Raw genomic sequence first — 228,662 nt, forward strand, 5'->3', positions numbered from 1 at the left:
GTGCCCTGAAGCTCCATGCCGGGCTTTAAGTCCTTGGCCTCCATCACGTCGGTGCGGAGGATGGGGGGCGGCAGCTCGTCCCGGGGGTCCCGTCCGGGCTTGGACAGCTCCCGGATCATATCCTCCAGCGTGGGCAGACCCACGCCGCACTGCTCCGCCAGGGCGGAGAGGCCCAATTTCTCCGCCCGCTCCCGCAGCTGGGCCAGGTCGCCCTCTCCCTTGCAGGCGCACAGCGTCAGCAGTTTTTTCGCCGCAGGGTAGCTCTCCGGGTGGACCCCGGTGCGGTCCAGGGGCTCGGCGCTCTCGGGTACCCGGATGAAGCCGGCGCACTGCTCAAAGGCTTTGGGCCCCAGCTTGGGGACTTTCAGCAGCTGGCGGCGGGAGGTGAAGGCCCCGTTCTCCTCCCGATAGGCCACCAGGTTCTTGGCGGTGGTGTTGGTCAGGCCGGACACCCGCACCAACAGCGAGGGGGATGCGGTGTTGGCATCCACCCCCACGGCGTTGACACAGTCCTCCACCACCCCGTCCAGGGCCTGACCCAGCCGTGCCTGGGGCATGTCGTGCTGATACTGGCCCACGCCGATGGCCTTGGGGTCGATCTTCACCAGCTCGGCCAGGGGGTCCTGGAGCCGCCGGGCGATGGACACCGCCGAACGCAGGTTCACGTCGAACTGGGGGAACTCCTCCGCCGCCAGAGGGGAGGCGGAGTACACCGAGGCCCCCGCCTCGCTGACGATCATATAGGACAGCTGGCCCCCCACCCGGCGGATGAGCTCTACCGTCATCTGCTCCGTCTCCCGGCTGGCGGTGCCGTTGCCGATGGCGATGCAGGTGACACCGTGGCGGCGGATCATGGCGGAGAGCTTGACGATGCACTCCTCCTTCTGCCGCTGTCCGTGGGTGGGATAGACCACCGCTGTGTCCAGCACCTTGCCCGTGGGGTCCACCACCGCCACCTTGCAGCCCATGCGATAGCCCGGGTCCAGGCCCATGGTCACCTTGCCCTTCACCGGGGGCTGCATGAGCAGGGGCTTCAGATTCAGGGCGAACATGTGGATGGCCCCCTCGTCGGCCTGCTGGGTGAGGGCGTTTCTGATCTCCCGCTCCAGAGAGGGCTGGATGAGCCGGTCATAGGCGTCGTCCGCCGCAGCCCGCACAAAATCCATGCAGGCCGCCCCGGGCACCACCGCCCTCCGGACGGCGACATGGGCTGTCTCCGGGTCCAGCTCCAGGGAGACTTTTAAAATCTTCTCCCGCTCCCCCCGGTCCATGGCCAGGATCTGGTGGCCGTGGAGGCGGCTGACGGGGCAGCGGAAGTCATAATACAGGCGATACACCGTGTCCTCCGGCTCCGCCTGGGCGGCCTTGGACACCAGCACCCCCCGGCGCTGGGCCAGCTCCCGCAGCTGCTTGCGCAGGTCGGCCCGGTCGGAGATCTCCTCGGCCAGGATGTCGCCGGCCCCTTGCAGGGCATCCCGGGCGGTGTCCACCCCCTTCTCCGGGTCTACAAAAGCGGCGGCCTCCTGTTCCGGGTCCAGCTGGGCGCTCCCCTTGGCGGACAGGCGGCGGGTGAGGGGCTCCAGGCCCTTCTCCCGGGCGACGGTGGCCCGGGTGCGCCGCTTCTGCTTATAGGGACGGTACAGGTCCTCTACCTCTGCCAGGGTGGCTGCGGCGGCGATGGCGGCAGCCAATTCCTCTGTCAGCTTGCCCTGGGCCTGAATGGCGGCAGCCACCTCCCCCCGGCGCTGATCCAGGTTCCGCAGATACTGCAGCCGGTCCGCCAGCCGGCGCAGCAGCTGGTCGTCCATGGCCCCGTGAAGCTCCTTGCGATAGCGGGCGATAAATGGGATGGTGGCCCCCTCGTCAATAAGCCGGACCACATTCTCCACATAAATTTCTTTCTGCCCCAGCTCCTGGGCCAGGGCCTTGATGATGGTTTCCATGTTGCCGTTCTCCTTCGGTCAGGATATCTATCAGTTTAGCTCCCCGGCGGAAAAAAGTCCAGGGAATCGGGCTGTATTTTGGAAAAAACGTTCCCGTTCCCCTGGACAGACAGCTTCACCTGCAAGGTCTGCGGCCGTCTGGTCACCCCGGAGGGGGCGGCCATCGTCCACCGCTGCACCCGCTGCGGCACCCTCCGCTCCAACCGCACGGCAGCGGACGACAACCCCATGAAGCTGATGAGCATCGCCCTGAAGCCCCTGGCCAACCCGCCCTTCCCCTTAGAGCGCATCCGGGAGCTGGCCGGCTTGTAAAATCGCGTCTTTCCCGCTCCGCTCCCGGTTTCTTTCCGGGGGCGGAGCAAATTTTAAAAATTTTTTAAAAAAGGCTGGCTTTTTCCGAAAAGCTGTGCTATACTAGTCCAGTCGCCAAAAGGCGGCACAATATCCGGGTGTGGCGAAGTTTGGTATCGCGCTTGAATGGGGTTCAAGAGGCCCTGAGTTCGAATCTCAGCACTCGGACCATGAAAAACCTGCAATCCATTGGCTTAACAGTGATAAGGAACTAATTTACTTATCAACTGTTAGCTGACGGTTTCCGGGGTGCATACGGACAAATCCCGTCTGATTTCTAACAGGAAGTCAGACGGGATTTTCGCTTTATATTACGAATTATGGAGGACATACCATGAAAACCTTAATATCTTGTGCCTACAATATGGATAATTGCTGTGTGGAAGTGAAATTCAGCGACGGCAGTATGATTGCGATTGACACTATCGTCGTTGAGAACGAGATTGCTGACAATATGTATCAGCGGTCAGAGCTGGATTATTTGATCTACAACGCTCCTTTGGAGTATGCAGACCTTATCTTGAACGGCGATCCCGAAACCTATTTGAAAACTGTAACAGAATACAAGCCTTGGGATAGCTGACAACACGCTGCCCGCAGGAGAAAATCCTGCGGGCGTTTTTCTGTTTATATTATTTCCCTCCGTTGGATCTCAATTTAGGAAAGAAGATGACAATCTTGAAGCTCTTTCCCCACTGGGAAGCTGCTTCCAGATGAAGATTTAGATCGTCGGCCATCTTCTTAACCAGGTAAAGTCCCATACCGGTAGCCTTCTTTCTGCTGTCAGTAGAATCCCCGGTAAAGCCCTTTTGAAAAATGTACGGCAGATTATATTTTTTTACGCCAATGCCGTTATCTTCAACAGAAAGGATATCTGCAGTCTCCGAATGTATCACGGAAATTGTAAGCATGGGACTATCGCTGCTATATTTGATGGCATTGCTAACGATTTGTCCCAACATAAACTGAAGTCCTCTACGGTCTGTATAGACTGTTTCAGATTGCAGTTTGTTGAGAATGACAAAATGCTTCTCTTCAAGAAGTGGGGCATAGTCCTCCAGAACTTCACCCAAGCAGTCATTCAAATTGACATCCTCAAATCGGTAATCCTTTGTACTGCTCTTCAACCGGGCATAGTACAGCATCTGCGTGACATCCTCCTGAAGCTGACTGCGGACATAATCCAGCTTTGCTTGCAGGGAAGGAGAGATTTCATCGTTCCGGTTATCCAAGAGCATGGTCAGCAACGATAGGGGCGTTTTCGCTTCATGTGCCCAGCCCTCCACGTATTCTTCATAGTCCCGTAGGGCATCCGCCATATTGTTACTCTCGTTTTTGTATTCCCGTAAAACCGAAGCCAAAAATCGGACAGATTCTCCTTCTTTCTGACCAATGGCACTGAGCAGCCGTTCTTCATTGCAGATGGTAGGATCACTGAGGAAATCTCGGAACAGTTCCATGTGGGTGTTCTCCCTCTTGTTTAGTACAAACAGAATCGCTGAAAACAAAAGGATGCTCGTCAGAACTACTAACCCGATCAAGGTTTGAAATACCTGAATGTCAGAAATCCAAAGAATGACAGCGCAAAAGCAATCCACGCCCAGCAGCAACAGAAGCCAGGGGTAGTACCGTTCTATCATGTGCCAAAGCTGCTTCATAGAGACACCTCCGCTTCCAAACGGTAGCCCATTCCTCGAACTGCAACGATTCGCTGCTTCATTTCAAGGGCGGACATCGTTTTTTTCAGCCGGGTTAGGTTAACCTGCAAGGCATTTTCATCTATGTATTCCGTGGTTCCCCATAGTGCCATGCAAAGCTGCTCCGTCGTGACCAGAGCATCGCCGCCGGACAAAAGAGCGACCAACAGTTTTCCCTGATTTTTTGGAAGCACCACAGAGGTATTATGAATATAAAGCGTGTAGGTCTGCTGGTCTAACAGGAAATCTGGTCCCTCTATGAGATTGGTACGGCCTTCATACCTTTTGAGAATATTGGATACCCTGGCAAGAAGTCGATCTTTTCTGCACGGCTTCGTCAAATATTCATCGGCACCCAACTGGAACGCTTGCAGTTCATCCTTTACCTGATCTCTGGAAGTCAGCACCAGGACGGGGATAGCAGTTTTATTCTTTAGCTCCTGGCAGATTTGAAAGCCACTGATCTCCGGCAAGTTCAGGTCTAAGATCACAAGGTCAGGGCGGAGGGCTGCCAGGAGCCGAGCGGCATCTTCAAACTCGGTAATTGCCTCCACAAGATAGCCGTCCTTTTGGAGCATATCGCAGAGTTCTTCCCGCATATAGACTTCATCTTCCACAACAGCAATTCTTTTCATGACAGCACCTCCTTCCAAATTATTCTTCTCTCTGCGGCTGCATCAGTGTCAGCAAATACCGATCACTGGAGCGCTTGACCACTCTCATATAAATATATTCTATCACGCAAAGTAGTAAAATCATAGCAGCAGATACAAGCAGCATTTCAGACACTGTCCCACGGGTTCGGGACGAGAGTATCCCTGTAAATAACGCCCTGACTCCAAACAGACTGCTGACAGCCGCAACCAATACAGGAAGTCCCATAAACCAGGTAATTTGCTTTCCAGCAGACTGGCAAAGGGTTTCGTAAGTAGCTCCCAGGCGGATCAGGGTCTGGTATCTGCGCCCGGTTTTCTGCTGACTCATCAGGAACTGAACACCCACGATGGTGTTGGCAACTACCAGGAAAACAATCGCAAGATAGAGGGTAATATAACTGGATGCTATGGTGTAGAAAAGCTGACGACCTATATTCTGAAGATAGCTTTCATATTCAATGCCAGTTTCGTCCAGCTTCTCGTTCAAATCCAAATATGCAGTCATAAGGCTATTTCCATCCAGAGCCTGCTCACTGAGCACCGCATTGACATAGGTATCATACATTCCCTGGCTATAATATAGGAATGCTTCATCCGGAAGAATCAATGCAAAGGACAAGGTTATAGAACGGTCCGTGACCAAATTCACAGACTGAACCTCTCCTGTAAGATGAATCGGACTACCATCCAGTTCCACCTTGGGCTGTCCGGCCAATACTTGGTTCAGCATTGCGGTACGACTTACTGTAGTAAACTCTGTATCAATATAGACAGCGGCCTCCTTTTCGCCTAATTGGAGAGCCGGTTTGCCGGACAATTCCAACAAACGATTATAGTCCGATAAACAAATCAAATATGGGTATGTGGCATAACCAAGATTGTTCAGAAGGACATCCCGGTCTTCCGACTGGGGCAGGCTCCGAAGAGAGTCCATAACAGCGTCCATGCTGTAGGCATTATCATAATCTTCTGTGGTGCGAATACGCCCAACCCTCATTTCAAAAAGCTCTGAAAATTGATTTTCCAAACCGTTTTCTTTCAGGGCTGCCTTTATATTCGGAAGAACCTGCGATGAATCTTCTGCAGTATGATCTTCAAAAGTATAGTCGATTACATGGCCAGAAGACAGGCTATTCGTTCCTGCAATTCCTACGCCCGCACCAAAACAACACAGCGCCGCCAGAATCAGCAGGGAGCTGATGGCCATGGAGGTTGACTGATGAATAACATTCTCCTGAATCTGCCGGAAGGTAAATACATGAAGCTGCTTATTTCCTTTTCCTTTCTTAACAATCAAAGCAATCAGCGCACGCATCCCATAGAAAAGCAGCATCGTACCAACTATGCCCAACAGCAAAGTCAGTCCCATCATACTTACCTTTGTCCATGCAATTCCCTGAATCGCCATGTAGTAAGCCACTGCCAACATCACACTTCCGCATATAGCAGCCAGTCCATAGATAACAGATGGCATTTGCTTTTTGGGGCGGTTCGTTGGCTGGGATAGCAAAGTACCGATCTCCTGGCGGCTGATTCGTCCACTCAAAATCAGAAGTGCCGTCAGCTTAATTGCCAGAAATCCTGCCAGCGTCCATTCAATTGCAGACCAGGATAAAGAAAACTGATGACCGATGATCCCCATGCCTACCAGCTTGGCGGTGACAAGACTGACAATTTCTGAAAGCACCACAGCCACAGGTAAGCCTATGAGCATGGCAAGAATACTGGTCAGGAAATCTTCCGCCAGAAGCATACCAAACAGTTTACTTCTACGCATCCCCAACATTAGATAAACACCAAACTCATGCCGTCTGCGCTCGAACTGATACTTGCAGGCAAAATAGATCAAAAAGAACAGAATACCGAGGGTCATCCCATAAAACGCAGGAATCAGAAGCAGGAGTTTGTCAACTGCGTCACTCTCCATTTTCTGCAAAAAGAGCATCACATCTTGAGTGGAGATGGAAAGAATCATGTAAAAGGCAACAATAGAAATCACCAGGGAGCTGAAAAACAGACCGTTTTCCTTTCGGCTGCGGTGGCTGTTCCGAAGAATGAGATTAGAGAACATTTGCGCTGCCCCCTCCCAGTTGCGCCATCACCTTCAGGATGCGCCCGTAGAACTCCTGCTGGCTTTCGTCTCCACGCCGAAGCTCATGAAAGATCACGCCGTCCTGGATGAACAGAATGCGCTTGCAAAAGCTGGCGGCATTGGAATCATGGGTTACCATCAGGATCGTAGCTTGTTCGTCACGATTCAGGCCGGACAGCTTCTCCATAAGACTTCTTGCGTTCTTAGAATCCAGCGCACCCGTCGGTTCATCGGCAAGGATCATTTGGGGATGTAAGATCAGAGCCCTTGCTGCCGCAACACGCTGACGCTGGCCGCCGGACATCTTGGACGGAAACTTATCCAGAACATCAGTGATTTCCAGATAGTCAGCCAACTGCTTCAGCCGCTGGCTGCTTTCTGCTTCGGATACCCCATGCAAGGAAGTCGGGAGCAGGATGTTTTCCCTGCCAGTCAGGTTGTCCAGCAATTCAAAGTTCTGGAATAGATAACCAACTTTTTTGCCACGGTACTCTGCAAGAGCCTTTCCCTTGAGGGATTGCAGAGTATCGCCTTCCACCTGAATGCTTCCACCTGTGGGTTGAATCACAGTCGCAATACAATTGAGCAGTGTGGATTTACCGGAACCGCTGCTTCCCATAATGCCGAGAAACTCTCCCGGCATCACCTGGAAGGTGATCCCATTCAGTGCCTTTGTTTGACTTGGCACATTGCCATAGATTTTTGTTAAATTTTCAATATTCAAAATGGGTTTCATGTGAATACCTCCTATCATTTGTAATAAAATGATAGCATGGGAACACAGCAAATACCACTTACAGTGGTTGTAAGGATTCAAGATATAAGTGGCGGCTCAAGGGGGACGAGCATATATTTTGTAAGAGCATCAGGCGACAATGATAAAATATACCGGATCGCCTCCTTGGCAAACCAGTTCGTTTTAATTGTATCCCAATCAGCAAGTCGGATAATCTCTGCTGTGCCGTTCTCAAAATCAACTGAAATTTCGCCCCATTCGCCGTCGCAGTCTGCTTGATATTCGTAGATTGCGGCGGCGATTTTCTTTTTGCGCTTGGTTTTGGTTTTCTGTTTCAGCCGGACAGCATGGAGCGCACCTTCGGCAACCAGCAGTTCTGTCAGTTTGTCCACCGCTTTCCGGTAGGCTCGCTCTGCACCGCTGGCTGTGCTGCCCTCAAACATAATCGCCAATTCTTCAAAAGTGGGGCGGTTCTTCCATGAGCCAACTCGCCCGCAGGTCATACAGATTGCTAACCGTTTTTCGAGCAAGGTCTGTTCCCGGTAATTCAGCTTCTCAAATGCCCGCTGTACCTTTTCTGCTTGTATGCCGTTCCAGAGGATGTCGGTATAGTTCCAGCTATCGTCAAGGGCTATATCCTCGCCTGTTTCCTCGCCGTCCTCGTCCGTTATATAGAACGGCTGCTGGTTGCGGATTCCACGGACAACTTTCAGATATTCTTCCGCAAGAGCAAGGTCGCAGTTATACTTCTTGGAAAACTGGTTGACCGCATCTTTGGTGTTATGGTACAGCCACGCCATTGATCGCACCATTTTGTAATTGGTCAGAGAGGATACCGACCATTTTTCTTCGCCCATGCGGAAACGGAGCATAGAATCCCAGATGAACGGATAGATGTATGTAGCATACTCCGCACCCTTGGCAGGATCATAGTCCATCAGCTTTTGGAGCATTTGCTCCCGGCAGGAGATCTTTATATCGATAAATCGGTCTGTGTCGTACAGATTGCCGCCGTCCACACTGAGAAAGCCTTTGATGCGCTTGTTGAGCTGCGTTTCGTAGTGGTGCAGAAAGAACGAAAAATATAGCAAATTCTTTTCCCGCAAAGCAGACAGGATATATTCATTCAGACTGTCCACCGCTGGCGGTTCCGGTTCCAGTTGGAAGATGCGCTCTGCCACATAGGGGATGATGCCGTCACCGTGTGGATTAACTTGGTGCTTCGGTATGTATCCGGTCATGTTCCACGAAAAATCATTTAGCATAGCGCACCTCCCTTCTAAGTAATCAGCGGGAATAATTAACCATAATTCCAAGTTTGTCTTGCAGCATTTATATTATCCAGAAGAACAGATGCAGGATTTGCCTCGTAATAGTACGTGCTCATATCCAAAATGCCTTCTTCCATTTCACCCCACTCTGCTGTGCGAGAAACAAAGATTCTATTATATACACACCAATCGCATGTGGTGGTGAAAGCAGCAATATCTGCAAAGTCTTTTGGAAATACAATTCTTCTTCCATTTGATGTTGGCTTAAGATAGTTCTCCATTATTTCTTTGAAATTCTTCAGATCATAATCCGTAGCGTTTTCCAAAGCTTTACAGACAATCAATTCTTCGTGCGTGAATTCTGTAAGTGTTTCTAAATGGTTTGCAAGAATTAGACCATAAATAACGCAAACCTTTGGGCATTCTGCATTTACGGTTTGTTTGAACAGATTGGCTACGATAATAGCCTTTTCCGGGCTGGAGTTTACATAGTTGTAAAGCTCGTTCAATCTTCTTTCGAGATTAAAGCCAGATGCAAGACCGTTCAGTAGATGGCCGAGTTTGAAGGTATTGTATTCAGATAGAAGATCATTTCCTATTCCGCCTACAATTCCCGCAACTGGGTTTACTACGCCCAACACACCAATAGAGCCAGAACGGATTATTTTGGTCATAGGATTGTCCATAACCCGGCTAAGCGCATTCCCAATATCAGTTAAATCATATTTCTGTGCCATTACATATTCCTCATTTCGTCCGTAATTTTGCTTCTTTCTTCAAAGCAGCCTGTCCCATCTCTTTTTCGTAATCACCTTTGGCATAGGCGACATTGCTCAGCGCTCGAAGCATTTTATCCTTTGCCAGCTTTTTCATAACCTCTGCAAGATCAGCGTCCAGAGTACCACGCTTCACATAGCGGTTTATGGTGTTCAGCCGTTTCTCATAAATCTGTTTCACCGGATGATCGTCCGCAAGCTCCCGTTGTTCTCTGCCTTTCAGGTTGCCGATCTGTCGGCAAGTGCGGTGCAGCTTGTCCCCCGGTGCATAGCCGCCGCAGTATTTGGTGTGCCTTGCGTTGGTGGTGAGGAACCACTTGCCGCAGATTTTGCATTTTTTCGGGGCATGACCAACACATAAGCCCTCAAAAAGATCAGACCGGAACATCCCTACAAAGGATACATAGTGCATCCGCTTGACCAGCTTCGCAACTTTTTCGCCGGGACGGATGACCGATATATACTGAACGGAATTATTCAAAGTAGACATCCAGGCATTGCCCTCCGTGATAGAGAACTCCGGCGGAAAATAGTCGCCGAACATTTTTGCAAAACCCTCTGCGGTGCGTTCTGCTTCATTGCCGTCTGATTTTTCTGCAAAATCAAGCATGGCCGTTTGGTATTCCCCAAGGGAGTATGCCAGATGCCCGAAAACTGCGGTATAGCGTTGGAGCGTCATCGCATCGGCAAAGTTCTGGATTTCTTCAAATTGCAAAGAATTGGTTGCGGCTTTTATGGCAAACTCCACATATTTCAGCGCATTGTCCACAGTAAAGACTTTTTCAATCCGTTCTCTGTGCTTTGAGATATTCATATAGGAGAACGGCGGTGTTGGACTGAGAATATCAAGCATCGTCAGAGCAGCTTCCGTTGCAATAGGACAGAGTGCAGAAGCATCCTGTCCGGCGTTTAATATTCCAAGCAGCAGATTGATTTTCTCGCATTGCTCGTTCATCTTTGCGATGGTATCCGCAGGGACATTCAGCGCATCACAGGCAAGAGCGCCGACAGGAAGTGTTTTTCCCTCATATATGACCGTATCCTGCCAAAAATCCAATGTCATCAGTTCTTGGTTCATGCTTGCCCCTCCTGTCCTGTTTTTTCATTTTCTTAATTCTATCATGCTAATGTAAAGAAATCTACATCTATCCATAAGTTGTCCTGTTTTTTGAAACGGGGTTGTCCTCCGATTAGCCTGTTTTTTGAAAAATCCGGCATAACCATAGTAGAAGGAGCCAAACCCCTGCCAATCACGGCGGGTGTTTCGTGCTTTCTAAATACTATGAACGGAGGTTTTTCTATGACAATCTATGAAATCATCAAGGCGGCAATCAGCGTAAAGCAAGCCGCAAAACACTACGGGCTGAATGTCAACCGCAATGGTATGGCTTGCTGCCCGTTCCACAACGACAGGCATCCGAGCTTGAAGCTGAACGAGGATTATTTCTTCTGCTTCGGCTGCGGAGCCAAGGGGGATGTAATCGACCTTGTGGCAAGACTGTTCGATCTGAGCAGTTATGAAGCAGCGCAAAAGCTGGCTGCGGACTTCGGGCTTGACCCGAAACCGCCCACTGCCGCAGCTATGGTCAAGCCAAAGCGTCCCTATATCCGTCAGTTCCGGGAGAATGAAATGCTGTGTTTCCGGGTGCTGACGGATTATCTGCATCTGCTGGAAGATTGGAAAATACGATACGCACCCAAGACACCGGAAGATGCTCTGGATGACCGTTTTGTGGAAGCCTGCCAGATGCACTGCTATATCGAATATATGGCAGATGTGCTGACGGTGGGTGATCTGGAAGAACGGGTGGCATTGGTGGACAAGCTGATGCAGGACGACAAAATTGCTTTTCTGCAAGAGTATACCGCACAAAAGAAAAAGGAGGTGGCGCACCGTGGCGAAGAACCGGAAAACGCCTAATATGAATTTTCCTGTCTGGTTTGACGGGCAGAACATCAACGAAGCTCTGTTTTGTGAAGAATTTCTGCATGAGCGCAGAATCATCTTCGCAAACGGAGCTTTTTTCACGCCCGATGGTCGAGTGACGGATGACCTTCCTCTGCGTGGGGAGATTTACGACAAGCTGAAATTTTGTGCCGTGAACAACATCCCACGGAAGATCACCAACATTCTGGAAGTGCTGAAACTGGAAGCGCAGGTGTCTGACTTCCCTCCGGAGCAGGATCGCATCCATGTTGCCAACGGTACGCTGCTCTTGAACGGCACTTTCACCGAAGGCAGACCGGCTATCGTGCGAAGCCGTCTGCCTGTCGGCTATAATCCCGATGCTCCTGCACCGGTGATCTGGCTGAACTTTCTGGATGGGTTGCTTTACGCCGAGGACATTCCAACTTTGCAGGAGTTTATCGGCTATTGCCTGATTCCCTCCAACAAGGGGCAGCGCATGATGGTGATTAAAGGCAACGGTGGCGAGGGTAAATCTCAAATCGGTGCGGTGCTGTCCACCATCTTCGGCACGAATATGAAAGACGGCAGCATCGGGAAGATTTCTGAAAACCGTTTTGCCCGTGCCGATCTGGAACACATCCTGCTGTGCGTGGATGATGATATGCGGATGGAAGCTCTGCGTCAGACCAGCTATGTAAAATCCATCGTGACTGCACAGGGCAAAATGGACTTGGAACGCAAGGGCAAGCAGAGTTATCAGGGCTGGATGTTTGCCCGGTTGCTGGCATTCAGCAATGGTGATCTGCAAGCCCTATATGATCGCAGCGATGGTTTTTACCGCAGACAGCTTGTGCTGACCACCAAAGAAAAGCCCATGGACAGAGCCGATGATCCTGACCTTGCAGAGAAGATGAAAGCTGAAGCCGAGGGTATCTTCCTGTGGGCATTTGAAGGCTTACAGCGGCTTGTTGCCAACAACTTTAAGTTTACGGAGAGTGACCGTATCCGGAAAAACCGGGAAGCGGTCAAGCGTGACAACAACAATATCTTTGATTTCATGGAGTCGGAGGGATACATCCGATTGAAAGCGGATGCTTCCATCAGCTCTAAGGATTTCTATGAAATCTACCGGATGTGGTGTGAGGAAAACTCCCTTGCACCGCTGAAAGCCCGTAGCTTCAGCGATGCCATGATTGCCAATGCCGGGAGATTCAATCTGGAGCATTGCAACAACATCACCAACTCTGCCGGACGGCGGGTGTGGGGCTTTATGGGCGTGGAAGCTGTGGCAAGACCTCATATAAATGGATTTTACGATGTTTCGCCGTGTACGTACGTACCGGAGGACTGGCGGGATTGATTTTGCCAGTCATGCTCTGTACGTATGTACGCAGCATTTACCCCTGTTTTCTTCCGTTATAGGAAACAGCAGCTTTCAAAGCTGACCTGTTTTCGGGCATTAAAAATCAATGGTAATGGAAACAGCAAAGTTTTTGACCGCAGGACGAAACTATTTCACGAAATCGTGCTTCTCTGAACCGTGTACCCTGTTCACGGAACAATGGGTGTTTTCACTGTTCCAGACCAAACCACACAAAACGGCAAAGTGGGATATGGTCATATATGGACAGGACATCACAAGCGAAATTCTGAACGGATTTCGGAGATTGCAGATTTTTCACTGTTCGGTGCATCCACTCCACCTTGGAGCGCAGAGGTTGCACCGACACATGAACTGAATTATGGAGGATTTTATCAATATGAATATACGCAACGAAATAAAGGCACAGATCATCCGTGCCGGGATGACCATGCAGGAAGTTGTTGACCTGCTCTCGGACGAGTACGGATGGAGCGACAGCGTTTCCAACCTGTCCGCAAAATTACAGCGGGAAAGTATACGATACAAGGAAGTATTGGAGCTTGCCGCTGTGCTTGGTTACGACATCGTATGGCAGAAAAGACGGGAGAAGTGATACCCCGGCAACAGCCCTCCGCATCTCCCGTCCCCATAGGCGCACCGCAGTGCTGCCCATGGACAGGCAGTGAAAGATACGGTTTTCGCTGCCATCGTCTGCAAAAAATGTTCCGCAGAACAGCTTCATGCAGACGGGCTGACCAAGGTAAAAGGCGCAGACATTTTGCCTTGGTCAGCAGAGGTCACCGCAGTGACCGCATTCCCCCTCGGGAGAGCCCTCGGAGAGCCCACGGCACTTTGTAGCCAGCATGGATGAAAGTGTAATAGTGGGTTATTACACTTTGAAAAAGTGCCGTTCCTCAGCCCTCCGCTGTCTGCAAATCTTAAAGAAAGGACAAAAATCTATGGCAAGAAATGATGGAATTGATCGTACCTTAGCCAGAAATCAGGACTTGGAAACTCCGGATGATGTGACAAAAGTACAGGAACACAATGAGCGTGAAAAAGACCGTTATTCCAATGTGGACATCGTGCCGGAACGTACTGCGCTGAATGTTCACTTCAAGTCTCCCACTGACGATTATGTAAAAATGTTTGAGCAGATGGAGCAGGACAAGATCATCTCCACCAGAGGGCTGAAACCGGATGCCGTCAAATATGGCGAGTTGGTTTTCGATGTGAACTCCACTTATTTCTACAACCACGGCGGCTATGAGTTTGCAAAACAGTTTTATGCCGATGCCTATAAAGCCGCCGTGGAGATCGTGGGCGGTGAGCAGTATATCCTCTCCGCTGTAATGCATGCCGACGAGCGCAACCGGGCAATGTCGGAAGCTCTGGGTGAGGATGTGTACCACTATCACCTTCATGTGGTTTATATCCCGGTGGTGGAGAAACAAATCCTGTGGTCGAAGCGATGCAAGGATGAATCCCTCCGGGGAACGGTAAAGGAAACGATCACACAGGTCAGCCGCAGTAAGAAGTGGGAATCCAAACCCGTTCTTGATGAAAACGGAAATCCTATGTTGAACGCAAAAGGGAAAAAGATTTTGAAGTCGTCCTACAGTGTGCTGCAGGATGACTTTTTCAATTTCATGCGAAACGCTGGTTATACCGATGTAGAGCGTGGAGAATGTGGCAGCACCGAAGAACATCTGACGGTGACACAGTTCAAGGTACAGGCCGAACAGCAGCGTTTGGAAGCTGTGACCGGACAGGTGGCACAGGCCGAGCAGAGCTTAGCGGATGCCAAAGCTGCCACGGAGAAGCAGAAAAAGAAACTGGAAGCTCTGAAAAAGGAAACTCAGGCTGCTAAGTCTGTTGCTATGACTGCACATGAGATTGAGTCGATGGGCAAGAAAAATCCCATTACGGGAAATGTTACCATGACGGTGGATGAGTGCCGCACGCTAAAGGATTATGCGGTCAGCAGCTTTGCGGAAAAGTCTGAGAAGCTGAAATACAAGCAGAAATTCGAGCAGGCAGATAAAAACGCAAAGATATGGAAAGACCGTTTTGAAAAACTGAACAAAGACTATGAGGAGCTGAAACAAAAAGCCCAGCCTTTCCTGGATGCGATTGAGATTGCATCTGAAAAGGTCTGGGCTTTTATCAATGCCATCCTCGCCAGGGGAAAGGAACTGTATGAACACAAACACCCTGCCCGCAATCGTGGACAGGACATGGAAATTTAAGAAAGGAACTATTTGCCTATGAAGAAAACCGTAGATGAAATTAACAAGATGATTATGGAAGATGCCCCGATGGAAGAAATCAACGATGCCATCGGCTATATTGATATTTGCTCCTGCTTCGATCCGATTTTTGAGCCGCCTATTGATTTTCTGGAAGAATGCCGCAAGCGTTGGGAAGCGGCACAGTCCTCTTTCTGCAAAACCATTGAGTGCAAGATCGGAAACACATGGTATGTGATTGAAACGGAGTGTGATGGAAATGAGCCACTTACCGACAAGGTAAAACGGCTCATTTTTTCTGACAAGGGGGTGATTTGTTAATGACTGCGACACAAAAGCATGATATAATTCCAATATGCACAACGGTACTGTCGGCTGACCAACCACCGAAGGAGGATATTATGTTGGATCAGCAGAAAATTACCATTCTCTATTGCCGTCTGAGCAACGAGGATGCCCAGGAAGGCGAGAGTAACAGTATCGCAAATCAGAGAGAGTATTTAACCCGATATGCCCGTGACCACGGGTATACAAACCTGAAAATTCTGGTGGATGACGGTTATACGGGGACGAACTTCAATCGTCCCGGTGTGCAGGAAGGCTTTGAGCTTGTCAAGCAGGGGCTTGTGGGCTGCTGGCTGGTCAAAGACCTCAGCCGCTTTGGTCGTGACTATCTGACTGTTGGACAATATACGGATATTATCTTTCCGAGTTATGATGTCCGCTTTATCGCTATAAATGATGGCGTAGACAGCAACCGGGGAGACAGCGAGGGCTTCGCCGCAATCCGTAATCTGTTCAACGAGTGGTATCCCCGTGATACCAGCAAGAAAGTCCGTGTCAGTTTGCGGCAGAGAGGAACCAGTGGGAAGCACATGGGCAAACCGCCCTACGGATACCGCTGTGACCCGGAGGACAAGGATCACTGGATTCTGGATGAAGAAGCGGCTCCGGTAGTCAAGCTCATCTTCGACCTTTGCATTGACGGCAAAGGCCCGGAGCAGATTGCAAGGATTCTGGAAGAAAAGCAGATTATGACCGCAAAGGCACTCTATGCCAAGCGAAAGAAAAAGCCGATGCCGGAAAGACCGTACCACTGGGGCAACCAGTCCATTGCAGGGATTTTGGAACGGCAGGAGTACACAGGCTGTACCTGCAACTTCAAGACTTATTCCAAGTCCTACAAGCTGAAAAAGCGGATTCCCAATGAGCCGGAGAATATGTTTTATCTGCCGGACACACAGGAAGCGATTGTATCTCAGGCACAGTTTGACAGGGTGCAGGAACTGAGGAAAAACAAACGCCGCCCCGCAAAAGCGGAACGGCAGGGATTGTTCTCCGGGCTTCTGTTTTGTGCCGATTGCGGCGGCAAGCTCCACTTTGCCACAAGCAAAAGCTTTGAGGGCAAGCAGGATCACTACGTCTGCAACAACTACAAGAGCAACCGTGGTACTTGTACTGCCCACTATATCCGGGAAGATGTGCTTCGTGAAATCGTTCTGGAACGCATCCGGGCAGTCAATGAGTATATCCGAAGCGATGTGGACGGTTTTCAGGAGGAATGGCTGCAATGCCGCAGGACTGACCAGGAGCGCAGCATCCGGGATGACAAAAAGAAGCTGGAACAGGCAAAGAAACGCCTTGCCGATCTGGATGTCATCATCGCCCGGCTGTACGAGGACTATGTTCTTGGAAATCTCAATCAGGACAGATACAGAAAGATGTCTGCGGACTATGAAGCGGAGCAGGAACGGTTAAAGCTCGAAATTGAAGTTATCGAAGAATGGGTGGAACAGCGGGAAGAAATGAACGACGGTCTGGATGCCTTTATCGCCCTGACACAGAAATATGTGGATGTGGAGAAGCTGACACAGACCATCGTGAACGAGTATATCAAGAAAATCATCGTCTATGCCCCGGACAAATCCAGCGGCAAGCGCAAGCAGAAAGTGAAGATTTTCTTCAACTTCGTGGACGATGTAGATATTCCCGTTATTTCCGAGCCTATCATCACGCAAACAACCTATGAACACAGAAAAACGGCGTGACCTTCGGGTCACACCGTTCTCTGCGACAAAATAGTTACTTGTCACTATTAAGCCTTGGGATTGCAGGTTTTTTCAGCGTGTCGATAAACCCTCTTCTGTCATTCCGAGGAGCGCAGCACCCGCAAGGGGTACGCCGCATCCGTAAGGCAGCAAAGCTGCCAACGGCTGCGCAGCACCCGCAAGGGGTACGCCGCATCCGTGACCCCGTCCAACAGCCTCCCTTGTCAAAGGGAGGTGGCACGGCGCAGCCCGTGACGGAAGGATTCCGACCACAAGAAAGCTGTCCTAAGAACGGAATCCCTCAGTCAGCTTCGCTGACAGCCCCCTTTAACAAGGGGGCCTAATGATGCGTGACAGCAAAGCGGCGGGGGCCGGGCGGATGGGGACATCCGCCCCTACGGAATGTGACGAATCTCGTCCGTAGGGGCCGCTGTCCTCAGCGGCCCGCCGTCGGCGTATGCACCCACAGTATCCCCGTCCAACAGCCTCCCTTGTCAAAGGGAGGTGGCACAGCGCAGCCGTGACGGAAGGATTCCGACCCCCGGAAAGCTGACCTAAAAACGGAATCCCTCAGTCAGCTTCGCTGACAGCTAGCCCTATCCCTTTTGTCCCTTCGGGACATTTCCCCTTGACAAGGGGAATCGGCCTTTCACAAGGGGGCCAAGGGACGGGGGTTACGGATTCCCACGTCGCTGCGCAGCCGTTGGCAGCTTTGCTGCCTTACGGATGCGGCGTACCCCTTGCGGGTGCTTCGCTCCTCGGAATGACAGAAAAGGGTTTATCGACATGTTGACCGGGCCGCGGCGTGTGCCGCGGCCCGGTTTTTTCTCTACCCAAAATACAGCGTCAATTCAGCTTCGTCCTCCTGGTCCTGCAGGAAGGGCAGCTGCTCCCCCTCTTTTGCGGAGTGGATGCGCAGCTGTTCGCCGGAGGGGGATATCTCCACGGGGAAGCTGCCGCTGACCGTCATGTCCCGGCCGGACAGCTCCAGGTGGAGGTCGTCTCCCTCCATCTTCCAGCGGCCGGAGCAGACCAGCTCGTCGGACTGGCCCTCCTGGCTCTCACACAGCTCCGCCAGGCCGGCGGCGTTCTCCTCGCCGTGCAGCTTCAAGACCCAGCCAGGACAGCCCCAAACCGTCTCCGCCAGACCCGTATCCGTGGGGGCCGCCCAGTCGGCATCCCCTATCCCAGCGGGCGGCTCCGGCGCGCTGCCGGGAAAATAGTCCCCCGAGATGTCCTCCCCCGCCCCGTTATAAAAGGTCAGGTCATCCACATGGGTATCCCCCACTGTGTCGCTGAGTTCGGTGCAGACCAGGAAGTGATCCCCCTGGGGGTACAGGTCATAGGTCTCTCCCCCAAGCTGGGCGGATATTTTGGCGATCTGCTCCCCGGCGTCCCGCCCGGCGATGAGCAGATACTTCTTCCCGCCGCTCTCCACCACATTGTTCTGAAAATTTCCGCCGCCCCAGCCCATGCGGACGATCCTATACCGCCCCAGGGGGCCGCGCTCCAATGTGGCGGTACCCAGTTCTAAATCGGGCCCCAGTTCAAACAGGTAATAGTTTCGCCGGCCCAGCTCCAGCTCGTCATACACCGTCACCTGAGGAGACAGGGGCGTGCTGCGCCCCCTGTCATAAAAGTCCGCCAGATAGCCGGGCAGCGTGGCCTGGTCCAGCTTGATGGGATAGGTGAGACAGATGCCCGCCAGAGCGCACAGGACCACCACAGCCAGAACCGCCAGCGCCAAAACCGCTCTCCGCTTCATAACGCACCTCACATTCTATCATATAGACGATGTTGGGGATTAACTCAGATAGATGTTGGAGACCTCGGCGTTGCAGAAATAACCAGATGCGACACAAATCTGAATTTTCTTGCATCCAGAGATATCTGCAGTGTAGGTTTTTGTGGTTTCAGGATCCTGCTTCCCATACACGGCGGCGATGTTGTCAATCCCATCAATACCTCCAGCATCAACACTATGTCTCTTCTCATGAATGGTCACAGTGAATGTAAGAGTAGAGTATCCGGGATTATTAAAAGTGATGTAGCCACCTGTACCCTCAAAACCTGAGTTGTATAGGTGGAAGACACCGTTCTCATACTTAGAGCCATCACCACTAATGTAGAGGATATTGTCCCCGGTCAGGGTCAGAGAGCCAGCAGGCTTCTCCGGGACTACGGGAGTAGAGGGAGTACCACCGGAGCAGACCTCGATGAGGCGGCTCATGACAACGGCGGCCTGGGCACGGTCCATCACTCCGGTACCATTGAAGGTGCCCTTGTTGTCCACACCGGTCAGCATCCCCATATTGTAGCAGACGGACACGGCGTCACGGTAGGTAGAGGGGACAGAAGCCCAGTCGGCCACCTTGGAGGTGTCAGAGAGGGAAGAAGTGGTGATACCCTGGGCTTTGAGTATGTTGTACATGAGCTGGGCCATGTCATAGCGATTGATGGTGGAGGTGGCCAGATTCTCGTTGGATCCAACGTTGGTGCCGGTCAGGATATTGGCACTCTTGGCGCCGGCCATGAAGGGGGCGTACCAAGTGCTGCCTTCGGCTCCCAGCTTGTCCGAGTAGAACTGCCTCACCAGCATAGTGATGAACTCAGCATTGGAGAGCTGCTGGCTGGGCGCAAACAGGTTGTTGCCAATGCCGGACATAACACCCTTGTCAGCCATCTCGGTGATGGAGGAAGAAGCCCAATGATTGCCGGGCACATCGGTGAACTTCACAGAGGCCGCGAAGGCTGTGGTGGAGAGCATAGTGACTGCCAGGGCGATGCTCATAGCACCGGCGGCAAGACGACGAGTTTTCATTTCAAATCAATTCCTTTCTGCTATATGTTGTAATTCAGCGTGTCGATAAACCCTTTTCTGTCATTCCGAGGAGCGAAGCACCCGCAAGGGGTACGCCGCATCCGTAAGGCAGCAAAGCTGCCAACGGCTGCGCAGCACCCGCAAGGGGTACGCCGCATCCGTAAGGCAGCAAAGCTGCCAACGGCTGCGCAGCACCCGCAAGGGGTACGCCCCTCTCGTTCCCTTGGCTCCCCCTGTGGGGGAGCTGGCACGGCGTGAGCCGTGACTGAGAGGGCAGCCTCCCTTGTGAAAGGGAGGTGGCACGGGCGCAGCCCGTGACGGAAGGATTCCGACCACAAGAAAGCTGTCCTAAGAACGGAATCCCTCAGTCAGCTTCGCTGACAGCTAGCCCTATCCCTTTTGTCCCTTCGGGACATTTCCCCTTGACAAGGGGAATCGGCCTTTCACAAGGGGGCCAAGGGACGGGGGTTACGGATTGCCACGTCGGCCCGTTGGGCCTTCTCGCAATGACAGGCTTTTTTGACAGTCTGAATTATACTTCAAAACGTACCGTGTGTAAACATAAGATACGTAATAGGCTCCTGCTTTTGGCAATGCATATACATCATAGCATTGCGTCTCTCTTGGATTTACTTATCATATTTATTATATCATGGGTAAAGTGAGCCAGACAAGCACCGGACGGTTTCTTAAAAGAATTCTAAGAAACCGGTCTTTTGTGCAGCTGCTCCGCCAAAATCGTGGATATTTCTCGGGACATGGGGCGTTTTTCGCCGATTTTCCTGCACTTTCGTAAGAACCTCCACATTCTTCTTTCTCCCCCGGCGGGAACTTTAGTCAGAATTCACTCTTGCAAACAGGGCCGGGATAGGGTATGGTAATAGTAGAAGATTTGCTTGCTTCCTATTTTGGATGTGGAGTAGAGCGGTCGGCTGTGAAGTAGGGCAATGACGTCTGAGTTGGCGTTGTTGTCTCTTTTTTTACCCTGGGCCGCCGCGGCTAAAACGGAAAGGATCGGATCATATGAGCGTGAACATCTCTGAAATTTTCGGTGAAAATGTATTCAGCATGTCTGTCATGCGGGAGCGTCTGCCCAAGGCGGCCTACGCCGAAATGCTGGACGTAATGGAGCACGGCGGCAACATCTCCATGGCCACCGCCGACATTGTGGCCAATGCCATGAAGGACTGGGCCGTGGAGAAGGGCGCCACCCACTACACCCATTGGTTCCAGCCCCTCACCGGTGTCACTGCCGAAAAGCACGACTCCTTCATCACCCCCCCCGACGACAGCAAGACCCTGCTGCAGCTGACGGGCAAACAGCTCATCCGGGGTGAGCCTGACGCCTCCTCCTTCCCCTCCGGCGGTCTGCGCGCCACCCACTACGCCCGGGGCTACACCGCCTGGGACATGACCTCCCCCGCCTTTGTGAAGGAGATGTCCTGCGGCACTATCCTGTGCATCCCCACCATCTTCGTCTCCTATAACGGCGAGGCCCTGGACAAGAAGACCCCTCTGCTCCGTTCGATGGAGGCCGTGAGCACCCAGGCCCTGCGCATTCTGCGCCTGTTCGGAAACACCCAGGCCACCCGCGTCACCCCCTCTGTGGGCGCAGAGCAGGAGTATTTCCTGGTGGACCGGGACAAGTATTTAAAGCGCCGGGACCTCATCTACACCGGCCGCACCCTGTTCGGTGCTCCCGCCCCCAAGGGTCAGGAGCTGGACGACCAGTACTTCGGCGTGATCCGTTATCGGGTGGGCCAGTTCATGGCCGACCTGAACCAGGAGCTGTGGAAGCTGGGCATCCCTGCCACCACCCAGCACAACGAGGTGGCCCCCGCCCAGCACGAGATGGCCCCCATCTATACCATGTGCAACCTGGCCGTGGACCAGAACCAGCTGGCCATGGAGACCATGAAGCGGGTGGCCACCCGCCACGGTCTGGTGTGTCTGCTCCATGAGAAGCCCTACGCCGGCGTAAACGGCTCCGGCAAGCACGACAACTGGTCTCTCACCACCAACCTGGGCGAGAATCTGCTGGACCCCGGCGACACCCCCAACGAGAACCTGCAGTTCCTGCTGGTCCTCTCCTGCATCATCAAGGCGGTGGACCGCCACGCCGACCTGCTGCGCTGCTCCGCCTCCAACCCGGGCAACGAGCACCGCCTTGGTGCCCAGGAGGCTCCCCCCGCCATCATCTCCATCTTCCTGGGGGATCAGCTGGACAGCGTGGTGGACCAGATCGTGTCAAACGCCGACTCTGTGCAGCTGCTGGCCACCACAAAGCTCTATTTCGGCGTGCCCACTGTGCCCCTGATCAAAAAGGATGCCACGGACCGGAACCGCACCTCCCCCTTCGCCTTCACCGGAAACAAGTTCGAGTTCCGCATGGTGGGCTCCTCCGACTCCATCGCCGATGCCAACACCACCCTGAACGCCATCGTGGCCGAGGCCATGTGTGAGGCCGCCGATGTGCTGGAGAAGGCCGACGACTTCAACACCGCCTGCTTCAAGCTCATCCACGACATGCTCTCCGCCCACCACCGGGTCATCTTCAACGGCAACGGCTATTCCGATGCCTGGGTGGAGGAGGCCGCCCGCCGTGGCCTGCCCAACCTGCCCTCCATGGTCAACGCCATCCCCTCTCTGACCACCGAGAAGGCCGAAAACCTGTTCACCAAGTTCAACATCTACACCAAGTCCGAGCTGGAGGCCCGGGCGGAGATCATGTATGAGACCTATGCCAAGGTGCTGAAGATCGAGACCCAGACCATGATCCACATGGCCGGCAAGCACTATATCCCCGCCGCCATCCACTACTGCACCCGTCTGGGCCAGTCCATCGCCGCCGTCACCGGTGCCGGTGTGGCCGCCCCCGTGCAGAAGGAGCTGCTGGAGAAGTGCTCCGCCCTGCTCTCCCAGGCGTCTGAGGCCCTGGAGAAGCTGAAGGTCCTGCTGCCCCAGGTGGACTCCATGGACGACGTGCCCGCCATGGCCATGGCCTATCACGACCAGATCGTCCCCGCCATGGCCGCCCTGCGCAAGCCCGTAGACGAGCTGGAGCTGCTGGTGGACAAGGCCATCTGGCCCATGCCCACCTATGGCGATCTGATGTTCGAGGTTTAAATGCGCTTTCTTCCTTTTGCTCATCCCTGCGGCCGGTCTGGTCGGGCGGCGAAAACCCTTCCTTTTTCTGTACCTATCTCCATTGCTTCCTTTCTTTTCTTTCTTCTCCTCTTCTCCGCCGTCCGCCCCGGCTTGCCCAGAGTATTGGGCTTGATCCTTTTTCAGCCCCGCCCGCGCCAGGTTCCAGGCGCAGGCGGGGTGCTTTTTGTCTTTCTTGACTTTCCCCCGGAAAATTTGGTATGATTATAGTGATATATTATGTACGTCACATGCACGAAAAGAGTGAGGAAGGTTTACCATGGCTCAAAAGAAAACCGTCTATGGAAATGAATCTATCTCCGCCCTGAAGGGGGCGGAGCGGGTGCGGAAGCGGCCCGGCGTTATCTTCGGCTCCGACGGACTGGAGGGCTGCGAGCACTCCGTGTTCGAGATCATGTCCAACGCCATCGACGAGGCCCGGGAGGGCCACGGGCGGCTCATCACCGTCACCCGCTTTGCAGACCAGTCCATCCAGGTGGAGGACCAGGGCCGAGGCTGCCCCGTGGACTGGAATGAAAAAGAACAGCGCTTTAACTGGGAGCTGGTCTTTTGCGAGCTGTACGCCGGCGGCAAGTATGACAACACCAGCGGGGACAACTACGAGTATTCCCTGGGCTTAAACGGCCTTGGCTCCTGCGCCACCCAGTATTCCAGCGAATATTTCGATGCTACCATCTGGCGGGACGGCTTTCAGTACTCCCTCCATTTTGAAAAGGGCGAAAACATCGGCGGTCTGCACAAGGAGCCCACAGCCCGGGGCAAAAAGACGGGCTCTCTGTTCCACTGGAAGCCCGATTCAGAGGTGTTCACCGATATCAATATCCCGGTAGACTACTATCTGGACGTGATGAAGCGGCAGGCGGTGGTCAACGCGGGCATCACCTTCCGCTTCCGCAACCAGGTGGGCGGCAAGTTCGAGACCACCGATTTTCTCTATGAAAACGGCATCGTGGACTATGTGACCGAGCTGGCCGGGGAGGATGCCCTCACCAAGCCCGTCTTCTGGCAGACAGAGGACCGGGGCCGGGACCAAGCGGATAAGCCGGAGTACAAGGTGAAGCTGTCCGTCTCCTTCTGCTTCTCCAACCGGGTGCAGGTCATCGAGCACTATCACAACTCCTCCTGGCTGGAGCACGGCGGCTCCCCAGACAGGGCGGTGCGGTCCGCCTTTGTCTCTGAGCTGGATGCCTATCTGAAAAGCCAGAACAAATATAACAAAAATGAGAGCAAGATCACCTTTCCAGACATCCAGGACGCGCTGGTCCTGGTCAGCAACAACTTCTCCACCCTGGCCTCCTATGAGAACCAGACGAAGAAGGCCATCAACAACAAATTCGTCCAGGAGGCCATGACCCGCTTTCTTCGGGAGCAGCTGGAGGTCTATTTCACCGAGAACCCCCAGGATGCCCAGCGGATCGCCGAACAGGTGCTCATCAACAAGCGGTCCCGTGAGAACGCGGAAAAGACCCGTCTGAATCTGAAAAAGAAGCTCACCGGCTCTATGGACCTGTCCAACCGGGTGCAGAAGTTTGTGGACTGCCGCACCAAGGACGTGTCCCGGCGGGAGCTGTACATCGTGGAGGGCGACTCCGCCATGGGCAGCGTAAAGCTCAGCCGGGATGCGGAGTTCCAGGGGATCATGCCCGTGCGGGGCAAAATTCTCAACTGCTTGAAGGCCGACTACAGCAAAATTTTCAAAAGCGAGATCATCACTGACCTGCTGAAAGTTCTGGGCTGCGGCGTGGAGGTGCAGGACAAGCGGGCCAAGGACCTGGCCACCTTCGACCTGAACAGCCTGCGGTGGAACAAGATCGTCATCTGTACCGATGCCGACGTGGACGGCTTCCAGATCCGCACCCTGATCCTGACTATGCTCTATCGCCTGACCCCCACCCTGATCCAGCAGGGCTATGTCTACATCGCCGAGTCCCCCCTGTACGAGATCACCTGCAAGGACATGCCCTACCCCTTCTTCGCCTACTCTGACAAGGAGAAGAACGACAAAGTGGCCCAGCTGGCGGGGAAAAAGTATGAGATCCAGCGCTCTAAGGGCCTGGGTGAGAACGACCCTGAGATGATGGCTCTGACCACCATGTCCCCCGCCACCCGCCGGCTCATCAAGGTCATGCCCGAGGATGTGGAGCGCACCGCTCAGGTCTTCGACCTCCTCCTGGGCGACGACCTCCAGGGCCGCAAGAGCCACATCGCGGATAACGGATATAAATACCTGGACCTGGCGGATATTTCGTGATTCCCTCTCAGTCACGGCTGCGCCGTGCCAGCTCCCCCACAGGGGGAGCCAAGAATGCTTGACCCTGTCATTTGGTGGTGTAGGGGCGGCTATTAGCCGCCCGCCGTCAACGGACCGGGTACTACGGGCGGATGATACGCCCCTACACCAAATGTCGGCTGCATTTCGTAGGGGCGGCCTGTGGCCGCCCGCCGACAGCGGACCGCTCATCCCGGGCAACCACAGGACGCCCCTACGGTGCCGCCATCTCATATTTGAAATTTGTGACCTGTTTTTAAAGGACTGATACAATGGCAAGAAAAAAGACCGGCGGCGGGGCGAAGGTGCCTGCCGCTGTGGACCCTGCGGCCATGGGGCTGCGGGCGGAGGTGCTGGAACAGCCCATCACCGAAACGCTGGAGACCAACTATATGCCCTATGCCATGAGCGTCATCGTCTCCCGGGCCATCCCGGAGATCGACGGCTTTAAGCCCAGCCACCGAAAGCTGCTGTACACCATGTACCAGATGAGGCTGCTCTCCGGCCCCCGGACCAAGAGCGCCAACGTGGTGGGCCAGACCATGAAGCTCAACCCCCACGGCGATGCCGCCATCTACGACACCATGGTCCGCCTCTCCCGGGGCTATGGTGCCCTGCTCCACCCCCTGGTGGACAGCAAGGGCAACTTCGGCAAGGTGTACTCCCGGGACATGGCCTGGGCCGCCAGCCGGTATACCGAGGTGCGGCTGGACCCCATCTGCGCCGAGCTGTTCCGGGACATCGACCAGGACGCGGTGGACTTTGTGGATAACTACGACGGGAAGATGAAGGAACCGGCCCTGCTGCCCACCACCTTCCCCAACGTGCTGGTGTCCGCCAACCAGGGCATCGCCGTGGGTATGGCCAGCAACCTGTGCGGCTTTAACCTGGGGGAGGTGTGCGACGCCACCATCGCCTATTTGAAGGACCCGGAGTGCGACCTGATGGAGACGCTGAAGGCCCCCGACCTGCCCACCGGCGGCCAGCTGCTGTATGACCAGGCCGCCCTCAGCGACATCTACCGCACAGGCCGTGGCTCCTTCAAGGTCCGGTCCAAGTGGCGCTATGTCAAGGAAGAGAATTTGATCGAGGTCTATGAGATCCCCTACTCCACCACCATCGAGGCCATCAAAGAGAAGATCATCGAGCTGGTGAAGACGGGCAAGACCCGGGAAATTTCCGATGTGCGGGACGAGAGCGACCTGTCCGGTCTGAAGCTGACCATCGACTTAAAGCGGGGCACCGACCCGGACAAGCTCATGTCCAAGCTGTTCCGCTCCACCCCCCTGCTGGACAGCCAGTCCTGCAACTTCAACATTCTCATCGCCGGAATGCCCCGGGTGATGGGGGTGCGGGAGATCCTGGAGGAGTGGACCGCCTGGCGGATGGACTCTGTGCGCCGGCGCACCTATTTTACCATGAACCGAAAAAAGGAGAAGCTCCACCTGCTGCTGGGCCTGCGCCGCATTTTGCTGGACATCGACCGGGCCATCCAGATCATCCGGGACACGGAGGAGGACTCCGAGGTGGTGCCCAACCTGATGATCGGCTTTGGCATCGACCAGACTCAGGCCGAGTATGTGGCCGACATCCGTCTGCGGAACATCAACAAGGAGTATATCCTCCGCCGCACCCAGGAGGTAGACGAGCTCCAGGCGGAGATCGCCGATCTGGAGGACCTGGTCTCCTCCCCCAAGCGCATCAAAAAGCAGATCACCCAGGAGCTCACCCAGGTGAAGAAGAAATACGCCGTCCCCCGGCACACCGAGATCGTCTATGACCACCAGACTCAGACGGAGGCCGACCCCGAGGACGAGACCCCGGACTATCCCGTCCACCTGTTCCTGTCCCACGAGGGCTATCTGAAAAAGATCACCCCCCAGTCCCTGCGCATGGCCAGCGACCAGAAGTATAAGGACGGAGACGGCCCCTTCCTCCAGTGGGAGGCCAACAACCGGGACGAACTGCTGGTGTTCACCGACAGACAGCAGTGCTATAAGACCCGCCTGAGCGACTTTGACGACGCCAAGGCCAGCGTTCTGGGGGACTATCTGCCCACCAAGCTGGCCATGGACCAGGAGGAGCGTCCCCTGTGGGCCTGCATCCCCGGGGACTACTCGGGCAATCTGCTGTTCTTCTTTGACAACGGCAAGGTGGCCCGGGTGGAGTTGAGCGCCTATCAGACCCAGACCCGGCGGAAAAAGCTCACCGGAGCCTACTCCGACAAGGCCCCCCTGGTCACGGCGTTTTTGGTCCGGGAGGACTTTGAGGCCGCCGTGTACACCACCGAGGGCCGCTGCATGGTCTTCCACACCTCCGCCCTGAACCCCAAGACCACCCGCACCACCCAGGGCGTGAACATCATGACCCTCAAGCCCAAATACCGGGTGGAGAAGGTCCTGCCCCTGGATCAGACCGCCATCGTCAATCCGTCCCGCTACCGCGCCCGCTCCCTGCCGGTAAACGGCGCTCTGCTGAAAGAGGAGGACCGGGGCGAGACGCAAATGACCCTGAACCTGTCCTGACAGACCCAAAAGAAAGAGGGGTTTCTTGATGAATACCCAGTCCGCCAAAAAGCTGCTCACGTCTTATCTCTGGATCACCATGGGCTCCCTGCTGTACGCCCTGGCCTTTAACTGGTTCTATGCCCCCAACCAGATCGCCCTGGGGGGCATCACCGGTCTGGGCCAGGCCATCCACACCTATATTCCCTTTCTGTCGGTGGGCCTGTTTGTCCTGCTGGTGAACATCCCTCTGTTTCTGCTGGGGTGGCGGTTCATCGGCGGGCATCTGCTGGCCTCCTCCCTATATGCCATGGCCCTGTCCTCGCTGGCCATGGATGCTTTGAACCTGGTATTTTCCTTTCCGGCCACCGACCCCATGCTGGCCGCCGTGTGCGGCGGAGCCCTGCTGGGACTGGCGGCGGGGCTGATCTTCTCCAAGGGCGCCACCACCGGGGGCACCGACCTGATCGCCCGGCTGATGAAGCTGGCCCTGCCCTGGCTGTCCATGGGCAAGGTGCTGCTGGCGGTGGACGTGACCGCCCTGCTGCTGGTCTCGGCGGCCTATGGCAGCATCAATGCCGCTCTATACGGTCTGGTGGCCCAGGTGGCCTACTCCTACGTCACCGACACGGTGCTCTACGGCCTGGACAAGGCAAAAGTGGCCTATATCATCACCCAGCAGACCGACCCGGTGGTGGAGGCCCTGACCCATAATTTAGGCCGGGGTGTGACCTTGCTCCACGGCCAGGGGGCCTGGAGCGGCCAGGAGAAGTATGTGCTCATGTGTGCCTTTAAACAGCGGCAGATCGTGGCCGTGCGTCAGATGGTGAAGGAGCTGGACCCGGACGCTTTTCTCATCGTCTGCGATGCACATGAGGTGTTGGGCCGGGGCTTTACCCGGTACAAGAAAAATGCGCTGTGACCCCGGGCGGTCTGCGCCCATGGGCAGTTTGTGCGCTGCAAGGAATTTCGAGGGAATTTCAGGAGGGGTTTTATATGCCGAATTACGAGAAACTTACAGAAAATCTCACCCGCCGGGGCTACACCGTCCGGCGCTTTCCCACCGCCCGGCAGGCGGCAGACTATCTGGACTCTGTCATCGACCAGACCTCGGTGGCCTTCGGCGGCTCCGTCACCCTGGACCAGCTGGACCTGTATCCCCGCCTGTCCGCCCACAACCGGTGCCTGTGGCACTGGAAGGGGGATGACCGGATGGACGGGATGCAGACGGAGGTCTACCTCAGCTCGGTAAACGGCCTGGCCGAGACGGGGGAGCTTATCAACATCGACGGGGCGGGCAACCGGGTGGCCTCCACCCTGTTTGGCCACAAGCGGGTTTATTTCGTGGTGGGGGCCAACAAGATCGCCCCGGACTACGATGCCGCCCTGTGGCGGGCCCGGAATATCGCCGCTCCCAAAAATGCCCAGCGTTTAAAGCGCAAGACCCCCTGCGCCGTAAAGGGGGACCGATGCTATGACTGCTCCAGCCCGGAGCGTATCTGCCGGGAGCTGGTGGTCCTGTGGAACAAGCCCATGGGCGTGGACACCATGGAGATCGTGCTGATCGACCAGGATCTGGGGATGTGACCTGCACATGGGCCGATGGGGACATCGGCCCCTACAAAAATCATGCTGTTACGTCGGGTGTCGCGGGCAGATCATATCCGCCCCTACTCCTATCTCATCACTCCTAACTCCTATCTCATCACTCCTAACTCCTAACTCATCACTCCTAACTCCTAACTCAGAAAGGGGGGGCCGCGCTCCCATGAAAACACGCATATTGGCCGCTGCCGCTGCCGCGTCCCTGCTGCTTACCGGGTGCGCCGCCCTGCTGGATCGGGACTATGTGTCCGTCACCGTCCACAGCACCACCCCCGCCACTGCCGGGGACAACTCCGCCCTGCGGGCCGAGAGCTATCAGGAATTGGTGAATGTCCTCACTTATATGGTGTCCCAAAGCATGCCCTCCGCCTCCATCCGCCTGTATGAGAGCGAGGATGTCCAGGCCGACCTAGAGCGGGCCTGCGTGGAGGTGACCCAGGAATATCCCCTGGGGGCCTATGCGGTGGACTATATCCAGTATCACGTCTCCCCCATCCTCACCTATCATGAGGCGGAGGTGCAGATCACCTATCGCCGGACCAAGGAGCAGATGGATGCCATCGTCTCCGCCACCGGCATCACCGCCATCCGCAGCCAGCTGGAGTCCACCCTGGAGCAGTTCTCCCCGGAGTGTACCCTGAGCATCAGCTATTTCGACGGAGGCGTGGACGATATCCAGGCGCTGTTCCGTCAGGCCTATTTCGCCGTGCCTGAGGCGGCAGAGGACCTGCCCGACGTATCCGTGTCCCTCTATCCCGACAGCGGGCGGCAGCGCATCGTGGAGCTGGAGCTGAACTATCACCTGCCCCAGGACGAGCTGCTCCGGCGGCAGGAGACCACCCGCTATCAGTGCCAGGAGCTGGCCCGGGACTTGAAGAGCTACACCGGAGATCTGCGCATCTCCGCCGCGGGACAGACCGTCCTGCAGGTGTGCAGCTATACCTCCGACGGGGGCAGCACCCCCTATCTGGCCCTCACCGATGGCAGGGCCAACAGCCAGGGGCTGGCCTTGTTCATGTCCGCCCTGTGCCAGCAGCTGAACGTAGACTGCATGGTGGTGGAGGGCAGCCAGAATGGCCGGCCTCACTTCTGGAACGTGGTATCCACCCAAAACGGCTGGCGGCATCTGGACCTTGCCATGGTAGAGAACTGGATTTCTCCCTATCAGACCGATGCCCAAATGACCGCGGCGGGCTATGTCTGGGACGGCCAGTCTGTCCCCCAGTGCCCCGCCCCCTTCCCCGCGTCGTAACTGCATTTAGCCCAAAAAATCGGGCCGGCGGCGGCGCTGCAAAACAGCGTCTCCGGCGGCCCAAAATTTTTTCGATTTATGCTTGACATTTTTCGATTCTCTGCTATAATAATCACTGTTGTTGCGAGTGTAGCTCATCTGGTAGAGCGCCACCTTGCCAAGGTGGAGGTAGCGAGTTCGAGCCTCGTCACTCGCTCCAAAATCGACAAGTTTCAAAAGAAACTTGTCGATTTTTTATTTTACTCAATCGTTTCTTTCCGCAGCAGATCTTTGAACAAGACGCTCATGTAATCGCTGCGGCCATAGAGGATGCGGTCAACGTAGACATTGCTGCCCTGCACGCGGTAGAACACCATGTAGCTGCCGCTGACAAGAAACCGATGATTCGTTCCAACATCTGCGATAGAGGACAGCGGGGTCCCCATCTCTGCAAAGTTTTTCAGCTGGTCGACTGCGTCCAGAATGCGGTCAGTCACGCGCTCTGCGGCAGAGCGATTTTGAAGCTCTGATACGATGTAGTCCCAGATATCATCCAGATCACGGCGGGCCTCGGGCGAGTAATAAATTCTATTCTTCATTCGCTCTTGCGCTTCAGATGCGCCCTCACCTCGTCCGGCGTCAGCCAGCCTTCCGTCTCGCCGGAGTGGCGGCCTTTTGCCAGCTCATTCATCAGGCGGATGGTCGCCTGCGCTCTCTCATAATCCTGCATATCCACAATGGCGTACCGTCCGCGTCCGTTCTTTGTCAAAAAAACAGGAGCGCCCACAGCCACGTCGTGCAGGACCTCGCTGTAATTGCGCAGGTCGGAAATGGGTTTAATGTTCGGCATATCCATCAGCTCCTTTCAGGCATAGTATATCCCATGCTGCTGTAAAATTCAACAGCAAGTTTGCAGCACATAGGGCCTGTTCGTCTTATTTCTCCCCCAAAAAACTTTTTTCATTTTGTACTTGACATTTTTCGATTCTCTGTTATAATAATCACTGTTGTTGCGAGTGTAGCTCATCTGGTAGAGCGCCACCTTGCCAAGGTGGAGGTAGCGAGTTCGAGCCTCGTCACTCGCTCCATCCGGGGCACCCAATCGGGTGTCCTTTTTTTATATATTTATTATGGTATAATCCTAATGGCAGAATACAGTTGACAACACCATATAGGGGTAAATAATATGACAATGATGGACTGCGTCGAATTAACGGCAGAGAAAGAGAACTACGCAAAATACGGTGTTCACAAAGGTATGCAGGGCTGGATTTGCCTTGATGATAGCGCAAATGGCACTTGGCTTGTAAACTTTCCTCAGTGCGGCGAAGAAGATGATATCGCTGAAATTTCTGTAACCGAGGCGGATTTAGCCGTGATTCCCGTCATAGATGCCGCTATAAACGAGGCGATCAAAGCTCAGTTTGATGCACTAGAAAAGACTTCTAAGTCATTTTCTGGTCAGGATGATCTGTCCGATTACATGGTCTGATAAAATACTTTAAAGTAGCCCTTTATGGCAACAGCCGCAGGCGTTTTTCTCACGCTTGCGGCTGTTTTGCTTTACTTGCCCAGTTTCTTTCTCAAATCGCCCAGGCGGTTCAGGGCCTGGAGGAGGGTGTCCTCCTTCTTGGCGAAGTGGAGGCGGATGAGGTGGTTCACCGGCTCCCGGAAGAAGCTGGAGCCGGGGACGGCACCCACGCCCACCTCCCGGGCCAGGTCCTCGCAGAAGGCGAGGTCGCTGTCATAGCCAAACTCCGAGATGTCCAGCAGGACGTAATAGGCCCCCTGGGGGTCGGTGTGGGCCAGCTTCAAATCGTCCAGTCCCCGCAGGAACAGGTCCCGCTTGCGGGTGTAGGTGGCCTGGAGACCGTCATAATAGTCCTGGCCGAAGCGCAGGCCGGGGATGACCGCCTCCTGCAGGGGGGCGGCAGCCCCCACGGTGAGGAAGTCGTGGACCTTTTTGATGCGCTCGGTGATCTCCTCCGGGGCGATGGTGTACCCCAGCCGCCAGCCGGTAATGGAATAGGTCTTGGACAGGGAGGAGCAGGAGATGGTCCGCTCCCACATGCCGGGCAGGGTGGCGAAGTAGACGTGCCGGTGGGGGGCATAGACGATGTGCTCATATACCTCGTCGGTGATGACATAGGCATCGTACTTCCGGGCCAGGTCGGCGATGAGCTCCAGCTCTTGGCGGGTGAAGACCTTGCCGCAGGGGTTGGAGGGGTTGCACAGGATCAGGGCCTTGACCCCCTGGCGGAAGGCATCCTCCAGCACCTCCGGGTCGAAGCGGAACTCCGGCGGGACCAGGGGCACATAGATGGGCTCAGCCCCGGACAGGATGGCATCCGCCCCATAGTTTTCATAGAAGGGGGAGAACACGATGACCTTGTCCCCCGGGTCCACCACCGTCATCATGGCGGCCATCATGGCCTCGGTGCTGCCGCAGGTGGCCACGATCTCCCGCTCCGGGTCGATGGTCCGGCCCATGAAGCGGCTCTGCTTCTCCGCCAGGGCCTGGCGGAAGCCGGGGGCCCCGCAGGTGATGGAGTACTGGTGAAAGTCCTCATAGGCCACCTGGGCCAGCCGGTCCAGCAGGGCCTTGGGCGGGTCGAAATCCGGGAAGCCCTGGGATAGGTTCACCGCCCCATAGCGGTTGGAGATGCGGGTCATCCGGCGGATGACGGAATCGGTAAAGTCCGCCGTGCGGCGGGACAGATCCTTCATGTTCGTTCGCTCCTTCTGTATGTCTGTGTGTCAGTTCTGGGGGGGCTGGGTGGCGCTGCTCACGCCAAAATCGAAGAACTGCCCTCTCCCCTGCTCCAGAGCCCGCTGATAGACCACGCTGGCGCAGCCGATGTCCATGGCCCCCGTGCCGATGGGGATGCACACCAGGCGCTCCCCGGGCCGGCGCTCCAGCTGCACCTTTCCGGCGGCCAGCTGGCCGATGGTGCAGGTGATGCTGTGCTCGTCCAGCTTGCCCTGGGCCACCAGCTTGGACAGGGCGCCCCGGTGCATGGTCTGCTCCACGTGGTCCACCACGATCTTGTCTGCGTGGAGCAGCACCCCGTCCTCGCACTCCTGATAGGAGCCCATGGGGAAGACGATGGTGTCGGGGGACAGCCACGCCTCCTTCAGAAATTCGTCCTTAGACTGGGTGACGCAGATCACCGCATCCCCCTGGGCGGCCTGACTGGGCTCGTCGCACAGGATGATCCTGCCGGGGACCACGTCCTGCATGTCCGCCCGGAAGCGCTCCAGGGCGGGGCGGGACACATCGTAGATGCGCAGCTCCTCAATGTGGAACAGGGTGGCGATGGCCCGGGTCTGCATGTGGCCCTGCATCCCCGCCCCATAGATGCCCAGGCGGATGGGGCGGCGCTGGCTGCTGCCGTGGTTGAGAAGGTATTTCAGGGCCACGGCGGTCTGGGCCCCGGTGCGCATGTTGGTGATCAGGGCCCCGTCCAACACGGAAATGAAGTTGTTGATGTGGGGGTTCACCAGCATGATGAGGGAGGAGCAATAGGGGATGTTCCGCTTCTTCCGCTCCCCCAAATTGCCTCCGGCCCACTTCAGCCCGGCCACATCGGCAAAGCCTACATAGGCGGGCATGGCGTTCATAAAGCCGTTGTACGGCGGATAGGGGGCCGACTCCCCCAGGTCCAGATTCACCTTGGAGGGATTGACCACCGTGCCCTCCCCCATGCCCTGAAAGGTCTTTTCCACGGCGGCCACCACGTCCTCCATGGACAGCAGGTCGTGTACGTCCTGCTCGCTCAATAATAAAGTCTGTCCCATTGCGTTTTGTCCTCCCTTATGCCATCAAACGTTACGCCTGGGGCAGCAGGTCCTGGTCCCAGCCGGCGGGGCTGTAGAAGCCCTTGCACTGGTCGTTGTACACGGCCAGGGTCCCGTCGGACTGGTAGGCATCCACCACCTTGCGGAACACCTCCACCTTGGCGGGGTCGCTCAGGTCAGCGGTGCGGGCGGCGATCAGGTTCCAATAGTCCTCAATGTCCAGGCGGTCATCGGCGAAGATGGCATCGCTGGCGGCCAGACCGAAGTCCAGGGCATAGTTGTTGTTCACGATGGCGGCAGTGACATCGGGCAGGGTGGAGACGATGACGTTGGCCTTCAGCTCCTTGATGGTCACGCCCACGTGATAGGTCTGGATGTCGTCCACGGTGGGGTTAAAGCCGGCGCTGGGGTCCAGGGTGATGATGCCGGCGGACTCCAGCACCTTCAGGGCCCGGCCGCCGTTGGTCAGGTCGTTGGGGATGGCGATGACATCGCCGTCCTTCAGCTCGTCCACGGAGGTGATCTTGTCGGAGAACAGGCTCAGGGGGGCGATGAAGGTGTTGCCGATGTTCTGGATCTCATAGCCATAGCTGTCGATCTCCCCCTGGAGATAGATGCGGTGCTGGAAGGCGTTCAGGTCGATCTCCCCGTCGTTCAGGGCCCGGTTGGGGGTGACGTAGTCAGAGAAGTTCACCAACTCCAGGTCGATGCCCTCCTCCGCCAGGGTGGCCTTAGCGGGGGCCCACAGGTCCTCGTTGATGCCGCCCACGATGCCCAGCTTCACGGTGACGGGCTCGCTGGTGGAAGCGTCGGCAGAGCCGGCAGAGGAACCGGCGGCGCTCTGGCTGCCGGAGGTGCTGTTTCCGCCGCAGGCGGCAAGGGTCAGGGCAGCCAGGGCGGCGGCCAGGGCGAGGGCAATGGTCTTTCTCAGCTTCATGTTGCATTCCTCCAATGATTTTTGTTTTTCATCTCTTTTGTTTTCCCGAGCTTATTTCCATCCTCCCTCCCCTGTGGGCGTGAAGACTTTAAGTCAGGCGTTTTATATCAGGGCCTCAGGCCCCGGGGGTGCGATTTTGCAGGCTGTTTACAGGGTCAGGGCCAGGCGATAGTTCTCGTCCATGGTCCTGCAGGAGGCGGCAAACTCCGCCTGCTCCTCCTGTGTCAGGTTCAGCTCAATGATATCGGCCACACCCTCCCGGTTCAGCCGGGCGGGGACGCTGGCATACACATCGTGCTGGCCGTACTGGCCCTCCAGCAGCACGGAGATAGGCAGGATGCGGTCCTCGTCGTGGAACACGGCCCGGACCACCTCGGCAATGGACACGCCGATGCCGAACTCGGTACAGTTCTTGCCCTCCATGATGCGCCAGCCCCCGGCCTTGCCCGCTGCGGCGATGGCCTTCAGGTCCAGGGCCCCATAGGTGTCGGGCCGCTCCTGCCGCAGCTGGGCCAGGGGCTTGCCGCCGATGGTCACGGCGGACCAGGGGACCATCTGGCTCTCCCCGTGCTCCCCCATGGCATAGGCCACAATGGACTTCTGGTCCACCCCGGTAGCCTGGGACAGGGCCCGGCGCAGGCGGGCGGAGTCCAGGGTGGTGCTGGTGGAGAAGATGCGCCCGCTGGGCCAGTTCAGCTTGGTCTGGATGTAGTGGGTCACCACGTCGGCGGGGTTAGAGATGTTCACGATGATGCCCGAAAAGCCGGAGGACTGGATGTTCTCCGTCACCGCTTTCATAATGGCGATGGTCTGGCGCAGGGTGTCCATGCGGGTCTGACCGGTGGCCAGGTCGGGCAGGGGCCCGGCGGCCACGATCATCAGGGGGGCATCGGCGGCATCGGCATAGGTGCCCACGCGGACCTTGGCCCGGCTGGGCAGATAGGCGGTGGAGTCGGCCAGGTCCAGGGCCTGGGCCAGGGCCTTTTTCTCGTCCACGTCGATGTAGACGATCTCGTCCACCAGACCCTGGGCGATGAGGGTGAATCCGGCGTGGGAGCCCACATGGCCGGCCCCAATGATGACCACTTTCCGATTTTGCAGCTGCATAATCTCTCTTCCTTTCTCAACTTATCAGTGTGTGTTCTTCCTGGCCACCCGGCTGCCGATGAACTCGATGAGACACACCAGCAGCACCAGCACCAGTACCGTGACATTTGTGATATCCTTCATATTCCGGTCATGGCCCAGGGTGACGGCAAAGTCGCCCAGACCGCCTGCGCCCACCGTCCCGGCCATGGCTGTCAGGTTGAGCAGGCTGATGGCCGTGATGGTGGTGCCCCGTGTGATGGCGGGGATACCCTCCCGCAGATAGACCCGAAAGATGATCTCCAGAGGGCTGGAGCCCATGGACAAGGATGCCTCGATGAGGCCCTTGTCCACCTGGGCCAGGGCGCTCTCCACCTGGCGGGCAAAGAAGGGCACCGAGCCGAACACCAGGGGGACGATGGCACCCTTCACGTTGATGGTGGTGCCCATGATGGCCCGGGTGACAGGCATGACCCAGGTGAGCAGAATGATGAAGGGGATGGAGCGGAACAGGCTGATGAGCTTGTCCAGCACCTGATAGACCAGGCCGTTTTCTAAAATGGCCCCCCGCTTGGTCACGGTGATAAGCACCCCTAAAGTCAGGCCCAGGATAAAGCAGATGATGCCCGACCAGGCCACCATGACCAGGGTCTCCTCCAGGGCCTTGCCGAAGTCGGGCAGGCGCTGGGCCACATTGGGCAGATAATTATTCAGCAGCTCTTGCATCCCGGATCACCTCCACGCCTACATTTTTTTCGATAAGATATTGGATCGCCTGTGTGAGCTGCTCCCGCTCGCCGCCCATGATGGCCACGGTACCACCGATGGGGGCATCCTGAACGATCTCGATGTCGGCGAAAATAATGTTCACCGACACATGGAACCGCTCGGTAATGGAGGAGATCAGCGGCTCGGACACGTTGCGCTGGACATAGGACAGCCGCACGATCAGCTCTCCCGGTTTCAGGCGGGTCACGGGGGAGTCGGCGGCGATAAGCTCTTCGATCTTCTGCAGATTGGAGGTGGTCTTGATAAAGCTCTGGGTGATGGGCTGCTTGGGGGCGGCGAAGATGGAGAAGACCTCCCCCTCCTCGGCCACCTTGCCGTGCTCCATCACGGCCACCCGGCTGCAGATCTCCTTTACCACCGCCATCTCGTGGGTGATGACCACCACCGTCAGCCCCAGCTGCCGGTTGAGCTGCTTGAGCAGGCGGAGGATGGAGTTTGTGGTCTGGGGGTCCAGGGCGGAGGTGGCCTCGTCACACAGCAGCACCTTGGGGTCGTTAGCCAGGGCCCGGGCGATGGCCACCCGCTGCTTCTGGCCGCCGGAGAGCTGGCTGGGATAGGCGTTCTCCTTGTCTGCGATGTCCACCAGAGCCAGCAGCCTGCGGACCTTCTCGGCCACCTGCCGCTTGGAAAGGCCGCTGCCCCGCAGGGGATAGGCCACATTTCCGAACACGGTGCGGGAGGGCATCAGGTTGAAATGCTGAAAGATCATGCCGATCTTTTTTCTGGCCTGGCGCAGCTGGGCGGGGCTCAGGCCGGTCATCTCCCTGCCGTCCACCACCACGCTGCCCTGAGTGGGCCGCTCCAGCAGATTGATACACCGCACCAGGGTGGACTTGCCCGCCCCGGAAAAGCCGATGATGCCGAATATCTCCCCCTCCCGGATCTCCAGGGAGACATCCTGCACCGCATACACCGGGTGCTCCGGCGTGCCGAAGGTCTTTGACACATGGGAAAACGTGATCACGCTTACTCCTCCTCCATACGAAACAAAAAAGCAGGGAGCCCAGCGGCTCCCTGCTTGAAATGCTCCTTTATGCTCCCCCGGAAAAGCCCGGAGAAACGGACCAATTCTATTTCGCAATCCTGCGGCAGGCAACCATTTGGACGCACAAAATCATGGGCATCGGCATAGCCATGTCCATCATCATACCAGTGAACATTCGACAAGTCTTTCCAGCCATGATGTGCCCTCCTTACCTACCAATTTTATCGGTATGATATCACTTCAAAATAGTTTTGTCAATGCGCTTTTTTTCAGAATTCTCTTTTTGGCACAGTGTTCAAAACTCTGTGCCGCTGCCACGTGTCTTCCGGCAGTTTTTACAGAAGCCCAGGGGGCCGCCATGTCCTCGGCGGCCCCCTGCCAGCAGTTCAGTTTCAGTCAGCAAACAGCGGGGTGGACAGATAGCGGTCGCCGGTATCGGGCAGCAGGGCCACAATGGTCTTGCCCTTGTTCTCCGGGCGCTTGGCCAGCTGGATGGCCGCCCACAGGGCCGCGCCGGAGGAGATGCCAACCAGAACGCCCTCCTTCTTGCCCACCAGCTTGCCGGTGGCAAAGGCATCGTCGTTCTCCACGGGGATGATCTCGTCATAGATCTTGGTGTCCAGCACGTCGGGGACAAAGCCGGCACCGATACCCTGGATCTTGTGGGCTCCGGCCACGCCCTTGCTCAGCACGGGAGAGGCAGCGGGCTCCACAGCCACCACCTTCACGTTGGGGTTCCGGCTCTTCAGATACTCGCCCACGCCGGTCACGGTGCCGCCGGTGCCCACGCCGGCCACGAAGATATCCACCTTGCCGTCGGTATCCTCCCAGATCTCGGGGCCGGTGCTGGCCTTGTGGGCGGCGGGGTTGGCGGGGTTGACAAACTGGCCTGGGATAAAGCTGTCGGGAATCTCCCGGGCCAGCTCCTCGGCCTTGGCGATGGCACCCTTCATGCCCTTGGCGCCCTCGGTGAGGACCAGCTCGGCGCCGTAGGCCTTCATCAGCTGGCGGCGCTCCACGCTCATGGTCTCGGGCATGACGATGATAATGCGATAGCCCCGGGCGGCGGCCACGCTGGCCAGGCCGATGCCGGTGTTGCCGGAGGTGGGCTCGATGATGACGGAACCGGGCTTCAGGGCCCCGCGCTGCTCCGCGTCGTCGATCATGGCCTTGGCCACCCGGTCCTTCACAGAGCCGGCGGGATTCAAATATTCCAGCTTGCCCAGCACCCGGGCCTGAAGGCCCTCGGCCTGCTCCAGGTGGGTCAGCTCCAGCAGGGGGGTCTTGCCGATCAACTGGTCAACAGAAGTATAAATCTTGCTCATGATAATTCCTCCTAAAGATTCGTCAGGCGGTTTCGCCATTTGTTCTGATAGGATATGTAAATACGTTCAGCTGATTGAAACGTGTCGATTTAGGTCCGACATCGGATGATGGGATTGTTCTTCATTTTTATTACCAACCTTTCGCATAGGTTTATATGGATTATAGGACCGTGGCCTCATTTTGTCAAGGGGTATCTTTCAATTTTTCAAAAAATTTGTTTTCCCCACCTCCCCGGTATTTTTTTCTTTTTCCGGTTGATTTCCCATTAACCATGCTGTATAATAGGTAAATAAACTGGAGGAATGGTACATGCTGATTTCAACCAAAGGGCGCTATGCCCTTCGGGTCATGATCGACCTGGCAGAGCACCAGAACGCCGGCTACATTCCTTTAAAGGAAGTGGCCCAGCGGCAGGGTATCTCGGAAAAGTATCTGGAGAGCATCATCAAGCTGTTGGTAAAGGCCAACCTGCTCAACGGCGTGCGGGGCAAAGGGGGCGGATACCGCCTGACCAAGTCCCCGGACAGCTATACCGTGGGCAGCATCCTGCGCCTGACAGAGGACTCCCTGGCCCCCGTATCCTGTCTGGAACCGGGCGCTCCCCCCTGCGGTCAGTCGTCTGAGTGCCGCACCTTAGCCATGTGGCAGGGGCTGGACAAGATCATCAACGACTATCTGGACAAGATCACCGTCGCCGATCTGATCCAAACCGACTCCCCGGGGGATTTTTACGTCATCTGAATATCCGAACAAAAAGAAGGTCCGCAAGCAAAATACACGCTTGCGGACCTTGTTTTTTAGTGCTTTAGCTGAACTTTTCTGCCCCTGGACTGGACATAGAGGGTCTTGCTCTTGAAGTAGTTCACCGGGTCCACCCGGCTGCCGTTGACGCGTACCTCGAAATGGAGGTGGTTGCCCGTGGACGAGCCGGTGGTGCCCACCCGGCCCACCACCTGGCCCTGCTTCACCGTCTGGCCCTGGGACACGCTGCGGGAGCTCATGTGGGCGTACAGGGTGCTGGTGCCGTCGCTGTGGCCCACCACCACATAGTTGCCATAGGAGCGGTTGCGGGTGGAGGTGATGACCACGCCGCTCTTAGAGGCCAGAATGGCCGTGCCCGCCGGGGCGGGAATGTCGATGCCCGTGTGGTTGTTGGCCTTGCCGGTGATGGGGTGGATACGGCTGCCGAACAGAGACGTGAGCGTGTTATAGCCGTTTAAGGGCCACAGGAATCCGGACTCGCTGGGCACGTTGGCGATCTGGGAGGCCAGTTCCTTCTCCTTCTTGCGTATCTCCGCATCCATGGCGGAGGCTGCGGCCTCCAGCGCTTTGATGGCGGCCTGGGCCTCCTGCTCCTGACCCTGGATGTCGGCGATGACCTTGTTGATCTCCGCCTCCTGGCTCTTCAACTCCTGCCGGGCGGCCTCCTGCTCCTTCTTGGCCGACTCCAACTCGGCCCGGCTGGCCTCTAAGCTGGACTTCTCCTCCTCGATCTGGGCCTGAAGGGCCAGCAGGCTCTCCATGATGCTGTTGTCATAATCGATGATCTCTTCCACCATCATAAAGTTGTCCAGCAGGTCCGTAAAGTCGCTGGAGCCGAAGAGGATGGACCAATAGGAGGTCTCGCCCTCCTCCTCCATCACCCGCACCCGCTGGCAAAACAGGTCATACTGCTCCTTCTCCTTGGCCTCGGTCTCGGCCAACTCGCTGGCCTTTTGGCCGATCAGGCCCTCATAGGCGCTGATCTGCTGCTGCAGGTTGCTGATTTCCTCCTGGATGACGTCCACCTGCTGCTCCAGGTTGTCCTTCTTGTCCAGCGCGTCACTCTTGTTGGCCTGGATGGTTTTCAGCTGACTTTGCAGTTCTTTTTTCTGCTGGCTCAGACCCTGAGATTTCTTTTTCAGGGCGTTGACCTCCGCCTGGGTCACGGCTCCGGCCTCCATCACCATGGCCGGACCGGACATGGGCAGCAGACAGGCCAGCACCAGCAGCAGACACAGGCCCTTTCTGCACCGGGCCAGCCGTTTTTTCAACGCGTTTTTCATCTCTGCCCGCCTTTACCCCAGGAAAATATCCGCTGCGATGGGCAGCAGCAGGGAGAGGATCATCACCACAGCCAGCACCGCCATGATAAACCGCTGTCTTTTCTCTCGCTTCATGCTTCCATTTCCTTTCTCTTCGTCAAACCTGAAGGAACTTGCGGATGGCCAGCAGAGAGCCGCCCACGCCGATGAGGGCACCGGTGCCGCAGAACACCCCCAGGATGTTCCTGGCCATGGAGCCATAGCTGAGCATGGTGAACAGGGACAGGCCGTTGCCCTGGATGACCACCTTGCCCACCATTTGATACAGGCCCCACTGGGCAAAGAAGGCGATCAGCGCTCCCGCCAGCCCCAGGATCATACCCTCCACCACGAAGGGCCACTGAATAAATGCGTCGGTGGCGCCGCACATCTTCATGATGGCGATCTCCTCCCGGCGGTAGAACGTTGCCAGCTTGATGGTGTTGGCGATGATGAACAAAGACACCACCGCCAGGATACCGATGAGCACCAGGGCTACGCCGGTGGCGATGTTCCGCACCAGCACAAAGCCCTGGGCAATGGCAATGGCCGCATTTACTTTCGCCACGCCGGGCACCTGCTCCACCAGCTTGGTGGTCTGCTCCATCTGCTCGATGTTGTCCACATGGATGCGATAGCGATCCCGCAGCACCGTAGCGGGCATGGAGTCCAGCAGATCGTTGTGCTCCCGGCCCTGCAAAAACTCGTTCAGCGCCTCCTCCCTGGAGACGAAGGTCACCTGAGACACATTGGGCACCGCCTCGATCTGGCTTTGCAGGGCCCGTGCCTCCTCCTCAGAGCAGCTGTCATCGATATAGGCCAAAAATTCGTTTTCTTTCTCCAGGTCCCCCAGCGTGTGGTTCAGATTCACCGCCAGCAGGGAGAAGGAGCCCATGATCAGCAGACAGGCCACGATCATACACACGGCGGCAAAGGACATAAAGCCGTGGGTAAAGATGGAGTGGAACCCCTCGCTGAAATAATATCCCGCATTAAACTTTCTCGCCATTGTAGTACCCACCTGTCTCGTCGCTGATGATCCGTCCTGCCTCGATGGCCACCACACGCTTGGTAAAGCGGTTGACCAGTGCCTTCTCGTGGGTGACCACCAGGACGGTGGTCCCCAGCTCGTTGATGCGCTCCAGCAGCATCATGATCTCCAGGGAACGCTGGGGGTCCAGGTTGCCCGTGGGCTCGTCGGCGATGATCATGCTGGGGTTGTTCACCAGCGCCCGGGCGATGGCCACACGCTGCTGCTCGCCGCCGGATATCTGGCCGGGATAGCGGTCCGCCTTCTGCTCCAGCCCCACCAGCTGCAGCACATAGGGGATGCGCCGGCGCAGCTCCCGGGGGGAGGCCCCGATGGCCCGCATGGCAAAGGCCAGGTTTTCATACACCGTTTTCTTCTCGATGAGCCGGAAGTCCTGGAAAATGATCCCCAATGTCCGGCGCATATAGGGGATCTGCCGGGGCGCAATATTGCTCAGATTATAGCCGTTGACCATCAGCCGCCCCTGGGTGGTCGCAATCTCTCCGGTGATCAGCTTGATCACGGTGGATTTACCGGAGCCGGAAGGGCCCACCAGAAAGACAAACTCCCCGTCATCGATCCGCAGGTTCACGCCCTTCAGCGCCTTTGTGCCATTGTCATATTCTTTATATACATCGATAAGACGTATCATTCTCGTCCTCCGGGCTGGTGGCTCCAGCCGCATTTCCCAAAGCTTTTCCCGGTCCCGCTCCTCCCCGCCCGCTCTGGCGGAGCCACGGGACAATTCGTTTTCAGTGTATCACAGTTCCTGCATTATGTAAATGACAAAATCAGTGGAAAAGGCCCCCCGTTCTCCCCTCTTTTTGGCCGTTCCACCGCCCGCTCCGTGTTACCTTTTTATTTTTTTGTAACCGTATTGTAACTTATTTCCCGTCCGATTGCAAGGGAAAGTTTTCCCGGTCAAAGGGACAGACGAACGAGCGGGGAAAAAGTTCCGGCTGAGCGCAAAAAACAGGCCGCTGCGATTTACGCAGCAGCCTGTTTGAAAAAATCAGATTCAGGATTCGATGCCCCGGGAAATGAGGTACTTTTTGACCATCAGGGCCACCTTGAAGGTGATGGCATCATCGAACTCCCGCAGATCCAGACCGGTGAGCTTTTTGATCTTCTCCAGCCGATAGACCAGGGTGTTCCGGTGGACGAACAGCTTTCTGGCCGTCTCGGACACATTCAGGTTGTTCTCGAAGAACTTGTTGATGGTCAGCAGGGTCTCCTGGTCCAGGGCATCGATGGGATTCTTCTTAAAGACCTCCTGCAGGAACATCTGGCACAGGATAGTGGGCAGCTGATAGATCAGGCGGCCGATGCCCAGGTTCTCATAGTTGATGACGGTCTTCTCCGTCTCAAACACCTTGCCCACATCGATGGCCACCCCGGCCTCTTTATAGGCCCGGGCCAGATCCCGGATATGGTTGACCACAGTGCCGATACCGATGACCACCTTCACACCCAGCTCCTTGGTGACGGCGGCGGAGATCTGCTTGGCGATCTTCTGCAGCTCCTTGGCATCCGCCCCTTCGGGCAGCTGCTTGATCAGGGCCACGTCGCTCTCGTTGATGGAGATGACGAAGTCGGTCTGCTTGTCTGGGAACAGGTTCTGAATGACATCAATGGTACTCACGTCGGCGGGGCCCAGCTGGCGCACCAAAAAGGCGGCCCGGGGGCACTCTGACACAAAGTGCAGCTCCTTGGCCTGGGTGTAGATGTCACCCAGGAGGATATTGTCAGAGATGATATTCTTCACGAAGGTGGCCTTGTCGTGCTTCTCTTCATAATAGGCCTTGGCCTCGTTAAAGGCCACCACCGCCATAGCGCACAGGGATTCGGCGACCTCGTCCTCCCCCTTGACAAAGGCGGCGTAGTCAAACTGGGCACCCCATCCGGCCAGAGGCCGCAGGGTCTTTCCTTCAAAATAAGCCGTACCGTTGTCGGCTACGTTTACCGCTTCCACCGCGCCGGGCCAGTTTTCCCCAATACAAGTCAACTCGCTGCATGCCACAACAATGCCATCGGCATCGATCACGCCCACAGTACGACTGACGTTGTCCTTCATCTGGAGGACAACCCCCTGAAACATCCTGCTTGACACATCCATCCCTCCTATATTTCTCTCATTGTCTCACTGTTTTTTTATTATAGCGAATTCCTGCCCCGTTTGGCAAGGGGTTTTTGCTAAATTGCCACGATTTTTTTGTGGAAAACGCCCAAAGGGATCCTCATTCTCCTCGCAATGCTCCGATTTCTTTCTCGGTGAGCATCCGCCACTGGCCAGGTTTCAGATTTTCCTCCAATTTCAAGGGACCCATAGACAGGCGATGCAGGGCGGTCACCGGCTTTCCCCGGGCGGCCAGCATCCGCTTCACCTGGTGATACTTTCCCTCCCGCAGGGTGACCAGACAGGTTGAGCCGTCCCCCAGGGGCTTTAGTCCGGCGGGCAGGCAGTGCAGCCCATCCCCCAGCACCATGCCCTCCGCCAGGGCGGCCACGTCGCTCCGGTCCACCTTTCCCTCCACCTGGGCCAGATAGACCTTATCCACATGCTTTTTGGGGGAGAGCAGTTCGTGGCCCAGGGGGCCGTCGTCGGTGAGCAGCAGCAGACCGGTGGTATCCTTGTCCAGCCGCCCTACGGGGAACAGGCCCCGCCGCCGCAGGTGCTGGGGCAGCAGATCCAGCACCGTCTTCTGTTTGGGGTCCCGGGTGGCGGACAACAGTCCGGCGGGCTTGTGCATCAGCACATAGACAAAGGGGGCGCAGTCCACCGTCTGCCCGTCCACCTGGATGTGGGTGGAAGCGGGGTCGAACTTCTCCTCCGGCTTGGCCACGGTCGTGCCGTCGGCCCGCACCCGGCCGTGGCGGATCATATCTTTGATCTCCTTCCGGGACCACCGCCCGGTGGAGGAGAGTATCTTGTCCAGGCGCTCCAGAGCCATGGCCCTCTTCCCTTCTTTCTCCTATCACTCTCATCGGCATAAGCCAGCCCCCCGGGGCATACCCTATTAGGGACAATGCCCAATTTGGAAGGAGCGATCTGCCGTGTTTATTTTTACCGCAAAGGTTCCCAGGCGCAAGCTGGCCCTGGGGGTGACGCTGGCGGCTCTGGCCTGCTGCTGCCTGTTCGCCCTGGACCTGGGCCCCTCTCCCGCCCAGGCTGCGGCAGCCTCCGCCCCTGGGGTGAAGGGGGTGCGCACCAACCGGGACCGGGTGGACTTTCTCCGCTCCTTCGGCTGGGAGGTGGCGGAGGAGCCCCTGGCCACCCAGGAGATGGTCATCCCCCAGGAATTTGACGATAGCTATGCCCAGTATATCGACCTGCAGCGCCAGCAGGGCTTTGACCTGGAGCGCTACGCGGGCAAGCGGGCCAAGCGCTATAGCTATGAGATCCTCAACTACCCCTCCGGGGAAACGGGGGTCCAGGCCAACCTGCTGCTGTATAAGACCACCGTCATCGGCGGCGAGGTCCTCTCCCCCCGATTAGACGGCTTTCTCCACGGCCTGTCCATGCCGGAGGACGGGGGCTGAGTTACTTCCGGTCCAGAATGTGGACGTTCAGATGGTCATAGGTCATCTCCACCCCGTGGCGGTCAAAGGCCTCCCGGACTCCCTCCTGGATGGCATAATACACCGTCCAATAGTCTGCGGCGGCCGTCCAGGCCCGCACCACATACTGGATGCTGCTGGCCTGATAGTCGGACAGATGGATCTCTGGCGCGGGGTCGGCGATGATCTGGGGGATATCCTCCAGCACCTCGCCGATGGCCTGCTTCACCGTGGCGGTGGGTGCGTCGTAAGAGGCGGTGAAGTTCAAATCCACCCGGCGGCGGCCCAGGATCGTATAGTTGATGATCTTGGTCCCGGACAACTGGCTGTTGGGCACAAAAATCTCTTTTCCGTCGATGGTTAGGATGGCGGTGTAGGACAGGTCGATGGTGTGGACGGTACCGGAGATGCCGTCGGCCTCCACATAGTCCCCCACCTGGAAGGGGGTGGTCACCAGCAGCATGATCCCCCCGGCCACATTGGACAGGGTGTTCTGCAACGCCAGGGACACGGCCAACCCGGCTACGCTGAGCATGGCCACCAGAGAGGTGGTGTGAATGCCCACGTCCTCGGCCACCATCAGCACCAGGATAAAGGCCATGGATATCTTGGCAACGCTGTGGATATAGCGGCTCAGGGATTTCAGGGACTTGGACCGGGCCAGCACCCGATCCAGCAGCTTTAAAACCACCCGGATGACCACCACGCCCACCAGGATCAGCAGCAGGACATGCACCACCTTGTCCATCGTCAGCGCCCCCGGGTTCAGCTTGAGTCCCAGGCCGCTTAATACCGCATCTAACTTCATCTCTTCCCTCCGTTCTCCCATATTCCCCAGCTTTGCCTGCATGTTAGAATGGAGAAATTATATCAGCTTCAAACCTGCTGTGCAAGTGGGAAAACGAAACAGGGCGAAAACGGTCCTCACCGCTTTCGCCCTGTGTGTCATTTGTCCAGATGCTCTTTCATGCAGCGGAAGGTCTCGGGACTGATGTCGTGCTCGATCTTGCAGGCATCCTCCGCCGCCACCTCTGGCGTTACGCCCATGTGGATGAGCCACTGGGTGAGCCAGCGGTGCCGCTCGTAGATCTCCTGGGCCACCTGCTCCCCGGAGGGGGTCAGCTCCAGCCGCCCGTCCTTCTCCATAACAATGTGGCCGCTGGCCTTTAAGATGGACATGGCCCGGCTGACGGAGGGCTTGGAATAGCCCAGGTGCTGGGCCACATCAATGGAGCGCACATAGCCTTTCTCTTTTCTCAGCATCAAAATGGCCTCTAAGTAGTCCTCACCCGATTCATGCAGCGCCATGAACGCGCCTCCTTTCCTCTCCCGGCAGGGAGTAAAAAGTTAGCCAGCGCCATGCGCTGGCCAACTTATCTTTGGCGGATATCCGCCCATGCAGATCAATAGTTCATCTGTCTGCGGCGGGACAGATTCATGGTACCGTCCTGCATCTGGTCCAGGCTGTCCAGGCTCTTGCCGGTGCCGAATGCGACACAGGAGATGGCATCGTCGGCCACATGGGTCTCGATGCCGGTGTGGGACTCGATGAGCTTGTCAAAGCCCCAGACCAGGGAGCCGCCGCCGGTCATCACGATGCCGTTGGTGGAGATGTCGGCCACCAGCTCCGGGGGCGTGCGCTCCAGAACGGCGTGGACGGCCTCCAGAATGCGGCTGGAGACCTCCTCAAAGGCCTCGATCATCTCGCTGGAGGAGACGGAGAACACCCGGGGCAGACCGGTCATCAGGCAGCGGCCCTTGATCTCCATGGTGACCTCCTCCGGCCGGGGGAACACGCAGCCGATGGTCTTTTTCAGCTCCTCGGCGGTGCGGTCGCCGATCAAGACATTGTGCTTGCGGCGGATATACTTCACCACGGCCTCGTCGAACTTGTCACCGGCGGTCTTGATAGAGGCGGACTCCACCACGCCGCCCAGGGAGATCACGGCGATATCGGCGGTGCCGCCGCCGATATCCACCACCATGTGGCCGTCGGGCTTGGTGATGTCGATGCCCGCGCCGATGGCGGCGGCCACGGGCTCCTCGATGAGATAGGCCCGGCGGGCACCCGCCTGGATGCCGGCATCCACCACGGCGCGCTCCTCTACCTCGGTGATGCCGGAGGGGACGCAGATGAGCAGACGGGGCTTGAACAGGGAGAAGGTGGTCACTTTTTTGATGAACTCCTTCAGCATCCGCTCCGTCATGTCATAGTCGGAGATGACGCCGTCCCGCAGGGGACGCATGGCTACGATGTTGCCGGGGGTACGGCCCAGCATGGCCTCGGCCTCGGTGCCCACCTTCAGCAGCTTGCCGGTGTTCTTGTCCATGGCCACCACAGAGGGCTCCCGCAGGACCACGCCCTTGCCCTTGATATATACCAAAACAGAAGCGGTACCCAGGTCGATACCAATGTCTTTCGTGAACAGACTCATATTCTATGTTCCACCTTAAAATAAAATATATCCCTAGTGTAACCCGTTTAGACGGTTTATTTCCAGTATGATTTATTATAGCGGTTCGGCACCTGGTTTTCAACCGTTTTTTCCTTAATTTTTTATGACGGTCTGGCCTGGGCCAGGGTGACGCACCATACCTCCGCCGCTCCGGCCTCCAGCAGGGTCCGGGCGCACTCGGACAGGGTGGCCCCGGAGGTGACCACGTCGTCGGCCAGCAGCACCCGTTTTCCCGCCACCTCCACCCCGGACAAAAGCGCATAGGCCCCCAGGGCGTTGGCCCGGCGGGCCTCGGCGCTGTCCAGCCCGGACTGGGGCCGGGTGTGCCGGGCCTTGACCAGGGTGGCCGCGGCAGGCAGCTTCAGCCGCTCCGCCATGGCCCGGGCCAGCAGCTCCCCCTGGTCATAGCCCCGCTCCCGGCGGCGCTTTCGGCTCAGCGGGGCCCAGGTGACCACGTCAGGGATGATCTCCGGCCTGTCCTGGACACACTGGGCCATCAACAGGCCAAAGGGCCGGGCATAGGCCCGCACCCCGGAGAACTTATACCGATGGACCGCCTCCCGCACCGCGCCCCCATAGGCCAGGGGCGAACAGCAGCCCCGGGTAAAGTCCACCTTCCGCTCCCCCGCCCGGCCCAAAAGCCAAGGCAGGCTCTTCTGGCAGGCGGGACACACTGGGTCTCCGGGCTCCTCTAAAACCGTCTGACAGAAGGGACACTTGGGCGGGAACAGCAGGTCCAGGGCCCGGTCCAGCAGCTTCATTCTGAATTCCTCCCCCTGTGGGAAACGCCGCCGGACTGCGTCAGGGCAGACCGGCGGCGTTTTTGCCTTCTCTTACATGCTCTTGAGCTGCTCGGTGAGCTTGCTCACCAGCTCAGACAGCTTGACGGAGCGCTCCCGCTCCGCCTCCACCACATGGGCGGGGGCCTTGTTCACAAAGCCGGGGTTGGCAAGCTTGGCGTTCAGCTTGTCCAGCTCGGCGGAGTTCTTCTTCAGCTCCTTCTCCACCCGGGCTTTCTCCTTCTCCAGGTCCACCAGCTCGCCCAGAGGGATGAACATCTGGGCCACGTGGGTGACCACGCACACCATGCCGGCGGCCTCGGGGGCCTGGTCGGCGGGGACGATGGTCACGTCGCTGGCATAGGCCATCTTCTTCAGGAAGGGCACGCCCAGGGCAAACACATGGCCCTCGTCGGTAGCCACGGTGAGGTGGGCCTTCTTGCTGGGGGGCACGTTCATCTCGCTGCGGCGGGTACGCACGGCACGGATGGCATCCATGATCTGCTCCATGGCCTGCTCCTCGGCGGGGAAGTTCAGCTTTTCGCTGGCCTGGGGCCAGTGGTCCAGCATCAGGAACTGGGCCTGGCAGCCCTCCTCGTGGGGCAGCGCCTGCCAGATCTCCTCGGTGATGAAGGGCATGAAGGGGTGCAGCATCTTCAGCATCTGGGTCAGCACATAGCACAGCACCTGCTGGGCCCGGACCTTGCTGTCCTCGTCCTCGCCCTGCAGGCGGGTCTTGGTCAGCTCGATATACCAGTCGCAGTAGTCGTCCCAGATGAAGTCATAGATCTTCTGGGCGGCCACACCCAGCTCGTACTTGTCCATGTTCTCCGTGACCTCGGGGATGCAGCGGTTGAGCTTGGACAGGATCCACTTGTCCTCCAGCTCCAGCTTCTCGGGCAGGGCACAGTGGTCGATGGTCAGGTTCATCTTCAAAAAGCGGCTGGCGTTCCAGATCTTGTTGGCGAAGTTGCGCATAGCCTCGCACCGCTCGGTGTAGAAGCGCATGTCGTTGCCGGGGCTGTTGCCCGTGACCAGGTTAAAGCGCAGGGCGTCAGCACCGTATTTATCGGCGATCTCCAGGGGGTCGATGCCGTTGCCCAGGCTCTTGGACATCTTGCGGCCCTTGTCGTCCCGGACCAGGCCGTGGATGAACACGGTGTGGAAGGGGGGCTGCTTGGTCTGCTCACAGGCGGAGAAGATCATCCGGGCCACCCAGAAGAAGATGATGTCATAGCCGGTGACCAGCACGTCGGTGGGATAAAAATAGTCCAGGTCGGCTGTCTTATCCGGCCAGCCCAGGGTGGAGAAGGGCCACAGGGCGCTGGAGAACCAGGTGTCCAGCACGTCGGGGTCCCGGTGGATGTGCTTGGAATGGCACTTCTCGCACTCGGTGGCGTCGGTGCGGGACACGGTCATGTGGCCGCAGTCGTCGCAGTACCACACAGGGATCTGGTGGCCCCACCACAGCTGACGGGAGATGCACCAGTCGTGGACATTCTCCATCCAGTTGGTATAGGTCTTGGCAAAGCGGTCGGGGACAAAGCGGGTCTCCCCGTCATACACCACCCGCAGGGCCTCCTTGGCCAGGGGCTCCATCTTCACGAACCACTGGGCGGAGATGATGGGCTCCACGTCGTTGTGGCAGCGGTAGCAGGTGCCCACGTTGTGGGAGTAGTCCTCGATCTTCTCCATCAGGCCCAGGGCCTCCAGATCGGCCACCACGGCCTTGCGGGCCTCGTACCGGTCCATGCCCTGATACTTGCCGCCGTTCTCGTTCACCTTGCCGTTGTCGTCCAGGACACGGATGGTCTCCAGATTGTGGCGCAGGCCCACCTCAAAGTCGTTGGGGTCGTGGGCGGGGGTCATCTTCACGCAGCCGGTGCCGAAGTCCATCTCCACATAGTCGTCGGCCACGATGGGGATCTCCCGGTCCATCAGGGGCAGGATGCACTTTTTGCCCACCAGGTGCTTATAGCGGTCGTCGTTGGGGTTCACGGCCACGCCGGTGTCGCCCATCATGGTCTCGGGCCGGGTGGTGGCCACCACCAGATATCCAGAGCCGTCGGCCAGGGGATAGCGCATGTGCCACAGGTGGCCGGGCTTGTCCTGATACTCCACCTCGGCATCGGACAGGGCGGTGACGCAGTGGGGGCACCAGTTGATGATGCGGCTGCCCTTGTAGATAAGGCCCTTCTCATACAGGTTGCAGAAGGTCTCCCGCACGGCCTTGGAGCAGCCCTCGTCCATGGTGAACCGGGCCCGGTCCCAGTCGCAGGAGATGCCCATCTTCTTCTGCTGCTTGACGATGCGGTCGCCGAAGCGCTGCTTCCAGTCCCACACCCGCTCCAGGAACTTCTCCCGGCCCAGGTCATAGCGGGTCAGGCCCTCCTTGGTGCGCAGCTCCTCCTCCACCTTGATCTGGGTGGCGATGCCGGCGTGGTCGATGCCGGGGACCCACAGGGCGGCGTAGCCCTCCATCCGCTTAAAGCGGATCAGGATGTCCTGCAGGGCGCAGTCCATGGCGTGGCCCATGTGCAGCTGACCGGTGACGTTGGGCGGGGGCATGACGATGGTAAAGGGCTTCTTCTTGGGGTCCCGCTGGCCGCGGAAGCAGCCGGCCTTCTCCCACTTCTCATAGATACGGGCCTCAGCCTCCTGGGGCTCGTATACCTTGGGCAGTTCAATGCTCATTTCGGATTCTCCTTCCAAAAATATGGCGTAATTCACATGATAAAGCGCTCAGGGCCGTTTGCCCACCCACTGGCAGGTCTGACCGGTCTTCTCCTCCAGCAGGACCCGCAGTTGGTCGGCAGAGCCGCCCCGCAGATTGGCCTTGTCCAGGATCAGGCCCTGGCCGTTGTGCATCAGGAAATAGAAATTCCCCGCCGTCTCATACAGGGCGGCGCAGACATCATAGGGATAGCGGGCGCTGTCCTTGTCCTGGGTGCCCACCACGGCATCCCGTTCAAAGTGAAAGTCGGTGCCCGACTGGCTCTTCACCATGGCACGGCCGGAACCCCAGGCCGCCAGAGCATAGAAAAACACGCTCCAGATCACCAGCAGCAGCCCCATGGCGCAGCACAGCAGACACAGGAACACGCTGTTTTTCTGCAGCGCCATCCCCAGACCGCTGCCCAAGCAGAACAGACCGGATACCAAAGCAAAGCCCCGCTTGAACATAGTCTGCTTTTTGGCAAAGGTATGCCCCGCCACCCGCTGGAGTTCCTCCAGATGGGGCTGGTCATAGTCGGTGTGGGTCTTCATGGTCACGCTCATGGCGTCTCCTCCTTTTTTCTCCCGTTTGTCCATAGAAAAACGCCCCGAGCCGCAATGGGCTCAGGGCGAACTGAAAGCAAAGTCCGTGGTACCACCTGAGTTTGGACAGACTGTCCACACTTGTGTCCCCGGTAACGGGGGGTCCCGCCGTCCCTTACTGTCTCTTTCAGGGCCGGAGCGCAAAAGCCACCTTCTCCCCCGCCGGCGGGAACTTGCACCGTCCGTTCCCTCTCTGTACGGCTGCCTGACCCGGGGATACTCCTCTTTCGCATTGCTGTTTCCTGTTGCAGGGAATATTATATGAAATCTCCCCGCTTCTGTCAAGAAAATACTTTCACTTCATCTCAGCGAGTATTTTTCTTATACAGAATGTTCAGCCCCTTCAGCAGCAGATCCTTATCCAGGGTGATCTTCCGGCGGCACAGGGGCACTACAAACTGGGACATACCGCCCGTGGCCACCACAGTGGTGGGGTAGCCCAGCTCCTCCTCCACCCGGTCCAGCATCCCGTCGATCATAGCGGCGGCACCGAACATGATGCCGCTGCGCATACAGTCCACGGTGTTCTTGCCGATGACCTGCCGGGGCCGGTCCAGGCGAATACCGGGCAGCTGTGCCGTGCGGGAGGTGAGGGCCTCCATTGAGATGCGCACACCGGGGATAATGCAGCCGCCCAGATAGGTGTTGCCCTTACCCACCACCTCGATGGTGGTGGCGGTGCCCATATCCAGCAGGGTCAGGGGCGGCTCATACTCGGCCAGGGCCGCCACCGCCACCACAATGCGGTCGCTGCCCACCTGGGATGGGGTGTCCATCTGGATGTTCAGCCCCGTCTTGATCCCAGGGCCCACCACCATGGGGGGCTTTCCGATGACCTTGCGCACCCCGGTCTGCACCGAGTTGAACACCGGGGGCACCACCGAGGAGATGATGCAGCCCTTGATGTCCCCCGGCTTGGTATCAAACAGGGACAGGACGTTCTTGATATCCACCCCGTATTGGTCCGAGGTCTTGATGTGGTCGGTGGCGATGCGGGCTTCAAAGGCGATCTTGTCGTCACGAATGCCGCCGATGACGATGTTGGTGTTTCCGATGTCAATGGCCAGGAGCATAGTTTGCTTCACCTCAGGAAAAAATCTCTTAACGAAAACTTCTCTGCTATCAGTTTTCCCCGTCCCCTGCCGGGGACGGGGAAAGGATCAAGTTACCCGCTTGTTTCAGTTCTCCGCCGCACTGCGGCCCATGGGCATGCGGGCCACCACGTGGATGAGCACCTTACCGATGGCGGTGACCAGCACCAGAGCGGCCACGGCCTCGGCAATGCTGGAACCGGTGATGACGGCCATCACCAGGCCGAACACCGCCTCGATGCCCACGCCCATGGCCTTGGCGTACTCAGGACGCAGCAGAAAATAGATGCTGCCCATCACGCACACGGTGTTGGTCCAGGCGCCGATGAAGCCCACGATGGGCAGGGCCACCAGGTCGGGGGCCTTTACCTTCTTCAGGCCGATCCACAGCCAGCCGGACACCAGGCCGATCATGGCCCGGCAGCCCACAGCCACCCAGACGGCCTTCACCGCGCCCGCCAGAGAGGTGCTGAGGAAGGGGGAGAAGGCGAAGGACAGCAGCGCCGGGGCGATGGTGTTGTTGATCATGGAGCAGATGCCAAACACACAGCCCAGAATGGTCCCCGCCAGGGGCCCCAGCAGAATTGCACCCAAGATGACCGGGATGTGGGTGGTGGTAGCCTTGATGATGGGCAGCTGGATCATGCCCAGGGGCGTGTTGGCCAGCAGAATGACGATGGCAGCCATCATGGCCACGCCAACCATCCAGTGGGTGTCGTGCTTACGGGTTTTCATATTCAATTACCTCCTGCTGCCGCTCTTCCAATCCAGAAGATGCAGCGCATAATTTTAGAGAGGGACAGGGAGTTAGTCTCGCTTGTCCCTCTCTATCCGTAAGATTATACAGGAAGTTGTCCCCGTGCGCAAGGTCAAAATCAGAGGATATTACGGGTATTATCGTGGGATGTTGTCCAATTTTACCTTTAGCCCTCAGGACAGCAGGATGCGGTCGTTGTCCAGGTCCTTGCCCGCCCCGGCCTTGAACTGCTCCAGCAGGTCGGTGACGGTCATCTTCTCCCGCTTCTCTCCGCTGATGTCCAGCACGATACGGCCGCTGTCCATCATCAGGGTGCGGTTGCCCAGCTCCAGGGCGTTTTTCATGTTGTGGGTCACCATCAGGGTGGTGATCTTGTGCTGCTGCACCACCCGGCGGGTGATATCCAAAACTTTTTCCGCCGTGGCCGGGTCCAGAGCGGCGGTGTGCTCGTCCAGCAGCAGCAGCTTGGGGGGCACCATGGTGGCCATCATCAGGGTCAGCGCCTGGCGCTGGCCGCCGGACAGCAGGCCCACCGGCTGGCTCATCCGGTCCTCCAGCCCCATATCCAGCACGGCCAGCTGCTCCCGGAAAAAATCCCGGTCCTTCTTGCCCACCCGGGCAAAGAAGGCGTTCTGGTTCTTGGCTGTACGGAGATAGGCCAGGGACAGGTTCTCCTCAATGGTCATATGGGGGGCGGTGCCCTTCATGGGGTCCTGGAACAGCCGCCCGATCTCCCGGCTGCGGCGGTACTCCGGCTTAAAAGTCACGTCCTCCCCGCCCAGCACCACGCTGCCCTCGTCCGCATAGAACACCCCGGAGATGGCGTTGAACAGGGTGGACTTGCCCGCGCCGTTGGAGCCCACCACTGTGGCAAAGTCCCCGGGGGCCAGGTGCAGACTCACTTTGTTCAGGGCCCGCTTTTCGTTCACCGTGCCGGGGTAAAAGGTCTTGGATACTCCCTCCAGCTTCAGCATACCTTGGCACCTTCTCTCTTCTTTTTGGCCGCCAGCTTCTGCTTTTGCAGGGCGACCATCTTCCGGCCGTAGGGGGTGGCGATGGCCACCGCCACGATCAGGGCGGACACCAGCTTAAAGCCCTCGGTGGGCACGATCTTGGTGCTGATGGCCACGGCGATGATCAGCCGGTACAGCACCGCGCCCAGCACCACGCCGAACACCCGGCGGGCAATGGACCCCCGGCCCATCAGGCTCTCGCCGATGACCAGGCTGGCCAGGGCCACGGTGACCATGCCGGTGCCCAGGTTGATGTCGCAGCTCTTGTTCAGCTGGCCGATGAGGCAGCCGGCCAGGCCGGTGAGGGAGTTGGCCAGGCACAGACCCACCGTGATGGTGAAGGCGGGGTTGATGGAGGAGGCCCGGACCATGTCCGCATTGTCCCCCGTGGCCCGGATGGACAGGCCCAGCCGGGTGCGGAAAAAGGCGGCGATGAGCACACAGACCACCAGCAGGATGATGGCCAGCACAATAAGCTCATGCCACTTGGCCCACCAGTCCGCCGCGACAAGACCCTTGGCCAGGGAGAACAGGCTGTCGCTGCCATAGATGGACAGGTTGGAGGACCAGCCCATCACCGCCAGGTTCACCGTGTACAGGCCGGTGTTGACGATGATGCCGGCCAGGATGCTCTCCACCCCCAGGCGGGTCTGGAGAAAGGCGGTGACAAAGCCGGAGCAGGCCCCGGCGGCCATGGCGGCGGGCAGGGCCAGCAGCGGGTGCCCGGCCAGGGTGACCGTGGCCCCCACGGCAAAGCCCAGGGTATAGCAGCCGTCGGTGGACAGGTCGGCGATGTTCAGAATGGAAAAGCTGATGAACAGGGCCAGGGCCACCAGGGAGTAGATGGCTCCCACCTCCAGGGCGGTCTGGAGGGCGGTGAGGGATAGCAGCATAACGTACCTCCTGTGAGAAGCGGGCGCTGCGGCATCCGCAGCGCCCGTTGCGCTCTCTTATTTTTTGAAATTACTCAAAGCTCTTGGCGGTGGTGATCTCCTCCACACCGATACCCAGGGTGGCGAAGGCGGCCTTCACGTCGTCCAGGTCCAGACCGATGGCCTGGCAGGTCTCGGTGTTGATGGTGGCGGTCTCGTGGGCCAGGACCACCACGGGGGTGGTGGCGGGGTCGGCACCGTTGACCAGCAGATCGGCCACCATGTCGGCGGTCTTGGCACCCAGGTCGTCATAGTCCACGCCGTAGCCGAAGAAGGCTCCGTTCAGGGCGAAGGAGTCGGCACCGGTGTAGTGGGGGATCTTGGCGTCGTTCAGCTTTTCAAAGATGGCCAGCTCGGCGCTCATCACGGTGTTGTCAGTGGGGGTGAAGATGGCCTCTACCTTCTCGCCGATGAGGGAGTCCACAGCGGAGCTGACCTCGTCGGTGTTGGTGCCGGTCTTTTCCACATAGGCGATGTTGTGTGCATCCAGATAGGCCTTGGCCTCCTCAATGGGCTTCTTGGAGGAGTCCTCGGACTTGGAGTACAGCAGGCCCACCTTCTGGATGTCGGGGTTCACGGCCACCATCATATCGAAAATCATGTCGGTGTTCAGGGCATCGCTCACGCCGGTGATATTGCCGCCGGGGGCATCCATGCTGTTTACCAGCTTGGCGGTAACGGGGTCAGACACGGCGGCAAAGATGATGGGGATGCCCTTCTCGGTGACCACCGACTGCATGACCTGGGCAGCGGAGGTGGCGATGGGGACCACCACGTCCACGCCGTCGTCCACCAGCTGGGCGGCGATCTGGTTCAGGGTGGTGCTGTCGCCCTGGCCGTTGAAGGTGTAGTCGGCGTAGTTAAAATTCACGCCCAGCTCCGCGCTCTTGGCATCCAGCTCCTGCTGCACCTTGCTCTCGATCTGGTCCAGGGAGGCGTGGTCCATAAATTTGACGATGCCCACCTTATACTCCTTCCCGTCCCCGGTCTGGCTTGCGCTCCCGGCGGAGCCGGAAGAGGAGACAGACCCGGCGGCGTTGTTTCCGCCGGAGCAGGCGGCCAGAGACAGGGCCAGAGAAGCGGCCAGAGCGGCAGAGAGAACCTTTTTGATGATGTTTTTCATGGGGATTTCCTCCAATATTTTATTTGGCGGCAGATGATCGGGCCGTGCCACCGGCCCGGATTTCGGAGCATGGACTGAGTCGTTTTTTGAGGAAATAAAAAAACGGCTCCTTATCCCACCATGGGACAAGAGCCATACTCCTGCGATACCACCCAAATTGACGCTTTTGAAAGCGTCCGCTCGCTTCACGCGCCATCACGCGTGCCCGATGGATAACGGGTGGGGACCCGTCGGCATCTACTTGGTTTCCCGTTCAAGCCGCCCTCGAAAGGCCATTCGTCCGGCTGCGCCCCGCCCCGCTCTCACCACCCGGGACTCTCTGAAGGTTTGCTGTGCCGACTACTAATCTTTCTCACAGGTTTGTGCTGTTTGATTGTGCCCATTATACCACCGCACCGCCGTTTGTCAACCCCCTTTCGCAAGATTTTTCGTTATAAGAAACAGGGGCGGCCCAAGGGCCGCCCCACAGCGTGTCGATAAACCCTTTTCTGTCATTCCGAGGAGCGAAGCGACGTGGGAATCCGTAACCAAAACGTCGGGAATGTGCTGATACTCGTGAGTTTTAGGAACGGATTGCCACGTCGGCCCGTTGGGCCTCCTCGCAATGACAGGCTTTTTCGACAGTCTCAGGGGCGGCCCAAGGGCCGCCCCATAACTCCTAACTTCTAACTCCTAACTTCTAACTTCTAACTCCTAACTCATCCCTCGCCCAAAAGCGCCACCGCTCGGTCGATCACCTGACCGGCGGCATCCTCCTTGCCCATCAGGGGCAGTTCCTCCGCCCCCTGGCGGGTGATAACGGTGAGGATGTTGGTGTCCACGCCAAAGCCTGCGCCGGACACCTTCAGGTTGTTGGCACAGATCATGTCCACCTTTTTCTTCTCCAGCTTGGCCTGGCTGTTGGCCACCATGTCCCGGGTCTCCATAGAGAAGCCGCAGATCACCTGCCCCGGGCGGCGATGCTCCCCCAGCCAGGACAGGATGTCAACGGTGCGCTTGAGGGGGATGGACAGATCCCCCTCCTTTTTCTTGATCTTATCCCCGCTGTAGTCGCAGGGGGTGTAGTCGGCCACGGCAGCGGCCTTGAAGATAAGGTCGCTCTCCTCCGCCCGGGCAGACACCGCCTCAAACATGTCCTGGGCGGACACCACGTCCACCATCTTTACGAAGGGCACCCGTTCCAGCTGGGTGGGGCCGGAGATCAGGGTCACGTCCGCCCCCCGCTCCATGGCCCGGCGAGCGATGGCGTAGCCCATCTTGCCCGTGGAGTGGTTGGTGAGATAGCGCACCGGGTCCAGAGACTCCTGGGTGGGGCCTGCAGTGACCAGCACCCGCTTGCCCTTCAGGTCGTGGGGAAAGGCGATCTCCCGCAGGATATACTGGAGCAGGTCCTGGGGCTCCGGCAGCTTGCCCGCCCCCACTGCTCCGCAGGCCAGGCGGCCGGAGGCGGGGGCGATGACCTCCCAGCCATAGCGGCGGAGCATGTCCAGATTATCCTGGGTCACCGGATTCTCATACATATGGGTGTTCATAGCTGGGGCGATGAGCTTGGGACAGGTACAGGCCAGCACTGTGGTGGTGAGCATGTCGTCGGCCAGACCGTGGGCCAGCTTGGCGCACACGTTGGCGGTGGCCGGGGCGATCATCACCAGGTCGGTGCGGTCCGCCAGGGCAATGTGCTCCACCTGGTGGACAAAGTTTCGGTCAAAGGTGTCCACCATTACCTTGTTGCCCGTGAGCTGTTCAAAGGTCAAAGGGGCGATGAACTCTGTGGCATTTCGGGTCATCACCACCTCCACGCTGGCGTGGAGCTTCACCAGGGCGGAGGTCAGATAGGCGGCCTTATAGGCGGCAATGCCCCCGGTGATGCCCAACAGGACGGTCTTTCCCTTTAACATAAGCAGGTTCCTCCCAAAAAACGGGCCAAGGTTCCAAACAGACCGGCCCGCAGTGTTTTTTCCCATTATACCCGGTATTTTTCCCGGTGTAAAGCGGGGGTTTTCCACCGGGGTACGAAATTTGTGGAAAGCTTTGGGACATAAAGAACAGGCGGGTCTCCGAAGAGACCCGCCTGAAATGCGACGATTCAGTCAGAGAGGACGGGTAAAATTACTCGCCGACCTCGATGACAACGCCGGAACCCACGGTGCGGCCACCCTCACGGATAGCGAAACGCAGGCCCTTCTCAATGGCGATGGGGGTGATCAGCTCCACCTTCATGTCGACGTTATCGCCGGGCATGCACATCTCAGTGCCCTCGGGCAGGGAGATGATGCCGGTCACGTCGGTGGTACGGAAGTAGAACTGAGGACGATAGTTGTTGAAGAAGGGGGTGTGACGGCCGCCCTCTTCCTTGGACAGGACATAGACCTGGCCAACGAACTTGGTGTGGGGGTGAATGCTGCCGGGCTTGCACAGAACCTGGCCGCGCTCCACGTCGGTCTTAGCAACACCACGCAGCAGAGCGCCGATGTTGTCGCCGGCCTCGGCGAAGTCCAGGGTCTTGCGGAACATCTCCAGACCGGTCACGACGGTGGACTTCTTCTCGTCGGACAGACCAACGATCTCCACGGTCTCGCCGGTCTTGACGATACCACGCTCCACACGGCCGGTAGCAACGGTACCACGGCCGGAGATGGTGAACACGTCCTCGACGGGCATCAGGAAGGGCTGGTCGTCGCTGCGGGCGGGGGTGGGGATATAGTCGTCAACGGCGTCCATCAGCTCCTTGATGCAGGCATACTCGGGAGCGTTGGGGTCGTCGGACTCGCAGGTCAGAGCGTTCAGAGCGGAACCCTTGATGATGGGCACGTCGTCGCCGGGGAACTCGTAGTTGGACAGGGTCTCGCGGACCTCCATCTCCACCAGCTCCAGCAGCTCCTCGTCGTCGACCTGATCGCACTTGTTCAGGAAGACAACGATGGCGGGCACGCCGACCTGACGGGCCAGCAGGATGTGCTCCTTGGTCTGAGCCATGGGGCCGTCGGTGGCGGCGATGACCAGGATAGCGCCGTCCATCTGAGCAGCGCCGGTGATCATGTTCTTGATATAGTCGGCGTGGCCCGGGCAGTCAACGTGAGCATAGTGACGCTTGTCGGTCTCATACTCAACGTGGGCGGTGTTGATGGTGATACCACGCTCGCGCTCCTCGGGAGCCTTGTCGATGCTGGAGTAGTCCTCGTACTGGGCCTGACCCTTCAGAGCCAGATACTTGGTGATGGCGGCGGTCAGAGTGGTCTTGCCGTGGTCGACGTGACCGATGGTGCCGATGTTAACATGGGGCTTGGTGCGCTCGAATTTAGCCTTAGCCATTGGAATTTCCTCCTTATGATGCAGATATAATATGGTATGCGGGGCTGCACTTATATCAGGAATATTTTATCCTATTCCGTTCACAAATGCAACCCCATTTTCCAGAATTCAGCGGCCGGATGTCCGGTCGGCAATTACTCCTGGTTGCGGCCGCGCTCGGCAATGATCTTGTCGGCGATGCTCTTGGGGATCTCCACATAGCTGTGGGGCTCCATGGAGTACTGGCCGCGGCCCTGGGTGCTGGAACGCAGGTCGGTAGCATAACCGAACATGTTGGCCAGGGGGACCAGGGCATCGATCTGGGTGGCACCGGGACGGCTCTCCTGACCCTGGATCTGACCACGACGGCTGTTCAGGTCGCCGATGACAGTACCCAGGTAATCGTCGGGAGCGATCACGTCCACCTTCATGATGGGCTCCAGCAGCACGGGGCTGGCCTTGCGGCAGGCCTCCTTAAAGGCCATGGAACCGGCGATCTTAAAGGCCATCTCAGAGGAGTCGACCTCGTGATAAGATCCATCATACAGGGTGACCTTCACGTCCACCACGGGGTAGCCGGCCAGAACACCGGCCTGCATGGCTCCCTGGATACCGGCGTCAACAGCAGGGATATACTCCTTGGGGATGGCACCGCCCACGATGGCGTTGACGAACTCATAGCCCTTGCCGGACTCGTTGGGCTCCACACGGATCTTAACGTGACCGTACTGGCCCTTACCGCCGGACTGACGGGCATACTTGGTGTCCTGCTCCACGGACTTCTTGATGGTCTCCTTATAGGCGACCTGGGGAGCGCCCACGTTGGCCTCCACCTTGTACTCGCGGAGCAGACGGTCCACGATGATCTCCAGGTGGAGCTCGCCCATGCCGGCGATGATGGTCTGACCGGTCTCCTCGTCGGTGTAGGTCTTAAAGGTGGGGTCCTCCTCGGCCAGCTTCATCAGGGCGATGCCCATCTTCTCCTGGCCGGCCTTGGTCTTGGGCTCGATGGCCACGCGGATAACGGGCTCGGGGAACTCCATGGACTCCAGAATGATGGGGTGCTTCTCATCACACAGGGTGTCGCCGGTGGTGGAGTTCTTCAGGCCGATGACGGCGCAGATATCGCCGGAGTAGCAGCACTCGATATCCTCGCGGTGGTTGGCGTGCATCTGCAGAATGCGGCCGATGCGCTCCTTCTGCTTCTTGGTGGAGTTCAGAACGGTGGTGCCGGTGTTCAGCACGCCGGAGTAAACACGCACGAAGGACAGACGGCCAACAAAGGGATCGGTGGCGATCTTGAAGGCCAGAGCGGAGAAGGGGGCCTCGTCAGAAGCGGGACGCTCGTCCTCCTCGTCGGTATCGGGGTTCACGCCCTGGATCGCGGGAATGTCCACGGGGGAGGGCATGTAGTCCACGATGGCATCCAGCAGCTTCTGAACGCCCTTGTTCTTGTAGGAGGTACCGCAGGTCACGGGGACCAGCAGGTTGTCGATGGTACCCTTACGCAGGGCCTTGCGGATCATCTCCTGGGGAACAGGCTGCTCGTCCAGGACCAGCATCATGATCTCCTCGTCCAGGTCGGCGCAGGCGTCCAGCAGCTTGGTGCGGTACTCCTGAGCCAGCTCCATCATATCCTCGGGGATGGGCTCCACACGCATGTCCTTGCCCAGCTCGTCGTAATAGATGTCGGCATCCATCTCCACCAGGTCGATGATACCCTTAAAGGTCTCCTCACTGCCGATGGGCAGCTGGATGGGGATGGCATTGCACTTGAGACGATCGTGGATCATATTCAGAACGTTAAAGAAGTCAGCGCCCATGATGTCCATCTTGTTGACGTAGATCATGCGGGGGACCTTATAGTGGTCGGCCTGACGCCAAACGGTCTCAGACTGGGGCTCCACGCCGCCCTTGGCGCACATGACGGTCACAGAGCCGTCCAGTACGCGCAGGGAGCGCTCCACCTCTACGGTGAAGTCCACGTGGCCCGGGGTGTCGATGATGTTGATACGGGTCTGGGGGAACTGATCCTTGGTTCCCTTCCAATAACAGGTGGTGGCGGCGGAGGTGATGGTGATACCACGCTCCTGCTCCTGAGCCATCCAGTCCATGGTGGCGGTACCCTCGTGGGTCTCGCCGATTTTGTAGTTGACGCCGGTATAATACAGAATACGCTCGGTGGTGGTAGTCTTGCCCGCGTCAATGTGGGCCATGATGCCAATGTTCCGAGTATTCTCCAGAGAAACTTTTCTAGGCATACTTTGACTCCTTTATTACCAGCGGTAGTGGGCGAAGGCCTTGTTGGACTCGGCCATCTTGTGAGTATCCTCGCGCTTCTTCACGGCGGAACCGGTGTTGTTGGCGGCGTCCATGATCTCGCCGGCCAGACGCTCCTTCATGGTCTTCTCGCCACGGGCGCGGGCATAAGTGGTCAGCCAACGCAGACCCAGGGTCTGCCGCCGCTCGGGGCGAACCTCGATAGGCACCTGGTAGGTGGCACCGCCCACACGGCGGGCCTTGACCTCCAGGGAGGGCATGATGTTCTCCAGAGCCTGGGTGTAGACCTCCATGGGCTCCTTATCGGTCTTCTCCTTGATGATATCGAAGGCGCCGTAGACCACCTTCTGGGCCACACCCTTCTTGCCATCCAGCATGATGCTGTTGGTAAGCTTGGTAACCAGGACGGAGTTGTAAAGCGGATCGGGCAGAACCTCCCGCTTGGGCACATTTCCTCTTCTGGGCACTTTGCTTCCCTCCTTCATATAAAAATGATTTCATAGGTACTCAAACTGTGTCTCACAGTCCGTGTAATGCCTGTCCGAGGTCTGCCCTATATATAGGGAAACGCTCGGCAAGGCGATTGCCTTGCGCGGTAGCGCACAATGCAAATTCAGGTCAAGTCAATTAAGACTTGAGGGGTGAAAACGGGCTATGCCGTTTTCCTGACCGGAAGCGTCTTACTTCTTGCCGGCCTTGGGACGCTTGGCACCGTACTTGGAACGAGCCTGCATACGGCCATTCACGCCCTGGGCATCCAGAGTGCCGCGGATGATGTGGTAACGCACACCGGGAAGGTCCTTGACACGGCCGCCGCGGATCATGACCACGGAGTGCTCCTGCAGGTTGTGGCCGACACCGGGGATATAGGCGGTGACCTCATAGCCGTTGGTCAGACGCACACGGGCGATCTTACGCAGAGCGGAGTTCGGCTTCTTAGGAGTGGAAGTACGAACGGCGGTGCACACGCCTCTCTTCTGAGGAGAAGGCAGGTCGGTGGACTTGTTCTTCAGGGTGTTCAGACCGTGCTGAAGGGCGGGAGAGGTGGACTTGTAAGTCGCCTGGCTGCGGCCCTTGCGAACCAGCTGATTAAAAGTAGGCATGGTTTTCCTCCTTTCCAAAAATCTGCCCCGCTTGGGGGCATGTAATATATTTTAACAGAAAAGGCAAGCCTTATTCCATTAAAACCAAATGAATTCGCGCAGATCACCGCACCAGGGCGGCGGCGGCGCTTTTCACGGCGATGCCGCAGGCGGCTCCCAGGTCGGCCATGGAGATATCGTTCTCCACCGGGACCTGTCCCTCCTGGGCCAGCCGGGCCAGGGGTTCTACCACGCGGGGGTCTGCATCACAGGCCAGGAACACTTTGCAGGCGCGGCCGTCGTTCAGCGCACGGCGGACCTGCTTTGCACCCACGACCTTGTCGACGCTGCTCAGTTCAGATACCATTTCGGTGCCCTCCTCTCCCCCGGCAAAGGCAGGGGGCGTTTCATTGGGAGAAAGGGCGCAAAACCCCTATCACCGCAATTTCAGATTATAACAGACCGTCAAGCCCCCGTCAAGCTTAAATCCACAAGAATTCCACAAAGTTTTCCACCAGTTCCCTCCGGTTTTCGTAGAAAACAGGAAACCGCCCTGTTTTCTCCCCTTTCAAGGCTGCTCTTTCAGTCTATCGCGCATAGTGTACGCCCCGCCGGGGCATACTTTTCTCCAGATATGAGAGGAGGCGATGAGCATGACCGCTCACGTAAATGATGCCTGCATCGGCTGCGGACTGTGTACCGGGGTATGCCCCGGCATTTTCATCATGACAGAGGAGGGGGTGGCCGCCGCCAGGGACGAGATCTTCCCCGAGCAGGAGGCCCAGGTCCGCCAGGCGGCGGAGGACTGCCCTGTCAACGCCATTGAGGTGCGCTGAACAGACAGGGTGCGGCCCGCAGAGCTGCTGAAAGCAACTCTGCGGGCCTGTACGTTTTTTAAAAGCTTAATGCTTTAATTGTGCTCCTTCTCACCCTCCGGCATGGGCAGCTTGGCGGGGTCCAGGCCCATGGCGTACAGGATCACGTCGGCACAGTGGTCCACGCCGATGTCGGCGCTGTCCAGGGACAGGTGATAGTTCTGGGACACGCCCCAGTCCCGGCCCGTGTAGTGCTTATAGTTCACCCGGCGCTTTTTGTCCTTGTCCTGAAGCCGCTGCTCCGGGCTGCGCTCCGACTCGCCGTACAGGCGGACGATGCGGTCTGCCCGGTAGGCCATGGGGGCATGGACAAAGACGTTGAACACGTCCTTCCGCTCCCGCAGAATATAGTCGGCGCAGCGGCCGACAATGACGCATCCGCCCTCCTCTGCCAGCTTCAGGATGACCTCCCGCTGCATACACCACAGAAAGTCAGAGGCGGACATGCCGTTCATCACTCCAGGCATTCCCTGTCCCGCCAGGGCATAGGACAGCAGGCTCTTGCCCACGGAGAACTCCCCCCGCTCCTCGATGAACCGGGGGTCAAAGCCGGTCTTTTCCGCCACGGCCTTGACCAGCTCCTTGTCGTAATATTTCCAGCCCAGGCGCTTGGCCAGGGCCTTGCCCACGCTGCGTCCGCCGCTTCCAAACTCACGGCTGACGGTGATGATCCGTTTTTCCATAAGAGTTCCTCCTTCGTCCAGCCCGTGCCCCGTCCCAAAGGGTCCACGGGTGGGCGGCCATTGTTTCCAAGGTGATTATACCACAGGTTCAGGAAAAATGGTATGCCTTTCTGCGTCAAAAAAACGCGCGGGCCCCAGCATTGAGGTCCGCGCGTCTGACATATACATGGTTTATCTGCCTTCTGCATTGCCCAGCAGATCTACGATCTGCGCCCCGGCGGGGGGCTGAGTGCTGGGCTTCTGGCTGGTAGCCTGATAAGTGCCGTCCATGGTCATGGTCAGCTTGACCAGGCTGCCCTCGCCGTCATCCACGGTGAAAGCCATGTTGGCGTTCATAGTCTTGTCCTTCATGCCCACAGCCATGGTCATAGCGCCCATGCCGTCCAGGTCGGCCTTCATATCCATGGCATAGCCGGTGACCTTGCTGCCGCTGTAGTTCAGAGTAAACTTCACGGTGGCCCCGTCCTCGGTCATGGTACTCACATAGTCGGAGCCGGACTTTGTAAAGGAGCTGTCGGCCAGCAGGCCGTTCAGCTGGCGAAGGGTGTCTGCGGTGGTGCCGTTCACGCTGGTAACAGGGGCGCTCTTCAGAATGTCAGCCAGAGTCTGCTGGAAGCCCTGCTCGGTGCTGGCGGCACTGAGCTGCACCAGGGCGGCATAATTCATGCCGGTGGTGTCGCTCATCTGGTCAAACATGCTCTTCAGGTCCATCTTATACCAGGCCTGGTCGGGGGTGCCGGTGAGGCTGCTGAGTCCGGTCATGTTCATATAGAACACACCGCCGGTCACATCGCCCCGCAGGTCCACATTTACATTCAGGGGCAGCTTGACATCGGTGCCGCCCAGGACGGCCTGGGTCACATCCTGTCCGTTCATGGCAACCTTGGCATCGACGGTCATACCCGTTTGGAACTGCATGGCGCTCTGACCCTGCTGGAGCATGGTATAGTCGCCCTTCAGGGTGGCATCCACCTTCACAGGGCCCATGTCCTCGTTCTTGGAATCCACGTCCAGCACGGCGCTGTAGCTGCCGGTGACCTTCTGGTCCTGCTGGGCAAAGGACTTGGCGTAGGCCATGTACTCGTCCATGCGCTGATAGGTGGCCTGGTTATTTGTCAAAATGGCATCCACGTCGTCGATGATGACGGCCTTCTGGTCGGCGTCCCAGCCAACTTTATAGCCCAGGGCATCGGCCACCAGGCCGAAGGGGACATAGGTGCTGCTGGTGGATGCGTCGATGTAGGGGGCCACGTCGGTGGTGATGGTGGTGGTCTTACCGTCCTTCGTCAGGGCGATGGAAGGGGAACCGATGACCAGCTTCACGGTCACGCCATCCTTGGAGGCAGTGACGGAGCGCTGGGCATCGTTCCACTGGATATCCTTGAATCCCAGCCGGTCAAACACAGTGGCCATGGGCAGATAGGACCGGCTGTCCCGGATCTGGGGCACGGCATCGGTAAAGGTGACATACTGATCGTTGGCCAGCACATAGAAGTCCCCCTGCCTGGCGGGGACGGGGGCATCCGCCTTCACGGCGAAGGTGGGGACGCAGACGGCGGCGGTCATCAGCGCCGTGCACAGGGCGGTGCGAAATACATGCTTCATGCAAAACACTCCTTTTGATTCCTTTGATCATTGTGATCGTGATGTCATTGTGATCGTGCGTTGACGTTCTGCTAAGTAGGACAATTTTATTGTATCACAGCCGTGTGGAAAGTCAATGGACTTCATCCTCTTTCCAGTGATAATTGGGGAAATATTCCGAAACAAAGTCCACATCCTCCACCTGGAAGCACTTTCCGTCCAGTCCGGCCAGCGGTCCGGCATCGGTGGCGAAGTGAAACTCCAGGCGATAGGAGTACAGCGCCTGACCGTGGCGGCCATACTTTTTGTTCTCCCGCTCCCGGCCATACTTGCCGTCCCCGATCAGGGGGTGTCCGGCATGGGCGAACTGGGCCCTGATCTGGTGGGTCCGCCCGGTGATCAGGTCGCATTCCACCAGAGACAGGCCATGCTCCACCGCCAGAGTGCGGTAGAGGGTCACCGCCGTTTTGGCCCCGGGCTGGGGCCGGTCGGTGACATAGACCTGTTTTTTCACTTCGTCCTTCAAGAGAAAACCCTCCAGCTTTCCCTTTGGGGGACTCATGCGCCCCTGGACCACGCACAGGTAATACTTGTTCAGCTCCCGGTCCTTGATCTTCTGGTTCATCACCCGCAGGGCCTCCGCCGTCTTGGCGGCGATGACGATGCCGCCGGTGTTTCGGTCGATGCGGTTGCACAGGGCGGGGGCAAAGGAGTTCTCCTTGTAAGGGGACCACTCCTTCTTCTGATAGAGATAGGCCTGGATGTGGGTGAGCAGGGTGTTCACCCGCTCGTGCTCATCGGGGTGGACCACCAGGCCGGGGCGCTTGTCCAGCAGCATGATCTGGTCGTCCTCATATAAAATGTTCAGCTTGGGCTGATACAGAGAGAGAAAGGCGTTTTCCGGGGTGGGGCGGTCAAAGAACTCGTCGTTGATATACAGCTGGAGCTGATCGCCCACGTTCAGCCGCACATCCCGCTTGGAGCCCTTGCCGTTCACCTTCACCCGCTTCAGGCGGATGTATTTCTGAGCCAGAGGGGCAGGCAGCAGGGGCAATGTCTTGGCCAGCCAGCGGTCCAGCCGCTGCCCGGCATCGTTCTTCTGAATGGTAAACTCTTTCATGGCTGTGGCGCTCCTTCTTCCCCGGCGGTCTGTTCTCACCGGTCTGCCTGGTAATTCCACCATAAAACCGCCGTTTTGTCAACCGGCGGCAGGGGGGCTGCCCCCCCGTTTTCCCGGCTGATTCATCTCTCAAAAAATTTTTTCAAAAAAAGTTTGACATTCCGCGCCACTTTCTTTATAATACGTTGCGTACCATTATGCGAGTACGGGTGAGACCCGGGGAGGAAAACCATGCGTCTGGATTTGAGAAATGTCATTCATATTCCCGACGCAAAGGCGCCTTTCCAGCTTCAGGTGGATCTCTCTGACCTGGAGTTTTACGGGCGGAAGCCTATCGTCCGGCCTGTTCAGGCCCAGGGCTGCGTGACCAACCACGCGGGTGCTCTGGTTCTGGAGGGGACGGCCCGCTCTGAACTGGACCTGGTCTGTGACCGCTGCGGAAAGCCCTTTACCCGGGAAAAAGTGGTGGAGCTGAACAGTCTGGTGGCCCAGGAGCTGGAGGATGAAGAAAACGACGACATCCTTCTGCTGGACGGCACAGAGCTGGATCTGGACGAGGTGGTAACAGAAGCCTTTGTCCTTGCGATGGATACCAAAAACCTTTGCTCAGACGACTGCAAAGGGCTGTGTGCCGGCTGCGGGGTAAATCTTAACGAGGAGCCCTGTCGGTGCAAACCTGAAGTAGATCCAAGATTGGCGGCCCTGGCGCAGCTGTTGGATAACAAACCTGAGTGAGTAGTCGAAGTGCCTTGAATGGCACGCAAACCGAAGGAGGTGTCAACCATGGCGGTTCCTAAGAGAAAAGTGTCCAAGGCCCGGCGCGATAAGCGGCGCAGCTCCGTTTGGAAGCTGGAGACTCCCGGTATCGTGACTTGTCCCAAGTGCGGGGCTTACCGGCTGCCTCACCGGATGTGCAAAAATTGCCTGACCTATAACGGTCACACGTTTGGCAAGGTCGAGGCCCAGGCCCAGCAGTAATTTACTGTAGACAGAAAAACCGCGGCGGAATTTCCGCTGCGGTTTTTTTGTTTGTCAATATCATTTTCCTCTCGAAAAGCAGACGAGATATTGCCATTTTCTACATAATATGCTGCAATCTTTACAAGCGCTGCCAGTAGCGGTAAGCGGTGGTCCCTCTTTCGGGAGGAGGCCATACTTCTGTCCCCGGCTCTCCTCCACTCTATCGGAGGGGGGTGATGTACATGGTCACATATTCTGATCTATTTCAGCTCGGGATTTTGATCGTCAACATCATTACCCTGGTTCTCCAGGTAAGCGGCAAAAAGACGAAGTAACCGCCGTCCCCTCGTAAAGTTCGGCAGTTACTTCGTGTAACATCTGGGGGACCCCGCCTACCGGCAGCGCCCACATCTTCAATATTATTATACCTGTTTTACAGCGTTTGTCAATCCCTCAGCTACGGCTGGGGGATTTTTACATCTTCATCTGATGATAAAAATCCAGTGTTCCAAAGCCCCGCTCCAGTTGGGTCTGGACATAGTCCTCCGTCAGGCGGGACAGGGCGCCCAGGTCCTCGCCCCCCAGGCGGAAGGATAACAGGCGCTTGTCATCGCCATAGACCACGTGGCGCATGGCGGCCAGCATCCCCGGTGTCAGGGGGACCCAGCCGTCGCCGCTCTCCCGGCAGCGGGCGCAGCAGAGCACGCCCTCCCGCAAATGGAACCACGCCTGTTCCGGGTTCTCCTCCCCGCACAGGGCGCAGCCCTCGATAAGCGGCTCGTACCCCGCCAGACACATGGCCTTCAGCTCGAACACCGCCTTGATCTGCTCCGGGGGCCGATCCAGACATTCCAATGCATGGAGGCTGTTCAGCGTCAGGGACAGCAGTCCCGGGCTGGGCATTCCCTCCACCGACAGCACCTCGGCCATCTCGGCAAAGTAGCAGGCCAGGGCCAGCTTGTCCAGGTCCCGGCGCACTCCCAAAAACTCCCGCAGAGTAGATGCCTCAGAGACCGACCATTTGCCGCCCCGGTCAGACAGCACCAGCTCTGACCAGCACAGCAGCTGGCAGGCGGCGGCGATGGCGCTGCCCTTCTTCCGGCAGCCCCTGGCTCCGGCGGACAGCTTTCCCATGTCCGGTGTGAGCAGGGTGAGGATCTTGTCTGAGTCTTTATAGTCCACCGAGCGCACCACAAGCGCCCGGGTCACGGTTTTCAAGGCCCAAGCCCCCTCTCATCGGCAGCTTATGCCTTGTCGCCCTTATAGCCAAAGTTCTGGATGGCCGCCGGATTGTCCCGCCAGTTCTCCTTCACCTTCACCCAGGTCTGGAGATAGACCTTGGTGCCCATAAAGCGCTCCATATCCTGCCGGGCCAGGGTGGACACCTTTTTCAGCATACTGCCGCCCTTGCCGATGATGATGCCCTTGTGGCTGTTCTTCTCGCAATAGATGGTGGCCTCCACCTCTACCACCTCGTCGTCCCGCTCGGCAAAGCGGGTGATCTCCACGGCGGTGCCGTGGGGGATCTCCTTGTCCAGACACAGCAGCAGCTTCTCTCTCAAAATCTCCGCCATCATCTGCCGCTCCGGCTGGTCAGAGGTCATGTCCTCCGGGAACAGCTGGGGACCCTGGGGCAGATAGCTCTCCAGCACGTCCAGCAGCTCGTCCACGCCCTCGCCCGTCTTGGCGGAGATGGGTACCACGGCCTGGAACTGGTGGACCTGCTCATAGGTCTGGATGACCTCCAGCAGTTTCTCCTTCTTATCCAGGGTGTCCACCTTATTGATGACCAGCACGGCGGGGCAGCTGAGCTTCTTCATCCGGGCAATAAGCTGCTCCTCCGGCCCGCCCACATTGGGGATGGGCTCCACCAGCAGCATCACCGCATCCACATCGGCCACGCTCTCCTTCACCACATTGACCATGTAATCTCCCAGGCGGGTGCGGGCCTTGTGCAGGCCGGGGGTGTCCACAAAGACAAACTGGCTCTCTCCCCGGGTGCGCACGCCGCAGATGCGATTGCGGGTGGTCTGGGGCTTGTTGGTGACGATGGCCACCTTCTCCCCCACCAGGGCGTTGGTCAGGGTGGACTTGCCCACGTTGGGCCGGCCGCAGATGGTGATGATGCCCGATTTCTTGATCTCTGCCATATAAATTTTTCCTCAACTTTCTACATGATAACAGTTTGGTCTGATTCTCTTCGTCGCTGCCGGGAGGGTACAGGCCGATGCGGCGTTTTACTCCTCCCGGCGGATGCCCAGGCCGTTCAAGATGGCCTCCTCCCGCTCTCGCATCTGGCGCTTCATGGGGCCCTCGTCCATGTGGTCATAGCCCAGCAGGTGAAGGACAGAGTGCACCGCCAGATAGCTCACCTCCCGCTCCAGGCTGTGGCCGAACTCCCGGGCCTGGGCCGCCGCCCGCTCCAGGGAGATGCACATGTCCCCAAGGGGACATAGGCCCGTCTCCGGGTCCAGGTCCTCCTCGTCCTCGGGAGGCTGGCCCGGTGTCAAATCGAACATGGGGAAGGACAGCACATCGGTGGCCCGGTCAATGTTCCGCATGTCGGCGTTGATCTGGCGGATGCCCGCGTCGTCGGTGAGCAGCACGCTGATCTCGCAGGGCAGCCCCACCCCCTCCGCCGCCAGGGCCGCGGTGATGACCCGCCGCAGGCCATCCTCCAGCCCTTGGGGCGCAGAAACCTCCGCGTCGATCAAAATCTGATGGTCCATGATCCTCTCTCCCTCTTCTAGTCGAGCGGTCTGCGCCGTTTCCCTTCCTTGCGAGGGGGGCCCGGCAGGGCGATGCGGCGATCCGTCTCTTCGTTTTCCAATTATTATAGCTGATTTTCCCCCGCTTGACCAGCCTGGCCCGGAATTTTTTCCGCTCTCTCCGCCTTTTGCGGAAATTCCAGTGTTTTACCGGCTTTTTTCTCGGACGCACCCTTGCAATCGCTTTCTCATTTCGGTATAATATTGTGGACTTATTTTCAGCACAAGCCGGCCTCCGGCAGAGTATATAGGAAAGCGTGATCAACTTGAAGTATGATTTTACCGCCATTGAAAAGAAGTGGCAGACCAAGTGGAAGGATGAAAAGACCTTCGCCTGCCAGACCGGCGAACAGGACAAGCCCAAGTTCTATGGTCTGGTGGAGTTCCCCTACCCCTCCGGCAACGGCCTGCACGTAGGCCACGCCCGGCCCTACACCGCCATGGACGTGGTGGCCCGCAAAAAGCGCATGGACGGCTATAACGTGCTGTTCCCCATCGGCTACGATGCCTTTGGTCTGCCCACCGAGAACTTTGCCATCAAAAACCACATCCATCCCGCCAAGGTGACCCACGACAACATCGCCAACTTCTCCAAACAGCTGCACATGCTGGGCTACTCCTTTGACTGGGACCGGGTGGTGAATACCACCGACCCCGGCTATTACAAGTGGACCCAGTGGATCTTCCTTCAGCTGTATAAGCACGGCCTGGCCTATAAGACCACCATGCCCGTGAACTGGTGTACCAGCTGCAAGTGCGTCCTGGCCAACGAAGAGGTGGTGGAGGGCGTGTGCGAGCGCTGCGGCTCCCCTGTCATCCGTAAGGAGAAGAGCCAGTGGATGCTGAAGATCACCGCCTATGCCCAGCGGCTCATCGACGACCTGGACGATCTGGACTTCATCGAGCGGGTGAAGATCCAGCAGAAGAACTGGATCGGCCGTTCCACCGGCGCCGAGGTGACCTTTAAGGCCACCACCGGCGAGGATATCGTGGTCTACACCACCCGGCCCGACACCCTGTTCGGCGCCACCTACATGGTCCTGTCCCCCGAGCACGCCCTGGTAAAGCAGTGGCTGGATGCGGGCAAGCTGGCCAACGCCGACGAGGTCGTGGCCTATCAGAAGGTGGCCGCCTCCAAGTCCGACCTGGAGCGCACCGAGCTGAACAAAGAGAAGACCGGCGTGGAGCTCTCCGGCGTGAAGGGCATCAACCCCGTCAACGGGAAAGAGATCCCCATCTTCATCTCTGACTACGTCCTGTCCACCTATGGCACCGGCGCTATCATGGCCGTGCCCGCCCACGACGACCGGGACTGGGAGTTTGCCAAGAAGTTCGGCTGCGAGATCATCGAGGTGGTCGCCGGCGGCGAGGACGTGCAGAAGGCCGCCTTTACCGCCAAGGACGACACCGGCATCCTGGTCAACTCCGACTTCCTCAACGGCCTGACCGTGAAGGAGGCCATCCCTGTCATCACCAAGTGGCTGGAGGAGCAGAAGATCGGCCACGCCCAGGTGAACTACAAGCTGCGCGACTGGGTGTTCTCCCGCCAGCGCTACTGGGGCGAGCCCATTCCCATGGTCCTGTGCGAAAAGTGCGGCTGGCAGCCCCTGCCCGAGGACCAGCTGCCCCTGCTGCTGCCCGAGGTGGAGAGCTATGAGCCCACCGACGACGGCGAGTCCCCCATCTCCAAGATGACCGACTGGGTGAACACCACCTGTCCCTGCTGCGGCGGCCCCGCCAAGCGGGAGACGGACACCATGCCCCAGTGGGCCGGCTCCAGCTGGTACTTCCTGCGGTATATGGACCCCCACAACGACAAGGCCCTGGCCTCTCCCGAGGCTCTGAACTACTGGTCCCCTGTGGACTGGTACAACGGCGGCATGGAGCACACCACCCTGCACCTGCTGTACAGCCGCTTCTGGCACAAGTTCCTCTATGACATCGGCGTGGTGCCCACCAAGGAGCCCTATCACAAGCGCACCTCCCACGGCATGATCCTGGGCGAGGGCGGCGAAAAGATGTCCAAGAGCCGGGGCAACGTGGTCAACCCCAACGACATCATCGAGCAGTATGGCGCGGACACCATGCGCACCTATATTATGTTCATCGGCGATTTCGAGAAGGCCGCCGCCTGGTCCGCCAACGGCGTGAAGGGCTGCAAGCGCTTTTTGGACCGGGTGTGGAACCTGGCCACCGACCAGGAGCACACCGGCGACGAGTATTCCAAGGTCAACGAGGCCGCCGTCCACAAGGCCATCAAGAAGGTGTCTGAGGACATCGAGGCCATGAAGTTCAACACCGCCATCGCCACCCTGATGGCCCTGGTGAACGACTTCTATGCCAACGGGGCCAGCCGGGGCGACATGAAGGCCCTGCTGCTCATGCTCTCCCCCTTCGCCCCCCATATGTGCGAGGAGCTGTGGGAGATGGCCGGCTACGGCGGTCAGGTCTGCCTCCAGCCCTGGCCTGAGTACGACGAGTCCAAGACCGTGGCCGCCACTGCCAAGATGGCCGTTCAGGTCAGCGGCAAGGTCCGGGCCAACATCGAGGTGCCCGCCGATGCCGCCGATGCCGACATCGTCTCCGCCGCTCTGGCTGAGCCCAAGATCGCCAAGCTGGCCGAGGGCATGGAGCTGGTGAAGTCCATCGTGGTCCGGGGCAAGCTGGTCAGCCTGATCCTCAAGCCCAAGGCGTAATTGCTTTCTCCTCTCTCCCATCCCAAATCGAGATGGGAGAGGCGGATTTTTCTCCCCAGCCCATAAAAAAGTGTACATTCACACAATATTTACACTCTGGCGGGAAAACACCTCTTGACAGAAATCCCGCCAGCGCATATAATGGTACTGTTAAAGCCATATAAATGGCCCTTACGTGGCAGGGGACGCCCCGCCGCGCCGGAGGGAGGGAAATATAAATGTCGGAAGTCCGTGTAAGAGAAAACGAGTCTCTGGAGAGCGCTCTGAAGCGCTTTAAGCGCAGCTGCGCCAAGTCTGGTGTGCTGGCCGAGGTTCGTAAGCGTGAGCACTACGAGAGTCCCAGCGTGAAGCGCCGCAAGAAGTCTGAGGCTGCCCGGAAGAACAAGAAGAAGTTCTATTGATCTTCTCCCCTTCCAAGCCCAGTCGGCGTAATACCCGATCATAAAACCGTGTGACGTGTTCCGTCACACGGTTTTTCATTGGCTCTTCCCGGATAAAATCAGACCCAGCCGCCCAAATACAGGCGGCTGGGTCATTCTTATCGTTCGGTTTCCGGTGGCTCTTCCGCTGGCAAGTTTCTGCGGCGGACATCCTCCCGCAGCATCTGATAGGCCGCAGCGGCCAGGGGGACGGCCAAGAGCATCCCGCCCACGCCCAGCACGCCTCCGCCGATGGTCACGGCGGCCAGCACCCACACCCCGGGCAGACCGATGGAGGCCCCCACTACTCTGGGGTAGATGAGATTGCCCTCCAGCTGCTGCAGCACGGCGATGAACAGCAGAAACAGCAGCGCCTTTACCGGGGAGGCGGTGAAGATCATAAATGCCCCCACCCCTGCGCCAATATAGGCCCCGGCCACGGGGATCAGGGCGGTGAAGCCGATGAGGGTGCCCACCATGGTGGCGTAGGGGAAGCCCAGCAGCAGCATCCCGGCCATGCACAGCAGTCCCAGGATCACCGCCTCGGTACACTGGCCAACCACAAAGCGGCGGAAACAGCCGTTCACCGTGTTCAGCACATACATCGCACCCCCGTACCATCTCTCCGGGAGATAGGTCCGCAGAACTCGGGCGCACTGACTGCCCAGGCGCTCCTTGCCCATGAGCAGATAGATGGAGAAGATAAAGCTGACCAGCAGGTTAAAGGCAGTGGACACCGCCGAGGACAGCAGGTTGAGCATGGACCCCATCACGCCGCTCAGGCTCTGGCTCAGCCACTTGCCCACCGTCTCCAGGGCCTGCTTCCAGTCCACCGAGCCATCGGCCAGAGAGGCCCCGTAGCTCTCTAATAGCTGATCCAGACCCAGATTCCGGTCCAGCAGCGTCTGGTTCAGCTGCTCCACCACCGGGGCGGCCTGCTGGGCCAGCAGGCCCACGCACTGCACCAGCTCGGGCAGGACCATCCGCACCACCAGGGCCAGGATAGCCGCCAGGCTGGCATAGGCCAGCACCAGGCTCACCGGGCGGGACAGGCTGCCGCCCCGGGGAAACAGCCTGCTCTCCAGCATAGACATCAGGATATTCACGGCATAGGCCATCACCGCCCCCAACAGCAGGGGGGCCGCCGCCTGAAGCCCCAGCTGCGCCAGACGGCAGAAGGGTGTCCAGTAGTGGATGGCCAGATAAAGAGCAAACAGCATCCCGCCCAGGGGCAGCCAGCTCTTCCAGTTTTGTTTCACGCAGACCTCCTGTTCCGGCTCACAGCCCCTCCATCATGTTCACCCGGATATAGCCGCCCTCCACATTGGTCTCCGCGATAAACTGGGGCACGGCAGGGACCATGATCTCCCGCTCGCCTCCCCGGATGACATACACGTTTCCGGCGGGCAGGTCCATAATATCGGCGATCTTGCCCAGCACCGCGCCGGTCTGGGCATCCCGGGCCTCCAGGCCCATGATGTCGGCCAGGAAGAAGCTGCCCTCGGGCAGCTTTACGTCCGCCCGGTCGATATACAAAATGGCGTTGCGCATGGCCAGGGCGCTGGGCACATCGGTGACGCCCTCCAGCTTTAAGATGACCATGTTCTTGTGGACCCGGGCCCGCTCCACCTTGATGGGCCAGTGGGAGCTGTCCACATACAGGGTCTTGAACTTGCACAAAAAGTCCGGGGAGTCGGCCCAGGGCTGGACCCGCACCTCTCCCATCACGCCGTGGGTGTTGGTGATCTTTCCGATCTCAAGGTATTGTTCGGGCATGGCATTGTCCTCCATTATTTTAATCAATATATTCAGTAGGGGCCGATGTCCTCATCGGCCCGCATGACGGCATGGTATTCCAGCGGGCCGCTGGGGACAGCGGCCCCTACGATTTTGCTCTAAGATACAAAACAAAGGCGCGGGACCAAAGCCCTGCGCCTTTGTCTTAATCCACGATCTCTACAGAGACGCGTTTGCCTGACCGCTGAGCCACGGAGCGCATCAGGATACGGATCTCCTTGGCGATGCGGCCCTGACGGCCGATCACCTTGCCCATATCCTCAGGGGCCACCCGCAGCTCCAGAACGGTCTCGCCGTCGCCCTCCACCTGGTTGACAGAGACCTGTTCCGGGTGCTCCACCAGATTCTGGGCCACATAGGTCAGAAGTTCTTTCATGGCTTGTAAAACCTCCAGCCTTACAGGGCGCCGGCCTTTTTCAGCAGATCACGGACGGTCTCAGTGGGCTGAGCGCCAGTCTTGATCCAAGCCTGGGCGCGGTCCACGTCCACCTTCAGGTCGGCGGGATGCACGACCGGGTTGTAAGTGCCGATCTCCTCGATGAAACGGCCGTCCCGGGGATAACGGGAGTCAGCCACCACGATGCGATAGAAGGGAGCCTTCTTGGCACCCATGCGGCGCAGTCGGATTTTGACCATTTATATTCACCTCCACATAGTTCGCTGAATTTTTATAGGAAAGCGCGCAGACGCGCGGTTCCAACCAAAGTGATCCGGGCCCGGCCCGGGTTTAGAAGGGCAGGCCGGGGAATTTGCCCCCGCCCATACCGGGCATCATGCCGCCTAAGCCGCCCATACCGCCTTTTCCGCCCTTTTTCATCATCTTGCGCATGTTCCGGGGCATCTTGCCGCCGGAGAACTGCTTGGTCATGGTCTGCAGCATGTCAAACTGCTTCAAAAGGCGGTTCACGTCCACCACTTGCGTGCCGGAACCGGCGGCGATGCGTTTTTTTCGGTTAGAGTTCAGGACGTTGGGGTTCTCCCGCTCGTAGGGGGTCATGGACAGGATGATGGCCTCCATTTGGCGGAGCATTCCGTCATCCACGCCAACGCCCTCCACGTCGGAGGCCTTGATGCCGGGGATCATCCCGATGATATCGCTCAGCGAGCCCATCTTTTTCAGCTGGGCCATCTGCTCGTAAAAATCGGTAAGGGTAAACTTGTTTTTCCGCAGCTTCTCCTGCAGCTCCATGGCCTTCTTCTCGTCGAAAGACTGTTCGGCCTTTTCGATGAGGGAGAGCATGTCGCCCATACCCAGGATGCGGCTGGCCATGCGGTCGGGGTGGAACACCTCGATCTGGTCCAGCTTCTCGCCGGTGCCCACAAATTTGATGGGCTTTCCGGTGACGGCCTTGATGGACAGTGCCGCACCGCCCCGGGCGTCGCCGTCCAGCTTGGTGAGCATCACGCCGTTGATGTCCAGGGCATCGTCAAAGGCCTTGGCGGCGTTCACCGCATCCTGACCGATCATGGCATCCACCACCAGCAGGATCTCGGTGGGGTCCACAGCGGCCTTGATGGCCTTCAGCTCGTCCATCAGCGCCTCGTCCACATGGAGGCGGCCGGCGGTGTCCAGAAACACCATGTCGTTGCCGTGCTTCTCTGCGTGGGCCACAGCGGCCTTGGCGATGTCCACCGGGTCGATCTGACCCATCTGGAACACCGGCACGTCCAGCTGCTCGCCCACCACCTCCAGCTGCTTGATGGCGGCGGGGCGGTATACGTCGCAGGCGGCCAGCAGAGGGCGCTTCCCCTGCTTTTTCATCATGCCCGCCAGCTTGGCCCCGTTGGTGGTCTTGCCTGCGCCCTGCAGGCCCACCATCATCACCACGGTGGGGGGCTTGGGGGCGATGGTCAGCTTGGCGCTGGTGCCGCCCATCAGCTCGGTGAGCTCCTGGTTGACGATCTTTACGATCATCTGGGCCGGAGACAGGGCCTCCAGCACGTCGGCGCCCACCGCCTTCTCGGTGACCTGGGCGATAAACTGCTTGACCACTTTATAGCTGACGTCGGCCTCCAGCAGAGCCAGGCGGATCTCCCGCATGGCCTCCTTTACGTCGGCCTCGGACAGGCGGCCCTTTCCCCGCAGCTTTTTAAAGGCGGCGGCCAGCTTTTCGGTAAGTCCTTCAAATGCCATGGGGTCACTCCTTCAGCAGGGTGTCGGTCTGTTCCAGGATCTGTCCGGCCAGACGCTCCAACTCCTCGTTGTCACAGTCGGCAGCCAGCTCGGCCACCCGCTGGGCGTTCTGACGCACCTGCTCCAGCTGCGTCTGCATGGTGTGAAAGCGCTTGATGAGCCCGGTCTTGTCCTCCAGCTCGGTGAGCACAGCCTCAGCCCGGACGATCACGTCCCGCACGCCCTGTCGGGTGATGTTATAGTTTTCGGCGATCTCTCCCAGGGAGAGGTCCTCGTTGTAATAGAGGTCGTAAAACTCCTTCTGCCGATCCGTGAGCATGTCGCCGTAAAAATCGAACAGCATGGCCATGCGATAGGCTTGACTTTTCAAGAGCTTTGACCTCCTTTACATTCCAGTTGTAAAGCTCAAAAACTTTACAAACGGAATCTTACCATGTTCCCCTCCTCTTGTCAAGTACTTTTCCTTGTCATTTCGCCCGGATTTTTTGTGAGATTTGCCATCGCCTTTGTTGTGTGGTATGATAGCCCTTATCAAACGTGGGCCAACAGCCCGAAAATCTTATACTTTATTGTTAAAGGTGGCACAGCCATGGAAAAGCTATATGAACAGGATGCCTATCTCCGGGCGTTCGATGCCCAGGTCCTCTCCTGCGTCCAGGGCAAGGGGGGCTGGGACGTGATCTTAGACCGCACCGCCTTCTACCCCGAGGGGGGCGGACAGCCCTATGACACGGGAACGCTGGGGAATGTGAAGGTCCTTCAGGTCCACACCCGGGGAGAGGACGTGGTCCACACCTGCGACGGCCCTCTTGAGCCGGGCAGCCGGGTCTCCGGGCAGATCAACTGGGACCGGCGCTTTGACCTGATGCAGAACCACTCCGGGGAGCACATCGTCTCCGGCATCGCCAACGCGTGGTGGGGCTGCGACAACGTGGGGTTCCACATGGGCAGCGACTTCATTACCATCGACCTGAACACCATGATCGACGAGGAGCAGCTCCGCCAGTTGGAAGAGGCCGTGAACCGCTATCTGTGGCAGGACAAGCCTGTGCTCGTCACCTACCCCACCCCGGAGGAGCTGGAACGGCTGGACTACCGCAGCAAAAAGGCCCTCACCGGACAGGTGCGCATCATTACCTTCCCCGGGGCGGACGTGTGCGCCTGCTGCGGCACCCATGTGTCCTCCGCCGGACAGATCGGCCTGGTGAAGCTGGTGTCCGTCCAGAAATTCCGGGACGGCGTGCGCATCGAGCTTTTGTGCGGTGGCCGGGCCCTGGACTATCTCAGCCGTGTGGATATCCAGAACAAAGCCGTGTCCAACCTCCTCTCCGCCAAGGCCGGAGAGACCGCCCAGGGGGTGCAGCGCCTGTTGGAGGAAAACGCCGCCCTCAAGTCCCGCATCCTCACCATGGAGGAGCAGCACTTCGCCGCTCTGGCCCACGGCTGCGCCGGGGCGGGGGACGTGGTCCTGTTTGAGGATGACCTGTCCCCCGATGCCCTGCGGCGGCTGTGCGACACGGTGCTCGGCGAGTGTCAGGGCCGGTGCGCCTGCTTCTCCGGCAGCGATGAGACGGGCTATAAATACGCCGTGGGTCAGCGGGGCGGCGATCTGCGTACCTGGGTCAAGACGCTGAACCAGACGCTGAACGGCCGGGGCGGCGGCAAGCCCGACTTCGTCCAGGGCTCCCTCCGGGCACCCCGGGCGGATATTGAGACGTTTCTGGAAATGTAGAATCCCCCCGCCGCTTCGCGGCCCTCCCCCCTTTAACAAGGGGGGCTGATTTCCCGCTTCATTAGGCCCCCTTGTCAAAGGGGGCTGGCATCGCCGAAGGCGATGACTGAGGGATTCCGTCCCCTCGTCCCAAAAAATCTTATTTTAGGAGTTTTTGATTCATGCGGGTCCAACTATCCGACCACTTTACCTATCCCCGCCTGCTGCGGTTCACTCTGCCCTCCATTACCATGATGATCTTCACGTCTATCTACGGTGTGGTGGATGGGCTGTTCGTCTCCAACTTCGTGGGCAAAACAGCCTTCGCCGCCGTGAATTTTATCATGCCCCTGCTCATGGGCATGGGTGCCCTGGGCTTTATGGTGGGCTCCGGCGGCAGCGCTCTGGTCTCCCGCACCCTGGGCGAGGGGGACCGGGACAAAGCCGAGGGCATCTTCTCTATGTTGGTCTATGTGACTTTGGCCGCCGGAGTGGCGCTCACGCTATTGGGACAGCTGTTCCTCCGCCCCATCGCCGCGGCCCTGGGGGCGGAGGGCGAGATGCTGGAAAACTGCGTGCTCTATGGCCGCATCCTCCTGCTGTCCACCGGGCCCTTCATGCTGCAAAATGTGTTCCAAAGCTTCTTCGTGGTGGCCGAGCGGCCCCACCTGGGCCTGACGGTGACGGTGGCGGCGGGGCTGACCAACATGACCCTGGATCTTTTGTTCGTGGGCGTTCTGGGCTTCGGTCTGCCCGGAGCGGCGGCGGCCACGGTACTCAGCGAGTGCCTGGGCGGCCTGGCCCCCATGTTCTACTTCTTCAGCCGAAACACCAGCCTGCTCCACTTAGGTCCCACCCGGCTGGACGGCTTGGCCCTGTTCCAGACCTGCACCAATGGCGCGTCCGAACTGATGACCAACCTGTCCATGTCCCTGGTGAACATGCTCTATAACCTTCAGCTCATGCGTCTGGCGGGAGAGAACGGCGTGGCCGCCTATGGGGTCATCATGTATGTGAACTTCATCTTTGTGTCCATCTTTCTGGGCTATTCCATGGGCTGCGCCCCGGTCATCGGCTTCCATTTCGGGGCCGCCCACCGGGACGAGCTGCACAATCTGTTCCGCAAGAGCCTGACCCTGGTGGCCCTCACCGGCTGCGCCCTCACCCTGATCGCGGCGGGGCTGGCCGCCACCCTGTCCCGCCTGTTTGTGGGGTATGACCCGGAGCTGTTCACCCTCACCCGTCACGGCCTGCGGCTCTACTCCCTGTCCTTCCTGCTGGTGGGCTTCAACATCTTCGGCTCCGCCTTCTTCACCGCCCTGGGCAACGGTGCCGTCTCCGCCTGCATCTCCTTTCTGCGTACCCTGCTGTTCCAGGTGGCCGCCGTGCTGCTCCTGCCCCTGGTATTGAGGGTGGATGGCATCTGGCTGGCCATCGTGGTCGCCGAGACCCTGGCCCTGCTGGTCACGGTCCTCTTCTTCCTGGGAAAACGGAATACATATGGCTACGCGTAAGGCGGTTGGGGGGCTTCCCTTTCCTTCCCGAAAAATTTTCAAAAAATTGAAAATTCCCTCTTGCATTTCTATTTTTCCTGTGTTATACTAACGTAGCGCTCGACGGAGAGACGTGGAACGCAAGAGAAATGCGGCTGTAGCTCAGTTGGATAGAGTGACTGGCTACGAACCAGTAGGTCGGGGGTTCGAATCCCTTCAGCCGTACCAAAAAGGCTCCATGCCTTGTATGGAGCCTTTTTGTTTCTCCTTCTCCCTCCCCTGTAAAAAGGCGCAAAACAGAATATGCGGCTGTAGCTCAGTTGGATAGAGTGACTGGCTACGAACCAGTAGGTCGGGGGTTCGAATCCCTTCAGCCGTACCAAAAGTCCTCGAAATCGTATGATTTCGGGGACTTTTGCTTTTCATAAGTTGCCATTTTGGGATGTTGCTTTTTTCTGACCCAAACGCTGACCCCAACGGGAGCGGGTAGCCATCATTGATTCCAGCGGCGCAGAATATGAGACTGTCGAAAAGCCTGTCATTGCGAGGAGGCCCAACGGGCCGACGTGGCAATCCGTTCCTAAAACTCATGAGTATCAGCACATTCCCGACTTTTTGGTTACGGATTCCCACGTCGCTGCGCTCCTCGGAATGACAGAAAAGGGTTTATCGACACGCTGATATGTCCCGTTTTTTCTGGAACAGCAGCATCTCACGGCAAACAGCCCCGGCTCCCTTCACGGGGAACCGGGGCTGTTTTTGCGTCACTTCATATAGCGATACAGGAACGCCGCGATCTGCGCTCTTGTGCAGTCGTTGGCGGAGCCGAACAGCCCACCGCCGATGCCGTCGGTGATGCCGTGCTCCTTGGCCCACGCCACAGCCTGCGCATAGTAAGCGTCCGCCGCTACGTCGCTGAACCCGGCGCTGCCGTTCACAGCGGGGCTGCCCGCCACGCGGTACAGGAACACCGCGGACTGAGCGCGGGTGCAGGTGGCGTCAGGGCCGAACAGCCCACCGCCGATGCCGTCGGCGATGCCGTACTCCTCGGCCCACGCCACCGCCTTGGCGTAGTAGCTGTCTGCGGAAACGTCCGCAAAGCTGACCGTGCCCTTCGGCGCGGGAGAACCGGCGACCCGCCACAGGAAGGTGACGATCTGGGCCCGGGTGCAGTTCAGATCGGGACTGAAGGTGGTCTCCGTCGTGCCCTGGGTGACCTCACGCTTGAGCATCCACTCCACCGCGTCCACATAGTAGGCGCTGTCCGCCACGTCCGCAAAGGGATTCACCCAGGAGAAGGACGGCTCCACCGTCACCTTGTCGGCGGGCATCTCAAAGGTAAACGTGCCGTCGCCGTTGTCCTTGACGGCCAGCTGCTTGCCCTTGGAATCCCGGACGATCACCTTGTCCACCGCGTAATGGCGCTCCGGCTTCACGGTGATGGTCACCTTGTCGCCCTTGGCCGCGCTGGTCTTGGAGAGGGAAACGGAGCCGTCAGGGTCCTTGCTCACCTCCGCCTTGACGGGGTGGTTGGAGGGGCTGGAGCTGCCGCCACCACCGCCGGACGAACTGCCGCCGGAACTGCCGCCGGAGGACGGATCCGCCCACAGCACTACCGTGCCTTTCGCGTAATAATTATCCGCGAGATACAACCACGAATATGCCTTTCCCTGCACGAGCGGCGCATTCATGTCATAGCCAGCCGCACCATTGTCCCACTTGAATTCACCGGTAGGCCAGCCGACAGCCTTCGTAAAGGTCACATCCTTCAAGGTCTTGCCTGCCCCGGTGACCTTCGTGAAGGTGGGCGTGCCTCTGAGCGGGGCCTTTTCGATCCATACCTTGAGCGACTTCTCCGCTACTATATTGTTGTGAGAATCATCACCCACGACCTTATACCAAACGGTGTAGGTGCCCGCGTTGGTCGCGGTGGGAAGGCTGTCGCTGTAGTCGCCGCCGTTGTCCAAGCGGTATTGCATTATACAGCCCTCGACGTGGCCCTCGTTGATGAGCACCTGCGCCGTGCCGTTGTAAACCAGTCCGGTCTTTGCCGTGGGCGGGGTGTATTTCGGGTCTTGCTTGCCGTTATCCACAACAGAAAAATGCGCTTCAAGCCATTTTTCGTTAAATTTAAGCTGTGCCAGATACTTACCCGGTTTCTTCAATTCATTGTTATCGGTAACAGGAACCTTGTAGCTGGTACCGCCGTCGTTACTCCTCCAATATTTGATGTCATTCTCTTGGGCTTGTACCACGTCCTTGGGCCAGTTTGCGGAATAGGTCAGCGTTGCCTTGGGCGCTTCCGTAATTTGTGCACAATCATAAACTGTCTGGTCATTGCTGATCTTCACAGTCGCGGGGGTGTTTTTGTAGTCACAGCTGCCCGGAGTGCCTTTGCAGGAAACAAAAATTGTCGAGTCATTGCCCGTTTCTTTTGTGAATTGCCAGCTGTGGGTGTGCGTCACGGCGCTCGGCACCGCCAGCACCAGCTGCTTGTTGTCGTACTTGACCACATACTGCGTGTTGTCGCTGAAGAATTTTCCGCTGTAATCCTCATTCACGCCGGTGGCAATGACGCCGCCGTCGACCGTCTTGGTCACGCCGATGCTGTTCGCGCTGCCCTTCAAACCGTAAGCGCCAATGGTGATGTAGGCGCCCCCATTCAGATACACATTGCTGTCAGCCTTGTTCATTGTGTTCCCCGTGACGGTCGGCCTATCGGACACGGTGAAGGTGGCTCTATCGCTGACACACACACCGTTGCCGATGTTGCCGGTGACGCTGGCGGTGCTGTTCATGTTGAACTCGCCGGCTGACGCATATACGCCGCCGCCGTTTTTCGCCGTGTTGCCGGTGATGCTGGCTTTGTCGTTCATGGTGAAGGTGCTGTTCGTGCTTTTCACATACACGCCGCCGCCGTAGGTGGTTTTCCTCTGGTCGGTGTTCGTCGCCTTGTTGCTGCTGACGCTGGCGCTGCCGTTCATTTCGAAGGTGCCGCTGTACACATACACGCCGCCGCCATTACCTTGGTCCGCCGTGTTGCCGGACGCCGTGTTGTCCTTGACGCTGGCGCTGTAGTTCATGGTGAAGGTGCCGCCGCCCACATACACGCCGCCGCCGTTGCCCGTCGTCGTCGTGTTGCCGCTGACGCTGGCGTTGCCGTTCATGTCGAACTTGCAGCCGCTGTTGACATATACGCCGCCGCCGTTTTTTGTCGCTGTGTTCTTGGTGATGCTGCCGCCGTACATGGTAAATTGACCACCGCCCATATACACGCCGCCGCCGTTGTCCGCCGTGTTGCCGCTGATGCTGCCGCCGTACATATGAAATACGCCGCCGCTCAATACATTCACGCCGCTGCCGGTCATGCCCGCAGTGTGGGTGATCTGGCCGTATGCGTCCTTACCACCCTTGCAGTCGCAGAGGGTGAAGGCGTTGTTCACGTAGATGGCGGTAATGCTGCCATTCGCCGTGATGCTGTGGCCGTTGAGACAGAGCACCGTGCCGCTGGCAGGCGTCCAAGTACTGCTCAGCGTCACATCTGTGTCCAGATAGTATTCGCCCTTGGTTTCGGGCAGTTTCTTACTGTCCGTCCACGCGGTAAAGGTGGCGGCATGGCAGGGATGCCCGTTCCCGTTGCACTCGTCCCTGCCGCAGAGGAAGTGCTTATGCGCCTTTACCAGCACCAGACCGGTTCCATCGGACTTGGCCGAGACCGCATACCCGCCCAGATCGCTCTGGAACTTCTCCGCGTCCTTATCGGACAGGCTTGTGCCGGTGGCAATGACGCTGCCCGCTTGGGTGCTCTCCGTGGTCACGCCGATGCTTGCGCCGTCGGCCAGACCGTCAACACCGATGATGATGGGCTTATTGTCGAGCAGATACACGTTGTTATTGGCGGTGCCCTTCTTGTTGCCGGTGATGTTGGCCTTGCCGGAAACGGTAAATTTGCCGACGAGATTCATAGATACGCCGCCGCCGTTGCCGGTCGCCTTGTTGTTGGTAATGCTGCCGCCGCACATGGTGAACTCGCCTTGATCGACTACACTCACGCCGCCGCCGCTGCTCGCCGTGTTGTCTTTGATCTCGCCGCCGCGCATGGTGAACGTGCAATTCACTCTGCTCACTCGTACTCCGCCGCCGGGGCCGCTCGTCGTGTTGCCGGAGATCTCGCCCTCGTCCATGTCGAACGTGCCCTCGTACACATACACGCCGCCGCCGTATTGGGTGGCCGTGTTGTTGGTGATCTTGCCGCCGTACATATGAAATGTGCCGGCTTGACTGTAGCTGCCCACATACACGCCGCCGCCCTTGTTTCCGCCGCCGTATTTGTTGGCCTTGTTGTTAGTGATGCTGCCGCCGTCGTACAGATTGAATGTACCGTTGGCGTGCACATACACGCCGCCGCCGTTGCCTTCGCCTTTGGCGGATACCTCCGTCGTGTTGTTCGTGATGCTGCCGCCGCGCATATTAAACGTGCCGCCGCTCACATACACGCCGCCGCCGTTGCCGGTTCCCTCGGCACTGCCCGCCGCCTTGTTGTCGGCGATCTCGCCGCCGTACATATTAACCGTGCCGCCGGTGACCTTCACGCCGCCGCCGTTGGTGGCCGTGTTTTTAGTGATTTTGCCGCCGTACAGATTAAACTCGCCGCCGTTGACCTCCACGCCGCCGCCGTTGTAGGCGCTCGTGACCTTGCCCGCACTGCCGCAGTCCGTCAAGGTCAGCGTACCGCCGGATACGACCTCAAACACGGGCTGATCTTTGGCTTTGCTTTCGATCGTATGGCCGTTCAGGCAGATGGTGACGTTGCCCTTGATCTGAATGGGATGATCGATCGTAATATTAGCTCGCAGATAATAGTTATCGGCAGACAACTTATCGGCAGGCAAAACATACTTACCGTCCACTGGTGTCTGCCCAGTTCCACTAGTGCCCTCTCCTACGCCAACATCCAGTTTATACTCCGTGCTGGTCAGCCACTTGTTAAAGGTGATCACATCATGGCCTGTGCAGCCGCTCTTACCGCAGACGCAGTGGTCTTGATGCTCGCTCGTCGCCAGCGTCTCAGGCTGGCTGAACCGCTCGGACAGCGCCGCCAGCTTCTCCGTGTTTTTCAGCTGTGCCTGCTGTCCCTCGGTCAGGGTGTCATAATACGCGTCGCAGGCGGTCTGAAACGCCTCGTAGACCGCCAGGGCATCCGCATCGTCCATGCCGTCCAGTTCCGCCGCGCCAGGCAGAGCGTCGATCATCGCCTGCACGGCGGCCACGGCCTCGTCCTGCTTTGTGGCAGAGTCCTCCTGCTGTTCTTCCTGTTCCGCAGGCTGGTTTTCCTGCTTCGCTTTCCCGTTCGCCGGGTCTGCCGCTTCCTCCACGGCCAGGGACGTCTGTGCCGTCCCCTCCGGCTCCTCTGCCAGCGCCGCCGTGGGAAGCAGCGTCAGGCACAGGGCCAGCGCCATGAGACAACTCAAGATACGCTTCTTCATAGGTTTCCTCCTTCTGTTTCGTCTCCGCCCGGATCGGGTCTCCACGGACAGAGAGTATCCCGTAGGGAGAACTCCCTACGGGCCCGGGGGCGCCCCCGGGCAACTTTTACAGGTTAACGGATCAAGTGTAACAGCTTTTCCGCGCTTTGTGGGGCCGTCCGCACGAAACGTCCTCTATTTGACATGAAACGTCACCGGAGCGGCCCCGGCTGACGTTCCGCCCGCGTTTTCGCCCGTTTTCTTTCCGGCAGAATGATCTCACGCAAAACAGCCCCGGTTCCCTGGGAAAGGGACCGGAGCTGTTTTTTTGCGTCACTTCATGGAGCGTGCCAGGAAGGTTGCGATCTGTGCGCGGGTGCAGATGGCGTTGGGGTCAAAGCGACCGCCACCGACACCGGCGGTGATGCCGCTTTCCACGGCCCAGGCCACCGCCTGCGCGTAGTAGCTGTCGGTGGGGACATCGGTGAAGTTCGCCGCACTGCCCGCCGCCGCGGACTGGCCCGCGGCCCGCCACAGCATGGTGACCATCTGGGCACGGTTGATGGTGCCGTTGGGGTTCGTGCCGTCGGAAACACCGTTGGCCTTGGACCACAGCTGCGCCTTTTCGTACCAAGTAGCGCCGCCGGTCAAGTCCGCGTCATTCTGCCGTGCCAAAATCGTCCACAGCTGCGCCCGGGTGGTGGCGTTGTCGGGCGCGTAGGTGGTCTCGCTCATGCCGCTCACAAGCCCACGGGCGCTGACAAAGTCAATGGCATCCTTGGCCCAGTGGTCTTGCGTGTCGATGAAGCCCTTGGAGTTGTCAACGATCTTCACCGTGGCATTGCCGTTCACGGTGAGCTGGATGCCGTTCTCCGTGGGCAGGGAGTTCTTGACGATCTCCTCGGTGCCATCGGGATGGACGAGCACCGCCACCGTGCCGGGCTTCACGTTGGAAACGGGGATCTCCACCTTGGTGTCGCCGGAGTTTCTGGGCAGCTCGATCTTGACGGTGGGGGCGGTGTCGGAGTTGCGGGTGGCCTTGACCTCCACGGGAGCCTTCACCGCCTCGCCGTTCTTCTTTGCGGTCTCAACGGCCTTGCTGCTGAGGGTGGTCTCCGCCGTGGTCTGGCCGTTTTTGTCGGTCTTGACCGTGCCCGTGGAGCCGTTGGGGGCGGTGCTCTCCGTGACGGAGCTGCCGTCGGGCTTGGTAGTGGTTTCGACCTTGGTGCCGTCGGGCTTGGTGGTGGCTTCGGGTTTGGTGGTCGTCGTGCTGCTGGAGCCGCCGCCACCGCCGGAGGAAGAACCGCCGGAACTGCCGCCGGTGGAACCGCCGCCCGCAGAGCCGCCGTCCGGGGTAAAGCGCCACGTTCCGCGGAACACCACGGTCGTGCCCTCTAAGGTGCCGTTGTCCCAGCCGGAGAACGCCCATGTGCCAGTCAGTCCGCCGTTCTGTGCGTTGGAGGTCGAACCGGCGGTGAAGGTGGTGTCTACCGCGTCCATCGCCTGCCCCACGCTGCGATAAGCCCTGCTGTCGGTGGGCAGCTTTCTGTCGGAGGGGGCTTCGCCCCAGTCATAGCGCACCGTGTAGGTCTTTCCCTCCGGCTGCTCCGTGGTCTCCTGATAAACGAAGGTGACCGTGGAGCCGTTGTCCTTCCTATCGACAAAGGCGTGGCCGTTCAGGGTCTTAGGCGGCTTCCAGTTCACGCTTGCGCCTGTCGGGACCGGCAGAACGGAGGGCGCGGTGTTGGGCATCGCCATGCCGCCCTCCAATTCATATTGAATGGTAACGCCGGTGTAGGATTGCTTTTCGGTGCCATCGTTGGCGAGGATGTTCCCCGCCCCGTCCACCACCGCAAAGCCGATGGTATCGCCGCTTTGCAGCTGGGCGTTCTCCGGGATCTGGTAGACGAGGGAGCAGTTGACAAGGCCGGAATCAAAGTCACTGCCGGTGTATTCCAGCGCGCCCTTGGGCCAGAACTTGGACTTCTCGCTCCAGACGGGGATGGTAAACTCCTGTTCCGCCAGAATTTTTTCACCGTCTGCCGTGACCGCATGGCTGCCGTCAGCGTGCTGCACCCACAGGCGCAGCGTCACGGTCTGCTCCTGGGTGTCGGAGAGGTTTTGAACGATGGTCCGCAGCTCGATCTCCCGCCCCGTCATGTTCGGAGAGAATTTGGTTTTGTAGCCGCCGCTCAAAAGGCGGCTCTCCCGATCTGTTTGATACTTCCAATAGCCGGAGGAATTTGCATCTTTATAATCTTCGGGGTTCTCGGTGGGGTTTCTATATTTGTCGGTGTACAGCTTCACCTCCGGGACTGCCACATAGAGGGCGGGCGGGTCGGAGATCAGCTGGCTCATGCGCTTGGTGCCCTGAAGGGTGCACACATCGCAGAACTCGTTTTTTGTGTTAACTCGCATGAGGCAATCAAAGCTGGAATTGTACACATACGAATTGTCAGCGGCCGGGCAGGAATAGGTCTTACGGAAGCCCAGCATATTCTTCCACTTTACCTGCGTGGGGTCCGCCGTGTGAGACATATTCAGCGAGGTGAGGTAGGACTCCGGCCCCACGGGGGTCGTGCTGACCGTATACTCATCGCCCAGATGAAACAGTCCGTGTCCCAGCTCATGGCGCAGGATAAACGGGGAAGAGTCGTGTTTCGCGGCTGCCAGGATATAGTGGATGCCGCTTTTTATCTCATCGTGGGAGCCGCCGAAATACTCTCCGCTGTTCGCCAGCACAACAAACTGGTTGATGTGCTCATAAACGTAATCATACTGTCTGTACTCATCGGCCTCCGGCATGGTCGTGTTGGGAATGTGCGCGTCATGGATCTTTTCCAGGAAGGCCGTGCCTATGATGCGCTCGAAAATGTGATTTCTCCAGACTCCGTGGTTGACGGAGATGCCGTCTTTATTCGCCTGGAAAAACGTGCTGCTGCCGTTAAAGCCGTCTTTCGACGCTGTGCAGAGCGCGTAGACGTTGAAGCGGTCCGCCATGCTGCGGTACGGCTCCGTGTTCAGCGTTGCCTGCCACAGCCGCTGAACATCTTTGACGAAATCCGCCTGCTGGCTTTTGGTGTAGCCCTCGGCGCAGAACAGGATCACCATGTTCTCCGTGTCGCTGCGGGGCTTCTGGATCACATACACCGGAATGGTGGGGTTGGCGTATTCAGGGTCGGTCGTGTAGCGCTCGCTCATCTCCACCTGAAGATACGTCTCGGTGTCCACGTCCCAGTTCCCGTCGCCGGTGTCCCGCTCGGCGGGAGAAAGTTGGGTGCTGTCCGGGAGCTTGTTCGGCGCGGAGCCAACATAGGGGTCGGTCTCCGTGCCGCTGCCGTCTGTCACGGTATAATACGCCGCGTCCAGATAGAACGCCGGGCGGACGCCGTAGTAGCTGATATAGGGCGCGGCGCGCAGGATGCTCCCCTGCGGGGTCACATAGCGCATATCGTGGTTGCAGTCCGTCACCGGCGTCCGCAGCCAGTAGTTCCATTGGGTGCCGCTCCGGTTCCACCCGATGTAGTAGCTGCCGAGGTTTTCATAGACGGTATGGAGCTGCTTCACGTCCAGCAGGAACACCTTGTCGGTGATGTTCTCGTAATGTGCGCCCTCATAGCCCTCTGCCACCGAGCCGATGTCGGTGTTGTAGGGGAGGTCGGTCCCCGGCGCGTCGATGTAGCCCGCGGTGTACTCCGGGTGGGAGACGATGGAGCGCTGCGTCACCGTTTTGATGGCGGCGGCCTCGTCCGGCGTAAAGCCGTTGAGGAAGCCCGCCTCGTCGGCATACGCGCCATGGCCGTTGTAGTCCATGATATAGCCGTCCTTGGGCGGGTTGCCGCAGAGCCATTTCACCTCTCCGGCCCCGGCATCAGAATTGAGCCACGAGCGCATATCGCTGTCCCGCCAGTGGTTGGAGCCGTATTTGCTCCGGTAGCCGCTGCGGCGGTGAGAGCCGCTGTTGGGATTCGCGCTGGTCCGCGCGTCATAGGGCATATAGTCGCACAGCACCCTGTCCGAGAGCATCAGCGGGCCGTTTTCGTCCACGCTGACGCAGCGCCACAGGATCGGAGTGTTTTCGTAGCTGCCCAGCTGAATGTAATCGCCCAGCTTGATGCGCGTCTCCGTGTCTGCGGCCCCGACCGGCAGAGGGAGCAGGCCCAGCAGCAGGACGACGGAAAGGAGCAGAGCCATCACTCTGCCGCTTTTCTTGTACTTCTTGTGCTTCATGTGTTGTCTCCTTTTCATTCAGATTTTGCTTTTGTGGATCGCTTTGGGAACATTACTTCATGTAACGATACAGGAAGGTTGCGATCTGGCCGCGGGTGCAGGTGCCGTTGGGCTCGAACCTTCCATTGCCCACACCGGCGGTGATACCCTTCTTCGCCGCCCAGGCAGCGGCCTTGGCGTAGTAGCTGTCGGCGGAAATATCGGTGAACGCGGACGCACCCTCCACCGCCGGGCTGCCCGCTGCGCGATAGAGCATGGTGACCATCTGGGCGCGGTTGATGGTGCCCTCGGGAGCCGTGCCGTCGGAAATGCCGTTGGCCTTGGCCCAGGTCTGTGCCTTTTCGTACCAGCTCCCGCCGCCGCTCAGGTCCGCGTCGTTCTGCCGCGCCAAAATCGTCCACAGCTGGGCACGGGTGGTGGCGTTGTCGGGCGCGTAAGTGGAATCATTCATGCCGCTCACAAGGCCGCGGGCACTCACAAAGTCGATGGCATCCTTGGCCCAATGGTCTCGCGTGTCAATGAAATCCTTAGCATTATCAACGATCTTCACCGTGGCATTGCCGTCCACGGTGAGCCGGATACCGTCCTCCGTGGGAACGGAGTTCTTCAAAATCTCCTCCGTGCCGTCGGGGTGGACAAGCACCGCCACCGTGCCGGGCTTCACGTTGGAGACGGGAATTTCCACCTTGGTGTCGCCGGAGCTTCTGGGCAGCTCCACCTTCACCACGGGCGCGGTGTTGGAATCGCGGGTGGCCTCCACCTGGACGGGAGCCTTGACGGCCTCGCCGTTCTTCTTCGCGTCCTCCACGGCCTTTTCGCTGACCTTGGTTTCCGCCGTGGTCTGGCCGTTCTTGTCGGTCTTTACCGTGCCGGTGGAGCCGTCAGCGGCCTTGGTCTCGGTGACGGAACTGCCGTCCTTCATGGTCTCGGTCTTGACGGTGGTGCCGTCCGGCTTAGTGGCGGTTTCCACCTTCGTTCCGTCCGGTTTGGTGACCGTCTCCACCTTCGTACCGTCCGGCTTGGTGGCGGTCTCCGTCTTACCGGTGCTGGTGGAGGGCTTGCCGGAGCTGGAGCCGCCGCCGCCCGCAGAGCCGCCACCGCCGCCGGAGCCGCCACCGCCGGGCTGAGAGGGCTCGGGTTTCGGCTCAGGCTTGGGAACAACGGGAGCATCCTTAGCCGTGATCTTGACCGTGATGGTGCCGGTGGTGTCCCCGTGGGTCGTGCTGGTGATGATCACTTTCCAGCTTGCGGTCTTGCCCGCGTCTGCCGGGGTCAGGCCGTCCGCCAGCTTGAACGTGGTGCTGGTGAAGTCCTCGGTCGAAATGATGTGATCGGGGTCCACCATATCACGAACGCCGTCCTTGATGACCGCATCCTGAACCTGATCGGCCGGAACGAAATTATAAGCGGTGATCTCCTGAACTTCAGTGATGGGATAGTACATCTGACAATCGTAGTCGGCCATCTTAAACGCGTCCGCCTTGGCCACGGTAACCTCCTCGGACTTCAACACGCCCGTGCACTTCTCGGCGGAAACCGCAACATGGACGCTCTTGCCAATATCCTCGGCCGTGGGCGTGTACGTTTCCTTGCTGGCACCAAGGATCCTTTCATCGTCGTGATACCACTGGTAGGTCAGCTCGGCACCAGCAGGCGTGAGATCGGTGACGGTCGCTGTCAGGGGCTGGTTGTACTTGGGCGTGCCGATGATGGTGACGGTGCCCTCCAGCTTGGGCTTTTCGGGCGGGGCGATCTGTGCGGTCTGACGGTAGAAAAGGCGGAGGGCAAGCCCATCCCGCTCCATCCGAACGAAGTCGTGTCCGCCCACCCTTTGGGGGAGCCACTCCTGGATGAACTCCGCAGAGCACCCCTTGGGCAGGAGCAGCTGCGTGGTGGAGGTGTTGGGGATGGACTGTCCGTCCTCCAACAGATAGTCCACGTGATAGGTGTCGTATGCCGGCTCCTGATAGGTGGCCAGCACCTCGCGGCTCTCCGCGTCCCGGACCTCGCCCACCAGCTTATCACCCGGTTCAAAGTCCATTCCCTGAATGGGATCAAAAACCAGGGTGGGATAAATGCAGGCATCCTCCATGTTCCCATTCTTCGTCAGCGCCGGGACGGTAAAGACCTCTTCCTTCAATGGCTCTCGCGGCTCGCCGTCCGCCTTGACCACGCCCAGCACCAGCTTCACCGTCCGCTCCCGGTCGCTGAGGTTTTGGATCACCGTCCGCAGGGATAGATCGTGGATGTCCTTTGCCTTTTTCATCAGGTTTTCCTGCGTGACGCGGTAAGGCTCGCTGTCCACATGGGGCTTGTGTTCCGTGGTGACCTCCGGGTCCGCCACATACAGATCCATGCCGTTTTGGATCTTACCCGTGGCGAACATCCGCCGCACCAGAGCCAGACGGCACACCTCGCAGAAGGGCTGATCCGACTGGTACATATTGCACTTGAACGCCGTGGGGATCAGCACGCCGCCAGCGTTGCCCGTCTGCGCGATGATGCTCCGGTAACCCATCATCTTCTCCCACTTGATGTTGTCCGTGCCGGAGACGTTGGGGAACTTCGTGGAGGAACCGTATTCGTCCCCCAACTTTCCCACGCTGTGGGAAAGCTCATGGGCCATGGCATAGTCCTTGGCCCTTCCGGAGGAAAAAGAGTAGATCCCGCTGGCGGAGCCGACGGATACGCCGGTGTTGACGAACATATGGATGTTGTCCACAAACGCCCCTTCGTCCAGACACCGCTGCTCCAGATCGGCACGGATCGCGTTCACCTTTGCTTCCCCGTCCATGTCATGTCTAAAGCCGATGCTCTTTGTCCCGTGCAGGGTGGTAAGGCTGAAATAGGTGTCCAGCTTGCTGTTCTCGCTGCTCAGTCCCGCCTCATTGGACACGGCGGGCACGGCGTACACATTGATCCGGTGGGCAAGGCGGCTGTACGGCTCCAGGCTCATCAGGCGGCCAAGCTGTACCCGCGCCTCCTGAAGAAATTGCTGCTGCTGATCTTGGGTGTAGCCGTCGCCCAACAGCAGCAGCACCAGATTTTCCCGGTCGTTCCCCATTTTTTGCAGGGTGTAGACCGGGAGCCCCGCTGCCTCAAACGCATCGGCGGCGCCCTCCTCTGCTGCCGCCGTCACCTGCGCCGGCAGAACGGTCTCCGTGGCGGTCGGGCCGCTGAGGGGGGCGGCCGCCGCGTGCAGGGGCAGCAGGGTCAAGGCCATGCAGGCGGTCAGCGCCCACGCGGCGATCCTCTTTCTCATCATATCTGTTCTCCTTCTGTTCGCGTGTAAGCCAGCGGGGTTCATCCCCCCCGGACAGGCCTTGTATCTTTTTATTATACACGACACGCCGCCCCTTTTGCAAGGCAACCTTTTTGTGAAAAAACAAACAAAAGCTTACGACGAGCTTTTTATTTCCAAAAAACGCATCGTGCGCTTGCTCCGACATTTTTTGGGGTTCTATCATAAAAGTTGGGGGCAGGCGAAGCGCCTGCCCCCTTTATCGGGTAATCGTCACAGTATTGCCGCCCGGTAGGTGGTGACATGGTGATAGCGCTCCCCCGCCCGAAGCAAAATGGGCGGGAACGTCGGATGGTGGACGGCATCCGGCCAGGCCTGTGTCTCCAGACAGAAGGCCGACCGGGGACCATAGGAGACCCCTCCCTTTCCGGGCGTGCCGTCCAAGTAATTGGCAGTATATAGTTGAATGCCCGGCTGGGTGGTCCAGCACTCCAGAGACAGTCCCCCACCGGTGGCCTTTGCGGCCAGACGCATCGGCGAATGGGTCTGACGGCTCAGCACAAAGTTGTGGTCATAGCCATTGCCCAGGGTCAGCTGGGGATGCTCCAGAGACAGGCCGTGCAGAAATTCCACCGGATCGCGCAAATCGAAGGGCGTCCCCTCCACCGGCAGAAGGGTACCGGTGGGGATGCTGTCCCCGTCCATCTCCGTGATGGCATCCGCCCACACCTGGATCTGCTGTCCCTCCAGAGAACCGTGGGCATGGCCCAGCAGATTGAAATAGCTGTGGTTGGTCAGGCTGCAGAGGGTATCGGCATCACTTTCCGCCTGGTAATCCAAGGCGAGTGCGCCTTCCTCGGTGAGGGTGTAAGTCACCTGCACCCGCAAAGTACCGGGAAAGCCCTCCTCTCCAGCGGGGCTGACATAGGAGAGCACCAGGACTCCGTCCTCCTCCCGGGCTTTCCACACCGCCTCGTTGAAGCCGTGGAGGCCGCCGTGAAGGCAGTTTGGGCCGTTATTGACCGCTAAGGGATAGGTGACCCCATTCAGTTCAAATGATGCCCCGCCGATGCGGTTTGCCACCCGGCCCACCAGTGCGCCCAGGTACTTGTCCTGGGCCTCATACTGGGCCAGCGTCTCGCACCCCAGCACGATATCCCGGCTCCCCTCGGGAGCAGGAACCATCCAGGAGCGGAGGATGCCGCCGTAGGTCAGCACCTGGATCGCATACCGGCCGGCCCGGAGGGTCCAAATGTCCACCTCCCGCCGGTCGGAAGTCAGCCCAAAGGGTTGCTGGATCAGTTCTGCCATCTCCTACACCTGCCTTAAAAAGCGCAGGAACGCTTCCTGTCCCTCCGGCGTGCGGGCGTATACTCCGGCGTGCTCCAGCACCTTGGCAAACACCAGACCGACCTCATGATACACAACGTCCAGCGCGTTGCCCGCCGTCAGCGCATACCGGTTTCGGAACTCCTCCGCCCAATCGGCATGGGATGCCGTCAGCGGGTCATCCCGCAGGTCTTCCCCGCTCACCAGTTTGTCCGCCACAGCAGCCAGCTCGGCTTTCAGACGGGCTGGCAGGACAGCCAGCCCCATCACTTCGATGAGTCCGATATTCTCCTTCTTGATGTGGTGGAGTTCGGCGTGAGGGTGGTACAGACCAAGGGGGTGCTCCGGCGTGGTCAGGTTATTGCGCAGCACCAAGTCCAGCTCATAGGCCTCCCCCCTGCGGCGGGCAATGGGCGTGATGGTGTTGTGGGGTTCCCCGCCGGTCTCAGCCAGGATCATGGCCTCCTGGTCGGTATAACTCCGCCAGGACAGCAGGATCTTATCGGCCAAATCAATGAGCCGCTCAGGATCGGCGCAGGTCAGGCGCACCACCGACATGGGCCACTTGACAATACCCGCGCGTACATCCTCGTATCCCGGGAAGGTGAAGGGAGTTTCCACCGAGGCCCGCTCCATGGCGAAGGTGTACCGGCCGCCCTGAAAGTGATCGTGGGCCAGGATAGACCCGCCCACGATGGGCAGGTCGGCATTGGAGCCAACAAAATAATGAGGGAACTGCCGGACGAAATCCAGCAGCTTGCCAAAACAGGCCCGGTCGATCTTCATGGGGGTGTGTTCCCGGTTCAGGCAGATGCAGTGCTCGTTGTAGTACACATAAGGGGAGTACTGCAAATACCAGGGAGAGCCGTTGATCGTGATCGGAATGATGCGGTGGTTCTGCCGGGCCGGGTGATTCACCCGGCCCGCATAGCCCTCGTTCTCCGCACACAGCTGGCAGCGTGGATAAGCGGAAGCGGGCAGGTTCCGTGCGGCGGCAATGGCCTTGGGGTCCTTCTCCGGCTTGGACAGGTTGATGGTGATGTCCAACTGGCCGTACTCGGTCTCCACCTTCCACTGCACGTCTCTGGCGATCCGATCCCGGCGGATGTAGTTGGTGTCTTGGCTGAACTGATAGTACCAGTCGGTGGCTTTCTCCGGGGCCTGCCGGTACAGGGACCGGAACTGCCCGATCACCTGGGAGGGCCGGGGGGTGAGTATCCCCATCAGCCTGGTGTCCAGCAGATCCCGATAGGTAACGGTATTCTCCTTCAATACGCCCCTCTCAACCGCATCATCCAGCAGCGCCTCCAGCGCAGCGGACAATTCTCCGGCCGGGGGCAGCTCTTCCGGCAGGGCGCAGCCGTCCAGCGCCAGGGCCTCCAGCAAGGTATTGACCGTCCATATCCGGTCCTCCGGCTGAATGAGCCGCTTCTCCAGGGCATAGGAGATCAGCTGTGCGATGGCCTGATTCCGCTCCATACTCAGACCTCCTCAAAGCCGTGGGGGTGGCTCTTGTGCCAGGCCCAGGCGGAGGCCACGATGGTCGGCAGGTCGTTGTACTTGGGCTGCCAGCCCAGCACCTTCATGGCCTTCTCAGAGGAGGCAATGAGCTGAGCAGGGTCGCCCGCCCGGCGGGGTGCGATCCTGGCGGGAATGGGGTGGCCGGTAACAGAGCGGGCTACGTCGATGACCTCCTGCACAGTGAAGCCCACTCCATTGCCCAGGTTAAATATGTTGTTGTCTCCGCCCTTCATCAGATAGTCCAGAGCCAGGATGTGGGCCTGGGCCAGGTCGGTGACATGGATGTAGTCCCGGATGCAGGTACCGTCCTTGGTGGGGTAGTCGTCGCCGAAGACGCTGACCGCCTCCCGCTGGCCGTTTGGCACCTGGAGGATGATGGGGATGAGATGGGTCTCAGGATCGTGGGCCTCCCCGATCTCTCCAGAGACATGGGCACCGCAGGCGTTGAAATACCGCAGGGCCACATACTTCAGCCCGTGGGCCTTGGACACCCAGCTCATCATCTGTTCCATGGCCAGCTTGGTCTGGCCGTAGCAGTTGGTGGGACAGGTCGTGTCGCTCTCCAGAATGGGCACCCGCTCCGGCTCGCCATAAGCAGCGGCAGTGGAGGAAAAGACGATCTTATCCACCCCGTGAGCCACCATGGCTTGAAGGAGCACCATGGTGCCGTGGAGGTTGTTGTCATAGTACTTCAGGGGGTCGGACATGGACTCTCCCACCTGGGAGGACGCTGCAAAGTGGATCACGCCCTCGATGTCCTCCGCCTGGAACAGGGTATCCAGGGCGCCCCGGTCCCGGATATCCAGCTGATAAAACTTCGCCTTGGGGTGGACAGCTGCCTTGAATCCGGTCTGCAGGTTGTCAGCCACCACCACATCCCGGCCCGCGTCGATCAGCTCATACACCGTATGGGAGCCGATATAGCCGGCTCCGCCCAATACCAAAATTGCCATCTTTCAGATACGCTCCTTTCACGTCGCAGCAATGGAACTTTGTTCAGGACCAGAGGACCACTCCGCCCACTGGGCGCAGCCGCAGCACATGGCAGCTGCCTGTGCCCAGAACGGACTCCACTTGCTCCCGGAACCCGTCCAGCAGTTCCAGGGGGACAAAGGCCTGGATGGTGCCGGCAAAGCCGCCGCCGTGGACCCGGCAGGCACCCCGGCCCTTCAAGGCCCGCTCCGCCACCGCCAGAGCCACCGCCATGGCCTGCTCTTTCACCGCCCCGGTGGGGGCGATGTTCTGTAGCAGGGTCCAAGAGGAGCGGCCGGAGGCTTTTACCAGGGACAGAAAAGCATCCATATCGCCGCCAGCCAGGGCCGCAGTCTCCTCCTCCACCCGCCTGTCATCGGCAAAGAAGTGGAGCGCCCGGAGAACCGCCCGATCCCCCACCGCTTTCCGCAGCCGGGGCAGCTCCCGCAGCACATCAGCTTCCTCCACCTCCCGCAGTACAGTCTTGCCGAAGCAGGCGGCCACTTCCCGCATTTCCCGCGGGATAGCGTCATATTCCGGGGTGAGGTCGGCATGATCCGCTCCTGAATCAATGATGCACAGGGCGTAGCCCAGCGCATCCAGATCCACCCGCAGGGGGCGCACCATCGGAGCGGAGGGTTCCGCGAAATCAATGGCCACCACACCGCCCACGGAAGAGGCGGTCTGATCCATCAGTCCGCTGGCCTTTCCAAAGTATACATTTTCTGCCTTCTGTCCCATCCGGGCGATGGTCACCGGGTCCAGTGCGCCGCCGCAGAACAGGTGGTTCTCGATCACGCCCAGCAGCACCTCGCAGGCCGCCGAAGAGGACAGCCCGGAGCCGGGCAGCACATCAGACTGGGCGTACACGTCAAAGCCCGCCACAGGATAGCCCTTTTCCACCGCCTGGGCCGCCATGCCCCGCACCAGGGAGGCGGTGCTCCCCTTCTCCTCTTCCTTGGGCTCCAGGGTATCCAGTTCCACCTCTGCCAAGGGCCAGCCCTGAGACTGGAAGCGGATGGTGTTGGTGCCGTTGGGGGCGGCGCAGGCCAAAAAATCCAGGTCTACCGCCCCGGCCAGAACCCGGCCGTGCTGATGGTCGGTATGGTTGCCGCAGATCTCTGTGCGGCCGGGGGCGGAGCACAGGACCACTGGGGTATCTTCTCCCGCATCAAAGGTCTGCCGGAACCCATCCAGCAGCGCCGCCACCCGCCGCCGTGCGGCGGTCAGATCTCCATACAGCAGACGATCCATCCCTCCGTCCAGTTCTCCCGCTTCCAACGCGCGGCGCACAGCACCTAATTTCTGCATCGTTGCTTCTCTCCTTTTTCGCTCCGGCCAAACCGGAACACATGTTTCGAGTATAGCATACACTGTTTTCTTCACACCGTCAAACAGTCAACAAAGCCGCTGCAAAGCAGGCGGATCCCCCGCGTTTACCTTGCAGCGGCTTCCCGCTTTCAGAATATAAGACTTACTTCTTCTGCACGTACTTCAGGCAGTCCAGCATAACAGCGACCAGAATGATGATGCCGGAGAACACGAACTGCAGGTTCGTGTCAATGCCCAGAATGGTCAGGGAATAGGTCAGGGCGGTAAAGATGAACACACCCACGACCACGCCGGAGATCTTGCCGATGCCGCCGGTGAAAGAGATGCCGCCCACCACGCAGGCCGCAATGGCATCCATCTCCCAGCCCTGTCCATAAGCAGCGGAGCCGGAACCGGTCATGCGCAGGCACTCCAGCCAGGAACCAAAGCCATACAGGATGCCGGCCAGAACGAAAGCGCCCACCGTGACCCAGAACACAGAGATGCCGGATACAGCAGCTGCCTCCGGGTTGCCGCCCACGGCGTACAGGTTCTTGCCAAAGGTGGTCTTGTTCCAGATGAACCACACAACGATGACCGCCGCCACAGCCCACAGGATGATGGTGGGGAAGCCCTTGACACGGGGAATGATCATGCCGGGAATGGCGGAGTCAATGCCGCCGAAGGACACGCCCTTGGTGGAATAGGTCGCCAGGCCGAAGATGACCAGCATGGTGGCCATGGTGGAGATAAAGGGGTGCATCTTGAACTTGGCGGTGAAGAAGCCGGCGATGGTGGTAAAGATGGTGCACAGGATGATGCAGACCACCAGAGCCAGGAACACCCGAACGACGGCGGGGATGCCAGAGAAGTCGAAGATGTGGCCGAACACGCTGCCGGTGTTGGGGCCGGAGTGCATCACGATGGTGGCCGCTGTTATGCCCATACCCACCATACGGCCGATGGACAGGTCGGTACCGGCCAGCAGGATGAGCCCCGCCACGCCCAGAGCCAGGAACATTCTGGGAGAGGCCTGGGACAGGATATTGAGCACGTTGTTTACCGTCAGCAGCTGGGTGTTGGGCCCCTTGACAATGGGGGTAATGATACACAGCGCAATGAAAATAAAGATAATGGCGATATACAGTCCGTTGCGCAGCAGGAAGTTTCGCCCGTTGAAGGTGTACCGGTAGTTCTCCCACTTCTGTGCCATAGTCTCGCCCAGCGTGAACTTGGACATGCGCAGCATGTCCAGCAGGTGGTACTTGTGCTCAAAGGCGCTGTGCCGACGGTCCTTGATCTCCTGAAAGTCCTGGGTACGCTGCATCTTGGCGTCAAACAGACGGTTTTTATGGACGTATTTCTCGTCCTTGATCTCATGCGCATCGCTCAGCTTGGAGACCGTCTCCTGATGCTCCCTGTTGAGCCGTTCCACAGCGGCATGGTAATTAGCCTCGGCAAGGACCTTTTCTTCCTTGCAGCTGGCAGCCACCGCCTGATAATAATCGGTATCGAAATGGGCCTTGAGGTAATCTTCCGCCTCTGTGATCAGCTTGTTGATCTCGCCCTTGTGCTTGGACTCCACCGCCTTAGCCTGCTCCAGTTCCTTGCACAGCGCCTGGATCTTCTCGCTTTTTTCCTGCGCAGTGTAGATCCGGTCACGCTTTAGGCTGTCAATGGTGTCCTGGATCTCAATGATCTTGTCGGTACCCTCTGCCCGCAGAGCGTCGATCTTCTTCTGGATGGCACCGACATATTCATCGATCGGCTGGAGAAGCTGCGCTTCCTGCTCCGCTGTAAGGATCTTTGTATTTTCCGCTACCATAAGCAATTCTCCCACTCACACTTAAAGGTATTTTGCGCTCAGCCGCAAAAGTTCTTCCTGATTGGTCTCCTTGGTGTTCACGATGCCGGAGAGACGTCCGTTAGACATAACGCCGATTCGGTTGGTGATACCCAAAATCTCAGGCATTTCCGAAGAGACCACAATGACGGTCTTGCCCCGTTTGGCCATTTGAATGATGAGTTCATAGATCTCATACTTGGCACCCACATCAATGCCGCGGGTAGGCTCGTCCATCATGAAGACCTGCGGTTCCCGCTCCAGCCACTTGCCGAAAATCACCTTCTGCTGGTTGCCTCCCGACAGACTGGTGACCATATCATCAGGCCCCATACACTTGGTATGCATGACCTTGATCTCCTTGCTCGTCGCCTTCACCATCTTGGGCGTGGAGAGCGCCAAACCGGCCTTATACTGCTCCAGATTGGCAATGGTGGTATTGAAGGTGAGGTCGCACTTGAGGAACAGGCCGTTGGCCTTCCGCTCTTCGGTGATCATGGCAAAGCCGTGATCGATGGCCTCTTTGGCATTATTGAAGTTCATCAGCCGGTTTTTAAAGTAGACCCGTCCGGCTGCGCGGGTACGCACCCCGAACATGGTCTCCATCAGCTCAGTACGTCCGGCCCCCACCAGGCCGTACAATCCGAAGATCTCCCCTTCCCTGACATCGAACGTGATGTCCTGAAGATGAGGTGCGTACTTGGTGGAGAGATGCCGAACGGAGAGGATGGTGTCTCCTGGGGTGTTGTTCACCGGGGGGAACCGGCTCTCCAGAGAACGGCCCACCATGGCGGTGATCAGCTCGTTCATATTGGTGTCCTTGGCGGCTTTGGTCATAACCAGATTACCATCCCGCAGCACCGAAATCTCATCGCAGATCTCAAAGATCTCATCCATCTTATGCGAGATGTAGATCAGAGAGATCCCCTGCTCTTTGAGCATCCGCATCATCTCAAAGAGCTTGTTCACTTCCTTCACCGTCAAAGACGAGGTAGGCTCGTCCAGGACGATCACCTTTGAATTGTAGGAGATCGCCTTTGCGATCTCACACATCTGCCGTTGAGATACGGACATATTCCGCATAGGCTGGGTGAGATCCACTGTCATTCCCAGTTTGCGGAACAGCTCGGAGGCCTTTTTCTTCATTCTGCCTTCATCCACGACACCTGTAGAGTTGGTGGGATACCGACCCAGAAACAGATTGTCGATCACATTCCGTTCCAGACATTGATTCAGCTCCTGGTGCACCATGGCGATCCCGTTTTCCAAGGCATCCTTCGGGCCGGAAAAGCTGATCTCCTTGCCGTTCAGAAGGATTTTTCCCTCATCCTTCTGATAAGTCCCGAACAGGCACTTCATCATCGTGGACTTGCCGGCACCGTTCTCGCCCATCAGTCCCATGACCGTGCCGCGCTTCACATCCAGATTGATGTGATCCAGCACCCTGTTCCGGCCGAAGGACTTGCTCATGCCGCGGATTGACAGGACAACTTCGTCTTTCGCATCTGCCATTTTCGTTACTCCCGTTTATGCATATTAGCAGTTTCAGCGAATCGTCTGATCCTGCCGGATTTTACTTTTAGAACGCCGTTAGAGAGAAGCCTCCTCCCGAACGGGATATGCTTTCTCCCGAACAGAGAATTGCTTCTCCCTAACGGCACATGCTTACTCTTGATTTATAAAAGGGAACTTACAGGCTGCCTCAGCCGGATCACTGGCCCAGCAGAGTGGTGTAGGAGGCGGCGTTGTCGGTCTTCACCATGTTGAAGGCAAATGCGTCATAGGCGCTGGGGTTGCTCAAACGGTTGGTGATGTTGGACTCGGTCTGACCGTCGCCGGCGATGTACTCCACGTTCAGGTTGAGCAGATCGTCATACTTCTGCAGCAGGGGCTGATAGGTGGAGCCCAGGAAGTTGTCGGCAGAGTTGTAGATGTTCAGCCACACGTTCTTGGTGGGGTGAGCGGAAGCGTCCAGCTGGTTGGAGACGGGCGCATAGGTCACGGTGGAGTCCAGGAAATCCTGATAGTTGTCTGCGGTGACAGCCACGTTCAGGGCGTAGTAAGAGCGGGTGGCCTCGTCATAGTAGAACACATCGGAGCCCAGCACGTTGCCGGCATCATCCGCAGTGCCAATACCGGTGTCCACGTCCACGCCGTCCAAAGCGTTGCGCAGCACGCGCAGGGTCAGGTAGGCCTGCACATCGGCGTGCTGGCTGATGGTTCCGCCGTAGCCCTCTGCGATGGCGGCAACGGCATCGGAGTTGGCATCATAGCCGAAGGTGGGAACGTTGTTCTCTCTGGACCAGGCATTGAACATGGCCATGCCCATGCCGTCGTTGTTGGAGGCAACGATGTCGATCTGATTGCCGAAAGAGGAGGCCCAGGTGCCGATGGCGTTGCCGGCAGTGGCGGCATCCCAAGTGGCGCCGGCGGAGTTCTTCATCTCCTGGGAGGCCAGCTCACGGACGGTATAGGTCTTGCCGTCCACCTCAATGGTGCCGTCCTGCACAAAAGCGGAGGAACCGTCGGTGTTGGTGCCCACGGGAGTGCTGTCGATGACACCGTCCTTCTCTACGGCAGTACCCAGAGCGGCACGGACACCGCGGGTACGGGCGATGGAGTCGTTGTGACCGATATCACCGATCGCCAGCACGTAGCCGATAACGCCATCGCCATTCTTGTCGATCTCGCCGATGTGAGCCTTGATGTAGTCCAGGATCATGGTGCCCTGCAGCTCAGCGCCCTGGTTGGCGTCGAATCCCACATAGTAAGTATCCTCGTTGAAGCTCAGCGCAGTCGTGTCCAACTCGCCGGTGGAGCTGTTGGAGGGCTGACGGTTGAACCACACCAGGGGCTTATCCTTATTGGCGACCATTTCGGTGCCGGGAGCGGAACCATCTGCGCTGGTGCTGGACTTATCGGTGTTGCCGCCGTTGGAGCAGGCGACCAGGCTGAGGGCCAGAGCAGCGGACAGGCCCAGTGCAAGTACCTTCTTGTTCATTTTGATCTCCTTCTTCTTCTAGAATTTGGGCTGAATCATTTCACAAAAATCCCGCCCTTTACGTCTTTGAGTTTAGTGGAAATTGTCTGGAAAATCAAGAGGAAAAATCACCGATAAAAGGGGAAGATTTCATTTATTTTGTTTGATCTATAAAAATTGCACCGTCATAATTTGTGTAAAACGCTTAATTCTGTTCTCGTTCAAAGGCGAAAAGCGCTTTCTGACTGCCTATTTCAAAGAGATTGTCCCTGTCCACGATCTTGGTCGAGGTATCCACGGTAGGCTCCATATCGTTGGTCTGGCCGGTCAGAAGGCGGCAGGCGCTCTCTACCCCCAGGTAGCCCATAGCATAGGGGTTCTGCACGACCAGAGCATCCACGGTACCCTCCTGAAGGCCGTCAATGGTAACCACATTGGAGTCAAAACCCACCAGGAACACATCCTCCGTGCAGCCCAGATCTTCCACAGCCTGGGCCGCGCCCACACTGGTAGGTTCGTTGAAGGCCAGCAGTACGTTGATGTCCGGGGAGCGCCCCAGCATGGCCGCCGTGTCGGTTCTGGCCTGGGCCGCATCTGTCAGCGTATTGACCACAGCCATGATCTCCGCCCGTCCGCTGTCTCTGAATGCGTCCAACGCACCGCGTTCCCGCTCCTGCCCGTTGGCGGTGCCCACATCATAGTTGACCACGCCCACCTTCAGCGGGCCGTCTACCCGATCCAGTGCGGCCTGGGCCGCCATCTGTCCGGCGGCATAGTTGTCCGTTCCGATATAGGTGCTCACCAGTTCGGAATCCACGCTGCTGTCAATGGCTACGATCTTGACACCGGCTCTGGCGGCATCATCAATGGCGGCGGCATTCTTCTCAAAATCAATGGCGGAAAAAACGATGGCCTCCGTCCCGGCTTCCACTGCGTCGGCGATCATTTGATTCTGGGTCTCATAGTCCTCCTCCGTCTCCGGCCCAAGGATGTTCAGTTCCGCATTATATTCCGTGGCCGCGGCCTTGGCCCCGGCAAACACAGAGAGCCAAAACTCCGTCTGGGTGGATTTGGCGATCACCGTCACCGTATGCTGTTTGGCAGGCACCCCGGCGGCACAGCCGCTCAGGAGGAGCGCCAGTACCATCGGCCAGACCGCGGTCCATTTACTTCGCCTCATTGTCTCCCTCCTTGATCCCGGGCATACGGATCTCCACGCAGGTCCCCACATCCAGTTCACTGGTGATGCGCAGGCCGTACCGGCTGCCAAAATAGATCTTGATCCGGTCGTCCACGTTCCTGATCCCGATGCCGGTGCGGTCAGTGGTCTCCCGCTGCATGATGGAACTGATCTGCTCCCGGCTCATGCCCACACCGTTGTCCTGCACACAGAATACGATATCCTCTCCGTCCCTCCACACCTGCACATCGATCCGTCCCTCTTCCACCATCAGATCCAGACCGTGATTGATGGCGTTTTCGATGATGGGCTGAAGGGTGATCTTATTGCAATAGTAGTCCAGGCACTCCGGCTCCACATCAAAGGCATAGGTAAATTGATTCTTATAGCGGTACTTCTGAATTTCAAGATAGCTCTCAGCATGCTCGATCTCCTTGGCGATGGGGATAAGCTCGTGCCCCCTGCTGATACTGATGCGGAACAGCCGGGCCAGCGCATGAACCATTTTGACCGCATCCGCGTTGCGTCCCTGCTCACACATCCACGCAATGGAATCCAGGGTATTATAGAGGAAATGGGGGTTGATCTGAGCTTGGAGCGCCTTCAGCTCTGTTTTACGCAAATTGACTTCTTCCTCACGCACAGTCGTCATCAGCCGCTGGATGCGCAGGACCATGTGTCCAAAGGAATCCGACAGCTCCCGCACCTCCTGCGTCCCTCTTACAGGGTGGTAGGAAAAGTGGTCGGCATCTCGCTCAAAGTCCTCCATAGCGGAGGCCAGGCCGCGCAGCGGCCGGCTCAAGAGCCTGGAGAGCAGCCAGCTGGTCAGCACCGCCGCTATCAGCACCACCACCGCCAGCACCATGGACAGTTGGAGCATCTCGCTCACATTGCGGTTGACCAGTTCATCCACATAGCTGACACCCACGATCCGCCAGTCGCTGCCCTCCACGCTGGTCAGGCTGTATATCACGGTATCGTCTGCGTAGGAGCCGTCCGCCAGGGCGGCCAGCGATCCGGTGTCCTCCGTTTTTAGTCCGGCGTACAGCAGCTGCTGCTGGGGGTGATAGACGATATTGCCCGCCCCATCCATAACAAAGCAATAGCCCCGCTGGCCGATGCTCACATTGCTGATGTAGCTGGAGATACTGGAAAAACTCAGATCCAGGGACACCCAGGCAGCCTTTCCGCCCTCCTCCAGCTTTTCCGTTCTGGTCACTACCCAGGGGTAGTATCCCTCAAAAATGCTCTCCACATGGGGCGCTGTCATGTAGGCTGCACCGGAGTTTCTGGCCCGCCCCAGGTCAAAGGAGAGGTTCTGAACGATCTGCTCTCTCGGCTCCCGTTTCAGGGACCAGCAGTCCAGCAGCACACCGGAAGGGGAGTAGCTTGTGACCGCCACCACATCAGGCCGGAATGTAAGAAATGCCTCCAGCGCTCTGTCTCGTTCGTCCGCGTTCTCCCACATGGAGCGCTCTACCAGGTCCATCGCCTGTTCCATGTCCCTCAGATAATCGCTCACCGTGTTAGAGACCTGGGACACTGCCTGCGCGCTGCTGGTGCGCGCATTCTGAACCGTGGCGCTGCGGTAATGATCCAAAAACAGCAGGATACAGCAGCACAAAATGATCGCCACCACTCCCACCACCATGGACACCAGAATGGTGGTCGTGCGCAGACCCGTTTGGGAAAGGCCGCGTTTCAAGACCGCTCACCCGCCTTTTCCCGGTCCAGGCGGCGGCGCATGGCGTTGGGCGACTCGCCGCAGTACTTTTTGAAGCAGTAGCTGAAATAGTGCTGGTCGATATAGCCGCAGCGCTGGGATATCTCCTGGATCTTCAAGCTGGAAGTGGCGATCAGCTCTCGGGCCGCATCCATCCGCTTGCGGATGAGTATGTTGATAAAGGTCTCGCCTGCGTATTTTTTGATGCAGGCGCTCAGGTGATTGGGGCTGACATCCAGCATACCGCTGAGGGAGACCAAGGAGAGGTCGGCATCCGCATAATGCTGGTCCAGGGCATCCAGAGCACGCTTGCACAGCAGGCTGCCGCCCTTGACCGCGGGAGACAGGTCGCTGATGAACTGAACGCCCCCTTCGGCACCCTCCCCCTGGCGCAGGGCCTCCATGGCCTCTCGATATGCCCCGTGCAGACCGCTGAGGTTCCATGTCTCCCGGCTGACGCCCACATAGCACCGTCTGCCCAAAACCCGGTCCGCCATCTGGGAGATCTCATCGGCCAGGATATGCAGATACTCCTGAAAATCCGAAGGATTGCCCAGCAGTACCGAGATCACCTTGCCCGAGGTGAAAAAGCTGACGCTCCGCAGGTACTTGGCAGCCAGTCGGTCCACCGATGCCACAAAGGCGTGGGTGGTACAGTTGCCGCCATCCTCATTCAGCAGGGAAGATACCATCACGGTATAGCAGGGCTTGTCCTCTTCGTCCCGCAGCAGGCCGCACTGACGGGCAGTGGCTCTCGCCTGTGCCTCCCCCTCCGGCTCGGCATACTCGTCCAGCACCAGCGGCATCAGGATCGCCGCCCGGGCATCCATCCCATCGTTTTTTTGGGCCGCCTGACGGAACAGGGCAAACTGGGCATCGATTTTCTCGTGGATGGTGCGCAGCTCCGCCCCCAGGCCTTCGATGGTCAGCGGCTTGAGCATGTAGCTGATGATGTTGTATTGAATGGCCTGTTTGGCGTATTCAAAATCGTCATAACCGCTGAGAAACGCGATGTTGGTGGCCGGACGGATCTCCCGCACCTGCCGGGCCAGCTCGATCCCCGAGATAAAGGGCATCTGGATATCGGTGATCAGCAGATCCGGCTCATGCTGCTCCACCATCTGGAGGGCATCCAGTCCATTGCTGGCGCTCCCCACCATCTGGAACCCATAATCCTGCCAGGGGATCATGGTACACACTGCCTCCCTAAGCTCTTCCTCATCGTCCGCGACGACCACAGTGTAAAACATTTTTGCAGCCATTGCGCACCGTCCTTTCCTCGTCGTGACCCGTTCCATGGGTTCATTTTGCTTTATGATACTTTACATTATAACAGAACAGCTCCCTACCCACAAATCTTTCTTTCTGACTTGCGGCATATTCCCCGCAAAACTGGCACAAAGTGCCTGCAGAACGTTCAGAAATTTGACGTGCTGCCAGACGAACAGCACCGCGGCACACATTCTTTCAAACGTGTGCCGCGGTGCTGCTTTTTCATGCCGGGATCATTGATAGACCGTGGTGGTAGTGATCTCGCCGCCTTCACACTGGAAGGTGACGGCATCGGAATAGGCCTCGTTCCCTGCGGCATCCTGCATGGTGATGACCATGGCATAGTTCCCGTCGGGCAGGGCCGTCTCGCCGAAGGCGGTCTGGTCGGTCACAGTAAACTCCTCGGCGGCGTACATCTCAAAGTCGTCGTCCCCGCTGTAGGTGGACAGCTGCCAGATGGTGGTGATCTGGTCCCCCGGCTGGAGCAGGCGCAGCTCCTTGCTGGCCATGCCCGTGTCGTCCAGGCCCTGGCTGGCCCCCAGGATGCTCCACTCCTCCAAGGTGAAGTCATAGGCCACCTGGAGATTATAGGCCTCGCCGTTGAGCAGGATGGGCACGGAGTACAGGTTATAGTCCTCGCCGTCGTAAGCAAGCTCCACATAGACCATATGGCCGTCGATGGACCCCCACACGCCCCGGAAGTTGTCATGGAACACGCCGTTGTCCCAGTCGGCCTCCATGTCGTTGTCGGTGCCCAGCAGCATCATCTGGTCGCTCTCCTCGTCCACATAGAACAGGGAGAAACCGATGCTGGACAGGATGTTCTGGGCATCCGGGCCCAGGGTAAGGAAGGCGATGCCGTTGTCGTCCACGTCCAGGGGTGCGCCGTCCCAGTCCGTGTCCGCCAGGGTGCGCAGCTGAGGCAGAGACCCGATCCCCAGGGAGGACACATAGTCCTCGTCCTCCGGCTGGCCGGTGAGGGCATAGGAATAGAGATTCTTAAAGGCCGCGCTCTCCCCCTCGATGAGGTAGCCATTCAGGTCGTCCAGGTCGCCGCTGTAGGTATAGTAGCAGCTCAGACCCGTGGCCTCGCTGCGGTATTGGCCGCCCACCTGATAGATCACGCAGTCGGCCAGGGCATCGCACACGTCCTGGGCCGAGGGCAGCAGCTGGGCGGTCTGCCGGGCCAGATGACCCAGATCCACCATGTTGGTGTAGCCCTGCTCCCGGGTGTTGCCGCCGTAGTTCTCGCTCTGGGCGGCGGCCCGGCCCAGCTGGGCAAAAAAGCCGGGATTCTCCGCCGCAGCGTTCAGGGCCTCCTGACCGAAGGCCTCATAGGCCTCCAGCAGGGGGGACAGGCGCGTCAGGTCGGTGACGGACAGGGTGACCCGGTCCTGGGTCTCCACTGCCTGGCAGCCCTGATAGAAGCTGTCGCAGATGGCCTGGCCCAGAGCCGCCCCGTCCATGCCGGGGTCTTTGGCCAGTTGGTCCAGCCAGCCGGAGTAGAGCCAGCCGTTGCCCGGCTCCACCTCCTCCGAGGCCACCAGGTATTTCGCAAAGTTCTGGAATACCGAGGCCACGTCCACTGTCGCCATCAGGCAGGTGTCAAAGCCCACCAGCTCCAGGGCCGGGTCCTCCCGGTCGGCGGGCCACACGGCATCGAACGCCTGATACATCTCGTCCAGGGTCAGGGAGTCATAGCCAAACTTCTCGTCAAAGGCCGCGCCGCTGACGCTGCCGCCGCCGTGGTTCCAGAAGGTGACGGCCACATGGTCGGCTGGATAGTTATCGTTGGCAAAGTCCAAAAACTCGTAGAGGGTCTGGCTGTCGCCCATGTCGGCGGCATCCTCCTCCTCCAGCAGCTGCAGGCCCTGGCTGTTATACAGCCAGCGCTGGAGTTTGCTCGGGTCTATCTCCTCGTTCTGCCAGGCATTGGCCCCGCCCGTCTCGATGACCACGTTCACGTTCTCCGGCAGCTGGACCTCCAGCATCTCAGAAAGGTCGGCGGTAGCGCAGCCGTTCTGGGACTCCAGGTCGCTGCCGCACAGATACCAGTATACCGCCCAGCTGCCGTCCCCCGTCTCATCGGCAGAGGTATCCTCTGTGCCGCAGGCGGCCAGATTGGGCAGCAGGGCCAGAGCCAAAAGCAGAGACAGATATTTCTTCATCTTCATGGTCGTCCTCCTCTTAGATGCCCAGCAGCTGCCGCTTCTTGGCGGTGAACTCCTCCTCGGTGAGGACACCGGCATCCAGCAGTGCCTTATACTTCTGGATCTCGGCCACGGCATCGGCGGGCATGGTGGGCACAGCCTGGGCCGCGGACTGAGCGGTGGCCGCAGCGGCGGCAGCGCCGCCCACCTGGGTCTCACCGGCGCTGGGGTCCATCATGTGCATCAGCTTTTTGGCCAGCAGGTGCAGCTCCTCCGTCTGCTCCCGATAGCTCTTCATGTAATCTGCCGCCCGGGGGTAGTCCCGGTCAAATTCCGGGCCGGAGATCTTCTCGTCAAAGGACTTCCAATAGGGGTGGTTCAGCTTGATCTCAATGCGGAACTTCTCCACAGGGGCAGGCACATCGAACTTTGGGCGGTACAGGTCGTTGTCCCGCTCCCGCTCCCGGCGCTCCTCCGGGGTCTCCTGTCCGGCCCGGTGCAGGCCCTCCATGGCCTCCCGCCGCTGGAACATCTGCTTTTCCATGTGGAACTGGGCGATCTGTGCCGACAGGGCATCCACCCGGGCGGGCACCTGGCTGGCGTAACACTTCAGGGTGCCGCTGGCGCTCTCATACAGGGGGCTGCTGTCCTCGGAGATGCGGATGGACTTGATATCCTTGCCCTGGAAGGCCCAGCCCGCGCCGTCTTTCATGCGGAACAGGCCGTGCTCCTCGTCCACATAGATGGTGCAGCCCCAAAAGCCGATGTTGAAGCGATAGGTCTCCTGAAACTCCTGCTGGAGCGCCTGGTTCTCCTCAAAGGCGGCCAGATACTCCTTGAAATCGGTGAGGGACATGCTGTTGATGGCCCCGGTGGGCAGGTCAACTTTCCCGTCGCACTCCTTGCAGATGGCCTCCCCTTCGATCTTGGTGGGCAGCAGCCGGGGGGTGGGGTTTCCGCAGATGGGGCAGAGCTTCTTCTTATTGCTGAATAATCCCATGGTCGTTTCCTCCTAAGGTTCCGTCATTTTATGTTCTCTCGCGTCATCGGGTGCCTATGCCGCCCCCGCCGGAAGCGCCGCCGCCTCCGCCCAGGGAGGCGATGCCGCCCCCGCCGCCAAAGCGGACCGCCTGGGTCTCCTGCCGCCGGCGCTCCACTGCGCCGGCCAGATAGGCATTCCAGTGGGCCGTGCTCTGGAGATAGCGCTGATACTGTTCCACCTGAGCCAGCTGGCCGGGATAGAGCTGCCGCAGCTGCTCCATCACCTGCTTGGCCACCCCCAGCAGAGCGGCATATACCATGTACTCCTGCCACAGGAAGGTCTCCTTCACATCCCGCTCCGCCAGCAGGGAGAAGTCCAGCAGATAGCGTTTCAGGCCCAGCAGCTCGTTTCGCTGCTGTTGGCCCCTGGGGGTCAGGTCCTTGGCCCGGCGGCACTTGTTCCCCTTCAGGCAGCCTGTGCGGGACAGGGTCAGCTCTCCCTGATGACCGCTGCTCTCCAGCATGTCGCTTAATGTCTTGGCATGGCGGTCATCACAGCAGAAGTCCTCCAGCTCGCTGTCCCGAAGCACCCCGTCCGCTCCTGCCGCCGCCTGTAAAAAGGTGTACAGGGCCTCGTCAAAGGGGTCGCCGTTGTGGGGCTCCCGGACAAAGCGCATGGATGCCCGGTTCTTCTTCCCCGGTTCCAGCTCCGGCTCCAGGCTGCCCAGGGTGACCAGGCGCAGCACCCGGGCGGCCAGATAGCTCTCGTCGGTACAGCTCTTCAGCCCCAGCCCCAGGGCATAGGACACGTTCAGGTCACCGCCGTTGGGAGCATCCCGGAAGTAGTCGATCTTGGCCAGCTGCTTCTTCGCCTTGGCCCTCTTCCGGGCCCGGAGCAGGGCGAAGATGCCGAAGATGCCGCCGCAAATCGCCGCCAGGGAGACCACCATCCAGACGATGTCCATGGCTGTCAGGGGCTCGTCCGCCGCTTCGGTGTAATCGCTGCCCTGAAAGGCGGCATCTTTTACCGTCTGAAAGCTGCCCTCCTCCACCCGCTGTGGCTGGAGCAGGCCGGACTGAAGCTGGACCATGGCCGTCAGATACTGGCCGCCCTCTAAGGGGCTGTCCGTCCAAGCGTGGATGATGCCGTTTTCAAACTGGATCTGTCCCTCAAAGCCGAAGGCCCAGATGCCGCAGTTGTCCTGTGTCAGGGGTGTGCCGTCTGCCATGCGGATGATCAGGTCGGCATTGGTGGGAAACACGGACTGGTCCGGGTCAATAAAGCGGTAGAGCAGCCCGTCGGCGTCGGAATAGCCCCCCACCAGGCCCTGGATATCATAGGACACCGTGTAGGTGTGGGAGCCGTAGTCGGTGATGCCCCAGCACAGCTCCACGCCCCCGTCGATGTTCAGCAGGCCGCACCTGCCCGCCTTCTCCGTAAAGGACGCGTCCACGTCCCAGCGGTCATCCGCCGTCAGGGCATAGGGGCCGTTCTCGTCGGCGACGGCGAAGTTGGCATAGGTCAGCCCGCCGGAGGTGAGCCGGTCCATGTAAAACTCCGTGCCCTCGTCCGTCTGTGCGGAGAAGACCTGAGTCACGTGGGCCAAGCCGTCCTGCTCCAGGGCCACGTCGGTGGTCAGGCGCTCCACCCGGTTGGCCGCCCCCGCCGGGACGGCGCACAGCCCCGCCGTCAGCAGCAGGGCCGCGAAAAGTCGGGTCAGGGTCTTCATCACTTCATGCTGGGCATGTCGGCCTTGTCTTCCCGGGCCTCCAGATAGTCCCGCTGGCGGAAGCCCAGCATCCCGGCGATGAGACTGACGGGGAACATACGGATCTCCCGGTTCAGTTTGGTGACAGAGTCGTTATAGATGAGGCGGCTGGTACGCACCATCTTCTCATAGCTGTCCACCGCGTCCATACACTTGGCATAGCCCTTGTCCGCCTTCAGCTCGGGGTAGCGCTCGGCCACCATGGAGATGCGGCCCAGGGCCTCGGAGATCACGCCCTCCTGCCGGAGCACGTCCTGTGGGGTGGACTTGGCGGTGATCACGCTGCGGCGGGACTTGATGGTCTCGATCAGGGTCTGGGACTCGTGGGCGGCATAGCCCTTGGCCAGGTCCAGCAGGGCGGTCAGCGCATCAAAGCGAGAGGAGAGCTGCACCCCGATCTGGCTCATGGCGTTGTTGATGTTCTCGTCCATCACCACCAGCCGCCGCTGAGTGGACATGACCCACCCGGCCAGCAGAACCACCAGAAGGGCAATGATAATTGGGATCGTCATGAAAGTTACCTCCTATTTCAGCAGAAAACGGCCGACTGCCGCGGGATGAGGACCGGACAGTCAGCCGTTTCATTCAGATGGGGCGATCAGCCCTCGTAGGGCACGGAGACGCGGTCCTTCAACTCAGCCAGAGCGCCGGGCAGTTCGTCGCTCAGGGAGGCGATCAGGGCGTCCACGTCCGCGCCGTCCAGCATGGAGATGTCCTCGGTGAGGGCGGTGCCAACGGTGCCCAGGGTGCTGTTCAGGGCGTTCATCTCGGCGTTGGTCTGCTCGTCGGCCATCCAGCCGTTCTCGTTCACCAGGTTGGCGATCTCATTATAGGGCACGGCCACGTTGTTATAGGCCTCGGTGAGCTCGGCCAGCTTCTCGTCGCTGATGCGGCCCTCGGGGACAGAGGCATCGCCGCTGCCGTCCTCGGCGGACTGAGAAGCGCTGACGGACACGTCGCTCTCGTCGCTGCTGCCGGCATCGTCAGAGCCGCCGCAGGCGGTCAGGGACAGGGACATCACCAGGGCCAGGGTCAGGGTAAGCAGTCTTTTCATGATAGATTCCTCCAAATTTTATCTCTTTTCCGGTGCCTTGCACTGTACCCACAGTATAGACCCTGAGCAAATAAAAAAGGACGTTTCTGCATGAAACGTCCTGAAAATGTCTTGAAATGTCGTTTGGCTCCGAATCACAGGGAAAGCCGCAGTATGAAATGGCCATTCTGCACAGAAAAACTGTACAATCCGCCATACCGTTCCACGATGGCGCAGATGCTGCGCACCCCCACGCCGTGGCCCGGACGGTCCGTTACCGGGATGCCACGCTGGAACTGCACCGGTTTGGAGCAGTCGTTGACCACCTGGAGAAAGAACTTCTCGCTCTGCACATAGGTCTGCACCACAATGGCGCTGTGCTCCTGTTCGGCACAGGCGTGGAGGGCATTTTCCAGGGCGTTGGACAGCAGCACGCACAGGTCGCTCTCCGCAATGGGCAGCACGTGGGGCAGCTGGGCGTGGATGGACAGGGACACATCCTGATTTTTTGCCCGGGAAGCAAAGGCGGACAGGATCAGGTTGGCCGCCTCGTTCTCGCAGTAGACGGTCAGACGGCTGGCCTCGATCGCCGCGTCGATGGAGCGGATATACTTCCGGGCCTGGTCGATCTGGCCGTTTTCCAGACAGGCATCCAGATACTGCAGGTGGTGGCGCAGGTCGTGGCGATAGGCCCGTGTCTTCTGCTGGGACTCCCGCAGACCCTCGATCTCCCGCACGGCCTGGCTCACCTGCAGGTTCAGACTGCTCTGCAGCTGCTCTAAGTGGGTCCTGGCCCGCTGCTCCGCCGACAGGCGCACCACAAAGATGATGTAGGCCACGCAGCACACAAAGGGCATAAACTCCACCACCACCGGGGAGCCGCTCTCCAGCAAGTGGGTGTAGACCCGGGTGAGATAGTCAAACGCATAGTACAGGGCGGGGATGCTGCCGAACTGGCACTGGATAGCGGTGGAATATCGGGACACAGAGCGCACCGCCGGGGCCGCCCGCAGCAGCAGGATCAAAAGCGGAACGGTAAGGGCCATCTCCGCGATGTACTGCATCCGGTCGCCCCCGCCCAGAACGGCCACAATGACCAGGGCCAGCCACCGCCGCAGCTGGCAGCACAGATAGGCCGTGAGGACAGAGATGACCGGCCACAGCCGCTGGCGGCTGAGTACACACAGCACGATGGCCAATGTCAGGTGGGTGTGGATGGGGTAGAGATACTGCCCCCGAGTCGTGTCGATGCCAAAATAGACCACCGCCTGAAGCAGATAGATGGCGGCGGTGGCAGCGGCCATCCACAGGACATTTTTCCGGTCCCAGCGGATGTTGCAGAAGGCGGCGGACAAAACGATGCCGAACAGGCCCACCGCCACCGTGTTGCAGATGTACAAGCTCACAGGAACACCTGCTTTCGCTGGAAGGCATACTCCAGATACCGGTCCTTCAGCTCGCCATACTTCCCCCGTGGAATGGGCAGCTCAGCCAGGCTGGCCATGGTGATGGCCTTGGGCATGATATTCCTCACATAGTCCAGGTTGATGAGAAAGGACCGGTGGACCCGCAGAAAGTTTTCGTGATCGGCCAGCTGCTCGCACAGGTGGTCCATCCGTCCCGCGCTCTCCAGCACCGCTCCCCCCACCAGATGCAGCCACAGGGAGCGGCCCAGCACCTCGCAGTATTCCAGCCTGTTCAGCTCCACCCGGGTGATGCCGCTCTTGCACCGGAGGATCAGGCTCATGCCGCTGCTCTTTTCGCACTCGGCAATGACCGCGTCCATCAGGCGGAAAAAGTTCTCCTCCCAGATGGGCTTGAGCTGGTAGAAATAGGCTCCAACGGTATAGGACTCCACGGCAAATTCCGAAGAAGATGTAAGAAAAATGATCTTTACGTTGTTGTCATACCGGCGGATCTCCCGGGCGGCATCGATGCCGTTTTCCCCGGGCATGAGCACGTCCAGCAGCAGGATGTCGAACCGCATTCCCTTTTCGATCTCCGCCAGCAGTTCCAGCGGACTTTGAAAGGCCGCCGAGGTGATCTCCGCGTTTCGCTCCACCTGATAGCGGTCCAGCAGCACCTGCAGCTGGCTCAAAATCGCCAGATCGTCGTCGCACAAGCCAATTTGAATCATGAAAGCCCACCTTTTGGAACATTTTTCCCCCGCCGCGGGGTGTTCTGCTGCAGAAAAATCCATTTTTCCTATATTGTATTTTAGCATTTTTGCGTTTTTCCGTCAATTATAAAGGTAGGCAACTTCTCGTTTGGACGTTTTTCTGTTCTCGCAAAGATATCGCAAACCATCCGTTCAGATCTCAGCAAGAAATTTCTTGTATTTTTCGACAAATTTTTACATGGCATGTTGTGTCAGAAGCTCTCTTGTGCTATGCTGTTTTCATAAATTACCAAAGCTGGTATCTAGCACAAGAGAGGGAGGAGACTGTATGAACACCCAAACCTTCAACCACACCCCGCACAAATGCAGAAAAAAACTCCTGTCCTGGCTGCTTGTCCTCTGCCTGTGCCTGGGTCTGCTGCCCACTGCGGCCTGGGCAGATGAAACCAGCACTCCTATTTCCGAAATCAAATTCAGCATCGACGAACCGAAAGCCGGAGAAACCCCCGCACAGACTGCCGAGTCTCTTACGGCTGGCATCGAAGTTGATAATATAGCCTGGAGGAAGCTAATCGACGGTGAAGATCACCCTTTTACAGACGAAACCTTTGAAAACAAAACAACTTATCTCCTGAATATAACAGCAGTTGTAGAACCGGGATATCCCATTTCCAAAACAGCTATCACAACTGTAAATGGAAAGGATGCCTTTTTCTCTTACGATCACCGTTACCAAAATAAAGGATCATGCAAAACATTCGGGGCTGCAGAATTTAGTATATACCCTGATTATCCTTCACCATTTGATATCTGGCTCCTCTTTACTGTCACAGATCAACAGCAGGAGCAGACCTACAGCGTAACTGTAAAAACTGACGGACGGGGCGATGCGTTTGCTTCATCTTCCTCCGGGAGGCAGGACGAGAACATCGACCTGACCTATAAAGCCGCTGACGGCTGGCATTTCAATCATTGGACCCTGACCAGCGGAACCGGTGCAAAACTCCAAGGCAACACTTTGACCATCGGCTCCAGCGATGTCACCGTCACGGCGGAATTTGAACAGGACAAACAGCTGGAGCCGGAACCGAATCCGGAACCGGAACTGACTTATCGTGTGGAGGTTAAGACCACCGGCCAAGGAGAGGCCCATGCTTCCCCCACATCTGGCAAAAAGGGAGATACGATCACCCTGTATGCCACAGCGGATGAGGGCTGGAAACTGAAACGTTGGGTCCTGCTCTCTTTAAATGGGGCAGCTTTGACCGACAACATCCTGACTCTGGGCGATGGCGGCGTAGTTGTCCAGGCGGAGTTTGAACAGATCGAAAAACCTGTCCCTACTTATTCCGTCGTCATCGAGACGGACGGTCACGGCTCCGTTATCCCCTCAGCCAGTTCTGGAAAATACGGGGATCAGATCACGCTGACCATCATACCGGACGATGGCTGGAAGTTGAAAGGCTGGCACTATCTCCAAGGTGACGGCGCTTCTATTTCCGGCAATATCCTGACCATTGGCTCCGACAACATAAATGTCCGGGCTGAATTTGTGGCGGTTACGCCACCTGACCCCACCTATACCATAACGGTAGAGACGAGCGGGCATGGGACGGCTTCCGCTTCGGCCAAATCAGGCAAGCAAGGGGAAACGCTCGCCCTCACCGCCGCAGCGGATGAAGGCTATCAGCTCAAGGGCTGGACCCTGCTCCATGGCGAGGATGCGGTTTTAACGGACAACTTGCTGACCATCGGCTCCGGGAACGTCACCGTCCGGGCGGACTTTGAACCGCTTCCGCCGCCTGAGCCCATCTACACCGTGACCGTGGAGACAGACGGGCACGGAACAGCTTCCTCCTCGGCCCGCTCCGGGAAATACCGGGATACCGTCACGCTGAACGCCACTCCAGACACGGGCTGGCGGCTGAAAACCTGGCACATCGTCCAGGGGATGGATTCGTTTGTGACGGACAACGTACTGACCATCGGTACGGAGAACATGACCGTCCGGGCAGAATTTGAGCCGGGCGACCCCGTATACACCTGCCGCTGGAACGCCAACGGCGGCAGCTGGGCAAGTGGCGCTGTCACCAGGACTGGGCTGTCCCTTCCCTCCCCCGCGCCCACACGGTCCGGCTGGACCTTCTCCGGTTGGTATACCGCCCCTGACGGCGGCGACCGGCTGGAGGACACCCCTTATTTCCGCTCCGGCCGAATCGACGGGCTGGACGACAACATTGTTTTCTACGCCCATTGGACCCAGAACGCCCCCGCACCCAGCGGTGGGGGCGGCGGAGGCGGTGGCGGTGGAGGCGGGAGCGCTGCGCCTGCCGCTTCCCCATCCATCTCCGGCACAGATGCCGCAGCGTCCTCCGCCCGTTTTTCCTCTGCCCTGACCGCAGGGGAGCAGGCCGTCGGGCGCATCCGGCCCCGTGGCCTTCCGGCGCTCACTCCCGCCTCTGCCATGCCCCGGACGGCGGTCTGGCTTCTTCGCCTTCTGGCGCTCCTCCCGGGCGGCGCTTCCTAACCTTTGGTTAATGTTCCTCTCCCCTGTCCCGTGATAAAATGAGGACAGCACAGAAAAAGGAGGAACCGATTATGGACGGATTTTTGTTTTTTGGCGTGGGGCTGCTGCTGGTCGCAGTGGGTGTTTTCCACCGGCGGAGTCTCTTCCGGGCCTATGCGAGCGACCGCAAACAGTACACCGGCACCACCCCCATGAAGATCATCCACATTGAAGAGTCCACCATGACCACCTGGGAGGAGCAGGAGGACGGCACCCGCCGGGAGTGCTATTCCACCGTCCACACGCCCACCTATGAATACACGGTGGACGGCCAGACCTATCAGTACGTCAGCCGCCAGGACACCTGCCGCCCCGTGGGTGCCTGTGTCACCGGCTACTACGACCCCAACGATCCCAAACGCATCCGGGAAGACCCAGTCCGTCCCCCCTATTTCGGCGGCATTCTCTTCTTCCTGCTGGGTGCCGCCTTTCTCTATGCCGGGGGATACACCATTCTTTACGATTTCTTCTAAAGTCCCCTGCGACAGGCTTTCCTCTGCACAAAAAACGGACCGTTTGACCCAAGATAAGTCAAACGGTCCGTTTTCTCTCGTTTTTGCGCTCTCCGTCCCTGCCGGGGCGGGGCGTACAACGCCGGAATGCTTACAGGAAAATATACTTCAGGATGAACAGCAGCGCCAGAACATACATCAGCGGAGTGATCCGCTTGCCCTTGCCGGCGGCCAGATTCAGCAGGACATAGGAGATCACGCCCAGGGAGATGCCCTCGGAGATGCTGTAGAACAGGGGCATAGCGATAATGGCCAGATAAGCGGGGATGGCCTCGGTCAGGTTGTCCAGATCGAAGCGGATGGTGGTCACGGTGCCCACCATCAAAAAGCCCACCATGATCAGGGCGGGGGCAGTGGCGAAGGAGGGGATGGCGGTGAAGATGGGGGCAAACAGGGTGGAGACCAGGAACAGTACGCCGGTGACCATGGCAGTCAGGCCGGTGCGGCCGCCCACGGCCACGCCGGAGGCGGACTCCACAAAGGTAGTGGTGGTGGAAGTGCCCAGCACCGCGCCGGCAGAGGTGGCGATGGCATCGCTGAGCAGAGCGGGCTTGATGCCGGGCAGCTTGCCGTCCTCGTCCAGCATGTCCGCCTTGGTGGCCACGCCGATCAGGGTGCCCAGGGTATCAAACAGGTCCACAAACAGGAAGGAGAACACCACCACGACGAAATTGATCAGGCCCACGGCGCTGAAGTCCACGTGGAAGCACTGGCCAAAGGTCTCCCCCAGCTTAGAAAAGTCGGTCATGCCCAGGGTGGGGAACATGCTGTAGAACCCGGCATCTGGGGTAGGGACATAGATGCCGGTCATCTGGCACAGCATACCCAGGATCCAGGTGGCCAGAATGCCGAACAGGATGGCGCCCTTCAGGTTGTGGATGTAGAACACAGCGGTGAGGAACAGCCCCACCAGGGCCAGCAGGGCGCAGATGCCGGCGGTGTGGAAGTTGTCGGTAAAGCTGGTGATGGTGACCAGGGTGGCGGAGTCCACACACAGTCCGGCGTTCTGCAGGCCAATAAAGGCAATAAACAGGCCGATGCCCACAGACACGCCCCGCTTCAGATTCAGGGGGATGGCGTTGAAGATGGCCTCGCGCACGTTGGTCAGGGACAGGACCACAAAAATCAGGCCCTCGATAAACACGGCCAGCAGGGCCACCTGCCAGCTGTAGCCATAGCCGGCCACCACGGTATAGGCCATATAGGCGTTCAGGCCCATGCCGGCGGACAGGGCGAAGGGCAGGTTGGCCATCAGGGCCATGCATGCAGTACCCAGGAAAGAGGCCAGGGCGGTGGCCAGCAGCACGGCGGTGCTGTCCATGCCGGTGGAACTTAAAATGGACGGGTTGACGGCCAGGATATAGGCCATGGTCATAAAGGTCGTGATACCGGCCATGACCTCGGTCTTCACATCTGTCTTATGGGCAGACAGCTTGAATACACGCTCTAACATGAAATTCTCCCTTTCTTTTCTCTCTTCTCTCTGCTTTCTCTCAGTGTCACTTGCCCTCGTAGGCGATCACGGTCTCCGTGGGATAGCCGGCCAGGCGGTCCCGGCCGTGGAGCCCCTTCAGCTCCAGCAGGCAGACCACCTTGACCACCTTGGCGCCCAGCCCCTCCAGCAGCTTGATGGCCGCCTCCAGCGTGCCGCCGGTGGCGATCAGGTCGTCCACCACCACAACCCGCATCCCGGGGGTGATGTCCTCTTTGTGGACCTCGATCTCCGCCGAGCCATACTCCAGGTCATAGGAGATATGGGCGGTCTCCCGGGGCAGCTTGCCCCGCTTGCGGACGGGAATAAACGCCTTGTGCAGGTTATAGGCCATGGGCATTCCAAACAGAAAGCCCCGGGACTCCAGTCCCACGATGGCATCGAACTGGGTATCGCCGATGCACTGGGTCATCTCATCCACCGCCAGACGCAGACCGTCTGCGTCCCGCAGCACCGAGGTGATATCCCGGAAGATGATCCCCGGCTTTGGATAGTCCGGGATGCTGATGATGTACTCTTCCACCTTGCTCATGTGTCCTCTTCTCTCCTCCCCGGCCAAAAGGCCGAATCTTTCAGCGGCAATCAAAACCGCCATGCCTTCTCACGAAAAGGCAACAAGAGTATTGTATCAAATCCGCACCGCAATGCAAGGGGGGAGGGAAGATTTTCTACAGTTTCAATCGTCAAAAAGACGGCCCCGCTGCTTTTAAAAAGCTTGCGGCACCGTCTTTTTTGTCTTTTCACTGAGCCTTACTGCCCCTCACTGCGGAAGTCCCGCAGGGCCCGGGCGTCCTCGGCCCGCTTTTCTTCGATGGACTCTTTCAGCAGCATATCCTTCACCTTCATCAGGCGGATGGTGTTGGAGCGCTCGTTTTCGTCCAGCTTCATGGTGATATATTTGATGTTGGCCTGCATCTCGGGGATCTTGACGTATTCCAGGGCGTTCACCCGGCGGCGTGTCTTTTCGATCTCCTCGGCCAGCAGCTGGCTGGTCTTTTCTACCTCGGCCAGACGGAGCATGTCCTGGAACACCCCGGACATGGCATCCACTGCGTCGTCCAGTTCGCCGCTGGTCTGGGCAAAGCCATAGGGATAGACCTCCCCGGCGTTCTGGCCGGTGGTTTTGAAGTGATACTTGGGCACGTCCACCGACATCACGTTCTGAAAAGTCATATCCAGTTCCACGCTCTGCTTGGGATAGAGCAGGGACTGCTGCAGCATCTCCGGGGACATGAGGGCGGCGGCCACGGTGAAGGAGCCGTGGGCCCGCATCAGGCCCTCCTCCACCCGGCGGCGCAGGGCGCGGTTTTCCCGCACCACGTCCATGAACTGCTTCATCAGCTCGTCCCGCTTGTCCTTGAGCAGCTTGTGGCCCCGCTGGGCCGTTTTCAGGCGGCCCTTCAGGCGGGTCAGCTCCATGCGGGTGGGATTGATGGTCGTGGAAGGCATTTCGATCCCTCCTTAGTCTTTCTTGGGCAGATACTTGTCGATCATCTCCGGCTTGATGCGCTTGAGCTCGCTGCGGGGCAGGATGCTCAGCAGCTCCCAGCCCAGGTCCAGCGTCTCCTGGATGGAGCGGTTCTCGTCGGTGCCCTGGGAGACATAGCGCTTTTCAAACTCGTCGGCAAACTTGGCGTACAGCAGGTCGGTGGGGGACAGGGCCGCCTCGCCCAGGATGCTCATCAGCTCCTTGTTCTCCTTGCCGGTGGCATAGGCGGCGAAGAGCTGGTTCATGGTGCCGGAGTGGTCCTCACGGGTCTTGCCCTCGCCGGTGCCCTTGTCCTTCAGACGGGACAGGGAGGGCAGCACGTCCACCGGGGGATTCACGCCCCGGCGATAGAGCTCACGGGAGAGGATGATCTGCCCCTCGGTGATGTAGCCGGTCAGGTCGGGGATGGGGTGGGTCTTGTCGTCCTCGGGCATGGTGAGGATGGGGATCATGGTGATGGAGCCCTCCTTGCCCACCTGACGGCCCGCCCGCTCGTACATGGTGGCAAGGTCGGTGTACAGATAGCCGGGATAGCCGCGGCGGCCGGGGACCTCTTTCTTGGCGGCGGAGATCTCCCGCAGGGCCTCGGCGTAGTTGGTGATATCGGTGAGGATGACCAGCACGTGCATCCCCTTCTCAAAGGCCAGATACTCCGCAGCGGTCAGGGCCATACGGGGGGTGGCGATACGCTCCACGGCGGGGTCGTTGGCCAGGTTGGTGAACAGCACGGTGCGGTCGATGGCACCGGTGCGCTTGAACTCGCTGACGAAGAACTCCGACTCCTCGAAGGTGATGCCGATGGCGGCAAAGACCACGGCGAAGTTGGACTCCCCGTCCAGCACCTTGGCCTGGCGGGCGATCTGGGCGGCCAGGGCCGCATGGGGCAGGCCGGATCCGGAGAAGATGGGCAGCTTCTGTCCCCGGACCAGGGTGTTCAGTCCGTCGATGGTAGAGATGCCCGTCTGGATAAACTCGTTGGGGTAGTTCCGGGCGGCGGGGTTCATGGCCAGGCCGTTGATGTCCCGATACTCGTCGGCCAGGATGGCGGGGCCGCCGTCGATGGGCTGACCCATGCCGTTGAACACCCGGCCCAGCATATCGCCGGACACGGCCAGCTGCAGGGGGTGGCCCAAAAATCGGATCTTGGACTGGGCCAGGTTGATGCCGGCGGAGGCCTCGAACAGCTGGACCACGGCGGAGTCGCCGTTGACCTCCAGCACCTTGCAGCGGCGGACGGTCCCGTCGGCCAGCTGGATCTCGGCCAGCTCGTCATAGGTGACGCCCTGGACCCGGTCCACCACCATCAGGGGGCCGGAGATCTCTCGGATGGTCTTGTATTCACGAATCACAGCGCGTCCTCTCCCTTCTCGGCAATGGCCGTGATCTCCTGCTCCATCTCGTCCTGGATGGCATCATAGGCGGTCTTATACTGGTCGGCGGGGACAGACTTGGCTCTGCCGATCTTCTCCCGGGCGGGCACGGAGAACAGCTCCGCAAGGGTCCCGCCCCGCTGCTGGGCCGCACGGCACTCGTCCTCATATTTGCGGATCATGGCCAGCATCCGGGCCTGGCGGTCATACTCGGAGTAGGAGTCGATGTCCACAAAGGAGTTCTGCTGCAAAAAGTCCTCTCGGATCATCTTGGCGATCTCCAGGGTGATCTGGTCCTTGGCGGACAGGGAGTCCTTGCCCACCAGCTGGACGATCTCGTTCAGACTGGCCTCCTCCTGCAGGATGGACATGGCCCACTCCCGGTTTTTCAGGAAGTCCTTGCCCAGGTGCTCGTCATACCAGGGCTTCAGGCTGTCCAGATACAGAGAGTAGGAGTTCAGCCAGTTGATGGCGGGGAAGTGGCGGCGATAGGCCAGGGAGGCGTCCAGGGCCCAGAACACCTTGACGATACGCATGGTGGCCTGGGACACGGGCTCGGACAGGTCGCCGCCGGGAGGGGACACGGCGCCCACGGCGGTCAGGCTGCCCCGGCGGTCCTCATCAGAGCCGATGCAGGACACAGAGCCTGCCCGCTCGTAGAACTGGGCCAGACGGGAGGACAGATAGGCGGGGTAGCCCTCCTCGCCGGGCATCTCCTCCAGCCGGCCGGACATCTCACGCAGGGCCTCGGCCCAGCGGGAGGTGGAGTCGGCGATGACGGCCACGGCATAGCCCATGTCCCGGAAATACTCGGCGATGGTGATGCCGGTGTAGATGGACGCCTCTCGGGCGGCCACGGGCATGTCAGAGGTGTTGGCGATGAGCACGGTGCGCTTCATCAGCGACTCGCCGGTGCGGGGGTCCACCAGCTCGGGGAACTCCCGCAGCACGTCGGTCATCTCGTTGCCCCGCTCGCCGCAGCCGATATAGACCACCAGGTCCACGTCGGACCACTTGGCCAGGGCGTGCTGCATCACCGTCTTGCCCGAACCGAAGGGGCCGGGGATGGCGGCGGTGCCGCCCTTGGCCACAGGGAAGAAGGTGTCCACGATGCGCTGGCCGGACTGCAGGGGGATGGTGGGGGGGTACTTGTGCTTATAGGGGCGGCCCACACGCACGGGCCACTTCTGCATCATGGGCAGCTCGACCTTTTCGCCCTCCTCCGTCTCCAGCACGGCCACCGTCTCGGTGACGGTGAATGCGCCGGACTGGATGGAGACAATGGTGCCCTTCATCTTGGGGGGAATCATGATCTTGTGGAGGATGGAGGCGGTCTCCTGCACGGTGCCGATGACGTCGCCGCCCACCACCTTGGCCCCGGGCTGGATGGTGGGGGTAAACTCCCACTTCTTCTCCCGGTCCAGGGCGGGGACCTCCACGCCTCGGGGCAGGTTGTTCCCCTGCACCTTTTCCATAATGACCTCCAGCGGGCGCTGGATGCCGTCGTAAATATTCTCTACCAGGCCGGGCCCCAGCTCCACGGACAGGGGGGAGCCGGTGGTGACCACCTCGGCCCCGGGGCCCAGGCCGGAGGTCTCCTCATAGACCTGGATGGAGGCGGAGTCCCCACTCATGGTAAGGATCTCACCGATCAGGCGCTGCTCGCCCACACGGACCACGTCGGCCATGTTCGCCTCCTCCATGCCGGTGGCAACCACCAGCGGGCCGGAGACCTTGACGATCTTTCCCATAGGTTTCAATACCTTCTTTCGGGTAGATTTTCTAGTAATTGCAATGCGTTCAGGTTCAGGAGATGTCTGCGCCAACGGCACGCTCCACGGCAGTTTTCACGTTGGCCATACCGATGCCCAGACTGCCCTCCTTGCCGGGGATCAGAATAATGGCGGGGGTCAGGGCATCTTTATACCGGGCGATGTCCGGCCCCAGCTTGGCGGCCAGCTGCTCGGTCATGTAGATGATGGCATAGTTCTCTTTGGCCATGCGGTGCAGGGCCAGGTGGCCCTCCTCCGCACTGCTGACGGGGCAGACCTCCAGCCCCAGGGCCTGAAAGCCCAGCACGCTGTCGGCATCGCCCATCACGGCGATCTTATACATCGGTCTCCCCCTCCTTACACATAGGTCTCACGCAGGCGGCGGCGGATCACGTCGCCCTCCAGCTTGGCCGCCCGCCCGGCAAAGATGGTGCGCACGGCGGTGAACTCCGCCTCACGGGCGTACAGATAGCCCACCACCGGCTCCTCCCCAAAGGGGACCCGGCGCTCCGAGGCCAGATAGGCGGTGACCGCATCGTCACAGGCCCGCTCGAAGTCAGTCATGGCTCCCGCTCCCGGATGGGCCAGCTTGGCCCCCAGCTGGGCGGCCTGGGCCAGACTCCCGGCGGCAAACAGCTCGCCCAGGGCGTCGGCCCGGGCAGCGGCGATGCTCTGCTCGGACACGCTGCCGCCGGGCAGCAGCACCTGGCGCAGGAATTCCGGCTCCCGGCCCATGCGGTGGACCCGCACGGCGGTGCGCAGATTGGCCACATCCACCAGAAGGCGGACGTAGCGCTGTAAAAAGCGGCTGTCCAAGTCCCGGGCCAGCAGCTCCATCTCTGCATAACAGGCCCGGTCCAGGATCAGGTCGGCCTGCTGGGGATCATGGCTGTCCTCCAGAACGGCCTTGGCCTGGGCCATGGCCGTTTGGAAGGCGGGGGAACAGCCCCGCAGCTCCTCCCTGCGCCAGCCCTCGGCCAGCTCGGCGGGGTCATATCGTCCGCCGGGCAGCAGCAGGGGCTGGGGGTCCCGCCCCATGGCGGCGGCCTTGAGCAGGGTCTTTGCGTTGTGATAATCGTATTTCAGCTGGAATATCTCTACCAGCCTCCGGTCGGGCACCGCCGACTCCATGTCCCGGAACACGTCGGCCCGGGCGGCGGCCAGGGCCTGATCCAGACTGCCCCCCTCGGGGTAGCCGCACTCGGCCAGCACCTTCCGTGCCTCGCCGTCGTCGGCGGCGTCGATCATCCGGTCCATCCGGTCCCGGGTCAGCAGGCGGTTTTCCATGGCCCTGACCCGGGCGGAGACAGAGAGATAATCCGTATCTTTTCGGTGGGACAAGGTATCCCTCCTCCCTTATTAAAATCCTTGCTCCGGCATTATTCCGGGAACAAAACCTGGGCCACCTGCTTCTCCAGCTTCTCCCGCTGGAGGCGGACCAGCGTCTCAAAGGTGCAGTTGATCTCTACGTCGTTGTCCAGCATGACAAAGCCGCCCCGCATCTTTCGGGTCTCCTGTGCCAGGGTGAGAAGGCCGGTGCCGGTGACCATGGCGGCGGTGGAGTTGACCACCTTGCCCAGCAGAGCGCCAACCTTTGTGTCGGCCAGCGCACCGGGCAGCTCGGGGGCCACCCCCTTCACCAGACATTCGTTGGCGGCGATGACCACCTGCTTGCCCACCCGGGCGCGGTCGGCCTCGGAGAAGATCAGCTGCTCCTTCCCGGTTTCAGAGGCCTCCACCGCCAGGCGGGTAAGCAGGGCGATGTAGTCCTCCTCAGGCAGGGAGCACAGCTTGTCCAGGGCCAGGTCAAAGGCCTCGCCCAGTACCTCCTGCTTGGCGGCCAGGGCCAGCTTGCGCTTTTCCATCTGGGCGGCGGAGCTCAGCCGTTCCAGCCGCTCGTCGGCGGCCTTCTGTCCCCGGGCCAGGGTTTCGGCGGTCTCCTTGTCCGCCTGGGCCCGGGCCTGTCGGGCGATGGCATCCGCCTTCTCCTGGGTCTGGGCGTTGAGCTGGTCGATGTCAGCCTGAGCATCAGAGAGGATCTTGGCGGTGATTTTTTCGATTCCTTCCATAAGGCAAGTCCTTTCCAGGCGATCAGGCGCTGATGTTGATGATCATCAGCATGGAGGCCAGCAGAGACAGGATGGCATAGAACTCCACGGTGATGCACAGCACCATGCCCTTGGACCAGTCGTCGGGCTTCTTAGCCAGGATGTTGATGGAGCCGGCGGCCACGCGGCCCTGGGCGATGGCGGAGAACAGGCCGCCCAGCGCCATGGGCAGGCAGGCCACGAAATACTGCATACCCTGGGCCACAGTCAGCTGGGGCAGAACGCCGGACAGCAGGCCCATACGGAACACGGCGAAGAACCACACCACCAGACCATACAGGCCCTGGGTACCGGGGATGACCTGCAGGATCATCACCTTACCGAACTTGCTGGGGTCCTCGCACAAAAGGCCGGTGCCGGCCTCACCGGCCAGGCCGGTGCCCTTGGCGGAGCCGATGCCGCTGAGCACCGCCGCCAGGCCGGCGCCCAGCAGGGCCAGGGCCAGGCCGCCGATGCTGCCCAAAACCGTCATGCTCTGGTAAACTTCCGTCATCTGAGAGAGATCCATTTTTGTTTCCTCCTTAATCTTTGACCACGTTATAGTATTTGGTGTTCAGGTCCAGGGGGCGGAAGGGCTTTCCGCCGTCCTCATAGAATTTGTTGAAATACTCCAGGCACTGCAGGCGCAGGTCGTGGACATAGCAGCCCAGCAGGTTCAGGGCAAAGTTCAGCGTGTTGCCCGCCATGGAGATGATGATGAAGATGAACACGTTGCCGGGGATGGCACCCAGGGTGTTGAACACCTGGGCGATGACCGACCCGGCCAGCATCAGTGCCATCAGTCGGGAATAGGACAAAATGTCTCCGAAATATCCGGTGACGTGGTTATAGAGGGAGCCGAAGATCCCCGTGACCTTGCCGAAGCCCTTTTCGGTCAGCACCGGTCCGGCCACCACCATCACGCCGCCCAGGATGATCACCAGGTTCGTGACCTTCAGAATGGCCAGGGCCAGTCCGGCGAATACCACCCACCAGGTGACCTCCTCCCACACGGCGTCCATGATCTGACCGTGCTTCAGCTTTTTCACAAAGCTGATGGCCATGCCGGTGATGATCTGTACAAAGCCCAGGCACATGGCTCCCACCAGGATCATCATGGTGTCGTTCAAGGGGGTGAACAGGGCGGGCAGGGCAAAGTTGGTCTTGATGCCGGTCAGGGCAAACAGCTGGGTGAGGAAGTCGCCGAAGAAGCCACCGGTAAGGGCTCCGAAAAGGAAGGTGCTCACACCGCACAGCCCCAACAGGCCGAACAGGTGGCCCATGGTGCCGCCGGGCTTCTTCTTTTTCAGCACGATCAGCGAGGCCAGCATCATCACCAGTCCATAGCCCATGTCCGCCATCATCATGCCGTAAAACAGGATGAAGAAGGGGGCCATCAGGGGGTTGGGGTCCAGGGAGCCATAGGCGGGCAGGGAGTACATCTCCGTCACCATGTTCAGGGGCCGGGTGAGCCAGTTGTTTTTCAGCTTTACCGGCACGGCGGGGTACTCCTCCGGGCTGGGCTCGGTCAGCTCCCACGCCGTGGGGAAGGGGGCCAGTGCCTCCTGTACCGCCTCCCGCCGCTCCGCAGGGAGCCAGCCCTCTAAGTAGAAGGTCTGACTGGTGTCCAGCAGCCGCTGGCGGGATTCCTCCCGGCGGACATCTGCCTCTGCCCGGTCATACAGGCGGCGCAGGGCGGGGCGAAGCTCGCCCATGCCGGACAGCTTCTTCTCCGTCTCCGCCAGCTCCCGGTCCAGGGCGGCAAGCTCCTCGTCCAGCCTTTGCAGATTCTCCGCCGCCGTGCCCGACCACTCCTTCAGGCTGGCCCGGGACCAGCCCACATCCTTCAGAGCGGCCAGCACCGCCTCGCTCTGGCTGGCGTGGCACACCAACAGGCAATATTGGGCGTTTCGATCGGCGGATATCCTGGTCAGCTCCGACAGTTCACCGGCGGCCAGGGCCGCCCCCTGGGCGGCGTCGAAGTCGGCCTCCGGGGGCAGGGTGCCCATCTGCACCGTTACCTGGGCGGTGGACTGGGTATCCAGGGGCAGGTCCATGGTCCGCCACGGCTCCAGCTGGGCCTTTTGGGCGGCCAGCTTGGTCTGCTCGGCGTGGATGGTGTTCACCCGGCGGAAGGCCCCGTTGATCTCCTGGGCACTTTGCCGGGCCCGGTCTGCTGCGGCCTGGTCAAACAGGTCCGTCTCGTCCAGGCTGGGCTTTGGCACCAAAAATTTTTCTTTGGCCGGGGCATATTTTTTCAGGACAGACAGTGCGTGGTCAGCCTGATTCTGCTCCTCCCTTGCGGCGCCCAGCCGCTGGGTGTCCGGGCGGCTGAGCTGCTCCCGCAGAAGGCTGAGACTGTCCGTCTCCTCCGGCGGAGCCTGCCCGGACTGGGGCTGATCCGCTGGGAGGACGGCCTGGTCGATCTCCACGCAGCCCAGACGCTGGAGCCTGCGCAGGATCTCTTCCCGGTCCTCCGTCATGGCGATCAGCCGCACATGATCCATTTTCACGATAGCCATCAGCCATTCACTACCTTTTCTACGATCAATTCGGCGGCCTGTTCCAGATGGCTCCGGGCGGCCTGCTTCATGGTCTGGCACTCCTGGGCGGCCTGGTCCAGCACCTGCTGAGTCTGCTGGGCCGCCTGGGCCTCGGCCTGGGCCATCATCTGGCGGGCCTGGGCCTCGGCGTTTGTCCGGGCCTCCTCCAGCATCCGCTGGGCCGCCCGCTGGGCCGTCTGCAGCTTCTGCTTGCTCTCCGCCGCCGCCGCGTCTTTGCGCTGCTTGGCCTCCTGCTCGGTCTGCGTCACCTTTTCAATGGCTTCCACTGACACGATTTTCACCACCTTTGTCTTTCGCTTGTTCTTTGTTAGGAAAACTGCTGATAAACTGTATTCTATCGGATATTGCCCAAAAATGCAAGTCTATTTTTGCCTTTGGTTCTTTTTCGACTTTATGTTTTCTAAAGGTCCTGTTATTTTTTCGTCGTTTTTTCGATTCTTTTCGGTGTTGTACTGGTTTACCTTGCCTTTTTCACCACAAACCAGACATTTTTACATCTTTGTCTAAAATGCCCATGAAAGAAAGATAGTCTTTGACTGCATTTTTACAGTCAAAGACTATCAAATCTTCGTCTAATTTTCGTCGATGATCCCTTGCGCTTCAGGGCCTTCCGGCGCAAACTGCCCCGTCAGCACGGCCAGCTTTTCCCGGGCGTTTGCCAGACCAAGCCGCTGGGCCAACTCGGCCCCGGTTTCTCCCGCTTCCGGGATGGTCCATATCCGCTGAATGTCCTTCTCCAGGCACTTCTCACTCAGGCCGCCGGTGGCCGCTGCCCCCTGATAGTCCTCTGGCAGACGGATAGACAGCCGGGTCCCATAGGGCTCTACCGCCTGGCTGAGCTGGGCGAACAGGTCCTCCACCGACTCCGCAAAGCGCCCATCGGCATAGGAGCCGTTTTTCACGATCTGGTCCAGCTTGCCCTGGGTGGGGAACCAGCACTGGTCCAGCATGATCTCGTCAAAGCCCAACTGGGCCAGCTCCCGGCACAGCCCAATGAGATAGCTCCGGGCCTTCTCCGAATCTGGATTCAGCCACCGCAGCCCCAGTTCGTCCCGCCAGTTGCCGTAGCTGGCCTTTAAAGCCACGCTGTTGTTCTGATAGGGCACGGTGTTGTCCCGAAAGGCGCACACCCGGGCAATGGTATACACGTCCCCCCGGTTCCAGTCCTCCAAAGCGCCGTTGATGGTCTCATCCCCGGAGGACACCCGGGCAGCCAGGCTCTCCCCACTCCGCCAGGCCAGATCGCCCTGTCTGTCCTTCATCTCTAAAATCAGGGCGTTGGCCCCCGCCTGCTCCAGCCGGGACTGGGCGGTGCCATCCTGCACCGCCGACAGGGGCAGCTCCACCGCCCGCAGGGCCTCGGTCTCGTCCGCCCCAGGTTTCTGGGCGCTCTGATCCTCACCGGACTGGTCCCCCTGGGGGCGGACCTCCAGGCTCACATCGCCGGGGTCTGGCTTCTGGTCGTCCTTCTGGTGGAAAAAGGGCAGTTCCAGCCGGACCCCCTGGTCCCGAAAGACCAGATAGCGCTGGCCGAACACCAGCACCCCCACCAGAACGACCACCAGCGCAGCCAGAACGGCCGCCACCCACTTGAGCATGTCATGAAAAGTTCTGCGGCCCCGATAGCCGCCGTATCCGCCGTTTCTCCGGCCCATGACAGAACCTCCTTCTGTATGCCACAGCCGCACATAAAGTACGGGCATATTTGATTCCATACGTCAATATCTATTGGAATGATAACAGTTTGTATCCCTGTTGTCCAGAAAAAAATGTCCCCGCCGAAAAAATCAGCAGGAACGGCAAACGGGCCGATGGGGACATCGGCCCCTACCGGGCAATTTTACATTTCGTAGTAGGGACCGCTGTCCTCAGCGGCCCGTGCTCAGCGGCCCGCACTCAGATCACCATGCCCCCGTCCACCGGAAGGACCTGGCCGGTGACGAAGGCAGACTGGTCAGATGCCAGATAGAAGATGGCCCGGGCCGCCTCCTCCGCCCGGCCGATGCGGCCCAGGGGGGTCTCCTCCCCCAGGGCATCCATGTCCGCCCGGGACAGGTGGGCGTTCATCTCCGTGTCAATGACCCCGGGGGCCACGCAGTTGACCCGGATGTGGGAGGGCCCCAGCTCCTTGGCCATGGCCTTGGTCAGCCCGATGACCCCGGCTTTTGCGGCGGAATAGGCCGCCTCACAGGAGCCGCCGGTGATCCCCCACATAGAGGACACGGTAACGATGCTGCCCCTCTGGCGGCGGACCATGTGGGGGCAGGCCGCACGCATGGTGTAGAACACCCCATCCAAATCCACCCCCATCACCTGCCGCCACTGCCGGTCGGTGGTGTCGGTGAGCAGCTGCTGGGGCAGGGCGATCCCGGCACAGCAGACCAGGGCGTCCAGGGACCCCATAGAGGCCGCAGCCTCCACCAGGGCGCTGGCCTGGTCGGGGTCGGACACGTCCCCCTCCAGAGCCACGGCCTCCACGCCCCCCGCCGACAATTCTGCGGCCAGAGACAGGGCCTGGTCCCGGCTGCGGCAATAGTTCAGAGCCACGTTCCAGCCCTCGGATGCAAACACCCGGGCGGCGGCCGCCCCGATGCCCCGGGAGGCCCCGGTGATCAACACATGCTTTGCCAATGTTTTGCCCTCCTCTTTCCCGCTGATCGATCTGATACCCGCCCCGGCGGAGCGGGTTGGCGTGTCGATAAACCCTTTTCTGTCATTCCGAGGAGCGAAGCGACGTGGGAATCCGTAACTTAAAACCGGAAATATGCTGATAATCGTGGGGTTTCGGAACGGATTGCCACGTCGGCCCGTTGGGCCTCCTCGCAATGACAGGCTTTTTTGACAGTCTGACCCGCCCCCAGTGGGGACGGGTATCGTAGCATTATGCAAATACCGCCTGGACCAGCACCATATAGATAGCAGTGGCCCCAAAGATGGAGATGAGCTCGTTGCCCTTCCACAGATGCAGCACCACCGCCGCCACCCCGGCAATGAGGGAGGGCAGCCAGCCCCCCAGGGTGGCAAAGGTCACGCCCTTCAGGCAATATACGATGAGCATGGCAATGACCGCCGGGGGCAACACCCTGCCCAGGTACAGCACGATCTTAGGGGCGCTGTCTCCCCGTCCAAACAGGAGAAAAGGCAGTGCCCGGGTAAGGAAAGTCACCGCCGCCATCACAAAGATAGAGGCCAGGGCCTGTCCGGTCGTCAGCGTCATACCCGCACCTCCTGCTTCTTGCCCGGCTTAAGCAGGGTATCATCCAGCTTGGAGCGCAGCAGCACCAGACCCAGGACAATGACACCCAAGGCAGGCAGCAGCATCTCGTCGGCCCCCACCAGCATCAGGCTGGCAATGGTGGCCACAGCGCCCAGCAGCACAGGCAGGTGGCTCCCCGCCGCCTTCCACTGGCCCACAGCGATGACCAGGAACAGGGCGGTCATGGCAAAGTCCACGCCGGTGGTGTCCATGCCCAGAGCAGCTCCCACCAGGGAGCCCAGCACCGAGCCCCCGATCCAATAGATGTGGTCCAGCAGGGCCACGGCAAAGTAAAAGTCGTGGTCCCGCACCCCCTGGGGAGGCTTGGCAGAGCTGAGCAGGGCATAGGTCTCGTCCGTCAGGGCAAAGATCACATACAGCTTGCGCAGACCCATACCCCGCAGCTTTTCAATGAGGGACAACCCATAGACCAGGTGGCGGAAATTCACCATCAGGGTGAGAAAAGCCACCTGGGGCAGAGAGGCCCCTGTGGCCAGCAGAGACACCCCCAGATACTGTCCCGACCCGGCATAGATCACCAGACTCATAAAAAAGGCCCACAGCACATTGTATCCAATGGACTGGAGCATCAAGCCAAAAGCCATGCCGATGGCCAGATAGCCCATCAGCACCGGAGCCGTCACGGGAAACGCGGCGGCAAACGTCCTCTTCATGTATATCCGTTCCTCTCTGTCTTGCGCAGTTTCCTCCTATTCTACCCGCTTTCTCCCTGCAATGCAAGCCTTTCTGCCCAAGTCTGCTAAGATTGGGTTAAGATTGGCATCTTTCGCCTTGATTTTCCCTGTACCCTCCGTATAATAAGACTTTGATACAGTTTCACCGCCAAAGGAGGCAATTTCCATGGAACCCCTTCTGCTCATCTATAACCCCACCGCCGGCAAGGGGCAGCTGCCCGACGAGCTGGCCGCCGTGCTGGATGAGTTTACAAAGGCCAACTGGCTGGTCACCGCCTATCCCACCCAGGGGAAAGGGGATGCCGCCCGGGCCGCTCGGGAACTGGGCCCCCGGTTCCACCGGGTGGTGTGCGCCGGAGGAGACGGCACCCTCAGCGAGACGGTGACCGGTCTGATGCAGCTGGAGAAACCCCCCATTCTGGGCTATATTCCCTTCGGCTCCACCAACGACTGCGCCGCCAATCTGGGGCTGCCCCGCATCCCCCGCCAGGCCGCCGCCATCGCCGCCGGGCAGGGGGTCCCCCGTCCCAGCGACATCGGAAAGCTCAACGGCCGCCCCTTCGTCTATGTGGCCGCTTTCGGGGCCTTTACCAAGGTGGCCTACGAGACCCCCCAGGACCTGAAAAACACCTTCGGCCACCTGGCCTATGTAATGGCGGGCATCGCCTCCCTCCCCTCCATCACCCCCTATCATATTAAAGTGGAGTACGACGGGAATGTTCTGGAGGACGACTTCTACTTCGGCATGGTCAGCAATGCCTATTCCATCGGCGGCATCCGCCTGCCCACCAGCGAGCATGTGGTGCTGGACGACGGGCTGTTCGAGGTGGATCTGGTTAAAAAGCCGGTGAGCATCGCCGACGTGGCCAACGGCTTTCAGGCCCTGCTGGACCAGAACCAGCCCAGCGCCGGCTCCCGCGTCCACTTTAAAGCCTCTCACCTCACCTTCACCTGTGAAAAGCCCATCCCCTGGACCATCGACGGGGAGTTTGGCGGAAAAGAGTCGGTGAACGAGATCGTCAACTGCCAGCGGGCCCTGACCATCATCCGGGGCAGCTGAATATTTCACCCTGATTTTTACAAAAAATCGCCGTACAGATTTTGGTCTGTACGGCGATCTTATTCTGTTTTTATCCGTTACTCCTTCACCAGGATCTCAGACAGGTCCACCTCCTGGGCGTCGGCCCACAGGCGCTCCAGGTCATAGAACTTCCGGGCCTCGTCGGTGAACACGTGGACGATGACGCAGGAGAAGTCCATCAGCAGCCAGGCCCCGTCCCGGTGGCCCTCGATGTGGTGGACAGTCTCGCCCTGCTGCTCCATGGCCTCCTCACAGGCGTCGGACATGGCCTTGACCTGGGTGGTGGAGGTGGCGGTGCACAGCACGAAGTAGTCGGCCAGGGTGGTCAGCTCCTGCGTCTTCAGCACCTTGATGTTCAGTCCCTTTTTGCTGTCCAGGGCCTTGGCCAGGCCCACAGCCATCTCATAAGAAGTCAATTCGTCGTTCTCCTTTGATCGTTTTTATTTTTTAAGCCGCATCGGGCACGTCCTGGGACACGGGGTCGGTGGACGGCTCAGGCTGGGGGGTAGGTTCTGGGGTAGGTTCGGGGGTAGGTTCGGGAGTAGGCTCCGGTTCCGGGGTCGGCTCGGGCTCCGGGGTGGGCTCGGGCTGAGGGGTGGGTTCCGGGGTCGGGGTCGGCTCTGTGCTGGTCTGACCGCTGTTGTCCTTCGGCTCCTCCGGGGTGACGGGCTCGGAAGTGTCAGCGGGTTCCTCCTGGCTGGGGGTGGTGGTCGTGGTGTCGTTCTTCCCGCCGGAGGTGCTGGGCTTGCTGCTGCCGCTGCCGGAGGAAGAGGAGGTGGTGTTTCCGCTGAGCAGCAGCTTCCCGCTGGTCACGGCCAGGGTACCGCTGCCGGTCTTATACACCAGCTGCAGGTCGCTGCGCTGGATATCCTGGTGATAGGGGTTCATGTGCTCGTTCAGGACCTGGAGCAGCTCGTCCGGGTCCAGAGTGACCAGAGAGGCCCCCTTGTACATAAAGGAGCTGCCCAGGGGGGCGGTGATGAAGTCCACATCCTGCTCCGCGTCCATGCCGCTGGCCAGCTGGGCAAAGGCCAGAATATTGCCTACCGTCAGGTCGGTGGTCACATTCTGAGAAAAAATTTTGGCCAGCTCCGGGACTTTCAGCAGGGTAGCGGGCTGGAGGCACTTTTTGGCCGCCGCCTTTAAGAAGGACTGCTGGATCTTCAGGCGGCCCACATCGCCATCGGAGTGGCTGCCGTCGTTGTTCTTCCGGTGGCGGATCACCTGCATGGCATCGTCGCCGCTGAGCAGGCGCAGCCCCGCCTTTTGGTGGATGTGCAGGTCCTGACCGGGGGTGGGGTCGTCATAGTCCATATCGAAGGGGACCTCGAACTCCACGCCGCCCACGGCATCCACCAATTTTCCGATGGCCTCCCACTCCACAATGACATAGAAGTCCGGGGTGATGCCCGTCAGGTGGCTCACCTCTTTTTTCAGGGCGGCCATACCGTTTTTCACCTGGGTGCTCTTGTCCTTGCCCTTGTTATAGTTGTACACCGCATTCAGGCGCTTGCTGGTGGTGCTCACGTTGACCATGGTGTCCCGGGGCAGACTCAGGCCGTACATCTTTTTGTTCACCGTGTCATAGGTGAGCAAGATCATCGTATCGGTATTGCCGCCGCCGGCGGTGTCCTTACCCACCAGGAGGAAGGTATACATCCCGTCCTTCCGTCCGCTCTTGGCCACGCTGGGCATCTCTCCGCTGACATCACTGGACAGGATATCCCCGCCCTCGGCATCTGCATTGGGCAGCTGGGGCACCCGGATCCAGCTTTGCAGGATCAAGAAAGCCGCAATGATGATCAGGGAGATGATCACCGCCCCCTGCAGCAGGCAATAACGGATGCGCTCTGCCCGGGTAAGTCCGGCCACCCACCGGCGGTATTGGGTCCAAAGGCCCGTCTTTTGATGGGGCTGTGCCATCCGCCGCCCTGATCTGTTTCTGTACTCGTTCATGTTCTCAGTCCTCTGTGGTAACTCCGTGCTGGCGCAGCCAGTCTCTGGCCTGCAGCGTGTTTGTGTGGATGGGGACCTGGCGCTGCTGCATCTCCTGGATGGTCATCTCCACCCCCAGCAGCATGGCCTTGTCCAGGTCGGTATAGGCCAGATGGCGCAGTCGCTCCACGCCGTCAAAGTCCCGGTTTGGCTCCATATAGTCGGCGATGTACAGGACCTTCTCCAGGGTGGTCATGTCCGCCTTGCCCGTGGTGTGCCAGAAGATGGCGTCGTAAACCGCATCCGGCTGGCCGAATACTCCCCGGGCGATACAGGCCCCGGTTTTGGAGTGGAGCAGCTTCACAGCCTTCTGCTCCAGCGCATCCAGCCGCACCCCGTATTCTTCACAGATATCCAGCTGCTCCGGCAGCTCGTAATACTTGGTGCAGTCGTGTAGGATGCCCGCCCGGCGTGCAAGCTCCGGGTCGGCCCCCCAGCGCTGGGCCAGCTTCACCGCCTCCTCCTCCACGCCCATGACATGGGGGATGCGCTTGGCACGCATCATGGAGTAGGAACAGGCCCGCAGCTGGTTCAGGTCCAGATTTTTCAGGTCGGCCTTTGTGCCGTACAGCCGGTGCATCAGAATGTAGCCATAGACGCTGGGCAGCAGATACTGCCCTCCCCCGCCGTTTTCCAGCTGCTCCCGCAGCCGGGTGGAGGAGATGTCCACCAGCCCAGGCAGGGTGATGGTGGTGATCTTCGCATCAAAGTTCTTTTGCAGCTGCTCCCGCTGGGGAGCGAACAGGGCCTCGCCGTCCTGCTCCGTGCGGCCAAAGGCACAGATGCCGGCCAGAGAGAGGATGACCTCCGGCTCGTGCCACAGGTGCAGGGTGAGGAACATGTCCGTGCCCATGAGCAGCCACAGTTCTGCGTCTGGATAGGTCTGGCGGATGGCCCGCAGGGTGTCGGAGGTATAGCTCTTGCCCTCCCGCTCCAGCTCCAGGGCAGATACCTCTGCTCCTGCGCCCATCCCGTCGGCCCACTTTTCCACCATGGCCAGCCGGTGCTCCGGGGCCGGGGTATCACTGGGCAGGGTCTTGTGGGGCGGGATGGCCGCCGGGATGAGCAGCAGCTTGTCCAGTCCCAGGGCGGCCACCGCCGCCTTTGCCGCCGCCATGTGCCCCAGATGGGGCGGGTTGAAGGTGCCGCCGTAAATTCCGATCTTCATGTTTACGCCGCCTTTCCGGGCAGGGGCCTCCCCTGCCCTGTGTGTTAACGGTCCGCGGGCTTTTTCTTCTTGTCCGCCACCAGGACGATCTTGTCCTTTTTGTCCTTATTGTGGGTTGGACGATACAGCACGAATTTTGTTCCGATGACCTGCACCACCTCGCTGCGGGTCAGGGGGGCCAGCTGCTGGGCCGCCTCCCGGGGGGAGAGCAGGGAGTTCTCCAGCACCCGGCCCTTGATGAGCTCCCGGGCCTCCAGGGCGTCGTTGGCCTGCTTGACCAGGTTGTCGCCGATGCCGTCCTTTCCCACGATGAGAATGGTGTCGATGTTGTTGGCCAGGCCCCGCAGCTGGGCCCGCTGTTTGCTTGTCAGTTCCATAAAGTCTGTTTTTTCTCCTCTGATAACATATTTTTTCTGTTTCTGTCCTGCCCTGCCGGGCGGGGCGCTGATCTTACTTGAAATAGTCTTTCAGCTTCTGCTGGAACAGGGCCAGCGCCCGGCCCCGGTGGGAGATGGCGTTCTTCTCCTGGGCGGACAGCTGGGCAAAGGTCTTTTTCAGCCCGGGGATGAAAAACACCGGGTCATAGCCAAAGCCGCCCTCCCCCATGGGGGCGAAGGCGATGGTGCCGGGGCACTCCCCCCGGGCGGTGATCACGTCCCCGTTGGGGAAGCAGCAGGTGATCACCGAGACGAACTTGGCCGTCCGGGGCGTCTGCCCCCGGAGATTTTCCAGCAGCAGGCGATAGCGCCCGGTGTCGTCCAGCTCCGGGCCGCCATAGCGGGCGGAGTACACCCCCGGGGCACCGTTCAGGGCATCCACGCACAGGCCGGAGTCGTCGGCGATGGCGGGCAGGCCGCTGGCCTCCATCACGGCCTTGGCCTTCAGCAGGGAGTTCTCCTCGAAGGTGGTGCCCGTCTCCTCTACGTCCACATCCACCCCGGCCTGGGCCTCGGAGCAGACCTCCACCCCCAGCTCAGACAAAATGGCGTTCATCTCTGCCAGCTTCTTTTCATTCTTGCTGGCCAATACCAGTTTCATGCAGTTCCTCCTCAGCGCTCCGCCGCCCGGTCCAGAGCCCGGTTGCGGAAGGTCAGGGCCAGGTCGGTAGAGACCATGGCGATGTCAATGATGTAAAAGGCCACCACATAGGTCACGTTGTGGCCCACGATCTTTCCGGCGATGCCGCACAGATAGCCCACGATGATGACCATCTCAAAGTAGATGCTCTTGCCCTTGGCGGTGCGGGATCTCAGGGACTTGGCGATGTTGAAGGGCCAGGACAGGCCAAACAGGATGAGCATGAGCATCTCGAAAACCTGTGCCATGTCAGCGCTCTCCCCCCTGGCGGATGGCCGCCTGCTGGATGGCCATGATGTCCCGGATGCCCTTGGCGCACAGGTCCACCAGACCCCGCTGCTCCTCAATGGTAAAGGAACGGCCCTCGCCGGTGCCCTGGATCTCCACCAGCTGGCCCCGGTCGGTCATCACGCAGTTCAGGTCCACCTGGGCGGCGGAGTCCTCCTCATAGCACAGGTCCAGCAGCAGCTGGTCGTCTACGATGCCCGCAGACACGGCGGCCACGCTGCCCAACAGGGGGTCCTCGGTCAGCAGCCCCTGGGCCATCAGCTTTTTGCAGGCCAGCGCCAGGGCCACATAGCCCCCGGTGACGCTGGCGGTGCGGGTGCCGCCGTCTCCCTGGAGCACGTCGCAGTCGATGGTGATGGTCCGCTCCCCCAGCTTTTTGTGGTCCACCGCAGCCCGCAGGGCCCGGCCCACCAGGCGCTGGATCTCGGCGCTGCGGGGGGACAGCTTCAGCTTGGAGATGTCCCGGCGGGAGCGCTCCCGGTTGGCCCGGGGCAGCATAGAATATTCCGCCGTCACCCAGCCCTCCCCCTCTGGGACGTGGGGCGGGGTCTTTTCCTCCACGCTGGCGCAGCACAGCACATGGGTGTTGCCGCAGCGGATGAGACAGGAGCCCTCCGCAAATTTGTTGATGTTGGGGATGATCTCCATGGGCCGCAGCTGGTCAAATGCTCTCTGGTCAATGCGTGCCATCGTGTTCCGCTTCCTCTCTCTTTTCATTCTAGTATGCCCCATCCCGGAAAAGGATGAACAGCATGTAAATTTTCTGTCTTTCCCGAAAATTCGACTCTGTTTCCACATTTTCCATCTGAACGGTGGAAAACTTTCCTTAGATCAGCGCCTGGGCAAAGTCCGCGGCGTTGAAGGGCTTCAGATCGTCGATGCCCTCGCCCACACCGGCGTATTTCACGGGGACGCCCAGCTCCTTGGCAATGGCGATGGCGATGCCCCCCTTGGCCGTGCCGTCCAGCTTGGTCAGGACGATGCCGGTGATCCCGGCGGCCTGCTGGAACTGCTTGGCCTGGATGAGACCGTTCTGGCCGGTGGTGGCATCCAGCACCAGCAGGGTCTCCCGGGCGCAGCCGGGCAGCTCCCGGTCCACCACCCGGGAAATTTTGTTCAGCTCGTTCATCAGGTTCTGCTTGTTGTGCAGCCGCCCGGCGGTGTCCACCAGCACCACGTCGCTGCGGCGGGCACGGGCTGCGGAGGTGGCATCAAAGACCACGGCGGCGGGGTCTGCCCCCTCGTGCTGCTTGACGATGTCTACCCCGGCCCGCTCGGCCCAGATGGTCAGCTGCTCGGCGGCGGCGGCCCGGAAGGTGTCGGCGGCGCAGAAGAGGACCTTCTTCCCCTGGTGCCGCAGCTGGGCACCGATCTTGCCGATGGTGGTAGTCTTGCCCACACCGTTGACACCGATGAACAGCACCACCGACGGGGTGGTGGACAGATCCAGCGCCCCGTCCCCCACGTTCATGGCATCGGCGATGACCCGGCACATACAGGCGCGGGCCTCCTCCAGGGTCTTGATACCCTCGGTGCGCACCCGGCGGCGCAGCTCGGCCACCAGCTCCAGGGTCACGTCCATCCCCGTGTCCGCCAGGATGAGGGACTCCTCCAGCTCGTCATAAAAGTCGTCGTTCAGCTCCGAGCCCAGATGTGCCAGGGTGGAAAAAATGTTGATCTTCTTCAGCTTGTCAAAAAAGCCCATGATTTCTGTTCCCTTCTGATCATGATGTCCCTCTCAGTCACGGCTTACGCCGTGCCAGCTCCCCCAAAAGGGGGAGCCAAGGGCAATTTTCGGTCATCCGCCCCTTACCTCCCCCTTTGGGGGAGGTGCCCAGTGCGCACACTGGACGGAGAGGGCCGATCAAAAAATTATTGATCCCGTCCCACATATACCTCTTCCGTGGAATACAGCTGTCCGTTCTGCTGGGCCAGCTTGCCGACCGCCTGCTCCCGTCCGTCCACGATGACCCGCAGGCGCACACCCTTCCATTGGTTGGACTGGGTACGCAGGCAGAACAGCTGACTGCCCGGCTCCACGCTCTCCCCCGTCTCCGGGGTGCGGACGCGGAGGACCAGGGCGATCATACCGTCCGGGTCCCGCTCCTCGGTGGCGGTAAAGCTGCCCGGGGACAGGCTCCGGTCCTGATCCGGCAGACACAGGAGATAGTCGTCCTCCTCCAGCCGCACCAGCCAGTATGCCCCGGTATCCGGCTCGGCCTGTTCCCGGGCCCGGTCCAGCCAGTGCCCGACCTCCTCCGACTGCATCTCCTCGTCGGTGAGCAGCCGCAGACTATAGCTCACCTGCTGGCCCTCCCGGTTGTTCAGGGCGGTGAACTGGGGCTGGACGTCCTCCGTCTTGGGGATGACCCGGCCCAGCCCGGCAAAGACCACCTTGATGCCGATGAACAGCACCACGATTAGGGCCACATAGCCCAGAATGGGCAGCCAGCCGTTTTTCTTCTCGTTTTCGTTCAATCTGATCTCCTCCGCCTGCGATTCAGCGCAGGTCCAATTCCCGTTCCAGCTTGTTCAAATTCAGGGACAGCATCCGGCTGACCCCCTGCTCCTGCATGGTCACGCCATACAGGGCATCCGCCTCCTCCATGGTGCCCCGGCGGTGGGTGATGACGATAAACTGCGTCTTGTCCGCCACGGTACGCATATACTGGGCAAAGCGGGCCACATTGTTGTCGTCCAGAGCGGCCTCGATCTCGTCCATGACCACAAAGGGGGTGGGCCGCACCTTTAAGATGGCAAAGTACAGGGCGATGGCCACAAAGGCCTTCTCGCCGCCGGACAGCAGCGTGATGGTCTTCAGCGCCTTTCCGGGAGGCTGGACCTTGATGTCGATGCCGCAGCCCAGCACGTCGTTGGGGTCCTCCAGCTCCAATCGGGCTTTGCCCCCGCCGAACAGCTCGACAAACGTCTGGCCGAAGGCCTCGTTGATGCGGGCAAACTCCCGCTGAAAGATGGTCTTCATCTCCCCGGTGAGGCCGGAAATGATGCGCTCTAAGTCCCGGCGGGCCCGCTCCACGTCATCCCGCTGTCCGATGAGATAGGTATAGCGCTGGTTCACCCGGTCAAACTCCTCCACTGCGCCCACGTTCACCTGGCCCAGGGCAGAAATAGCTCGTTTCAGCTCCCCGATGCGCCGGTTGGCGGCGGGGATGGAAGTAAGCTCCTGCCGCTGCCGCCGGGCGGCCTCGTGGGACAGGCCATAGCTCTCCCACAGCTTGTCCAGAAGCTGCTTCTCCTCCATGGCGGCGGCGGACTTCTTCTGGCTCAGGCGGGACACCTCGGCCTCCAGCCGCAGCAGCTCGTCGCTGCGGGCCTGGCTCTCCCGGGTGGCCCGCACCCGCCGGCCCTCCAGCTCCAGCCGGGCGGCATTCAGCTGTTCCAGCTGCTGGGCGCACCGGCGGCTCTCCTCCCGCAGGGCGGTCAGGGCGCTCTGCTTCTCTTCGATCTCCTTGGAGAAGCCCTGGTTTTTCGTCTCATATTCGGCCACCAGACTCTGGCTCTGGGCACGGTCCCCCGCCAGGCTCTCCCGCAGCCGCTCTAGCTCGCAGAGTCCGGCCCGGGTGGCCTCCCGCTCCGCCTCTAAGGCGGCCTGGGCGGCGGTGAGCCGGGACAGCTCCGCCGTCAGCTCCTCCGCCCGGGTCTTTAAGTCGCTCCGGCGGCGGTCCTGCTGGGCCTGGGCATCCCGACTGTCCTGGGCCGCCCCCTCCAACTGAGTCAGCCGGGCCTGGGCGGCCTGGGCATCGGCGTCGATCTTGGCCGAGCGGGCCTGAAGCTGCTCCAGCTCCCCCCGCAGTGCGGTCTGCCGCCGCTCTAACTCATTTTTCTCCCCCTGGGAGCGCTGGATGCGGCCCTGGGCGAGCAAGACGGCGTTTTCAAACTCCCGCAGCTGCTCCTGGGCGGTCTGGCGCTGATAGGCGGCAGCGGTGGCCTCCCGCTGGGCATCGGCCAGCTGCCGGGCCCACTGGGCGGTGTGCCCGGCCAGCTCCGCCCGCTTGCCCTCCAGCTGCTCCAGCTCGTTGGCCCGGCTGAGGATACCAGCCCCCTTCACGGCGGAGCCGCCGGTCATGGAGCCGCCGGGATTGAGCATCTGCCCGTCCAGGGTGACGATTTTGAATTGGTAGCCAAACTTCCGGGCCGCCGCAATGGCGTGGTCCAAGTCCTCCATCACCGCCACCCGGCCCAGCAGATTGGAAAAGATATTCTGATAGCGCCCGTCAAAGGAGACCAGCCGGTCCGCCACCCCCACAAAGCCGGGCTGACGGGACAGGGCCTCCCCCTCCCGCAGGGTGTGGGGCCGAATCGTCGCAATGGGCAGAATGGTGGCCCGGCCGCCCTCCCGGCGCTTCAGGAACTGGATGACGGCCTTGCCGTCCTCCTCCCGGTCCACCACGATGTTCTGCATGGCCCCGCCCAGGGCGGTCTCGATGGCCAGGGCCACCCGGTCCGGGGCCTTCACCAGTCCGGCCACCGGGCCGTGGACGCCCTTTAACACGCCCCGGTCCGCCTGGTCCATCACCAGCTTCACCGCCCGGGAGAAGCCCTCCCGCTGCCGCTCCATGTCGGACAGCAGGCGGATGCGGGCAGCCAGGGCGTTCTCCTCCATCTGGGCCTTCATGTGGGACTCTTTGCAGCCCTCCGCCTTTTTCCGGCGCTTCTCCTCCAGCAGAGCATAGCCCTGGGCGGCGTTGCGCCCCTGGTCCAAAGACTGCTGGGCCCGCTCCTGTTCCTCCTGCGCCTGGGCCAGCTGCGTCTGGGCGGCGGCGGACTGCTCCTCCAGTTCGGCCAGCTCCCGGCGGACGGCCTCATCCCGGTCCAGCACCTCCTGGGCGGCGGCGGCCAGCGCCGAGCGCAGGGCCCGGGCCTCGGCGGCATCCGCCTGGGCCAGGGCCTGGCTGTCCCGCAGGCGCTCCAGCTCCTGCTCCAGCTGTCCGGCGGAGCGGGCGTTCTCCTCCGCTTTTTCCTGCTGGGCCCGGATGGCCTGGGCCCCGGCGGTGAGCTGGCCCTCGATCTCTGACAGGCGGGCCCTGCGCTGGTCGATCTGGGCGGCCAGCGAGCCCTCCCGGCCCTCCTGCTGCTGCAGGTCGGCCCGGATGCGCCGGGCGGACTCGTCATTGTGGGCGATGGAGCTGTTCAGCACGGCCACGGCTGACTCCAGCGCCCCGGCCCGCTCCTGGCGCTGCTGCTCCTGCCGGCGCAGACCGTCGGCGGTCACGTCGTGCTCCTGCATCTGCCGGGCGCATTCCTCTGCGTCGGCATAGGCGGCCTCCTGGGCGGCCTTGGCCCCGTCCCGCTGGACCGTGGCACTGTGCAGGTCGGTCTCCAGCTGGATGACCCCCGCCCGGATGTGCTCCAGACTGTCCAGCCACACGGCGATCTCCAGCCCCCGCAGCTCGTCCCGCAGCATCAGATACTTCTTGGCCTTGTCCCGCTGGGCCCGCAGCGGCTCCAGCTGAAGCTCCAGCTCGTCCACCTTATCGTTTACCCGCAGCAGGTTCTCGTCGGTGCGCTCCAGCTTGCGCTGGGCCTCCTCCTTCCGGTGGCGGAAACGGGAGATGCCCGCCGCCTCCTCAAAGACCTCCCGCCGGTCGGTGGACCGCTGGGACAGGATCTCGTCGATGCGGCCCTGGCCGATGATGGCATAGCCCTCCCGGCCCAGGCCGGTGTCCAGAAACAGCTCGCTGACATCCTTCAGACGCACTGCATCCCGGTTGATGTAGTATTCGCTCTCCCCGGAGCGGTAATACCGCCGGGTGACCATGACCTCGTTCTCCTCCCGGGGCAGCCGGTGGTCGCTGTTGTCCAGCACCAGAGACACCTGGGCATAGCCCGTCTGCCGCCGCTTGGCGGTGCCGCCGAAGATCACGTCCTCCATCCGGCCTCCCCGCAGGGCCCGGGTGGACTGCTCCCCCATGACCCAGCGCACTGCGTCAGACAGGTTGGACTTGCCCGAGCCGTTGGGCCCCACGATGGCGGTGATGCTCTGGTCAAAGGTCAGCACCGTCTTTTCCGGAAAGGACTTAAAGCCCTGGAGCATCAGCGCCTTGAGATACATGGACACACCTCGCTTTCCTCGGAAGATAAAATATCATTGTATTTTACCACACCTACGCCCTGTTTTCAAGATTTTGCGCCGGAAGTCGACAGGAAAAGGGGACAAAAAATCAAGAGAGAACTGCGTACCTTTTTCGTCGTTCTCTCTTGCCAGAATATTCTCGATATATTACAATAAAACAAAAAAGCACGAGCGATTTTCATTAAAATAGTTGATTCAGTCGTATCAGGCTTCTTCCCGGTATATTGAGAAAGGAGTGTCTAATTATGAGCATCAATCCAATTAGCGCACAAATGAAAATGCCTGACATTCAAACTGGTGGTCAGAAAGATGTTTCTTCAATTGATCGAAAAATTGAGCAATTAAAGAAGCAAATGGAGCAAGTAAAGAAAAACAAGCAACTATCTCCTGAAGAAAAGGAAAAGAGAACCAAAAATATCCAAAAGCAGATTGAAAATTTGGAAAAGCAAAAAACTCAAGCTGCTAAAGAAGCAAAACAGAATGATGCTTCTGCAGTTGAAGCAAAAGAAGTTCAAGAAGTTGAAAAAGCAGTTTTGGAAGATCAGTTGAAACCCACAGAGGAATCTCTTGATTTGAAAAGACGCTTTGATACATTTGAACACCAACCAGAATCTCAAACGCCAGGAGTATATGAGATTTCACGTGAAAAAGACGGAAATCCTGTTGTAAAATTTGATGGGCGTTCAAAAGGCGATTTGCTGGATCAACTGAATAAGAATCTTGATAAACAATCCACAGTATCTCCAACAGTATAGCATACAGTCCTTGGAGAGGGACTATAAACACTACTACTTTATAATACGAGGAAGTGGTTCCCATGACGAAAGAGCGCGTCTTGCCCATTGTCCGCCTACTGCTGGTGATCGCCGCCCCGTTCCTGTGGTATTGGCTCTTTGGCTGGGGAACTGTCCATATCATTGATTTCTCTGCCCAGGAAGTAGAATCTGTTCAAATCAGCTGCTCACATTACCCTGAACGCGGGACGATATATGATCCCGAGGAGATACAGGCACTGATTGATGAAGCAAATGCCATGCAAAACAAAGGGAGCAGGGTAAAACTGCTTCTGCATGGAATCGGTGTTGGTGGGAGTATTTTATATTACTATAACTTTTATCTCACCGATGGCACAGAGTTCCTGCTGACCTTTTCTTCCGGCGCAAGCGGTGATCCAGTGTCCGAAAAGAATTTATTATACTGGCAATATTCTCCCACCGGAAAGCAAATCGTCGGTCCCATGTGCCGGGGCTCGATGGAGGTATACTTCCGGTTGTTTGAGAAATACAACCATCGTCCGGCGCCGGGCGCTGAACAAGATGCGAGATAAAACCAGAAAGCCGTCCTCCAATGGGGGGACGGCTTTCTGCGCTGTTCACATCTTGATCCAGCCCAGGGCGTTTGCCACGGAGCTGACCAGGATGATGGCGGCAAACAGGGGACAGAGATACCGGATCATAAAGTTGAAGATGGCCTTCCGGCGGAAGCGGCCGCCCTCCTGGGTGACCTCCTCCTCGATCTTCTCCACGCCGATCACCCGGGACACCAGCAGGCAGATGGCGATGGCGGCGATGGGCATCATGACGGAGTTGGTCAAAAAGTCGAACAGGTCCAAAAACTGCATTCCGAACACCGTCACCTCCCCCAGGGGGCCATAGCCCAGGGCGGACAGGCTGCCCAGGGCCACCATGATGACGCCGATGAGCAGGGTGGACTTGTGCCGCTTCCAGCCCAGCTCGTCCTCAAAGGTGGACACGGCGCTCTCCGTCAGGGCGATGGAGCTGGTCACGGCGGCAAACAGCACCAGCACAAAGAACAGCACGCCCACCACCGTGCCCATGCCCATGCTGTCGAGCACCTTAGGGATGGTGATGAACATCAGGGCGGGGCCGGCCTGCAGGGTGTCCGGGTCGCCGCCGGAGAAGGCGAACACGGCGGGAATGATCATCAGGCCCGCCATAATGGCGATGGCAGTGTCGAAGATCTCCACGTTGGTGGTGGAATCCTCGATGGACACGTCCTTTTTCATGTAGGAACCAAAGGTGATGAGAATGCCCATGGCGATGGACAGGGAATAGAACATCTGCCCCATGGCGGACACCACCGTCATCCAGGAGAAGTTGTCCAGATTGGGCACCAGGAAATACTTCACCCCCGCCAGAGCCCCGGGCCGGGTGACGGAGTAAACTGCAATGATCACGGACAGCACCGCCAGCACGGGCATCATGCACTTGGACACCCGCTCCACCCCGTTGCGCACCCCGGCAAAGATGATGGCCAGGGTGAACAGGGTGAATGCCAGAAAGCACAGCTCCACCGACACGCCGTTGGAGATAAACCCGGAAAAATAGCCGTCCTGGGCCAGGGCAGAGCCGCCGCCCCGAAGATACTCCACCAGATACTTGATGACCCAGCCGCCGATGACCGAGTAATAGGGCACGATGAGGATGGGGATGATGGCGTTGATCCATCCGCCGAAGGACAGCCCAGGCCCTTTGCCGAAGGCGGAAAAGGCACCCACGGGGCTCTTCTTGGTCATGCGGCCCAGGGCGGTCTCCGCCATGATCATGGTATAGCCGAAGGTAAAGGCCAGAATGATATAGATCAGCAGAAAAATTCCGCCGCCGTATTTGGCCGCCAGATAGGGAAAGCGCCAGATATTCCCCAGGCCCACCGAGGCCCCCGCCGCTGAAAGGACGAATCCCAGCTTCCCGGAAAAGGCGCTGCGCTTGTGATGATGCGTCTCCATAACTTCACATTCTCCTAAATATCAGTATGTTTCAAGCAAGTTTGTCCAGTTTAACATAGTTGCGGGAAGAAGGCAATCTCTGTTTTATGGAACTTTTCAGCTTTAGCAGGGCAGAGAGACTGAACACACGCCCCTCCAGACCCGCCCGGTTTTTCCGTCTTAAAGCGCCGCCCCAGCAAGTTCAGCTTAAAGACTGAAAAAGCGCAGAAAAAACTCCCGCGCTTTTTCTTCGTCATTTTGCCTGAAAGAGCTTTGAGCGGGCGGCGCGCCTGGTCTCCTGCGCCGATCCGGCTCTTGACATAAAAACAAGGCAAGCGACACAAACGCTTGCCTTGTTCCTGGTGGACCTGAACGGGATCGAACCGTCGACCTCTCGGATGCGAACCGAACGCTCTCCCAGCTGAGCTACAGGCCCATATTCTGTTTTCACAGGACTTTAATTATTATAGCAGATTTTTGGGAATTGTAAAGCAAAATTTTTCGCCCGGCCAAATTTTGTTTGGCCGGGCGGTTTGTTTTAGGGTTCCTCTTCTGTGCGCTCCTCGGGGCGGATGTCCTGGGAGGGGGCCGGTTCCGGCTCCTGCTGCTCCTGCTCCTCCGGGCTCTGCTGGGAGGTGTCCGGGGGCTGGACGCTCTCCTCGGGCTGCGGCGCAGGCTCCGGGAGCTGCTCCGGCTGCTGAACGGGCTCCTCCGGCTGGGGTTCGGGGGCCTGGCCGGGGCAGACGGCCTGGACCACCCAGCGGGTGGCGTGACCGTTTCCCGTGCAGGTGGACAGGGTCAGCACCTTGTCATACGTGTGGGGCGTCACCCCGGTGTTCAGGGCGGACAGGGCCAGACAGCTGTCCAGAAAGCTCTGGCGGCTGCTGTCGCTGCGCAGCCCCAGGCGGTAGACGTCACTTTCTACGCTCACCTCTCCGGCGGCGAAGATCTCATAGCGGTGGGTGCCGCTGTCGTCGGTGAGGTACACATAGGGGTGGGCCTGCCAATAGCTGCGGCTTTTGTACTGGCTCAGGGTGCCGAACATGGAGCGGTTGTTCATCCGGTGTCCGTAGAGGATGGTGTTGAAGTCGCTCAGATCGCCGCTGTTCCGATAGTCCATGAAGATGGCCCCCACGGAGTTCTTCCCGCCCCGCCAGGTGTGGTCAAGATAGTAGCTGTTGTCCGTCCCCTGGACCACGGGGTAGGACACCCGGGTACCGGGGATGAGGATCCAGCCCAGCACGTCCGGGTTCTGCTGCCGCAGGGCGGAGAAGTCCATGTCTTTCAGCGCCTGGGCGTAGGGGTCCTGCCACACGGGGACCTCCTCCGGGGCCTCCCCCTCCCCATCGGCGCTGGCGGAGCCCGAAGCCTCGCCGCTCCCGCCGGTCACGTCCACCGGCGGCAGGTCGGGCAGGTCGGGCAGCCCGGCCAGCTCCTGGGCCTGGGCATAGGTCTCGTCCCCCTGGCGGTACTGTACCAGCTGGAGGGCCGTTCTGCCCAGGCAGAGGGCGCAGACCACCGCCAGCAGGGCGGTCAGGGCTTTTCGGAAGTTCGGTTTCATGGCTTCTCCTCCTGGGGGTGGTGAAATGGGCAAGGGCCCGGACGGGAAGTCCGGGCCCTGGTTGCTTTGGGTTTGACGTTGGCTTAGCCGTTGTCGTCCTTGCGCTTCTTGCCGGTCAGGTTCAGCCAGATCAGGCCAGCGCCGGAGGCCGCAGCGGCCATCACCCACAGACCCATGGCGTCGCCGGTCTTGGGCACGTCGGCCTTGGGGGTGTCCTCGTCGGGGATGTCCACAGGGGCCTGGGGCAGGTCGGCCTTGGGGGTATCCTCGTCAGGGATCTCTACGGGCTGCTCAGGCAGGTCGCTCTTGGGCACGTCGTCGTCCTTGATCTCGGTGTCGGGGTCGGGCTTGGGTGCGGGCCGGTCGTCGTCCCGGTCGTCCCGGCCGCCGCCGCCGTTGTTCACGGTGAGCACATAGTTCACCACGAACTGGTGGGGGGCCTCCCGGGTGGTGCCGGTCAGGTCAGCGGTCTGCTCCGCAGGGCTGGCCAGGTCGAAGGTATAGCCGCCGTGGCTGGCAGTGGCAGACGCATTGATGGTCTGGCTGGCCTTGGTGGTATCCTGCACCTGGGTGGTCTCGCTGTCCTGATAGGTGACGGTGCCGTCGGTGGTCACGGTGTAGTTGTAGGTCACGGTGTAGAAGTAGCTCTTGGTGACCACGATCTCCTGCTCCCACTTGGCGGTGAACACGGTGCGCTGGTCGAACTTACCGGTGGGGATGGCATTTTCGGGCTGGGCGGTCCAGCCGGCGAACTTAAAGCCGTCCTTGGTGGGGGCGGGGATGGGCTGCTGGCCGTCCTTGTCCAGGCTGCCGCCCTTGACCACGTTGTAGTTCACGTTGTTCAGGCTGTTGTTCCAGGTGCCGCCGCTCAGGTCGAACACCACGGAGACCAGGTTGCGCACATAGGTGATGGTACCCTTGTCGCCGGCACGGAGCTGGCCGTTCTCGGCGCTGTACTTCTCCACGGTGTAGCCCTCGTAACCGGCCTGGCCGGCCTTGGAGAACTTGCTCATGTCCACGGTCTTGCCCCACGTCTCGGTGACCGCATCGTCGGGAGCGGTGGTGGTGTCCAGGGTCTCCACGCCGTCCACGAAGGTCTTGAACTCGTGCTGGATGGTGGTGCTCACGCCGCTGTTCACGCTCTTCTTATAGCTGAGGGTGACGGCGTAGTCGCCGAACTTCTCCATGACGGGCATCTCGCTTGCAGGCTTGCCGTTGACAGACAGGTCGTTCTGATAGTTGCTGCTGGTGAAGCCGTACTTCACCACATAGGTGCTCAGGTCGAAGGGGACGTTCTGGCCGGCCTCGCCGGTCTGCTTGGCGGCGGCATCGGTCTGGTTGGAGGAGACGCCGTTGCTCACGGTGGTGTAAGTGGCGGTGACGGAGTAGGTGGGCTTCAGGTAATACTTGGCCACCACAGTGATGTCGCCGGTCAGGGTGCCGGTCAGCGCCTCTTTGCCGGGGACCAGCTTGTCGCTGCCGCTGTAGTACCAGGTGCGGGTGGAGCCGTCAGCCAGGGTCTCGGTGATGGTCTCGGGGAGATAGGTGGTGCCGCTGATGTTATACTGGGTGTTCAGATAGCCCTGGGCGGTGTAGTCCTCCTTGGTGAAGGTGGCCTTGTTCCCGTCCTCGCTCTGATACTTGATGGTGATGTTGGCCTTGGCACGCTCGGTGTAATACAGATAGATGTTGGTGCCGCCGAGCTTATATTCACCGGTCATCACGGCGTCCTTGCCGTGCTCGGCGCCATCCACCAGGTCATAGATCTTGCCGCCGTCGGTGATGGAGTCGATCTTCCAGCTGGTCACATCGAAGCTGGTGCCGATGCGGCCGGACTGGCTCTTGGGGGACAGCAGGGACATGTGGTCGTCCTCACGCTGATAATACACGTTCACAGTGGCGTTGCCATTGGGAACATACAGGAAAAGCACAGTGGTGTTGCCGGTGATCACGCCGGTGGTATTGCCGCTGTCGGTGCGGGTATAACCGGCGGGGGCGGCCACGGCCTTCACATAGGAATCATACTGGGTGCCGTAGTCCAGAGACACGTTATAGTTCTCGAACCCGGTGGCAGGCTTCTGGCCCTCGGGGAAGATATACTGCACGGACAGGGTGTACTTGATCTTCTCGGTGGTCACGACCACAGTGTGGTTCTTGTCGATGTTGGCGATGTTATAGGTGCCGCTCTTGGCCTGGGCGGTCACGTCATTGCCGTTGTCGGTGACGGACTTGACCTGATAGCCCTCGTTCAGGGTGAAGCTCACCTGGGCGTTGTCGCCCTTGTTGTAGGTGTCAGCCCCGGTCAGGCTGGCCACACCGGCATCGCCCTGGGTGGTCACGACATACTGATAGTGGTTGTATCTGATGGTCAGATTCTTGGTCTCAGCCTTGTCCAGGGAAATGGGGCCGTTGTCGCTGACGTACTCATAATAGCCCTGGGCGTGCTTGCTGTTGGCGGTGGAATCCTTCATGGCATCGGTAACAGCAATGCTGTCGTCGTGCTTGGCGGTGATAACATCAGTGCTGTAGTTATCCTCCGTCACCGCCTGGGGCTCACCATCGGAGACCACGTTGTAATACTCGTGCTTCACAATATAGCTGGCATCGGATTTCTCGTGGCGGATATAGTCCAGGTGAACGACGGTGGTCCCCTGGGTGGGGATGATGTTACTCACAGTAGAGGTACCCGCATCCCAATTCAGTCCTTCAAGCTGCTCCTGACCCTGGCTCAGTTCCACCTCATCATAGGTCTTGGATTCGTAGGTGCTGGAACCAGCGGTGTAAGAAACGGGGTCGGCATTGATCTCATACTCCACTTCGGTCAAGGGCATGGGGGTGGTGTTCTTCTTTACCCGGTCCCCGCCGTCGGTGATGATATAATAATCAGCCACGATCTGATAGCTGGGCTTCAGGGTCCACTGACCCTGGAACACCACGTCGCCAGCAGGAACATCGCCCTCGGGCGCAGTCAGGGTGAAGGTGCTCTCAGGAACGGCATAGCCATTCTCGTCAGTCACGACCTCAGCCTCGCCGGAAATCTTCTCCCAGCCGGAGAAGTTGTACTGCTTAGACTCCGCGTCAGGCTGGACCTCAATGCCTGTAGTGCCGGTGGGATACCAGGTCTTGGCATAACCGTCGGTCAGCTTGGTAGCGTCCTCGGGAATATCGCCGTCGTACACATACTCCACGCTGTTCACGGTGGCGCGCTCATAAACGTGGACCAGCTCGTGGGCCTTGGCCTCATCGGTCACATTCAGGCTGCCGTCAACATAATTCCCGTCGGAATCCACATTATAGGCGTAATCCGCCTTATCCAGGGTAGAGGACACATACAGGTACTTGACGTGCTCGTCGTTGGTATCCAGAGTCTTGGCGGGGGCATTCACGACCAATTCAGTCAAGCCGTTGTCCGTGACCTTGCTCTGGAAGAAGGTGTGGGGCTGCTCCACATACTGGCTGATGTCCGTGCCATTTTCATCCACGAACTTCTCAGTCAGATTGGACACCTTATAGTATCCGGCAGGGATGGGGAAATTGGCGGTGTAAGCGTTCTTCACGCCGTTCTGCTCCTCCACGCCATACTGGAGATAGGTGGTGTTGTTCAGCTTGATATCGGTGTAGTCACCGTTTTCCTCGCTGGGGTTCAGCTTCACGTTATAGGTATACTCAATGGTGCTGTTGTTGAACTTGTCCTGATTGGTGGGGGTCCAGCGCAGGGTGCGGCCATCGGTATCCACAGAAATGCTGCCGGCAACAGAACCTTCACTGACTTCGGCGCTGCCGTCCACATAGGTCACCTTGTCGCCCATGGGGTCCACGATCATGGCGGCAATGCGGGTGGACAGCTCGGTAAAGGCGGAGTCCAGCGCTTCGGCATTCTTGGCGTAGATGTACTTGCCGTCGCCCTTGATCATCCCTTTCAGGTTCTGGTTGTCCACGGCAAAGCCCACGGTGTACACGTCGCCGTTGAAGTTTTTCAGCTTTTTGGAGCTGTAGTTACCATTATCATCCTTGCCGTCGGACAGCAGGACCAGCACCTTCTTGGTCACGGTGCTCTGATTCTTGTTCAGCAGGTCGATGCCCAGATTTACACCCTTCATGATGTTGGTGCCGCCATTGGCAACCACATCGTTCAGGCTGTTTTCCTGCTTGGCATTGCTGGAAAAAGAGACGTACTGAACGTTAGCGCCGTTGGGCAGATTGCCTTCCAAAGTGCTCATAGCGCTCTTCGCTGCACTCAGGCGACTGGGATACGCAGTCCACTCACTATCCTTGGTCTCTTTGTAGTAGCAAGTTGTGTTACCACTATGCTCGTGTTCTTCCTCATAGTAGTGCCCACAGGCCAGCTCATAGTTGGGACAACTGCTCGGATAAAAATTCCCAAAAAAGTCATATTCACGCCAACCATGCTTATGCTCCGGGTCGGCGTCCGCCTTCAACTGGTAGCAGCTGTCGCTGTGCTCATGGGGTTCTTCCGTACACCAGGCCATGGAGCCGGACCTATCCAGGACGAACACCACGTCCAGGGGCTGCTGCTTGATGGGGGTCTCACCGATGTCGGCCTTTACGGTGACCTTCCACTCGGTGTCGCCCACCCGCTCGGCGGTCTTGCTCAGGGTGATGTTGTGGCCGTTGTTGTCAGCGACGGCCTGGGGCTTGAGGGTGTCGTTCTCCTCGCCATCGGTGGCGAAGGCGCTGATCTGGACCAGGCTGAGGGTCATGACCATAGCCATGAGCAGGGAAAGTCCTCTGCGGCCAAGGCCCTTGAGCGAATACGCTCTTTTTTTCAATCGTTTGTTTCCCATTATTTCGTTCTCCTCCTCATTTTTTTCGCAGGAACGGAATACTGGCGGCCGGGCTGGCATGGCGTTTTGCTTTAGCCCCCATGGCTTTGCGTCCCGCTCTTTCGGGCGGTTTGCCGTGGTCAGTGTTTTCGTTGGCCCGTCGGGGCCGGGGTCGCCGGGGCAGTGGAACTTGCTGTGCGTGGGTTTGGGTCAGCCGCTTTTCTCCATCCGGTTGACGCTTGTCAGTGCGCTGTCCAGCAGGAGGAGCAGCTCTAACACGCTGCGGAACCGCTGTTCGCTGCCGCCCTCCAGCCAGGACACAGAGCCCTGCCAGCTGGCGTTTTGTCGGAAGATGACTCTCACGGTAAAGGTGGCCAACTTTCCCGTTTTTGGGCCTGTCCCGGCTGCTGCGCCGCCCCTTCCCGCGGCGTCTCCGCCGAAGGCCCGGGGGGTGCTGAACGCCTGGGGGAACTTTGTGGCATCCAGCAGCCGCTCCATTTTTTGCAGGAATTGGATGGCGCTGTGGAACTGCTCGCCGCTGTGCAGCTGTGGGTGGTAGAGCCGCCCGTCCAGCACACCGTCTACATAGGAGTCGATGCACACCAGCGTGTTCCGGTATTCATTCGCCTGGCCTCTGGTTTGCACGCTGTCAAGTCCTCCCCTCTCTTGTTTTATGACAAGAGTATACCATACGGCGGTTACAAAACCGGTTACATATTGCTTTTCAACGCGCAGTTCCCGAAAAAATATTGCACAAATTATATCCGAACTTTTTGGGCAGACGGTACAAAAAAGGGGTGTTTTTGCGGGAGTGTACTCTCATCCGGGCATAAAATAGCCTTCCCCGGGGGGAAGGCCAGATATAAAAAGTATGTTGTTGTGCTGATGCTGTCAAGTTATGTCATTCCGAGGAGCGCAGCACCCGCAAGGGGTACGCCGCATCCCCCGTCCCTTGGCTCCCCCTGTGGGGGAGCTGGCACGGCGAAGCCGTGACTGAGAGGGCGGGCGGCCACAGGCCGCCCCTACAAGAGGGCCGGAGCTATTTGCCGTAGGGGCGGCCTTTGGCCGCCCGCCGTCGGCGTACAAAGCAAGCATTCCGGGCGGATGAGGACATCCGCCCCTACGGAATGTGACGAATCTCGTCCGTAGGGGCCGCTGTCCTCAGCGGCCCGCCGTCGGCCCGTTTGCCCTCCTCGCAATGACAGGTTTTTTGACAGTTTAGCCTTCCCCGGGGGGAAGGCTTTCAAAAATTCTCTTCAATTCCCCATCCGCCGTTTCAGCTGCTCCGGGTTGTCGGCACAGTTCAGGGCGGTGTCCCGGGTGATGCGGCCAGCCTGATACAGGGCCAGGATGGACTGGTCCATGGTCAGCATCCCCTCGCTGCCCCCGGCGGCGATGGCGTTGTCGATCTGGTGGTCTTTCCCGTCCCGGATCATGCTGCGGATGGCGCTGTTCATCTGCATCACCTCGAAGGCTGGGACCTGCTCCCCGTCCACGTCGGGCAGCAGCTGCTGGGACACCACCGTGCGCAGCACCGCGCTCAGCTGCACCCGGACCTGGGCCTGCTGGGCGGGGGGAAAGGAGTCGATGATCCGGTCGATGGTGTTCACTGCCCCCCGGGTGTGCAGGGTGGCGATGAGCAGGTGTCCGGTCTCGGCGGCGGTCATGGCCGTCTGGATGGTCTCGTGGTCCCGCATCTCCCCCAACAGGATCACGTCCGGGGCCTGGCGCAGGCAGGAGCGCAGGGCGGAGAGATAGTCCCGGGTGTCGATGGCGATCTCCCGCTGGCTGACGATGCTCCTCCGGTCCCGGTGGAGGTATTCGATGGGGTCCTCCAGGGTGATGATGTGGCAGTTCCGGGTGCGGTTGATCCGGTCCAGGATACAGGCCTGGGTGGTGGACTTGCCGCTGCCCGCCGTGCCGGACACCAGCACCATGCCATAGGTCAGCCCGGCCAGGTCCATCACTTGGGACGGGATGTGCAGGGCCTGAAAATCCGGGATCTCAAAGGCCACCACCCGCACCACCGCAGCCATGGACCCCCGCTGGCGATAGGCGTTCACCCGGAACCGGGCCACCCCCCCCACAGAGAAGGAGAAGTCGTCGTCCCCCCGGGCCAGAAAGCCGTCCATGTCCCGCCCGGCCAGCCCATAGATGGCCCGCAGCAGCTCCTCCGTCTTGGGGGGCAGCAGCCGTTCATCGTCCAGGGGCATGATCTGCCCCTCGACCTTGGCGCTGGCCGAGCCGCCGGCCACAAAAAACAGATCGGATGCCCGGCGCTCCACCGCCTGGGTCAGATAGTCCATCAGCTCCGCCATGGTTCTCTCCTCCTTGGATCGTTTTATAAAGTCATGTGCTCCCGTCCCACAGGTCCAGGTCGTCGTCCGCCTGCCAGTCCGCCGTAAATTCCGCCTGCCAGCAGAGAATTTCATAGCTCTCCCCCGCCAGACGCACCCGGACCTGCAGCGTCTGGGTATCGGAGATGGGGCAGGCATAGGAGAACGTACTCTCCCCCTCTTCCGTCACGCCCTGGGGGCGCTCCCCCGCCCGCAGCCGGGAGAGAATTTCTTGTGCCTGGCAGTCGGCCCGGTAATAGCCGGTGACTGCGCTCCAGCTGTTCTGGGCCAGCCGCCGGTCCGCCTGGCCCTGGGCCAGGGACAGCACGGCGAACACGGTGAGACACAGCACGGCGAAGATGACCAGCAGGGAGATTCCCCCCACCACCGTCGGGGCGCGCTTTCCCTCTCTCATGTTTTTGCCTCCTGCCAGCAGACCTCCAGGGAGAACAGGCTCTCCCCGTTTTTCTGCGCTACGTCGATCTGGGCTTTTCCAAGCAGGGGCCGGCCGGTCTGGACGGGCCGGGCGGTGAGGGTATAGGCGGGCTCCCCCGCCGTCTCCTGCCAATTTTCGTCCAGGAGGACGGTCCAGCGCTGACCGTCAAACTCGCCGCCCAGCTCCGCTGCGGCCCGGGACAGGTCGCCCTGGCGGGCCTTCAGGGTGTCGGCGGCGCTTTCTGCCCACAGCACCGCCCGGTCGGTGGACTCCACCTGGCGGGAGATGCCGTCGGCCAGGGCAAAGGCCCTTAGACACAGGGCGGCGGCCAGGGCAAAGACCAGCACCATCACCGTCTGCTCCATCAGCGCCAGGGGCGCACGGCTTTTCATGGCCTCCCCTCCCCGCTCAGGGGCAGATACAGGGCCAGGTCGGCCCGCTCCCCCCCGTCATAGCACAGGGCGGCCCGCAGCAGGCTGCCCTCCCGGGACAGCTCCAGCTGTTCAGCGGGCAGTATCTGCGCCCCGTCCTCCGGGCCCAGGCCGCTGTCCGGCTGGGCGTACAGCTCCATCAGCCAGCCGTCGTGGCAATAGACCCAGGTAGTGTACACCTCGCCGCCCTCCTCCTGGGAGAAGGCCAGGGCGGGCGTGCCCTGCAGGTCGGTGACCGTCACCGGGCCCCGGGCCTGACGCACCCGGGTGGCCAGATACTGGGCCCCGGTGCGCCGCTGATAGCTGTCCCGGTCCCGCTGGGTCAGGCGCTGATACACGTTGGCCCCCGTCAGCAGCACGGACAGTACACAGACCGCAAACAGGGCGAACACCACCAGGGGCAGCAGGGCGGACATATGCAGTTTTGTGTTTTGCTCTCTCATGTCTCCCGCTCCAGCACAGTGATGTCGGGCATCAGATTTGACCCCTCCACCTGGTAGAACACCGCATAGCGGGACCGGTCGATCTGCACGCCCCAGTGCTCCTCGATGTAGGATAAGTCCGGGGGATAGGCCCCCTGGGCGGCGTAGCAGGCCACCGCCGCCCGGCGGAGGGTCTCCTCCAGCTGGCGGCGGCTGCGCTCGCCGCTATTCTGATCCAAATTCCCCACGCCTTCAAAAAAGATGGCCAGGGCACAGCACGCCGCGGCCAGCCCCCCAAGCAGGGACAGCACCGCCCGGCGTCTCTCTCGTCTCGTTCCCATGGCCGCTCACCCGATGGCGGACATGATGTGCATCAGGGGCAGCATCACCGACAGGAGGATGACCCCCACCAGCACAGAGGTCACGCCAACTAAGGCGGGCTCCACCCGGCTGACCCGGTCCTCCAGGGCGTCCTCCCCGGCCTGACCTAAGCGGCGGGCGATGTCCTCCATCACCCGGTCTCCGGAGCCGCTGCGCAGCCCCAGGGCCAGCAATCGGCACTCCGCCGGGGGCAGCACTTCGGACTGGCGCACCGCCTGGGCCAGCTCCTCCCCCCGGTCCAGCCGCTCCAAGCAATCCCGGCACCGGGCCTGGGCGCTTGGGGAGTCCTCCAGCAGCCCGGCGGCCTGGGTGAGGGCATCCTCCAGGGGCAGTCCGCTGGCCATGCCCATAGACAGGGCCTGGGCAAAGCGGCCGTCGTCGATCTTCCGGGACACGCCCCGGTCGCCAAAGCGCCGCCGCCACCCAGATACCAAGCGCCGGCGGAACCCCTCGGACAGGGAGAACAGGACCAGAAATATCCCGGCGGCACCCAGCAGGGCACACAGCACGGGCATTCCCCCATCCAGTACCCGGCCCAGGGCCAGCAGTCCCCCGGCCACGCCGGTGAGGCTCCCCCCCAGCCCGGCATATACCTGGTCGAACACCGGCAGTACCTTCGTAAGCAATACCACGATGACCCCCAGCATAATGAGCATCAGAATACAGGGGTACAGCAGGGCCGAGCGCAGACGGCGGTCCAGGCTCATGCGGCTCTCGTAGTGGCGCTCCAGAGCGGCAAGGGCCTCCTCCGTCCGTCCGGCCGCCTCCCCCACCTCTATCAGGGCGCACAGATAGTGGGGAAAGCGCCCGCTGTCCTCCAGGGCCTGAGCCAGGGAGGCCCCGTCGTCCACCCGGCGGGCCAGGTCGGTCAGCAGCTTGGCCAGGGCGGGCTCCTCCTGCTGCTGGCCCAGCAGGTCCAGGCCGTCCGCCGTGCCCACCCCCGCGTGGAGCAGCAGGGCCAGCCCGCCGCACAGGTCCATCAATGTTTGGTTGGAAAGGGGCTTCTCCCTCATAGCGGTCTCCTTCGCACTTCCCCGGCTGCCCGGGCGAAAAATCGGTTGTGATCGGGATGATTATACCACATTCCGCCTGTTTCAACAATAGGCTTCATGGAACTGACAGAAAAATCGGGCCTGCGCTTTTCCCGCAGGCCCGATTTCAAATTGTTATGTTTAATAAAAATATTTCGCTGAGTAGTGACTTCCGTCCCCGATGTAGGCCATGATGGACGCGCTCTGCTTGCCGGAGGAGGCGAAGGTGGGGTCCATCCGCTGCCAAGTGGAGCCGTCGAAGTAGATGGCCCCGTCCACCCAGCCATTTTCTTTCGTCCACACGCTGATCCAGGCGTGATAGGCCGTTCCGGCGTAACCCACCACCAGCTTGCAGGGGACGCCCTGGCTGCGGAGCATCCCGGTCATCAGAGCGGCATAGTCAAAGCAGATGCCCGTCTTTTTGGATAGCACCGTGTCCAGTACGGGGAGATAGCCGCTCTTCACGCTGGCGGCCAGCTGCTTGTCATAGGTGATGTTCTGCACCACATAGTTATACACCAGCTCCACCTTTTTCAGGGGATCGGTGACGCCCTTCGTCAGCTCCGCCGCCTTGGCCACGGTGTTGGGGGCCTTGGCATAGTTCACATACTGGTTGGGGTGGGTGAAGGGGGCAAACTCGTCGGTCATCGCTGCGTCAAAGGCGGCGGAGACCACGGCGGCATACTTGCTGCCCTCGGTATTCTGATACACCGTCACCTGATAGCGGCCGTTGCCGTCGGACAGGGGGAAGGTGGCCCAGCTGCCCGCCGTCAGATTGTATGTATAGGTGGTGGTGGGGCCCTTCACCTGGGCCTTCAGCCGCTTGTCCGTCTTGGCGGTGTACTGGACCATCACATAGCCGTCCTTGGTGTTGGAATAGTCCACCACCGCCTTGTCGTTCTTCTTGACCAGGGTCCCGGGCGCGGAGGTGGTCAGACTGGGGTCAATGGCCCCCGGTCCGGCGGCCAGGGCCACCATCTCGTCCTCCAGGGTGATCTCCCCCAGAGATATGTCTCCGCTCCGGTCAGCCACGGACCCGTCGGCCATGGTCTGCACCCCATCTCCGGCGGTATTCCGGGCACAGCCGGACAGCATCATGGCCGCCAAGGCCAGGGCCAGCACTCGCTTCCACATATTACGCATCGCATATTCCCTTCTTTGTCTCTCGTTGGATGTTGTAAATCGATAGATTCTGTCTTTCTTTTATACTATACTATAGCTGCGCCAAAATGAAAAGAGGGCTTCCGCATTTTTGTTACATTTTTTATTTTTCCCTCTTTTTCCGTGCTTTTTTATATTCCCAGTTGTATCTTCCAACCTTCTATAGTATAATAAGGTAAATTGTGAATTATTTTCTACTCCTGCGGTCAACCCTGACCGTTTTCTTTTGTGGAGGGACGGGACCATGTGCATCACCTCGCTAAAAGTGAACATGCTGGGCGGACTCTCCATCCGGTCCGGCGATGTGGAGATCAACGACGGCGACAACCGCTCCCGCAAGGTGTGGCTGCTGCTGGCCTATATGATCTACTGCAGAAAGCGCCCCATAACCCAGGAGGAGCTGGTCCGACTGCTGTGGGACGACGCGGATAGCGTGACCAATCCGGCCAATGCTCTGAAGACCATGTTCCACCGGGTGCGCACCACCCTGGACCGGCTGGGGGACTCCGCCGGACACGTCCTCATCGTCCGCCAGGGGGGCAGCTACGCCTGGAACTGTAAGGTCCCCCTCACCCTGGATGTGGAGGCGTTTGACGAGCTGTGCCAGTCGGCCTCTGATGCTACCCGCCCCAAGGACCGGCTGGAGCGCTGTCTCAAGGCACTGGAGCTGTATGGCGGGGACTTTTTGGAGCACTTCTCCTCCGACCCCTGGGTGGTGCCCGTGGCGGCCTATTACCACAACGTCTATCTCCAGGTGACCCACGAGGTACTGCCCATGCTGGAGGAGGCAGACCGCCGGGAGGAGGCCGCCCTGCTCTGCCGCCAGGCCATCCAGCTGGACCCCTACTGCGAGGAGCTCTATTGGCACCTGATGCGCAATCTGCTGGACCTGGAGCGGCAGAAAGAGGCCATCGTGGTCTATGAAGAGGTCACCCAGCTGCTCTATGACAACTTCGGCGTGAATCCCTCTGACGAGCTGCGTGCCCTATACCGGGAGGCCATGAGCTCCGTCAGCGACCTTCCCCTTCCCCTGCAGGAAATTCAGGAACGGCTCACCGAAATAGACCCTGACCGGGGAGCTATGGTCTGCCAGTTCGATTTTTTCCGCACCCTGTACCAGATGGAGTCCCGGTTGGTGGCCCGCAGCGGCGACGCGGTCCACATCGCCCTCATTTCCGTCCAGGGGGAGAACAACGAGCCCCTTCCCAAGCGCAGTCTGAACCGGGCCATGAAAAATCTGCTGGACCAGATCCGCTACAGCCTGCGCCGGGGGGACGTGGTGGCCCCCTGCAGCGTATCCCAGTACATCATGATGCTGCCCCAGGCCAACTATGAAAACAGCTGTATGGTCTGCCAGCGCATCCTCCTCTCCTTCGCCCGCCGCTACCCCCACTCCCCCGCCAAGCTGCACTACAGCGTCCAGCCCCTGATCCCGCTGATGTGAGATTTTGATTTCAAATCGTTTTGTTTTAGATTTGTAATACGCACAGTATTGTATTTCAAACGGACCGCTGACTATGGCGGTCCGTTTTTTGTGGAGAACAGATTGCCACGTCGCTGCGCAGCCGTTGGCAGCTCTGCTGCCTTACGGATGCGGCGTACCCCTTGCGGGTGCTTCGCTCCTCGCAATGACGGCTGTCGTTCTTGTCATTGCGAGGAGGGCCGTGCCCGACGTGGCAATCCGTCCCCCTTCCCGCAACCATCTGTTGCTTGTCTCTTTCCCCGAATTTTGTTATCCTGTGGAAAAGGAGGCGGATCGCCATGGAACCGAAGGATATGATCGCCGCACTGCGGCAGAAGCACGGATTTTCTCAGCAGAACCTGGCGGATCAGGTGTTTGTTACCCGGCAGGCGGTATCCCGGTGGGAGAGCGGGGAGACGATACCCGGCCCGGACACGCTGAAGCTGCTCTCCCGGCTGTTCAATGTGTCCATCAACACCCTGCTGGGCTCTCCCCAGAATCTGATCTGCCAGTGCTGCGGGATGCCTCTGGAGGACGGCATCCTCAGTCACGAACCGGACGGGACCCCCAACCAGGACTACTGCCAGTGGTGCTATACGGACGGGGCTTTCATCTATACAGACCTGAACACCCTCATTGATGTCTGCGTCGGACACATGGCCGGCCCCGCCTGGCCGGAGGAGCAGGTCCGGGCCTATTTACAGGCCACCTTACCCACCCTAAAGTATTGGAAGCATCCCGAATAATCGCAAAAGCAGCACCCGCCAAAGCGGATGCTGCTGAGACTGTCAAAAAAGCCTGTCATTGCGAGGAGGCCCAACGGGTCGACGTGGCAATCCGTTCCAAAAGCTATGATTATCAGTATATTTTCGGCTTTTGAGTTACGGATTCCCACGTCGCTGCGCTCCTCGGAATGACAGAAGAGGGTTTATCGACACGCTGAGAGCAGCACCCGCCAAAGCGGATGCTGCTTTTGCTGTCTTTTGCAAGAGGTTTTATTCAGCCCTTGACCTCGGTCTCGAAGGGCTCGCCCAGGGTGACGGGGCCGCCGATGTAGGTCTTGACCACTTTGCCGCCCTCCCGCACTGCGGTGGCGGTGACGGTTCCAGCGGGCTGGATGTAGCTGCGGCTGAAGGTGCCGTCTGTCAGGTCCCGGCTCTGGGCCAGGGCGGAGGCCAGGGAGCCGGAGCCGCAGCTGCCCTCCCACACCAGGGTGTTGGTGGCGGGCACCTTCACCAGGGGGGTCATGTGCAGGGTGTTGGTGTCCAAGAAGATGACACCATAGGCATCCAGACCGGGGATGTCCTGGAACAGGGGCTCGGCCTGGTCAAAGACGGCCTGGCTGGGCTCCACGTTCTCCAGCACCAGGTGGGCGATACCCCCCAGGTGGACCAGAGTACCCTGGTGCTCCCCGAACTGCACGGAGCGCAGCCACTGGGGCAGGGGCATCTCCGCCCGGGAGGTCCCGGCGGCCAGGTCGGTGTCCACGGTGACGATGTGGTCGCAGCCGCTGGTCTCGATGCGCACCTGGGCAGGGGCACCCAGTTTTTTGGCCGTCAGCAGGCCGAAGGCCCGGGTAGCGTTGCCGCAGAACTCGCCGCCCATCATCTCCATGCGGCCGTCGCCCCCCTCCTGCGGGGTGCAGACGAAACCAACCTGTTCAGCCTGATACTCAGGCACAGCCATCAGCTGGGCAGCGACATCCGCCCGGCGGCTCTTTTCCACAGGGTCCAGCACAAATAGGGTGATATTGCCCGCCGGGTCGGCGCGCAGTACGTTCAGCTTCATAGGGACACACGCTCCTTCTCTGAAATAAAAAACGGGGGCAAGGGCAACGCCCTTGCCCCCGAGGGGAAAACAAGTGTAAGGGGAGGATTACTGGAAGTCGGGGATATACTCCTTGATCAGCTCCAGCAGCTCGCCGCTGTAGATCATTTCCTTCACAGCCTGGATGTCGGGCCAGATCTCACGGTCGATCTCGAAGAAGGCGACCTTCTCGCGGACCTTGTTGTAGATGGCCTGGTGCAGGGGGGTGATGCCCTGGCCGTGGCTGTTCAGGCGGCGGCGGATGTCGATGGCCTGGCAGGAGGTCATCAGCTCCAGAGCCAGACAATCCAGGGTGTTCTTCACGATCATGCCGGCCTTACGACCCGCAGTGGTACCCATGGACACGATGTCCTCCTGGTTGGCGGAGGAGGGGATGGAGTCCACGGAAGCGGGGTGGGCATAGATCTTGTTCTCGGACACCATGGAAGCGGCGGCGTACTGAACGATCATATAGCCGGAGTTCACGCCGCCCTCGACGGTCAGGAAGGGGGTCAGGCCGTTGGACAGAGCGGCATTGACCATACGCTCCAGACGGCGCTCGGAGGCGTCAGCCAGCTCGGAAGCGGCAATGCCCAGAGTGTCGAAGGGGATGGCCATGGGCTCGCCATGGAAGTTGCCGCCGGAGATAACAGCCTCGTCCTCCAGGAACATCAGGGGGTTATCGGTCACGGCGTTCAGCTCGATCTCCACCTTGTCCAGGACATAGTCCAGGGCGTCACGGACAGCACCGTGCAGCTGGGGGATGCAGCGCAGAGCATAGGCATCCTGCACACGGTCGTTCTGGCAGTTGTCGATGATCTCGGAACCATCCAGCAGCTTGGCCATGTTCTCGGCGACCAGCATCTGGCCCTTCTGGCCACGGACAGCGTGGATGCGGGGATCGAAAGCGTTGCGCAGACCGGTCAGGCCCTCGAAGTCCATGGAGCCGATGATATCGCCCAGCTGAGCGGCGCAGATGGTGTCATACAGAGCCAGGGAGCCCACGGAGGTCATGGCGCAGGTGCCGTTGGTCAGGCCCAGGCCCTCCTTGCTGACCAGGGTGTCCAGGGTCTTGATGCCGGCCTTGGCCATAGCCTCGGCACCGGACATCTCCACGCCGTCGAACTTGGCGCGGCCGCGGCCCAGCAGGGGCAGGGACATGTGAGCCAGAGGAGCCAGGTCGCCGGAGGAGCCCAGGGAGCCCTTCTGGGGGATGACGGGGGTGACACCCTTGTTCAGCATCTCGATCATCATCTCGACCAGCAGAGGACGCACGCCGGACACGCCCACGCACAGAGCGTTGGCACGCAGCAGCAGCATGCCGCGGGAGACCTCGTCGGCATAGGGCTCGCCCATGGCGGTGCAGTGGCTGAGGATCAGGTTGGTGGACAGCTGGTTGCTCATCTCGGCGCTGACGGCCACCTTCTGGAAGTCGCCGAAGCCGGTGGTGATACCATAGGCCACGCGCTTCTCAGCGGCGATCTTCTCGGCCAGGGCGCGGGACTTCTTCATGGCCTCCATGGCGGAGGGAGCCAGCTCCACGGTGGCACCGAAACGGGCGACAGCGACGAAGCTCTCCAGGGTCAGGCTGTGGCCGTCCAGGACCACGTTCTTAATGGCTTTGGGATTGTACAGCATTCTAAAATTACTCCTTCCAAATTAGGGCGGCATGTTTCTTCTGCGCCGCCTTCGTCTGCAGTAACTAGCTTTGGTATCCCGCCCGGAAAATATCCGGGCGGGATACATGAGCATTTTAAGGAATTACACGAACTGGGACAGGACGATGGCACCGATCATCAGGGGGATGTTATAGTGCAGGAAGGTAGGCACGCAGGTGTCCCAGATGTGGTTGTGCTGGCCGTCGGCGTTCAGGCCAGCGGTGGGGCCCAGGGTGGTGTCGGAAGCGGGGGAACCGGCATCGCCCAGAGCGGCGGCAGCGGACATCAGGATGATGGTAGCGGGGACGGAGAAGCCCATCCGCTGGCACAGAGGAACGTACAGGATGGCAACGACAGGCACGGTGCTGAAGGAGGAGCCGATACCCATGGTGACCAGCAGGCCGATCAGGGTGATCACGGTGGCGGCGACCCACTTGTTGCCGCCCATGACGGCGATAGCGGCCTCGACCAGCTCGTTGACAGCGCCGGTGGCCTTCATGACCTCGGCATAGCCGCCGGCAACCAGCATGATGAAGCCGATCAGGCCCATGATGCGGACACCGCCGTCAAACTGCTCGTCGATCTTGTTCCACTTGACAGCGCCGCCAACGATCATGATGGCAACACCGGTCAGAGCGGCCAGAGCCAGGGAGTCGGCCAGGACCTGGACCACGACCACGCCCAGGATGGCGACCAGGGTCACGGCGTGAGCAGCGGTGAAGCGGTCGGAGGCGGCATCGGAAGCGGCAGTGTCGGCAGCGACCACCTTGTACTCACGGGGCTTGCGATAGGTGACGAACACGGCGATCAGCAGGCCGATGAACATGCAGGCACCCAGCATCCAGTTGTAGCGGGACACCTGGCTGACGGAGGTCTCCATGCCGTTGGCGGTCATGTTGTCGGCGATGATGCCCATGAAGATGGCACCGAAGCCGAAGGGGATGGAGATGTAGGGGGCCTTCAGGCCGAAGGCCAGAGCGCAGGCCACGCCGCGGCGGTCGACCTTCATCTCATTGAACATGGCCAGCATGGGGGGGATCAGGATGGGGATGAAAGCGATGTGCACGGGGATCAGGTTCTGAGACAGGCAGGCCACGGCAGCCAGGATCAGCAGCAGCACAGAGGCGCTCTTGCCGCCCATGATCTGGGACAGCTTCTTGGAGGCCATGTCGGCCAGACCGGTGGAGGCGATGGCGGTGGCGACGGTGCCCAGCAGCACGTAAGCCAGAGCGGTGTTGGCGTTGCCTGAGAAGCCGTCGCACAGGATGCCCATCGCATCGGGGATGGAGATGCCGCCCAGAACAGCGCCGGTCATAGCGGCGATGATCAGGGACATCAGCACGTTCAGCTTGAGCAGACACAGGACACAAAGGACAACGACGGATACCAGAACGGGATTCGTTAATAATGACATGTTATTACCCCTCTTTTCAATTCGTTCTTTTCCCTTCTTCTAAAAACAGCGGTTTCATGCGTTTTCTGATTTGACCTGTCAGACCAGCCTTTTCGCTCGCGCGGGCTAGCACCACCGGGCTTTTCTGGGCTTAAAATCTATCGGGTCTCCTCTCCTCTGTTCTTAACGATTTTTATTATAACCCATGCTTTAGATAAATTCAATAAAAACTTTTCGATTCTTATTTTATTCTTTATGCAATATCGCACCAATTAGGTGATTCACTAGCACGCTATATTGTGATATTGTCTCTACAAGAACAGGCTGGCAGAAGGGAGAACTCTGCCAGCCTGTTAGAAAACCTTGTTCTGTATTTATATTCACCCGTTCGCTGTCTGACGCAGCACGGCCAGCAGCTCCTGTGTCACAGCCCCGTTGGTGCCCAGGATGCCGCTGCCCGTTTTCAGGGAGGGAGCCCCTCCGTCCACGGTCACAACGGCTCCGCCGGCCTCCTGAACGATGAGAAGGCCCGCCGCATAGTCCCAGGGCTTCAGTCCGATCTCCATGTAGGCATCCAGCCGCCCCGCCGCCACATAGCACAGATCCACGGAGGTCGCCCCCACCCGGCGGATGTCGTGGCAGCGGTCATACACCGCCCGCAGCCACCGGAAGGTCCGGTCTGCCATCTCCCGCTGGCTGGGGTTGGTGCCCACGTCCACCAGGCAGTCGGCCAGTCGCTTCGCTTTGCTGACGTGGATGGGCTCCCCGTTTACAAAGGCCCCGCAGCCCCGCCGGGCGGAGAACAGCTCCCCGGCATAGGGATCGTACACCAGGCCCAGCTCCACCTGCCCCCTATCCGCCAGGGCCAGAGACACGGCGCTGTGGCGGAAGCCGTGGACCAGGTTCATGGTCCCGTCCACCGGGTCCAAGATCCACATGGGCTTTTCAAAGTCCAGGCCGCTGTTGTCCTTCTCCTCCCCCATCAGCTGCACCTCCGGGGCGAGCTGGGCCAGCCGCTCCTTCAAAAAGGTCTGTACCGACAGGTCCACCTCGGTCACAAAGTCGGTGACCCCCTTGTGCTTCATGTGGCTGACCTTGGTCCGGTCATAGAAGATCTGCCCGGCCTCCCGCACCGCCTGCTCCACCTGTGCCAAAAACTTAGGGTCCTGAATGTTCATATGGATTGCCTCCTATATAAAATGCTTCTCTTTATCTCTTTTTCTTTAACAGAAACAGGATAAACAATGGGATGAGATTTAGCAGCAGCAGCGATGGGATCTCTATGGTCAGCCTGTGATATATTTTAGGAAGCATTTCTAATTCCACTGCTTCTCCAAATTCGTACCACACGTTCACCATCTTGAGTTCCGTTAAAACTGCCAGCGCTCCAAACATCAAACTGGAAAACGTAAGCACATGGGACATCATTTGCTTTTGCTTTATCGACGCAAAAACATTGATGCAGGCCAGGGAAAATGCTATCCACACGTAAATTCTCCAAGTGAGATTCCACATAAAACCATCCCGCTTTTTATTTTTTATCCTCCTGGATCAGCAGCTTCAGGGCCTCCACGCCCACGTCGATGGCGGCGGAGGTGTCCATAGACTCCTTCTGATCCAGTCCGGCGGCCTCCCGCTCCTGGTTCCAGATGACGTGGAACACCGCCCCGCAGCGCACATGGCGGGCGGCGGCCACAGTGAACAGGGCGGCCCCCTCCATCTCCGAGGCCAGCACCCCCAGCCGCTTCCACGCCTGCCACTTCTGCTCCAGGTCATAGGACACGGGCATCCGGCCCGGGGAGTGCTGTCCATAGAAGGAGTCCTTGCTCTGCACCACCCCGGCGTGCCAGGGCTTGCCCAGGGCCTTGCAGGCCCGGACCAGGGCATCCACCGCCTGATAGTCGGCCACAGCGGGCCACTCGATGGGGGCATACTCCCGGCTGGTGCCCTCCATGCGCACCGCCCCGGTGGCCACCACCACGTCGTCGCTCTGGACGGACAGCTCGATGCCGCCGCAGGTGCCCACCCGGATGAAGGTGTGGGCACCCAGATTGGCCAGCTCCTCCATGGCGATGGCGGCGGAGGGCCCGCCGATGCCGGTGGACACCACGCTCACCCGCTCCCCCAGCAGTTCCCCCGTCCAGGTCTCAAATTCCCGGTTGGTCTTTACATGCACCGCCCCGTCAAAGCGCTGGGCGATGGCCTTGCACCGGCCCGGGTCGCCGGGGAGGATGCAGTATTTGCCCACGTCCCCCTGGCTGCACTGGATATGAAACTGTACAGAGCGTTCCTTTTCGTTCATGGCGGAGTCCTCCTTATATCTTTTTTCCCATGCTATCATATCCGGGGGCGGTTTTCAACGGCGGTTTTCAGGCTTCTCCCTCTTTACGGCGATTTTGATTGCTGATATAATAAGGAAAACGGTCCTGCCCCGGTCCGGGGCTTCTCCGTGATTTTTTCATCCCATCAGGAGGTGTCCGCCGTGTCTGTCCCCAGCTGGGTAAAACAGTTCTATCGTATGGCTCAGGACCAGTTCCTGCGCATCCCGGAGATGCCCCGCAGTCTCATCATCTCCGCCCTGTTTCTGTGCGGAGCCTATCTGACCAGCGGCATTCTGATCAACCACACCGGGGGCGAGAACAACTCCGCCCTGGTGTTCGTGCTGGCGGTGGTGATGATCTCTCTGCTCACCCAGGGGTATGCCTATGGCATCATCTCCTCTATCATCGGCGGGTTCTGCATCAACTACTTCTTTATGGTGCCATACGCCGCCTTCTCCCTGAGCTATACCGGCTATCCGGTGGCCATGATCTCTATGATCGCCATCTCCTGCGTGGTGTGCGCCCTGACCACCCGGGTGAAAAACCAGCGGGCAGAGGCCATCCGCCGGGAAAAGCGCACCAAATCCCTGTACGAGCTCAACGAGCGGCTCAATGCCGAAAAGACGGCCATCCAGCTGGAGTCCGCCCGGGAGACCATCCGGGGCAACATCCTCCGGGCTGTGTCCCACGACCTGCGCACCCCCCTCACCTCCATCTCCGGTGCGGCCTCGGTACTGCTGAGCAGCCCGGAGGTCTCCCCCCAGAACGTGGCCATGCTGCGGGACATCAAAAACGATGCCGACTCCCTCATCATCATGGTGGAAAACCTGCTGTCCATCACCCGCATCCAGGACGGAAATATCCCTCTGAAAAAACACGAGGAGATGCTGGAGGAGGTGGCCGGGGATGCCATTCTCACCACCCGCCGCCGCTTTCCCGAGTGCCATGTGGAGCTGGATATGTCCGAGGACATCCTGTTCTTCCCCATGGAGCCCATGCTGGTCAAGCAGGTGATGGTGAACCTGCTGGAAAACGCCATCCGCCACTCCGGCGACACCCAGCACATCACCCTGCACCTGTTCCGTCAGGACGACTGGGCGGTGGTGGAGGTCCGGGACCGGGGCAAGGGTCTGTCCCCCGAAATCTGCCAGGCCGTGCAGGCCGGAAAGCAGCTTGAAAAAAATCTCTCCGGCGACAAATCCCGGGGTATGGGTATCGGCCTGTCCGTCTGTCAAAGCATCATCAAGGCCCACGGCGGCTTCTTTGTCGCCGGCAACAACCCGGAGGGCGGGGCGGTATTCCGTTTCGGTCTCCCTATGGAGGAAACAAACCATGCCTGAAAAACGCACCATTCTGGTCATAGAGGATGACCACGCCATCAGCAACTTCATCTGCCGCGCCCTCACCGCCAACGACTATAAGGCCATCCCCGCCGCCAGCGGCAAGGAGGGCCTGTCCCTGTTCTTTTCCCACAGCCCTGCTCTGGTCCTGCTGGACTTGGGGCTGCCCGACATGGATGGGCTGGAGGTGCTGGAGCAGTTCAGCGACCTGCCCCAGGAGGTGCCCACCATCATCATCTCCGCCCGTGACCGGGAGTCAGAGAAGGTAAAGGCCCTGGACATGGGGGCGGACGACTATGTGGTCAAGCCCTTCGGCGTGTCCGAGCTGCTGGCCCGCATCCGCACCACCCTCCGCCGGGCCGACCGCATCAAGGTCAGCCAGGGCATCCAGCGGGACGTGTATCAGGTGAAGGACCTGGCGGTGGACATCGCCAAGCATCAGGTCACCCTGGGCGGTCAGCTGATCCACTTCACCCAGAACGAATTTAAAATTCTGGAGCTGCTGGCCATCCACGCCGGGAAGGTCTTGACCTATGACTTCATTCTGCAGCATGTGTGGGGCCCCTACAGCGGCAACAGCAGCAACCAGATCCTACGGGTGAACATGGCCAACATCCGCCGCAAGCTGGGGGAGAACCCCTCCGAGCCCAAGTACATATACACCGAGCTGGGCATCGGCTATCGGATGCTGGAGGATTAAAAGGTTTATGTTTCAAGCCGCGAAGCACACGCTTCGCGGCTTTTTGTGAAGACCCTCTCCGCCCAGTGTGCGCACTGGGCACCTCCCCCACAGGGGGAGGCAAGCTGGGGGCAGGAGAAACGGATCGCCACGTCGCCTCGCTCCTCGCAACGATAGATTCAGGTTGGTCTTGCTGTCATTGCGAGGAAGGGCGCAGCCCTGACGCGGCAATCCGCATCCCCTAACTCCTAACTCCTAACTCCTAACTCATCACTTCCCGCAGCTTCCCCAGCGCCCTGCGTTCCAGCCGGGACACCTGGACCTGGGACACGCCGACGATCCGGGCGGTCTGCACCTGGGTCATCCCCCGGTAATAGCGCAGCAGCAGCACCTCCCGCTCCCGCTCCGGCAGGTTGTCCAGGGCCGAACGGAGGGCCAGGCATTCGATGAGACGCTCCTCCTCATTTCCGGCGGTGAGCATCCCCTCCAGGGTCAGCCCGCCCTCCCCCGTCTCGCTCTGGAGGGACAGCACAGGCTCTGCCGCCGTCTCCGCCGCGGCGATGTCCTCCGGCTCCAGTCCCGTCTCCGCCGACAGCTCGCTAATGGTGGGCTCCCGGCCCAGCCGGGCGGCCAGGCGGCTCTGGGCCCCCCGCACAGCGGCGGAGCGCTCCTTCAGCCCCCGGCTCACCTTCACCGGCCCGTCGTCCCGGAGAAACCGGCGGATCTCCCCGGCGATCTTGGGCACGGCATAGGTGGAAAACTGGGTGCCATAGTCCGGGTCAAAGCCCCGCACCGCCTTTAAAAAGCCCAGACAGCCCAGCTGATACAGGTCGTCCGGCTCCACCCCCCGGCCATAATACCGCCGGACCACGCTCCAAATGAGTCCGTTGTTCTCCCGCAGCACCTGCTCGCAGGCCTGGCTGTCCCCCGCCCGGGCCGCCGCCAGCAGTTCTCCTGCGGGCAAGGCCGGGGCGTTCATCGCCCTGCCCGGCGGGCGATCCTCCGCCGCATAGTCACCGTGGTCCCCTTGCCCGGGGTGGAGCGCACCCGCACCGTGTCCATAAAGCTCTCCATAATGGTAAAGCCCATGCCGGAGCGCTCCTGGCTGCCGGTGGTAAACAGGGGCGTTCTGGCCTGTTCAACATCCGCGATGCCCACGCCCCAGTCCCGCACCACGACCTCCAGAACGTTGTCCCGGAGAATGCGCAGCTTCAGGACGATCTTGCCCAGAGTGTCCGGGTAGGCGTGGACGATGGCGTTGGTCACCGCCTCGCTCACGGCGGTCTTTACGTCGTTCACCTCCTCCAGAGTGGGGTCCAGCTGGGCGGCAAAGCAGGCCGCCGCCGCCCGGGCAAAGCCCTCGTTGGCCGAGCGGCTGGGAAACTCTAAAAACGTATGGTTCTCCTCTTTCATATATGTACCTCCTCTCTGCCGCCCCGGTCACTGGAACCGGAGCATCCGCTGCAGGCCCGCCGCACGGAATACCCGGGCCGCCTGGTCCGGGGTGTTCACGATCTTCATGGCCCCCCGGATGCGGAGCATGGCCTTCCAGGCCCGCAGCAGCACCGCAATGCCCGAGCTGTCCGTAAAAGTCAGCCCCGCCAGATCCAGCACCAGCTCCCGGGGCAGGGCCAGGTCGATCTGCCGGTCCAGCTCCTCCATCACCGCCCGGGCCCTGTGGTGGTCCAGCTCGCCGGACAGCTCTGCCCGCAGCACCCGGCCCTCCTCTTTGCACACCACCGGCACAGCGCTCCCTCCTTTTTCGATGGCGGCCTGCGCCGCCTGTTTTCCCGCCCATTATAGGACAGGCCCCCTGTCCGAATCTGCTATTTCCTGTCTATTTTTCTCTCCGGCTTTACAAAATTTTCATTCTGCTCTATTATGGATAGGAAAGGGGGACGCCCTCCGTGTCCAAAGAGCTCCATCTCACCTCCGGTCCCATTCTGCCCCAGCTGCTTCAGCTGTGCCTGCCCCTGCTGTGCGCCAACGTGCTCCAGCAGCTGTATAACATCATCAATTCTCTGGTGGTCACCCGCTATATCGGCGACAGCGCCTTTGCCGCCCTGGGCGTGGCCGAGAGTGTGATGAACCTGTTCATCTATGTCATCACCGGGGCCTGTATGGGCGCCTCCGTCCTCATCGCCCAGTTTTACGGGGAACAGAACCTGCCCCGTCTGCGCCAGCAGCTGTACGTCTCCGCCGTTCTCATCGGCGGGTGTACTCTGGCGGCGGTGACCATAGCCCAGCTGTTCCTGCCCCAGCTGCTCTCCCTGATCCAAACGCCGAAGGAGCTGATGGGGGACGTGGCCCTCTATCTCCGGGTCATTCTGGTCGGGATGCTGTTCACCTTCACCTATAACTATCTGGCCGCCACCCTTCGGGCGGTGGGGGACACCAAGTCCGCTCTATATTTTCTCCTGCTCTCTCTGGGCTATAACCTGGCGGCGGCCTGGCTGCTGGTGGCCGTGCTGAATATGGGCATTCTGGGCACCGCCCTGGCCACCGCCTCGGCCCAGCTGCTGTCCTCCGGGCTGTGCTTTGTCTATATCCGCAAAAAACGGCCCTTTCTGGCCGTCCACCGGGCCGACATGCGCATGGACCCCGTCCTCATCCACCGCACCAGCAGCTATGCCGCCGTGGCCGCCCTGCAGCAGTCCAGCCTGTATCTGGGCAAGCTGATGATCCAGAGCGCGGTAAACGGCATCAGTCTCGCCTCCACCGCCCCCATCTCCGCCTTTACCGCCGCCACCCGGGTGGAGAACTTCACCCAGGCCTTCGGCATCAGCGGCTGCGAGTCCATCGCCATCTTTGTGGCCCAGAACCAGGGGGCCGGAAAGCTCCGCCGGGCGCTAAGCGGCTTTCTCCGGGGCGGGGCCCTGGTCATCTCCACCGGCCTTATCTTCTCCGCCCTGCTCCACCTGTTCGCCCCCGCCTTCTCCGCCGTCTTTCTGGAGGCGGGCAGCGGGGCGCTGGCGCTGTGCAGCTCCTATCTGCGGCTGATGGGCTGGTTCTACTGGCTGTCCTTCACCGGGCACACCTTTGTGGGCTGGTATCGGGGCACCGGCCGAATGAACATCACCTTTTGGGGCACCACCATCCAGATCATCGTCCGGGTGGCGGGGACCTATCTGCTGGTGAGCCGCCTGGGGCTGGATGCCGTGGCCCTGGCCACCGGCCTGGGCTGGACGGTCATCGTCCTGTTCCAGCTGACCGTATTTGCCCGGGAGCGGAGAGCCGCCGGCACCGCCGACAACTGAAACGGACATAAAAAATCAGCGTGACGCACCATCGCCACGCTGATTTTTTTGATCCTATCCTGCAAGTTCTTTCACAGGCTAACAGTATTTCCGGGCAGGGCATACTCCTCCTCCCGGGTGCGGAAGCGCTGGGAGTGGATCATATCCTCCTGCAAAAAGTCCCGCACATAGTCCACAAAGGCCTCCATCAATGGGGACAGCCGGTGCTCCCGCTCCCACACCAGCACATATTCCGCCTTGCGGGCGGGCTGGGTAATGACCTTGGACACCAGCAGGTCGTTGGGGGTATAGGTGGTCTGGGGGAAGATGCTCAGCCCCACCCCCTGCTCCACCAGGGCCACCGCATCCATATAGTTGGACAGTTCGCACAGGATGTCCGGCTCCGCCCCGATCTCCCCGAACCACTCGCGGATGGCCTCCACCCGGGACTTTCGGCTGGGTACGATGAGGGGACAGCCCACCAGGCGCTTCAGGGGCAGCTCGTTCCCCTCCAGCTTGGCCAATGGGTGGTCTTTGGGGATCATAGTCACCCACGGCTCCTGCCCCACCGGGATGCCCTCCAGATGCTCCGAGTCATAGGGGGCGGCGATCACCGCCAGGTCGGCCAGCCCCCGGCGCAGCCGGTCCAGCACGTCGTCGCTGCTGCCGTTCCACAGGCTGTAGCGCACCCGGGGGAACTCCTCCCGGAACCCGGCGATCCACCGGGCGCACAGATAGGGGGCCCGGCCCTCCACCGTTCCCAGGCACAGCGTGCCCGAGATGCCGTCCTTCATGGTGGTCAGCTCCTGCCGGGTCTTGTCCTCCAGATCCAGCAGCTGGGCCGCCCGCTGAAGGAGAAAGCTGCCCTCCTCCGTCAGCGTCAGCCGCCGCTTGCCCCGGACAAACAGCGTCACCCCCAGTTCCTCTTCCAGCGCCCTGATTTGGTTGCTCAGGGGCGGCTGGCTCATATTCAGCCGCTCCGCCGCCCGGGTGATATTCAGCTCCTGTGCCACAGCCAAAAAGTAACGCAGCTGCCGCAGTTCCATCCGCCTCATCTCCTCGAACTTATTATATCAAAAAGATATAATAAGCACAATGCAATATGTATTTTATTTTTTATCAAAGTGGTGCTATGATAAGACCATCAAAAGGGAATACAAAAATTTCAAACCAAAAGTCACATGAAACAAAGGAAACAGGAGGTCTTGATTCATGAAACGGAACATTTGGAATGAACTTGCTGAGATGCTGCGGATGTATTATCAGACTTTCGCCGAGAATTTCTGATGTTTCATTTCCGCCATTCACTTCAAACAGAAAGGGAGTCTTGATATGAAAAAACTGGCTGAATTCCTGAAGGATTATTACCGCACCTTCGCCAAGTAACAAGCAAGCATTCTCCTCCGGCCATCTGGCCGAACCGCTTTTGCAGGTTCCATCCAAACCTATCAAAAGCCATATAAAAATACGGACCTGCGGCTCTCTCCTGCCGCAGGTCCGTGTTTTTATGCCCTTCTCTTGACAAATCCGGTCAAACTCCATACAATTAAATTATTATTGTACTGTTCAAAACGTCCCCGGAATGCGGGGGGAAAGAGAGACCCTATGGGAAAATTTGATGGTGTGCTGCTGGTCAGCGACTTTGACGACACCCTTTACGACTCCCACCACCGGGTGCCGGAGCGCAACCGCCGGGCCCTGGACTATTTCCGCAGCCAGGGCGGGCGCTTCACCGTAGCCACCGGACGGGCCAGACGGACCTTTGCCCCCTTCCACGACCTGGTGCCCCTGGATGCCCCGGTGGTGCTGTCCAACGGCTCTGCCATCTACGACTTCTCTAAAAACGAGATGCTGGAGCAGACCTTTCTGCCCCCCTCCGCCCCGGCGGACTTTGCCGCTATTCTGGACCGGTTCCCTTCGGTGGGTGCAGAGGTCTATCACGCTGAGGACATCTACGCCTGGAATCCCAACGATATCACCCAGGCCCACATGAAGAAGGTGGGCGGGGGCTACACCGTCCTCCCCTTTGACCAGATGCCCACCCCCTGGACCAAGGCCATTCTGCAGCAGGAGCGGGACGTGCTCCGCCCGGTGCAGCAGTGGCTGCTGGAGCGGTGGGGGGACCGGTATGAGGCCATCTTCTCCAACAACTACTATCTGGAGATCACCGCCAAGGGCAGCACCAAGGGGGACTTTGTAGCCAAGGTGGCGGACATGCTGGACATCCGGCCAGAGAACCTGTACTGCGTGGGGGATAATCAAAACGACCTGTCCATGCTCCGCCGCTCTTCCATCCCCTTCGCCCCCGCCAACTGCGCCCAGGAGGTGAAGGACTGGGGAGCCACCGTCCTCTGCCACTGTGACGAGGGTGTCATCGGGGACATTGTGGGCATTCTGGACCGGCGCTATTCTTAAAACAAAAAAGGACCCCTGCCTTCCGGGCCGCTGCTGCGGCCGGAGGGCAGGGGTTTCTTTTTACTTTTTTCCTGATTTTTTGGGCTTCGCCTTGGCCCAGCCCGCCTTTTTCACAGGCTTTTGGGCCGTGGGGCGGGAGACGGCGTGGCGGCCGTCTGGCTTGCCCTGAGCGGGTCTGCCGCCCTGGGGCCCTTTGGTGTATTTGCCGTTCTGCCCCGGTCTGCCACTCTGGTCCGGCTTGCCGGCCTTGCCGTATCTGCCGCTCTGGCCGGGCTTGTTCTGGTCCGGACGGCGGGCACTGGAGTTCTGGCGCTGGTCCTGGCCGTGGCCATAGCGGTCGGCGCCGGGACCCTTGCCCGGACGGATGAGACAGTGCTTGCCATAGCCGATCAGGTCCTCCCGGCCCGTCTTGTGCAGGGCCTCCAGCACCAGCGCCCGGTTCTGGGGCTTGCGCCACTGCATCAGCGCCCGCTGAAGGGCCTTGTCGTGGGGCGTTTTGGGGACGAACACCGGCTGCATGGTCCTGGGGTCGATGCCCGTGTACCACATGCAGGTGGCCAGGGTGCCCGGGGTGGGATAGAAGTCCTGCACCTGCTCGGGCATGTGGCCCTCCTTGTTCAGCCACTCGGCCAGCTGCACCGCATCCTCCAGGGTGCAGCCGGGGTGGGAGGAGATGAGATAGGGCACCAGATACTGGTCCTTGCCATAGCGGCGGTTGAGCTTATAGTACTTATCCCGGAACCTCTCATACACCTCCACATGGGGCTTGCCCATGTAGTCCAGCGTGTGGTCCACGCAGTGCTCCGGGGCCACCTTCAGCTGGCCGGAGATGTGATGCTGCACCAGGTCGGTGAAAAATTCCCCGCTGGGGTCCTTCATCAAAAAGTCGAACCGGATGCCCGAACGGATGAAGACTTTCTTGATGCCGGGCAGGGCCCGGACCTTCCGCAGCAGCATCATATAGTCGGTGTGATCCGCATCCAGATTGGGGCAGGCCTCCGGGGCCAGACAGGCGCGGTTTTTGCACATGCCATGCTTGAGCTGCTTCTGGCAGCTGGGGCGGCGGAAGGTGGCGGCGGGGCCGCCGATGTCGTGGATATAGCCCTTAAAGCCGGGGTGCTGGATGAGCAGCTTGGCCTCCCGGATGACGCTCTCGTGGCTGCGGGAGGTGACGGTGCGCCCCTGGTGGAAGGCCAGGGAGCAGAAGTTGCAGGCCCCGAAGCAGCCCCGGTTGTGGGTGATGGAGAAGCGGACCTCCTCGATGGCGGGCACGCCGCCCATGTCGTCATACATGGGGTGGGGCTCCCGCACATAGGGCAGCTCGGCCACCCGGTCCAGCTCCTCGGTGGGCAGGGGATAGGCGGGGGGATTGACGATGAGAAAGCGCTTGCCGTGCCGCTGGATGATGGCCTTGCCCACGGCGGCGTCGTGCTCCTGATACTCCACCATATTGGCCTGGGCATAGGCCCGCTTGGAGGAGGACACCTCTTCAAAGGAGGGGACCTCCACCCGGGGATAGGCGCACACCCCGGGGTAGTCGGCGGCCACGCAGGTGCCCCGCACGTCGGTGATCTCGCTCACCGGGGTACCGGAGTTTAAGCGGGCGGCGATGTCCAGGGTGGCCGTCTCCCCCATGCCATAGGTGAGGATATCCGCCTGGGCATCGAAGAGGATGGAGCGGCGGACCTTGTCCTCCCAATAGTCATAGTGGGCAAAGCGGCGCAAAGATGCCTCCAGCCCGCCAATGATGATGGGGATGTCCCCAAAGGCCTCCCGCACCCGGTTGGAATAGACCACGGTGGCGTGGTCGGGGCGCAGCCCGGCTTTCCGTCCGGGAGAATAGGCGTCGTCGTGGCGGCGCTTGCGGGCGGCGGTGTAGTGGGCCACCATAGAGTCGATGTTCCCCGCGGAGATGAGCACCCCCAGCCGGGGGCGGCCCATGGAACGAAACGCCTCCGGCCCCCGCCAGTCCGGCTGGGCCAGAATGGCCACCCGATAGCCCTCCGCCTCCAGCAGCCGCCCGATGATGGTGGGGCCAAAGGACGGGTGATCCACATAGGCATCCCCGGTGATGAGCAGAAAGTCATAGTCCTCCCACCCCCGGCGCTGCATGTCTGCCAGGCTGACGGGAAGAAACAGGTCGCGGTCAAACTCCATGATGTGCCTCTCTTTTTCCGGCGGACAGCTTATCTGTCATAGCCGATGTATTTTTCCAGAATATCCAGGGGGACCCGGCTGCCCTGCTCCTCGCCCACCTTCACAAAGCCATACTTCTGATAGAAGTGCTGGGCCCGGTCGTTATAGGGGGCACAGCGCAGGCGCAGCTTGTCCCGGCCCAGGGGACGGAAGAAGGACACCGCCTGTCCGATGAGCTGCACGCCCAGGTTCTGGTCCCGGCGGCTGGGGGCGATGTAGCAGAAGGGGATGTATCCGGCGTTCAGCTCCTGATAGCGCCGGGTATCCAGCTGGAGCAGCCCGGCAAACTCGTCCCCAGACATGGCCACCGTCACCCCCCAGGGGGAGCGGGACAGGTGTTCCTGGGCATCCCGCAGGAAGCCCTCCCCGTCAAAGGCCAGCTCCGGTCCGTGGGTAGAGCGCCAGGCCTCCGCCCGGGCAGCCAGATAGACAGACTCTTTTTCCTTCTCCCAGTCCAGGGGGCGGTACCACAGGTTTACGTCCCGGACGGAGCGGTCCTTCCGCCACCAGTTCTGCCGGGCCATGGTGCGGATCTCCTCCGGCAGATGGGAGGCATCCAGCTCCAGATCGGGGTCCAGCGTCAGGCGGCCCCCGTCATAGAACAGCCGGGTCACAGCGGTGTTCTCGCTGTGACCCATCTTGTGCCAGTCCTGGGGAGCCACGCCCTTCACCATGGCCAGCAGTTGGCGGATGGCTGTGCCGTGGCAGAAGACGGCGATGGTCTTGTCGGGATAGCCGCCGGCAATGCGGCACAGGGCGGCGTGGACCCGCTCTCCCACCTGGGCCAGGCTGTCCCCGTTGGGTGCCTGCCAGCTGGGGTCGCTGCGGTTGAAGAGGGCGATGCGGTCTGCGTCAAAGCGGTACACCTCGCCCCAGGGCTTGTCCTCCCAGTCCCCCATGTGGACCTCCCGCAGGCCGGGGTCGGTGTGCAGCTCCAGCCCCTTTGGGACATAGACCGCCCGTGCGGTGGTCATGGTGCGATAGAGGTCGCTGGACCACACCGCATCGATGGGGATATCCTGAAAGCGGCGCTGGAGGGCGGCGATCTGGGCAAAGCCGTTGTCGGTGATGAGCGCGTCATACCAGCCGTGGATGCGGCGGTACAGATTCCCCTCGGCCTCGGCGTGACGGATGAGATAAATGGTGGTCATTGGCAAACAGTCCTTTGTTCCTGGAATGTGGGTCGTTGGGGGGCGGATCGCCGCATCAATTCGTTCCTCGCAACGACAAAGACCGTAGTCGTTCTGTCATTGCGAGGAACCCCGGAGGGGTGACGCGGCGATCCGTTCTTACCAGGGCTTTACTTGCCCTGTGAGTTCCTTCACGGCGGTCAGGCCCTGGCGCTGGGCGATCTGTCCCAGCTCGTCCCGGACCTTGATGGGGGCGTAGGGATCGGCGAACAGGGCGGTGCCCACGGCCACGGCAGAAGCGCCGGCCAGCATCAGCTGGGCTGCGTCCTCGCCCCGGCTCACGCCGCCCATGCCCAGGATGGGGATCTTGACCGCCTGGGCCACCTCCCACACCATGCGCACCGCCACGGGCAGCACGGCGGGGCCGGACAGACCGCCGGTGTTCATCTTTAAGATGGGCCGGCGGGTGTTCACGTCGATGCGCATGCCCCGCAGGGTGTTGATGAGGGACACGGCATCTGCGCCGGCCTCCTCCACCGCCCGGGCGATGAGGGTGATATCGGTGACGTTGGGGGACAGCTTGACCATCACGGGCACCTTGCCCGCATGGGACTTGGCCATCTGGGTGACCTCGGCGGCCAGCTCAGGCCGGGTGCCGTAGGCCAGACCGCCCGCCTTTACGTTGGGGCAGGAGATGTTTACTTCGATCATGTCCACCCCGGCCCCGGCCAGCTTCTCGCACATGATGCCATACTCCTCCGGGGTGTTGCCGGAGATGTTGGCGATGACCTTTACATCGAAGTTGCGCAGGAAGGGCAGCTCGTGGGCAATAAAGGCATCCACGCCGGGGTTCTGCAGCCCCACGGAGTTGAGAATGCCCATGGGGGTCTCGGCGATGCGGGGGGCGGGGTTGCCCTCACGGGGGTTCAGGGTCAGGCCCTTGGCGCAGATGCCGCCCAGCTGGCCCAGATCGTAAAACTGGCCGTACTCCCGGCCAAAACCGAAGGTGCCCGAGGCCACAACCACCGGGTTTTTCATGGTCATCCCCGCCAGAGTGACGGAGAGATCGACGTTGGTATCAGGCATTCCAGTCCACCTCCTTGGAATCGAACACAGGGCCGTCCTTGCAAACGTGCTTGCGGCTGCCGTCGGCCATGTCGCAGGCACACACCAGGCAGGCACCTACGCCGCAGCCCATTCGCTCCTCCATGGACACCTGGCAGGGGATGCCGAACTCCTGGGCCACGTTGGCCACATTCCGCAGCATGGGCTTGGGGCCGCAGGCCAGCACGCCGTCATAGTTCTTGTCCTGCTCCAGCTCCTGACGGACCAGGGCATCCACAAAGCCGTGGTGGCCCAGAGAGCCGTCGTCGGTGGCGATGAGAACCTTGGCGCACTCGTCGTTGAAGCAGCTTTGCAGGATGATCTTATCCTTGGACCGCCCGCCCAGAATGGCGGTGGAGCGGCCTTCGGTGGCCTGGGCACAGCCCCGCATGGGGGGGATGCCGATGCCGCCGCCCACCAGCAGATAGCGGCCCTTGGGCTTGATGGAAAAGCCGTTGCCCAGCAGCCCCATCACGTCCAGGGTGTCCCCCACCTTCCGCTGGGCCAGCCAGCGGGTGCCGTCCCCCCGGACCTCGAAGGCGATGGCAATCAAGTCGTTGGGCACGTCCTCCTGACAGGAGCAGACGGAGATGGGGCGGCGGAGCAGCAGCCCCTCGCCGCACTTTACATGGACAAACTGGCCCGGTCCGGCATAGCTGGTGCGGACCATGTCCCCGGCCTCCAGCACCAGATAGATGGCGTCGCCCATCTCTTCCCGGGCAACAATGGTACATTTACGTTCAACTTTCATGGCAGGCATCACCTTTTTATCAGTTAGTAGTTAGGAGATAGGAGAGATGAGTTTGCCTTCCCCTGGGGGAAGGTGCCCCCGAAGGGGGCGGATGAGGGGAACGCCAAAGGGCTTTGAGTATCCTCGTCAGAACGACCCTAGCCTTCCCCTGGGGGGAGCTGACACGGCGCAGCCGTGACGGATGAGGGTGACCACGGGGGTGCGGATTGCCACGTCGCTTTGCTCCTCGCAATGACATAAACTGCAGCCGTTCTGTCATTGCGAGGAACCCCGAAGGGGTGACGTGGCAATCCGTCCCCCTGCAGATATCACTTCTCCCACGGCGGCTTTTTTCCGCCGCCCCGGGGTGTTTCCTTCTGGACTGTGCGGCGGTTCAGGGCGCAGTTGGGGCAGTTGATAAGGGGGCTGTGCTTGGTGCCGCACACGGGGCACGTCACGTCCTCCGGTTTGTCCGGCACGTTCCTTTTCGTGAGAAACCCGGCGGTGAACAGTTCCACCCGCCCGCACTGCGGGCAGGCGTACACATCCACATCATAACTGGGCATGGCCATGGCCATCAAGCCCCCGCCGCCGTCCCGGCCCAGGGTGAGCCCCGTTTGAGCGCACTCCATCGTGCCCCCGCAGGCGGAACAGGGGCGGCGCAGGGCGCTGTTGCGCCGGGCCACATCCGCATCTTCCAGATCAGGGGAGGCCAGCAGCCGCTCCTTCTCCGCCTCCAGCTCCGGCCCGGACAGGGCGGACAGCCGTTCCAGACATTCTTTACAGGCCGTCTGCTTCGTCTTGAACACCTCAAAGAAATAGCGGTCCAGCAGTCCTAACTTTTTTCCGCAGAAAACACATATGTTGCCCATAGAAACCTCCCTTTCTCACTTCTCCCACGGCGGCTTTTTTCCGCCGCCCCGGGGCGGTTCGCTCTGGACTGAGCGGCGGTTCAGGGCGCAGTTGGGGCAGTTGATGAGGGGGCTGTGCTTGGCTCCGCACACGGGGCAGACCACCTGCTCCTCTGGGATATTTGGGACGCTCCCCATCTCCGGCGGCTCGGGCAGGAAGAACTCCGCCCGGCCGCAGTCGGCACAGCGCAGAATATCCACCGTCAGCCAGCTGGCGAACAGTCCGTCCCGGGCCACGGTGCCGAACAGGCTCTCCTCCCCCAGGTGGAACTTCTTGCGGCCATAGCGCTCCATCACGCCGCCGCAGCGCAGACAGCGCTTGTCCGTCTTCAGGGCCTCCCGGGCCCGGGCCTGGGCCTGACGCATTTGCTCCAGTCTGTCTAGATAGGCCTGGATGACCTCCGGCTCCTCCGCCCGGCCCGTGTCCAGCGCCCGGTGGGCCCGTTCCTCCTGGTCCAGGTCCTGCAGCTCGGCCCAGCAGGCCGTGCAGACCCGCTGGAGGGCGTTGCCGCACAGCAGAGTCTTATCATCGAAAAACGAGAGGTTCTTTCCGCAGAAAACACAACGTTTCGCCATAGGGACCTCCTTTGTTCAGTTAGGAGTGATGAGTTAGGAGTTAGAAGTTTTAGCCTTCCCCTGGGGGAAGGTGCCCCGAAGGGGCGGATGAGGGGAACGCCAAAGGGCTTTGAGTATCCTCGTCAGAACGACCCTAGCCTTCCCCCTGGAAGGTGGGAAGGTGGCACGGCGCAGCCGTGACGGATGAGTGTGACCACGGGAATACGGATCGCCACGTCGCTGTGCTCCTCGCAATGACAGCGTTACTCCACCGTCACGAACTGGGCGATGTCGTCCCGCATGGCGATGGCGGCATTGCGGGCGGCCTGGGCAAAGTCGTGGCCGTCGCCGCCGGTCTTCTTCCAGGCGCACATGATGCCCCGGGAGGAGTTGACGATGGCCCCGTGGCCCTGGGCGTCGAAGGCGTATTTCACGTCGGCGGCGGTGCCCCCCTGGGCCCCATAGCCGGGGACTAGGAAGAAGGTGTGGGGCAGGTCGGCCCGCAGCTGGCGGATCTGCTCGGGATAGGTGGCCCCGGTGACGGCGCCGGCCATGGTAAAGCCATATTTGCCTTCCGTCCCGGCGGCGATGGACTCGTTCAGGGTACCCATCACCTGGTACACCGTGCGGCCGTCGGCGGTCTTCACGTCCTGGAGCTCCCCGGAGCCGGGGTTGGAGGTCTTTACCAGAACAAAGGCGCACTTGTCCTCGGCCTTGGCGGCCTCTAAAAAGGGCTTGATGGAGTCAGAGCCCATATAGCCGTTCAGGGTGACGCAGTCGGCGTCGAAGGACTTGAACTGCTGCCCCTCGATGCCGGCCCCGGACAGCCAGCCCTCGGCATAGGCGGTGGCGGTGGAGCCGATGTCCCCCCGCTTGATGTCGGCGATGACGAACAGGCCCTTGCTCTTGGCATAGCGGATGGTGCGCTCCAGCATCTCCATACCCTGCCAGCCCAGATTCTCGTAATAGGCGGCCTGGGGCTTCACGGCGGGGACGATGTCGCACAGGGCGTCCATCAGACCCACGTTGAACTGATAGATGGCCTCGCAGGCCCCCTTCAGACCCACGCCATACTGCTCATAGGCGGCCTGGCGGATATACTCGGGCACATACTCGATGCGGGCGTCCAGTCCGGCCACCGTGGGGTTCTTCATGGCGCGGATCTTCTCTTGCAGAACGTCAAAAGACACAAAAATCAATCCTCTCTGTTATAACTCAAATATTTATCTCAAATTGTTGTCAGACAATTCGTAAAAACTCAGGTATCCTGATAGACGATCTGTCCGTCCACGATGGTATACTTCACCCGGCCCTTGACCTGTGTTCCGGCGAAGGGGGTGTTCCGCCCCTTAGAGGCAAACTGCTCCGGGTCGATGGTCCACTCCTGGTCCGGGTCGAAGATGGTCAGATCGGCGGCCACGCCCAAAGACATGCGGCCCTTGGGCAGGTGCAGGATGTCGGCGGGGTTGGTGGACATGCGGCGGATGATGTCGGGCAGCTCCATCTTCCCCGTGTGGTAGAGCCCGGTGAGTGTGAGGGCCAGAGAGGTCTCCAGTCCCACCATGCCGCTGGGGGCCTTCGTCAGAGGACGGGCCTTCTCCTCGGCGGAGTGGGGGGCGTGGTCGGTGGCGATGACATCGATGGTGCCGTCCTTCAGTCCGGCCAGAATGCCCTTCACGTCCTGGCTGGTGCGCAGGGGGGGATTGACCCGGGCCATAGAGCCCTGGGTGAGGATCTCGTCCTCGGTGAGCCAGAAATACTGGGGGCAGGTCTCACAGGTCAGGTGGATGCCCTTCTTCTTCATCTTGCGGATGATGTCTACGCTGCGGGCGGTGGACACGTGGCAGATGTGGACGTGGGCCCCGGTCTCCTCGGCCAGCATGGCGTCCCGCATGACCACCAGCTCCTCGGCAATAGCGGGCCGGCCCTCCAGCCACAGCTGGCGGGATACGCTGCCCTCGTTCACCGCCCGGCCCTCTACCATCGAGGTATCCTCGCAGTGGCACAGCACGGGCATATCCAGACGGCGGGCCCGGATCAGCACGTCCCGCATCAGATTGGCGTTGTCCACGTTGCAGCCGTCGTCAGACAGGGCGATGGCCCCCGCCTTTTTTAGGGCCTCGGCATCGGTGGGCTCCTCCCCCCGCAGCCCCATGGACACCGCGCCGATGGGATAGACGTGAACGCCGGAGCCGAATCTGGCCCGGTTCAGAATGTATTCGATCTGCTCGGGGCTGTCCACCACCGGGCTGGTGTTGGCCATGCAGGCCACCGAGGTCACGCCGCCGTGGGCGGCCGCGGCAGTTCCGGTGAGAATGTCCTCCTTATAGGTGAGGCCCGGGTCCCGCAGGTGGACGTGCATGTCCACCAGACCGGGGCAGACCACCAGTCCACTGGCGGGGATGACCAGATCGGCCTGTGCATTCAGCCCCCGGTCCAGCAGGGCGATCTTGCCGTCCTCGATAAGCAGGTCCTGCAGCAGGACCGTTCCCGTGACCGGGTGGACCACCCGACCGTGTTGAATCAGTATTTTCATGGTTTTCGTTCCTCCGAAATGCGTCAGAAAGTCAAAAAACGGAAATGCTATTGTAATTTTAATACACTGTTTCTGTGAGAAACCCGGAAGCTCGGAAAAATTGCCCAGGAAAGCCCACATTATAACAAGATAAATTATAGCGGAAACAGCAGGATTTAGCAATGGATTTTTCCGCCCTTTGGGAGAGAATAATGGTCAGCGGCACAGCAAGCTCCAGTGCGCCGCAGAAAGGAAGGAGAAACACATGAGCGAACACTGCTGTGGAACGGGAAAATTTTTTGCCGGCATGGTCCTGGGCACGGCGGCGGGGACAGCCCTGGGCATGACCATGGCCCCCTCTCACCGCCAGCTCAAGCGCGCCGCCCGCATGGCCGCCAAGCGGGTAAACCAGGCGGTGGACAACCTGGCCGATGCCATAGATCTGTAACCGTCGGCGCAGGCAAAAAAATAACGGAGAAGGTCCGCTGTGACCTTCTCCGTTATTGCGCGTTTTAATTGCTCCGCTGGGCCAGGAGCATCAGCGCCGCCTCCTGCCGGGTACACCAGCCCTGGGGCCGGGTGCCGTCGGTGATGCTGGCGGCCTTGGCCTTCTCCAGACCGTCCTTCGCCCAGTCGCTGGGCGGCAGCTTATCCCGTTCTGCCTGGGCGGCGGCCAGCTCCTCCCGGACGATCTGCCGCACCTCCTGTTCCGTCAAATCCCGTTCACCTCCCTGCGCTCTTGCCATTTCCAGAGCTACGTCGGCCCGAAAATCGTCCATGTCCACGCCAAACTTGCCCCACCAGTGCAGCACGTCGGCGTGGTTGGACGCAATGCCCCGCTGATAGCCCTCGCTGTGGCACAGCACCACCCCGTCGGCCAGGGGATTCAGGTTAAATCTCCCGCACAGATAAGCCGTCAGCTCCACGGCTACCTGATAGGTGGCCTGAAAATAGTCCTTGTCGGTCAAGCTGTCCTCGCAAATCTCGAAGGAAATATGGGTATCATTCCCCGACCGCCCGCAGTGCCACCCCCGCATATTCCAGGGCAGGGTCTGATAGACCGCAATAGATCCATCGGCAGCTTTGCCGATCATGGCGTGGACGCAGGCCCCCACGCCGCCCTGGTTCCAGTGCCGGGGGCTGGGTGCGCCCAGCCTCCCGTCGTCCGGGGCGATATACCGCCGGAGCCACGGGTTATTGGCCCCGGTGCTGTGGACCATGACCCCCCGGGGCCGGATGGTCCGGCCCCGAAGGTAACAGTCATTGTGCTTCAGCAGGGCCTTGTACAGCCTCACCGGGCGCCCCCGTTTCCCTCGCCGGAAGACTGGTAATTGACGGCGCAGATGCCGTAGAAAGTGTCGGCGTTCATTTTCATACTTCCTTTCTATAGTCGATAGTGTTCTTTCAGGGATGAGTTAGGAGTGATGAGTGATGAGTGATGAGTTAACTCCTATCTCATCACTCCTAACTTCTAACTCACTTCCCCAGCTGCTTGGCCGCCTGGTTGATGCCTGTGGCCGCCAGGCCGGAGACGATACCCACCGCCAAGGCGGTGAGCGGGTCGTGGGCGGGGAACTCGGGTAGCCCCAGATACAGCCCGGCCACCCCCAGCAGCCCGCCGAACAGGCCGCAGGCGATGGGAATATACCGGTCATTCACACAGGATGCCTTGACAATGAGCCCCACCAGATAGCAGATGACGGTGATGGCCGCCACGCTGGCAATGCCGATCTCCATAGAAAACACCTCCCCTCCTCGCGCCAAAAGCACGTTAATGCTTCAGCGGCAGGCGGTCCACCTGGGCCATGATCACGTCCAGGTCACCGTTGCCGTTTAAGCCGGTGTGATAGGCATCGTGCATCCGGTGCAGCCGCCGCCTGTCGTCAAAGGAAATTTCCCCATCGGCCAGATAGCACTGGCCCAGGTATTGGATGCGGTCCAGCAGGACCACCCGCAGTCCGGCCTGCAGGCCGTTGATCTTTCTCTCCTGCTCCGTCTCCACCCGGGCTACACCCTCCCGCCGCCCCTCCCAGCGCTTCAGCCCCCACTGGATCACATGATCCAGCAGCTTGATGGCCGCCGCCCCCACCCCACCGGTGAGGACCATAGTCCACAGCTCCATTCTATGTATCCCTCCGTCCAAACTTTTCCCGGTCCAAACCCCCGTCCTTCTACCCCTGGTCGCCCCGGGGCATGGAGTTGTACGGTTTTGTCCACCAAACTGGAAAAAATGTGCAAAAAAATTGCCGGACGCAACTGCGCCCGGCTTTTGGCTGGATGAGAAAACTTTATTATTTGCTGTCCCCCAGACGAAACAGCAGGGAGACGCACCACACGGCGGACAGGCCCACCAGGGTATAGACGATCCGGCTGATGAGACTTGCGGAGCCCCCACTGGCGAAGGCCACCAGGTCAAACTGAAACAACCCCACACAGCCCCAGTTGATGCCGCCGATGACCAGCAGCGTCAGGGCGATCTTGTCCATTACCACGCTTGATCCCTCCTTTTCAAGAGCCATTGGGGATAGCTTATCCAAAAGGCGGGAAAATATGCGTATTTTTACTGCAGCGACAATGGCCCAAAGCCGTGGGGCATGAGCTGGCCCAGGGTGGCCGTCTCGAATGCGCCGTCCTCCCGGGCGGCCAGCACCCGCAGCCCGGGGGCAAACTCATACAGCATCTGGCGGCAGGCCCCGCAGGGCCAGCAGAAGTCGCTGCCCCGTCCGGCGATGGCAATGGCCGTCCAGCCCGTGCGCCGCCCCTCGCTCACCGCCTTTAAAAGGGCGGTACGTTCCGCACAGATGGTGGAACCAAAGGCGGCGTTTTCCACATTGCAGCCGGTGAACACGGTCCCGTCATCGCACAACAGCGCTGCGCCCACGGGGAAGTGGGAGTAAGGCACATAGGAGAATTCCTGCATTTTGATGGCCCGGGCCACCAGCTCCTGGTCGGTCATAGGGGTCAGCCTCCTTTAAATAAGAAATTGTATGTTATTCAATCCAAAGCTTCATATAATCGCCCTCTTGATATCCTCGTTTTCCTGCTTCTTCTTTTTTCAATTACTTCAGTATCTGATAGCTCATCATAAAAAGAATAACCATCAGACCTAAAAATATCTTGCCCAGTTTCTGATACATCGTTGTTGCCGGACTCATGAGTGGGTTCCAGGTTTCCTCTGTGCCAGGCATATTGTTTTTATTGCTCCAATTTTCTCCAGTTATCTTCTGGGCATAGAGACGATTGGATGCATAAGAGAGCATTTCCTTGGCGGCTTCTGCCTCGTGTTCTGACAATTTAAGGGTCCTGCCATCTGCGAAAGAGAGCATTTTCCATTTGCCTGCTTTCTTTCTCGGGGAGGCCCATCCGCTGATGTCTGTGAGAAGCGGAAGATAGTAAACACCGGCGGCGTCCTGTTCGTCAATGATAAAATGATGAGTGACCGTGAACGATCTGTTGCTGGAAACTGGCTGCATGAGAAAATATTCCGTACAGAAAAGCTCTCTGATCTGCTTGCGCTGTCCCCATGCATCGAAGCAGGAAAGTGTCCGCATGACCGGACCAATGGCGATAAGAACGACAAACCCTGCGCCTGTCAGCAGCAAAAAGACTGCGTATATCATAATCGACGAGTAATCACTGAAAGGCGATGCCGCTTCCCGAAGCATCACTCCACAAAGCGGAATCACCAACGCAGCTTCCAGCAGGGAAATCCCACGAAAAATGGCATTCTGGCAAAACAGATAATAAAAGCTGACAAAGGTATCAGCATTCTGCCCACTATGGTAGCGAAGCGGAATTCGCATAAGAAAAAGTTCAGACAAAAGGCCGACAAGCAGCACCACTTCCTTGCATACAAGGATATAAATTCCATACATCCATATATAGAGCCAGGTTCTGCGGGAGCCATAAAGGGCCAGTAAATCTCCGGTCTCCGCATTTTCCAGAACACTATTCAGGATATTTTCCCCGAAAAACAGGTGATAACCGATGCCCAATATCAGTATGATCCATGCAATATAATCAGGAATGCAGGACAGCACCCAGCGTTTGCGGCTGCCGTGTTCATGCCTCCTTTGTCGTAAGAGCCCGATTCCCCATAGAATCGGATAAAGAAATACAATAAGAAGCAGCGCAAGATTCGTTTGTGGCTGTATTGCCGTTATAAGCAGGCTCAGGCGTTTGGCCTGTGAAGCTATGCTCTGCAGATTCGGTACATGCGCAAAAATTGATAGCATCGACACGAAAATTACTGCAAAGACTCCTGGTATCGCCATCAGACTGAATGTTTCCGCTTTTGACTTGCGCTTCACCAGATTATATAGGTCGTTAAGATACAGACCTGCACTCAGATAAAGAAGTATCATTGTAAGCCAAAAGTCTGGTAAATAATCGGCATCCACCGTATATAATTGAAAGAAATCCAAGAGCGCCTCTATCATTTTTCACTCTTCTCCCTATTGAGATTTATCCTGTTTATTCTTACGGAAACACCCTTGTTCATAGTCATTAAAAATGTATCCTTTACAAATCGGAATTTCTGCTTTTAAGCATACCCCACGGGAGAAAAACTTGCAATCTTCTTTTTTTCGGATTATAATGATAGCCACAATTTATGTGTAACCAAGGGAGCTCGCAAACGGGCTGAGAGGAAGCTGTGCGCTTCGACCTGCGACCTGATTTGGGTAATGCCAACGTAGGGAGAGATGGATCTATCTGTGCCGCAGGCCGTCTTTTCTGTCAGACGTCCGGCGGCTTTTCTTTTGGAGGGAACGCTTTTGAACCTTAGCGAATATCTGTCCCGGGTCCGGCAGCAGGCCCCGGTGATCCACGCCATTTCCAACTATGTCACGGCCAACGACGTGGCCAATGTCCTGCTGGCCTGCGGGGCCAGCCCCATTATGGCCGACGACCCGGAGGAGGCGGTATACATCACCCGTCTGTCCGCTGCCCTGGCGCTGAATCTGGGCACCCTCAGCCGCCGCCGGGTGTCGGCCATGCTGGCGGCAGGAGAGGAGTCCGGTCGTCTGGGCCGCCCTATCCTGCTGGACCCGGTGGGGGCGGGAGCCAGCCCCATGCGCACCGACACCGCCCGGATGCTGCTCCATCGCCTGCCCGTCACGGCCCTGCGCTGCAACGCCTCTGAGCTGCGGGCCCTGCTGTCCGGGACCCACACCCATCGTGGGGTGGACGCCGACCGCCAGCAGGCGGGCAGTCTTTCTGAGCAGATTGTCTTTGTGAAGGGGGCCGCCCGGCAGCTGGGCTGTCTGGTGGCCGTCACCGGGGAGACGGACCTGGTGAGCGATGGGGATATCTGCTTTGTCATCCGCAACGGCCGCCCGGAGATGAGCCGGGTGACGGGGACCGGCTGTCAGCTCTCCGCCCTGTGCGCCGCCTTTCTGGCTGCCGACCCGGACCGGTCTGTCTATGCCCTGGCCGCCGCCGTGTGCGCCATGGGCCTGGCGGGAGAGATCGCCTGGGGGCACATGACCCCGCACGACGGAAACGCCGCCTATCGCAGCCGCATCATTGATGCCGTCTATCATCTGGACGGCGAGACACTGAATAAAGGAGCGCGCTATGAACTTGGATAAAAATTCTCTGCTGCTCTACGCCGTGACGGACCGGAGCTGGCTAAAGGGCCAGACCCTGGCTCAACAGGTGGAGCAGGCCCTGCTGGGCGGGGCCACTATGGTCCAGCTGCGGGAGAAGCAGCTGGACCTCCCCCATCTCCGCCGGGAGGCTTTGGATATCCAGGCCCTGTGCCGCCGGTATGGGGCACCCTTCCTCATCAACGACAACGTGGACCTGGCCCTGGAGATCGGGGCCGACGGGGTCCATGTGGGGCAGGAGGACATGGAGGCCGGGCTGGTCCGGCAGAAGCTGGGGCCCGGTAAGATTTTGGGCGTGTCCGCCCACTCCCCGGAGGAGGCCCTGCGGGCCCAGGCCGCCGGGGCAGACTATCTGGGAGCGGGATCCGTGTTCCACACGGGGACCAAGACCGACGTGTCCACCCTGTCCTGTGATACCCTGGGGGACATCTGCGCCGCCGTCCACATCCCCGTGGTGGCCATCGGCGGCATCAATGAAGACAACATTCTCCGGCTCAAGGGCACCGGCATCGCCGGAGCCGCCGTGGTCTCCGCCCTCTTCGCCCAGCCCGATGTTCAAGCCGCCGCCCGACATATGAGAACGCTGGCGGAGAGAGTTAGGAGTGGAGAGAGTTAGGAGTTAGGAAGTAGGAAGTAGGAGTGATGAGTTGCGCCGAACTTCTAACTCATCACTTCTAACTCATCACTCCTAACTCATCACTCCTAACTCATCACTCCTAACTCATCCCTGTTAAAAAAACGGCAGCGCCGTTTTTTTAATGCGACGGCTTGGGGGCACCACCTGCCGCCGCACAATAAAACTTCAATGTGTTTTTCAACAAAGAAAGGAGAAAACCCACATGAAAACAGCATTGACGATCGCTGGAAGCGACTCCAGCGGAGGCGCCGGAATTCAGGCAGATATCAAGACCATGACAGCAAACGGTGTCTACGCCACCAGCGCCATCACGGCCCTGACTGCCCAGAACACCACCGGCGTCTATGGCATTCTGGAATCCACCCCCGAATTTCTGGCCAATCAGCTGGACTGCATCTTCACGGACATCTTCCCCGATGCGGTGAAAACGGGCATGGTGTCCTCCACCGCCCTCATCGCCGTCATTGCAGATAAGCTGCGGCAATACGGGGCGCGGAACATCGTGGTGGACCCGGTGATGGTGGCCACCAGCGGGGCCCGGCTCATCTCGGAGGAGGCGGTGGATGCCCTGAAGGAGAAGCTCCTCCCCCTGGCCACCCTGCTCACCCCCAACATCCCTGAGGCGGAGGTTCTGTCCGGCATGACCATTGAAAACGCCGCCGACATGGAAAAGGCCGCCCGGGCCATCAGTGAACAATATGGCTGCGCCGTGCTGTGCAAGGGCGGCCACCAGATCAGCGATGCCGATGACCTGCTGTGGCGGGAGGATGCCGGAGTCTGGTTCCGGGGCCGCCGCATCCAGAACAATAACACCCACGGCACCGGCTGCACCCTGTCCAGCGCCATTGCGTCCAATCTGGCCAAGGGCTATGATCTGGACCAGTCCGTCCGTCGGGCCAAAGCGTATATCTCCGGCGCTCTGGCCGCCATGCTGGATCTTGGGCACGGCTCCGGCCCCATGGACCACATGTTTGACCTGCGGGGGGAGTTTGTCCGGTGAAAAAGACCTCTACCCTGCAAAACGGCCTGATCTGGTTCGGCGCAGGCGTCTCCCTGGCCGAAATTCTCACAGGCACTTCCTTCGCCTCCCTTGGACTGAGCCAGGGCCTGGCGGCCATTTTCCTGGGCCACATCATCGGCTGCGCCATGATGCTCCTGGCGGGCCTGATCGGCGGGCGCACGGGGCGCACCGCCATGGAGACGGTGAAAATGAGCTTCGGCCAGCGGGGCGGGCTGCTGTTCGCCCTGCTGAATGTGCTGCAGCTGGTGGGCTGGACGGCCATCATGATCTATGACGGGGCCCTGGCCGTCGGCGGCATCTTCGATGTGGGCCGATGGGTGTGGTGTCTGGTCATCGGGGCCCTCATCGTCCTGTGGATCGCCGTGGGCATCACCGACCTGGGCTGGATCAACAAGCTGACCATGGCGGCCCTGTTCCTGCTGACTTTGGTGCTGTGCAAGGTCATCTTCTTCTCCGGCAATGCCGTCACCGCCGCCGGGGAGGCCATGTCCTTCGGCGCAGCGGTGGAGCTGGCGGTGGCCATGCCCCTGAGCTGGCTGCCCCTCATCAGCGACTATACCAGCCAGGCCCAAAAGCCCGCCCGGGCCACCTGGGTCAGCGTCATCGTCTATGGCCTGGTGTCCTGCTGGATGTATGTCATCGGCATGGGGGCCGCCATGTTCACCGGGGAGTATGACATCGCCGTCATCATGGTAAAGGCGGGGCTGGGCGTGGCCGCCCTGGTCATCCTGGTCTTTTCCACCGTCACTACTACATTCCTGGATGCCTGGTCCGCCGGTATCTCTGCCGAGTCCCTGTCCCGCAGGCTGGACGGGAAAAAGACGGCCATCGCTGTGACCCTTGTGGGTGTTGTGGGAGCCATTCTGTTCCCCATGGACGACATCACCGGGTTTCTCTATCTCATCGGCTCGGTGTTCGCCCCCATGATCGCCGTGCAGATCGCCGACCACTTCATCCTGCACCGGGACCGGTTCGACGTGCCGGCCGACGGACGGAACCTGGTCATCTGGCTCATCGGCTTTGCCGCCTATCGCTGGCTGATGGGCGTGGACACCCCCGTGGGCTACACCCTGCCCGACATGGTGCTCACCGTGGTCCTGTGCCTGCTGGCGGACAAGCTGCTGCCTAAAGATCAGGGCTGAGCCTATCAATCAAAAAACCAGAACGGAGCCTTTTTAAAATCAGGTTCCGTTCTGGTTTTTTAAATAAATAAGTCGGAGCAAGCGATACAAAGCTTGCTCTCAGCGTGTCGATAAACCCTTTTCTGTCATTCCGAGGAGCGCAGCGACGTGGGAATCCGTAACCAAAAAGTCGGAAATGCGCTGATACTCGTGAGTTTTGGAAACGGATTGCCACGTCGGCCCGTTGGGCCTCCTCGCAATGACAGGCTTTTTTGACAGTCTGGGAGCAAGCGATACAAAGCTTGCTCTGACGTGTCAGGCGGCGTTCATTCGGATATTCTTACTTTCTATTCCCCGTCTCCTCAAACTGCAAACCAGCGTAAGCGTTTGCGGTTTGAAAAGGAGGAGCAGCGGCGTGAGTGCGCTCCGACTTATAAAATAAGTCGGAGCAAGCGATGCAAAGCTTGCTCCGACTTGGCGCAGAAGGAGGGATTCGAACCCTCGCACGGATTTCTCCGTCTACTCCCTTAGCAGGGGAGCCCCTTATAGCCACTTGGGTACTTCTGCATGGCTACAGACAAATGCGCTTGTATGAACTTTTGAGATAAAAGTGGCGGAGAGAGTGGGATTCGAACCCACGGCTCTTGCGAGTCACCGGTTTTCAAGACCGGCTCCTTAAACCACTCGGACATCTCTCCTCATCTTTCTAATCAGAGGACATTTGTTATCATAGCATGTTTCTGACAGGATGTCAATACATTTTAAAAAATAACCGGGCCTTTTTGCCTCTGGCCGGAGCCTCTCAGCCGTGAGCCATATCATTCGCAGGATATAAAAACTCGTCGCAAGCGGAAATACGCTTGCGACGAGTTGGTGCGGCTGACGGGAGTCGAACCCGTACGCCCATACGGACACAAGCACCTCAAGCTTGCCAGTCTACCAATTCCAGCACAGCCGCATCGATTTAACATCGATTTCATATTATAAAGGGTACTTTCCCATTTGTCAATGAATTTTTTTCGCCATGGGAAATTAACCTGCTCCCAGCTGCGCCCGGTATAGGCGAAACCGTCTATACCGGGCGCTTTTTTCTGCCTTATTCTTTGTGGTCCTCTGTCACCGCACCGGAGCGATAGGCCTCCAGCAGGCGGCGCAGGTCGTCGGCCTGACGCTTCAGCTCCAGGCCGATGTCCGTCTCGGCGATCTTCACCCGGTTCTCCATCCGCTCGAAAATCACACTGTCGTTGGCGATATCATGGTTGTGGAGAATGGCCTCCTCCCGCCCGGCAAAGGGCTGGTGAGACACAATGCGGATGTTCTTGGAGTTATAGATCAGGGTATACCCGGCGATGCCCGAGGTGGGCTGATAGGCCTTGCAGAAGCCGCCGTCGATGACGATCAGCTTGCCGCCGCCCTTGATGGGGCTCTCCCCCTTCTTGGTCTTCACGGGGATATGTCCGTTGATGATGTGGCAGTGGGGCCCCTCCAGACCGAACTCCTTTAAAATAGCCTCGCACACGGCGGGGTCGTTGTACAGGGTATAATAGCTGTTTTTGGGCTCGGTCCAGGCGCTCTCGTCGGCGATGAGCCGCCGCTCGAAGGTGGTCATCCGGTCCCGGCCAAAGATGGGGCTGTTCCGCCCCGCCCACAGCCACCACAAAAAGTCCATGCCGAACTGCCGCTCGGCAGAGCCGGGCTTGTCGTAATAGGCCCGGCGGGCAGTGGTCTGGGCATAGTCCAAAAATTCCCGGCCGGCGCGCTTTTTGCCCCCGATGGTAAAGGACATCAGCTCCCCCTCCGCCGTCATGGGGATGCAGCCGTGGAAGAGCAGGTTGCCGTTGAACACCTTATACAGCCCGCCCTTGGAATAGAGGAAGCGAATGTGCTTTTGCAGCTTTTCGCTGCGCTGGAAGGAGGCGGTGAGCTGGTCGATGACCTGACTCTCCTCCGCTGTCAGGGCATAGGGGTCGGTTGGGTCCACAGTGGGGAAGTCGCAGTCCTCCAGGGGATATGTCTTGTCCCCGATGGTCACGGTCTTGCCGGCATAGTCGATCTTATCCAGCAGCAGCCGGTCGTTCATGCCGAACTCCGGGCAGCGCATGACCTTCTGCCCCTCCAGCTTGAAAAGGATGACGGTGATGGCCTTGTGCATCCGGGCAGAGAGCAGCTTGTCCTTCTCGGTATACTGGTCGGCATCCGCCCCGGTGAGCTTTACGGCAAACCGGTGGGTGTCGCAGTCCTTATACACCTCGTTGGCGAAGATGGACAGGGGGCGCAGAGAGATGCCATAGCCCGTCTCGATGACCTCCAGGTTGTTATAGTGGATAGAATTGGCCAGCACGGTGGCTACCAGGGTGCGGGAGCCGGAGGCGGCGCCCATCCACAGAATATCGTGGTTGCCCCACTGGATATCCACGCTGTGATAGCCGCGCAGGGCATCCATGACGATGTCCGCCCGGGGGCCCCGGTCGAAGATATCGCCCACAATGTGCAGCCGGTCCACCGCCATGCGCTTGATGACTCCGCATACGGCGATGATAAAGCCGGGGGCCTGGTCGATGTCGATGATGGTGTTAATGATGTTCTCGTAATAGTCCCGCTTGTCCGCCTCGTCATAGTTGACGTGGAGCAGCTCGTCGATGATATAGGCATAGTCCCGGGGCAGGGCCTTTCTCACCTTGGACCGGGTGTAGACCGAGGCGGCCCAGCGGCACACCTCGATGAGCCGGTGGAGGGTGATGCGATACCACTCCTTCAGGTCATCCCCCTGGGCGGTGATCAGCTTCAGCTTCTCTTCCGGGTAATAGATGAGGGTGGCCAGCTGATCCCGCTCCGCCCGGGTCATGGTGGTGCCGAACAGCTCGTCCAGCTTCTCCTTCACCACGCCGGAGCAGGAGTTCAGGATATGTAAAAATGCCTCATACTCCCCGTGGATATCAGAGATAAAGTGCTCTGTCCCCTTGGGCAGGCCCAGAATGGCCTGGAGATTGATGATCTCGGTGCTGGCCGCCTGCACCGTGGGGTATTGTTTGGCCAGCAGCTGCAGATATTGCAGCTCCTGGGGCTGAAATGTGCTCTTCGTGTTCAAAAAAAGCGCCTCCTTTTCAGGTCTGTGCGGGCAGCTCCGCCCGCTGAAAAACAGGTTTTGCTGTCTTTTATTGTACACGAGTGTCCCATAAAAATACAGAGGAAAACAGGAAGGAAGATATGCAGAAGTTGCCCACTTGTCCGCCGCGGCGGTCAGCCCCTGTTATTCTTCCTCCCGGGCCGCCGCTGCGACAGGACCAGCCCCGCCAAGGTGATCATCGTGCCCGCGGCGATGGCCGGGGTGACGGGCTCATGGAGGATCAGGGCGGAGGCGGCCACAGTGATGACGGGCGCACCGTAGATATATGCGCTGGTCTTCACGGCCCCCAAAATGCCAACGGCAAAGTTCCAGCTGGCAAAGCAGGCCGCCGAGGCCCCCAGGCCCAGAAACAGCAGATTCAGCAGATACACCGGGTGGTCTGCAGCACGGGATGGCCATAGCCGCTGATGACCCGGGTCAGAAAGGTCAGCTCCTGCCGCCATGTGGTGCCCTTGATCCGTTTTGGGCAGACCGCTGTCAGCGCCGCCAATCCTAATACAAACCGGAAAAACAGGATCTCCACCGGCTGAAACCCGGTGAGCAGTACCTTGGTGGAAATGAAGGTGGTCCCCCAGAGAATCACCGTGAAAACAGCGGCCAGGTGACCCAAGGTCTTTCCGTGCATGATTTTCTCTCCCCTAACGTCTTTTGTCAGTTTTCTTCCTGCGTCTTTAACGGCAGCAGGGTCTTTCTCCGCTTCAAAAACAGAGTCAGGGTGGCGGCGGAGGCCAAAAAGTCGGCCACCGGCTCGGCGGCATACAGCCCCATCACGCTGCCGCTGAGCCAGGGCAGCAGGACGGCCAGGGGCACCAGCAGGATGATCTTGCGCAGCAGGGCCAGAAACAGGCTGGTCTTGGCCTGGCCCAAAGCCATAAAGGTGGACTGACAGGCCACCTGGGCCCCAAAGGCCCACACACCCCCAAAGAACAGGGGCATCACCCGGCCCACCAGGGTGACAAGCTGGGGGTCGTCGTTGAACATCAGCGCCACGGCGGCGGGGAACAGGGCCACCAGCAGGAAGGCCGCCGTGGTCACCGTCATGGTCACCGCCAGCAGACGGCGGAACACCGCCCGCACCCGGGCATAGTTCTTGGCCCCATAGTTATAGCTCATAATGGGCTGCACCCCGGTGGTGATGCCGTGGCTGGGCATCACGATGACCTGCATCACGCTCTGCAGGATGGTGATGCTGGCCACATACAGGTCCCCGCCGTATTTCTGCGCCCCCACGTTCAGCACCACCGTCACCAGGCTCTCGGTGGACTGCATGATGAAGGGGGCCACGCCCAGGGCGGCGATTTTGCCCATTACACGGGGACGGAAGCCCAGGTGTTCCCGGCGGATGTGCAGGCCGGACCGGCCCGAGCACAAAAAGCCCACCACCCACACGGCGCTGACGGCCTGGGACAAAATGGTGGCCAGGGCCGCACCCTTCACCCCCATGCGGAATACAAAGAGGAACAGCGGGTCCAGCAGGATATTCAGCACCGCCCCGATGAGTACCGAGCACATGGCCGGCATGGCCTTTCCCTGGGCGCTGATAAAGGTGTTCAGGCCCAGGGAAAGCTGTACAAAGATCGTCCCCAGCAGATAGATGGTCAGATAGTCGGTGGCATAGCCGATGGTGTCCGCCGATGCGCCGAAGGCCAGCAGCAATGGCCGCTGAAATACAGAAAAGCCTAGCGTGAGGACCAGGGCCATGGTCACCAGCATGGACACGGCGCTGCCCAGAATGGCCTCTGCCCCCTTCCGGTCCCCCGCTCCCAGGCGGATGGATGCCAGGGGGGCGCCCCCCATGCCCGCAAAGGCGGAAAAGGCGGAGATCAGGGTGAGGATGGGAAAGGTCACCCCCACGCCGGTGAGGGCCGTTTTTCCCACCACGGCGATGTGGCCGATATAGATCCGGTCCACGATGTTATACAGCACGTTGATAAGCTGGGCAGCCACAGCGGGGGCGGCCAGACGGAGCATCAGCGGGCCGATGGGCGCACTGGCCAGCGCCTGCTCATTTTGAAAGGTCCGGGCCACAGCAGATCATCCTCCTTCTTCACAGGTCTTGCATTGGTCCGGTTTTTTTCTCAAAAAACCGAACTTGGTCTCCGAACAGAGCACCGCCACAAAAATCAGGCCAAAGCCCGCCAGCAGCCGCCCGGTGACGGGGTCACCGTAGAACATCACGGAGGACAGCACGCCGAACACCGACTCCAACGACAGGATAACTGAGGCGGAGGCGGGGTCGGACCACCGCTGGCCCACATTTTGGAACAGCAGCGCCACCGTGGTGGCCATCACACACAGATAGACCATGGGCCACAGCAGCTCCCGCTGCAGAAGAAGGCCCATATCAAAGCGCTCCGTGGGCAGGCTGAACAGCCAGCTGTACAGCCCGGCAAAGGCAAACTGAAATACGGTGAGCAGGGTGATGTCCTTCCCGGGGGCCAGCTTCTCCACCGACACGATGTGGGCGGCATAGAACACGGCGCACAGCAGGGTGATCAGGTCCCCGGCGTTGATGGACAGCCGATCATTCAAAGATACCAGCCCCACCCCCGCCACGCACAAAAGGGCGGCGGCGATATTATATCGGTCAGGCCGCTTGCGGACCACCGCCCAGGTGAAAAAGGGCACCAGCACACAGTACACCGCCGTGAGAAAGGCGTTTTTTGACGGAGTGGTCATGGACAGGCCAAAAGTCTGGACGGAATAGGCGATGAACAGCATCCCGCCCACAATGGCCCCCCGCCACAGATAGTCCGGGGTGAATTTTTTCCATCGTCCGCCGCATAGGGCCGCCAGCAGGATCCCCCCCACCGTAAACCGGACGGCCAGCAGACGAAATACAGGGATGATGTCCAGGGCGTTCTTCATAATGAAGAAGGAGGTGCCCCAGATGATGGCGGTGGCAAACAGCATGGGCTTTGCCAGCAGTTTCATGGTCTTGGAAGACATAAGATCAACTCCGAATTGCAAAGTATGAGAAAGGTATGCTATGATATCAGGGAAACGAGGGGAGGCGGGACGTTTGCAACTGCTCACACGGGAATTTTATGCCCGGGACACCCTGACGGTGGCCCGGGCGCTGCTGGGACAGCACATCGTCCGCAAGCTGCCGGATGGAACCCAGCTGGTGTGCCGCATCACAGAGACAGAGGCCTATATCGGCCCCATCGACAAGGCCTGCCACGCCTACGGCGGGCGGCGCACCCCCCGCACCCAGACGCTGTATGCCCGGCCGGGGACGGCCTATCTCTATTTGATCTACGGCATGTACCACTGCCTGAACTTCGTCACCGAGCCGGAGGGCACCCCCTGCGCGGTGCTCATCCGGGGGGCGAAGGCAGTGAAAAACGAGGATATTATAGCAGAAAACCGCTTTGGGCGCAAGGCGGACCGTCTCACCGCTTATCAGCGAAAAAATTTTTTAAACGGCCCGGGCAAGCTGTGCCGGGGGTTCATGCTCACCCGGGAGCAGAACGGCCTGGACCTCACCGACCCGGCCGGCCCGCTTACCGTCTGCGCCGGCCCCCCGCCGCAGCAGGTTTTTACCGGGGAGCGCATCGGCATCGACTACGCCCAGGAGGCGGCCCGCTTCCCCTGGCGGTTCTGGACGGAGGAATAACCGATATGTACTTTTTTGACTTAGACGGCACCCTGCTGGATTCCAACGGCATCTGGCTGGACATCGACCGGGACTTTCTGGCCATGCACGGGATATCCCCCGTGCCCGAGGATTACACGGAATATGTGACCCACCACTCCTTCCCGGAGGCGGCGGCCTACACCAGGCGGCGGTTCGGCCTGGACATACCAGAGGAGGATATCTGCCAGGCGTGGCTGGATATGGCTTTAGAGGCCTATTCCCATCAGCTGCCCCTGAAGCCCGGGGCTGGGGAATATGTCCGCCGTGCCCACGCCCGGGGGGAGCACTGCGCCCTGCTGTCCTCCTGTATGCCGGAGCTGTGCCGGGCCGCCCTGGCCCGCCACGGCCTGACAGACTGCTTTTCCCACATCCTGACCGCGGCGGAATTAGGGCTGGAAAAACGGGACCCCGCCCTCTACCGCCGGGCGGCAGAGATATGCGGGGTCCCGAATGGGGACTGCGTTCTCTTTGACGACTCCCCCCTGGCCTGCGCCGCCGCCCGGAAAGCGGGCTGGCGGGTATACGGCGTGGCCGACCCCATCTTTGCACATAACGGGGCAGAAATGGGGAAAGTCTGTCATGTGTACCCGTTTGAATTTGAAAAAGAACTGTAGGGGCCGCTGTCCCCAGCGGCCCGCCGATGGCCGTTGCGCCCACTGGGCACCTTCCCCCAGGGGAAGGCGATGGGGCCTGTTGGCTGCGCACCACTCGGCTCCCTTGTGAAAGGGAGCTGGCACGGCGAAGCCGTGACTGAGGGATTCCCGCACAACAGTTCCCAGCCCTTCGGCGTTCCCCTCATCCGCCCCCTGCGGGGGCACCTTCCCCCAGGGGAAGGCTTTGGGGGTCACGCCTCCATCAGCCCCACCAGCGCGCTGGCTCCGATCCGATCCGCCCCTGCATCCAGCATGGCCTGGGCCTGTTCAAAGGTGCGGATACCCCCGGCGGCCTTGATGCGCACGTCGGGACCGATGTTGGCCCGGAACAGGGCCACGTCCTCCACAGTGGCCCCGCCGGTGGAAAAGCCGGTGGAGGTCTTGATAAAGTCCGCCCCGGCCAGGGTGACGATCTGGCAGACCTTCACCTTCTCCTCCCGGGTCAGCTGACAGGCCTCCACGATGACCTTCAGGATGCGGCCCCGGCAGGAGGCCTTCACGGCCTTTATCTCCGCCAGCACCCCGTCCCAGTCCCCGGCCTTCACCAGGCCCAGAGAAATGACCATGTCGATCTCATCGGCGCCGCCGCGGATGGCATCCTCCGTCTCAAAGACCTTGGTCTCGGTGCTGTTATAGCCGTTGGGAAAGCCGATGACGGTGCAGATCTTCAGGTCGTTGCCCACATAGTCCCCCGCCCGCTTCACAAATCGGGGCGGGATACACACCGAGGCGGTGTGATACTTCAGCCCCTCATCGCACAAACTCTTCACCTGTTCCCAGGTGGCGGTGGTGGTCAGCAGGGTATGGTCCACCCGGTTCAAAATGGCTTGCTTATCCATTTTCTGATACACTCCTTGCGCCGTCTGCCCAGGCAGACGGTCCATTTTTTGATACCCTATTTTATCCCCTTTTCCCCGCCCTTGTCCAGTCAGAAAAGACGGGATACCAATTCCCTCCCCGGCGTGGTATGATAGGATAGATTTGATTTTGGAAAGGAACGAACACCCAGCCGTGAAACAACGCATTTTCTGTATCCTGACGATTCTGTGCCTGACTCTGGCCGCCTGTGCCCCCACTGCCCCGGCGGGGAACGGATCGGAGCAGACTCAGTCCGTCTCCTTCACCGACGACTTGGGCCGCACCGTCACGGCGGAATCCCCCCGGCGGGTGGCCGCCCTCATCGGCAGCTTTGCCGATCTGTGGCAGCTGGCCGGTGGAGCGGACGCCCTGGTGGCGGCGGCGGACGATGCCTGGACCAGCTTTGACCTGAATTTAGACGAGGACGTAGTCCGTCTGGGCGGCGTAAAGCAGATCAATTTAGAGCAGCTGGCCGCCGCCCAGCCCGACCTGGTCCTGGCCAGCAGCAATACCGCCGCCCAGGTGGAACTGCTGCCCGCCCTGGAACAGCTGGGGCTGAAGGTGGCCTATTTCAAGGTGGCGGAGTTTCAGGACTATCTCCACATGCTGGACCTGTGCACCCAGCTCACCGGGGATACGGACCGGTTTGCCCAGTATGGCCTTGGGGTGGAACGTCAGGTTCAGGCGGCCCGGGACCGGGCGGACGGCTCCGCCCCCACCGCCCTGTACATCCGGGCCACCGGGGCGGGGTGCAAGGTGAAGAACAGCCGGGACAGCGTCCTGGGCGAGATGCTCCGGGACCTGGGCTGCGTGAACATCGCCGACAGCGACGAGACCCTGCTGGAGCAGCTGAGCTTAGAGCGCATTCTGCAGCTGGACCCGGATTTCATTTTTGTGGTGATGCAGGGAGCGGACAAGTCCGAAGCCCAGCGTGCTTTGGACCACACGCTGCTGGCAAACCCCGCCTGGCAGAGCCTGACGGCGGTGCAGCAGGGACGCTATTATGTGATGGACGACCGGCTTTATAACCTAAAGCCCAACGCCCGGTGGGGAGAGGCCTATGAGCACTTGGCAGATATCCTATATCCCGATGCCGGCCAGGCATAAGCGGACGCTGCTGCTTCTGGCGGGGCTGACGGTGCTGGCGGCGGCGCTCAGTCTGGCGGCGGGGCCGGTGGTCCTGTCCCCTGGGGAGCTGTGGGCGGCCCTTATGGGACGCAGCTGCGGAACGGCGGGAACCATCCTTCTCCATATTCGCCTGCCCCGCACCTGCGCCTGTCTGCTGGCGGGGGCGGCGCTGGCCGTGTCCGGGGCTATCATTCAAAGTGTGCTGGCCAACCCCCTGGCCGCTCCCAACATCATCGGGGTAAATGCCGGGGCGGGGCTGATGGTGGCTCTGGCCTGTGCCCTGGCTCCCACGGCCCTGGCCCTCACCCCGGTGCTGGCCTTTTTGGGAGCCATGGCGGGGGTGCTGCTGGTGCTGGCCATCGCCCGGCGCACCGGGGCCTCCCGGCTGACGGTGGCCCTGGCCGGGGTGGCGGTGTCCAGTGTGTTCAACGCCGGAATAGATGCGGTGGTCACCTTTGTCCCGGATACGCTGAACAGCTACGCCGACTTTCGGGTGGGCAGTCTGGCCAATCTGACCCTGGACCGCATCCTCCCGGCGGGGGCGCTGATCCTGATCGCCCTGCTTTTAGCCCTGACGCTGGCCGGCGAGATGGACGTACTGCTGCTGGGGGAGGACGTGGCCCGCTCTCTCGGCCTGAACGCCGGGCGCAGCCGGACGGTCCTGCTGGCGGTGGCGGCGGCCCTGGCCGGGGCGGCGGTGAGCTTTGCGGGGCTGCTGGGCTTTGTGGGGCTCATCGTCCCCCACATGGCCCGCCGCCTGGTGGGGGAAGACAGCCGCCCCCTGCTGGTGGCTTCGGCTCTGGGCGGGGCGGCCCTGCTCACCGGGTGCGACCTGCTGTCCCGGCTGCTCTTCGCCCCCTACGAGCTGCCCGTGGGCATCGTCTTATCCCTGGGGGGCGGCCCCTTCTTTTTGTGGCTGCTGCTGAAACAGAGAGGGGGGCGGACACCATGATGGAGCTCAGGCAACTGCGGGCGGGCTATGGCGAACATATGGTCCTGGATGGCATCGACCTGGCTCTGCGCCCCGGGGAGGTGCTGGCTCTGCTGGGCCCTAACGGCAGCGGCAAAAGCACTCTGATCCGGGCAGCTCTGGGTCTGCTGCCCCTGGCCGGGGGGCAGGTGCTGATCGACGGGGCGGACGCTGCGGCGCTCACCCCCCGTCAGCGGGCCCAAAAAGCCGCCTATCTGCCCCAGACCCGGCCGGTGCCCAACATCACCGCCCTGCGCATGGTGCTCCACGGACGCTTTCCCCATTTGACCTATCCCCGGCGCTTCCGGCAGGAGGACTATGCCGCCGCCATGGCGGCTTTGGAGCAGGCGGATGCGGCCTGTCTGGCCCGGCGGTCCATGCCGGAGCTGTCCGGCGGTCAGCGCCAGCGGGTCTATCTGGCCATGGCCCTGGCCCAGGACGCACCCACCCTCTTTCTGGACGAGCCCACCGCATTTCTGGACGTGTCCCACCAGCTGGAGGTGGGGCGCTTGGCCGGGCAGCTGGCCCGGCAGGGCAAGGCAGTGGTATTGGTCCTGCATGACCTGCCCCTAGCCCTGAGCACGGCGGACCGGCTGGCCGTGCTGAAGGGAGGCCGGCTGCTGGCCGTGGACGGGCCGGAAGCGCTCTGCGCCGACGGAATTTTAAACTCGGTGTTCGGCATAGAGCTGGGTCGGGTCATGACGGACCGGGGCTGGCGGTATTATTACTTATAACAACAAAAATATACGGCGGCCCCGTGGTGGGGGCCGCCGTCTGGGAACTCTGGGCTTTTGCGCAAGCTTGTCGGCCCTCAGGCCAGGGTCAGCGCCTCGATCTGATAGCCAAACAGGTTGTCGGCAGGCCGGAGCACCGCCCGGAACCCGGTGAGCACGCTGTCGTCCACGGAGTAGACCAGGCTGCCGGACAGGACCAGCTTATCCCGCTCCACGCTGGAGCGATCCAGCCGGATCTCGGCCAGGTTATCGTCGCCGCACACCACCCGGAAGCTGTCCTGATCGGCCAGATAGGTCATCCGGTCCGCCAGTTCCTCCGGCAGGGTGTTCAGGTCCACCGGGCCGCCGGGGAGGGCGACGGAGAAGTCCAGCACAGTCTCGGCGGGAACCGTCAGCAGGCCATCGCCGCTGTCCGCCCGCTCGTCCAGCTGACCATAGAGGGAGAGCATGTTATAAACCGTCTCCCACCGGCCCTGCTCACTAGTCAGGGCATCGTCCCCCAGGTGCAGCAGGGTGAGCAGTCCGGCGTGGAGGGCGGGCGTCATGGACTCCACTGCCCCCGTCTCGGCGGGGATAGAGCCGGGCACAAAGACGGTCTCGTCCCCGGCGGGCAGGGCAATCTCCCCGCCGTTCACGGCCATGGCCGCAAAGGGGATGGACACCGCCAGCACAGCGGCGGCAGTCAGGGTCAGCAGCATTTTTTTCAATTTCATGTGGGGGACCTCCTTCCGCAAGGGATCGGGTGATATTCTTTCATCTTGACTATAGTATAGCACCCCGGCCGTGTTACCTTCTTATCGGAATCGTTACGAGATGGTAGCAAAAGAGTTACAGAATTGTTTCCGTCTTCACCGAGATCCCCTGTCATTTTATGCCGTGAACAGATCGGACATTCCATCCAGGCGCAAAAAAGATGAACGGCTGCGGCGGGCTGCATCCTGCACGCTTTCCGTTGACCCCGGTGCGCCTATGGGGTACAATATACTGCAAACACACATCTGCAAGGGAAAGGAGCACACCTATGCATCCCGAAGAGTACAATGTCTCCATCATTCGATTGGTCAACTCCCCCCACCAATTCGCCTTTGAAAACGGCATCGTCATCACCGATGTTGGCCCGGGCTATGCCAAGGGAGAGCTCACCGTGGGCCCGGACAGCATCAACCCTCATGGCAACGTCCACGGCGGGGCCCTGTCCACCCTGGCGGACACGGTGGGCGGCTGCTGCGCCTGCTCTAAGGGGGGCACCTGCGTCACCTCCGGCTGCTCCATCGAATACCTCCGCCCGGCAAACGGCAGCAAAATTTACTGTACCGCCACCCCCAAAAAGCTGGGCCGCACCCTGTCGGTGGTAGCCCTGGAGATGACCAACGACCAGGGGGCGGTGGTGGCCACCGCCACCTATACCTTCTTCATGCTGCACTAAGTCCCTCTGCCCGGTGGAAAACAAACGTTTTTTCCGCATATTCCCGCATATTTTTGTTTCCGCCGGAATAGCGTTGACAGGGACGGTCTGGTGTGGTAAACTGGTCAGACTTTAAGGGAGTAGTCGGCGCGCCGCGCGGCCCGGTCAACATTCTGGAGAAGATGCCTCTCCTGGCCGGGTCTGAAACGATGAGACTTATCTGTCCTACGGGACAGGTAGGTCTTTTTTCGTGTCCGACCAATGTAGGAGGAGATTTATATGGACCTTTGGGAGCTGTTTGTCATTGCGGTGGGGCTCTCTATGGACGCCTTTGCCGTATCCATCTGCAAGGGACTATCCGCCCCCCGGCTGCGCCTGCGCCACAGCCTGATCTGCGGAGGCTATTTCGGTCTGTTCCAGGCCCTGATGCCCCTGCTGGGCTGGCTGCTGGGGGTGCGCTTCCAGACCATGATCGACAGCCTGGACCACTGGATCGCCTTTATCCTGCTGGGGATCATCGGCGTGAACATGATCCGGGAGTCAAGGGAGTGCGGAGAGGAGCCGCTGAACAGCTCCTTTTCCTTCCGCACCATGCTTCCCCTGGCCGTGGCCACCAGCATCGATGCTCTGGCCGTTGGGGTCACCTTTGCTTTTTTACAGGTGGACATTCTTCCCGCCGTCCTATTCATCGGCTGGACCACTTTTGTCATCTCCGCTGTTGGCGTGAAAGTGGGAGCGGTATTCGGCACCCGATTTCAAAGCCGAGCGGAGCTGCTGGGCGGCGCAGTGCTGGTGCTTATGGGAGCAAAAATACTGGTGGAGCACCTGCTAGCGGGCTGACCCCGATCCCGTGCATTTCCCCCGATTTTTTCTTGCAGTTGATCCCCGCCTGTGGTACAATGGGCCTGTTTCCCCGCCTTTTGGGGAAGCAGAGAGAGTAAAAACGAAGGTTGTGTGTTACTATGAAAAAACTACTGGGCAGTCTGCCTGCCCGCCTGGTGCTGGGCGTTCTGGCCGGCATCTTCATCGGCCTGTGGGCGGGCGGCGAGGCCTCCGGTGGCCTGGGCGAGACGGTGATGCAGGTCATCCTCACGGTGAAGAACCTGCTGGGATCTCTCATCTCCTTCTGTGTACCCCTCATCGTCATCGGCTTCATCGCCCCCTCCATCACCCGGCTGAAGAGCAACGCCTCCCGGATGCTGGGGCTGTCCCTGGTCCTGGCCTACACCTCGTCGGTGTGCGCCGCCCTGCTGTCCGCCGGAGCGGGCTTCGTCCTCATCCCCGGCATGTCCATCCAGTCCTCTGCCGAAGGTCTGCGCACCGCGCCGGAGCTGCTGTTCCAGCTGGAGATCTCCCCCATCATGCCGGTGATCTCCGCCCTGGTGTTCTCCGTGCTCATCGGTCTGGCCGCCACCTGGACCCAGGCGGGCACCATCATCCGCCTGCTGGAGGAGTTCCAGCATATCGTGCTGGAGGTGGTCACCCGGGTCATCATCCCCATCCTGCCCTTCTTCATCGCCGGCACCTTCTGCGGCCTGGCCTACGAGGGCTCCATCACCCGGCAGCTGCCCGTGTTCCTGCTGGTCATTTTGATCGTGCTGGTGGGGCACTATCTGTGGCTGGCGGTGCTGTATGGTCTGGCGGCGGTCTATTCCGGTGAAAACCCCTGGCAGGTGCTGCGCCACTATGGCCCGGCCTATCTCACCGCCGTGGGCACCATGTCCTCCGCTGCCACCCTGGCTGTGGCCCTGGACGGGGCCCGCAAGTCCTCCGTCCTCCGCCGGGACCTGGTGGACTTCGGCATCCCCCTGTTCGCCAACATCCACCTGTGCGGCTCGGTCCTCACCGAGGTATTCTTCGTCATGACCGTGTCCAAGGTGCTGTACGGGGTTCTGCCCGCCCCGGGAACTATGATCTTGTTCTGTCTGCTGCTGGGCGTGTTCGCCGTGGGAGCTCCCGGCGTGCCCGGGGGCACGGTGATGGCCTCTCTGGGGCTCATCACCAGCGTGCTGGGCTTTGACAACAACGGCACCGCCCTGATGCTGACCATCTTCGCCCTGCAGGACAGCTTCGGCACCGCCTGCAACATCACCGGCGACGGGGCCCTGACCCTGATCCTCACCGGCTACGCGAAAAAGCACCACATCCAGCAGGTGCCCGACACCGAAATTTTATAACAGATCATAACAAAATCGCTCCCGTTCCCGGCTATTTCACCGGAAACAGGAGCGATTTTTACTTGATTTACTCCAAGTCCTGAATGTTCATTTTCCGCAGGCCGTCCTGAAAGTCGCGGCGGTTCTTGTAATAGAGCCAGATGCCGCCAAAGGCCGCCGTGGGGATGTTGCAGGTGAGAAACAGGGCGATCAGCGCAGCGATCTCGCCCCCGGTGGGGGGATAGAACTCGGGCTGGGGGAGGACCTCCTCCACCACATTGCCGTTTTCGTCCACCGTCACCATGCTGGAGGCCGACGCCGGGGTGACGCAGTTGATGAGCGCCACGCTGGTGAGCGCAAAGGACAGCAGCAGGGATAAAATGGGCAGGATCAGCCCCAGCTTTCCGCTCTTTCGGCACAAAAACACCTGCAGCACTACCAGCAGGGCAATGGGCAGCAGTCCCAGACACATGGTAAATACCAGCACAGGCAGGGTCACGATGGAAGCCATCATCATAATAATACAGTCCTCCTCACTTGTCCCGGTCCGGGGTCCGGGTCTTTTTATACTCCGCAATGAGCAGCTTGGCCGTGTCCAGGTCCAGCCGCTCGTTGATGGCCAGCCGCTTCACGGCGGCGATAAAGGGGTCGGCGGCCACGTCCTCCGCCATGCGAATTTTTTGAATGACCCGGTCCAGCCGCAGCCGCACCGTGGGATAGGTCACGCCGTACTCCCCCGCCACTTCCTTTAAAGAGCCGGAGGCCAGCACAAACTTTTTCAGAAAGACTGCGTCCTCCTCCTCCAGGCCGGTCATCCACTCCGGCAGCGTCTCCAACGCCATCTGCTCCCCTCCTCTCTGTGTAACTTTAGTATAATCTTTAATATTATTAAAGTCAAGCTTTAATTTTATTTTTCTGATTGAAAAATTTGTCCCGCTGCATTTGGTCAACATGCTATCCTGAACTTGTCATTCCGAGGAGTGCAGTACCCGCAAGGGGCACGCCGCATCCGTAAGGCAGCAAAGCTGCCAACGGCTGCGCAGCGACGTGGGGATCCGTTTCCCCTCGTCTTTTGGACGGGAGTTACGGATCGCTGCATCGGGGCTTCGTCCCTCCTCGCAATGACAGGCCCAGCATCTGACCAAACACAGCGGGATATTTTTACTTCTTTCGCGCTTCCGCCCACGCCAGCACGGCCCGGGCCAGACCTTCGGCGGAGATCTCCTGGGCCATCCGGGCGGGCATCCCGGCCCGCTCCAGCGCCCGGGCGGTGACGGGGCCGATGGCCACGGCGGGGAGCGCCACGGGGCCGTATTGCTCTGCAAAGGCTTGTACGCCCCCGGCGCTGCCGAAGGTGAGCACGTCCAGTTCCGGCAATGGCTCCGGTCCGGGCAGGGCCTTGGCGGCATAGAGGGCCAGGTCGTGTACCTCCAGCCCCGCTTCTCTCAGCGTGTTCGTCACCTCAGGGGAGCCCTGGGCGGAGCGGAGCAGCAGCACCCGCTCCCCGGGGCAAGCCGCCTCTGCCAGAGCCCAGGCCAGCGCTTCCCCCGTGCGGCCCGCTGGGCACACCTCGGGATAGAGCCCCCGGTCCTCCAGCATCCGGGCGGTGGCGGGGCCGATGGCGGCCAGTCTGCACCGGCCCAGCCGCCGCAGGTCCAGGCGATACTGCCCCAACAGGCAGAAAAACCGCTCCACTCCCCGGGCGCTGGTGAACGCCAGCCACTGGGGGCGGTCCTCCTCCAGCAGGGACGGCAGCGCCGGCGGCTCCAGGGGTTTTAACCCCAATCGGGTCGTCCAGACTATCTGAGCGCCCAAGGGCTCCAGCCGTTCCCGCTGGGCCCGGACCAGCTCCCCCGTCCCGGCGCAGCCCACCCGGACCCCGGTTAGAGGACGGCGCTCCTCTTGCTTGAAATGCAGGGCGGCCACCTCCCCCACCACAATGACGGCGGGGGGCTGCACCTCCCCGGCCCGCCGGGCGATGTCCCCCAGGGTGCCCCGCACGTCGGCGGGTCGGGGGCTGTTCCCCCCGGACAGCACGGCTACGGGGGTGTCCGGGGAACGGCCCTCCTCCACCAGCCGGCGGGCGATGACCTCCAGATGGCTCAGACCCATAAGGAACACCAGCGTCCCCCCGCACCGGGCCAGGGCGGAAAAGTCCTCGGGCAGGCCGTCCGGCGTATCTGCGGTGCGGCCGGTGATGATGTGAACGCTGCGGCTTAAGCCTCTGTGGGTCACCGGGATGCCCGCCCCGGCGGGAATGGCCACGGCGGAGGTGATCCCCGGGACCTCCTCGCAGAGCACCCCGGCCCGGTTCAGCGCCAGCAGCTCCTCCCCGCCCCGGCCAAAGACGAAGGGGTCGCCCCCCTTCAGCCGAACCACCGTCTTGCCCTCCCGGGCCAGGGAAATGAGGGCGGCGGAGATGTCCTCCTGGGGTGCGGAGTGCTTCCCGCACCGCTTGCCCAGATAGCGCCGCTCTGCGTCTAGGGGGGCCAGGTCCAGCAGGGCCGGGTCGATGAGGTCGTCATACACCACCGCGTCGCAGCCCTCTAAAAGCCGCATTCCCCGCAGGGTGATGAGATCGGCTCTGCCGCACCCGGCCCCCACCAGATAGACTCGGCCCAGTTTCCGCTCAGCCATAGGTGTCCTCCCCCAGCTCCCGCTCCCGCTCCTGCTCCGTCAAAGGCCGCCCCAGCGTCAGACAGGCGGCGAACAGCCGGGCAAAGCAGGCCGCCCGCTCCCGCTGGTGGAGCAGACGCGCCTTTAGGATCGGCCGCTGCCCCTCCAGCCAGGTCAGAATTTCTTCGGTATGCTCCGGCAGCAGCCCTTCGATCTGCTCCTTCAGCCAGACGGCGGCGGTGGGGCTGCTGCCCCCGGTGGAGATGCCCACAGACAGATCTCCCCGCCGCACCAGCGCCGGGAAGAGAAAGCTGCAGGCCTCCCGGTCGTCCACCGCATTCACCGGAACGTTCTGCCCCCGGCACAGGGCGGATATCCGGTGATTCTCCTCCCGGTCGTCGGTGGCGGCGATGACAAAGCTGGCCCCCTCCAGGTCCGTCTCCCGGAATCTCCGGCGCTCCAGCGTCACCGGCAGGGCAGTCAGGGCCGGGATGGGCTCCGGGGCCACCACCGTCAGCTCCGGGCCATAGGGCAGCAGCTTCTCCGCCTTGCGCAGGGCCACTGTCCCCCCGCCCACGATCAGCCCTCTTTGGCCGGACAGGTCCACAAAAAAGGGAAAATAGGCCATATGTCAACACCTGCTTTCTGCATCGAGAAGAAAAATCAGCCCCCCTTGTGAAAGGGGGGAGGGCCGCATCAGCGGCGGGGGGATTCCGCCTCCGCCTTCGCCAGCTCCACCAGCTTGCGCAGGCGGTGGTTCAGGGCGGATTTGGTAATGGGCGGATCATACCGCTGGGCCAGCTGGGACAGGGTGTCCTCCGGGTGGGCCAGGCGGAGAGAGGCCGTCTCCTGCAATTTCTCCGGCAGCAGGGCCAGGCGGCCCTGCTCCTCCAGGCGGCGGATGGACTCCACCTGGGTCATGGCCGCCTCCACCGCCTTGTCCAGGTTGGCGGCGTCGCAGTTCACCCGGCGGTTCACGCTGCCCCGCAGGTCCTTCTCCAGCTTGGCATTCATCACCTCCATGGCGGACAGGGGCGCCCCGATGGAGGTGAGCAGGTCCTCGATGCGGTCGCTCTGTTTGAAATAGACCACGGAGTTGCCCTTGCGCTGGGCCGCCTTGGGCTCTAAGCCCATCTCCCGCATCAGCGCCAGCATCTCCCGGCCCACGCTCAGGTGGGAGGTGGTCAGTTCCAGGTGATACCCCTTTCTCGGGTCGGTGACGGAGCCCCCGGCCAGAAAGGCCCCCCGGAGGAAGGCCGCCCGGCAGCACTTCTCCTCCAGCACGCCGAAGTTGATGTGCAGCGCCGGGGCCCGGTCATCCCCCCCCAGCAGCTGCTGCACAGCGGAGAGCTTGCGGGGGTCCTCCACGGCGAAGATGTGCTTGCCCTCCCCGTCGGGCAGGCGGTCAAAGGAGAAGCGAAAGGCCCGGCGCAGCAGCTGGGGCAGGCGCTGGGCAAAGGAGTCGCTCTCGGTGATGACCCGGATCTCTCTGGGGGAGAAGGTATTGCAGTAGAGCAGCACCCCATAGCACTCGGCCTGGGCACAGCATTTTCGGCTTAGGGGCACGCGGCAAAGCTCCTGCTTCACCTCAGATGAAAAGGACATGGGTCACTCCTCCAAAATATAGCGCCGCGCCCCCCGGAAGATGCGCACCGCCCGGCGGCGGTAGATCTCCAGCAGGGCCTCGGCCAGCTTGTCCGGGTCATGGCGGGCAAAGTCGCCGTGATGGGCAGCCACCGGCCGCTCCACCAGCTCCAGCCCTAAGGCTGCGATGCGCTCCCGGTCAATGACCAGGGGGGCCGCCCCCTCCGCCTGATATTTCTCCACCAGACCGGGCAGCATGGGGGTGGAGTTTGCCAGACACAGGTCCACCAGGCCGGGACAGCCGTGGGCCAGCAGGGCCTCCAGATGGTCGGCGGCGGTGTAGCCCTCCGACTCCCCCTCCTGGGTCATGATGTTGCACACATAAATTTTCGGCGCGTCCGACTGGGCGATGGCCTGGGCCACCCCGTCCACCAGCAGATTGGGGATGACGCTGGTATAGAGGCTCCCCGGCCCCAGCAGGATCAGGTCCGCCTCCCGGATGGCCGCCAGGGCGGCGGGCAGGGGGGCGGGATGCTCCGGGATCAGGGCCACATGGGCGATGCGGCAGTCCTGCTCCTTTTTCACGTGATAGATTTTCGACTCCCCCACCACCCGGACGCCGTTTTCAAACACGGCCTCCAGCTGTACGTCGGCGCTGGTGACGGGGATGACCTGGCCGGTGATGGCCAGCACCTGGCTCATCTGGCTCACCGCCTCCTCAAAGGAGCCGGTGACCCCGTTCAGGGCGGCCAGGATCAGGTTGCCGAAGGACTGCCCGGCCAGGGACCCCTCGGTAAAGCGATAGGTCAGCAGCTTCTGCATGATGGGCTCGGTGTTGGCCAGGGCCTCCATGCAATGGCGGATATCCCCCGGGGGCGGCATGCCCATGTCCCGGCGCAGCATCCCGGAGCCGCCGCCGTCATCGGCCACCGTCACCACGGCGGTGAGGTTTTTCGTGTATTTTTTCAGCCCCCGCAGCATGGTGGACAGGCCTGTGCCGCCGCCCACGGCGACGATCTTGGGTCCTCGCTCCCACTGCTGGGGGTTGACGGACAGTTCAGCCATAGTTCGGCTCCTCTCCCAGTGTTTTCAGTTCCGGCCCAGGTCCCGGTGGCTCTCCGACACGGGGAAGCCCGCCCGGCGCACCAGGTCGGCCAGGGCGTGGGCCACGGCCACGGACCGGTGGTGACCTCCGGTGCAGCCCACAGCCACCACCAGGGCAGTTTTGCCCTCCTCCTCATACCGGGGCAGCAGCCAACCCACAAAGTCCCCCAGCCGGGACAAGAACTCGTCCGTCACCGGGCTTTGGAACACATAGTCCCGCACCGGGGCATCCAGGCCGTTCATGGGCCGCAGCTCAGCTACATAATAGGGGTTGGGGAGAAAGCGCACGTCAAAGACCAGATCAGCCTCCATGGGGATGCCGTATTTAAAGCCGAAGGAGCTCACCCGCACGTCCATCCGGCCCTGGGACGAGCCGCTCTTGGCGAACAGGCGGCGCAGCTCCCCCTTCAGCTTGGCGGTGGACAGATTGGACGTGTCGATCACATAGTCCGCCCGCTCCCGCAGGGGAGAGAGCATCTTCCGCTCCAGCTCGATGGCCTGCTCCAGACTGTCGCACTCCTCAGCCAGAGGGTGGCTGCGGCGGGTCTCTTTATACCGTTTGATGATGACCTCGGTGGCCGCCTCCATAAACAGGATGTGATACTCGCACTGCATGTCCGTCAAGTCCTGGAGGGCCCGGAACAGGCTGTTGAAGTTGGTGCCTCCCCGGATGTCTGTCACCAGCACCACCCGGTCATATTCCCCCGACCCGGCCATGCCCAGCTCGGCAAATTTTGGGATGAGGGGGGCGGGCAGGTTGTCCACACAGAAAAAGTCCATATCCTCCATAAAGGAGGCCGCCTTGCTCTTCCCCGCCCCGGACAGGCCGGAAATAATCACAAATTCCATAATTCTCCCTCTCTTTTATACACACAGGAATCAGCGCAGCACTTTCACTTCCATCTCCAGCGCCACTCCGGTCTGCTCCTGCACCCGGGCCTGCACCTGGCGCACCAGCTCCAGCACGTCGGCGCAGGTGGCGCCCCCCCGGTTGACCACAAAGCCCGCATGCTTTTCCGACACCTGGGCTCCCCCCACGGCAAAGCCCTTCAGGCCGCACTGGTCGATGAGGGCGGCGGCAAAATAGCCCTCCGGCCGCTTGAACATGGACCCGGCGCTGGGATACTCCAGGGGCTGCTTCTCCTTCCGCCGGGCGGCCAGCTCGTCCATCCGGGCCCGGATGGCTGCGGGGTCGCCGCTGCTCAGCTGAAAGCGGGCCTCCAGCACCAGGCGCTGTCCGTCGGAGAAGACACTCTTCCGATAGCCCAGGCCGCAGCTTTCAGCGGGGATGGTCTGGATACTGCCATCCAGGTCCAGGGCGGTGACGGAGACCAGCACCTGGGCCATCTCCCCGCCATAGGCCCCGGCGTTCATCACCACCCCACCCCCTACAGAGCCGGGGATGCCGGAGGCAAATTCCAGCCCCGTGAGCGCTCTCCCCTGGGCGGCGTTTGCCAGCATGGCCAGGGATACGCCGCCCCCGGCACACAGCTGTCCGTTCTCCTCCCACACCCGATTCAGCGGGTCTGCGGAGTACCGCCCGGCGGGCTGGAGGAGAAAACGCTCCACCCCCTCGTCGGGCACCAGCAGGTTGGAGCCGTTGCCCAGGAAAAAGGGCAGAATATCCGCCTCCCGGGCGGCCAGCACGGCGGCCTTGGCCTGGACGGCCGACTTGGGCAGGGCCATCAGCCGGGCCGGGCCGCCGATGCGAAAGGACGTGTGCCGGGACATGGGCTCGTTCGCCCGCACCTCCAGCCCGGGGCACCGCCGGGCCAGCTCCTGTTGTAACCATTCAAAACGATCCATAGGGACCTCCAAAACAGCAATTCATTGAGGTTATATTATAGCAGAAGCCCAGGGGAATTTGAAGGGGGCGTGGGCAGAAAAACGCGCCCTTCGCATTTTTTCGGTGCGGAGGGCAGCGTATGGGACAGGTATTGGCTCAGATAGAGTCGCACAGCATGGCCGCGCCCACCACCCCGGCATCGTTGCCCAGGGAGGCCCGGACCAGGCGGGTGGGCATGGTCTTGTCAAAGGAGCCCTGGCGCACCAGCTCCCGCACCGGGTCCAGCAGAAGGTCGTCGTCGGCATTGCTCACGCCGCCGCCCATGCAGATGACCTCCGGCTGAAGGATGTTCACCAAATTGATGAGTCCGATGGCCACGCCGGAGCGATAGGAATAGAGCACCCGGTGGGCGGTCTCGTCCCCCTGGCGTGCAGCCTGGAACACGGTGCGGCCCTGGACCTTGCTCCTGTCCCCCCCGCACAGCTGCCACAGCAGACTGTCCCGGCTGCACTCCATCTCCCGCAGGGTCATCTGGATCAGGGCGCTTGCCGAGCCGTACTGCTCCCAGCAGCCCCGGTTGCCGCAGCCGCACAGGTGTCCATTGGGGTGGATGATCATGTGGCCCACCTCCATTCCGCTGCCGGCAAACCCGGTGAACAGCTTGCCATCCACCACCATGCCCGCGCCGATGCCCGTGCCCAGCGTCACCGTCACTGCCGGGCTGCAGCCCTTGGCCGAGCCGCTGCGGTATTCTCCGATGGCGGCGCAGTCTGCATCGTTGCCCAAGAACACGGGCATATCCCACTGCCGCTGGAACAGCTGCCGCACAGGGGTGTTCTGAAAGGGCATGTTGGGGGTACGCACTACGATGCCCGTCTTGTTGTTCACCTGGCCGGGCAGGCCGATACCCACCGCCCGGACCTCTTTCTCCGTCACGCCCCCGGACTGGCACACCTGCTTTGCCAGCCGGACGATCTCCCCGCACAGCTGCTCCGGGGTCTGGCTGTGATCCACTGGGTGGCTGGCCTTGTCCAATATCTCGCAGTCCTCGTTCATCAGACCGGCCACCAGGTTGGTCCCGCCTACGTCTACGCCCACATAATACATGTTCAGTCCTCCTCGTCCAGCTCGTCGCCCAGGCCGTTCTGCTCAAAATGCCGGTCCATCCGCTGGGTCAGCTCCAGGGCAGCGTTGTGGCCCATCTTCCGGTTGCGGTTGTTCATGGCCGCCACCTCCACGATGCTGGCCAGGTTCCGGCCCGGCTTTACCGGGATGGTGATGGAGGGCAGCTTTACCCCCAGCACCTCCGTCTGCATCTGGTCCAGCCCCAGGCGGTCGTACACGGTGTTGTCGTTCCAGGGCTCCAGATTGATGACCATGTCGATCTGCTGCTTCAGCTTGATGGCGCCCATGCCGAACAGGCGGCGCACGTCGATGACGCCGATGCCCCGCAGCTCCATATAGTGGCGGATGAGCTCGGGGGCGTTGGCCTCCAGGGTACCGTGGTTGGTCTCCCGGATCTCCACTGCGTCGTCAGCGATGATTCGGTGTCCGCGCTTGATGAGCTCGATGGCCACCTCGCTCTTGCCCACGCCGGACTCTCCCTGGATGAGTACGCCCTCGCCGTAGATCTCCATCATCACGCCGGAGCGGGTGATGCGGGGGGCCAAATAGTTATAAAGGCTGCCGATGAGGGCGCTCATAAAGGCAGAGGTCTGGGCCTTGGTGCGCAGCACCGTCCGCCCATGGGCCTGGGCGGCCTCCAGACACTCGGGAAAGGCCACCAGCCCCCGGGTGATGATCAGGCCGGGGACGGGATACTCCAGCAGCCGCTCAAAGCTCTCCCTGCGCTGCTCTGTCGTCATCCCCGCCACAAAGGCGGTCTCCGTCAGGCCCATCAGCAGCAGGCGCTTGGTGTCAAAATGCTCGAAAAACCCGGACAGGGGCAGACCGGGCCGGTTCACGTCCACCGTGTGCAGGGGCACCTGTTCATAATTGGGGGCGGCGCATAAGACCTCCAGGTCAAACTCCTTGATGATCTGGCCCAGGGTCACGCTGTACTTGCTCTCGCTCACGCAAAACCCTTCCTTTCCTTCTGTATACCACATGATACCACATGCCGCGCAGTGCGCGGCAATTTTTCTTGCCTTCAGTATAGCCGAAATCCCACCGTCCCGCAAGATGTCCTGCAAAAAAAGCGGGATTGTAAACTTCCCCGTTTCCGTAGTATAATGTAGGAAAAGGCCGCCCGCATCTGCCGGGCAGAAAGCAAGGAGAGAGGAATTATGCACACCATCGACCCTCAAAGCTGGAAGCAGGACCTGCCCGCCTTCCGGGAAAAGACGGATGAATTCTATGCCGGTACCCTGGACAAGGGCGCATATAAGGGTTTTTCCGGTCTGTACGGCAGCTATGCCCAAAAGGGCGGCAAGGCCAGCATGCTCCGTCTGCGCATGACCGCCGGGCGGGTCACCCGGGACAAGCTGGCCTTTGTGGCCCAGGCCATCCGCACCTATTCCGTCCCCCGGGCCCACTTTACCACCTGCCAGTCCATCCAGCTCCACGATCTGCTGCCCCAGGCCCTGTACCCCATTATGGAGCAGGCCCTGGACCACGGCATCGTCACCATGGGCGGCGGCGGCGACTTTCCCCGCAACACCATGTGCTCCCCCCTGTCCGGCGTGGAAGCGGGCGAATATTTCGACGTGCTGCCCTACGCCCAGGCGGCGGGCGACTATGCCATGAACTTTATCAAGGCGGAGAAGATGCCCCGCAAGCTGAAGATCTGCTTCTCCAGCTCCCCGGCCAATCTGCCCCACGCCACCTATCGGGACCTGGGCTTTGCCGCCCGGCCTGACGGGACCTTTGACGTGTACTCCGCCGGCGGCCTGGGCAACAACCCCAGATTCGGCGTGAAAGTGGCCGAGGGGGTGGACCCCAACAAGGTCCTCTACTATATCAAGGCCATGTGGCTCACCTTCCGGGCCCACGGCAACTATGAAAACCGGGGCAAGGCCCGCACCCGCTATATGCAGGACATCTGCGGCGGGCCGGAGGGCTATGCCCGGGCCTATCAGGAGCAGCTGGACGCCGTCCTCGCCTCCGGCGAGGATCTGGACCTGCACCTCTCCCCCGCCCCCGTGACCAAGGCGGGGGATGGCACGTCCGTGGCCGGGCCCCGGGTCATCCAGCAGAAGCAGCCCGGCCTGTATGCTGTGGCCTGGCACCCCATCGGCGGCCAGCCTGACCTGAACACCCTGTGCGCCCTCAGCGACGCTCTGGCGGACATGGACGGGACCGAGATGCGCCTGGCCCCCGACGAGACGGCCTATATCATCAACCTCACCGGGAGCGAGGCCACGAAGATCCTGGCCCTCACCGCCGACGGGGCCCACACCCTGTTCGAGACCTCGGTGAGCTGCATCGGCGGCGCCACCTGCCAGGTGGGGATGCGGGACTCCCAGGGGCTGCTGAACGCCTGCGTGGATGCGGTGCGCCGGGCCGGCATTCCCGACGGAGCCCTGCCCCAGGTCCACATCTCCGGCTGCCCCTCCTCCTGCGGCACCCACCAGACGGGGGTGCTGGGCTTCCGGGGGTCCTCCCGCCTGGTGGACGGCAAGCCTCAGGCCGGCTTTCTCCTCTTCGTGGGCGGCAATGCCCATCAGGGTCAGGAGACCATGGGCCGGGAAGTGGGCGTGCTGCTGGAAAAAGACGTGCCCGCCTATCTCATTGACCTGGGCCGCACCGTGGCCGCCTCCGGTCAGGATTTCAACACCTGGTTCAAAGCGAACCCCAAGGGGCCGGATCAGATCGCGGAGAAGTATCTGTAAGAAAACACGTTCCTGCGACGGCGGGGCGGCACAGAGGCCGCCCGTTCGATGACCATCGCATCCCCGCAAGTCCCCCTCATCCGTCACGGCTTCGCCGTGCCACCTTCCCCCAGGGGAAGGCTCTCTCCTAACTCCTAACTCCTAACTCCTAACTCCTAACTCCAAAGAAAGGCGGAACCACATGTCCTTTGTCCACTTACATCTGCATACGGAGTTCTCCCTGCTGGACGGGGCGTGCCGCATCAAAAAGCTGGTCCAGCGGGTGAAGGAGCTGGGCCAGACGGCGGTGGCCATCACCGACCACGGGGTGATGTACGGCGTCATCGACTTCTACCGGGCCTGTAAGGCCGAGGGCATCCAGCCCATCATCGGCTGCGAGGTGTATGTGGCCCCCCGGGGCCGCACCCGGTTTCAAAAGGCCCACGAGTTCGATGCCGAGTCCCGCCATCTGGTCCTCCTCTGCCGGAACGAGGAGGGCTATCGCAACCTGTCCTATATGGTCTCCCAGGCCTTTCTGGAGGGCTTTTATATCAAGCCCCGCATCGACATGGACCTGCTGCGGGAGCACTGCGGCGGACTGATCGCCTGCTCGGCCTGTCTGGCGGGGGAGCTGCCCCGGCTGCTGCTGGCCGGGGAGTATGACCAGGCCAAGGCGACAGCCCTGGAGATGCAGGAGCTGTTCGGCCCAGACGGCTATTATCTGGAGCTGCAGGACCACGGCATCCCCTCCCAAAAGCAGGTGAACGCCGGTCTGCGCCGCCTTCACGAGGAGACGGGCATCCCCCTCATCGCCACCAACGACGCCCACTATCTCCGCCGGGAGGATGCAGAGATGCAGGACATCCTCATGTGCATCCAGATGGGCAAGACCCTGGACGACCCGGGGCGGATGAAATTCGAGACCAGCGAGTTCTATGTCAAATCCGAGGAGGAGATGGCCTCCCTCTTCCCCGACTGCCCGGAGGCCATTGAAAACACAGAGAAGATCGCCCGGCTGTGCAGCGTGGAGTTTGAGTTCGGCAAATACCACCTGCCCCACTTCCAGCTCCCCCAGGGCTGGGACAACGGGGAGGACTATTTCCGCCACCTGTGTCTGGAGGGCTTTGCCCGCCGCTACCCGGACCGCCCCCCGGACTATCTCAAGCAGCTGGAATATGAGATGGCCATGATCCGCAAGATGGGCTTTGTGGACTATTTTCTCATCGTGTCCGACTTCATCGCCTTTGCCAAGGGCAGCGGCATCCCCGTGGGCCCGGGGCGCGGCTCGGCGGCGGGCTCCATGGTGTCCTATTGCCTGAACATCACCGACCTGGACCCCATGAAATACAGCCTGTATTTCGAGCGCTTTCTGAACCCGGAGCGGGTGTCCATGCCCGATATCGACATCGACTTCTGCATCCGCCGCCGCCAGGAGGTCATCGACTACGTCAACCGGAAATACGGCCACGACCATGTGGCCCAGATCGTCACCTTCGGCACCATGGCCGCCCGGGGCTCCGTGCGGGACGTGGGCCGGGTGCTGAACATGCCCTATGCCGAGGTGGATGCCGTCGCCAAGCTGATCCCCAGCGGCCCCGGTGCCCTGCACATCACCCTGGAGGAGTCGTTAAAGCTGTCCAAGCAGCTCAAAGATGCCTACGACAGCTCCCCCCAGGTGAAAAAGCTCATCGACACCGCCATGGCCATCGAGGGGATGCCCCGGAACACCTCTACCCACGCCGCCGGCGTGGTCATCACCAGCCGCCCGGTGTGCGACTATGTGCCCCTGGCCACCAACGACGGCCTGCCCGTCACCCAGTATATCATGACCACTCTGGAGGAACTGGGCCTGTTAAAGATGGACTTTTTGGGCCTGCGGAACCTGACCATTCTGGACGACGCGGTGAAGATGGTCCAGGCGCAGCAGCCCGGCTTCACCCTGAAAGACATCCCGGAGAACGACCCCAAGGTGATGAACATGCTGTCCGAGGGCCGCACCTCCGGCGTGTTCCAGATGGAGTCCACCGGCATGACCGGCGTGTGCGTGGGGCTGAAACCCCAGACCATCGAGGATATCACCGCCATCATCGCCCTGTACCGCCCCGGCCCCATGGACTCCATCCCCCGGTTCATCGCCTGCAAGCAGAACCCGGAGAAGATCACCTATAAGCACCCCTCCCTGCGTCCTATCCTCTCCAACACCTATGGCTGCATCGTCTATCAGGAGCAGGTCATCCAGATCTTCCAGCAGCTGGCTGGCTATTCCCTGGGCCAGGCCGACATGGTCCGCCGGGCCATGTCCAAAAAGAAGCTGAAGGACATCCAGCGGGAGCGGGCCGCCTTCCTCCACGGGGACCCGGAGCGAAACATCGCCGGCTGCGCCGCCAACGGCATCCCCCAGGCAGTGGCCGAGAGCATCTATGACGAGATCACCGACTTTGCAAACTATGCCTTTAACAAGGCCCACGCCGTGTGCTATGCCGTGGTGGCCTATGAGACGGCCTGGTTCAAATTCTACCACCCCAAGGAGTATATGGCCGCCCTGCTCACCTCCGTGCTGGACTCCACGGAAAAGGTGGCCGAGTATATCGCCGAGTGCCGGGACATGGGCATTCCCCTGCTGCCCCCGGACGTGAACGAGTCCTATGCCGACTTCACTGTGGTGGGGGAGGGCATTCGATTTGGCCTGGTGGCCCTGAAGGGCGTGGGCCGGGGCGTGATCCAGAGCCTGCTGGAGCAGCGGCAGGCGGGCGGTCCCTTCGCCGACTTTATGGATTTCTGCGACCGGATGTTTGACTATGACCTCAACCGCCGGGTGGTGGAGAGCCTCATCAAGGCCGGGGCCTTTGACCGCATGGGTTACCGCCGCTCCCAGCTGATCCAGGTCTATGGCCAGGTGCTGGACGGCATCGCCGCCAGCCGCAAGCGGAACGTGGAGGGCCAGCTGGACCTGTTTTCCTTCGGCGGCGGCGAGGACCCGTCCGGCCCCGCCCCCCTGCCCGCCCTCCATCTGCCCGACCTGCCCGAGTTCAGCCCCCAGGAGCTGATGAGCATGGAGAAGGAGACCACCGGCCTCTATCTCTCCGGCCACCCCATGGACCAGTATCGGGAGGCCGCCCGGCGGCTGGGTGCGGTGACCATCGGCTCGATCATGGCCGACTTCGACCGGGAGGAGGGCCCCCAGAGCTATCAGGACAACCAGCGGGTGGCCATCGCCGGGGTCATCTCCGCCTACCGCACCCGCACCACCCGGAACAACACCCTGATGGCCTATGTCACTCTGGAGGACGGCACCGGGACGATGGAACTGCTGTGCTTCTCCCGGGTGCTGGAGGAGAGCGGCAGCTATATCCGGGAAAATAACGCCGTGCTGGTCCAGGGCAAGATCTCTGTGCGGGACGAGAAGGAGCCCCAGCTCATGGCCGACGGGGTCCAGCCCCTCAGCCAGCTGGAGCTGACCCCGGTGACCGACCATGTGAACACCCTCTATCTCCGCCTGCCCAGCCGGGAGGACCCCCGCCTGCGCAAGGTCCGCCTGGCCCTGTCCTTCTTCCCCGGGGAGGAGAACGTGGTGCTCTATTTCGAGGACTGCAAAAAACGGGTGGGCTCCCGCTGCGCCATCCGCCCCTCCCTGCTGGAGGACCTGCGAGAGCGCCTGGGCGAAGAAAATGTGGTGGTGAAATAAGTCACAAATTTTGCCCCGGCTGTGGACGATCCGGCCGTTTTGGGGTGAAAGATGCCGACATCCGGCGGAAAGCGGCGGGCAATTTCCCAACGCCCCACTTGCTTTTTCCACAGAAATATGCTAAATTAGTACAACACGCAGCGGTAGATACCGGTGCGGGAAGGAGGTGTCCCCCGTGGCCGAGGCCGTAAAGCAGGTAGCAAGAAACCAAAAAGCCTATCACGACTACTTCATCGAAGAGAAGTTCGAGGCCGGCATCGAGCTGGCGGGCACCGAGGTCAAGTCCATCCGCATGGGCAATGTGAACCTGAAGGACTCCTTCTGTCTCATCAAGGACGGGCAGCTTTCTGTCCTTGGGATGCACATCAGCCCCTATGAAAAGGGCAACATCTTTAACAAGGACCCCCGCCGTCCCCGCCGCCTGCTCATGCACAAGCGGGAGATCATGCGGCTGTTTGCCCGCATCAAGCAGGACGGCTACTCCCTCATTCCCCTCAGCGTCTACTTCAAGGGCCCCCGTGTCAAGCTGAGCTTGGGGCTGGCCCGGGGCAAAAAGCTCTATGACAAGCGGGAATCGGCGGCCAAACGGGACGCCAAGCGGGAGATGGACCGGGCCATGAAGTCCCGGAATCGATAAGCACTTTACGAAAAGAAAGGAATGATGCCTTATGGCTCAGAACCCTGTTGTGACTTTTGAAATGGAAGACGGCGGCATCATCAAGGCCGAGCTCTACCCCGACGTGGCCCCCAACAGCGTGAACAACTTCATCAGCCTGGTGAAAAAGGGCTTTTATAACGGCCTGATCTTCCACCGCTGCATCCCCGGCTTTATGATCCAGGGCGGCTGTCCCAACGGCAACGGCATGGGCGGCCCCGGCTACTCCATCAAGGGCGAGTTTTCCCAGAACGGCGTGAAGAACGACCTGGTCCATGACCGGGGCGTGCTGTCCATGGCCCGTGCTATGGACCCCGACTCCGCCGGCAGCCAGTTCTTCATCATGGTGGAGAAGGCCCCCCACCTGGACGGCCAGTATGCCGCCTTCGGCAAGGTCATTGAGGGCATGGACGTGGCCGACGCCATCGTCTCCGCCAAAACCGACTGGAACGACCGTCCCCGTGAGGACCAGCGCATGAAGTCCGTCACCGTGGACACCTTCGGCGTGGACTACCCCGAACCCGAGAAGGTCTGATTTTCTGGTTGATCACCTTCTCTTGTCCAACTCAGGACGAGAGAAGATCGTCATAAATTTTCTCCCCAGCGGCCGCAGGCCGCCCCAAAACAAAGCCCAGCGAAGCGGGTTTGTTTTGGAAAGGAGGCGCAGCAAAGTGAGCGAGCTTTCGCCGCAAGGCGGAAGCGAGGGATACGGAGCTTGCGCCGACGCGGGGGCGTACCGGTTTCGACGGGGACGCTGAAGCAGGAATAGCGGGCGGTGGCGCCTGGCCACCTTAAAACGGGCATTCTTTATAAATTAAAGAACAACTACGAATACTCTTACGCTGCCTAATTAAAGGCGGCCGTCTGACCGGGAAGGGCCACGAGCCCGGATCAGGCGTCGTTTAGTGGCGGACGTGCGTGCGGTAAGCTTTGCCCGCACCATGCATCATGAAGCTTACCCGACCCCAAGGCGTGACGGCTTGCCGGGGGGAAGGGGAACCGGGAGAGCAAGACTCCCAGGATAACCGTCTGCGCCCGGAGAAGTTTTTGTGGATGTGTTTTCGGACGGGGGTTCAACTCCCCCCGCCTCCACCATACATCGGAGCAAGCGGAAACCCGCTTGCTCCGATGTCAAACAATATGCGCCAATAGCTCAGCTGGATAGAGCGTCCCCCTCCTAACAATCGAATCGTTCGAATCCTGGAGCCCTGTGAAATTGAATATTTTCTGTATACGCCCCCGTAGCTCAGTTGGATAGAGCGGTCGCCTCCTAAGCGGCAGATTGTTCGATTCCTTCGAGCAGTGAAAATTGCATAAATCTTAAAAATGTCTCAGTAGCTCAGCTGGATAGAGCACACGCCTCCTAAGGTTGTGCTCTACCAGCTGCCTTACGGGGAAAAGTGATCGTTGCCAGTCTCAATTTAATATAAGTCTCTGTAGCTCAGCAGGATAGAGCGTTCGCCTCCTAAGGTTGTGCTCTACCAGCTGCCTTACGGGGAAAAGTGATCGTTGCCAGTCTCAATTTAATATAAGTCTCTGTAGCTCAGCAGGATAGAGCGTTCGCCTCCTAAGCGAAAGGCCGTGGGTTCGAATCCCGCCAGGGACGCCAGCAAACACGCCGAAAACCTTTGATTTATCAGGGTTTTCGGCTTTTCTTATTTCTGCGGCTTTTGTGGCTTTTTTGCAAAAAACCTTGGTTTGCTAACATTTGCTAACGAGATTTGGCCTTTTGCTAAGAAAGGCGGTAAGTCAGAGGTTCGATTTTTACCAAAGGAACTTGCAAACATTTGTTAGCAGAAATTAGAGGAAGTTGCAAACAAAATCGCGAATTTGCTAACATCGCTCAAAAATGCTTTCAGAACCTTGCTAACAAAAAAAGTGTTTGGTCACTGTGCAAAGTGGTTCAAACGAAGAAAACCTCTCACAAAGTGAGAGGCGTTCTTCTGAGGGAGGGACTTTATAAAGCTTTTGCCAGCTGCTTGAGCAGTGCGGCAGTTTCGGGATTTTTAAGCAGTTCCAGTATCTTCGCTGCATCACTTTCATCACTTTCAGTGACGGCAGTATCCGCAGTTTTAGGCTCTGTATCTTCAACAGGGTCAGGAGTCTTAGAGGAATAAAAAGCTTCCTCCAATCGCTGAGCGTTTATGCACCGATCCTCGTCGATGATGTGAGAATAGACATCCGCAACCATTTTAACCTGAGCATGACCAGAGTCACCCTGGACTGATTTCATATCGCCGCCATTGAGTTTCAGCTTGTAGGTGATGCTGGAGTGGCGAAGAGAATGGAACACAACATGAGGCAGTCCGTTTTCTTTGATAAGTTTATTGAAAGCACGGTTAATCACCTGACTTTCCATCGGACGGCCATTGCTGGAGCAAAAGACCAGGTTATTGTCGA

The 228,662-nt window shown here is 60.1% G+C and carries 204 protein-coding genes, 10 tRNA genes, 1 other RNA gene, 2 riboswitches and 2 other annotated features (2 of these 219 cut by a window edge); of the genes, 59 read left to right on the forward strand and 156 right to left on the reverse strand.

Annotation, left to right across the window (positions count from 1 at the left end; translation table 11 throughout):
* Positions 1-1,943, reverse strand: partial view of a Tex family protein gene (locus H8S55_RS03240; protein WP_147563645.1) — the 5' portion only. It extends 199 nt beyond the left edge of the window; only the first 1,943 of its 2,142 coding nucleotides appear in the window; its start codon is at positions 1,941-1,943; its stop codon lies off the left edge, out of view.
* A 78-nt stretch (positions 1,944-2,021) separates the two neighbouring features.
* Between H8S55_RS03240 and H8S55_RS03245 the strand changes: the two genes are divergently transcribed.
* The 3 genes from H8S55_RS03245 (at position 2,022) to H8S55_RS03255 (ending at position 2,877) form a co-directional block, all read left to right on the forward strand.
* Positions 2,022-2,255, forward strand: a complete 234-nt coding sequence (locus H8S55_RS03245; protein WP_207721720.1) for an RNHCP domain-containing protein — start codon at positions 2,022-2,024, stop codon at positions 2,253-2,255.
* Positions 2,256-2,388: 133 nt separating this feature from the next.
* Positions 2,389-2,465: transfer RNA gene (locus tag H8S55_RS03250), tRNA-Pro, on the forward strand.
* Between the two features lie 163 nt (positions 2,466-2,628).
* Entirely contained in the window at positions 2,629-2,877 is a 249-nt protein-coding gene (locus H8S55_RS03255) for a DUF6061 family protein (protein WP_033121501.1), read from the forward strand.
* A 49-nt stretch (positions 2,878-2,926) separates the two neighbouring features.
* Here the strand turns inward: H8S55_RS03255 and H8S55_RS03260 are convergent, their stop codons facing one another.
* From H8S55_RS03260 to H8S55_RS03290, 7 genes are all read right to left on the reverse strand, one after another.
* A complete protein-coding gene (locus tag H8S55_RS03260; RefSeq protein WP_186877818.1) occupies positions 2,927-3,952 on the reverse strand; it encodes a sensor histidine kinase in 1,026 nt (341 codons plus the stop codon).
* Positions 3,949-4,626: a response regulator transcription factor gene (locus tag H8S55_RS03265; RefSeq protein ID WP_055228678.1), complete on the reverse strand. Its 678-nt coding sequence runs from the start codon at positions 4,624-4,626 to the stop codon at positions 3,949-3,951. Before H8S55_RS03265 ends, H8S55_RS03260 begins: the two co-directional genes overlap by 4 nt.
* 19 nt (positions 4,627-4,645) lie before the next feature.
* Positions 4,646-6,718 (reverse strand): ABC transporter permease, encoded by a 2,073-nt coding sequence (locus H8S55_RS03270; RefSeq protein WP_055228677.1) that lies wholly within the window; start codon positions 6,716-6,718, stop codon positions 4,646-4,648.
* Positions 6,708-7,475, reverse strand: coding sequence for an ABC transporter ATP-binding protein (locus tag H8S55_RS03275; protein WP_033121505.1), 768 nt, complete (start codon positions 7,473-7,475; stop codon positions 6,708-6,710). The genes H8S55_RS03270 and H8S55_RS03275 overlap by 11 nt, the downstream gene beginning before the upstream one ends.
* A 77-nt stretch (positions 7,476-7,552) precedes the next feature.
* Entirely contained in the window at positions 7,553-8,740 is a 1,188-nt protein-coding gene (locus tag H8S55_RS03280; protein WP_033121506.1) for a sigma-70 family RNA polymerase sigma factor, read from the reverse strand.
* A 35-nt stretch (positions 8,741-8,775) separates the two neighbouring features.
* Positions 8,776-9,483 (reverse strand): hypothetical protein, encoded by a 708-nt coding sequence (locus H8S55_RS03285; protein WP_055228676.1) that lies wholly within the window; start codon positions 9,481-9,483, stop codon positions 8,776-8,778.
* Positions 9,484-9,493: 10 nt separating this feature from the next.
* Entirely contained in the window at positions 9,494-10,600 is a 1,107-nt protein-coding gene (locus tag H8S55_RS03290; RefSeq protein ID WP_186877819.1) for a DUF6076 domain-containing protein, read from the reverse strand.
* A gap of 222 nt (positions 10,601-10,822) precedes the next feature.
* On the opposite strand from H8S55_RS03290, the gene H8S55_RS03295 reads away from it, so the two are divergent.
* From H8S55_RS03295 to H8S55_RS03320, 6 genes are all read left to right on the forward strand, one after another.
* Positions 10,823-11,443, forward strand: a complete 621-nt coding sequence (locus tag H8S55_RS03295) for a CHC2 zinc finger domain-containing protein (protein ID WP_186877820.1) — start codon at positions 10,823-10,825, stop codon at positions 11,441-11,443.
* A gap of 1 nt (position 11,444) precedes the next feature.
* Complete coding sequence (locus H8S55_RS03300) at positions 11,445-12,791, forward strand: DNA primase family protein (protein ID WP_186877989.1); 1,347 nt, start codon at positions 11,445-11,447, stop codon at positions 12,789-12,791.
* Between the two features lie 394 nt (positions 12,792-13,185).
* Positions 13,186-13,407 (forward strand): type 2 periplasmic-binding domain-containing protein, encoded by a 222-nt coding sequence (locus H8S55_RS03305; RefSeq protein ID WP_347003522.1) that lies wholly within the window; start codon positions 13,186-13,188, stop codon positions 13,405-13,407.
* 346 nt (positions 13,408-13,753) lie between these two features.
* The gene (locus H8S55_RS03310) at positions 13,754-15,043 is read left to right on the forward strand and encodes a plasmid recombination protein (protein ID WP_186877821.1); all 1,290 of its coding nucleotides are present in this window, start codon (positions 13,754-13,756) and stop codon (positions 15,041-15,043) included.
* An 18-nt stretch (positions 15,044-15,061) separates the two neighbouring features.
* Positions 15,062-15,364 (forward strand): hypothetical protein, encoded by a 303-nt coding sequence (locus H8S55_RS03315; protein ID WP_033121834.1) that lies wholly within the window; start codon positions 15,062-15,064, stop codon positions 15,362-15,364.
* Entirely contained in the window at positions 15,364-17,091 is a 1,728-nt protein-coding gene (locus H8S55_RS03320; protein ID WP_186877822.1) for a recombinase family protein, read from the forward strand. The genes H8S55_RS03315 and H8S55_RS03320 overlap by 1 nt, the downstream gene beginning before the upstream one ends.
* A gap of 829 nt (positions 17,092-17,920) precedes the next feature.
* Here the strand turns inward: H8S55_RS03320 and H8S55_RS03325 are convergent.
* Together H8S55_RS03325 and H8S55_RS03330 are read right to left on the reverse strand one after the other, a co-directional pair.
* Positions 17,921-18,856 carry a hypothetical protein gene (locus H8S55_RS03325; protein ID WP_186877823.1) on the reverse strand — a complete coding sequence of 312 codons (936 nt, stop codon included), beginning with the start codon at positions 18,854-18,856 and terminating at the stop codon, positions 17,921-17,923.
* Positions 18,857-18,895: 39 nt separating this feature from the next.
* Positions 18,896-19,912: an S-layer homology domain-containing protein gene (locus H8S55_RS03330; RefSeq protein ID WP_186877824.1), complete on the reverse strand. Its 1,017-nt coding sequence runs from the start codon at positions 19,910-19,912 to the stop codon at positions 18,896-18,898.
* A gap of 1,023 nt (positions 19,913-20,935) precedes the next feature.
* On the opposite strand from H8S55_RS03330, the gene H8S55_RS03335 reads away from it, so the two are divergent.
* From H8S55_RS03335 to H8S55_RS03365, 7 genes are all read left to right on the forward strand, one after another.
* Positions 20,936-23,038 (forward strand): glutamine synthetase III family protein, encoded by a 2,103-nt coding sequence (locus tag H8S55_RS03335; RefSeq protein ID WP_186877825.1) that lies wholly within the window; start codon positions 20,936-20,938, stop codon positions 23,036-23,038.
* A gap of 298 nt (positions 23,039-23,336) precedes the next feature.
* Positions 23,337-25,328, forward strand: a complete 1,992-nt coding sequence (locus H8S55_RS03340) for a DNA gyrase/topoisomerase IV subunit B (RefSeq protein WP_186877826.1) — start codon at positions 23,337-23,339, stop codon at positions 25,326-25,328.
* A gap of 290 nt (positions 25,329-25,618) precedes the next feature.
* Positions 25,619-27,871: a DNA gyrase subunit A gene (locus H8S55_RS03345; protein ID WP_186877827.1), complete on the forward strand. Its 2,253-nt coding sequence runs from the start codon at positions 25,619-25,621 to the stop codon at positions 27,869-27,871.
* A gap of 28 nt (positions 27,872-27,899) precedes the next feature.
* Positions 27,900-28,772 (forward strand): YitT family protein, encoded by an 873-nt coding sequence (locus tag H8S55_RS03350; protein WP_186877828.1) that lies wholly within the window; start codon positions 27,900-27,902, stop codon positions 28,770-28,772.
* Positions 28,773-28,846: 74 nt separating this feature from the next.
* Positions 28,847-29,437, forward strand: coding sequence for a lactate utilization protein (locus H8S55_RS03355; RefSeq protein ID WP_186877829.1), 591 nt, complete (start codon positions 28,847-28,849; stop codon positions 29,435-29,437).
* A 181-nt stretch (positions 29,438-29,618) separates the two neighbouring features.
* Positions 29,619-30,707 (forward strand): hypothetical protein, encoded by a 1,089-nt coding sequence (locus H8S55_RS03360; RefSeq protein WP_186877830.1) that lies wholly within the window; start codon positions 29,619-29,621, stop codon positions 30,705-30,707.
* A 123-nt stretch (positions 30,708-30,830) separates the two neighbouring features.
* Positions 30,831-30,906 (forward strand) — tRNA-Gly (locus tag H8S55_RS03365).
* 40 nt (positions 30,907-30,946) lie between these two features.
* On the opposite strand, the gene H8S55_RS03370 is transcribed toward H8S55_RS03365, so the two are convergent.
* Together H8S55_RS03370 and H8S55_RS03375 are read right to left on the reverse strand one after the other, a co-directional pair.
* On the reverse strand, positions 30,947-31,285 hold the full coding sequence (locus tag H8S55_RS03370) for a type II toxin-antitoxin system RelE/ParE family toxin (RefSeq protein WP_186877831.1): 339 nt from the start codon (positions 31,283-31,285) through the stop codon (positions 30,947-30,949).
* Positions 31,282-31,536, reverse strand: coding sequence for a type II toxin-antitoxin system prevent-host-death family antitoxin (locus H8S55_RS03375; protein WP_186877832.1), 255 nt, complete (start codon positions 31,534-31,536; stop codon positions 31,282-31,284). The genes H8S55_RS03370 and H8S55_RS03375 overlap by 4 nt, the downstream gene beginning before the upstream one ends.
* 162 nt (positions 31,537-31,698) lie before the next feature.
* Between H8S55_RS03375 and H8S55_RS03380 the strand changes: the two genes are divergently transcribed.
* Positions 31,699-31,774: transfer RNA gene (locus tag H8S55_RS03380), tRNA-Gly, on the forward strand.
* A 98-nt stretch (positions 31,775-31,872) separates the two neighbouring features.
* Positions 31,873-32,178, forward strand: a complete 306-nt coding sequence (locus tag H8S55_RS03385; RefSeq protein WP_186877833.1) for a hypothetical protein — start codon at positions 31,873-31,875, stop codon at positions 32,176-32,178.
* Positions 32,179-32,249: 71 nt separating this feature from the next.
* Here H8S55_RS03385 and H8S55_RS03390 read toward each other — a convergent pair whose 3' ends face one another.
* The 7 genes from H8S55_RS03390 to cysK form a co-directional block, all read right to left on the reverse strand.
* Positions 32,250-33,413: a pyridoxal phosphate-dependent aminotransferase gene (locus H8S55_RS03390; RefSeq protein WP_186877834.1), complete on the reverse strand. Its 1,164-nt coding sequence runs from the start codon at positions 33,411-33,413 to the stop codon at positions 32,250-32,252.
* Between the two features lie 30 nt (positions 33,414-33,443).
* Complete coding sequence (locus H8S55_RS03395) at positions 33,444-34,484, reverse strand: ornithine cyclodeaminase family protein (RefSeq protein ID WP_186877835.1); 1,041 nt, start codon at positions 34,482-34,484, stop codon at positions 33,444-33,446.
* Positions 34,485-34,515: 31 nt separating this feature from the next.
* Positions 34,516-35,421, reverse strand: coding sequence for a MetQ/NlpA family ABC transporter substrate-binding protein (locus tag H8S55_RS03400; RefSeq protein WP_186877836.1), 906 nt, complete (start codon positions 35,419-35,421; stop codon positions 34,516-34,518).
* 147 nt (positions 35,422-35,568) lie between these two features.
* Positions 35,569-36,528: an L-lactate dehydrogenase gene (locus H8S55_RS03405; protein WP_186877837.1), complete on the reverse strand. Its 960-nt coding sequence runs from the start codon at positions 36,526-36,528 to the stop codon at positions 35,569-35,571.
* 24 nt (positions 36,529-36,552) lie between these two features.
* The gene (locus tag H8S55_RS03410; protein ID WP_186877838.1) at positions 36,553-37,233 is read right to left on the reverse strand and encodes a methionine ABC transporter permease; all 681 of its coding nucleotides are present in this window, start codon (positions 37,231-37,233) and stop codon (positions 36,553-36,555) included.
* Positions 37,214-38,260, reverse strand: coding sequence for a methionine ABC transporter ATP-binding protein (locus H8S55_RS03415; RefSeq protein ID WP_186877839.1), 1,047 nt, complete (start codon positions 38,258-38,260; stop codon positions 37,214-37,216). The genes H8S55_RS03410 and H8S55_RS03415 overlap by 20 nt, the downstream gene beginning before the upstream one ends.
* A gap of 413 nt (positions 38,261-38,673) precedes the next feature.
* Positions 38,674-39,606, reverse strand: coding sequence for a cysteine synthase A (gene cysK / locus H8S55_RS03420; RefSeq protein WP_186877840.1), 933 nt, complete (start codon positions 39,604-39,606; stop codon positions 38,674-38,676).
* A gap of 310 nt (positions 39,607-39,916) precedes the next feature.
* Here cysK and H8S55_RS03425 point away from each other — a divergent pair, with 310 nt between their 5' ends.
* Positions 39,917-40,348 carry an RrF2 family transcriptional regulator gene (locus H8S55_RS03425; protein ID WP_186877841.1) on the forward strand — a complete coding sequence of 144 codons (432 nt, stop codon included), beginning with the start codon at positions 39,917-39,919 and terminating at the stop codon, positions 40,346-40,348.
* 56 nt (positions 40,349-40,404) lie between these two features.
* On the opposite strand, the gene H8S55_RS03430 is transcribed toward H8S55_RS03425, so the two are convergent.
* From H8S55_RS03430 to H8S55_RS03450, 5 genes are all read right to left on the reverse strand, one after another.
* Complete coding sequence (locus tag H8S55_RS03430) at positions 40,405-41,652, reverse strand: murein hydrolase activator EnvC family protein (RefSeq protein WP_186877842.1); 1,248 nt, start codon at positions 41,650-41,652, stop codon at positions 40,405-40,407.
* Positions 41,653-41,788: 136 nt separating this feature from the next.
* Positions 41,789-42,679 (reverse strand): permease-like cell division protein FtsX, encoded by an 891-nt coding sequence (ftsX, locus tag H8S55_RS03435; RefSeq protein WP_147562716.1) that lies wholly within the window; start codon positions 42,677-42,679, stop codon positions 41,789-41,791.
* On the reverse strand, positions 42,663-43,352 hold the full coding sequence (gene ftsE, locus H8S55_RS03440; protein ID WP_147562717.1) for a cell division ATP-binding protein FtsE: 690 nt from the start codon (positions 43,350-43,352) through the stop codon (positions 42,663-42,665). The genes ftsX and ftsE overlap by 17 nt, the downstream gene beginning before the upstream one ends.
* A gap of 366 nt (positions 43,353-43,718) precedes the next feature.
* Entirely contained in the window at positions 43,719-44,810 is a 1,092-nt protein-coding gene (locus tag H8S55_RS03445) for a PucR family transcriptional regulator (protein ID WP_186877843.1), read from the reverse strand.
* Positions 44,811-44,937: 127 nt separating this feature from the next.
* On the reverse strand, positions 44,938-45,651 hold the full coding sequence (locus H8S55_RS03450) for a pseudouridine synthase (RefSeq protein ID WP_186877844.1): 714 nt from the start codon (positions 45,649-45,651) through the stop codon (positions 44,938-44,940).
* A 103-nt stretch (positions 45,652-45,754) separates the two neighbouring features.
* Here H8S55_RS03450 and H8S55_RS03455 point away from each other — a divergent pair, with 103 nt between their 5' ends.
* Positions 45,755-46,240, forward strand: coding sequence for a DUF4830 domain-containing protein (locus H8S55_RS03455; protein WP_147562720.1), 486 nt, complete (start codon positions 45,755-45,757; stop codon positions 46,238-46,240).
* 1 nt (position 46,241) lies between these two features.
* Here H8S55_RS03455 and H8S55_RS03460 read toward each other — a convergent pair whose 3' ends face one another.
* From H8S55_RS03460 to H8S55_RS03540, 17 genes are all read right to left on the reverse strand, one after another.
* Positions 46,242-47,066 (reverse strand): mechanosensitive ion channel family protein, encoded by an 825-nt coding sequence (locus H8S55_RS03460; protein ID WP_186877845.1) that lies wholly within the window; start codon positions 47,064-47,066, stop codon positions 46,242-46,244.
* Between the two features lie 137 nt (positions 47,067-47,203).
* Positions 47,204-47,566, reverse strand: coding sequence for a metal-dependent transcriptional regulator (locus tag H8S55_RS03465; RefSeq protein ID WP_147562722.1), 363 nt, complete (start codon positions 47,564-47,566; stop codon positions 47,204-47,206).
* A gap of 95 nt (positions 47,567-47,661) precedes the next feature.
* A complete protein-coding gene (locus H8S55_RS03470) occupies positions 47,662-48,693 on the reverse strand; it encodes a rod shape-determining protein (protein ID WP_186877846.1) in 1,032 nt (343 codons plus the stop codon).
* Between the two features lie 122 nt (positions 48,694-48,815).
* Positions 48,816-49,475, reverse strand: a complete 660-nt coding sequence (locus tag H8S55_RS03475; RefSeq protein WP_186877847.1) for a ComF family protein — start codon at positions 49,473-49,475, stop codon at positions 48,816-48,818.
* Between the two features lie 72 nt (positions 49,476-49,547).
* The gene (locus H8S55_RS03480) at positions 49,548-52,187 is read right to left on the reverse strand and encodes a valine--tRNA ligase (RefSeq protein ID WP_186877848.1); all 2,640 of its coding nucleotides are present in this window, start codon (positions 52,185-52,187) and stop codon (positions 49,548-49,550) included.
* A 48-nt stretch (positions 52,188-52,235) separates the two neighbouring features.
* Positions 52,236-52,772, reverse strand: a complete 537-nt coding sequence (locus H8S55_RS03485; protein ID WP_186877849.1) for a YcxB family protein — start codon at positions 52,770-52,772, stop codon at positions 52,236-52,238.
* Between the two features lie 58 nt (positions 52,773-52,830).
* Positions 52,831-53,053, reverse strand: a binding site (T-box leader).
* Between the two features lie 63 nt (positions 53,054-53,116).
* A complete protein-coding gene (locus H8S55_RS03490; protein WP_186877850.1) occupies positions 53,117-53,884 on the reverse strand; it encodes a type III pantothenate kinase in 768 nt (255 codons plus the stop codon).
* 105 nt (positions 53,885-53,989) lie between these two features.
* Positions 53,990-54,637, reverse strand: a complete 648-nt coding sequence (locus tag H8S55_RS03495) for an ECF transporter S component (RefSeq protein ID WP_186877851.1) — start codon at positions 54,635-54,637, stop codon at positions 53,990-53,992.
* 195 nt (positions 54,638-54,832) lie between these two features.
* Entirely contained in the window at positions 54,833-55,633 is an 801-nt protein-coding gene (locus tag H8S55_RS03500) for an ABC transporter ATP-binding protein (RefSeq protein ID WP_186877852.1), read from the reverse strand.
* On the reverse strand, positions 55,627-56,565 hold the full coding sequence (locus tag H8S55_RS03505; protein ID WP_147562729.1) for an ABC transporter permease: 939 nt from the start codon (positions 56,563-56,565) through the stop codon (positions 55,627-55,629). Before H8S55_RS03505 ends, H8S55_RS03500 begins: the two co-directional genes overlap by 7 nt.
* A gap of 70 nt (positions 56,566-56,635) precedes the next feature.
* The gene (locus H8S55_RS03510; RefSeq protein WP_186877853.1) at positions 56,636-57,727 is read right to left on the reverse strand and encodes an ABC transporter substrate-binding protein; all 1,092 of its coding nucleotides are present in this window, start codon (positions 57,725-57,727) and stop codon (positions 56,636-56,638) included.
* A 118-nt stretch (positions 57,728-57,845) separates the two neighbouring features.
* Positions 57,846-58,092, reverse strand: a binding site (T-box leader).
* A 333-nt stretch (positions 58,093-58,425) separates the two neighbouring features.
* Positions 58,426-59,625, reverse strand: a complete 1,200-nt coding sequence (gene coaBC / locus H8S55_RS03515; RefSeq protein ID WP_186877854.1) for a bifunctional phosphopantothenoylcysteine decarboxylase/phosphopantothenate--cysteine ligase CoaBC — start codon at positions 59,623-59,625, stop codon at positions 58,426-58,428.
* Positions 59,626-59,836: 211 nt separating this feature from the next.
* Complete coding sequence (tuf, locus tag H8S55_RS03520; RefSeq protein ID WP_186877855.1) at positions 59,837-61,039, reverse strand: elongation factor Tu; 1,203 nt, start codon at positions 61,037-61,039, stop codon at positions 59,837-59,839.
* A 134-nt stretch (positions 61,040-61,173) separates the two neighbouring features.
* Positions 61,174-63,279, reverse strand: coding sequence for an elongation factor G (gene fusA, locus H8S55_RS03525; RefSeq protein WP_186877856.1), 2,106 nt, complete (start codon positions 63,277-63,279; stop codon positions 61,174-61,176).
* 15 nt (positions 63,280-63,294) lie between these two features.
* Positions 63,295-63,765 carry a 30S ribosomal protein S7 gene (gene rpsG, locus H8S55_RS03530; RefSeq protein WP_186877857.1) on the reverse strand — a complete coding sequence of 157 codons (471 nt, stop codon included), beginning with the start codon at positions 63,763-63,765 and terminating at the stop codon, positions 63,295-63,297.
* Between the two features lie 213 nt (positions 63,766-63,978).
* Positions 63,979-64,401 carry a 30S ribosomal protein S12 gene (gene rpsL / locus H8S55_RS03535; protein ID WP_147562735.1) on the reverse strand — a complete coding sequence of 141 codons (423 nt, stop codon included), beginning with the start codon at positions 64,399-64,401 and terminating at the stop codon, positions 63,979-63,981.
* A gap of 103 nt (positions 64,402-64,504) precedes the next feature.
* On the reverse strand, positions 64,505-64,747 hold the full coding sequence (locus tag H8S55_RS03540; RefSeq protein WP_147562736.1) for a ribosomal L7Ae/L30e/S12e/Gadd45 family protein: 243 nt from the start codon (positions 64,745-64,747) through the stop codon (positions 64,505-64,507).
* 286 nt (positions 64,748-65,033) lie between these two features.
* On the opposite strand from H8S55_RS03540, the gene H8S55_RS03545 reads away from it, so the two are divergent.
* Positions 65,034-65,216 (forward strand): ferredoxin, encoded by a 183-nt coding sequence (locus H8S55_RS03545; RefSeq protein WP_186877858.1) that lies wholly within the window; start codon positions 65,034-65,036, stop codon positions 65,214-65,216.
* Between the two features lie 74 nt (positions 65,217-65,290).
* On the opposite strand, the gene H8S55_RS03550 is transcribed toward H8S55_RS03545, so the two are convergent.
* From H8S55_RS03550 to H8S55_RS03560, 3 genes are all read right to left on the reverse strand, one after another.
* Entirely contained in the window at positions 65,291-65,938 is a 648-nt protein-coding gene (locus tag H8S55_RS03550) for a cytidylate kinase-like family protein (protein WP_186877859.1), read from the reverse strand.
* A 171-nt stretch (positions 65,939-66,109) separates the two neighbouring features.
* The gene (locus H8S55_RS03555; protein WP_186877860.1) at positions 66,110-67,543 is read right to left on the reverse strand and encodes a copper amine oxidase N-terminal domain-containing protein; all 1,434 of its coding nucleotides are present in this window, start codon (positions 67,541-67,543) and stop codon (positions 66,110-66,112) included.
* Between the two features lie 112 nt (positions 67,544-67,655).
* The gene (locus H8S55_RS03560; protein WP_186877861.1) at positions 67,656-68,642 is read right to left on the reverse strand and encodes an RluA family pseudouridine synthase; all 987 of its coding nucleotides are present in this window, start codon (positions 68,640-68,642) and stop codon (positions 67,656-67,658) included.
* Positions 68,643-68,873: 231 nt separating this feature from the next.
* Between H8S55_RS03560 and H8S55_RS03565 the strand changes: the two genes are divergently transcribed.
* Both H8S55_RS03565 and rpmF read left to right on the forward strand, forming a co-directional pair.
* Positions 68,874-69,377, forward strand: a complete 504-nt coding sequence (locus H8S55_RS03565; RefSeq protein WP_186877862.1) for a YceD family protein — start codon at positions 68,874-68,876, stop codon at positions 69,375-69,377.
* Between the two features lie 48 nt (positions 69,378-69,425).
* Positions 69,426-69,620, forward strand: coding sequence for a 50S ribosomal protein L32 (gene rpmF / locus H8S55_RS03570; RefSeq protein ID WP_147563917.1), 195 nt, complete (start codon positions 69,426-69,428; stop codon positions 69,618-69,620).
* A gap of 456 nt (positions 69,621-70,076) precedes the next feature.
* Here the strand turns inward: rpmF and recO are convergent, their stop codons facing one another.
* The 3 genes from recO to ybeY all read right to left on the reverse strand — a co-directional run bounded on the left by recO (position 70,077) and on the right by ybeY (position 72,331).
* Entirely contained in the window at positions 70,077-70,811 is a 735-nt protein-coding gene (gene recO, locus H8S55_RS03575) for a DNA repair protein RecO (protein ID WP_366467374.1), read from the reverse strand.
* 35 nt (positions 70,812-70,846) lie between these two features.
* Complete coding sequence (era, locus tag H8S55_RS03580; RefSeq protein ID WP_186877864.1) at positions 70,847-71,752, reverse strand: GTPase Era; 906 nt, start codon at positions 71,750-71,752, stop codon at positions 70,847-70,849.
* 87 nt (positions 71,753-71,839) lie between these two features.
* Positions 71,840-72,331, reverse strand: coding sequence for an rRNA maturation RNase YbeY (gene ybeY, locus H8S55_RS03585; RefSeq protein ID WP_186877865.1), 492 nt, complete (start codon positions 72,329-72,331; stop codon positions 71,840-71,842).
* A 305-nt stretch (positions 72,332-72,636) separates the two neighbouring features.
* Between ybeY and leuS the strand changes: the two genes are divergently transcribed.
* Positions 72,637-75,066: a leucine--tRNA ligase gene (gene leuS, locus H8S55_RS03590; RefSeq protein ID WP_186877990.1), complete on the forward strand. Its 2,430-nt coding sequence runs from the start codon at positions 72,637-72,639 to the stop codon at positions 75,064-75,066.
* Positions 75,067-75,284: 218 nt separating this feature from the next.
* Entirely contained in the window at positions 75,285-75,467 is a 183-nt protein-coding gene (gene rpsU, locus H8S55_RS03595; protein WP_147563913.1) for a 30S ribosomal protein S21, read from the forward strand.
* Positions 75,468-75,604: 137 nt separating this feature from the next.
* Here rpsU and H8S55_RS03600 read toward each other — a convergent pair whose 3' ends face one another.
* The 6 genes from H8S55_RS03600 to ylxM form a co-directional block, all read right to left on the reverse strand.
* Positions 75,605-76,744 (reverse strand): AI-2E family transporter, encoded by a 1,140-nt coding sequence (locus tag H8S55_RS03600; RefSeq protein WP_366467280.1) that lies wholly within the window; start codon positions 76,742-76,744, stop codon positions 75,605-75,607.
* Between the two features lie 19 nt (positions 76,745-76,763).
* Positions 76,764-77,261 (reverse strand): ribosome maturation factor RimM, encoded by a 498-nt coding sequence (rimM, locus tag H8S55_RS03605; RefSeq protein WP_186877866.1) that lies wholly within the window; start codon positions 77,259-77,261, stop codon positions 76,764-76,766.
* A 166-nt stretch (positions 77,262-77,427) separates the two neighbouring features.
* Positions 77,428-77,658 carry a KH domain-containing protein gene (locus tag H8S55_RS03610; RefSeq protein WP_186877867.1) on the reverse strand — a complete coding sequence of 77 codons (231 nt, stop codon included), beginning with the start codon at positions 77,656-77,658 and terminating at the stop codon, positions 77,428-77,430.
* Between the two features lie 20 nt (positions 77,659-77,678).
* Positions 77,679-77,918: a 30S ribosomal protein S16 gene (gene rpsP, locus H8S55_RS03615; protein ID WP_147564046.1), complete on the reverse strand. Its 240-nt coding sequence runs from the start codon at positions 77,916-77,918 to the stop codon at positions 77,679-77,681.
* Positions 77,919-78,009: 91 nt separating this feature from the next.
* Positions 78,010-79,416, reverse strand: a complete 1,407-nt coding sequence (ffh, locus tag H8S55_RS03620; protein WP_147564047.1) for a signal recognition particle protein — start codon at positions 79,414-79,416, stop codon at positions 78,010-78,012.
* A gap of 4 nt (positions 79,417-79,420) precedes the next feature.
* Positions 79,421-79,786 (reverse strand): YlxM family DNA-binding protein, encoded by a 366-nt coding sequence (gene ylxM, locus H8S55_RS03625; RefSeq protein ID WP_147564048.1) that lies wholly within the window; start codon positions 79,784-79,786, stop codon positions 79,421-79,423.
* 219 nt (positions 79,787-80,005) lie between these two features.
* On the opposite strand from ylxM, the gene H8S55_RS03630 reads away from it, so the two are divergent.
* From H8S55_RS03630 to H8S55_RS03645, 4 genes are all read left to right on the forward strand, one after another.
* Positions 80,006-81,148: an alanyl-tRNA editing protein gene (locus tag H8S55_RS03630; RefSeq protein WP_186877868.1), complete on the forward strand. Its 1,143-nt coding sequence runs from the start codon at positions 80,006-80,008 to the stop codon at positions 81,146-81,148.
* A gap of 161 nt (positions 81,149-81,309) precedes the next feature.
* On the forward strand, positions 81,310-82,641 hold the full coding sequence (locus H8S55_RS03635; protein WP_186877869.1) for an MATE family efflux transporter: 1,332 nt from the start codon (positions 81,310-81,312) through the stop codon (positions 82,639-82,641).
* A 130-nt stretch (positions 82,642-82,771) separates the two neighbouring features.
* Positions 82,772-82,848: transfer RNA gene (locus H8S55_RS03640), tRNA-Arg, on the forward strand.
* Positions 82,849-82,925: 77 nt separating this feature from the next.
* A tRNA-Arg gene (locus H8S55_RS03645) sits at positions 82,926-83,002 on the forward strand.
* A gap of 382 nt (positions 83,003-83,384) precedes the next feature.
* Here the strand turns inward: H8S55_RS03645 and H8S55_RS03650 are convergent.
* From H8S55_RS03650 to H8S55_RS03745, 20 genes are all read right to left on the reverse strand, one after another.
* Complete coding sequence (locus tag H8S55_RS03650; protein WP_186877870.1) at positions 83,385-88,106, reverse strand: S-layer homology domain-containing protein; 4,722 nt, start codon at positions 88,104-88,106, stop codon at positions 83,385-83,387.
* 312 nt (positions 88,107-88,418) lie between these two features.
* The gene (locus H8S55_RS03655; protein WP_186877871.1) at positions 88,419-92,315 is read right to left on the reverse strand and encodes a M64 family metallopeptidase; all 3,897 of its coding nucleotides are present in this window, start codon (positions 92,313-92,315) and stop codon (positions 88,419-88,421) included.
* A gap of 52 nt (positions 92,316-92,367) precedes the next feature.
* On the reverse strand, positions 92,368-95,580 hold the full coding sequence (locus H8S55_RS03660) for an S-layer homology domain-containing protein (protein WP_186877872.1): 3,213 nt from the start codon (positions 95,578-95,580) through the stop codon (positions 92,368-92,370).
* 249 nt (positions 95,581-95,829) lie between these two features.
* Positions 95,830-96,867: an aldose epimerase family protein gene (locus tag H8S55_RS03665; protein WP_186877873.1), complete on the reverse strand. Its 1,038-nt coding sequence runs from the start codon at positions 96,865-96,867 to the stop codon at positions 95,830-95,832.
* 3 nt (positions 96,868-96,870) lie between these two features.
* Positions 96,871-98,364 (reverse strand): UDP-glucose--hexose-1-phosphate uridylyltransferase, encoded by a 1,494-nt coding sequence (gene galT / locus H8S55_RS03670; protein ID WP_186877874.1) that lies wholly within the window; start codon positions 98,362-98,364, stop codon positions 96,871-96,873.
* Positions 98,365-98,366: 2 nt separating this feature from the next.
* Complete coding sequence (galE, locus tag H8S55_RS03675; protein WP_186877875.1) at positions 98,367-99,359, reverse strand: UDP-glucose 4-epimerase GalE; 993 nt, start codon at positions 99,357-99,359, stop codon at positions 98,367-98,369.
* A gap of 43 nt (positions 99,360-99,402) precedes the next feature.
* Positions 99,403-100,689 (reverse strand): galactokinase, encoded by a 1,287-nt coding sequence (locus H8S55_RS03680; protein ID WP_186877876.1) that lies wholly within the window; start codon positions 100,687-100,689, stop codon positions 99,403-99,405.
* Between the two features lie 163 nt (positions 100,690-100,852).
* Positions 100,853-102,514 (reverse strand): ABC transporter permease subunit, encoded by a 1,662-nt coding sequence (locus H8S55_RS03685; RefSeq protein WP_186877877.1) that lies wholly within the window; start codon positions 102,512-102,514, stop codon positions 100,853-100,855.
* Positions 102,515-102,535: 21 nt separating this feature from the next.
* Positions 102,536-104,044: a sugar ABC transporter ATP-binding protein gene (locus tag H8S55_RS03690; RefSeq protein ID WP_186877878.1), complete on the reverse strand. Its 1,509-nt coding sequence runs from the start codon at positions 104,042-104,044 to the stop codon at positions 102,536-102,538.
* A 199-nt stretch (positions 104,045-104,243) separates the two neighbouring features.
* Positions 104,244-105,533 (reverse strand): substrate-binding domain-containing protein, encoded by a 1,290-nt coding sequence (locus tag H8S55_RS03695; protein WP_186877879.1) that lies wholly within the window; start codon positions 105,531-105,533, stop codon positions 104,244-104,246.
* 184 nt (positions 105,534-105,717) lie between these two features.
* On the reverse strand, positions 105,718-106,692 hold the full coding sequence (locus H8S55_RS03700) for a substrate-binding domain-containing protein (RefSeq protein WP_186877880.1): 975 nt from the start codon (positions 106,690-106,692) through the stop codon (positions 105,718-105,720).
* On the reverse strand, positions 106,679-108,397 hold the full coding sequence (locus tag H8S55_RS03705; protein WP_366467288.1) for a cache domain-containing sensor histidine kinase: 1,719 nt from the start codon (positions 108,395-108,397) through the stop codon (positions 106,679-106,681). Before H8S55_RS03705 ends, H8S55_RS03700 begins: the two co-directional genes overlap by 14 nt.
* Positions 108,394-109,677 carry a response regulator gene (locus tag H8S55_RS03710; RefSeq protein WP_147562994.1) on the reverse strand — a complete coding sequence of 428 codons (1,284 nt, stop codon included), beginning with the start codon at positions 109,675-109,677 and terminating at the stop codon, positions 108,394-108,396. The genes H8S55_RS03705 and H8S55_RS03710 overlap by 4 nt, the downstream gene beginning before the upstream one ends.
* 243 nt (positions 109,678-109,920) lie before the next feature.
* Positions 109,921-111,861, reverse strand: coding sequence for a clostripain-related cysteine peptidase (locus tag H8S55_RS03715; protein WP_186877881.1), 1,941 nt, complete (start codon positions 111,859-111,861; stop codon positions 109,921-109,923).
* Positions 111,862-111,874: 13 nt separating this feature from the next.
* Positions 111,875-112,837, reverse strand: coding sequence for an SHOCT domain-containing protein (locus H8S55_RS14040; RefSeq protein ID WP_243200447.1), 963 nt, complete (start codon positions 112,835-112,837; stop codon positions 111,875-111,877).
* A gap of 43 nt (positions 112,838-112,880) precedes the next feature.
* Positions 112,881-114,548 (reverse strand): DUF2207 family protein, encoded by a 1,668-nt coding sequence (locus tag H8S55_RS03725; protein WP_186877882.1) that lies wholly within the window; start codon positions 114,546-114,548, stop codon positions 112,881-112,883.
* Entirely contained in the window at positions 114,548-115,099 is a 552-nt protein-coding gene (locus tag H8S55_RS03730) for a LemA family protein (protein ID WP_186877883.1), read from the reverse strand. Before H8S55_RS03730 ends, H8S55_RS03725 begins: the two co-directional genes overlap by 1 nt.
* Before the next feature lie 86 nt (positions 115,100-115,185).
* Positions 115,186-115,641, reverse strand: a complete 456-nt coding sequence (locus tag H8S55_RS03735) for a hypothetical protein (RefSeq protein WP_186877884.1) — start codon at positions 115,639-115,641, stop codon at positions 115,186-115,188.
* Positions 115,642-115,775: 134 nt separating this feature from the next.
* Complete coding sequence (locus H8S55_RS03740) at positions 115,776-117,026, reverse strand: sensor histidine kinase (RefSeq protein ID WP_186877885.1); 1,251 nt, start codon at positions 117,024-117,026, stop codon at positions 115,776-115,778.
* Positions 117,023-117,757 carry a LytR/AlgR family response regulator transcription factor gene (locus tag H8S55_RS03745; RefSeq protein WP_186877886.1) on the reverse strand — a complete coding sequence of 245 codons (735 nt, stop codon included), beginning with the start codon at positions 117,755-117,757 and terminating at the stop codon, positions 117,023-117,025. The genes H8S55_RS03740 and H8S55_RS03745 overlap by 4 nt, the downstream gene beginning before the upstream one ends.
* Positions 117,758-118,067: 310 nt before the next feature.
* Here H8S55_RS03745 and H8S55_RS03750 point away from each other — a divergent pair, with 310 nt between their 5' ends.
* Entirely contained in the window at positions 118,068-120,266 is a 2,199-nt protein-coding gene (locus H8S55_RS03750) for an InlB B-repeat-containing protein (protein ID WP_207721725.1), read from the forward strand.
* A 71-nt stretch (positions 120,267-120,337) separates the two neighbouring features.
* The gene (locus tag H8S55_RS03755) at positions 120,338-120,778 is read left to right on the forward strand and encodes a DUF3592 domain-containing protein (protein ID WP_186877888.1); all 441 of its coding nucleotides are present in this window, start codon (positions 120,338-120,340) and stop codon (positions 120,776-120,778) included.
* Between the two features lie 130 nt (positions 120,779-120,908).
* Here the strand turns inward: H8S55_RS03755 and H8S55_RS03760 are convergent, their stop codons facing one another.
* From H8S55_RS03760 to H8S55_RS03830, 15 genes are all read right to left on the reverse strand, one after another.
* The gene (locus tag H8S55_RS03760) at positions 120,909-122,270 is read right to left on the reverse strand and encodes an NCS2 family permease (RefSeq protein WP_186877889.1); all 1,362 of its coding nucleotides are present in this window, start codon (positions 122,268-122,270) and stop codon (positions 120,909-120,911) included.
* Positions 122,271-122,316: 46 nt separating this feature from the next.
* Complete coding sequence (locus H8S55_RS03765; protein WP_186877890.1) at positions 122,317-122,841, reverse strand: adenine phosphoribosyltransferase; 525 nt, start codon at positions 122,839-122,841, stop codon at positions 122,317-122,319.
* Positions 122,842-123,059: 218 nt separating this feature from the next.
* Complete coding sequence (locus H8S55_RS03770) at positions 123,060-123,758, reverse strand: V-type ATP synthase subunit D (RefSeq protein WP_147563005.1); 699 nt, start codon at positions 123,756-123,758, stop codon at positions 123,060-123,062.
* A gap of 12 nt (positions 123,759-123,770) precedes the next feature.
* On the reverse strand, positions 123,771-125,147 hold the full coding sequence (locus H8S55_RS03775) for a V-type ATP synthase subunit B (RefSeq protein ID WP_147563006.1): 1,377 nt from the start codon (positions 125,145-125,147) through the stop codon (positions 123,771-123,773).
* The gene (locus tag H8S55_RS03780; protein WP_186877891.1) at positions 125,144-126,919 is read right to left on the reverse strand and encodes a V-type ATP synthase subunit A; all 1,776 of its coding nucleotides are present in this window, start codon (positions 126,917-126,919) and stop codon (positions 125,144-125,146) included. The genes H8S55_RS03775 and H8S55_RS03780 overlap by 4 nt, the downstream gene beginning before the upstream one ends.
* A 55-nt stretch (positions 126,920-126,974) precedes the next feature.
* Positions 126,975-127,283 carry a V-type ATP synthase subunit F gene (locus tag H8S55_RS03785; protein WP_147563008.1) on the reverse strand — a complete coding sequence of 103 codons (309 nt, stop codon included), beginning with the start codon at positions 127,281-127,283 and terminating at the stop codon, positions 126,975-126,977.
* Positions 127,284-127,297: 14 nt separating this feature from the next.
* A complete protein-coding gene (locus H8S55_RS03790) occupies positions 127,298-128,281 on the reverse strand; it encodes a V-type ATPase subunit (RefSeq protein ID WP_147563009.1) in 984 nt (327 codons plus the stop codon).
* A gap of 38 nt (positions 128,282-128,319) precedes the next feature.
* Positions 128,320-129,009: a V-type ATP synthase subunit E gene (locus H8S55_RS03795; RefSeq protein ID WP_186877892.1), complete on the reverse strand. Its 690-nt coding sequence runs from the start codon at positions 129,007-129,009 to the stop codon at positions 128,320-128,322.
* Positions 129,010-129,031: 22 nt separating this feature from the next.
* A complete protein-coding gene (locus H8S55_RS03800; protein WP_227145608.1) occupies positions 129,032-129,556 on the reverse strand; it encodes a V-type ATP synthase subunit K in 525 nt (174 codons plus the stop codon).
* A gap of 13 nt (positions 129,557-129,569) precedes the next feature.
* The gene (locus H8S55_RS03805) at positions 129,570-131,549 is read right to left on the reverse strand and encodes a V-type ATP synthase subunit I (RefSeq protein ID WP_186877893.1); all 1,980 of its coding nucleotides are present in this window, start codon (positions 131,547-131,549) and stop codon (positions 129,570-129,572) included.
* Positions 131,549-131,863 carry a hypothetical protein gene (locus H8S55_RS03810; RefSeq protein ID WP_207721727.1) on the reverse strand — a complete coding sequence of 105 codons (315 nt, stop codon included), beginning with the start codon at positions 131,861-131,863 and terminating at the stop codon, positions 131,549-131,551. Before H8S55_RS03810 ends, H8S55_RS03805 begins: the two co-directional genes overlap by 1 nt.
* Positions 131,864-132,163: 300 nt before the next feature.
* Entirely contained in the window at positions 132,164-133,246 is a 1,083-nt protein-coding gene (locus tag H8S55_RS03815) for a putative glycoside hydrolase (protein ID WP_186877895.1), read from the reverse strand.
* Positions 133,247-133,487: 241 nt separating this feature from the next.
* Positions 133,488-134,222: an elongation factor P 5-aminopentanone reductase gene (ymfI, locus tag H8S55_RS03820; protein WP_147563014.1), complete on the reverse strand. Its 735-nt coding sequence runs from the start codon at positions 134,220-134,222 to the stop codon at positions 133,488-133,490.
* A gap of 250 nt (positions 134,223-134,472) precedes the next feature.
* Entirely contained in the window at positions 134,473-134,808 is a 336-nt protein-coding gene (locus tag H8S55_RS03825; protein ID WP_186877896.1) for a branched-chain amino acid transporter permease, read from the reverse strand.
* On the reverse strand, positions 134,805-135,521 hold the full coding sequence (locus tag H8S55_RS03830; RefSeq protein WP_186877897.1) for an AzlC family ABC transporter permease: 717 nt from the start codon (positions 135,519-135,521) through the stop codon (positions 134,805-134,807). Before H8S55_RS03830 ends, H8S55_RS03825 begins: the two co-directional genes overlap by 4 nt.
* Before the next feature lie 187 nt (positions 135,522-135,708).
* Here H8S55_RS03830 and H8S55_RS03835 point away from each other — a divergent pair, with 187 nt between their 5' ends.
* Entirely contained in the window at positions 135,709-136,602 is an 894-nt protein-coding gene (locus H8S55_RS03835; protein ID WP_186877898.1) for a diacylglycerol/lipid kinase family protein, read from the forward strand.
* Between the two features lie 77 nt (positions 136,603-136,679).
* On the opposite strand, the gene rsfS is transcribed toward H8S55_RS03835, so the two are convergent.
* The 10 genes from rsfS to smc form a co-directional block, all read right to left on the reverse strand.
* The gene (gene rsfS / locus H8S55_RS03840) at positions 136,680-137,039 is read right to left on the reverse strand and encodes a ribosome silencing factor (protein WP_186877899.1); all 360 of its coding nucleotides are present in this window, start codon (positions 137,037-137,039) and stop codon (positions 136,680-136,682) included.
* Positions 137,040-137,070: 31 nt separating this feature from the next.
* Positions 137,071-138,579: an LCP family protein gene (locus tag H8S55_RS03845; protein WP_207721729.1), complete on the reverse strand. Its 1,509-nt coding sequence runs from the start codon at positions 138,577-138,579 to the stop codon at positions 137,071-137,073.
* A 4-nt stretch (positions 138,580-138,583) separates the two neighbouring features.
* A complete protein-coding gene (nadD, locus tag H8S55_RS03850) occupies positions 138,584-139,786 on the reverse strand; it encodes a nicotinate (nicotinamide) nucleotide adenylyltransferase (protein ID WP_186877901.1) in 1,203 nt (400 codons plus the stop codon).
* A 44-nt stretch (positions 139,787-139,830) separates the two neighbouring features.
* Positions 139,831-140,163 (reverse strand): YhbY family RNA-binding protein, encoded by a 333-nt coding sequence (locus H8S55_RS03855; protein ID WP_147563021.1) that lies wholly within the window; start codon positions 140,161-140,163, stop codon positions 139,831-139,833.
* 73 nt (positions 140,164-140,236) lie between these two features.
* A complete protein-coding gene (locus H8S55_RS03860; RefSeq protein ID WP_147563022.1) occupies positions 140,237-140,824 on the reverse strand; it encodes an XTP/dITP diphosphatase in 588 nt (195 codons plus the stop codon).
* Positions 140,825-140,835: 11 nt separating this feature from the next.
* Positions 140,836-141,111: a hypothetical protein gene (locus tag H8S55_RS03865; RefSeq protein WP_207721731.1), complete on the reverse strand. Its 276-nt coding sequence runs from the start codon at positions 141,109-141,111 to the stop codon at positions 140,836-140,838.
* 1 nt (position 141,112) lies between these two features.
* Positions 141,113-141,841 carry a ribonuclease PH gene (rph, locus tag H8S55_RS03870; RefSeq protein ID WP_147563023.1) on the reverse strand — a complete coding sequence of 243 codons (729 nt, stop codon included), beginning with the start codon at positions 141,839-141,841 and terminating at the stop codon, positions 141,113-141,115.
* Positions 141,842-141,977: 136 nt separating this feature from the next.
* A complete protein-coding gene (gene ftsY / locus H8S55_RS03875) occupies positions 141,978-142,856 on the reverse strand; it encodes a signal recognition particle-docking protein FtsY (protein ID WP_186877902.1) in 879 nt (292 codons plus the stop codon).
* 167 nt (positions 142,857-143,023) lie between these two features.
* Complete coding sequence (locus tag H8S55_RS03880) at positions 143,024-143,629, reverse strand: hypothetical protein (RefSeq protein WP_186877903.1); 606 nt, start codon at positions 143,627-143,629, stop codon at positions 143,024-143,026.
* 22 nt (positions 143,630-143,651) lie between these two features.
* The gene (smc, locus tag H8S55_RS03885; RefSeq protein ID WP_186877994.1) at positions 143,652-147,224 is read right to left on the reverse strand and encodes a chromosome segregation protein SMC; all 3,573 of its coding nucleotides are present in this window, start codon (positions 147,222-147,224) and stop codon (positions 143,652-143,654) included.
* 266 nt (positions 147,225-147,490) lie between these two features.
* Here smc and H8S55_RS03890 point away from each other — a divergent pair, with 266 nt between their 5' ends.
* Positions 147,491-148,000 carry a FlxA-like family protein gene (locus H8S55_RS03890; RefSeq protein WP_186877904.1) on the forward strand — a complete coding sequence of 170 codons (510 nt, stop codon included), beginning with the start codon at positions 147,491-147,493 and terminating at the stop codon, positions 147,998-148,000.
* A 62-nt stretch (positions 148,001-148,062) separates the two neighbouring features.
* Positions 148,063-148,572, forward strand: coding sequence for a hypothetical protein (locus H8S55_RS03895; protein ID WP_186877905.1), 510 nt, complete (start codon positions 148,063-148,065; stop codon positions 148,570-148,572).
* Between the two features lie 45 nt (positions 148,573-148,617).
* Here H8S55_RS03895 and H8S55_RS03900 read toward each other — a convergent pair whose 3' ends face one another.
* From H8S55_RS03900 to H8S55_RS03960, 12 genes are all read right to left on the reverse strand, one after another.
* Positions 148,618-149,991 carry a sodium-dependent transporter gene (locus tag H8S55_RS03900; protein ID WP_186877906.1) on the reverse strand — a complete coding sequence of 458 codons (1,374 nt, stop codon included), beginning with the start codon at positions 149,989-149,991 and terminating at the stop codon, positions 148,618-148,620.
* Positions 149,992-150,330: 339 nt separating this feature from the next.
* Positions 150,331-150,406, reverse strand: a tRNA-Ala gene (locus H8S55_RS03910).
* 102 nt (positions 150,407-150,508) lie between these two features.
* The gene (gene srtB / locus H8S55_RS03915; protein ID WP_186877908.1) at positions 150,509-151,531 is read right to left on the reverse strand and encodes a class B sortase; all 1,023 of its coding nucleotides are present in this window, start codon (positions 151,529-151,531) and stop codon (positions 150,509-150,511) included.
* A gap of 83 nt (positions 151,532-151,614) precedes the next feature.
* Entirely contained in the window at positions 151,615-156,321 is a 4,707-nt protein-coding gene (locus H8S55_RS03920; protein ID WP_186877909.1) for a vWA domain-containing protein, read from the reverse strand.
* 55 nt (positions 156,322-156,376) lie between these two features.
* A riboswitch (cyclic di-GMP riboswitch) is annotated at positions 156,377-156,461 on the reverse strand.
* A gap of 64 nt (positions 156,462-156,525) precedes the next feature.
* On the reverse strand, positions 156,526-156,960 hold the full coding sequence (locus H8S55_RS03925) for a hypothetical protein (RefSeq protein ID WP_186877910.1): 435 nt from the start codon (positions 156,958-156,960) through the stop codon (positions 156,526-156,528).
* A gap of 611 nt (positions 156,961-157,571) precedes the next feature.
* Positions 157,572-158,633 carry a type IV pilus twitching motility protein PilT gene (locus tag H8S55_RS03930; RefSeq protein WP_186877911.1) on the reverse strand — a complete coding sequence of 354 codons (1,062 nt, stop codon included), beginning with the start codon at positions 158,631-158,633 and terminating at the stop codon, positions 157,572-157,574.
* Positions 158,634-158,664: 31 nt separating this feature from the next.
* Complete coding sequence (locus tag H8S55_RS03935) at positions 158,665-159,066, reverse strand: hypothetical protein (protein WP_186877912.1); 402 nt, start codon at positions 159,064-159,066, stop codon at positions 158,665-158,667.
* A complete protein-coding gene (locus tag H8S55_RS03940; protein ID WP_186877913.1) occupies positions 159,063-159,479 on the reverse strand; it encodes a hypothetical protein in 417 nt (138 codons plus the stop codon). Before H8S55_RS03940 ends, H8S55_RS03935 begins: the two co-directional genes overlap by 4 nt.
* Entirely contained in the window at positions 159,476-159,961 is a 486-nt protein-coding gene (locus H8S55_RS03945; RefSeq protein ID WP_186877914.1) for a DUF4860 domain-containing protein, read from the reverse strand. Before H8S55_RS03945 ends, H8S55_RS03940 begins: the two co-directional genes overlap by 4 nt.
* Complete coding sequence (locus tag H8S55_RS03950) at positions 159,958-160,281, reverse strand: hypothetical protein (RefSeq protein ID WP_147562271.1); 324 nt, start codon at positions 160,279-160,281, stop codon at positions 159,958-159,960. Before H8S55_RS03950 ends, H8S55_RS03945 begins: the two co-directional genes overlap by 4 nt.
* 6 nt (positions 160,282-160,287) lie before the next feature.
* On the reverse strand, positions 160,288-161,334 hold the full coding sequence (locus H8S55_RS03955) for a type II secretion system F family protein (RefSeq protein WP_147562270.1): 1,047 nt from the start codon (positions 161,332-161,334) through the stop codon (positions 160,288-160,290).
* A 159-nt stretch (positions 161,335-161,493) separates the two neighbouring features.
* Positions 161,494-162,495: a transglutaminase-like domain-containing protein gene (locus tag H8S55_RS03960; protein WP_186877915.1), complete on the reverse strand. Its 1,002-nt coding sequence runs from the start codon at positions 162,493-162,495 to the stop codon at positions 161,494-161,496.
* A 262-nt stretch (positions 162,496-162,757) separates the two neighbouring features.
* Between H8S55_RS03960 and H8S55_RS03965 the strand changes: the two genes are divergently transcribed.
* Positions 162,758-163,957 carry an AfsR/SARP family transcriptional regulator gene (locus H8S55_RS03965; RefSeq protein WP_186877916.1) on the forward strand — a complete coding sequence of 400 codons (1,200 nt, stop codon included), beginning with the start codon at positions 162,758-162,760 and terminating at the stop codon, positions 163,955-163,957.
* A 317-nt stretch (positions 163,958-164,274) separates the two neighbouring features.
* On the forward strand, positions 164,275-164,721 hold the full coding sequence (locus H8S55_RS03970; RefSeq protein WP_186877917.1) for a zinc ribbon domain-containing protein: 447 nt from the start codon (positions 164,275-164,277) through the stop codon (positions 164,719-164,721).
* A gap of 253 nt (positions 164,722-164,974) precedes the next feature.
* On the opposite strand, the gene H8S55_RS03975 is transcribed toward H8S55_RS03970, so the two are convergent.
* The 6 genes from H8S55_RS03975 to udp all read right to left on the reverse strand — a co-directional run bounded on the left by H8S55_RS03975 (position 164,975) and on the right by udp (position 171,134).
* The gene (locus H8S55_RS03975) at positions 164,975-165,763 is read right to left on the reverse strand and encodes a histidine racemase CntK family protein (protein ID WP_186877918.1); all 789 of its coding nucleotides are present in this window, start codon (positions 165,761-165,763) and stop codon (positions 164,975-164,977) included.
* Between the two features lie 87 nt (positions 165,764-165,850).
* Entirely contained in the window at positions 165,851-167,419 is a 1,569-nt protein-coding gene (hutH, locus tag H8S55_RS03980) for a histidine ammonia-lyase (protein WP_186877919.1), read from the reverse strand.
* 123 nt (positions 167,420-167,542) lie between these two features.
* Positions 167,543-168,853 carry a Na+/H+ antiporter family protein gene (locus H8S55_RS03985; RefSeq protein ID WP_186877920.1) on the reverse strand — a complete coding sequence of 437 codons (1,311 nt, stop codon included), beginning with the start codon at positions 168,851-168,853 and terminating at the stop codon, positions 167,543-167,545.
* A 359-nt stretch (positions 168,854-169,212) separates the two neighbouring features.
* Positions 169,213-170,010, reverse strand: coding sequence for an inositol monophosphatase family protein (locus tag H8S55_RS03990; protein ID WP_186877921.1), 798 nt, complete (start codon positions 170,008-170,010; stop codon positions 169,213-169,215).
* A gap of 31 nt (positions 170,011-170,041) precedes the next feature.
* On the reverse strand, positions 170,042-170,320 hold the full coding sequence (locus tag H8S55_RS03995; protein ID WP_186877922.1) for a hypothetical protein: 279 nt from the start codon (positions 170,318-170,320) through the stop codon (positions 170,042-170,044).
* Positions 170,321-170,363: 43 nt separating this feature from the next.
* Entirely contained in the window at positions 170,364-171,134 is a 771-nt protein-coding gene (gene udp, locus H8S55_RS04000; protein WP_186877923.1) for a uridine phosphorylase, read from the reverse strand.
* Between the two features lie 180 nt (positions 171,135-171,314).
* On the opposite strand from udp, the gene H8S55_RS04005 reads away from it, so the two are divergent.
* Entirely contained in the window at positions 171,315-172,493 is a 1,179-nt protein-coding gene (locus H8S55_RS04005; RefSeq protein ID WP_186877924.1) for a sensor histidine kinase, read from the forward strand.
* Complete coding sequence (locus H8S55_RS04010; protein WP_186877925.1) at positions 172,486-173,193, forward strand: response regulator transcription factor; 708 nt, start codon at positions 172,486-172,488, stop codon at positions 173,191-173,193. Before H8S55_RS04005 ends, H8S55_RS04010 begins: the two co-directional genes overlap by 8 nt.
* Positions 173,194-173,434: 241 nt before the next feature.
* On the opposite strand, the gene H8S55_RS04015 is transcribed toward H8S55_RS04010, so the two are convergent.
* From H8S55_RS04015 to H8S55_RS04025, 3 genes are read right to left on the reverse strand one after another with little or no spacing between them, the layout of a single operon-like run.
* Positions 173,435-174,136: a sigma-70 family RNA polymerase sigma factor gene (locus H8S55_RS04015; protein WP_243200448.1), complete on the reverse strand. Its 702-nt coding sequence runs from the start codon at positions 174,134-174,136 to the stop codon at positions 173,435-173,437.
* Between the two features lie 11 nt (positions 174,137-174,147).
* Positions 174,148-174,585 (reverse strand): anti-sigma F factor, encoded by a 438-nt coding sequence (gene spoIIAB, locus H8S55_RS04020; RefSeq protein WP_186877927.1) that lies wholly within the window; start codon positions 174,583-174,585, stop codon positions 174,148-174,150.
* A gap of 27 nt (positions 174,586-174,612) precedes the next feature.
* Positions 174,613-174,918: an anti-sigma factor antagonist gene (locus H8S55_RS04025; RefSeq protein ID WP_186877928.1), complete on the reverse strand. Its 306-nt coding sequence runs from the start codon at positions 174,916-174,918 to the stop codon at positions 174,613-174,615.
* 161 nt (positions 174,919-175,079) lie between these two features.
* Here H8S55_RS04025 and H8S55_RS04030 point away from each other — a divergent pair, with 161 nt between their 5' ends.
* Positions 175,080-176,429, forward strand: coding sequence for an MATE family efflux transporter (locus tag H8S55_RS04030; protein ID WP_186877929.1), 1,350 nt, complete (start codon positions 175,080-175,082; stop codon positions 176,427-176,429).
* 71 nt (positions 176,430-176,500) lie between these two features.
* Here the strand turns inward: H8S55_RS04030 and H8S55_RS04035 are convergent, their stop codons facing one another.
* Positions 176,501-177,454, reverse strand: a complete 954-nt coding sequence (locus tag H8S55_RS04035; RefSeq protein ID WP_186877930.1) for a LysR family transcriptional regulator — start codon at positions 177,452-177,454, stop codon at positions 176,501-176,503.
* Between the two features lie 73 nt (positions 177,455-177,527).
* Positions 177,528-177,797 (reverse strand): hypothetical protein, encoded by a 270-nt coding sequence (locus H8S55_RS13940; RefSeq protein ID WP_207721733.1) that lies wholly within the window; start codon positions 177,795-177,797, stop codon positions 177,528-177,530.
* Positions 177,798-178,013: 216 nt separating this feature from the next.
* On the opposite strand from H8S55_RS13940, the gene H8S55_RS04045 reads away from it, so the two are divergent.
* Entirely contained in the window at positions 178,014-178,823 is an 810-nt protein-coding gene (locus H8S55_RS04045) for an HAD-IIB family hydrolase (RefSeq protein ID WP_186877932.1), read from the forward strand.
* Between the two features lie 60 nt (positions 178,824-178,883).
* Here H8S55_RS04045 and H8S55_RS04050 read toward each other — a convergent pair whose 3' ends face one another.
* The 8 genes from H8S55_RS04050 to H8S55_RS04085 form a co-directional block, all read right to left on the reverse strand.
* Positions 178,884-180,980, reverse strand: coding sequence for a YgiQ family radical SAM protein (locus H8S55_RS04050; protein ID WP_186877933.1), 2,097 nt, complete (start codon positions 180,978-180,980; stop codon positions 178,884-178,886).
* A gap of 29 nt (positions 180,981-181,009) precedes the next feature.
* Entirely contained in the window at positions 181,010-182,170 is a 1,161-nt protein-coding gene (locus tag H8S55_RS04055; protein WP_186877934.1) for a bifunctional histidine phosphatase family protein/GNAT family N-acetyltransferase, read from the reverse strand.
* Between the two features lie 138 nt (positions 182,171-182,308).
* Positions 182,309-183,235 (reverse strand): dihydroorotate dehydrogenase, encoded by a 927-nt coding sequence (locus H8S55_RS04060; RefSeq protein WP_186877935.1) that lies wholly within the window; start codon positions 183,233-183,235, stop codon positions 182,309-182,311.
* On the reverse strand, positions 183,228-184,004 hold the full coding sequence (locus H8S55_RS04065; protein ID WP_186877936.1) for a dihydroorotate dehydrogenase electron transfer subunit: 777 nt from the start codon (positions 184,002-184,004) through the stop codon (positions 183,228-183,230). The genes H8S55_RS04060 and H8S55_RS04065 overlap by 8 nt, the downstream gene beginning before the upstream one ends.
* A 308-nt stretch (positions 184,005-184,312) precedes the next feature.
* Positions 184,313-184,855: a hypothetical protein gene (locus H8S55_RS04070; protein ID WP_186877937.1), complete on the reverse strand. Its 543-nt coding sequence runs from the start codon at positions 184,853-184,855 to the stop codon at positions 184,313-184,315.
* Positions 184,856-184,870: 15 nt separating this feature from the next.
* A complete protein-coding gene (locus H8S55_RS04075; protein WP_186877938.1) occupies positions 184,871-185,470 on the reverse strand; it encodes a hypothetical protein in 600 nt (199 codons plus the stop codon).
* Between the two features lie 242 nt (positions 185,471-185,712).
* Complete coding sequence (gene pyrF / locus H8S55_RS04080) at positions 185,713-186,639, reverse strand: orotidine-5'-phosphate decarboxylase (RefSeq protein ID WP_186877939.1); 927 nt, start codon at positions 186,637-186,639, stop codon at positions 185,713-185,715.
* A gap of 68 nt (positions 186,640-186,707) precedes the next feature.
* Positions 186,708-187,985: a dihydroorotase gene (locus tag H8S55_RS04085; protein WP_147562246.1), complete on the reverse strand. Its 1,278-nt coding sequence runs from the start codon at positions 187,983-187,985 to the stop codon at positions 186,708-186,710.
* A 244-nt stretch (positions 187,986-188,229) separates the two neighbouring features.
* Between H8S55_RS04085 and H8S55_RS04090 the strand changes: the two genes are divergently transcribed.
* Positions 188,230-188,412 carry a hypothetical protein gene (locus H8S55_RS04090; protein ID WP_147562245.1) on the forward strand — a complete coding sequence of 61 codons (183 nt, stop codon included), beginning with the start codon at positions 188,230-188,232 and terminating at the stop codon, positions 188,410-188,412.
* A gap of 64 nt (positions 188,413-188,476) precedes the next feature.
* On the opposite strand, the gene H8S55_RS04095 is transcribed toward H8S55_RS04090, so the two are convergent.
* The 6 genes from H8S55_RS04095 to H8S55_RS04120 form a co-directional block, all read right to left on the reverse strand.
* Entirely contained in the window at positions 188,477-189,259 is a 783-nt protein-coding gene (locus H8S55_RS04095) for a peptidoglycan recognition protein family protein (protein WP_186877940.1), read from the reverse strand.
* Between the two features lie 181 nt (positions 189,260-189,440).
* Entirely contained in the window at positions 189,441-189,701 is a 261-nt protein-coding gene (locus tag H8S55_RS04100) for a phage holin family protein (protein ID WP_186877941.1), read from the reverse strand.
* 34 nt (positions 189,702-189,735) lie between these two features.
* The gene (locus tag H8S55_RS04105; RefSeq protein WP_147562242.1) at positions 189,736-190,086 is read right to left on the reverse strand and encodes a hypothetical protein; all 351 of its coding nucleotides are present in this window, start codon (positions 190,084-190,086) and stop codon (positions 189,736-189,738) included.
* A gap of 169 nt (positions 190,087-190,255) precedes the next feature.
* Positions 190,256-190,450, reverse strand: coding sequence for a DUF378 domain-containing protein (locus H8S55_RS04110; RefSeq protein WP_227144151.1), 195 nt, complete (start codon positions 190,448-190,450; stop codon positions 190,256-190,258).
* A 74-nt stretch (positions 190,451-190,524) separates the two neighbouring features.
* The gene (cdd, locus tag H8S55_RS04115) at positions 190,525-190,920 is read right to left on the reverse strand and encodes a cytidine deaminase (protein WP_186877943.1); all 396 of its coding nucleotides are present in this window, start codon (positions 190,918-190,920) and stop codon (positions 190,525-190,527) included.
* Between the two features lie 103 nt (positions 190,921-191,023).
* A complete protein-coding gene (locus tag H8S55_RS04120; protein WP_186877944.1) occupies positions 191,024-192,403 on the reverse strand; it encodes a hypothetical protein in 1,380 nt (459 codons plus the stop codon).
* 173 nt (positions 192,404-192,576) lie between these two features.
* Positions 192,577-192,682: riboswitch (TPP riboswitch) on the forward strand.
* A gap of 57 nt (positions 192,683-192,739) precedes the next feature.
* Here H8S55_RS04120 and thiM point away from each other — a divergent pair.
* From thiM to cytX, 4 genes are all read left to right on the forward strand, one after another.
* On the forward strand, positions 192,740-193,555 hold the full coding sequence (gene thiM, locus H8S55_RS04125) for a hydroxyethylthiazole kinase (RefSeq protein WP_243200449.1): 816 nt from the start codon (positions 192,740-192,742) through the stop codon (positions 193,553-193,555).
* Positions 193,542-194,189 carry a thiamine phosphate synthase gene (thiE, locus tag H8S55_RS04130; RefSeq protein WP_186877946.1) on the forward strand — a complete coding sequence of 216 codons (648 nt, stop codon included), beginning with the start codon at positions 193,542-193,544 and terminating at the stop codon, positions 194,187-194,189. The genes thiM and thiE overlap by 14 nt, the downstream gene beginning before the upstream one ends.
* 223 nt (positions 194,190-194,412) lie before the next feature.
* On the forward strand, positions 194,413-195,210 hold the full coding sequence (gene thiD, locus H8S55_RS04135) for a bifunctional hydroxymethylpyrimidine kinase/phosphomethylpyrimidine kinase (RefSeq protein WP_186877947.1): 798 nt from the start codon (positions 194,413-194,415) through the stop codon (positions 195,208-195,210).
* Entirely contained in the window at positions 195,207-196,373 is a 1,167-nt protein-coding gene (cytX, locus tag H8S55_RS04140; protein WP_186877948.1) for a putative hydroxymethylpyrimidine transporter CytX, read from the forward strand. Before thiD ends, cytX begins: the two co-directional genes overlap by 4 nt.
* A 454-nt stretch (positions 196,374-196,827) precedes the next feature.
* On the opposite strand, the gene H8S55_RS04145 is transcribed toward cytX, so the two are convergent.
* The 8 genes from H8S55_RS04145 to H8S55_RS04175 all read right to left on the reverse strand — a co-directional run bounded on the left by H8S55_RS04145 (position 196,828) and on the right by H8S55_RS04175 (position 202,428).
* A tRNA-Ser gene (locus H8S55_RS04145) sits at positions 196,828-196,919 on the reverse strand.
* Positions 196,920-196,963: 44 nt separating this feature from the next.
* A tRNA-Ser gene (locus H8S55_RS04150) sits at positions 196,964-197,050 on the reverse strand.
* Between the two features lie 173 nt (positions 197,051-197,223).
* Positions 197,224-197,310, reverse strand: a tRNA-Leu gene (locus H8S55_RS04155).
* Between the two features lie 138 nt (positions 197,311-197,448).
* On the reverse strand, positions 197,449-199,440 hold the full coding sequence (locus H8S55_RS04160) for a fructose-1,6-bisphosphatase (RefSeq protein ID WP_186877949.1): 1,992 nt from the start codon (positions 199,438-199,440) through the stop codon (positions 197,449-197,451).
* Positions 199,441-199,592: 152 nt separating this feature from the next.
* A complete protein-coding gene (locus H8S55_RS14460) occupies positions 199,593-199,850 on the reverse strand; it encodes an EamA family transporter (RefSeq protein WP_366467321.1) in 258 nt (85 codons plus the stop codon).
* A complete protein-coding gene (locus tag H8S55_RS14465; RefSeq protein WP_366467324.1) occupies positions 199,838-200,104 on the reverse strand; it encodes an EamA family transporter in 267 nt (88 codons plus the stop codon). The genes H8S55_RS14460 and H8S55_RS14465 overlap by 13 nt, the downstream gene beginning before the upstream one ends.
* 26 nt (positions 200,105-200,130) lie before the next feature.
* The gene (locus H8S55_RS04170; RefSeq protein WP_186877995.1) at positions 200,131-201,450 is read right to left on the reverse strand and encodes an MATE family efflux transporter; all 1,320 of its coding nucleotides are present in this window, start codon (positions 201,448-201,450) and stop codon (positions 200,131-200,133) included.
* Positions 201,451-201,513: 63 nt separating this feature from the next.
* Entirely contained in the window at positions 201,514-202,428 is a 915-nt protein-coding gene (locus tag H8S55_RS04175; RefSeq protein WP_243200450.1) for a DMT family transporter, read from the reverse strand.
* 73 nt (positions 202,429-202,501) lie between these two features.
* On the opposite strand from H8S55_RS04175, the gene H8S55_RS04180 reads away from it, so the two are divergent.
* Together H8S55_RS04180 and H8S55_RS04185 are read left to right on the forward strand one after the other, a co-directional pair.
* Positions 202,502-203,098, forward strand: coding sequence for a DNA-3-methyladenine glycosylase (locus tag H8S55_RS04180; RefSeq protein ID WP_186877950.1), 597 nt, complete (start codon positions 202,502-202,504; stop codon positions 203,096-203,098).
* 5 nt (positions 203,099-203,103) lie between these two features.
* Positions 203,104-203,733, forward strand: a complete 630-nt coding sequence (locus H8S55_RS04185; RefSeq protein ID WP_186877951.1) for an HAD family hydrolase — start codon at positions 203,104-203,106, stop codon at positions 203,731-203,733.
* 230 nt (positions 203,734-203,963) lie between these two features.
* Here the strand turns inward: H8S55_RS04185 and deoC are convergent, their stop codons facing one another.
* The gene (gene deoC / locus H8S55_RS04190) at positions 203,964-204,611 is read right to left on the reverse strand and encodes a deoxyribose-phosphate aldolase (RefSeq protein ID WP_147562231.1); all 648 of its coding nucleotides are present in this window, start codon (positions 204,609-204,611) and stop codon (positions 203,964-203,966) included.
* A gap of 172 nt (positions 204,612-204,783) precedes the next feature.
* Here deoC and H8S55_RS04195 point away from each other — a divergent pair, with 172 nt between their 5' ends.
* The 3 genes from H8S55_RS04195 to H8S55_RS04205 are packed head-to-tail and all read left to right on the forward strand — an operon-like array spanning position 204,784 to position 207,462.
* Complete coding sequence (locus tag H8S55_RS04195; RefSeq protein ID WP_186877952.1) at positions 204,784-205,737, forward strand: ABC transporter substrate-binding protein; 954 nt, start codon at positions 204,784-204,786, stop codon at positions 205,735-205,737.
* Complete coding sequence (locus H8S55_RS04200) at positions 205,691-206,710, forward strand: FecCD family ABC transporter permease (protein ID WP_243200451.1); 1,020 nt, start codon at positions 205,691-205,693, stop codon at positions 206,708-206,710. The genes H8S55_RS04195 and H8S55_RS04200 overlap by 47 nt, the downstream gene beginning before the upstream one ends.
* On the forward strand, positions 206,707-207,462 hold the full coding sequence (locus H8S55_RS04205) for an ABC transporter ATP-binding protein (RefSeq protein WP_186877953.1): 756 nt from the start codon (positions 206,707-206,709) through the stop codon (positions 207,460-207,462). The genes H8S55_RS04200 and H8S55_RS04205 overlap by 4 nt, the downstream gene beginning before the upstream one ends.
* A gap of 77 nt (positions 207,463-207,539) precedes the next feature.
* Here H8S55_RS04205 and H8S55_RS04210 read toward each other — a convergent pair whose 3' ends face one another.
* Positions 207,540-208,175 carry a hypothetical protein gene (locus H8S55_RS04210; RefSeq protein ID WP_186877954.1) on the reverse strand — a complete coding sequence of 212 codons (636 nt, stop codon included), beginning with the start codon at positions 208,173-208,175 and terminating at the stop codon, positions 207,540-207,542.
* Between the two features lie 308 nt (positions 208,176-208,483).
* On the opposite strand from H8S55_RS04210, the gene H8S55_RS04215 reads away from it, so the two are divergent.
* The 3 genes from H8S55_RS04215 (at position 208,484) to H8S55_RS04225 (ending at position 211,044) form a co-directional block, all read left to right on the forward strand.
* Complete coding sequence (locus H8S55_RS04215; protein WP_186877955.1) at positions 208,484-208,888, forward strand: PaaI family thioesterase; 405 nt, start codon at positions 208,484-208,486, stop codon at positions 208,886-208,888.
* 258 nt (positions 208,889-209,146) lie between these two features.
* On the forward strand, positions 209,147-209,707 hold the full coding sequence (locus tag H8S55_RS04220) for a manganese efflux pump MntP (RefSeq protein ID WP_186877956.1): 561 nt from the start codon (positions 209,147-209,149) through the stop codon (positions 209,705-209,707).
* A gap of 122 nt (positions 209,708-209,829) precedes the next feature.
* Complete coding sequence (locus tag H8S55_RS04225; protein ID WP_186877957.1) at positions 209,830-211,044, forward strand: dicarboxylate/amino acid:cation symporter; 1,215 nt, start codon at positions 209,830-209,832, stop codon at positions 211,042-211,044.
* Positions 211,045-211,111: 67 nt separating this feature from the next.
* On the opposite strand, the gene H8S55_RS04230 is transcribed toward H8S55_RS04225, so the two are convergent.
* The 10 genes from H8S55_RS04230 to hprK form a co-directional block, all read right to left on the reverse strand.
* Complete coding sequence (locus H8S55_RS04230; RefSeq protein ID WP_147562223.1) at positions 211,112-211,540, reverse strand: hypothetical protein; 429 nt, start codon at positions 211,538-211,540, stop codon at positions 211,112-211,114.
* Positions 211,541-211,556: 16 nt separating this feature from the next.
* Complete coding sequence (locus H8S55_RS04235) at positions 211,557-211,865, reverse strand: DUF2089 family protein (protein WP_186877958.1); 309 nt, start codon at positions 211,863-211,865, stop codon at positions 211,557-211,559.
* 319 nt (positions 211,866-212,184) lie between these two features.
* Entirely contained in the window at positions 212,185-213,660 is a 1,476-nt protein-coding gene (gene cobA / locus H8S55_RS14045) for a uroporphyrinogen-III C-methyltransferase (protein ID WP_243200452.1), read from the reverse strand.
* Positions 213,653-214,267: a precorrin-2 dehydrogenase/sirohydrochlorin ferrochelatase family protein gene (locus tag H8S55_RS14050; protein ID WP_243200453.1), complete on the reverse strand. Its 615-nt coding sequence runs from the start codon at positions 214,265-214,267 to the stop codon at positions 213,653-213,655. The genes cobA and H8S55_RS14050 overlap by 8 nt, the downstream gene beginning before the upstream one ends.
* 68 nt (positions 214,268-214,335) lie before the next feature.
* Positions 214,336-215,244, reverse strand: a complete 909-nt coding sequence (whiA, locus tag H8S55_RS04245; protein ID WP_186877959.1) for a DNA-binding protein WhiA — start codon at positions 215,242-215,244, stop codon at positions 214,336-214,338.
* A gap of 3 nt (positions 215,245-215,247) precedes the next feature.
* Positions 215,248-216,288: a gluconeogenesis factor YvcK family protein gene (locus H8S55_RS04250; RefSeq protein WP_186877960.1), complete on the reverse strand. Its 1,041-nt coding sequence runs from the start codon at positions 216,286-216,288 to the stop codon at positions 215,248-215,250.
* Positions 216,289-216,312: 24 nt separating this feature from the next.
* Positions 216,313-217,176, reverse strand: coding sequence for an RNase adapter RapZ (gene rapZ, locus H8S55_RS04255; protein WP_147562217.1), 864 nt, complete (start codon positions 217,174-217,176; stop codon positions 216,313-216,315).
* Positions 217,177-217,206: 30 nt separating this feature from the next.
* Positions 217,207-218,133 (reverse strand): UDP-N-acetylmuramate dehydrogenase, encoded by a 927-nt coding sequence (gene murB / locus H8S55_RS04260; RefSeq protein ID WP_186877961.1) that lies wholly within the window; start codon positions 218,131-218,133, stop codon positions 217,207-217,209.
* A 136-nt stretch (positions 218,134-218,269) separates the two neighbouring features.
* Positions 218,270-219,220 carry an ROK family protein gene (locus tag H8S55_RS04265; RefSeq protein ID WP_186877962.1) on the reverse strand — a complete coding sequence of 317 codons (951 nt, stop codon included), beginning with the start codon at positions 219,218-219,220 and terminating at the stop codon, positions 218,270-218,272.
* Positions 219,221-219,222: 2 nt separating this feature from the next.
* Positions 219,223-220,188 carry an HPr(Ser) kinase/phosphatase gene (gene hprK, locus H8S55_RS04270; RefSeq protein ID WP_366467335.1) on the reverse strand — a complete coding sequence of 322 codons (966 nt, stop codon included), beginning with the start codon at positions 220,186-220,188 and terminating at the stop codon, positions 219,223-219,225.
* 210 nt (positions 220,189-220,398) lie between these two features.
* Between hprK and H8S55_RS04275 the strand changes: the two genes are divergently transcribed.
* From H8S55_RS04275 to H8S55_RS04300, 6 genes are all read left to right on the forward strand, one after another.
* Positions 220,399-221,943: a nitrite/sulfite reductase gene (locus H8S55_RS04275; RefSeq protein ID WP_186877963.1), complete on the forward strand. Its 1,545-nt coding sequence runs from the start codon at positions 220,399-220,401 to the stop codon at positions 221,941-221,943.
* A gap of 181 nt (positions 221,944-222,124) precedes the next feature.
* Complete coding sequence (locus H8S55_RS04280) at positions 222,125-225,607, forward strand: DNA polymerase III subunit alpha (protein ID WP_186877964.1); 3,483 nt, start codon at positions 222,125-222,127, stop codon at positions 225,605-225,607.
* A gap of 175 nt (positions 225,608-225,782) precedes the next feature.
* Entirely contained in the window at positions 225,783-226,244 is a 462-nt protein-coding gene (gene smpB / locus H8S55_RS04285; RefSeq protein WP_147562211.1) for an SsrA-binding protein SmpB, read from the forward strand.
* Between the two features lie 31 nt (positions 226,245-226,275).
* Positions 226,276-226,797 carry a peptidylprolyl isomerase gene (locus tag H8S55_RS04290; protein WP_186877965.1) on the forward strand — a complete coding sequence of 174 codons (522 nt, stop codon included), beginning with the start codon at positions 226,276-226,278 and terminating at the stop codon, positions 226,795-226,797.
* Between the two features lie 192 nt (positions 226,798-226,989).
* Positions 226,990-227,357: a transfer-messenger RNA gene (ssrA, locus tag H8S55_RS04295) on the forward strand.
* A gap of 437 nt (positions 227,358-227,794) precedes the next feature.
* A tRNA-Arg gene (locus tag H8S55_RS04300) sits at positions 227,795-227,871 on the forward strand.
* 348 nt (positions 227,872-228,219) lie between these two features.
* Here H8S55_RS04300 and H8S55_RS04305 read toward each other — a convergent pair.
* Positions 228,220-228,662, reverse strand: the 3' end of a protein-coding gene (locus tag H8S55_RS04305; RefSeq protein ID WP_007862346.1) for a tyrosine-type recombinase/integrase. 949 nt of this gene lie beyond the right edge of the window; the window shows 443 of its 1,392 coding nt (coding positions 950-1,392); its start codon lies beyond the right edge, outside the window — the gene reads right to left on this strand; its stop codon occupies positions 228,220-228,222.

Source organism: Flintibacter faecis (genome assembly GCF_014287875.1).
Classification (GTDB): Bacteria; Bacillota; Clostridia; order Oscillospirales; family Oscillospiraceae; genus Lawsonibacter; species Lawsonibacter faecis_A.

What these genes read in the sequence shown, in the direction of transcription:
- H8S55_RS03255 (WP_033121501.1), top strand. Translation starts at nt 2,629, where the DNA reads ATGAAAACCTTAATATCTTGTGCCTACAATATGGATAATTGCTGTGTG.
- H8S55_RS03260 (WP_186877818.1), bottom strand. Translation starts at nt 3,952, where the DNA reads ATGAAGCAGCTTTGGCACATGATAGAACGGTACTACCCCTGGCTTCTG.
- H8S55_RS03265 (WP_055228678.1), bottom strand. Translation starts at nt 4,626, where the DNA reads ATGAAAAGAATTGCTGTTGTGGAAGATGAAGTCTATATGCGGGAAGAA.
- H8S55_RS03270 (WP_055228677.1), bottom strand. Translation starts at nt 6,718, where the DNA reads ATGTTCTCTAATCTCATTCTTCGGAACAGCCACCGCAGCCGAAAGGAA.
- H8S55_RS03275 (WP_033121505.1), bottom strand. Translation starts at nt 7,475, where the DNA reads ATGAAACCCATTTTGAATATTGAAAATTTAACAAAAATCTATGGCAAT.
- H8S55_RS03280 (WP_033121506.1), bottom strand. Translation starts at nt 8,740, where the DNA reads ATGCTAAATGATTTTTCGTGGAACATGACCGGATACATACCGAAGCAC.
- H8S55_RS03285 (WP_055228676.1), bottom strand. Translation starts at nt 9,483, where the DNA reads ATGGCACAGAAATATGATTTAACTGATATTGGGAATGCGCTTAGCCGG.
- H8S55_RS03290 (WP_186877819.1), bottom strand. Translation starts at nt 10,600, where the DNA reads ATGAACCAAGAACTGATGACATTGGATTTTTGGCAGGATACGGTCATA.
- H8S55_RS03295 (WP_186877820.1), top strand. Translation starts at nt 10,823, where the DNA reads ATGACAATCTATGAAATCATCAAGGCGGCAATCAGCGTAAAGCAAGCC.
- H8S55_RS03300 (WP_186877989.1), top strand. Translation starts at nt 11,445, where the DNA reads ATGAATTTTCCTGTCTGGTTTGACGGGCAGAACATCAACGAAGCTCTG.
- H8S55_RS03310 (WP_186877821.1), top strand. Translation starts at nt 13,754, where the DNA reads ATGGCAAGAAATGATGGAATTGATCGTACCTTAGCCAGAAATCAGGAC.
- H8S55_RS03315 (WP_033121834.1), top strand. Translation starts at nt 15,062, where the DNA reads ATGAAGAAAACCGTAGATGAAATTAACAAGATGATTATGGAAGATGCC.
- H8S55_RS03320 (WP_186877822.1), top strand. Translation starts at nt 15,364, where the DNA reads ATGACTGCGACACAAAAGCATGATATAATTCCAATATGCACAACGGTA.
- H8S55_RS03325 (WP_186877823.1), bottom strand. Translation starts at nt 18,856, where the DNA reads ATGAAGCGGAGAGCGGTTTTGGCGCTGGCGGTTCTGGCTGTGGTGGTC.
- H8S55_RS03330 (WP_186877824.1), bottom strand. Translation starts at nt 19,912, where the DNA reads ATGAAAACTCGTCGTCTTGCCGCCGGTGCTATGAGCATCGCCCTGGCA.
- H8S55_RS03335 (WP_186877825.1), top strand. Translation starts at nt 20,936, where the DNA reads ATGAGCGTGAACATCTCTGAAATTTTCGGTGAAAATGTATTCAGCATG.
- H8S55_RS03340 (WP_186877826.1), top strand. Translation starts at nt 23,337, where the DNA reads ATGGCTCAAAAGAAAACCGTCTATGGAAATGAATCTATCTCCGCCCTG.
- H8S55_RS03345 (WP_186877827.1), top strand. Translation starts at nt 25,619, where the DNA reads ATGGCAAGAAAAAAGACCGGCGGCGGGGCGAAGGTGCCTGCCGCTGTG.
- H8S55_RS03350 (WP_186877828.1), top strand. Translation starts at nt 27,900, where the DNA reads ATGAATACCCAGTCCGCCAAAAAGCTGCTCACGTCTTATCTCTGGATC.
- H8S55_RS03355 (WP_186877829.1), top strand. Translation starts at nt 28,847, where the DNA reads ATGCCGAATTACGAGAAACTTACAGAAAATCTCACCCGCCGGGGCTAC.
- H8S55_RS03360 (WP_186877830.1), top strand. Translation starts at nt 29,619, where the DNA reads ATGAAAACACGCATATTGGCCGCTGCCGCTGCCGCGTCCCTGCTGCTT.
- H8S55_RS03370 (WP_186877831.1), bottom strand. Translation starts at nt 31,285, where the DNA reads ATGAAGAATAGAATTTATTACTCGCCCGAGGCCCGCCGTGATCTGGAT.
- H8S55_RS03375 (WP_186877832.1), bottom strand. Translation starts at nt 31,536, where the DNA reads ATGCCGAACATTAAACCCATTTCCGACCTGCGCAATTACAGCGAGGTC.
- H8S55_RS03385 (WP_186877833.1), top strand. Translation starts at nt 31,873, where the DNA reads ATGACAATGATGGACTGCGTCGAATTAACGGCAGAGAAAGAGAACTAC.
- H8S55_RS03390 (WP_186877834.1), bottom strand. Translation starts at nt 33,413, where the DNA reads ATGAAGGATCTGTCCCGCCGCACGGCGGACTTTACCGATTCCGTCATC.
- H8S55_RS03395 (WP_186877835.1), bottom strand. Translation starts at nt 34,484, where the DNA reads ATGGGACAGACTTTATTATTGAGCGAGCAGGACGTACACGACCTGCTG.
- H8S55_RS03400 (WP_186877836.1), bottom strand. Translation starts at nt 35,421, where the DNA reads ATGAAGCTGAGAAAGACCATTGCCCTCGCCCTGGCCGCCGCCCTGGCT.
- H8S55_RS03405 (WP_186877837.1), bottom strand. Translation starts at nt 36,528, where the DNA reads ATGCAGCTGCAAAATCGGAAAGTGGTCATCATTGGGGCCGGCCATGTG.
- H8S55_RS03410 (WP_186877838.1), bottom strand. Translation starts at nt 37,233, where the DNA reads ATGCAAGAGCTGCTGAATAATTATCTGCCCAATGTGGCCCAGCGCCTG.
- cysK (WP_186877840.1), bottom strand. Translation starts at nt 39,606, where the DNA reads ATGAGCAAGATTTATACTTCTGTTGACCAGTTGATCGGCAAGACCCCC.
- H8S55_RS03425 (WP_186877841.1), top strand. Translation starts at nt 39,917, where the DNA reads ATGCTGATTTCAACCAAAGGGCGCTATGCCCTTCGGGTCATGATCGAC.
- H8S55_RS03430 (WP_186877842.1), bottom strand. Translation starts at nt 41,652, where the DNA reads ATGAAAAACGCGTTGAAAAAACGGCTGGCCCGGTGCAGAAAGGGCCTG.
- ftsX (WP_147562716.1), bottom strand. Translation starts at nt 42,679, where the DNA reads ATGGCGAGAAAGTTTAATGCGGGATATTATTTCAGCGAGGGGTTCCAC.
- ftsE (WP_147562717.1), bottom strand. Translation starts at nt 43,352, where the DNA reads ATGATACGTCTTATCGATGTATATAAAGAATATGACAATGGCACAAAG.
- H8S55_RS03450 (WP_186877844.1), bottom strand. Translation starts at nt 45,651, where the DNA reads ATGGCTCTGGAGCGCCTGGACAAGATACTCTCCTCCACCGGGCGGTGG.
- H8S55_RS03460 (WP_186877845.1), bottom strand. Translation starts at nt 47,066, where the DNA reads ATGAAGTTAGATGCGGTATTAAGCGGCCTGGGACTCAAGCTGAACCCG.
- H8S55_RS03465 (WP_147562722.1), bottom strand. Translation starts at nt 47,566, where the DNA reads ATGGCGCTGCATGAATCGGGTGAGGACTACTTAGAGGCCATTTTGATG.
- H8S55_RS03470 (WP_186877846.1), bottom strand. Translation starts at nt 48,693, where the DNA reads ATGAGTCTGTTCACGAAAGACATTGGTATCGACCTGGGTACCGCTTCT.
- H8S55_RS03475 (WP_186877847.1), bottom strand. Translation starts at nt 49,475, where the DNA reads ATGAAGCTGCTGGACCGGGCCCTGGACCTGCTGTTCCCGCCCAAGTGT.
- H8S55_RS03480 (WP_186877848.1), bottom strand. Translation starts at nt 52,187, where the DNA reads ATGAGCATTGAACTGCCCAAGGTATACGAGCCCCAGGAGGCTGAGGCC.
- H8S55_RS03485 (WP_186877849.1), bottom strand. Translation starts at nt 52,772, where the DNA reads ATGAGCGTGACCATGAAGACCCACACCGACTATGACCAGCCCCATCTG.
- H8S55_RS03490 (WP_186877850.1), bottom strand. Translation starts at nt 53,884, where the DNA reads ATGCTCCTGGCCATTGACATCGGAAACACCAACATCGTCATCGGCGGC.
- H8S55_RS03495 (WP_186877851.1), bottom strand. Translation starts at nt 54,637, where the DNA reads ATGAAAACCCGTAAGCACGACACCCACTGGATGGTTGGCGTGGCCATG.
- H8S55_RS03500 (WP_186877852.1), bottom strand. Translation starts at nt 55,633, where the DNA reads ATGCTGAAGCTGGAGGGAGTATCCAAGACCTTTTACCCCGGCACGGTG.
- H8S55_RS03505 (WP_147562729.1), bottom strand. Translation starts at nt 56,565, where the DNA reads ATGCTGCTATCCCTCACCGCCCTCCAGACCGCCCTGGAGGTGGGAGCC.
- H8S55_RS03510 (WP_186877853.1), bottom strand. Translation starts at nt 57,727, where the DNA reads ATGAAAAACATCATCAAAAAGGTTCTCTCTGCCGCTCTGGCCGCTTCT.
- coaBC (WP_186877854.1), bottom strand. Translation starts at nt 59,625, where the DNA reads ATGTTAAAGGGAAAGACCGTCCTGTTGGGCATCACCGGGGGCATTGCC.
- tuf (WP_186877855.1), bottom strand. Translation starts at nt 61,039, where the DNA reads ATGGCTAAGGCTAAATTCGAGCGCACCAAGCCCCATGTTAACATCGGC.
- fusA (WP_186877856.1), bottom strand. Translation starts at nt 63,279, where the DNA reads ATGCCTAGAAAAGTTTCTCTGGAGAATACTCGGAACATTGGCATCATG.
- rpsL (WP_147562735.1), bottom strand. Translation starts at nt 64,401, where the DNA reads ATGCCTACTTTTAATCAGCTGGTTCGCAAGGGCCGCAGCCAGGCGACT.
- H8S55_RS03540 (WP_147562736.1), bottom strand. Translation starts at nt 64,747, where the DNA reads ATGGTATCTGAACTGAGCAGCGTCGACAAGGTCGTGGGTGCAAAGCAG.
- H8S55_RS03545 (WP_186877858.1), top strand. Translation starts at nt 65,034, where the DNA reads ATGACCGCTCACGTAAATGATGCCTGCATCGGCTGCGGACTGTGTACC.
- H8S55_RS03550 (WP_186877859.1), bottom strand. Translation starts at nt 65,938, where the DNA reads ATGGAAAAACGGATCATCACCGTCAGCCGTGAGTTTGGAAGCGGCGGA.
- H8S55_RS03555 (WP_186877860.1), bottom strand. Translation starts at nt 67,543, where the DNA reads ATGAAGCATGTATTTCGCACCGCCCTGTGCACGGCGCTGATGACCGCC.
- H8S55_RS03560 (WP_186877861.1), bottom strand. Translation starts at nt 68,642, where the DNA reads ATGAAAGAGTTTACCATTCAGAAGAACGATGCCGGGCAGCGGCTGGAC.
- H8S55_RS03565 (WP_186877862.1), top strand. Translation starts at nt 68,874, where the DNA reads ATGCGTCTGGATTTGAGAAATGTCATTCATATTCCCGACGCAAAGGCG.
- rpmF (WP_147563917.1), top strand. Translation starts at nt 69,426, where the DNA reads ATGGCGGTTCCTAAGAGAAAAGTGTCCAAGGCCCGGCGCGATAAGCGG.
- era (WP_186877864.1), bottom strand. Translation starts at nt 71,752, where the DNA reads ATGGCAGAGATCAAGAAATCGGGCATCATCACCATCTGCGGCCGGCCC.
- ybeY (WP_186877865.1), bottom strand. Translation starts at nt 72,331, where the DNA reads ATGGACCATCAGATTTTGATCGACGCGGAGGTTTCTGCGCCCCAAGGG.
- rpsU (WP_147563913.1), top strand. Translation starts at nt 75,285, where the DNA reads ATGTCGGAAGTCCGTGTAAGAGAAAACGAGTCTCTGGAGAGCGCTCTG.
- rimM (WP_186877866.1), bottom strand. Translation starts at nt 77,261, where the DNA reads ATGCCCGAACAATACCTTGAGATCGGAAAGATCACCAACACCCACGGC.
- H8S55_RS03610 (WP_186877867.1), bottom strand. Translation starts at nt 77,658, where the DNA reads ATGAAAGAACTTCTGACCTATGTGGCCCAGAATCTGGTGGAGCACCCG.
- rpsP (WP_147564046.1), bottom strand. Translation starts at nt 77,918, where the DNA reads ATGGTCAAAATCCGACTGCGCCGCATGGGTGCCAAGAAGGCTCCCTTC.
- ffh (WP_147564047.1), bottom strand. Translation starts at nt 79,416, where the DNA reads ATGGCATTTGAAGGACTTACCGAAAAGCTGGCCGCCGCCTTTAAAAAG.
- H8S55_RS03630 (WP_186877868.1), top strand. Translation starts at nt 80,006, where the DNA reads ATGGAAAAGCTATATGAACAGGATGCCTATCTCCGGGCGTTCGATGCC.
- H8S55_RS03635 (WP_186877869.1), top strand. Translation starts at nt 81,310, where the DNA reads ATGCGGGTCCAACTATCCGACCACTTTACCTATCCCCGCCTGCTGCGG.
- H8S55_RS03650 (WP_186877870.1), bottom strand. Translation starts at nt 88,106, where the DNA reads ATGAAGAAGCGTATCTTGAGTTGTCTCATGGCGCTGGCCCTGTGCCTG.
- H8S55_RS03655 (WP_186877871.1), bottom strand. Translation starts at nt 92,315, where the DNA reads ATGAAGCACAAGAAGTACAAGAAAAGCGGCAGAGTGATGGCTCTGCTC.
- H8S55_RS03660 (WP_186877872.1), bottom strand. Translation starts at nt 95,580, where the DNA reads ATGATGAGAAAGAGGATCGCCGCGTGGGCGCTGACCGCCTGCATGGCC.
- H8S55_RS03665 (WP_186877873.1), bottom strand. Translation starts at nt 96,867, where the DNA reads ATGGCAGAACTGATCCAGCAACCCTTTGGGCTGACTTCCGACCGGCGG.
- galT (WP_186877874.1), bottom strand. Translation starts at nt 98,364, where the DNA reads ATGGAGCGGAATCAGGCCATCGCACAGCTGATCTCCTATGCCCTGGAG.
- galE (WP_186877875.1), bottom strand. Translation starts at nt 99,359, where the DNA reads ATGGCAATTTTGGTATTGGGCGGAGCCGGCTATATCGGCTCCCATACG.
- H8S55_RS03680 (WP_186877876.1), bottom strand. Translation starts at nt 100,689, where the DNA reads ATGCAGAAATTAGGTGCTGTGCGCCGCGCGTTGGAAGCGGGAGAACTG.
- H8S55_RS03685 (WP_186877877.1), bottom strand. Translation starts at nt 102,514, where the DNA reads ATGGTAGCGGAAAATACAAAGATCCTTACAGCGGAGCAGGAAGCGCAG.
- H8S55_RS03690 (WP_186877878.1), bottom strand. Translation starts at nt 104,044, where the DNA reads ATGGCAGATGCGAAAGACGAAGTTGTCCTGTCAATCCGCGGCATGAGC.
- H8S55_RS03695 (WP_186877879.1), bottom strand. Translation starts at nt 105,533, where the DNA reads ATGAACAAGAAGGTACTTGCACTGGGCCTGTCCGCTGCTCTGGCCCTC.
- H8S55_RS03700 (WP_186877880.1), bottom strand. Translation starts at nt 106,692, where the DNA reads ATGAGGCGAAGTAAATGGACCGCGGTCTGGCCGATGGTACTGGCGCTC.
- H8S55_RS03710 (WP_147562994.1), bottom strand. Translation starts at nt 109,677, where the DNA reads ATGGCTGCAAAAATGTTTTACACTGTGGTCGTCGCGGACGATGAGGAA.
- H8S55_RS03715 (WP_186877881.1), bottom strand. Translation starts at nt 111,861, where the DNA reads ATGAAGATGAAGAAATATCTGTCTCTGCTTTTGGCTCTGGCCCTGCTG.
- H8S55_RS14040 (WP_243200447.1), bottom strand. Translation starts at nt 112,837, where the DNA reads ATGGGATTATTCAGCAATAAGAAGAAGCTCTGCCCCATCTGCGGAAAC.
- H8S55_RS03725 (WP_186877882.1), bottom strand. Translation starts at nt 114,548, where the DNA reads ATGAAGACCCTGACCCGACTTTTCGCGGCCCTGCTGCTGACGGCGGGG.
- H8S55_RS03730 (WP_186877883.1), bottom strand. Translation starts at nt 115,099, where the DNA reads ATGACGATCCCAATTATCATTGCCCTTCTGGTGGTTCTGCTGGCCGGG.
- H8S55_RS03735 (WP_186877884.1), bottom strand. Translation starts at nt 115,641, where the DNA reads ATGAAAAGACTGCTTACCCTGACCCTGGCCCTGGTGATGTCCCTGTCC.
- H8S55_RS03745 (WP_186877886.1), bottom strand. Translation starts at nt 117,757, where the DNA reads ATGATTCAAATTGGCTTGTGCGACGACGATCTGGCGATTTTGAGCCAG.
- H8S55_RS03750 (WP_207721725.1), top strand. Translation starts at nt 118,068, where the DNA reads ATGAACACCCAAACCTTCAACCACACCCCGCACAAATGCAGAAAAAAA.
- H8S55_RS03755 (WP_186877888.1), top strand. Translation starts at nt 120,338, where the DNA reads ATGGACGGATTTTTGTTTTTTGGCGTGGGGCTGCTGCTGGTCGCAGTG.
- H8S55_RS03760 (WP_186877889.1), bottom strand. Translation starts at nt 122,270, where the DNA reads ATGTTAGAGCGTGTATTCAAGCTGTCTGCCCATAAGACAGATGTGAAG.
- H8S55_RS03765 (WP_186877890.1), bottom strand. Translation starts at nt 122,841, where the DNA reads ATGAGCAAGGTGGAAGAGTACATCATCAGCATCCCGGACTATCCAAAG.
- H8S55_RS03770 (WP_147563005.1), bottom strand. Translation starts at nt 123,758, where the DNA reads ATGCCTTCCACGACCATCAATCCCACCCGCATGGAGCTGACCCGCCTG.
- H8S55_RS03780 (WP_186877891.1), bottom strand. Translation starts at nt 126,919, where the DNA reads ATGGGAAAGATCGTCAAGGTCTCCGGCCCGCTGGTGGTTGCCACCGGC.
- H8S55_RS03785 (WP_147563008.1), bottom strand. Translation starts at nt 127,283, where the DNA reads ATGTATAAGATCGCCGTGATGGGCGATGCCGACAGCGTGCTGGGCTTT.
- H8S55_RS03795 (WP_186877892.1), bottom strand. Translation starts at nt 129,009, where the DNA reads ATGGAAGGAATCGAAAAAATCACCGCCAAGATCCTCTCTGATGCTCAG.
- H8S55_RS03800 (WP_227145608.1), bottom strand. Translation starts at nt 129,556, where the DNA reads ATGGATCTCTCTCAGATGACGGAAGTTTACCAGAGCATGACGGTTTTG.
- H8S55_RS03805 (WP_186877893.1), bottom strand. Translation starts at nt 131,549, where the DNA reads ATGGCTATCGTGAAAATGGATCATGTGCGGCTGATCGCCATGACGGAG.
- H8S55_RS03815 (WP_186877895.1), bottom strand. Translation starts at nt 133,246, where the DNA reads ATGGGCCGGAGAAACGGCGGATACGGCGGCTATCGGGGCCGCAGAACT.
- H8S55_RS03825 (WP_186877896.1), bottom strand. Translation starts at nt 134,808, where the DNA reads ATGACGCTGACGACCGGACAGGCCCTGGCCTCTATCTTTGTGATGGCG.
- H8S55_RS03830 (WP_186877897.1), bottom strand. Translation starts at nt 135,521, where the DNA reads ATGAAGAGGACGTTTGCCGCCGCGTTTCCCGTGACGGCTCCGGTGCTG.
- H8S55_RS03835 (WP_186877898.1), top strand. Translation starts at nt 135,709, where the DNA reads ATGGAACCCCTTCTGCTCATCTATAACCCCACCGCCGGCAAGGGGCAG.
- H8S55_RS03845 (WP_207721729.1), bottom strand. Translation starts at nt 138,579, where the DNA reads ATGAACGAGTACAGAAACAGATCAGGGCGGCGGATGGCACAGCCCCAT.
- nadD (WP_186877901.1), bottom strand. Translation starts at nt 139,786, where the DNA reads ATGAAGATCGGAATTTACGGCGGCACCTTCAACCCGCCCCATCTGGGG.
- H8S55_RS03855 (WP_147563021.1), bottom strand. Translation starts at nt 140,163, where the DNA reads ATGGAACTGACAAGCAAACAGCGGGCCCAGCTGCGGGGCCTGGCCAAC.
- H8S55_RS03860 (WP_147563022.1), bottom strand. Translation starts at nt 140,824, where the DNA reads ATGAAACTGGTATTGGCCAGCAAGAATGAAAAGAAGCTGGCAGAGATG.
- H8S55_RS03865 (WP_207721731.1), bottom strand. Translation starts at nt 141,111, where the DNA reads ATGGCACAGGTTTTCGAGATGCTCATGCTCATCCTGTTTGGCCTGTCC.
- rph (WP_147563023.1), bottom strand. Translation starts at nt 141,841, where the DNA reads ATGGCACGCATTGACCAGAGAGCATTTGACCAGCTGCGGCCCATGGAG.
- ftsY (WP_186877902.1), bottom strand. Translation starts at nt 142,856, where the DNA reads ATGGGCTTTTTTGACAAGCTGAAGAAGATCAACATTTTTTCCACCCTG.
- smc (WP_186877994.1), bottom strand. Translation starts at nt 147,224, where the DNA reads ATGTATCTCAAGGCGCTGATGCTCCAGGGCTTTAAGTCCTTTCCGGAA.
- H8S55_RS03890 (WP_186877904.1), top strand. Translation starts at nt 147,491, where the DNA reads ATGAGCATCAATCCAATTAGCGCACAAATGAAAATGCCTGACATTCAA.
- H8S55_RS03895 (WP_186877905.1), top strand. Translation starts at nt 148,063, where the DNA reads ATGACGAAAGAGCGCGTCTTGCCCATTGTCCGCCTACTGCTGGTGATC.
- H8S55_RS03900 (WP_186877906.1), bottom strand. Translation starts at nt 149,991, where the DNA reads ATGGAGACGCATCATCACAAGCGCAGCGCCTTTTCCGGGAAGCTGGGA.
- srtB (WP_186877908.1), bottom strand. Translation starts at nt 151,531, where the DNA reads ATGAAACCGAACTTCCGAAAAGCCCTGACCGCCCTGCTGGCGGTGGTC.
- H8S55_RS03930 (WP_186877911.1), bottom strand. Translation starts at nt 158,633, where the DNA reads ATGGCGGAGCTGATGGACTATCTGACCCAGGCGGTGGAGCGCCGGGCA.
- H8S55_RS03935 (WP_186877912.1), bottom strand. Translation starts at nt 159,066, where the DNA reads ATGAGAGAGGGAAAGCGCGCCCCGACGGTGGTGGGGGGAATCTCCCTG.
- H8S55_RS03940 (WP_186877913.1), bottom strand. Translation starts at nt 159,479, where the DNA reads ATGAAAAGCCGTGCGCCCCTGGCGCTGATGGAGCAGACGGTGATGGTG.
- H8S55_RS03945 (WP_186877914.1), bottom strand. Translation starts at nt 159,961, where the DNA reads ATGAGAGAGCAAAACACAAAACTGCATATGTCCGCCCTGCTGCCCCTG.
- H8S55_RS03950 (WP_147562271.1), bottom strand. Translation starts at nt 160,281, where the DNA reads ATGGGAACGAGACGAGAGAGACGCCGGGCGGTGCTGTCCCTGCTTGGG.
- H8S55_RS03955 (WP_147562270.1), bottom strand. Translation starts at nt 161,334, where the DNA reads ATGAGGGAGAAGCCCCTTTCCAACCAAACATTGATGGACCTGTGCGGC.
- H8S55_RS03960 (WP_186877915.1), bottom strand. Translation starts at nt 162,495, where the DNA reads ATGCGTAATATGTGGAAGCGAGTGCTGGCCCTGGCCTTGGCGGCCATG.
- H8S55_RS03965 (WP_186877916.1), top strand. Translation starts at nt 162,758, where the DNA reads ATGTGCATCACCTCGCTAAAAGTGAACATGCTGGGCGGACTCTCCATC.
- H8S55_RS03970 (WP_186877917.1), top strand. Translation starts at nt 164,275, where the DNA reads ATGGAACCGAAGGATATGATCGCCGCACTGCGGCAGAAGCACGGATTT.
- H8S55_RS03975 (WP_186877918.1), bottom strand. Translation starts at nt 165,763, where the DNA reads ATGAAGCTGAACGTACTGCGCGCCGACCCGGCGGGCAATATCACCCTA.
- hutH (WP_186877919.1), bottom strand. Translation starts at nt 167,419, where the DNA reads ATGCTGTACAATCCCAAAGCCATTAAGAACGTGGTCCTGGACGGCCAC.
- H8S55_RS03985 (WP_186877920.1), bottom strand. Translation starts at nt 168,853, where the DNA reads ATGTCATTATTAACGAATCCCGTTCTGGTATCCGTCGTTGTCCTTTGT.
- H8S55_RS03990 (WP_186877921.1), bottom strand. Translation starts at nt 170,010, where the DNA reads ATGAACATTCAGGACCCTAAGTTTTTGGCACAGGTGGAGCAGGCGGTG.
- udp (WP_186877923.1), bottom strand. Translation starts at nt 171,134, where the DNA reads ATGAACGAAAAGGAACGCTCTGTACAGTTTCATATCCAGTGCAGCCAG.
- H8S55_RS04010 (WP_186877925.1), top strand. Translation starts at nt 172,486, where the DNA reads ATGCCTGAAAAACGCACCATTCTGGTCATAGAGGATGACCACGCCATC.
- spoIIAB (WP_186877927.1), bottom strand. Translation starts at nt 174,585, where the DNA reads ATGAAAGAGGAGAACCATACGTTTTTAGAGTTTCCCAGCCGCTCGGCC.
- H8S55_RS04035 (WP_186877930.1), bottom strand. Translation starts at nt 177,454, where the DNA reads ATGGAACTGCGGCAGCTGCGTTACTTTTTGGCTGTGGCACAGGAGCTG.
- H8S55_RS04045 (WP_186877932.1), top strand. Translation starts at nt 178,014, where the DNA reads ATGGGAAAATTTGATGGTGTGCTGCTGGTCAGCGACTTTGACGACACC.
- H8S55_RS04050 (WP_186877933.1), bottom strand. Translation starts at nt 180,980, where the DNA reads ATGGAGTTTGACCGCGACCTGTTTCTTCCCGTCAGCCTGGCAGACATG.
- H8S55_RS04055 (WP_186877934.1), bottom strand. Translation starts at nt 182,170, where the DNA reads ATGACCACCATTTATCTCATCCGTCACGCCGAGGCCGAGGGGAATCTG.
- H8S55_RS04060 (WP_186877935.1), bottom strand. Translation starts at nt 183,235, where the DNA reads ATGCCTGATACCAACGTCGATCTCTCCGTCACTCTGGCGGGGATGACC.
- H8S55_RS04065 (WP_186877936.1), bottom strand. Translation starts at nt 184,004, where the DNA reads ATGAAAGTTGAACGTAAATGTACCATTGTTGCCCGGGAAGAGATGGGC.
- H8S55_RS04070 (WP_186877937.1), bottom strand. Translation starts at nt 184,855, where the DNA reads ATGGGCAACATATGTGTTTTCTGCGGAAAAAAGTTAGGACTGCTGGAC.
- H8S55_RS04075 (WP_186877938.1), bottom strand. Translation starts at nt 185,470, where the DNA reads ATGGCGAAACGTTGTGTTTTCTGCGGAAAGAACCTCTCGTTTTTCGAT.
- H8S55_RS04085 (WP_147562246.1), bottom strand. Translation starts at nt 187,985, where the DNA reads ATGAAAATACTGATTCAACACGGTCGGGTGGTCCACCCGGTCACGGGA.
- H8S55_RS04090 (WP_147562245.1), top strand. Translation starts at nt 188,230, where the DNA reads ATGAGCGAACACTGCTGTGGAACGGGAAAATTTTTTGCCGGCATGGTC.
- H8S55_RS04100 (WP_186877941.1), bottom strand. Translation starts at nt 189,701, where the DNA reads ATGGAGATCGGCATTGCCAGCGTGGCGGCCATCACCGTCATCTGCTAT.
- H8S55_RS04105 (WP_147562242.1), bottom strand. Translation starts at nt 190,086, where the DNA reads ATGGAGCTGTGGACTATGGTCCTCACCGGTGGGGTGGGGGCGGCGGCC.
- H8S55_RS04110 (WP_227144151.1), bottom strand. Translation starts at nt 190,450, where the DNA reads ATGGACAAGATCGCCCTGACGCTGCTGGTCATCGGCGGCATCAACTGG.
- cdd (WP_186877943.1), bottom strand. Translation starts at nt 190,920, where the DNA reads ATGACCGACCAGGAGCTGGTGGCCCGGGCCATCAAAATGCAGGAATTC.
- H8S55_RS04120 (WP_186877944.1), bottom strand. Translation starts at nt 192,403, where the DNA reads ATGATAGAGGCGCTCTTGGATTTCTTTCAATTATATACGGTGGATGCC.
- thiE (WP_186877946.1), top strand. Translation starts at nt 193,542, where the DNA reads ATGAACTTGGATAAAAATTCTCTGCTGCTCTACGCCGTGACGGACCGG.
- thiD (WP_186877947.1), top strand. Translation starts at nt 194,413, where the DNA reads ATGAAAACAGCATTGACGATCGCTGGAAGCGACTCCAGCGGAGGCGCC.
- H8S55_RS14465 (WP_366467324.1), bottom strand. Translation starts at nt 200,104, where the DNA reads ATGCACGGAAAGACCTTGGGTCACCTGGCCGCTGTTTTCACGGTGATT.
- H8S55_RS04170 (WP_186877995.1), bottom strand. Translation starts at nt 201,450, where the DNA reads ATGCTCCGTCTGGCCGCCCCCGCTGTGGCTGCCCAGCTTATCAACGTG.
- H8S55_RS04175 (WP_243200450.1), bottom strand. Translation starts at nt 202,428, where the DNA reads ATGTCTTCCAAGACCATGAAACTGCTGGCAAAGCCCATGCTGTTTGCC.
- H8S55_RS04185 (WP_186877951.1), top strand. Translation starts at nt 203,104, where the DNA reads ATGTACTTTTTTGACTTAGACGGCACCCTGCTGGATTCCAACGGCATC.
- deoC (WP_147562231.1), bottom strand. Translation starts at nt 204,611, where the DNA reads ATGGATAAGCAAGCCATTTTGAACCGGGTGGACCATACCCTGCTGACC.
- H8S55_RS04200 (WP_243200451.1), top strand. Translation starts at nt 205,691, where the DNA reads ATGAGCACTTGGCAGATATCCTATATCCCGATGCCGGCCAGGCATAAG.
- H8S55_RS04205 (WP_186877953.1), top strand. Translation starts at nt 206,707, where the DNA reads ATGATGGAGCTCAGGCAACTGCGGGCGGGCTATGGCGAACATATGGTC.
- H8S55_RS04210 (WP_186877954.1), bottom strand. Translation starts at nt 208,175, where the DNA reads ATGAAATTGAAAAAAATGCTGCTGACCCTGACTGCCGCCGCTGTGCTG.
- H8S55_RS04215 (WP_186877955.1), top strand. Translation starts at nt 208,484, where the DNA reads ATGCATCCCGAAGAGTACAATGTCTCCATCATTCGATTGGTCAACTCC.
- H8S55_RS04220 (WP_186877956.1), top strand. Translation starts at nt 209,147, where the DNA reads ATGGACCTTTGGGAGCTGTTTGTCATTGCGGTGGGGCTCTCTATGGAC.
- H8S55_RS04225 (WP_186877957.1), top strand. Translation starts at nt 209,830, where the DNA reads ATGAAAAAACTACTGGGCAGTCTGCCTGCCCGCCTGGTGCTGGGCGTT.
- H8S55_RS04230 (WP_147562223.1), bottom strand. Translation starts at nt 211,540, where the DNA reads ATGATGATGGCTTCCATCGTGACCCTGCCTGTGCTGGTATTTACCATG.
- H8S55_RS04235 (WP_186877958.1), bottom strand. Translation starts at nt 211,865, where the DNA reads ATGGCGTTGGAGACGCTGCCGGAGTGGATGACCGGCCTGGAGGAGGAG.
- cobA (WP_243200452.1), bottom strand. Translation starts at nt 213,660, where the DNA reads ATGGCTGAGCGGAAACTGGGCCGAGTCTATCTGGTGGGGGCCGGGTGC.
- H8S55_RS14050 (WP_243200453.1), bottom strand. Translation starts at nt 214,267, where the DNA reads ATGGCCTATTTTCCCTTTTTTGTGGACCTGTCCGGCCAAAGAGGGCTG.
- whiA (WP_186877959.1), bottom strand. Translation starts at nt 215,244, where the DNA reads ATGTCCTTTTCATCTGAGGTGAAGCAGGAGCTTTGCCGCGTGCCCCTA.
- H8S55_RS04250 (WP_186877960.1), bottom strand. Translation starts at nt 216,288, where the DNA reads ATGGCTGAACTGTCCGTCAACCCCCAGCAGTGGGAGCGAGGACCCAAG.
- rapZ (WP_147562217.1), bottom strand. Translation starts at nt 217,176, where the DNA reads ATGGAATTTGTGATTATTTCCGGCCTGTCCGGGGCGGGGAAGAGCAAG.
- murB (WP_186877961.1), bottom strand. Translation starts at nt 218,133, where the DNA reads ATGGATCGTTTTGAATGGTTACAACAGGAGCTGGCCCGGCGGTGCCCC.
- H8S55_RS04265 (WP_186877962.1), bottom strand. Translation starts at nt 219,220, where the DNA reads ATGTATTATGTGGGCGTAGACGTAGGCGGGACCAACCTGGTGGCCGGT.
- H8S55_RS04275 (WP_186877963.1), top strand. Translation starts at nt 220,399, where the DNA reads ATGCACACCATCGACCCTCAAAGCTGGAAGCAGGACCTGCCCGCCTTC.
- H8S55_RS04280 (WP_186877964.1), top strand. Translation starts at nt 222,125, where the DNA reads ATGTCCTTTGTCCACTTACATCTGCATACGGAGTTCTCCCTGCTGGAC.
- H8S55_RS04290 (WP_186877965.1), top strand. Translation starts at nt 226,276, where the DNA reads ATGGCTCAGAACCCTGTTGTGACTTTTGAAATGGAAGACGGCGGCATC.